Annotated in this window: 214 protein-coding genes and 10 tRNA genes (1 of these 224 only partly in view); 122 read left to right on the top strand and 102 right to left on the bottom strand. The window is 58.6% G+C overall.

The window, feature by feature from the left end:
- On the top strand, positions 1-2704 hold the 3' portion of the coding sequence (locus ABD013_RS12065) for a hypothetical protein (RefSeq protein WP_343806204.1). It extends 35 nt beyond the left edge of the window; 2704 of the gene's 2739 nt are visible here — the last part of the coding sequence; its start codon lies beyond the left edge, outside the window; the stop codon is at positions 2702-2704.
- A 171-nt stretch (positions 2705-2875) separates the two neighbouring features.
- Here ABD013_RS12065 and ABD013_RS12060 read toward each other — a convergent pair whose 3' ends face one another.
- The 3 genes from ABD013_RS12060 to ABD013_RS12050 are packed head-to-tail and all read right to left on the bottom strand — an operon-like array spanning position 2876 to position 4778.
- Positions 2876-3193 (bottom strand): hypothetical protein, encoded by a 318-nt coding sequence (locus ABD013_RS12060; RefSeq protein ID WP_343806203.1) that lies wholly within the window; start codon positions 3191-3193, stop codon positions 2876-2878.
- Positions 3194-3240: 47 nt separating this feature from the next.
- Positions 3241-3513 (bottom strand): helix-turn-helix transcriptional regulator, encoded by a 273-nt coding sequence (locus ABD013_RS12055; protein WP_343806201.1) that lies wholly within the window; start codon positions 3511-3513, stop codon positions 3241-3243.
- Positions 3514-3560: 47 nt separating this feature from the next.
- Positions 3561-4778 (bottom strand): tyrosine-type recombinase/integrase, encoded by a 1218-nt coding sequence (locus ABD013_RS12050; RefSeq protein WP_343806199.1) that lies wholly within the window; start codon positions 4776-4778, stop codon positions 3561-3563.
- A 90-nt stretch (positions 4779-4868) separates the two neighbouring features.
- Between ABD013_RS12050 and ABD013_RS12045 the strand changes: the two genes are divergently transcribed.
- Both ABD013_RS12045 and ABD013_RS12040 read left to right on the top strand, forming a co-directional pair.
- On the top strand, positions 4869-6287 hold the full coding sequence (locus ABD013_RS12045) for a hypothetical protein (protein ID WP_343806197.1): 1419 nt from the start codon (positions 4869-4871) through the stop codon (positions 6285-6287).
- A 301-nt stretch (positions 6288-6588) separates the two neighbouring features.
- Positions 6589-8559, top strand: coding sequence for a DEAD/DEAH box helicase (locus tag ABD013_RS12040; protein ID WP_343806195.1), 1971 nt, complete (start codon positions 6589-6591; stop codon positions 8557-8559).
- Positions 8560-8689: 130 nt separating this feature from the next.
- Here ABD013_RS12040 and ABD013_RS12035 read toward each other — a convergent pair whose 3' ends face one another.
- Positions 8690-8851 carry a hypothetical protein gene (locus tag ABD013_RS12035; RefSeq protein WP_343806193.1) on the bottom strand — a complete coding sequence of 54 codons (162 nt, stop codon included), beginning with the start codon at positions 8849-8851 and terminating at the stop codon, positions 8690-8692.
- Between the two features lie 32 nt (positions 8852-8883).
- Entirely contained in the window at positions 8884-9282 is a 399-nt protein-coding gene (locus ABD013_RS12030) for a hypothetical protein (protein WP_343806191.1), read from the bottom strand.
- 82 nt (positions 9283-9364) lie between these two features.
- Here ABD013_RS12030 and ABD013_RS12025 point away from each other — a divergent pair, with 82 nt between their 5' ends.
- Entirely contained in the window at positions 9365-9616 is a 252-nt protein-coding gene (locus tag ABD013_RS12025) for a helix-turn-helix domain-containing protein (RefSeq protein ID WP_343806189.1), read from the top strand.
- Between the two features lie 215 nt (positions 9617-9831).
- Here ABD013_RS12025 and ABD013_RS12020 read toward each other — a convergent pair whose 3' ends face one another.
- The 11 genes from ABD013_RS12020 to ABD013_RS11970 all read right to left on the bottom strand — a co-directional run bounded on the left by ABD013_RS12020 (position 9832) and on the right by ABD013_RS11970 (position 17975).
- The gene (locus ABD013_RS12020) at positions 9832-10425 is read right to left on the bottom strand and encodes a P-loop NTPase family protein (RefSeq protein ID WP_343806187.1); all 594 of its coding nucleotides are present in this window, start codon (positions 10423-10425) and stop codon (positions 9832-9834) included.
- Between the two features lie 167 nt (positions 10426-10592).
- Positions 10593-12188 (bottom strand): TIR domain-containing anti-phage reverse transcriptase, encoded by a 1596-nt coding sequence (locus tag ABD013_RS12015; RefSeq protein ID WP_343806186.1) that lies wholly within the window; start codon positions 12186-12188, stop codon positions 10593-10595.
- Between the two features lie 481 nt (positions 12189-12669).
- Complete coding sequence (locus tag ABD013_RS12010; protein WP_343806184.1) at positions 12670-12888, bottom strand: hypothetical protein; 219 nt, start codon at positions 12886-12888, stop codon at positions 12670-12672.
- Complete coding sequence (locus ABD013_RS12005; RefSeq protein ID WP_343806182.1) at positions 12881-13327, bottom strand: DUF2787 family protein; 447 nt, start codon at positions 13325-13327, stop codon at positions 12881-12883. The genes ABD013_RS12010 and ABD013_RS12005 overlap by 8 nt, the downstream gene beginning before the upstream one ends.
- 66 nt (positions 13328-13393) lie before the next feature.
- Entirely contained in the window at positions 13394-13867 is a 474-nt protein-coding gene (locus tag ABD013_RS12000; RefSeq protein WP_343806180.1) for a hypothetical protein, read from the bottom strand.
- A 14-nt stretch (positions 13868-13881) separates the two neighbouring features.
- Positions 13882-14202 carry a YkvA family protein gene (locus ABD013_RS11995; RefSeq protein WP_343806178.1) on the bottom strand — a complete coding sequence of 107 codons (321 nt, stop codon included), beginning with the start codon at positions 14200-14202 and terminating at the stop codon, positions 13882-13884.
- The gene (locus ABD013_RS11990; RefSeq protein ID WP_343806176.1) at positions 14195-14554 is read right to left on the bottom strand and encodes a hypothetical protein; all 360 of its coding nucleotides are present in this window, start codon (positions 14552-14554) and stop codon (positions 14195-14197) included. The genes ABD013_RS11995 and ABD013_RS11990 overlap by 8 nt, the downstream gene beginning before the upstream one ends.
- A 97-nt stretch (positions 14555-14651) precedes the next feature.
- Entirely contained in the window at positions 14652-14894 is a 243-nt protein-coding gene (locus tag ABD013_RS11985; RefSeq protein WP_343806174.1) for a hypothetical protein, read from the bottom strand.
- A 17-nt stretch (positions 14895-14911) separates the two neighbouring features.
- The gene (locus tag ABD013_RS11980; protein ID WP_343806172.1) at positions 14912-15643 is read right to left on the bottom strand and encodes a hypothetical protein; all 732 of its coding nucleotides are present in this window, start codon (positions 15641-15643) and stop codon (positions 14912-14914) included.
- A 21-nt stretch (positions 15644-15664) separates the two neighbouring features.
- Positions 15665-16552 carry a helix-turn-helix transcriptional regulator gene (locus ABD013_RS11975; protein ID WP_343806170.1) on the bottom strand — a complete coding sequence of 296 codons (888 nt, stop codon included), beginning with the start codon at positions 16550-16552 and terminating at the stop codon, positions 15665-15667.
- Positions 16553-16796: 244 nt separating this feature from the next.
- A complete protein-coding gene (locus tag ABD013_RS11970) occupies positions 16797-17975 on the bottom strand; it encodes a tyrosine-type recombinase/integrase (protein ID WP_343806168.1) in 1179 nt (392 codons plus the stop codon).
- A gap of 462 nt (positions 17976-18437) precedes the next feature.
- On the opposite strand from ABD013_RS11970, the gene ABD013_RS11965 reads away from it, so the two are divergent.
- The 3 genes from ABD013_RS11965 to ABD013_RS11955 all read left to right on the top strand — a co-directional run bounded on the left by ABD013_RS11965 (position 18438) and on the right by ABD013_RS11955 (position 21423).
- The gene (locus ABD013_RS11965; RefSeq protein WP_343806166.1) at positions 18438-19004 is read left to right on the top strand and encodes a hypothetical protein; all 567 of its coding nucleotides are present in this window, start codon (positions 18438-18440) and stop codon (positions 19002-19004) included.
- Between the two features lie 96 nt (positions 19005-19100).
- Positions 19101-19808, top strand: a complete 708-nt coding sequence (locus tag ABD013_RS11960; RefSeq protein ID WP_343806164.1) for a DUF3800 domain-containing protein — start codon at positions 19101-19103, stop codon at positions 19806-19808.
- A 112-nt stretch (positions 19809-19920) separates the two neighbouring features.
- Entirely contained in the window at positions 19921-21423 is a 1503-nt protein-coding gene (locus tag ABD013_RS11955) for an AAA family ATPase (protein ID WP_343806162.1), read from the top strand.
- Positions 21424-21791: 368 nt separating this feature from the next.
- Here the strand turns inward: ABD013_RS11955 and ABD013_RS11950 are convergent.
- Positions 21792-21878 (bottom strand) — tRNA-Leu (locus tag ABD013_RS11950).
- A gap of 148 nt (positions 21879-22026) precedes the next feature.
- Between ABD013_RS11950 and queA the strand changes: the two genes are divergently transcribed.
- From queA to rnr, 6 genes are all read left to right on the top strand, one after another.
- Positions 22027-23079: a tRNA preQ1(34) S-adenosylmethionine ribosyltransferase-isomerase QueA gene (gene queA / locus ABD013_RS11945; protein ID WP_343806160.1), complete on the top strand. Its 1053-nt coding sequence runs from the start codon at positions 22027-22029 to the stop codon at positions 23077-23079.
- A gap of 14 nt (positions 23080-23093) precedes the next feature.
- On the top strand, positions 23094-24212 hold the full coding sequence (gene tgt / locus ABD013_RS11940) for a tRNA guanosine(34) transglycosylase Tgt (RefSeq protein ID WP_343806159.1): 1119 nt from the start codon (positions 23094-23096) through the stop codon (positions 24210-24212).
- A 38-nt stretch (positions 24213-24250) separates the two neighbouring features.
- A complete protein-coding gene (gene yajC / locus ABD013_RS11935) occupies positions 24251-24583 on the top strand; it encodes a preprotein translocase subunit YajC (RefSeq protein ID WP_343806157.1) in 333 nt (110 codons plus the stop codon).
- A gap of 69 nt (positions 24584-24652) precedes the next feature.
- A complete protein-coding gene (gene secD / locus ABD013_RS11930; RefSeq protein WP_343806155.1) occupies positions 24653-26506 on the top strand; it encodes a protein translocase subunit SecD in 1854 nt (617 codons plus the stop codon).
- Between the two features lie 10 nt (positions 26507-26516).
- Positions 26517-27443 carry a protein translocase subunit SecF gene (gene secF / locus ABD013_RS11925; RefSeq protein WP_343806153.1) on the top strand — a complete coding sequence of 309 codons (927 nt, stop codon included), beginning with the start codon at positions 26517-26519 and terminating at the stop codon, positions 27441-27443.
- Between the two features lie 113 nt (positions 27444-27556).
- Positions 27557-30022, top strand: a complete 2466-nt coding sequence (gene rnr, locus ABD013_RS11920; protein WP_343806152.1) for a ribonuclease R — start codon at positions 27557-27559, stop codon at positions 30020-30022.
- A 122-nt stretch (positions 30023-30144) separates the two neighbouring features.
- On the opposite strand, the gene ABD013_RS11915 is transcribed toward rnr, so the two are convergent.
- On the bottom strand, positions 30145-31482 hold the full coding sequence (locus tag ABD013_RS11915) for a VTT domain-containing protein (RefSeq protein WP_343806150.1): 1338 nt from the start codon (positions 31480-31482) through the stop codon (positions 30145-30147).
- 116 nt (positions 31483-31598) lie between these two features.
- On the opposite strand from ABD013_RS11915, the gene serB reads away from it, so the two are divergent.
- Positions 31599-32816, top strand: a complete 1218-nt coding sequence (serB, locus tag ABD013_RS11910; RefSeq protein WP_343806148.1) for a phosphoserine phosphatase SerB — start codon at positions 31599-31601, stop codon at positions 32814-32816.
- A gap of 27 nt (positions 32817-32843) precedes the next feature.
- On the opposite strand, the gene ABD013_RS11905 is transcribed toward serB, so the two are convergent.
- The 12 genes from ABD013_RS11905 to ABD013_RS11850 all read right to left on the bottom strand — a co-directional run bounded on the left by ABD013_RS11905 (position 32844) and on the right by ABD013_RS11850 (position 41413).
- Positions 32844-34979, bottom strand: a complete 2136-nt coding sequence (locus ABD013_RS11905) for an EAL domain-containing protein (RefSeq protein ID WP_343806146.1) — start codon at positions 34977-34979, stop codon at positions 32844-32846.
- 108 nt (positions 34980-35087) lie between these two features.
- Positions 35088-35162, bottom strand: a tRNA-Gln gene (locus ABD013_RS11900).
- An 8-nt stretch (positions 35163-35170) separates the two neighbouring features.
- Positions 35171-35247 (bottom strand) — tRNA-Met (locus ABD013_RS11895).
- A gap of 9 nt (positions 35248-35256) precedes the next feature.
- Positions 35257-35331: transfer RNA gene (locus tag ABD013_RS11890), tRNA-Gln, on the bottom strand.
- An 11-nt stretch (positions 35332-35342) separates the two neighbouring features.
- Positions 35343-35419, bottom strand: a tRNA-Met gene (locus ABD013_RS11885).
- Between the two features lie 77 nt (positions 35420-35496).
- Positions 35497-36588: a redox-regulated ATPase YchF gene (gene ychF, locus ABD013_RS11880; RefSeq protein WP_343806145.1), complete on the bottom strand. Its 1092-nt coding sequence runs from the start codon at positions 36586-36588 to the stop codon at positions 35497-35499.
- 21 nt (positions 36589-36609) lie between these two features.
- Positions 36610-37197 (bottom strand): aminoacyl-tRNA hydrolase, encoded by a 588-nt coding sequence (gene pth / locus ABD013_RS11875; protein ID WP_343806143.1) that lies wholly within the window; start codon positions 37195-37197, stop codon positions 36610-36612.
- Between the two features lie 21 nt (positions 37198-37218).
- Positions 37219-37809, bottom strand: a complete 591-nt coding sequence (locus ABD013_RS11870; RefSeq protein WP_343806141.1) for a 50S ribosomal protein L25/general stress protein Ctc — start codon at positions 37807-37809, stop codon at positions 37219-37221.
- A 122-nt stretch (positions 37810-37931) separates the two neighbouring features.
- On the bottom strand, positions 37932-38873 hold the full coding sequence (locus ABD013_RS11865; protein ID WP_343806139.1) for a ribose-phosphate pyrophosphokinase: 942 nt from the start codon (positions 38871-38873) through the stop codon (positions 37932-37934).
- 63 nt (positions 38874-38936) lie between these two features.
- A tRNA-Gln gene (locus tag ABD013_RS11860) sits at positions 38937-39011 on the bottom strand.
- Positions 39012-39110: 99 nt separating this feature from the next.
- Positions 39111-39695 (bottom strand): lipoprotein insertase outer membrane protein LolB, encoded by a 585-nt coding sequence (gene lolB, locus ABD013_RS11855; RefSeq protein ID WP_343806137.1) that lies wholly within the window; start codon positions 39693-39695, stop codon positions 39111-39113.
- Positions 39695-41413, bottom strand: a complete 1719-nt coding sequence (locus tag ABD013_RS11850) for a tetratricopeptide repeat protein (protein ID WP_343806135.1) — start codon at positions 41411-41413, stop codon at positions 39695-39697. The genes lolB and ABD013_RS11850 overlap by 1 nt, the downstream gene beginning before the upstream one ends.
- Positions 41414-41606: 193 nt before the next feature.
- On the opposite strand from ABD013_RS11850, the gene hemA reads away from it, so the two are divergent.
- The 5 genes from hemA to ABD013_RS11825 are packed head-to-tail and all read left to right on the top strand — an operon-like array spanning position 41607 to position 46011.
- Positions 41607-42875: a glutamyl-tRNA reductase gene (gene hemA / locus ABD013_RS11845; RefSeq protein WP_343806133.1), complete on the top strand. Its 1269-nt coding sequence runs from the start codon at positions 41607-41609 to the stop codon at positions 42873-42875.
- 28 nt (positions 42876-42903) lie between these two features.
- Positions 42904-43989, top strand: a complete 1086-nt coding sequence (gene prfA, locus ABD013_RS11840) for a peptide chain release factor 1 (RefSeq protein ID WP_343806132.1) — start codon at positions 42904-42906, stop codon at positions 43987-43989.
- Entirely contained in the window at positions 43982-44845 is an 864-nt protein-coding gene (prmC, locus tag ABD013_RS11835) for a peptide chain release factor N(5)-glutamine methyltransferase (RefSeq protein WP_343806130.1), read from the top strand. The genes prfA and prmC overlap by 8 nt, the downstream gene beginning before the upstream one ends.
- Entirely contained in the window at positions 44835-45602 is a 768-nt protein-coding gene (moeB, locus tag ABD013_RS11830) for a molybdopterin-synthase adenylyltransferase MoeB (RefSeq protein WP_343806128.1), read from the top strand. Before prmC ends, moeB begins: the two co-directional genes overlap by 11 nt.
- On the top strand, positions 45592-46011 hold the full coding sequence (locus tag ABD013_RS11825) for a CoA-binding protein (RefSeq protein ID WP_343806127.1): 420 nt from the start codon (positions 45592-45594) through the stop codon (positions 46009-46011). Before moeB ends, ABD013_RS11825 begins: the two co-directional genes overlap by 11 nt.
- On the opposite strand, the gene ABD013_RS11820 is transcribed toward ABD013_RS11825, so the two are convergent.
- Genes ABD013_RS11820 through ABD013_RS11805 form a run of 4 tightly spaced genes read right to left on the bottom strand, consistent with a single transcriptional unit; the run spans position 46012 to position 49079 of the window.
- Positions 46012-46632 carry an ankyrin repeat domain-containing protein gene (locus tag ABD013_RS11820; RefSeq protein ID WP_343806125.1) on the bottom strand — a complete coding sequence of 207 codons (621 nt, stop codon included), beginning with the start codon at positions 46630-46632 and terminating at the stop codon, positions 46012-46014.
- Between the two features lie 25 nt (positions 46633-46657).
- Positions 46658-47614: an AEC family transporter gene (locus ABD013_RS11815; protein ID WP_343806123.1), complete on the bottom strand. Its 957-nt coding sequence runs from the start codon at positions 47612-47614 to the stop codon at positions 46658-46660.
- 58 nt (positions 47615-47672) lie between these two features.
- Positions 47673-48173, bottom strand: coding sequence for a SixA phosphatase family protein (locus tag ABD013_RS11810; protein WP_343806121.1), 501 nt, complete (start codon positions 48171-48173; stop codon positions 47673-47675).
- Positions 48174-48176: 3 nt separating this feature from the next.
- Positions 48177-49079: a DMT family transporter gene (locus ABD013_RS11805; protein WP_343806119.1), complete on the bottom strand. Its 903-nt coding sequence runs from the start codon at positions 49077-49079 to the stop codon at positions 48177-48179.
- 354 nt (positions 49080-49433) lie between these two features.
- Here ABD013_RS11805 and ABD013_RS11800 point away from each other — a divergent pair, with 354 nt between their 5' ends.
- A complete protein-coding gene (locus tag ABD013_RS11800; RefSeq protein WP_343806117.1) occupies positions 49434-50387 on the top strand; it encodes an AEC family transporter in 954 nt (317 codons plus the stop codon).
- 13 nt (positions 50388-50400) lie between these two features.
- On the opposite strand, the gene ABD013_RS11795 is transcribed toward ABD013_RS11800, so the two are convergent.
- The 6 genes from ABD013_RS11795 to ABD013_RS11770 all read right to left on the bottom strand — a co-directional run bounded on the left by ABD013_RS11795 (position 50401) and on the right by ABD013_RS11770 (position 54475).
- Positions 50401-51012, bottom strand: coding sequence for an HvfX family Cu-binding RiPP maturation protein (locus ABD013_RS11795; protein WP_343806115.1), 612 nt, complete (start codon positions 51010-51012; stop codon positions 50401-50403).
- Entirely contained in the window at positions 51009-51842 is an 834-nt protein-coding gene (locus ABD013_RS11790; protein ID WP_343806113.1) for an HvfC family RiPP maturation protein, read from the bottom strand. Before ABD013_RS11790 ends, ABD013_RS11795 begins: the two co-directional genes overlap by 4 nt.
- The gene (locus ABD013_RS11785; RefSeq protein ID WP_343806111.1) at positions 51823-52677 is read right to left on the bottom strand and encodes an HvfB family MNIO-type RiPP peptide maturase; all 855 of its coding nucleotides are present in this window, start codon (positions 52675-52677) and stop codon (positions 51823-51825) included. Before ABD013_RS11785 ends, ABD013_RS11790 begins: the two co-directional genes overlap by 20 nt.
- 57 nt (positions 52678-52734) lie before the next feature.
- A complete protein-coding gene (locus tag ABD013_RS11780; RefSeq protein WP_343806110.1) occupies positions 52735-53025 on the bottom strand; it encodes an HvfA family oxazolone/thioamide-modified RiPP metallophore in 291 nt (96 codons plus the stop codon).
- Between the two features lie 184 nt (positions 53026-53209).
- A complete protein-coding gene (locus ABD013_RS11775) occupies positions 53210-53590 on the bottom strand; it encodes a hypothetical protein (protein WP_343806108.1) in 381 nt (126 codons plus the stop codon).
- Between the two features lie 105 nt (positions 53591-53695).
- Positions 53696-54475, bottom strand: a complete 780-nt coding sequence (locus tag ABD013_RS11770) for a YbaY family lipoprotein (RefSeq protein WP_343806106.1) — start codon at positions 54473-54475, stop codon at positions 53696-53698.
- Between the two features lie 168 nt (positions 54476-54643).
- On the opposite strand from ABD013_RS11770, the gene ABD013_RS11765 reads away from it, so the two are divergent.
- Together ABD013_RS11765 and ABD013_RS11760 are read left to right on the top strand one after the other, a co-directional pair.
- The gene (locus ABD013_RS11765; RefSeq protein WP_343806105.1) at positions 54644-55573 is read left to right on the top strand and encodes a diacylglycerol/lipid kinase family protein; all 930 of its coding nucleotides are present in this window, start codon (positions 54644-54646) and stop codon (positions 55571-55573) included.
- A complete protein-coding gene (locus ABD013_RS11760; protein WP_343806103.1) occupies positions 55564-56385 on the top strand; it encodes a metallophosphoesterase family protein in 822 nt (273 codons plus the stop codon). Before ABD013_RS11765 ends, ABD013_RS11760 begins: the two co-directional genes overlap by 10 nt.
- On the opposite strand, the gene ABD013_RS11755 is transcribed toward ABD013_RS11760, so the two are convergent.
- From ABD013_RS11755 to ABD013_RS11730, 6 genes are all read right to left on the bottom strand, one after another.
- Positions 56340-57779, bottom strand: coding sequence for an MFS transporter (locus ABD013_RS11755; protein ID WP_343806101.1), 1440 nt, complete (start codon positions 57777-57779; stop codon positions 56340-56342). The two genes, ABD013_RS11760 and ABD013_RS11755, sit on opposite strands and share 46 nt — an antisense overlap.
- A 12-nt stretch (positions 57780-57791) precedes the next feature.
- Positions 57792-58493, bottom strand: a complete 702-nt coding sequence (locus ABD013_RS11750) for an ABC transporter ATP-binding protein (RefSeq protein ID WP_343806100.1) — start codon at positions 58491-58493, stop codon at positions 57792-57794.
- Complete coding sequence (gene livG / locus ABD013_RS11745; RefSeq protein ID WP_343806098.1) at positions 58493-59260, bottom strand: high-affinity branched-chain amino acid ABC transporter ATP-binding protein LivG; 768 nt, start codon at positions 59258-59260, stop codon at positions 58493-58495. The genes ABD013_RS11750 and livG overlap by 1 nt, the downstream gene beginning before the upstream one ends.
- The gene (locus ABD013_RS11740) at positions 59257-60513 is read right to left on the bottom strand and encodes a high-affinity branched-chain amino acid ABC transporter permease LivM (RefSeq protein WP_343807405.1); all 1257 of its coding nucleotides are present in this window, start codon (positions 60511-60513) and stop codon (positions 59257-59259) included. Before ABD013_RS11740 ends, livG begins: the two co-directional genes overlap by 4 nt.
- Positions 60514-60525: 12 nt before the next feature.
- Positions 60526-61452 (bottom strand): high-affinity branched-chain amino acid ABC transporter permease LivH, encoded by a 927-nt coding sequence (gene livH, locus ABD013_RS11735; protein WP_343807403.1) that lies wholly within the window; start codon positions 61450-61452, stop codon positions 60526-60528.
- A 64-nt stretch (positions 61453-61516) separates the two neighbouring features.
- Positions 61517-62638 (bottom strand): high-affinity branched-chain amino acid ABC transporter substrate-binding protein, encoded by a 1122-nt coding sequence (locus ABD013_RS11730; protein ID WP_343806096.1) that lies wholly within the window; start codon positions 62636-62638, stop codon positions 61517-61519.
- Between the two features lie 180 nt (positions 62639-62818).
- On the opposite strand from ABD013_RS11730, the gene ABD013_RS11725 reads away from it, so the two are divergent.
- The 7 genes from ABD013_RS11725 to ABD013_RS11695 all read left to right on the top strand — a co-directional run bounded on the left by ABD013_RS11725 (position 62819) and on the right by ABD013_RS11695 (position 72028).
- Positions 62819-63391, top strand: coding sequence for a hypothetical protein (locus tag ABD013_RS11725; protein ID WP_343806094.1), 573 nt, complete (start codon positions 62819-62821; stop codon positions 63389-63391).
- Between the two features lie 21 nt (positions 63392-63412).
- Complete coding sequence (locus ABD013_RS11720; RefSeq protein WP_343806092.1) at positions 63413-63763, top strand: putative quinol monooxygenase; 351 nt, start codon at positions 63413-63415, stop codon at positions 63761-63763.
- Between the two features lie 141 nt (positions 63764-63904).
- The gene (locus ABD013_RS11715; RefSeq protein WP_343806091.1) at positions 63905-64315 is read left to right on the top strand and encodes a hypothetical protein; all 411 of its coding nucleotides are present in this window, start codon (positions 63905-63907) and stop codon (positions 64313-64315) included.
- 481 nt (positions 64316-64796) lie between these two features.
- Positions 64797-65387, top strand: a complete 591-nt coding sequence (locus tag ABD013_RS11710; RefSeq protein ID WP_343806089.1) for a CBS domain-containing protein — start codon at positions 64797-64799, stop codon at positions 65385-65387.
- 114 nt (positions 65388-65501) lie between these two features.
- Positions 65502-69110, top strand: a complete 3609-nt coding sequence (gene nifJ, locus ABD013_RS11705) for a pyruvate:ferredoxin (flavodoxin) oxidoreductase (protein WP_343806087.1) — start codon at positions 65502-65504, stop codon at positions 69108-69110.
- Positions 69103-70104, top strand: coding sequence for a dihydroorotate dehydrogenase-like protein (locus tag ABD013_RS11700; protein WP_343806085.1), 1002 nt, complete (start codon positions 69103-69105; stop codon positions 70102-70104). The genes nifJ and ABD013_RS11700 overlap by 8 nt, the downstream gene beginning before the upstream one ends.
- A 172-nt stretch (positions 70105-70276) precedes the next feature.
- Entirely contained in the window at positions 70277-72028 is a 1752-nt protein-coding gene (locus ABD013_RS11695) for a GGDEF domain-containing protein (protein ID WP_343806084.1), read from the top strand.
- Here the strand turns inward: ABD013_RS11695 and ABD013_RS11690 are convergent.
- Entirely contained in the window at positions 72025-72942 is a 918-nt protein-coding gene (locus ABD013_RS11690) for a MurR/RpiR family transcriptional regulator (RefSeq protein WP_343806083.1), read from the bottom strand. The two genes, ABD013_RS11695 and ABD013_RS11690, sit on opposite strands and share 4 nt — an antisense overlap.
- A gap of 179 nt (positions 72943-73121) precedes the next feature.
- Between ABD013_RS11690 and ABD013_RS11685 the strand changes: the two genes are divergently transcribed.
- Together ABD013_RS11685 and ABD013_RS11680 are read left to right on the top strand one after the other, a co-directional pair.
- A complete protein-coding gene (locus ABD013_RS11685; RefSeq protein WP_343806081.1) occupies positions 73122-74396 on the top strand; it encodes a pyridoxal phosphate-dependent aminotransferase in 1275 nt (424 codons plus the stop codon).
- Between the two features lie 102 nt (positions 74397-74498).
- A complete protein-coding gene (locus ABD013_RS11680; RefSeq protein ID WP_343806079.1) occupies positions 74499-76130 on the top strand; it encodes a methyl-accepting chemotaxis protein in 1632 nt (543 codons plus the stop codon).
- An 88-nt stretch (positions 76131-76218) separates the two neighbouring features.
- Here ABD013_RS11680 and ABD013_RS11675 read toward each other — a convergent pair whose 3' ends face one another.
- Together ABD013_RS11675 and ABD013_RS11670 are read right to left on the bottom strand one after the other, a co-directional pair.
- A complete protein-coding gene (locus tag ABD013_RS11675) occupies positions 76219-78609 on the bottom strand; it encodes an AAA family ATPase (protein WP_343806078.1) in 2391 nt (796 codons plus the stop codon).
- Between the two features lie 16 nt (positions 78610-78625).
- Positions 78626-79876, bottom strand: a complete 1251-nt coding sequence (locus ABD013_RS11670; protein WP_343806076.1) for an MgtC/SapB family protein — start codon at positions 79874-79876, stop codon at positions 78626-78628.
- Positions 79877-80210: 334 nt separating this feature from the next.
- Between ABD013_RS11670 and ABD013_RS11665 the strand changes: the two genes are divergently transcribed.
- From ABD013_RS11665 to ABD013_RS11655, 3 genes are all read left to right on the top strand, one after another.
- Positions 80211-81371 (top strand): hypothetical protein, encoded by a 1161-nt coding sequence (locus tag ABD013_RS11665; RefSeq protein ID WP_343806074.1) that lies wholly within the window; start codon positions 80211-80213, stop codon positions 81369-81371.
- A gap of 41 nt (positions 81372-81412) precedes the next feature.
- Positions 81413-81823 (top strand): roadblock/LC7 domain-containing protein, encoded by a 411-nt coding sequence (locus ABD013_RS11660; RefSeq protein ID WP_343806072.1) that lies wholly within the window; start codon positions 81413-81415, stop codon positions 81821-81823.
- Positions 81824-81893: 70 nt separating this feature from the next.
- Positions 81894-83594, top strand: a complete 1701-nt coding sequence (locus ABD013_RS11655) for a metallophosphoesterase family protein (protein ID WP_343806070.1) — start codon at positions 81894-81896, stop codon at positions 83592-83594.
- Positions 83595-83656: 62 nt separating this feature from the next.
- On the opposite strand, the gene scpC is transcribed toward ABD013_RS11655, so the two are convergent.
- Together scpC and ABD013_RS11645 are read right to left on the bottom strand one after the other, a co-directional pair.
- On the bottom strand, positions 83657-85174 hold the full coding sequence (gene scpC / locus ABD013_RS11650) for a succinyl-CoA:acetate CoA-transferase ScpC (RefSeq protein ID WP_343806068.1): 1518 nt from the start codon (positions 85172-85174) through the stop codon (positions 83657-83659).
- Positions 85175-85505: 331 nt separating this feature from the next.
- Entirely contained in the window at positions 85506-86900 is a 1395-nt protein-coding gene (locus ABD013_RS11645; RefSeq protein WP_343806066.1) for a DEAD/DEAH box helicase, read from the bottom strand.
- A 268-nt stretch (positions 86901-87168) separates the two neighbouring features.
- Between ABD013_RS11645 and ABD013_RS11640 the strand changes: the two genes are divergently transcribed.
- The 9 genes from ABD013_RS11640 (at position 87169) to ABD013_RS11600 (ending at position 96920) form a co-directional block, all read left to right on the top strand.
- The gene (locus ABD013_RS11640) at positions 87169-89796 is read left to right on the top strand and encodes a GAF domain-containing protein (protein ID WP_343806065.1); all 2628 of its coding nucleotides are present in this window, start codon (positions 87169-87171) and stop codon (positions 89794-89796) included.
- Positions 89793-91568, top strand: coding sequence for an EAL domain-containing response regulator (locus ABD013_RS11635; protein ID WP_343806063.1), 1776 nt, complete (start codon positions 89793-89795; stop codon positions 91566-91568). Before ABD013_RS11640 ends, ABD013_RS11635 begins: the two co-directional genes overlap by 4 nt.
- Before the next feature lie 157 nt (positions 91569-91725).
- Positions 91726-92211 (top strand): C40 family peptidase, encoded by a 486-nt coding sequence (locus tag ABD013_RS11630; protein WP_343806060.1) that lies wholly within the window; start codon positions 91726-91728, stop codon positions 92209-92211.
- Between the two features lie 476 nt (positions 92212-92687).
- Entirely contained in the window at positions 92688-93650 is a 963-nt protein-coding gene (locus ABD013_RS11625) for an ABC transporter substrate-binding protein (protein ID WP_343806058.1), read from the top strand.
- Positions 93647-96439, top strand: a complete 2793-nt coding sequence (locus tag ABD013_RS11620) for an EAL domain-containing protein (protein WP_343806057.1) — start codon at positions 93647-93649, stop codon at positions 96437-96439. The genes ABD013_RS11625 and ABD013_RS11620 overlap by 4 nt, the downstream gene beginning before the upstream one ends.
- Before the next feature lie 82 nt (positions 96440-96521).
- Positions 96522-96609 (top strand) — tRNA-Ser (locus tag ABD013_RS11615).
- 24 nt (positions 96610-96633) lie between these two features.
- A tRNA-Asn gene (locus ABD013_RS11610) sits at positions 96634-96709 on the top strand.
- 44 nt (positions 96710-96753) lie between these two features.
- A tRNA-Lys gene (locus tag ABD013_RS11605) sits at positions 96754-96829 on the top strand.
- 15 nt (positions 96830-96844) lie between these two features.
- Positions 96845-96920 (top strand) — tRNA-Lys (locus tag ABD013_RS11600).
- A gap of 94 nt (positions 96921-97014) precedes the next feature.
- Here the strand turns inward: ABD013_RS11600 and greB are convergent.
- On the bottom strand, positions 97015-97512 hold the full coding sequence (greB, locus tag ABD013_RS11595) for a transcription elongation factor GreB (RefSeq protein WP_343806055.1): 498 nt from the start codon (positions 97510-97512) through the stop codon (positions 97015-97017).
- A 92-nt stretch (positions 97513-97604) separates the two neighbouring features.
- On the opposite strand from greB, the gene ABD013_RS11590 reads away from it, so the two are divergent.
- Positions 97605-98030, top strand: coding sequence for a hypothetical protein (locus ABD013_RS11590; protein ID WP_343806053.1), 426 nt, complete (start codon positions 97605-97607; stop codon positions 98028-98030).
- 58 nt (positions 98031-98088) lie between these two features.
- A complete protein-coding gene (locus ABD013_RS11585; protein ID WP_343806052.1) occupies positions 98089-98997 on the top strand; it encodes a DMT family transporter in 909 nt (302 codons plus the stop codon).
- Here the strand turns inward: ABD013_RS11585 and zntB are convergent.
- The 11 genes from zntB to ABD013_RS11530 all read right to left on the bottom strand — a co-directional run bounded on the left by zntB (position 98971) and on the right by ABD013_RS11530 (position 111199).
- Positions 98971-99945 carry a zinc transporter ZntB gene (gene zntB / locus ABD013_RS11580; protein ID WP_343806050.1) on the bottom strand — a complete coding sequence of 325 codons (975 nt, stop codon included), beginning with the start codon at positions 99943-99945 and terminating at the stop codon, positions 98971-98973. The genes ABD013_RS11585 and zntB overlap by 27 nt on opposite strands.
- A gap of 25 nt (positions 99946-99970) precedes the next feature.
- Positions 99971-100360, bottom strand: a complete 390-nt coding sequence (locus tag ABD013_RS11575; protein WP_343806048.1) for a hypothetical protein — start codon at positions 100358-100360, stop codon at positions 99971-99973.
- Positions 100329-100625 carry a hypothetical protein gene (locus tag ABD013_RS11570; protein WP_343806046.1) on the bottom strand — a complete coding sequence of 99 codons (297 nt, stop codon included), beginning with the start codon at positions 100623-100625 and terminating at the stop codon, positions 100329-100331. Before ABD013_RS11570 ends, ABD013_RS11575 begins: the two co-directional genes overlap by 32 nt.
- A gap of 14 nt (positions 100626-100639) precedes the next feature.
- On the bottom strand, positions 100640-101470 hold the full coding sequence (locus tag ABD013_RS11565) for a putative RNA methyltransferase (protein WP_343806044.1): 831 nt from the start codon (positions 101468-101470) through the stop codon (positions 100640-100642).
- Positions 101467-102609: a succinyl-diaminopimelate desuccinylase gene (gene dapE / locus ABD013_RS11560; RefSeq protein WP_343806042.1), complete on the bottom strand. Its 1143-nt coding sequence runs from the start codon at positions 102607-102609 to the stop codon at positions 101467-101469. Before dapE ends, ABD013_RS11565 begins: the two co-directional genes overlap by 4 nt.
- Before the next feature lie 81 nt (positions 102610-102690).
- Positions 102691-103722 (bottom strand): 2,3,4,5-tetrahydropyridine-2,6-dicarboxylate N-succinyltransferase, encoded by a 1032-nt coding sequence (dapD, locus tag ABD013_RS11555; protein WP_343806041.1) that lies wholly within the window; start codon positions 103720-103722, stop codon positions 102691-102693.
- Positions 103723-103787: 65 nt separating this feature from the next.
- Positions 103788-104138, bottom strand: coding sequence for an ArsC family reductase (locus ABD013_RS11550; RefSeq protein ID WP_343806039.1), 351 nt, complete (start codon positions 104136-104138; stop codon positions 103788-103790).
- Between the two features lie 10 nt (positions 104139-104148).
- Complete coding sequence (gene dapC / locus ABD013_RS11545) at positions 104149-105345, bottom strand: succinyldiaminopimelate transaminase (protein WP_343806037.1); 1197 nt, start codon at positions 105343-105345, stop codon at positions 104149-104151.
- Positions 105346-105420: 75 nt separating this feature from the next.
- A complete protein-coding gene (locus tag ABD013_RS11540; protein ID WP_343806035.1) occupies positions 105421-106797 on the bottom strand; it encodes a class II fumarate hydratase in 1377 nt (458 codons plus the stop codon).
- Position 106798: 1 nt separating this feature from the next.
- Positions 106799-109924: an efflux RND transporter permease subunit gene (locus ABD013_RS11535; protein ID WP_343806033.1), complete on the bottom strand. Its 3126-nt coding sequence runs from the start codon at positions 109922-109924 to the stop codon at positions 106799-106801.
- Positions 109925-109927: 3 nt separating this feature from the next.
- Positions 109928-111199, bottom strand: a complete 1272-nt coding sequence (locus ABD013_RS11530) for an efflux RND transporter periplasmic adaptor subunit (protein WP_343806031.1) — start codon at positions 111197-111199, stop codon at positions 109928-109930.
- 225 nt (positions 111200-111424) lie between these two features.
- On the opposite strand from ABD013_RS11530, the gene ABD013_RS11525 reads away from it, so the two are divergent.
- The gene (locus ABD013_RS11525) at positions 111425-112426 is read left to right on the top strand and encodes a hypothetical protein (protein WP_343806029.1); all 1002 of its coding nucleotides are present in this window, start codon (positions 111425-111427) and stop codon (positions 112424-112426) included.
- Between the two features lie 43 nt (positions 112427-112469).
- On the opposite strand, the gene ABD013_RS11520 is transcribed toward ABD013_RS11525, so the two are convergent.
- Positions 112470-113204, bottom strand: a complete 735-nt coding sequence (locus tag ABD013_RS11520; RefSeq protein WP_343806027.1) for a hypothetical protein — start codon at positions 113202-113204, stop codon at positions 112470-112472.
- 220 nt (positions 113205-113424) lie between these two features.
- Between ABD013_RS11520 and pdxH the strand changes: the two genes are divergently transcribed.
- Together pdxH and ABD013_RS11510 are read left to right on the top strand one after the other, a co-directional pair.
- Positions 113425-114072, top strand: a complete 648-nt coding sequence (gene pdxH / locus ABD013_RS11515) for a pyridoxamine 5'-phosphate oxidase (protein WP_343806025.1) — start codon at positions 113425-113427, stop codon at positions 114070-114072.
- Between the two features lie 10 nt (positions 114073-114082).
- On the top strand, positions 114083-114553 hold the full coding sequence (locus tag ABD013_RS11510; RefSeq protein ID WP_343806023.1) for an FKBP-type peptidyl-prolyl cis-trans isomerase: 471 nt from the start codon (positions 114083-114085) through the stop codon (positions 114551-114553).
- An 85-nt stretch (positions 114554-114638) separates the two neighbouring features.
- On the opposite strand, the gene ABD013_RS11505 is transcribed toward ABD013_RS11510, so the two are convergent.
- Positions 114639-114926, bottom strand: a complete 288-nt coding sequence (locus tag ABD013_RS11505) for a hypothetical protein (RefSeq protein WP_343806021.1) — start codon at positions 114924-114926, stop codon at positions 114639-114641.
- Between the two features lie 461 nt (positions 114927-115387).
- The gene (locus ABD013_RS11500) at positions 115388-115582 is read right to left on the bottom strand and encodes a hypothetical protein (protein ID WP_343806019.1); all 195 of its coding nucleotides are present in this window, start codon (positions 115580-115582) and stop codon (positions 115388-115390) included.
- 191 nt (positions 115583-115773) lie between these two features.
- Between ABD013_RS11500 and ABD013_RS11495 the strand changes: the two genes are divergently transcribed.
- Both ABD013_RS11495 and ABD013_RS11490 read left to right on the top strand, forming a co-directional pair.
- Positions 115774-115914 (top strand): hypothetical protein, encoded by a 141-nt coding sequence (locus tag ABD013_RS11495; protein WP_343806016.1) that lies wholly within the window; start codon positions 115774-115776, stop codon positions 115912-115914.
- A gap of 181 nt (positions 115915-116095) precedes the next feature.
- Positions 116096-116725, top strand: a complete 630-nt coding sequence (locus tag ABD013_RS11490) for a YigZ family protein (protein ID WP_343806014.1) — start codon at positions 116096-116098, stop codon at positions 116723-116725.
- On the opposite strand, the gene dacB is transcribed toward ABD013_RS11490, so the two are convergent.
- On the bottom strand, positions 116722-118134 hold the full coding sequence (gene dacB, locus ABD013_RS11485; protein WP_343806012.1) for a D-alanyl-D-alanine carboxypeptidase/D-alanyl-D-alanine endopeptidase: 1413 nt from the start codon (positions 118132-118134) through the stop codon (positions 116722-116724). The genes ABD013_RS11490 and dacB overlap by 4 nt on opposite strands.
- A gap of 99 nt (positions 118135-118233) precedes the next feature.
- Here dacB and ABD013_RS11480 point away from each other — a divergent pair, with 99 nt between their 5' ends.
- The 4 genes from ABD013_RS11480 (at position 118234) to ABD013_RS11465 (ending at position 124754) form a co-directional block, all read left to right on the top strand.
- Positions 118234-118824: a DNA-J related domain-containing protein gene (locus tag ABD013_RS11480; protein ID WP_343806010.1), complete on the top strand. Its 591-nt coding sequence runs from the start codon at positions 118234-118236 to the stop codon at positions 118822-118824.
- A gap of 106 nt (positions 118825-118930) precedes the next feature.
- Positions 118931-120313: an efflux transporter outer membrane subunit gene (locus tag ABD013_RS11475; protein WP_343806008.1), complete on the top strand. Its 1383-nt coding sequence runs from the start codon at positions 118931-118933 to the stop codon at positions 120311-120313.
- Entirely contained in the window at positions 120310-121569 is a 1260-nt protein-coding gene (locus ABD013_RS11470; RefSeq protein WP_343806006.1) for an efflux RND transporter periplasmic adaptor subunit, read from the top strand. The genes ABD013_RS11475 and ABD013_RS11470 overlap by 4 nt, the downstream gene beginning before the upstream one ends.
- On the top strand, positions 121566-124754 hold the full coding sequence (locus ABD013_RS11465; protein ID WP_343806004.1) for an efflux RND transporter permease subunit: 3189 nt from the start codon (positions 121566-121568) through the stop codon (positions 124752-124754). Before ABD013_RS11470 ends, ABD013_RS11465 begins: the two co-directional genes overlap by 4 nt.
- A gap of 3 nt (positions 124755-124757) precedes the next feature.
- On the opposite strand, the gene ABD013_RS11460 is transcribed toward ABD013_RS11465, so the two are convergent.
- Positions 124758-127520, bottom strand: a complete 2763-nt coding sequence (locus tag ABD013_RS11460) for a DUF2339 domain-containing protein (RefSeq protein ID WP_343806002.1) — start codon at positions 127518-127520, stop codon at positions 124758-124760.
- Positions 127521-127629: 109 nt separating this feature from the next.
- Between ABD013_RS11460 and ABD013_RS11455 the strand changes: the two genes are divergently transcribed.
- On the top strand, positions 127630-128013 hold the full coding sequence (locus ABD013_RS11455; RefSeq protein ID WP_343806000.1) for a DNA-J related domain-containing protein: 384 nt from the start codon (positions 127630-127632) through the stop codon (positions 128011-128013).
- A gap of 22 nt (positions 128014-128035) precedes the next feature.
- On the opposite strand, the gene ABD013_RS11450 is transcribed toward ABD013_RS11455, so the two are convergent.
- The gene (locus ABD013_RS11450) at positions 128036-129346 is read right to left on the bottom strand and encodes a multiheme c-type cytochrome (RefSeq protein ID WP_343805998.1); all 1311 of its coding nucleotides are present in this window, start codon (positions 129344-129346) and stop codon (positions 128036-128038) included.
- Between the two features lie 11 nt (positions 129347-129357).
- A complete protein-coding gene (locus ABD013_RS11445; RefSeq protein ID WP_343805996.1) occupies positions 129358-129897 on the bottom strand; it encodes a cytochrome c3 family protein in 540 nt (179 codons plus the stop codon).
- A 151-nt stretch (positions 129898-130048) separates the two neighbouring features.
- Here ABD013_RS11445 and ABD013_RS11440 point away from each other — a divergent pair, with 151 nt between their 5' ends.
- The 3 genes from ABD013_RS11440 to arfB are packed head-to-tail and all read left to right on the top strand — an operon-like array spanning position 130049 to position 131590.
- Positions 130049-130603, top strand: a complete 555-nt coding sequence (locus ABD013_RS11440; protein WP_343805994.1) for an NMCC_0638 family (lipo)protein — start codon at positions 130049-130051, stop codon at positions 130601-130603.
- Entirely contained in the window at positions 130603-131169 is a 567-nt protein-coding gene (locus ABD013_RS11435; RefSeq protein WP_343805992.1) for an NMCC_0638 family (lipo)protein, read from the top strand. The genes ABD013_RS11440 and ABD013_RS11435 overlap by 1 nt, the downstream gene beginning before the upstream one ends.
- 7 nt (positions 131170-131176) lie before the next feature.
- Positions 131177-131590, top strand: coding sequence for an alternative ribosome rescue aminoacyl-tRNA hydrolase ArfB (gene arfB, locus ABD013_RS11430; RefSeq protein WP_343805990.1), 414 nt, complete (start codon positions 131177-131179; stop codon positions 131588-131590).
- On the opposite strand, the gene ABD013_RS11425 is transcribed toward arfB, so the two are convergent.
- Positions 131587-132276, bottom strand: a complete 690-nt coding sequence (locus tag ABD013_RS11425) for an FMN-dependent NADH-azoreductase (RefSeq protein ID WP_343805988.1) — start codon at positions 132274-132276, stop codon at positions 131587-131589. The genes arfB and ABD013_RS11425 overlap by 4 nt on opposite strands.
- Before the next feature lie 117 nt (positions 132277-132393).
- Here ABD013_RS11425 and ABD013_RS11420 point away from each other — a divergent pair, with 117 nt between their 5' ends.
- Both ABD013_RS11420 and ABD013_RS11415 read left to right on the top strand, forming a co-directional pair.
- Positions 132394-133308 (top strand): LysR substrate-binding domain-containing protein, encoded by a 915-nt coding sequence (locus ABD013_RS11420; protein WP_343805986.1) that lies wholly within the window; start codon positions 132394-132396, stop codon positions 133306-133308.
- A gap of 114 nt (positions 133309-133422) precedes the next feature.
- Complete coding sequence (locus ABD013_RS11415; protein ID WP_343805984.1) at positions 133423-134271, top strand: pirin family protein; 849 nt, start codon at positions 133423-133425, stop codon at positions 134269-134271.
- A gap of 104 nt (positions 134272-134375) precedes the next feature.
- Here ABD013_RS11415 and ABD013_RS11410 read toward each other — a convergent pair whose 3' ends face one another.
- Positions 134376-134921 (bottom strand): DUF3087 family protein, encoded by a 546-nt coding sequence (locus ABD013_RS11410; RefSeq protein WP_343805982.1) that lies wholly within the window; start codon positions 134919-134921, stop codon positions 134376-134378.
- Positions 134922-135040: 119 nt separating this feature from the next.
- Here ABD013_RS11410 and ABD013_RS11405 point away from each other — a divergent pair, with 119 nt between their 5' ends.
- Positions 135041-135526 (top strand): nucleoside deaminase, encoded by a 486-nt coding sequence (locus ABD013_RS11405; protein ID WP_343805980.1) that lies wholly within the window; start codon positions 135041-135043, stop codon positions 135524-135526.
- 71 nt (positions 135527-135597) lie between these two features.
- Here ABD013_RS11405 and ABD013_RS11400 read toward each other — a convergent pair whose 3' ends face one another.
- Positions 135598-136227, bottom strand: a complete 630-nt coding sequence (locus tag ABD013_RS11400) for a Spy/CpxP family protein refolding chaperone (RefSeq protein ID WP_343805978.1) — start codon at positions 136225-136227, stop codon at positions 135598-135600.
- Between the two features lie 193 nt (positions 136228-136420).
- Between ABD013_RS11400 and ABD013_RS11395 the strand changes: the two genes are divergently transcribed.
- The 9 genes from ABD013_RS11395 to ABD013_RS11355 all read left to right on the top strand — a co-directional run bounded on the left by ABD013_RS11395 (position 136421) and on the right by ABD013_RS11355 (position 148112).
- A complete protein-coding gene (locus tag ABD013_RS11395) occupies positions 136421-136825 on the top strand; it encodes a putative signal transducing protein (protein ID WP_343805976.1) in 405 nt (134 codons plus the stop codon).
- A gap of 146 nt (positions 136826-136971) precedes the next feature.
- Complete coding sequence (locus ABD013_RS11390) at positions 136972-138558, top strand: ABC-F family ATPase (protein WP_343805974.1); 1587 nt, start codon at positions 136972-136974, stop codon at positions 138556-138558.
- A 342-nt stretch (positions 138559-138900) separates the two neighbouring features.
- Entirely contained in the window at positions 138901-139740 is an 840-nt protein-coding gene (locus tag ABD013_RS11385) for an SPFH domain-containing protein (RefSeq protein WP_343805972.1), read from the top strand.
- A gap of 72 nt (positions 139741-139812) precedes the next feature.
- Positions 139813-141180 (top strand): SPFH domain-containing protein, encoded by a 1368-nt coding sequence (locus ABD013_RS11380; protein ID WP_343805970.1) that lies wholly within the window; start codon positions 139813-139815, stop codon positions 141178-141180.
- Positions 141181-141344: 164 nt separating this feature from the next.
- Positions 141345-142634 carry a DEAD/DEAH box helicase gene (locus tag ABD013_RS11375; protein ID WP_343805968.1) on the top strand — a complete coding sequence of 430 codons (1290 nt, stop codon included), beginning with the start codon at positions 141345-141347 and terminating at the stop codon, positions 142632-142634.
- A 112-nt stretch (positions 142635-142746) separates the two neighbouring features.
- Complete coding sequence (locus ABD013_RS11370) at positions 142747-145791, top strand: diguanylate cyclase domain-containing protein (RefSeq protein ID WP_343805966.1); 3045 nt, start codon at positions 142747-142749, stop codon at positions 145789-145791.
- Between the two features lie 48 nt (positions 145792-145839).
- Positions 145840-146307, top strand: coding sequence for a Cys-tRNA(Pro) deacylase (gene ybaK / locus ABD013_RS11365; RefSeq protein WP_343805963.1), 468 nt, complete (start codon positions 145840-145842; stop codon positions 146305-146307).
- An 84-nt stretch (positions 146308-146391) separates the two neighbouring features.
- Complete coding sequence (locus tag ABD013_RS11360) at positions 146392-147102, top strand: ZIP family metal transporter (protein WP_343805961.1); 711 nt, start codon at positions 146392-146394, stop codon at positions 147100-147102.
- Positions 147103-147152: 50 nt separating this feature from the next.
- A complete protein-coding gene (locus ABD013_RS11355) occupies positions 147153-148112 on the top strand; it encodes an Acg family FMN-binding oxidoreductase (protein WP_343805959.1) in 960 nt (319 codons plus the stop codon).
- A gap of 69 nt (positions 148113-148181) precedes the next feature.
- Here ABD013_RS11355 and ABD013_RS11350 read toward each other — a convergent pair whose 3' ends face one another.
- Together ABD013_RS11350 and ABD013_RS11345 are read right to left on the bottom strand one after the other, a co-directional pair.
- Complete coding sequence (locus tag ABD013_RS11350) at positions 148182-149189, bottom strand: porin (protein WP_343805957.1); 1008 nt, start codon at positions 149187-149189, stop codon at positions 148182-148184.
- A 17-nt stretch (positions 149190-149206) separates the two neighbouring features.
- Positions 149207-151711, bottom strand: coding sequence for a penicillin acylase family protein (locus tag ABD013_RS11345; RefSeq protein ID WP_343805956.1), 2505 nt, complete (start codon positions 151709-151711; stop codon positions 149207-149209).
- A gap of 177 nt (positions 151712-151888) precedes the next feature.
- Between ABD013_RS11345 and ABD013_RS11340 the strand changes: the two genes are divergently transcribed.
- A complete protein-coding gene (locus ABD013_RS11340; protein ID WP_343805955.1) occupies positions 151889-152764 on the top strand; it encodes a LysR family transcriptional regulator in 876 nt (291 codons plus the stop codon).
- On the opposite strand, the gene ABD013_RS11335 is transcribed toward ABD013_RS11340, so the two are convergent.
- Entirely contained in the window at positions 152761-153255 is a 495-nt protein-coding gene (locus ABD013_RS11335; protein WP_343805954.1) for a MarR family winged helix-turn-helix transcriptional regulator, read from the bottom strand. The two genes, ABD013_RS11340 and ABD013_RS11335, sit on opposite strands and share 4 nt — an antisense overlap.
- A gap of 69 nt (positions 153256-153324) precedes the next feature.
- On the opposite strand from ABD013_RS11335, the gene ABD013_RS11330 reads away from it, so the two are divergent.
- Complete coding sequence (locus ABD013_RS11330) at positions 153325-153639, top strand: DMT family transporter (protein WP_343805952.1); 315 nt, start codon at positions 153325-153327, stop codon at positions 153637-153639.
- A 45-nt stretch (positions 153640-153684) separates the two neighbouring features.
- Here ABD013_RS11330 and fabG read toward each other — a convergent pair whose 3' ends face one another.
- Positions 153685-154440 carry a 3-oxoacyl-ACP reductase FabG gene (fabG, locus tag ABD013_RS11325; RefSeq protein WP_343805950.1) on the bottom strand — a complete coding sequence of 252 codons (756 nt, stop codon included), beginning with the start codon at positions 154438-154440 and terminating at the stop codon, positions 153685-153687.
- A gap of 176 nt (positions 154441-154616) precedes the next feature.
- On the opposite strand from fabG, the gene ABD013_RS11320 reads away from it, so the two are divergent.
- A complete protein-coding gene (locus ABD013_RS11320; protein ID WP_343805948.1) occupies positions 154617-155033 on the top strand; it encodes a group II truncated hemoglobin in 417 nt (138 codons plus the stop codon).
- A gap of 38 nt (positions 155034-155071) precedes the next feature.
- Here the strand turns inward: ABD013_RS11320 and ABD013_RS11315 are convergent, their stop codons facing one another.
- Positions 155072-155506, bottom strand: coding sequence for a host attachment protein (locus tag ABD013_RS11315; RefSeq protein ID WP_343805946.1), 435 nt, complete (start codon positions 155504-155506; stop codon positions 155072-155074).
- A gap of 227 nt (positions 155507-155733) precedes the next feature.
- Here ABD013_RS11315 and ABD013_RS11310 point away from each other — a divergent pair, with 227 nt between their 5' ends.
- From ABD013_RS11310 to ABD013_RS11300, 3 genes are read left to right on the top strand one after another with little or no spacing between them, the layout of a single operon-like run.
- On the top strand, positions 155734-156282 hold the full coding sequence (locus ABD013_RS11310; protein WP_343805944.1) for a cytochrome b: 549 nt from the start codon (positions 155734-155736) through the stop codon (positions 156280-156282).
- A complete protein-coding gene (locus tag ABD013_RS11305; RefSeq protein WP_343805942.1) occupies positions 156279-156833 on the top strand; it encodes a YceI family protein in 555 nt (184 codons plus the stop codon). Before ABD013_RS11310 ends, ABD013_RS11305 begins: the two co-directional genes overlap by 4 nt.
- A 25-nt stretch (positions 156834-156858) precedes the next feature.
- Entirely contained in the window at positions 156859-157548 is a 690-nt protein-coding gene (locus ABD013_RS11300; RefSeq protein ID WP_343805940.1) for a YceI family protein, read from the top strand.
- 152 nt (positions 157549-157700) lie between these two features.
- Here ABD013_RS11300 and ABD013_RS11295 read toward each other — a convergent pair whose 3' ends face one another.
- The gene (locus ABD013_RS11295) at positions 157701-160583 is read right to left on the bottom strand and encodes a valine--tRNA ligase (protein ID WP_343805938.1); all 2883 of its coding nucleotides are present in this window, start codon (positions 160581-160583) and stop codon (positions 157701-157703) included.
- Between the two features lie 209 nt (positions 160584-160792).
- Between ABD013_RS11295 and ABD013_RS11290 the strand changes: the two genes are divergently transcribed.
- The 5 genes from ABD013_RS11290 to ABD013_RS11270 all read left to right on the top strand — a co-directional run bounded on the left by ABD013_RS11290 (position 160793) and on the right by ABD013_RS11270 (position 165215).
- On the top strand, positions 160793-161902 hold the full coding sequence (locus ABD013_RS11290) for an ABC transporter permease (RefSeq protein WP_343805936.1): 1110 nt from the start codon (positions 160793-160795) through the stop codon (positions 161900-161902).
- Positions 161899-162675 carry an ABC transporter ATP-binding protein gene (locus ABD013_RS11285; protein WP_343805934.1) on the top strand — a complete coding sequence of 259 codons (777 nt, stop codon included), beginning with the start codon at positions 161899-161901 and terminating at the stop codon, positions 162673-162675. The genes ABD013_RS11290 and ABD013_RS11285 overlap by 4 nt, the downstream gene beginning before the upstream one ends.
- A 1-nt stretch (position 162676) precedes the next feature.
- Entirely contained in the window at positions 162677-163615 is a 939-nt protein-coding gene (locus ABD013_RS11280; protein WP_343805932.1) for an MlaD family protein, read from the top strand.
- Between the two features lie 23 nt (positions 163616-163638).
- Positions 163639-164259, top strand: coding sequence for an ABC-type transport auxiliary lipoprotein family protein (locus tag ABD013_RS11275; RefSeq protein WP_343805929.1), 621 nt, complete (start codon positions 163639-163641; stop codon positions 164257-164259).
- A gap of 89 nt (positions 164260-164348) precedes the next feature.
- Positions 164349-165215 carry a bifunctional methionine sulfoxide reductase B/A protein gene (locus ABD013_RS11270; RefSeq protein ID WP_343805927.1) on the top strand — a complete coding sequence of 289 codons (867 nt, stop codon included), beginning with the start codon at positions 164349-164351 and terminating at the stop codon, positions 165213-165215.
- A gap of 348 nt (positions 165216-165563) precedes the next feature.
- Here the strand turns inward: ABD013_RS11270 and ABD013_RS11265 are convergent, their stop codons facing one another.
- Positions 165564-166454 carry a LysR family transcriptional regulator gene (locus tag ABD013_RS11265; RefSeq protein ID WP_343805925.1) on the bottom strand — a complete coding sequence of 297 codons (891 nt, stop codon included), beginning with the start codon at positions 166452-166454 and terminating at the stop codon, positions 165564-165566.
- A 116-nt stretch (positions 166455-166570) separates the two neighbouring features.
- Here ABD013_RS11265 and ABD013_RS11260 point away from each other — a divergent pair, with 116 nt between their 5' ends.
- The gene (locus ABD013_RS11260; RefSeq protein WP_343805923.1) at positions 166571-167344 is read left to right on the top strand and encodes a ferredoxin--NADP reductase; all 774 of its coding nucleotides are present in this window, start codon (positions 166571-166573) and stop codon (positions 167342-167344) included.
- Positions 167345-167686: 342 nt separating this feature from the next.
- On the opposite strand, the gene ABD013_RS11255 is transcribed toward ABD013_RS11260, so the two are convergent.
- The 6 genes from ABD013_RS11255 to ABD013_RS11230 all read right to left on the bottom strand — a co-directional run bounded on the left by ABD013_RS11255 (position 167687) and on the right by ABD013_RS11230 (position 173921).
- Positions 167687-168883: an ABC transporter permease gene (locus tag ABD013_RS11255; protein ID WP_343805921.1), complete on the bottom strand. Its 1197-nt coding sequence runs from the start codon at positions 168881-168883 to the stop codon at positions 167687-167689.
- Positions 168876-170090, bottom strand: coding sequence for an ABC transporter permease (locus ABD013_RS11250; RefSeq protein WP_343805919.1), 1215 nt, complete (start codon positions 170088-170090; stop codon positions 168876-168878). Before ABD013_RS11250 ends, ABD013_RS11255 begins: the two co-directional genes overlap by 8 nt.
- On the bottom strand, positions 170077-170760 hold the full coding sequence (locus ABD013_RS11245) for an ABC transporter ATP-binding protein (protein ID WP_343805917.1): 684 nt from the start codon (positions 170758-170760) through the stop codon (positions 170077-170079). Before ABD013_RS11245 ends, ABD013_RS11250 begins: the two co-directional genes overlap by 14 nt.
- Entirely contained in the window at positions 170757-171890 is a 1134-nt protein-coding gene (locus ABD013_RS11240) for an efflux RND transporter periplasmic adaptor subunit (RefSeq protein ID WP_343805915.1), read from the bottom strand. Before ABD013_RS11240 ends, ABD013_RS11245 begins: the two co-directional genes overlap by 4 nt.
- Positions 171891-171956: 66 nt before the next feature.
- Positions 171957-172388, bottom strand: coding sequence for a DNA polymerase III subunit chi (locus ABD013_RS11235; RefSeq protein WP_343805913.1), 432 nt, complete (start codon positions 172386-172388; stop codon positions 171957-171959).
- 3 nt (positions 172389-172391) lie between these two features.
- Complete coding sequence (locus ABD013_RS11230) at positions 172392-173921, bottom strand: leucyl aminopeptidase (protein WP_343805911.1); 1530 nt, start codon at positions 173919-173921, stop codon at positions 172392-172394.
- Positions 173922-174104: 183 nt separating this feature from the next.
- Here ABD013_RS11230 and lptF point away from each other — a divergent pair, with 183 nt between their 5' ends.
- Positions 174105-175217: an LPS export ABC transporter permease LptF gene (gene lptF / locus ABD013_RS11225; protein WP_343805909.1), complete on the top strand. Its 1113-nt coding sequence runs from the start codon at positions 174105-174107 to the stop codon at positions 175215-175217.
- Positions 175217-176278, top strand: a complete 1062-nt coding sequence (gene lptG, locus ABD013_RS11220; RefSeq protein ID WP_343805907.1) for an LPS export ABC transporter permease LptG — start codon at positions 175217-175219, stop codon at positions 176276-176278. The genes lptF and lptG overlap by 1 nt, the downstream gene beginning before the upstream one ends.
- On the opposite strand, the gene ABD013_RS11215 is transcribed toward lptG, so the two are convergent.
- The 3 genes from ABD013_RS11215 to ABD013_RS11205 form a co-directional block, all read right to left on the bottom strand.
- Complete coding sequence (locus ABD013_RS11215; protein ID WP_343805905.1) at positions 176275-176760, bottom strand: RDD family protein; 486 nt, start codon at positions 176758-176760, stop codon at positions 176275-176277. The genes lptG and ABD013_RS11215 overlap by 4 nt on opposite strands.
- A gap of 89 nt (positions 176761-176849) precedes the next feature.
- Positions 176850-177986, bottom strand: a complete 1137-nt coding sequence (locus ABD013_RS11210; protein WP_343805903.1) for a YeeE/YedE family protein — start codon at positions 177984-177986, stop codon at positions 176850-176852.
- 220 nt (positions 177987-178206) lie between these two features.
- On the bottom strand, positions 178207-179013 hold the full coding sequence (locus ABD013_RS11205) for a tetratricopeptide repeat protein (RefSeq protein ID WP_343805901.1): 807 nt from the start codon (positions 179011-179013) through the stop codon (positions 178207-178209).
- A 239-nt stretch (positions 179014-179252) separates the two neighbouring features.
- Here ABD013_RS11205 and ABD013_RS11200 point away from each other — a divergent pair, with 239 nt between their 5' ends.
- Positions 179253-180881 carry a methyl-accepting chemotaxis protein gene (locus ABD013_RS11200; RefSeq protein WP_343805899.1) on the top strand — a complete coding sequence of 543 codons (1629 nt, stop codon included), beginning with the start codon at positions 179253-179255 and terminating at the stop codon, positions 180879-180881.
- Between the two features lie 19 nt (positions 180882-180900).
- Here ABD013_RS11200 and gloA read toward each other — a convergent pair whose 3' ends face one another.
- A complete protein-coding gene (gene gloA, locus ABD013_RS11195) occupies positions 180901-181299 on the bottom strand; it encodes a lactoylglutathione lyase (protein ID WP_343805897.1) in 399 nt (132 codons plus the stop codon).
- Positions 181300-181426: 127 nt separating this feature from the next.
- On the opposite strand from gloA, the gene ABD013_RS11190 reads away from it, so the two are divergent.
- Entirely contained in the window at positions 181427-181756 is a 330-nt protein-coding gene (locus ABD013_RS11190) for a phasin family protein (RefSeq protein WP_343805894.1), read from the top strand.
- A 61-nt stretch (positions 181757-181817) separates the two neighbouring features.
- Entirely contained in the window at positions 181818-182342 is a 525-nt protein-coding gene (locus ABD013_RS11185) for a flavodoxin (RefSeq protein WP_343805892.1), read from the top strand.
- On the opposite strand, the gene ABD013_RS11180 is transcribed toward ABD013_RS11185, so the two are convergent.
- The gene (locus tag ABD013_RS11180) at positions 182315-183547 is read right to left on the bottom strand and encodes an MFS transporter (protein ID WP_343805891.1); all 1233 of its coding nucleotides are present in this window, start codon (positions 183545-183547) and stop codon (positions 182315-182317) included. The genes ABD013_RS11185 and ABD013_RS11180 overlap by 28 nt on opposite strands.
- 164 nt (positions 183548-183711) lie before the next feature.
- On the opposite strand from ABD013_RS11180, the gene ABD013_RS11175 reads away from it, so the two are divergent.
- Entirely contained in the window at positions 183712-184155 is a 444-nt protein-coding gene (locus ABD013_RS11175) for a c-type cytochrome (protein ID WP_343805889.1), read from the top strand.
- A 61-nt stretch (positions 184156-184216) separates the two neighbouring features.
- On the opposite strand, the gene ABD013_RS11170 is transcribed toward ABD013_RS11175, so the two are convergent.
- Complete coding sequence (locus tag ABD013_RS11170) at positions 184217-184894, bottom strand: cytochrome b/b6 domain-containing protein (RefSeq protein WP_343805887.1); 678 nt, start codon at positions 184892-184894, stop codon at positions 184217-184219.
- Position 184895: 1 nt separating this feature from the next.
- Positions 184896-186281, bottom strand: a complete 1386-nt coding sequence (gene nhaD / locus ABD013_RS11165) for a sodium:proton antiporter NhaD (protein WP_343805885.1) — start codon at positions 186279-186281, stop codon at positions 184896-184898.
- Positions 186282-186494: 213 nt separating this feature from the next.
- Between nhaD and prfB the strand changes: the two genes are divergently transcribed.
- The 3 genes from prfB (at position 186495) to ung (ending at position 190002) form a co-directional block, all read left to right on the top strand.
- A complete protein-coding gene (gene prfB / locus ABD013_RS11160) occupies positions 186495-187589 on the top strand; it encodes a peptide chain release factor 2 (protein ID WP_343805883.1) in 1095 nt (364 codons plus the stop codon).
- A 23-nt stretch (positions 187590-187612) separates the two neighbouring features.
- Positions 187613-189127, top strand: coding sequence for a lysine--tRNA ligase (gene lysS, locus ABD013_RS11155; protein ID WP_343805881.1), 1515 nt, complete (start codon positions 187613-187615; stop codon positions 189125-189127).
- A 182-nt stretch (positions 189128-189309) separates the two neighbouring features.
- Positions 189310-190002: a uracil-DNA glycosylase gene (gene ung, locus ABD013_RS11150; RefSeq protein ID WP_343807400.1), complete on the top strand. Its 693-nt coding sequence runs from the start codon at positions 189310-189312 to the stop codon at positions 190000-190002.
- Between the two features lie 76 nt (positions 190003-190078).
- On the opposite strand, the gene ABD013_RS11145 is transcribed toward ung, so the two are convergent.
- From ABD013_RS11145 to rsgA, 7 genes are all read right to left on the bottom strand, one after another.
- The gene (locus tag ABD013_RS11145) at positions 190079-190630 is read right to left on the bottom strand and encodes a FlgO family outer membrane protein (RefSeq protein ID WP_343805879.1); all 552 of its coding nucleotides are present in this window, start codon (positions 190628-190630) and stop codon (positions 190079-190081) included.
- Positions 190631-190649: 19 nt separating this feature from the next.
- The gene (locus ABD013_RS11140; RefSeq protein WP_343805877.1) at positions 190650-191324 is read right to left on the bottom strand and encodes a hypothetical protein; all 675 of its coding nucleotides are present in this window, start codon (positions 191322-191324) and stop codon (positions 190650-190652) included.
- A 192-nt stretch (positions 191325-191516) separates the two neighbouring features.
- A complete protein-coding gene (gene ygfZ, locus ABD013_RS11135; RefSeq protein WP_343805875.1) occupies positions 191517-192515 on the bottom strand; it encodes a CAF17-like 4Fe-4S cluster assembly/insertion protein YgfZ in 999 nt (332 codons plus the stop codon).
- Between the two features lie 117 nt (positions 192516-192632).
- Complete coding sequence (asd, locus tag ABD013_RS11130; RefSeq protein WP_343805873.1) at positions 192633-193493, bottom strand: archaetidylserine decarboxylase; 861 nt, start codon at positions 193491-193493, stop codon at positions 192633-192635.
- 27 nt (positions 193494-193520) lie between these two features.
- Positions 193521-194339 (bottom strand): sulfurtransferase, encoded by an 819-nt coding sequence (locus tag ABD013_RS11125; RefSeq protein WP_343805871.1) that lies wholly within the window; start codon positions 194337-194339, stop codon positions 193521-193523.
- Positions 194340-194405: 66 nt separating this feature from the next.
- Positions 194406-196043 (bottom strand): HDOD domain-containing protein, encoded by a 1638-nt coding sequence (locus ABD013_RS11120; protein WP_343805869.1) that lies wholly within the window; start codon positions 196041-196043, stop codon positions 194406-194408.
- Positions 196044-196046: 3 nt separating this feature from the next.
- A complete protein-coding gene (rsgA, locus tag ABD013_RS11115; protein WP_343805867.1) occupies positions 196047-197072 on the bottom strand; it encodes a small ribosomal subunit biogenesis GTPase RsgA in 1026 nt (341 codons plus the stop codon).
- A gap of 97 nt (positions 197073-197169) precedes the next feature.
- On the opposite strand from rsgA, the gene orn reads away from it, so the two are divergent.
- Positions 197170-197712 (top strand): oligoribonuclease, encoded by a 543-nt coding sequence (orn, locus tag ABD013_RS11110; RefSeq protein ID WP_343805866.1) that lies wholly within the window; start codon positions 197170-197172, stop codon positions 197710-197712.
- A gap of 166 nt (positions 197713-197878) precedes the next feature.
- Here orn and queG read toward each other — a convergent pair whose 3' ends face one another.
- The gene (gene queG / locus ABD013_RS11105; protein ID WP_343805864.1) at positions 197879-199009 is read right to left on the bottom strand and encodes a tRNA epoxyqueuosine(34) reductase QueG; all 1131 of its coding nucleotides are present in this window, start codon (positions 199007-199009) and stop codon (positions 197879-197881) included.
- A gap of 69 nt (positions 199010-199078) precedes the next feature.
- On the opposite strand from queG, the gene ABD013_RS11100 reads away from it, so the two are divergent.
- From ABD013_RS11100 to ABD013_RS11050, 11 genes are all read left to right on the top strand, one after another.
- Positions 199079-200584, top strand: coding sequence for an NAD(P)H-hydrate dehydratase (locus tag ABD013_RS11100; RefSeq protein ID WP_343805862.1), 1506 nt, complete (start codon positions 199079-199081; stop codon positions 200582-200584).
- Positions 200585-200598: 14 nt separating this feature from the next.
- Entirely contained in the window at positions 200599-201066 is a 468-nt protein-coding gene (gene tsaE, locus ABD013_RS11095) for a tRNA (adenosine(37)-N6)-threonylcarbamoyltransferase complex ATPase subunit type 1 TsaE (RefSeq protein ID WP_343805860.1), read from the top strand.
- Positions 201067-201074: 8 nt separating this feature from the next.
- On the top strand, positions 201075-202412 hold the full coding sequence (locus ABD013_RS11090; RefSeq protein ID WP_343805858.1) for an N-acetylmuramoyl-L-alanine amidase: 1338 nt from the start codon (positions 201075-201077) through the stop codon (positions 202410-202412).
- A gap of 13 nt (positions 202413-202425) precedes the next feature.
- Positions 202426-204297, top strand: a complete 1872-nt coding sequence (gene mutL / locus ABD013_RS11085) for a DNA mismatch repair endonuclease MutL (protein WP_343805856.1) — start codon at positions 202426-202428, stop codon at positions 204295-204297.
- Entirely contained in the window at positions 204297-205244 is a 948-nt protein-coding gene (miaA, locus tag ABD013_RS11080; protein WP_343805854.1) for a tRNA (adenosine(37)-N6)-dimethylallyltransferase MiaA, read from the top strand. The genes mutL and miaA overlap by 1 nt, the downstream gene beginning before the upstream one ends.
- 117 nt (positions 205245-205361) lie before the next feature.
- On the top strand, positions 205362-205601 hold the full coding sequence (hfq, locus tag ABD013_RS11075; RefSeq protein WP_209286407.1) for an RNA chaperone Hfq: 240 nt from the start codon (positions 205362-205364) through the stop codon (positions 205599-205601).
- A gap of 8 nt (positions 205602-205609) precedes the next feature.
- Positions 205610-206926, top strand: a complete 1317-nt coding sequence (gene hflX / locus ABD013_RS11070; protein ID WP_343805850.1) for a ribosome rescue GTPase HflX — start codon at positions 205610-205612, stop codon at positions 206924-206926.
- 70 nt (positions 206927-206996) lie between these two features.
- Entirely contained in the window at positions 206997-208202 is a 1206-nt protein-coding gene (gene hflK / locus ABD013_RS11065; protein WP_343805848.1) for an FtsH protease activity modulator HflK, read from the top strand.
- Positions 208202-209086, top strand: a complete 885-nt coding sequence (gene hflC, locus ABD013_RS11060) for a protease modulator HflC (RefSeq protein WP_343805846.1) — start codon at positions 208202-208204, stop codon at positions 209084-209086. The genes hflK and hflC overlap by 1 nt, the downstream gene beginning before the upstream one ends.
- Before the next feature lie 111 nt (positions 209087-209197).
- Positions 209198-210376 carry an ATP phosphoribosyltransferase regulatory subunit gene (locus tag ABD013_RS11055; RefSeq protein ID WP_343805844.1) on the top strand — a complete coding sequence of 393 codons (1179 nt, stop codon included), beginning with the start codon at positions 209198-209200 and terminating at the stop codon, positions 210374-210376.
- A 38-nt stretch (positions 210377-210414) separates the two neighbouring features.
- Entirely contained in the window at positions 210415-211710 is a 1296-nt protein-coding gene (locus ABD013_RS11050) for an adenylosuccinate synthase (protein ID WP_343805842.1), read from the top strand.
- A 67-nt stretch (positions 211711-211777) separates the two neighbouring features.
- On the opposite strand, the gene ABD013_RS11045 is transcribed toward ABD013_RS11050, so the two are convergent.
- A complete protein-coding gene (locus ABD013_RS11045) occupies positions 211778-212593 on the bottom strand; it encodes an inositol monophosphatase family protein (protein ID WP_343805840.1) in 816 nt (271 codons plus the stop codon).
- Between the two features lie 128 nt (positions 212594-212721).
- On the opposite strand from ABD013_RS11045, the gene ABD013_RS11040 reads away from it, so the two are divergent.
- The 19 genes from ABD013_RS11040 (at position 212722) to murI (ending at position 228911) form a co-directional block, all read left to right on the top strand.
- On the top strand, positions 212722-213486 hold the full coding sequence (locus ABD013_RS11040; protein ID WP_343805838.1) for an RNA methyltransferase: 765 nt from the start codon (positions 212722-212724) through the stop codon (positions 213484-213486).
- Positions 213479-214330 (top strand): serine O-acetyltransferase, encoded by an 852-nt coding sequence (gene cysE, locus ABD013_RS11035; RefSeq protein WP_343805836.1) that lies wholly within the window; start codon positions 213479-213481, stop codon positions 214328-214330. Before ABD013_RS11040 ends, cysE begins: the two co-directional genes overlap by 8 nt.
- A 65-nt stretch (positions 214331-214395) precedes the next feature.
- Positions 214396-214890, top strand: a complete 495-nt coding sequence (gene iscR / locus ABD013_RS11030; protein ID WP_343805834.1) for a Fe-S cluster assembly transcriptional regulator IscR — start codon at positions 214396-214398, stop codon at positions 214888-214890.
- Between the two features lie 21 nt (positions 214891-214911).
- Positions 214912-216126 carry an IscS subfamily cysteine desulfurase gene (locus tag ABD013_RS11025; protein WP_343805833.1) on the top strand — a complete coding sequence of 405 codons (1215 nt, stop codon included), beginning with the start codon at positions 214912-214914 and terminating at the stop codon, positions 216124-216126.
- Between the two features lie 28 nt (positions 216127-216154).
- Positions 216155-216538: a Fe-S cluster assembly scaffold IscU gene (iscU, locus tag ABD013_RS11020; protein WP_343805831.1), complete on the top strand. Its 384-nt coding sequence runs from the start codon at positions 216155-216157 to the stop codon at positions 216536-216538.
- A gap of 41 nt (positions 216539-216579) precedes the next feature.
- Positions 216580-216903 carry an iron-sulfur cluster assembly protein IscA gene (gene iscA / locus ABD013_RS11015; protein ID WP_343805829.1) on the top strand — a complete coding sequence of 108 codons (324 nt, stop codon included), beginning with the start codon at positions 216580-216582 and terminating at the stop codon, positions 216901-216903.
- Positions 216904-216928: 25 nt separating this feature from the next.
- Entirely contained in the window at positions 216929-217459 is a 531-nt protein-coding gene (hscB, locus tag ABD013_RS11010) for a Fe-S protein assembly co-chaperone HscB (RefSeq protein ID WP_343805827.1), read from the top strand.
- A 10-nt stretch (positions 217460-217469) separates the two neighbouring features.
- Complete coding sequence (hscA, locus tag ABD013_RS11005; RefSeq protein ID WP_343805825.1) at positions 217470-219350, top strand: Fe-S protein assembly chaperone HscA; 1881 nt, start codon at positions 217470-217472, stop codon at positions 219348-219350.
- Positions 219350-219688, top strand: a complete 339-nt coding sequence (gene fdx / locus ABD013_RS11000; RefSeq protein ID WP_343805824.1) for an ISC system 2Fe-2S type ferredoxin — start codon at positions 219350-219352, stop codon at positions 219686-219688. Before hscA ends, fdx begins: the two co-directional genes overlap by 1 nt.
- Before the next feature lie 8 nt (positions 219689-219696).
- Positions 219697-219897, top strand: coding sequence for a Fe-S cluster assembly protein IscX (gene iscX / locus ABD013_RS10995; protein ID WP_343805823.1), 201 nt, complete (start codon positions 219697-219699; stop codon positions 219895-219897).
- A 131-nt stretch (positions 219898-220028) separates the two neighbouring features.
- Positions 220029-220436, top strand: coding sequence for a nucleoside-diphosphate kinase (gene ndk / locus ABD013_RS10990; RefSeq protein WP_343805822.1), 408 nt, complete (start codon positions 220029-220031; stop codon positions 220434-220436).
- Between the two features lie 56 nt (positions 220437-220492).
- Positions 220493-221626 carry a dual-specificity RNA methyltransferase RlmN gene (gene rlmN / locus ABD013_RS10985; RefSeq protein WP_343805821.1) on the top strand — a complete coding sequence of 378 codons (1134 nt, stop codon included), beginning with the start codon at positions 220493-220495 and terminating at the stop codon, positions 221624-221626.
- A 9-nt stretch (positions 221627-221635) separates the two neighbouring features.
- Positions 221636-222415, top strand: coding sequence for a type IV pilus biogenesis/stability protein PilW (gene pilW / locus ABD013_RS10980; RefSeq protein WP_343805819.1), 780 nt, complete (start codon positions 221636-221638; stop codon positions 222413-222415).
- Positions 222412-223374 (top strand): RodZ domain-containing protein, encoded by a 963-nt coding sequence (locus ABD013_RS10975; RefSeq protein ID WP_343805817.1) that lies wholly within the window; start codon positions 222412-222414, stop codon positions 223372-223374. The genes pilW and ABD013_RS10975 overlap by 4 nt, the downstream gene beginning before the upstream one ends.
- A gap of 60 nt (positions 223375-223434) precedes the next feature.
- On the top strand, positions 223435-224676 hold the full coding sequence (gene hisS, locus ABD013_RS10970) for a histidine--tRNA ligase (protein ID WP_343807398.1): 1242 nt from the start codon (positions 223435-223437) through the stop codon (positions 224674-224676).
- A gap of 36 nt (positions 224677-224712) precedes the next feature.
- On the top strand, positions 224713-225375 hold the full coding sequence (locus ABD013_RS10965; RefSeq protein WP_343805815.1) for a YfgM family protein: 663 nt from the start codon (positions 224713-224715) through the stop codon (positions 225373-225375).
- Between the two features lie 8 nt (positions 225376-225383).
- Positions 225384-226529, top strand: a complete 1146-nt coding sequence (gene bamB, locus ABD013_RS10960) for an outer membrane protein assembly factor BamB (RefSeq protein ID WP_343805813.1) — start codon at positions 225384-225386, stop codon at positions 226527-226529.
- Between the two features lie 71 nt (positions 226530-226600).
- Positions 226601-228037 carry a ribosome biogenesis GTPase Der gene (der, locus tag ABD013_RS10955; protein ID WP_343805811.1) on the top strand — a complete coding sequence of 479 codons (1437 nt, stop codon included), beginning with the start codon at positions 226601-226603 and terminating at the stop codon, positions 228035-228037.
- A gap of 1 nt (position 228038) precedes the next feature.
- Positions 228039-228911 (top strand): glutamate racemase, encoded by an 873-nt coding sequence (murI, locus tag ABD013_RS10950; protein WP_343805809.1) that lies wholly within the window; start codon positions 228039-228041, stop codon positions 228909-228911.
- The last annotated feature ends 286 nt before the right edge of the window (positions 228912-229197 follow it).

The raw sequence follows: 229197 nt of genomic DNA, 5'->3' as shown, positions 1-229197 counted from the left end.
GAAGTCTGCTTCCGCTTCCACAGCATCTGAAGCACCTTCGCCCACTCCTTCAGCCATATCAGGTACAGCTCCTCGCTTTGAGTTCGATTTTCCAGCAATATCAGACTTCGCGTTCAGCACTGACTTCAAAGAGCCAAGTCATGGGGATTGGAAGTTCGACTTCGGCGAGTTGAGCCTCAATGGCATAGTCAATAAGGAGGCAAAACGTAGACGGATCGATTCGCTGAACGTCCCAATTCTGGCAATCGATACCGAGTACGTTCTGCACGAAAACGGCCTCAACAACATCATCCTTTGCTACAGCTACGCCATAGGCTTTGATGATAACTACACGACGGGGATCATCGAAACCCAGAGCAAAGGAAGGGATGGGCGGATCAGCCTGGCCAAGCTTCTGATCACGGCGATCGAAGATGCCTTGGAGAATGAAACGCTGGACGCATGGCCCGAGGCTATCATCCTCGGTGCCCATTTTCTCAGGGCTGATCTGTTTACGCTCTCTGATGCTTTCACCGATATCAAAGCCAATGTCCAGGGTGTGCGTAAATCTGTCGCAAGTCTGGGTGATGCCTATGGCGTTGATATCGATGAGATCAAAGACCGCATCATCCGACGTGAGCAGTTCACCAAGTACGACAAGAGCAGCAAAAAACGCACCGTAGACGTGCTGTTCTATGACAGCATGCTACTCGCTCCTGCGGGGAAAAGTCTGGCTGACGTGGGTGCTCTGGTTGGCTTGCCGAAGATTGAAATTGAGCCGCCGTATCGCATCGAAGAAATGGACGTCTTTCAACGGGAACAACCGGAGAAGTTCAAGGCGTATGCGATAAACGATGCTGAGATTTCATACCGCCACCTGCTGAAAATGATCTACTTCGTGGTAGAGGAACTGGGCCTGAACGGTCTGCCGTACACTGTCGGGGGCATGGCAACCAGAAAGTTCCTCAACACTATCGGCGATGATTACCGGAAAGCCTTTGGTATCCGCCAACTGTCCAAGGTGGTATGGCCCAAGGATGGAGGGAAACCCAAAACGGTTAAAGGAGATATCCCAGAGCCAGCGAGAGCCATACTGGAGCAGTTTGCGATCGATTGTTACCACGGGGGACGTAACGAATGCTTCATGACAGGCCCCACCGAAGTAGGGCAATGGAATGATTATGATGCGCCTTCCTGCTACACCGTGATTCTGAATGCCTGTCGACCACTGGATTATGAAGCCTTTTACATGTGCTCTGATCCAGCTGCATTCACCGTGGATGTATGCGGCCTGGCCCGCGTCAGATTCGGCTTCCCACCGGACACGCGGTTTCCCTGCTTGCCGGTTACAACGGAGGAGTATGGACTCTACTACCCGCTGGAAGGTGAGTCGTACTGCACGGCACCGGAAATAGCGGTCGCGATGAGTATGGGGTGTGACATTCAGATCCTGCAAGGCTTTATCGTGCCGTGGGTTGAAGGGGCTGAAAGTGTTTTCACTGAATTCATGCAATTTGTACGCCATAAACGTAACCAGCATGTCAAAGGTAGCTTTGAAGAGCGCCTCTCAAAGGAACTGGGCAATAGCTTGTACGGCAAGCTTGCACAGGGCCTATCAGGCAAAACAGCATTCGATGTGGCGCAGGGTATCAGCAGCAGAATACAACCGTCGCCGATCACCAATCCATACTTTGCAGCGCATGTGACCGGCTTTGCACGGGCCTTAATGTCGGAGATGCTCAATGGCATAGACTCCGATAAACAGGTCGTGAGTGTCACGACGGATGGCTTCCTGACCAATGCGGATCTGGACAAGGGGGAGATCAAGCTGGATGGGCCAGTTTGCCAGCAGTTTCGTCGGCTATATCACCTGATTGATCCGGATGGGGGTGAGATTCTCGAGCTGAAGCACCGGGCAAAGCAGCTGATCGCGATGAAAACACGTGGGCAAATCACGGCGGAAGAAGAGTATGGCTTCGAGCCTGTCATTGCCAAGGCTGGAGTACAGGTCCCAAAGCATGTCGAGAATCAGCATAGACACATGCTGGACCTTTACCTGGATCGATATCCTGACCAGACAGTCCCGTACACAACACTGACTTCAAGCCGTCAGCAATTCATGTTTAACCGGGATATGGTGAACCAAACCAAGGATGTTCGTCTGAACCTTGAGCCCGATTTTAAACGCCAGCTGGTCAACCCGAAAATGGTACTTGTTGATGGCAAGCAGCATATCGCGTTCGATAGTAAGCCTCACCCATGTCGGGAGGACGGTGAGTTTTGCCGAAGGCGACTTGATCTGTGGCGCAAGAACAACTGCCTGAAAACGATGGAGGACTGGGAAAGCCTGGAAGAAGATATTCTGTTGGCTAAGCTAACGGATCAGCTGCCAATTAGACCACAAACTGGTGAGCCCGTTGATCAGTTCTTCAGGCGGATGTTCCTGAGGGTGTATGCGCAAGAACTGTATAACGTACCACGCACGTACACCTACAAGAGAATGGCAGAATGGTTGACTGCTAAAGGGTACCCAACAAACCCGGGACAATTCGGCTACGCGAGTACTGCACCATTGGCTGAAGGAATGATCCCGGTCACAGCCAGCACCATTCGCCTACTTCACCTTTTGTTGGGTGAGTTTCCGGAGTTTGACTACGAGCCGCTGTTTGTTGCCGACCAGAGGTGCGAGATTGCGGGATGGCTGGAACGGTTGAGGAGTTCGTGATTATGCCCACTGGATCAGATGGACACCGGCTGCTCAAGGCACTCAAAAGTGCATAAAAAACGGCCCCCAGAGGGGCCGCCAAGCTGTCGAATGCGGTGGTTTAGTGTGTTAACGTGCGCTGTTGGAGCGCAGTTTCGGTTTATGAACGGTTTCTGATTTAGAAACCCTGCCTTAGTTGGACTTCACCTCTGCTACAGACTTTGTCGCAGCAGGAGGCTGAGTCGGCTTGCCTTCAACGCTCAAGCCATACGCTTCCCAGTCAATGGGTTCAATATTCTCACCTATCTGTGCTTGGCACACGCGCTCAGAGACTTCGTTGCTGACCTGACGACGTAGATCAGGGTCTCTCACTTCAATCCAGCACATGAGTTGCCCACTGTTGTTGACGACAGCAACACCTTTATCAGTGGGGGTTACAGCGCTTGCCTGCTGAGCGTTAAAAACTCCGTCTGGGGTTTTCACCATTGTGTTAACTCGTTTACGGGCCATATGATCTCTCCTATAATTTCAAACAGGTGAAACCACCGCATTCGTTATCATTGTTTTACTGCACCACAACCGAGCAGATCGGTCAGGCTTGCTGGTGTTTTTGGCTTACGCAGCTTAAGTGCTTCAACCACTCGTTTTTCATCCCACGCATCACAGTCGGATCTCCGGAACCTGATCGGACTGTTCGTGGCAGTACCCATCTTGAAGAAGGGCGGTAACGACGTCGGCGATCGTGAGCACAGGGTGTCGACGGCGCTCTTCTTCATCTTGTAGCGTTCGGCTATATCCGCCTTGGTCAAAATTTCATCGCCATCAATCATTGTTCAGCCCTCGTCTTCAAAACTGAGGTCATTTTCAGGGATATCCGTCACGATCCTGAGCCGATTCTGGGGAAATTGGGGACGTCCTGAGTCATCACCTCCGCCGCACCCTGAACGGCATCTTGCAGTCGTGCCTGCTGATAAAAGGCATAGCGGCTGGAGGTCACCTCAACGCTGCTGTGGCCCAGTAGTTTGCTGCTACAGTGGATATCTCCCGTATGCGCCAGTACAGCGGAGCCAAAGCTTTTTCGCAGGCAGTGAATCGTGAGTGGCTCACGAGGGAAGGAGGGGTTGAGGGCGTGGTTGCCACTGGTAACAGCGATACAGGCTCGTTCGCAGATCCGTCGAAAGACACTGACGGGATATCCGATATGCCCGGTCCTACTGCGCGTAGACGAAAAAACAAACGGACTGCCAGGATCGGAAAGTTCTAGAGCCTGTTGCAGTACCCACTTCGCTTGATCCGAGAGCGGAATGACCTGTTTTCGCTTGGCCTTTGTCTTGGTAAAAACAACCGTAGATAGGTCAGGGGCAACCTCGTTTTTCGTCAGTGAGATGACGTTGTGGATACGCCCGCCGATGAAGAGATCGAGAAGCAGGGCTAAGCCATGCAGGGAGTTGGACTCCAGAAGGGCTGCTCTCACAAATGCCGTCGCTTCTGGAGGTGTGAGGACACGTTCTACTACGTTATCTTCGATGTATTGCTCGATGGCGGAACAAGGGTTCCGTTCCAGTACCCCGAACTTGACGCCGAGTACACAGGAACGATGCATGAGGGACCGTACCCGGTTCTTGGTTGCGGGGGATAGTCCCTGTTCATGCATAGCATTCAACACCTTCATAAACTGGTGTGTTCGGATACCTTGAAATGACAGGTGACCAATATGGGGTTGGACATAGCGCCGATACATTTGCTCGACCTTGCGCCAGTCGGTATTGCGCTGCTGAATGTACGGAAGGTGTAGTTCGAAGAAAAATTGGTCGTAGGTGACGTTACTGTAGTCCGTACCATCATGGCTTAGCTGTTGGCGATACCACTCATCACCCAGGCGCTCAAATGTGCGCAGATCAATTAGGGGATACGGCCCGAAGGTCTTACAGGTGCGACGGCCACCCACACAGGCTCGGACCACCAATGACTTCTTGTTTCGGTAAACAATCACACGTAAATGTGGCTTCCCGATCACTCTGTACTCAGTGTTCTGGCCGTTGATTCGTTGCAGATTGTCGAGCGCCTTTTTGGTAAGTGTGGTGTCGTGATACATCCGGTACCCCCTGTCAAAGTCAGTGAAACCGGAAATTGAGCCATGCTATCTTCTCTTTCCTGACAGTGGCTTGGGGAAATAGGGGGAAACATGGGGCGTATCGCTAGCACCACGGGCTTGAAACCGCATGAGCGAGCACTCAATGCACTGGGAATGGATGCTGATTATTACCAGTTGATCTTGGCCACTCTGGGCATATCGAAGAAGTATCCCGAGTCAACAAAAGACCTTCTGGATCATGATCGCCTAAGACTCTCGGAGCAGGTCGTAACCCCTTTCACTTTCGCTCAACTGAAACAGCTTCCGGCGTTGAACCTCGAGACTGAACACAAAGAGGTTTCAGGAACATGGGAGTCGACAGGAGGTGAGCTGGTTATCGGGGCGGGTAACGATTACGCACAGGCGCTGGATCAGGCCGTTCAAGAGGTGATGCCCGACTGGATCGGGCAAGAGACCGAAATACCTATCACCATCCTGCTGCCGGGCCAGGCTCAGCAAACTTCGAATGATCTGGTGGGCGCTGAGTCCCACTGGCGCTTCATCACCGCCCAGATGACCGAGGAACAAGGGCTATTCAGTAGCGAAGCAATGCAGCCTGTGGAAAAAGCCAATCTGGCCATCAGGCTGTATAGCGCTTGTAAATTCTTGGGGCTCGTCGGTACACAGCAATCTGTCAGGAATGGCAGCCGCATCTGCCTGGAACTGCTGCAAGCCATTGGCATTGATGACCAATTAGAGTATCTGAGTGCGGCACGGCTCCAAGAGTGGAGTAAGCAGCAACAAAAATGGGTAAAGCTGGAAGATAATCAGCGACATACCCTGCTAGATAAGCTCCGCAAGATCAAATCGACCTCCACTAAAACGGACATCCAGCTTCAACATAAACAGACAAAGCTTGATGAAGTGTGCCGCAAGATCGAAATGGTGGAGCGCGAGATTGCAGTACTACTGAAGCAGGAGCCAACGGATCTCAATATAAAGCCAGTTAAAAACAGAGCGTTTTACTACGCCATCCCTCCACATACGTTGAATACCCTAGATCCAAGCTACAAGGCTGTAGCGGGATCGAAGGTATTCCCCACTCTTTCACCGAAAGAAGGTGGGCTGGCTTACACGACCGTATGTCTTGGTCAAGCAAAGGAAAAAGACCCAACCGCTTTGATACGTACCGCTCAACAGCTCCGTGTGATGCTCGCTTATCTGTGCCCAATGACCAGTGGGACAGCAATTACTTTCAAGGTGCCGAAGCGCGCTTATTCGGAAGGGCGGAAGGTGATCGGTGTGACGTCACCCACGATGATTTTACCGAGGGCATGGGCTGATCTTGCGCTGGGGCTGAAGCAATACACGAAGAATACAGTGACCAAGCCTATGAGTGATGAAGATTATGAATCTCAAGGTATGAAAGCTGATTTCGTGTCTGCGATCTATGCCGACTATGACACCAAACAAGACGAACTGCTCCGCGTACTTCCAACTCTCGAAAACGACAAAGCGATCGATTTTTGAATTGAATTACCTATACCCCTACGACGCTGTTCGATAATTATGTAAGTTATTGATATTCTTGGCATAATTAATTTTGCGTCGGCCTAATCGGCAAAAGCGATTGAGTTCATTCGGCTAGCAGCTGCGAAAAACAACATCCGCAGTGGAGGAAATCCATTAGTCGATCGCACTGGGTACACTGAGTCAGTTTCGACTGACTTTCCCACCTGAAACCGCCAACAAATCGTTATACGCACTGCCCGGAAGCCATCGGCTTCCGACTGGCGCTACAACGATTAATCGGCCATTTCAGGAGTCCGCCATGACCCCCGTTCACTATAAGCTGCCCGCTGGGCAGTACATCAGCGACCTTAACCTTCAGATCAACCCTCTGCACTATGTGACTCATCTCTGCGCCGATACGGGTATGGGCAAGTCATCCTGGGTCATGGAAACCCTGTGTCAGCAGGGGCCGATCATCTTTGCCGTGCCCCAACGTGCGCAGATTACCCAGCTGCAAGCGAAGTACGGCGATCGAGGCGATGTTGAGTTCATCTACGGCGGCCATACCGCGCTGAGCGATACCTCCGCCAATATCGTCTGCACCTATGATCAACTGCCTGCTCTGCAGGCACGGTTGTTCTGCCGGAACTACACACTGGTGGTCGATGAGGTACACAAGCTGTACCAAGCCGCCAGCTATCGCGGCGAAGCCATCTCGGGACTGCTGGATGTCATTCAGGAGGGCCGGTTCAACCGGGTGGTGACTCTGAGCGCGACCTTCAATCGAGAACTGGTGCCGTACCTGATCGACAGCTGGCTGGAGGTGTCCAGGATCGAGACGGTTGAGCGTCATGTGGCATTGCATCTGTATGTGGATAAGGACGCTGCTGCAAAGGATGTTCTGGCGGGGTTGGAATCCGGATCAGCGCCCACGATCATTCGCATCAACGACAAGGAGGCGATGGCGGCCTATCGTAAGATGCTGGAAGCGCGAGGACTGACATGCCTGTGTGTTAATCGGGATGTGCAAGCAACAGATGAAGTGGTGGAGATGCTAACCGATGAGAGCGTGGCCCAATACGATGTGGTCCTCACCACCAGCCTGCTCGATGAAGCTGTGAACATTCAGGACCAACAGATCGCAGAGTTGATCGTTCTGAACGGAAAGATTCACCCTGAGGAGCTGAAGCAGTTCATGGGCCGCTTCCGTCAGTGCAACCCTCCCGTTCGAATCTGCCTGCCCCATTACATGCTGGGTAAGCAAGCAAGAGCGTTGAAGGCCGCTCGCCAGTCCGCTCAGGTCGTCATTAATGCCTCACGCCAGATCGCCGAACAGATCCTGTATGAATGCGATGCGCTTGCGACCGTCCGTAAGGCCAATGGCACATTGAGTGGGTGGTTTGGGTTCGAACCCTTGCGGATGAAGCAGGGCAAAGTGGCGGCCAATGAAGCCGGGATGATGGCCAGCCTGTACCGTGCCGATCTTAATCAGTGCTACCAGAGTGAGGTGGCACTGGAGCAGGCGATGCGACGAGAGCTGAAGACATTGAACTGGTCAGTGTTGGACTGGGATGAGTGCCCTGCTGAAGCCCGAGATAAGGCGTTGGATCAGGCGGTCGAGCAGATCGGCGAAGACCGTACCAAAGCACTGGAACGGTGTCGGCAGGCAATGGCGGAATCGGTCGCCCAGCATAAGCGCGAGTCCAATGACCCTGTGAATACCGTCGAGTGTCTGCAAGCTCTGGTCAATCGCTGCGAGCATGGCACACAGGAAAAGGTATTGGCGAGTCTCTGGCTGGAGTTACATCAACAGGTCCTGATTGATCCGTGGGACGCCTTTGATGCCCTGTCGCAGCAGCAGGATCGTCCGATATGGCACTTCCACAACACGCTCCATAGTAATCTCTTCCTGAAGCCAGTGCTTCAGCACCTGAGTACCTTGCCGATGGGTACGGTCATGACGCTGGCTGAGGCGCGACGCCATATCCTGGAAGGGCTACGACAGGCCAACCGGCAGTATCCGGCTCTGAAGGAGCTGATTCCTGCCTCGAATCTGAAGGGAGTGAAGGTAAAACGGAACAACCACTTTGAGGTGACGGATCGATTCGTGCGAATGATCTTCCGCGAGTTCACGGCAACCCCGCCGGTGCGCTCTAACAACAAGGACAAGATCGTGTTCGATGGGCTGGGACCGTTCGGCTACCGGTATCGGCTGGTGCATGGTGAGGCACCCCGTGAAGGTCGCAAGCGAACCATTCGACGTATCAAACCGAAGATCAAAGCGACCTGAGCACAGTAATAACTGCCCAACCCCTGTACGGGGTTGGGCTATTAACCGTCAGTTCTGGGGTGTCGGGGCGGGAAGTGTGCCTGCACACTCAACTGACCCATCCGGTTATTGGACGGGCATGCTGAATGGCTTAGGAAGCCCCTGTCATCTTCTTGATCCACTCGATCATGCAGAGTTTGCTGCAAAACTCTTTGCCGTTCGGCGCGATCACCGTCTGGTCAGTGGCTTTGCCGCAATTGGCACATTTTTTCTTGTTGCTGTCTGAACTGGAGAAGAAATCGAACAGTCCCATTGTATTTTTTCCCTGTTTTCAACGGCTTGGTTTTATTGAGATTGCTTATTGGCAATCTCGTCGCGTTTGATTTTCTTGTGGTTGGTTACGCGCACCCGATCACGCAGCCCCTTGCGGATCTCGAAGTCGGGGTTGTAGGTGGCCAGGTTGTGAACGGCCATGCCCAAAGCGGAGCCCAGCGCCGTTACCGGTCCAATGACCGGTATTGATACGGACATGAGCGAGGCAGCACGGGCTTGGGTGTAGATGCGACAGCTGTGATCGTTGGCTTCGATCAGCTCTTCCAGCAGTGTGGGGAGATAGACAGTCTCGTCATCGATCACCAGCTTCCAGCTATCCACAGTCTTGATCTCGAACTCGTCGACGGGATCGGTGAACAGGAGGCGGATCAGGGCTTCCCGTGAGACGTCCTTGGGTTCCAGTACCAGCATTATTGTCTCTCTTTGCATCCAGTTGGTAAGTCAAAAAATATCCCAAAGTGGGATATTTCGCAAACCAACTTACATTGCCGCCATGGCAAAACTTCTGTGGGAACCCCGACAGTCGGCCTTCCGCCAAGCCCTGCGAGACCTGCGAAAGCAGGCAGGGCTCAGCCAAGTGGAGATGGCGGCACGGCTCGATAAACCTCAGAGCTTCGTATCGAAGTATGAAAGCGGCGAACGCCGACTGGAGTACATCGAGGTGGAGATGATTTGCCGTGCCTGCAATACGACCCTCAGCGCCTTCGCCGAGGCCTTCGAGCGAGATTATCCGTGGGAAGGGTGATCGACTGACGCGTCACTTCGCTATACCGGACAGGTACTCCTGCACGATTCGCCGGACTATCTGGCTGACCGGGAGGGACTGCGCTCGAGCCTGACTTTTCAGTGCCTGCGCTTCTGCTGGGCTAAGGTAGAAGCTCATTCTGATCATTGTTTCCTCTAAGCGGGGGCGACCGCCGATAGAGCGCTCCAAGGACGCCAGTGTCGGTAGCTCCATGCTTATACCCCCGCCATGGATTGAATCCGGTCATAGACGACTTCGTGCGCCCGTTGGGTTCGACTCAGCATGTGCGCGCCACGGTCGTTGTGGATATTCAGTAACCACTCCCGCCCATCCCGGCTGACACGATCGAACAAGGTGGTCTCACGTATCGCCAGTATGGGCACACGATTACCCAGTTTGGAGAGCAGGTGATCCCGAGCTGCGTCATGCTTCTTCCAGTCGCGGAAGTGGTTAATGATGATCACGATGGGCTTTCCGGCTTCCTTGACCAGCTTGTAGGTCTCCAGCGTGGCTTCTAGGCTTCTGGCGTCTATCCGGGTCGGGATGATGACCAAGTCGCAGAGTTGCAACGCGTGGGAGATCTTCTTATCCAGCATCGTGGACATGGCTCCGAAGTCGAAGACCGCCGAGTCGAGAGAGGTCAGCCCCTTTGGTATGCGATTCTTGCCCGTCGGGATCTGGATAATGTCGTCGTGCTGTGGAACTGTAAGGTCGTTGGTGATGCAGATGCAGCCCAGATGGACCGCAAGGTTATAGCTGATCGAACTCTTGCCGACTCCGCCTTTCATTGAGGTGATGAGGCAACGCATAGTGAACCCCCCGGTGGATTAGTGATGACGGCTGCCCGTCGATAATCACTTGTTCGGGGTTTTGGGGGCTAGAATAGTACTATTCTAGCCCTGTGATTATAATTATTGGTATGGATAGATGCATGGGGATTTGTTCTTATTCGTTATATTTATAATTGTAGCTAATATTATCCGAGTAGACCTTCCACCTTTCCTACAATTTCTTCCAAATTATCATCGTAAATAACGAAAAGTTTGTCCCCCAATAATGGAATCTTGCTAATCAAAGCACCTCCATCTCCAACCATAAGTGGAAGAAGCTTTGTTTCTTCCGAGTTTATCTCTGCCGATAAAACAGCATTAAGCTCTTTCATAGGCCAAGACTTTTTTATGGAGTCTTCTGATATTATTGCTATAACAAATTTTGATTTTTGAAGGGCTGTGTTTATTTTTGATACAAGTGAGTCACCCCATTTAATCTCGAAACAGTCAATAAAGGTTCTAACTCCCTTCGCTTCGAGTTCCCTGTGTAGTGGCAACGCAATTTTTTCTTTATCTTCACTGGCATGGCAAATAAAGATGTCATACATATCAAAAACACTCTTGAGTCTTTTAATGAAATCCGGTGGGTTGCTATCAAGTTCCAAAACTTTTTTGCATAGAGTTAAATAAGGGGAGTGCTCTTCACCTTTTACCATCTTGATGAAGCTGAGATTACCATAAATAGCTCTTTTGAAAATGGAACCGTCTAACTTATTTTCTTCTATTTTTGAACTATCGATGTGGTATCGTATTTTAATGAATCTTTTCTCAGCACTTTTTATATCTTTTTCCCATTCGTTGATCATTGCACGAGTTTTTCTTATAAACCTTCGGTTTATATTAACGCCTTCGTTCACTACTAAGCCCGTCACTTCCTGCCTTTGAGACTTATGCTGTAAGCGGGTCTTGTTGTGGTTGATCTCGAAACCGGAATCTTTAATTGTTTGCTCTAAAAGATGACCTGCTTTATATGAGTAATTTCCATCTTCTAGTTTGTCTTTTTCTACTATGGATCTGGGGAAAGGTTTGTTGCTTGAAAAAGTAATATCGTCAGCGTAGCGGGTATAAGTTAAGTGAAATCTCTTGGCAATTTTCACCAGCTTTTTATCTAAATATGTGGCCGCTAGGTTAGATATTACTGGGGACGTACTTGCACCCTGTGGAAGCCTACCTTTGTATGTGCAAATCTGTGCGACTACAGTTGCTGCAGGCAAACCCATATTAAAAGGTCTGCTTCTGAATATTCCTTGAACTCTACCGAAGTGTATTGAGTGGAAAAAATCTTTTAAGTCAATGTTGAAAACGAAGTTTTTCTTCTTATGCTGATTAGCATTAGAAATTATACCTTTACCTTCGCCAACAAAGCCGTGAACAGGTTTCTTTACTCGATAATGAGCTTCAATAAGAGGTCTTATCTTGTTCTGTAGTATTTTTATTGATGAGTTAGGACTTTCTATAATTCGGCTCTTGCCAGATTTCTTTTTAACTTCAAAGGTTCTGTACGGATTGCTTTTCTTGTAAAGTATATACAGAAGTTGGCCTACAGGTATTTCTAATAGATCGGCAACGTCTCTGGCAGCTTGTAATCCAACTATTTTATCTTTAGTTGTAGTCTCGCTTCGAGTTAGGCTGTGGGATAACTCTGGGTTTTTCCAAACATGTGTTTTCCCTGAAGCGATTTTCTCAGGTTCGAATGACTTTAAATCCATTAGAATTTTATCGATATTTAATGGAATTTCCATATCCAAGCTCGCTATAGATAAAAGAGGTTTCAACCCAATCACCTTGCGCCTTCAGCGGCAATCCGGAATCGTTAGCAAGTCCAGTATCGAGAGTGCTGCAGGGCATATGCCACCCTGAGTTCCTAGTCCAAAGCAGTAACAACTTCAGACATTTTGGGTTGAAACCGCCCGTGATAATACATTATCTGAAAGTGACTTGTAACCGTCTATCTGACTTGACTTAAACCCCTTGCAGCATATGGGAAATTGCATCGTTTCCCTCAGTCAGTTTCCCTTAATAAATACATCTGGAACTGACTACTGCGAATGCCGACTGAACTCTGGTGGCCGATCATCGAACCCAGAGAATTAGAAATAAGTCTGATTAAAAACAACAATATAGCGAAATGTCTCATAAGGCTTTGCGCCGCTTAGCGCGGCGCGGAAGAAAAAAGAAGAAGGGGAGCGGGCTAGCGCCCGCTCCGGTTCATTAGCTGGCTTCTTACGCGTTCGCGTACGCCTCCCGCTCCTGCTCGAACTCCATCGCTCCTGTGATACACCCCATCAGCAATGAAAGCCCGAAGGTGGCTCTGGGTGTCAGATCCAGTCGTCCGGTGTCGTCACCACTTTGCAGCTCCTTCAGGGCGAACAAGGCGTTCAACACGTTGATGTAAGTATCCACAGCCGTCTCAGCAATCAGTGGGTTGTGGCGCTTATTCATCGGCCTTCTCCACACTGACCTCGACGGTGAATACGCCCAGTTGATAGTACGCAACGAAGTTGTCCTGGAAGGTGGTGAAGAAGTCCACAGCCGCTCGCAGTGGCACCGGGCGGCAGAAGCGCACCTCGCAGCAGTCGGCATGGATATCGAAGTCGATCTCCTTGGCCAGCTCGATATCCCAACCCGCTCCGACATACGAGAAGTCAGTCAGGTAATCAAACCGGAAACCATCGCCCGAGCGAGACAGGCGGATCTCCACCGGATGGTAGCCACCCCGTTTAGCGGAGTAGTCTGGGTCACGGAAGTTGAAGGTGATCGCAGAAGCCTCATGAAGGGGCTTCAGCCCGGAGGCATGCCTGGTCAGTTCATCATTCAGAATCTGGATCAAAACGTTGGAGACAGGCAGCACAAGGCCATCCGTCAGTATTGGCAGTGACATAGCGGTGTCCTTAATTCAGGTGTGTAGAGGGTGGTGCGCTACCAGTGAGCAGTATGCACGGGACAATTACTTGGTGCGCTTGAGCAGGGCAGCTGATTGGGCGTCGAAGTCCTCTACCAGCTGATGCAGAAACAGGTTCTTCTCGGCAGGCTGGATCAGCTTAATCTCGGGCGAGCGCAGGATTGCCGCCAAGAAGGAGGCGTTATTGGCTGACTTGCCCTTCATGCAGCTCTTGAGGACCAAGGACTTGAATGGATGACCGGCTTGCGTCTGCAACTGCTCGACCAATGCATCCAGCGGTATCCATTCCCGGGAATGGAGGCCGCCACTGTCGTTACCGTCAATGCGCAAGTAGTTCCTGTTTTCTTCGGTATGTCGGGCCAGTTGGAAGTACACCTTACCGGTTGCCTTCGGGTTCAGCTTGTCAGCGACACCGCGTTCAATGATCAATTTAAACAGCTCGTCCTTGATGGCGTTCTCCCCTTTGAGAGGAGCCTTTTCAGCGCTGGCAGGCGCAGCGATAGACTTTGGCTGGGACATAATAAATTCCTCGGTTACAGGTCGTTCACGAACGATTGGGCTTGGGATTCATGGTGTGGATGGATCTGGCCGGAGATGACGCTCAGTGCCGCCACGATCACGGCCAGGTCATCCAGCAGACCGACGAAGGGAGATAGGTCCGGTATCGCATCCAGTGGGTCGATCAGGTAAAGCAGGGCTGCAATCACGACCGCTTTCACGTAGGTCGGTACATCGGCATCCAACAGCAGGACGTACAGCAGCACCGCCTTGTGCAGCAGTTCTTTCATGCCCCGGATGGACTTGAGCTTATCGAGTAGGCTGTTCACGGGCAGATCGCGTTGTGGATTACTCATCGGTTAACTCCTGTGCAATCGGACACTGGTTATGCACAAGCAGGTAGATGCCTGCGCCTTCATCGGAAAAGATGCCAAGGGCCAGCAGGTAATCACCGGTGATGGGCACAACGAACTCGGGATAATCCAGCACGAACTGGATCTGCCGCTGAACGTTGTCCAATGCCTGTTCCAGTTGCTCAGGCCCGTCCTCCGGCTCCAGCAGGATCAACAGGGTGGGAATGTCCTCCCAGTATTGGCGGGCCTGATCTTCGGATGGGAATCCCTCCAGCAGATGATGTTTCAAATCCGTGAAGGTTTCGGCAGGGACGGGGAGTGTGCTGGCGCAGGGCCAGTTCAGGGTGACGAACATGGTGGATGCTCCATAACGAAAAAAGGCCCTATCCGCGAACGGATAGAGCCTTGATTTTGTAAGACAGTGTATTTGTTCGATTTAAGAGGTAATGGTATTAAAAAATGCCGTCTTCCGGCTTTATTATCCACTCCCCATGTTCATTCTGAACTCCTCGCTGTCCTACGAAGAAAACTTTGATTTTACCAAAAACATTCGGCTCTTCAGTTTGGATGACATGTCCGTTTTTATCAAACTTTGCTTCTTTTGATGGGAATGCGAAAGCTATTATTAGAATGGCAATAATTGCTATTATAAATGTCTTTAGGTAACTATTAAGTGAATTTTTCTTGGCTTCCATTTCTAGCCCTTTTTTATTTATAGCTGTATCGATCCGAGAGTGCAAAGTGAAACCAAATCACTAACAGTGTTCGAAATGCCCTCTACAATTGATTCTAAGGATAAGGCGATTCCGCCGGGGATGTTGGTGAGAGTGTCAATCGGATTTAAAATGGTTCCAACTAACATTCCAAGTAGTCCATAGAATATTCCTAATGCCACTTCGATAAAATCAATTAAAATACCGATGATAGCGTCGAAGTATTGAGTGGTTTGATTTTTGGACCCTCGTTCCCATTGATAGCCAATGTAACTCATCTCTTTAGTAATAAAGTTTGCAACACTAGCTATCATATATGTTGCATGACTCACGCCATCCCATGTAAATAGAGTGAGATTTCCACCACCGTGATGATCGTAGGTTATAAAATGATATCCATTGGCGTAGGTCCCCATCATATAGGCCCGTTCTAGGTTTGCGTCGCCCCAGTTCAGCCAAGGTCTCTCAGTTTCCCACGGTTTATCCGTGGAACGATCCAGATAATCATGTTCGACTGTATTGATCCAGATGGTGTTTAAACCGTCACGCCCACCTGATTGTTGTTGCACAATGTGCTGCGATTCACATGTGACTCGAGTAGAACTGAACATTTCTACAGGATGTCGTATTGAGCAATAGCCTTTCCCGATGCTCTTTGTAAATGCGTGAGCTGGCCCTGATAAAAATAGCATCAAAAAAGACAATGTTAGGAGGTAATTAATCCGACTCATTTCTATATCCTTATGCTTGGATTATCTGCTAATCTGATCTAAAGCTTGAGATAGATCGTTAATAACTTTTTCTTTAACTGAATTTGGTGATAATACCTCCAGGTGAGGAACCCAATATTTCACAAGCGGGGTTATTTGTGTTGGGTGATTTATCTTTGATGATAATAGTAGTCCGCCATTGTCGAATTGGTGGATTACTTTTTGATCCGGCAATAGCGATCGCCTTTGGAAATAGTTGGAAATATCTGGAGAGGCTTTCAGAATAACTTCAGTAGAGTCGCTTCCGTACCAAATGCTAGAGCAATTTTGTATCGTTTCATCGATGTCTTTATTAAGACTGAAACAATCAGGTTTTATAGAAATGCTTGATATTCCAGAAATTACGAAAGACTTCAGGCGATCATCATGTGTCCCTGCCAGATACCAGACCCCTTTATAATTAACCAAACGATAAGGGTGTACGGAGTCGTAGTTCTTCCCCTTGTATAAGAAGGTTATCATTCTATATTGGCGAATGCTTTCTTCCAGGATTTTGAATTCGCTTGCAAAAAGCTTAGCGTTTTCAAAGGACATACCTTTTACTAGATAAGGTGCCCGTTGTGACTGATCAAGCAAAGTTGATATGAGTTTGTCATCCAAGAATGGAAACATTCCCTCGATATCCAGTGTTCGAGCAAAATGGCGAAGATCTTTATTGCTACGCTTGCCTAAGGATGTTTCCAGAAGCCAGTAAATCTTTCCTTTACGCTCTAGCGGTAGATAGGCGAGACGCTGGTTCAGATCCCGTTGGATAGTCCGGGAGGAGACATTGAATTCCGCGGCTAGAGCATCAATATGTATGCGCTCACCAGCGTTTAGCTTGGTGAGGATCAGCCCTAGCCTTTGGGCGAGTTTGTCATGCTTGATCAAAATATATGCCGTCCCTGGACCACGATTATTTTTTATACATTCTCCAGAATGTCGTGGACAGGGTGTGTCCACTAAGTTGATTTTCGCTTTTTTGTATCCAAAAAGCAGCAATTACTGGTGTGTCAGACAAGATGTCTGCGGAGGGAGGTGCGGGGGGATCAGTTTTGCGACATATCCTGTCGTTAATGATGATTTGGCCCTACCCGCGAACGGGTAGAGCCTGATGGTGAAGAGGGCGTTTACATCAACGAACCAACTTGCAGAGCGTATTGCTGGTGTTACGCTGGCGCTCAAGGGTCTGCTTGCTGTACCTAGCCGAGCTCTGTATTGATTGATGCCCAAGCTGGTATTTCACGTCATACAGGGTCATGCCCGCTGACACTAAGCAGCTGGCGACACTGTGCCTGAGGGAGTGGATCACCAGCTCTTCGGGATCGGGCACACCGGCTCTGACCAATATCTTCTGGAAGGCGATCCGGCAGTCCTTCAGTGGCTGTCCCGGCGTGCGCCCTGCGAATAGATAAGGATTACCTGCCACGATCGGAGTCTCCTCGATGATCTCCATCGCCAGATCGGATAGGTACACCTCCCGGCTCTGGCCGTTCTTGGTCATAGGTAGATAGAGGGTCTGACGGGCCTTGTCGATCTGCTCTCGCTTGGCCAATCTGATCTCACTGTTACGACAACCGCTGACCGCCAGCAAAGCAATAAAGCCACCTACGAACGGGTTCTTGTACTGACGGGCTTCATGGATCACCGCCTTTAGCTCTTGCACGTCCAGGAAGCGGGTACGAATGTTGTCCTCCCGCAGCTGCTTGATCTTCATCGCTTCATTCACGTCGATTACATCCATGCGCAGCGCCAGCTGCCCCATCGTCTTCAGCAACCCGATGATGCGGTTACAGGTGGCTGGAGCCAGAGCGGATCGGCGCGAGTTAGGCGAATTCAGGTCCAGCTGAAGCTGGAGTATCTGTGCGGCCTTCAGGTCACGGAACAGCAGGTGACCAAAGCGGGGCTCGATATGGTTGCGGAACCGCTTGATCTCGTGGCCCCAGGATCGGGTGTGCTTCTTCTGATAGGGCAGATAGGTCTGCCAGAAGAACTCCGACAGGGTGGGTTGAAGGCTCTGTTCCTCCTGCTCAGCTTTGGGATCAATCCCTTCGGCCAGCATGCCCCGGTAACGCCGTGCGGCCTTGCGAGCGGTGGCGACGTCGATATCGGGGAAACGCCCCAGCGTGATACTCCGCTTGCGGCTGTTGAAGGTGTAGCGCAACAGGAAGCGCTTACTGCCATTCTTGCCCGACAGGCACTTCAGGCCGGTCAGCTCGGTATCGCTGAACTCCAGCTCGGTACTGCGGGATGATGCAGGGTTGGCGGGTAATGCCCGGATACGGGCATCAGTGAACTTGAATTGCTTGTCCATTGAAAACCTCCGGAAGTGGATATCCGGAGGTTTAATATCTGGTTGAGTGATGTGTTGTTACGGGTAATGGGCGCTGCTAGCGCGGAAGCGGAGCTTTGCGGGAATCGGCCAGTCTTTCCGTGCAACATAGCATCTGTGGACAAACTGCTCTGGATTTCCGAGATTACATACAGTGTATTGAGAACCATGTACCTTGAGTGCTTGTTTCGGCACACGGCTGGGTTCATTTGTGACTGGCAACAGGTGGGAAAATCGTCCACTATCAGAGAACTATGGACTGGCCGTTGCAGGAGAATGTGCACGGCAAAGCAGCAAAACGCGCATGCTCGTTTTCACCGGAAGAGAATGGCTGTGATATCACGACTTATCCTTTCTCTTCTTATGCTTACATCAGCTCTCTCAGTCTTTGGCTGAGGGCAAATATGCGCATGCGCAGTATTATAATGTTATGGATAAATGATAATGGATTGGAAGACTTTCATAGCACAAGTAATAGACTCTCTGGCTTGGCCAGGGGTAGTGATTATTCTCGTCATTTTGCTGCGTGAAAAGGTTGCTGAACTAATTCCGCGACTCAAACGATTCAAACATAAAGACACCGAAATCGAATTTACGGAAGGTATTACTGAGTTAGTCCAAGAGCGGGAAGCTGCCGGGATCGAAGATCAAGAAATACCGAGATCAGACGAATACCAAGACCAGTTCAGTTTCCTGATGAGGCTGGCAGATATATCGCCTCGTTCAGCCGTCCTTGAGTCCTTCCGTGCTGTCGAGTCTGCCGCAGCAAAGAAGGCAGCTCGAATATACCCCGAGATTGAGAGCCGCCACGCGCGAAGCCCTTTGCAGCTACAAAAAATGCTCAAGGGCGAAGTCTTGAGCAAGCAGGAATACTATCAGTTCAACCAGCTACGAAAGTTGCGAAACGAAGCGGCGCATGCTGAGGAATTCGACATTCGAGGAATGCCAATTGAAGCGTATATTGACGTTGCTCTGTCCTTGGCGGCTCGCTTGGAGGCAGATTATCCATAACAATCGCAGGCACAGCGACGGCTTTTTCATTGCGGCTGCGCCTCCATTACAAAGCCGCGCATGCTGCGGGCGTTGGGCCGCAAGGAAATTATCCAGATGAAGCTGATCTTTTTTGATGAAGCAAAGAATGATGATGGCTATCCGCACTACCACATTGGTGGTGTTGGTATAGATGAAGAGCACTTGGCTGAAGTTGAGGCTCGCATCAATGAGGTGGTAGAAGAGGCTTTTGGACACTCCCGCCTCGAAAGCAGCAATGAGCTTCATGCGGCCGAGATTTACCACCGAAAGAAAAATTTTAAAGGTTGGTCTGATTTTGAACAGCGAATAGCGTTGATCGAAAAACTCATGCAAATCCTTTCTATGCCCGAGCTTGAGCTAATCGATATTCAGGTTAACGTAGATAAGCTCTGGAAAAACCAAGTGCCCGACGAAGTCGCGTTCATGTTCTTATGTGAGAGAGCCAATGACCTATGCAAGGCTCAGCGGTGTTTGGGCATGTTGATAGGCGACCGCGAGAGCGATCGAGTGGCAGAGCGTTATGCTGGTAGCTTGTCAGGTTATCGGGCTAGTGGTACGGACTTCGCGTTCGGGCGGGACATTCACAATTTGGTAGATTCGGTTCATTTCACCCACTCCCACCTAAGCCGGTTCTTGCAAATCGCAGATATTTACACATGGCTTCTTCAGTTCCGTAATCGAAATCGTGGTTCCGATAATTTTCGACACCAAGCCATTTTCGATATTTGGGCGAGGGAAGAAATTACTATTTATCCATCAAAGTATAAAGAGTGGCCCAGGTGATATTGAGGCCCAAAAAGTGAATTAAGCCGACCGTTTTTTCGCTAGCGCTCAAAATGGCAGCTTATTCAAGGTGTTATGCATCACGAGAAGTCACCGGAGATTTGAGGGAAAAATGCCAATCACACAGCAACGGTTGATAAGGCTTGATATTGAGCAACTTAAAGTTTTGAAAGATGTAAGTATCTCATTTGTCGACCATCCACTAACTGCAATTTTGGGCCCAAATGGTAGTGGGAAGTCGACGGTACTCCATGCTTTAGCATGTGCTTTCGAACCAAATACGCCTCAAGGAGAGGCGTACAAATTTAGTAGCTTTTTTCTTCCCAGCACAGACGCGCTTTGGGAGGGAAGCAAGATGACCCTGACGCATTCTTATCGCGATGGTCAAGTTGTCCATGACAATAGTACCCAACCTTACTCGAAGGCTAGTGATCGCTGGACACCTAGGTACGCAAAAAGGCCTAAAAGAGATGTGATCTATGTTGGTATTGATAAGTGCGTTCCGATGATTGAGTCAGAAAATCGTCAAGTACGAATCAACTATCAAACGACACAAATTAACGAAGCAATCTTTTTAGACATCCTAAGAAAAGCTTCTTTTGTCCTCGATCGAAACTATACTGCCTTCAATCAGCACAACGCGCAGGGGAAGGAGTTCATAGGTGTAGGTCTTGAAGGGTTTCAATATTCTGCACTCAGCATGAGTGCGGGTGAGCAGAAAGTTTTCTATGTTCTAGAAAAAGTTTTTAAGGCGCCGAACTATTCTCTTATACTTCTTGATGAACTTGATTTATTGTTGCACGAGAAATCATTAAAAAGGCTCGTGAATGTTATAAATGAAAGAGCTAGAGCAAAGAATCTTCAGGTTGTCTTCTCGACTCACCGCGAAAGTTTGGTTGATTTCGAGGGTGAGGTAAATATTCGTCACCTATTTGCCGGGCCACAAAAAACCTATTGTTTCGAACAGACGAAGCCGGACGCGATTGCAAGGCTGACAGGTGCTCAGCCAAAGCCAATTGAAATCTATGTTGAAGATGAGATGGCTTCCGCAATAGTTCGCGTAATTCTGGGGAAATTGAAAGCGAACAAATGGGTTTCTGTTGGAAAATTCGGTGCAGCAATAAACTCTTTCACTATGGCTGGAGGGTTACTCATGAGGGGAGAGGACTGCCAAAATGTGTGTTTCGTATTAGACGGTGACCGCTACCGCAGTGAAGAGGATATAGAAGCCCAGGTCAATCGTGTCGTTACAGGGCATGGGGAGGGTGTTGATGAAATCAGGCAAGCAGCTAAAGCTCTTATTTTGAGCTTTGGTCTTCCTGACGGGCAGCAGCCAGAACGCTATTTTCATGCTTCACTTTGTCAACAGCCTGCGACGAATAACGAGACTCATAATGAAATTGTTGAAGCCGCGCAGGAAGTCGGAGTTGTTGCAAACGACCATCATTACCTAAGTGATATTTTAATCAGACTTGGCATGGATGAACGGGTAGGCCTCTCCCGAATCGCTGATATTTTCTCAAATTCAGCTGAATGGGAGGGCTTTGTGCAGCCAGTGATGGATTGGTTAGTGCCGAGGATAGAAATATTGAGAGAGGTGGAAGGTGGTGCATAACAACGCCATTAATTCCGACGCTCGTACCTCGCGCGGTTTATGGCAAACGTTAATGCCCGCTCCGGGCCAAATAGTGACTTGCTGAGTTACTGTTCTAGACCGGGCTCCGAAGCACTGATGTAGCGTAGTCTGAAGAGAGGGTCGCCTTGTATCGTGACATGCGTCTCAACCTACGATGTTGGATAGCATTACCTTTCAATGGATATCGTTGGATGTCGCGACGCACAGAAACCGCACAGACGGTGGACAGGATATGGACCGGGTGGGGCATTCAGACACAAAAAAAGCGGCCACCTTTCGGTCCCGCTTGCTTGTCAAAGCCTTTGATTTATAGGCTTTTTCTGTGCTTCTTCAAGGGCTTGAAGAAGTGGTACCAGCGGCCGGACTCGAACCGGCACACCCGTTAAGGCGGGGGATTTTGAATCCCCTGTGTCTACCAATTTCACCACGCTGGCACTGTATCGACGGGGGTTCTTGAAAGTGAAGCCCCTGCAGTGAAGGCGCATATTATATTTGTCTCGGCTCGTTCGTCAATCAGGACTGAAAAAAAGCCTGCGCTCAGGTAGAATTCGACCTTTCCAACAGGTTTCCAGTTTGAGTCTCATGCAGGTAAAAGATTTCTACTTCGAGCTGCCGGAGGAGCTGATCGCGCGCTACCCTCTGGAGCAGCGCAGCGCCAGCCGGTTGCTGTGTGTTGACGGCAACACGGGGGAGCGTGCGCATCGCCAGTTTTCCGATCTGCCTTCCTTGCTGCAGCCCGGTGATCTGCTGGTGTTCAATGACACCCGCGTGATTCCGGCGCGGCTGTTCGGCCAGAAGGCCAGCGGCGGCAAGATCGAGATGCTGATTGAGCGGGTCACCTCGGACAGTGAAGCGCTGGCGCATATCCGCTCCAGCCGCTCACCCAAGCCGGGTACGGCGCTGGTGCTGGAAGGCGGGCTGGAAGCCGAGGTCGTCGGCCGTCAGGAGAACCTGTTCCAGGTGCGCTTTACCAATCTGGACGGGCACCTGGTCAGTGCGCTGGAAGAGCACGGCCATATGCCGTTGCCGCCGTACATGAAGCGCGAAGACCAGCTCTCCGACCGCGAACGCTATCAGACCGTGTACAACCGCAAGCCGGGCGCCGTGGCCGCGCCGACGGCGGGGCTGCACTTTGATCAGCCCTTGCTGGAACAGCTCAAGGCGATGGGCGTCGAGCAGGCGTTCGTAACCCTGCATGTGGGCGCCGGTACTTTCCAGCCGGTCAAGGTGGACAATATCCACGAACATCACATGCATGCTGAGTATATCGAAGTGTCGGAAGAGACCTGTGCCGCGGTAAAAGCAGCACAGGCGCGCGGCAATCGCGTCATCGCCGTGGGCACCACCAGCGTGCGTTGCCTGGAAACCGCCAGCCAGTCCGGCGAGATCCTGCCGTTCTACGGCGATACCGATATCTTCATCTATCCCGGCTACCGCTATCGCACGGTGGAAGCGCTGATCACCAACTTCCACCTGCCTGAATCGACCTTGCTGATGTTGGTCAGCGCCTTTTCCGGCTACCGGGCGATCATGGATGCTTACGCCGAAGCCGTGGCCGAACGTTACCGTTTCTTCAGCTACGGCGATGCCATGTTTTTGACCCGTCGCGAGGCGACGGATGAGGAGACCCCGTGAGAAAAGAATGTTTTATGCAGTTTGAAACCATCACCAGCGAAGGCAAGGCGCGTCGCGGCCGTTTGACCTTCCCGCGGGGTGTGGTGGAAACCCCGGCGTTCATGCCGGTGGGCACCTATGGCACCGTCAAGGGCATGCTGCCGCGCGATATCGAAGCGACCGGCGCCCAGATCATCCTCGGCAACACCTTCCACCTGATGCTGCGTCCGGGCACCGAGATCGTGCAGCAGCACGGTGATCTGCATGACTTCATGCAATGGAAAGGGCCGATCCTGACCGATTCCGGCGGCTTCCAGGTATTCAGCCTGGGTAAACTGCGCAAGATCACCGAAGAGGGCGTAACCTTCCAGTCACCGGTCAACGGCGACAAGGTACTGATGACCCCGGAAAGCTCCATGCAGGTGCAGCGTGAGCTGGGCTCCGACATCGTGATGATCTTCGACGAGTGCACGCCTTATCCGGCCTCACACAAGGAAGCGGCTGATTCCATGCGCCTGTCGCTGCGCTGGGCGAAGCGTTCCAAGGATGCCCATGGCGACAGCCCCTCGGCGCTGTTCGGCATCATTCAGGGCGGCATGTACGAAGACCTGCGCGATGAGTCGCTGGAGGGCCTGACTGAGATCGGCTTTGATGGCTATGCCATCGGTGGCCTGTCGGTGGGTGAGCCGAAAGAGGATATGAAGCGCGTGCTGGATCACCTGGCGTGGAAAATGCCGGAAGACAAGCCGCGTTACCTGATGGGCGTGGGCAAGCCGGAAGATCTGGTCGAGGGCGTGCGCCGTGGTGTCGACATGTTTGACTGCGTGATGCCGACGCGTAACGCCCGGAATGGTTTCCTGTTCACCCGAAACGGCATCGTCAAGATCCGTAACTCGGCCAACAAGACCAATACGGCACCGGTGGATGAAACTTGCAGCTGCTATACCTGTCAGAACTTCAGTCGCGCGTATTTGCACCATCTGGACAAGTGCAGAGAGATCCTTGGGGCGCAGCTCAATACCATCCACAACCTGCACTATTATCAGGAGCTGATGGCTGGTTTGCGCAACGCTATTGAACAGGGTAAATTGAGCGACTTTGTAGACGAATTCTATCGTCAGCGCGGGCAGGAAACACCGCCGCTGACGGCATGACACGTACACTATCTACTGTAATCGGGAGTACTACCTGAATGAGCTTTTTCATCTCTCCGGCGCTGGCCGCTGATGCCCCTGCAGCTTCTCCGGATGCGGGTCTGTTCAACATCCTGTTTCTGGTCGGCTTCGGTCTGATTTTCTACTTCTTCATGTGGCGTCCCCAGGCCAAGCGTGCCAAGGAACACAAAAACCTGATTGCAGGCCTGGCCAAGGGTGATGAAGTGATCACCGCTGGCGGCATCATCGGCAAGGTAACCCGCCTGACCGACGATTACGTGGTACTGGAAGTGTCTGAAGGTACCGAGCTCAAGTTCCAGAAAGCCCATGTGGCTGCAGAACTGCCCAAGGGCACGATCAAGGGTATTTGATCCCCTGTAATGAGTGATCCAGCGCCACTGTTCAGGTGGCGCTTTTGTTTTTGGTGAGGATGGAGCACGATGCTCAACCGCTACCCCCTGTGGAAAAACCTGATGATCCTGCTGGTGCTGGCGATTGCCGGTTTCTATGCAGCCCCCAACCTGTATCCCGATGACTATGCCGTGCAGATTTCCGGGACCCGGACTACAAACGTTGATGCCGGCACCCTGACACGGATTGAGTCCGCACTGAAAGCGTCCGGTATTCAAGTGAAGGGTACCGAAATGCAGCAGGAGGGCGTCGCGCTGGTTCGGCTGTCGAGCTCTGATGCTCAGCTGGCGGCTAAGGATGCGATCGCGGATCAGCTGGGTAGCGAGTATGTTGTCGCCTTGAACCTGGCCCCGACGACGCCGGAGTGGCTCAGCGATATCGGCGCCGGGCCGATGAAGCTGGGTCTGGACCTGCGTGGCGGGGTCCACTTCCTGCTGGAGGTGGACATGGCACAGGCCGTCGGCCAGCGCCTCGATGTCTATGTCAGCGAGATCAAGACCAAGCTGCGTGAAGAGAAGCTGCGCTACCGTGTTGTGGATCACCTGGAAGATGGTCGCCTGGCAATCCGCTTTATCGATGCCGATACCCGTGATGCCGCTTCCAGTCTGCTGCTGCGCAGCTATCAGGAATTTCTGGTCGACAGCGACGATGTGGACGGCGAGGCCTGGCTCTACGTCAACCTGACCGAACAGACCATTCGTGACATTGAAGACTATGCGATCAAGCAGAACCTGACCACGCTGCGTAACCGCGTCAACGAGCTGGGCGTGGCCGAACCGCTGGTACAGCGTCAGGGCCGTAATCGCATCGTGGTGCAGTTGCCGGGCGTACAGGATGCTGCTGCCGCCAAGCGTATCATCGGCAAGACCGCCAACCTGGAATTCCGCCTGGAAGCGGGTCCGGATGCCAGCCGCGCCAATACCGAGATTTATGGCTTCCGCGACAACCCGGACCGCAAGGCAACGCTTGAAAAAGACGTGATCATCACCGGCTCCAGCGTATCCAATGCTCAGGCCGCGTTTGACGAAAACGGCATGCCGCAGGTATCGATCACGCTGGATGCCAAGGGCGGCCAGATGATGAGTCGTGTCACCCGCAATGCGATTCAGCGCCGCATGGCGGTGCTGTTCGTCGAGCACAAGCAGCGTACGCTGGTGCAGACCATCGATGGCGAGCGTGTCGAGAAGCGTATTCCCTACACTGAGAAGGGCCTGATCTCTTTGGCCACCATCCAGAGTACGCTGGGTAACTCCTTCCGTATCACCGGCCTGGATAGTGCCCAGGAATCCTCTGAGCTGGCGCTGCTGTTGCGCGCCGGTGCTCTGGCGGCGCCGATCTACTTCGTTGAAGAGCGTACCGTCGGCCCGAGCCTGGGCGCCGAGAACATCGAACTGGGTACCCTGTCAGTCCAGATCGGCTTCGCGCTGGTGCTGGTGTTTATGCTGATCTACTACAGAGTGTTCGGTCTGCTGGCGAACATCGCGTTGACGCTGAACCTGGTGCTGCTGGTGGCGGTGATGTCGCTGCTGTCGGCCACGCTGACCCTGCCGGGTATCGCCGGTATCGTATTGACCGTGGGTATGGCGGTAGATGCCAACGTACTCATATTCGAGCGTATCAAGGAAGAGCTGCGTAACGGACTGCCGGTACAGTCGGCAATTCACTCCGGCTTTGCGCGCGCGTTTACGACGATCCTGGATGCAAACATCACCACGCTGATCGCGGCGGTGATCCTCTTTGCCATGGGGACCGGTCCGGTCAAGGGCTTCGCCGTGACCCTGTCGGTCGGTATCCTGACCTCCATGTTCACCGCGTTGATGGTCACCCGTGCCCTGGTTAACCTGGTGTACGGTGGTCGCACGCTGAAGAAAGTGATGATCTGAGGAAATCCCCATGGCCAAAGAAACGAAAATCTACAACTTCATGGGGATCCGCAAGCTGGCGCTGGCGTTTTCCCTGATTCTGATTCTGGTATCGATCGGCTCACTGGCGGTCAATGGCCTCAAGTTCGGTCTCGACTTCACCGGCGGCAGCCTGGTGGAGATTGGTTATGAACAACAGGCGGATCTGGAGCAGGTGCGTACGCAGCTGCAGGACGCCGGTTTTGCCGATGTCACCGTACAGACCTTCGGTTCGCCGCGGGACGTACTGATCCGCCTGCAGGCCGATCACGATCCCAAACTGGGTGACAAGGTGCTGGGTGCCTTGCAGATCGGAACCGATCAGACACTGGAGCTGCGCCGCAACGAATTCGTCGGCTCTCAGGTGGGTGAAGAACTGCGTGAGCAGGGTGGTCTGGGCATGCTGCTGGCCCTGTTCATGATCATGGTGTACCTGGCGTTCCGCTTCCAGTTCAAGTTCTCGCTGGGCGCAGTCCTGGCACTGGTGCACGATGTGTTGATCGTGCTGGGCTTCTTCTCCCTGTTGCAGGTCGAGTTTGACCTGACCGTACTGGCGGCAGTGCTGGCGGTGATCGGTTACTCGCTCAACGATACCATCGTGGTGTATGACCGTATCCGTGAAAACTTCCGCATCATGCGCAAGGGGGATGCGATCGAGGTGATGAACGCCTCGCTGAGCCAGACCCTGAGCCGGACCTTGATGACCTCCCTTACCACCTTGCTGGTATTGGTGGCGCTGTTCTACTTCGGCGGCGAGATGATCCACGGCTTTGCCATGGCGTTGCTGGTGGGTGTCATCATCGGTACCTACTCGTCGATCTATGTTGCCGCTAACGGGCTGCTGGCGCTCAACGTGACCCGCGAAGATCTGTTACCGCCCCAGAAGGAAGATGGCGAAGAGGCAGAAGAGCTGCCCTGATACTTGTAAAGCCGGCTCTGCCGGCTTTATTTTTTATGGATTACCCGACTATTCTCAATGAATGGTTGATGCTGGCAGCCTGCGAGGCTGTGACAGACAAAATTGGATATTGAATGACTAAGAATTGGCAAGACAAAGATCCCAATGCTCAGCAGGAAGCTGAAAAATATGACCAGCCGGTCCCGAGCCGTGATTTTCTGCTGAACTTCCTTGAAAAATGGGGGGCACCGATCAGCCACCCGCTGCTGTGTCGTGAACTCGGCATCGAAGACGAAGATGGCATCGAAGGTGTTCGCCGCCGTTTGATCGCCATGTGCCGTGACGGCCAGCTGATCTCCAACCGCAAGAGCGAGTATGGCCTGATCCGCAAGATGGACCTGATCCCCGGTCGGGTGATCGGTCATCGCGATGGCTTCGGCTTTCTGCAGCCGGATGCCGGCGGTGATGATCTGTTCCTCAGTCCGCGCAACATGCGCGAAGTGTTTGATGGTGACCGGGTGCTGGTGCAGTCGATCGGTATCGATCACCGAGGCCGTCGCGAAGGCAAGATCGTTGAGGTGCTGGAGCGCTGCACCACCAAGCTGGTGGGCCGCTTCGACGGCAATGCCGGCTTCGGCTCGCTGATCTGCGAGAACCAGCGTATCACCAACCAGGTGATGGTGATCCCGGACCCGACCACAGGCCTTGAATATGAAGATGGCCAGTTGGTTGTGGCCGAGATCCTGCAGCAGCCGACCCGCAAGCAGCCGGCCCGTGCGCGCGTGATCGAGGTGCTGGGTGACCGCATGGCACCGGGCATGGAGATCAAGGTTGCCATCCATAACTACGAGATTCCTGATGAGTTCCCGGGCGAAGTGCATCAGCAGATCGGTGAACTGACGCCGGAGGTGCGCGAAGAGGACAAGCAGAACCGCTTTGACCTGCGCGACCTGCCGTTCGTCACCATCGATGGTGAGGATGCCAAGGACTTCGACGATGCGGTCTACTGCGAGAAGAAGACCTTTGGTGGCTGGCGCCTCTGGGTGGCGATCGCCGATGTGTCCTATTATGTGCAGCCGGACTCGGCGCTGGATCGCGAAGCGGTCAAGCGTGGCAACTCGGTCTATTTCCCCGAGTTCGTTGTGCCGATGCTGCCGGAGCTGCTCTCCAATGGCCTGTGCTCGCTGAACCCCAAGGTGGACCGCCTGGCGATGGTCTGCGAGATGACCGTCAGCCGTGCCGGAAAGCTGTCCGGCTACAAGTTCTACGAGGCGGTGATCAACTCCAAGGCACGCATGACCTACAACAAGGTCGGTGCCATGGTCGATCCGGGTCACGAGGAGCACCAGCACTGGCGTCAGGAATATCGCGAGGTGCTGCCGCATATCGATCAGCTGCACACACTGTACAAGTCGCTGCGCAAGGCGCGTGATGAACGTGGTGCGATCGATTTCGAAACCGTGGAGACCCGTATCATCTTCGATCAGGTGCGCAAGATCGACGAGATCGTGCCGGTGCACCGCAACGATGCCCACAAGATGATCGAGGAGTGCATGCTGATCGCCAACGTGGCTACGGCGCGCTTCCTGGCCAAGTACGGCAAGCCGGCACTCTACCGTATCCACGACGGCCCCAAGGAAGCCAAGCTGGAAAACCTGCGTGCCTTCCTCGGTGAACTGGGACTCAATCTGCCCGGCGGCGACAGCCCCGAACCCAAGGATTACCTGAAACTGGCTGAGGCGATCGAGAACCGCCCGGACCGTCACATCATCCAGACCATGATGCTGAGATCCATGCAGCAGGCGGTGTACAGCCCGGACAACCACGGCCACTTTGGCCTGGCCTACCCGGCGTACACTCACTTCACGTCGCCGATCCGGCGCTACCCGGACCTGCTGGTGCACCGTGCCATTCGCGGTGCCATCCACAGTGATGGCAAGGTCAAGGGCGTGGAGCGGCCGAAGAAGTTCGTGCCAGGTGCTGCGTTCAAATACGACTACAGCCTCGAGCAGATGCTGGCATTGGGCGAGCACTGCTCAATGACCGAGCGTCGTGCCGATGATGCCACCCGTGACGTGGTCGCCTGGCTCAAATGTGAATACATGCAGAGTCAGATCGGTGAGGTCTATCCCGGTGTGGTGGCCGCCGTGACCGGTTTCGGTGTCTTTGTTGAACTGGAAGATCTGTATGTGGAAGGCCTTATCCACATCACGGCACTGCCCAGTGACTACTACCACTTCGAGGCGGCCAAGCAGCGTCTTGTCGGTGACCGTACTCGTCGGGTGTTCAAACTGGGTGATCGCCTGGATGTACAGGTGGTTCGGGTCGATCTGGACGAGCGCAAGATTGATTTCGAGCTCTCCGGGGAGCCGGCCGAGGCCAAACCGAAAAAGCTGACTCAGCGTGAAAAGCTGGCTAAAGGCCAGGTCGAAGATGGGCGTCCGAGCCGCAAGAAGGGGCGCAGCCGCGGAAAAAAGCCTGAAGGGCATCAAGGTGCCCATAAGGAAAAGGACGCGGCCGGCGCGCCCAAGCACAAGCGCAAGAAGGCTCACAAGCCCAAACATCCGCCGCGTGCGCGGCAGAAGAAGCAGAAGGGCTGAGACGGCCCTGGCAAAGGTGTCAGACTTGTCTGACACGCCGTAAACCCATTCTTGGGGCTCGACTGCCGCCGCCCTGGCGGCAGCAGCCGGTCCTGGCACCATCCGCTACGCGCAGATTTACTTCAACCGAAATACAGCAGGGCCGCCTCATCCAGTCTTGCGCCGCTGTACAGCATCGCCGTGCCCAGCAACAAGGCCAGCCAGGCCAAAGGCACTGGTTTGGTTGCCGGGTGACGGTAGAGCCAGAGCCGGTAGCCTGCAGCGATCACCAATCCCTCGGCGCAGCCGGCGATCACGTCCAGCGGCCAGTGCACCCCCAGCATCGGCCGCGACAGTGCCACCAGCAGAATGACCGGTGTTGCCAGCAGGTAGCACAGGTGGCGAATGGCGTGGTGACGGTTGTGTGCCACCCAGGCCACGCTCAGGCCGACCAGTGCGGTGATCGCTGCCGCATGGCCGCTGGGGAAGCTGAAGGTGTCCAGAGCGGCGCCTTCCGGCCGTGGTAATGCAAATGCCAGTTTCAACAGGTAGTTGAGACACAGTGCGAGGCTGACCCCCAGCAGAACCCCCCACCCTTGTCGCTGCTGGTGGCGCCACTGGCCATAGACGGCACTCATCAGAGCCAGAGCTACACAGAGGCCCGGGTCGCCGGGTAGGGTGATCGCCAGAGTCCACAGCGGCAGCTGCTGGCCGAATTGGTGCAGTGGTGCCAACAATTGCTGGTTGAGATAGCTCCCGGTTGGCGTCAGGCTGAGCAGGGCGGTCGCCAGGAAAAGCCCCCCCGCAAACATCAGCATCAAAACCGGTGCCGGTTGCCAGCCCTCGGGCAGGTATTGTCGGCAGTACTGGTAGAGGCTGCTGTCGGGGTGCAGCAGGCGGTGGGTCTGCTGTACTAACAGCAGCACAAAAGCCAATGCGGCGAGGCTCCACAGCAGCGGAATCAGCTCCTCGGGCAGCTGATGCATGCCGTGACCAGTAAGGTAGCCGGGCAGCAGATAGACCGGTGCCCAGGCCAGTGCTGATAGCAGGTTATAGCTCATGAACCGGACTGGTGATAGCCCACAGCTGCCGGCCACGAACGGGATGATCGGGCGAATGGGGCCGACAAAGCGGCCGGTGACGATGCTGAGCCCGCCCCAACGGTGAAAGAAGGCTTCGCTACGTTCGAGCCAGTCTGCATGTCGCTCAATCCAGCTCAGCTGTCGAATGCGTGGGGCAGCGCGCCGGCCGAGCAGGAAACTGATACCGTCACCCAGTACCGCGCCAACAAAGCCGGCCAACAGGCAGGCAACAGGGTCCACGCCATGGCTGCCGGCGGCAAAGGCGAGGCCGAACAGCAATGCGACGCCGGGCAGCAGCAGGCCGACAAAGGCCAGTGATTCCAAGAGTGCAACCAGAGCGATCAGCAGCAGCAGCGATGTGGGTGAAGGGCTGAGGGGTATGAGCAGGCTGTCCAGCACAGTAAGGATCCCGGATAGATTGACGGTGGGGACAATGCGAGTGCGGTATTCCCTCTGATATAATTGCAGCCCAGTGCTGGCTTTGCCAGCGATGCCTCATTAAACGGAAGGGTGCGATGAACGAAATCATCCTGTTGACACTATCCGGTGACGACCGCCCGGGCGTAACCTCGGCTATTACCGGAATTCTCGCCCGTTACCATATCAACATCCTCGATATCGGTCAGGCGGTTATCCACAATACCTTGTCACTGGGCGTGCTGATCCAGGTACCGACTGAACTTGAATCCTCTCCTCTGCTGCGCGATGTGCTGTTCAAGGCACATGAGATGAACATGCAGGTGCGCTTCGAGCCGGTTGACAGTGAAGCCTATGAGCACTGGGTTGAAGGTCAGGGCAAGTCGCGGCATATCATCACCCTGCTGGCACGTCAGATCAGTGCCGATCATATCGCGCGTGTGACCGCCATTGCGGCTGATCATGGTCTCAATATCGACAATATCAGCCGCCTGTCAGGTCGTATCTCGCTGCAGGAAAAGAACTGTCCACGCACCCGTGCCTGTGTCGAGTTCTCGGTACGTGGCATGCCGGCTGATGCGGCAGCACTGCGTGAAGAATTCCTCAAGGCAGCCAGTGATCTGGATGTGGATATCGCCTTCCAGAAGGACGATATTTTCCGCCGCAACCGCCGCCTGGTGGTGTTCGATATGGACTCCACCTTGATTGAGGCCGAAGTGATCGACGAGCTGGCCAAGGAGGCGGGTGTTGGTGAGCAGGTCATCGAAATCACCGAGTCGGCGATGCGTGGCGAGATCGACTTCGACGAGAGCTTCCGTCGCCGTGTAGCGCTGCTCAAGGGGCTGGATGCCAGTGTGCTGGAGCGCATCGCTGAACGTCTGCCATTAACTGAAGGGGCGGCTGAACTGGTGGGTCATCTCAAGGCGCTGGGCTTCAAGACCGCGATCCTGTCCGGCGGCTTCAACTACTTTGGCCGCTTCCTGCAGCAGAAGCTGGGTTTCGATTATGTCTATGCCAATGAGCTGGATATCAAGGATGGCAAGGTGACCGGCGAGGTGACCGGCCAGATCGTTAACGGCGAGCGCAAGGCGCAGCTGTTGCGCGAGATTGCCGAGCGCGAAGGGGTGCGCCTGGAGCAGACCATCGCCGTGGGTGATGGAGCCAATGATCTGCCGATGCTTTCGATCGCCGGCCTGGGTATCGCTTTCCGTGCCAAGCCGCTGGTGCGTCTGAGCGCCAAGCAGGCGATCTCTACCCTGGGGCTGGACGGTATCCTCTACCTGATCGGCTTCCGCGACCGCGATAACCTGCTCTGAGAGCAGGTTAACACGCCGGCCGGGCGCTCAGTTGCGGTCGCCGGCGAAGAAATCATAGTCCATCTGTTCCCGTGGCGGCTGCAGGTAGTAGCCCTGGATCAGGTGGACGCCCGCCGTATACAGATCACTGATTACCTGCGTTTTTTCCACCAGTGGTGCAATCACCAGCTTGTGTTGTTCCTGCAGCGGCTCGAGCATGCTTTTCAGTACATCGAGCTTCAGCGTTCGGTTTTCCAGATCCTGCACATAAGAACCATCAAGCTTGATGAACTGGATATCCAGCTCTCGGCTGACATGCTCGGAGTTGGGTGAACTGCCGAAATGTTTCAGGCATACCTGGCAGTTCAGCTGCTGCAGCGCACGGGTGAAGGCGCGCACTTCCATCAGGTTGACCGCGGCGTCGCTTTCACTGATCTGGAATACCAGATACTCGGCCGGTACGCGCGACAGTCGAAGCTTGTCACTCAGCCACTCCAGAAGCTCAGAGCTGCGCATGGAGGGCGCGGACAGGTTAACCAGTAGGTGAACGCGCTCGCCCTTGGAAAACACCTCAGAGAGCCTTTCCAGCGCTGTGGAGATAACCCAGCGGTCCAGCTCGATCAAAACGTCCGGGTCTATGGCCTGAGCAATAAAGGTATTGGGCGACAGGGCGCGCTCGCTGTCACTGATCAGGCGCAGCAGTACTTCGTAGTACTGTGACTGGGTGTTGAGGCGCAGGGGCACGACCGGCTGGTACAGCAGGCGGAAACGATCCAGCTTGAGCGCGTTGAGCAGGCGCTTGCTCATTTTGGTGTCGATGCTGGGCAGCAGGGCCTGTTCACTCTGGTACAGACTGACGCCATTGCCGGGTCGGTTGCCGTGATGCAGGCTTTCTGCACTCATGCGGGCGCGTTCCAGCAGCTGCTGTGGCGAGGGTGCGCTGTCATTGATCATGACCACACCGATTGAGACCGTGGTGTGTATCGGTGTCTGCTGCACCTGGCAGACATGGCTGCTGATGCTGTGGCAGAGGCTGTTGCCCAGCTCGACCGCCTTGTCGGGGTCGGCGTTGTGCATCAGGATCACGAAAGTGTTGTCATCCAGGTGGCCGATCAGGTGAGCACGGCTGACCTGCTGTTTCAGAATGGTGCTGATATCGCGCAGGATCAGTTCGATGCCATCGGTGCCAACCTCGCCGCGAATGACGTCGAGATGATCCAGCGCGATCAGCAGCAGGCTGCGGTCCTGGCCGCCGCGATGGGCGTTGTGACAGCTGGTCTCCAAGGCCTGCAGAAAGACTGACTGGTTACGCAGGCCGCTGAGTGGATGTATATCCCTAAAGGTCTGCTCGGAACTGTCGGCGCAGGTGGTGACTTCGATGCTGAGGCAGCGGTTGCCCTGATAGTCGGCCGGCTCGATGCTGAAGACCGCTTCAAAGCTGGTATTGTCCGGACGCTCTGCGGTGAGTGTGCGCTGCATTTTGCTACCGCTCTGGCTACTCTCGTGCAGAATCATGTCCAGGTCCTCACGGAAATCAGACTGCAGCAGATGGCGCAGTGAGTGCCCCTGCAGGCGGTCACCGCTGTCGTAGCCGAACAGGTGGGCAAAGCTGGTGTTGGCGTACTGGATCAGGCCGTTCTGTACCAGGCCGATGGCCAGCGTCGAGTGCTGGACCAGGTGTTGGCTGTACTCGTTGAGATGGTTCAGTTGGATCTGTGCCTGAAGCAGCTGTCGCCGTGTATCCAGAGCATCGAACAGGCGCTGGACTGTCAGCTGCAACAGGCCGGTATTGCCTTCCGGGACTACGGCACTGATACCGGCACCCAGCCAGGGCGTGGGGTCGCTGTATTCGGCTCCCGGTAGCAGCAGCAGGACTGGCAGGTCGCGGTCCAGGTGGTGCAACAGTTCCACCGTGTGTTTCGGCGTCAACTCGTCGGGGTAGGTTTGCTTCCAGGGGATGATCAGCAGGTCCCAGGTCCGCTTGCTCAGAACCTGTTGCAGCTCCGGCAGACTGTGAGCCGCCTCGCCACGAGGTGCAAAGCGTGAAGTGCGCAGCTGATTCAAAATCAGGTCAGTCTGAATATTGTCGCAGTGGGCAAACAGGAGGTTGAGATTGCGTCTTGGCGTTCCCTGAGAGGTGTGCCGGGCAAGTGCGCTAAGGATCTCGTCGCTTGAGCCGCTCATCGTGTTGTCAGTCCTTGATATCCAGTTCAGTGCCTAGATTAAAGCCTGAAGCAAAATCTGTCAGGTAGACAAAGTGGATAAGCCGAAGATGATGCGAGGAAGAGAAGATGGCAGGGGTAGGAGGATTCGAACCTCCGCATGCTGGAATCAGAATCCAGTGCCTTACCGCTTGGCGATACCCCTGTCGAGAATGGTGGCAATAGCGGGACTCGAACCTGCGACCCTCGCATTATGAATGCGATGCTCTAACCAACTGAGCTATATTGCCACACATAAGTGGCTGGGGTAGCAGGATTCGAACCTGCGCATGACGGGATCAAAACCCGTTGCCTTACCGCTTGGCGATACCCCAGCATTTGAAAGTGGTGGCAATAGCGGGACTCGAACCTGCGACCCTCGCATTATGAATGCGATGCTCTAACCAACTGAGCTATATTGCCAACTGCTTTCAAGGCCGCGAATTATTCCGTGAAATCGTAATCCTGTCAACAGCTTGAAAGCAAAAATTTTAAAAAAGTTAAACGTTAAAGCGGAAGTGGACCACGTCACCGTCCTTGACGATGTAATCCTTGCCTTCCAGGCGCCAGCGACCGGCGTCCTTGGCGCCCTGTTCACCCTTGTGCGCGATGAAGTCGTCGTAGCTGATCACTTCGGCACGGATGAAGCCCTTCTCGAAGTCGGTGTGGATCACACCGGCCGCCTGAGGCGCGGTAGCACCGATCTTGACGGTCCAGGCGCGGACTTCCTTTACCCCGGCGGTGAAATAGGTCTGCAGGCCCAGCAGGCTGTATCCGGCGCGGATAACGCGGTCCAGGCCCGGCTCGTCCATGCCCATCTCTTGCAGGAACTCGAGCTTCTCGTCGTCTTCCAGTTCGGAGATCTCGGATTCCAGCTTGTTGCAGATGGCGACGACTTCAGCACCTTCGGAAGCGGCCAGTTCCTTCACCTGGTCCAGGTAGGGGTTGTTCTCGAACCCATCCTCGGCCACGTTGGCGATGTACATGGTCGGCTTGGTGGTCAGCAGGTGGAAGCTGAGGACCAGTTTCTGCTCGCTGTCATCCAGTGTCAGCGCGCGTACCGGCTGGCCTTCTTCCAGATGCGGGATCAGTTTTTCCAGCAATGCCTTGGCGGCGATCGCGTCCTTGTCGCCGCCCTTGGCGGTGCGCTGAACACGCTGCAGCTGCTTCTCGCAGGACTCCAGGTCCGCCAGCGCCAGCTCCAGGTTGATGGTCTCGATATCTTCCAGCGGGTGGATGCGGTTGGCCACGTGGATAACGTTGTCATCCTCGAAGCAGCGTACTACGTGTGCGATGGCATCGGTCTCGCGGATGTTGGCGAGGAACTTGTTGCCCAGGCCTTCACCCTTGGAGGCGCCGGCGACCAGGCCTGCGATGTCGACGAACTCCATGGTGGTCGGCAAGACGCGTTCCGGCTTGACGATCTCGGCCAGCGCGTTCAGGCGCGGGTCCGGCATGGGGACAACGCCGGCATTCGGCTCGATGGTGCAGAACGGGAAGTTTTCGGCGTCGATGCCCGCTTTGGTCAGGGCATTGAAGAGCGTAGATTTGCCGACGTTAGGCAGGCCGACAATACCGCATTTGAAACCCATGCTTAGATCCTGTAATTGAAGTTAGCCGTTGAAGCTGTGCAGCCGGTTCATCGCCTTGGACCAGTCTCCGCTGACGGCCAGAGGCAGTGCGTTCAGAGCTTCGTCGATCGCCGCCTGCGTTTTATCGCGCTCGGACACCGGGGCCTTGCTCAGGACAAAACCGGAGACCTGAGCCGCACTTCCGGGGTGGCCGATGCCAACACGCAGACGGTAAAAATTCTTGTCATTCCCCAGTTTGCTGATGATGTCGCGCAGGCCATTATGTCCGCCGTGACCGCCGCCCTGTTTCAGGCGCGCCGTACCGGGTGGAATATCCAGCTCATCATGCACGACCAGTATGTCACTGGTAGGAATCTTATAGAAATTGGCAAGTGCCGCGACCGCTTGTCCGCTGCGATTCATGTAGGTGGTGGGAATCAGCAGGTGTACGGGGCGGTGGTCGATGATGACCTTGCCATAGAGGCCGAAGAATTTCTTCTCCGGTTGCAGAGAGGTGTGCTGGTGGGCAGCAAGCTGCTCCACCAGCTCGGCACCGGCATTGTGACGGGTTTGGCTGTATTCGGTCCCGGGGTTGCCGAGACCGACGATCAGTTGAATCCGGTCCTTCATGCCAGTGCCTGTGGTCTACGCTTACTTGCCAGCGCGAGCGCCACGCGGTGCGTAGCAGTAGCCAACACTCTGGTCGTGGTCAGCGCCGCGACGCAGGGCAACAACTTCAACGCCTTCCGGCAGAGTGATGTCGGACAAGTGAGCGATCTGGCCCAGTTCGATCTTGGACAGGTCAACTTCCAGAACTTCCGGCAGGTCTTTCGGCAGGCACAGGATTTCAACAGTAGCTGTTTCCTGAGCGAACTTGGCAGCCGCCTTGGAGGCAGCAGACTTGTCGAAGTTGACGAATGCCAGCGGCACCTGCAGTTTGATCTTCTGGTCACCAGCGATGCGCTGGAAGTCAGCGTGCAGAACAACCGGCTTGGCCGGGTGACGCTGCAGGTCCTTGATGATCACTTTCTCTTCCTGGCCGTCCAGGTTCAGAGACAGGATGGAAGAGTAGAAGCCGTCTTCCAGCAGCATGCGGTTCAGGTCCTTGGCGATAACGGAGATCGCTTTCGGCTCGGAAGAACCGTAGATGATGCCCGGTACCAGACCTTCACGACGCAGGCGGCGGCTCGCACCTTTCCCCTGATCATTACGGGCAACAGCGTTAACAGTAAAAGTAGCCATGTGATTTACACCTTATAAATTAAAGCTGCATGCTTCCGCGACCAGAAACATACAGCGTGTTGTGGCTCATGGGGAGCCGGACAGTTCACGGGAATGAGCCCGTGGGTCAGCACCAGGTTCGCTTAACGGAACATGGCACTAATGGATTCTTCGTTGCAGACGCGGCGCACCGCTTCAGCCAACAGCGGCGACAGGGACAGCTGACGGATCTTGTCGCACTTCTGAGCCTGCTCGGACAGCGGGATGGTGTCGGTGACGACCAGTTCATCCAGCTCGGAGGCGATGATGTTGTTGATGGCCGGGCCGGACAGTACCGGGTGGGTCACATAGGAAACCACGCGGACAGCGCCCTTTTCCTTCAGCGCCTTGGCGGCCTTGCACAGGGTGCCGGCAGTATCGCACATGTCGTCGACCAGGATGCAGGTGCGGCCAGATACGTCACCGATGAGGTTCATCACCTGGGATTCGTTAGCACGCTCGCGACGCTTGTCGATGATCGCCAGGTCGCAGTCCAGCTGTTTGGCGACAGCACGGGCGCGGACAACGCCGCCAACGTCCGGGGATACCACGGTTACGTCGTCGTACTGCTGATCGACGATGTCGTCCAGCAGGATCGGAGAGCCATAAACGTTGTCGACGGGAATGTCGAAGAAGCCCTGGATCTGGTCGGCGTGCAGGTCAACGGTCAGTACGCGGTCGATGCCGACGTTGGCGAGCATGCTGGCTACGACCTTGGCGCTGATCGGTACACGCGCAGAGCGCGGGCGGCGATCCTGGCGGGCATAGCCGAAATAGGGAATAACAGCCGTGACGCGGGTGGCTGAGGCGCGACGCATGGCGTCAGCGAAAACGATCAGCTCCATCAGGTTGTCATTGGTTGGTGCGCAGGTGGACTGGATGATGAAGACATCCTTGCCACGCACGTTTTCCTGGATCTCGACACTGACTTCGCCGTCACTGAAACAGCCTACGTGTGCCTTGCCCATCGGAATATCGAGGCGCTCGACAACTTTCTGAGCCAGCTCCGGGTTAGAATTGCCGGTGAAGACCATCATTTTAGACACGGCGATTACCTTCTCGATTGCGTCGGAGTTTGATGAAGTAGAGAGGAAGTCAGTCATGGTAATTGGCTGGGGTAGTAGGATTCGAACCTACGCATGCTGGAATCAGAATCCAGTGCCTTACCGCTTGGCGATACCCCAGTCGTCTCCTGTGGTGTGGACCACGCTCCAAGAAGGCGCATATTCTCTATAAAACGCGGGGGGAAATCAACCCCTGTGGCAAATTTGTTGGCGCCGGGTTCAGCGCTCATCCTGCCGGGTCCATTCATTGATGATCACGGTGATGCGCAGGTCATCTCGGGTCAGGCGCAGTTTCTCCGGCAGCACCATGCCCGCAGCATAGGTCAGGCGGGGGTATTCGACGCGCCAGCCGGACTGGATAAAGCCGTTGCTCGGCTCGTGCAGTGGCAGCGCCTCGCTGCTGGGTGCCGGGATGCCGCGAATCCAGTACTGAGCCTGGGTCAGCGGCAGGTGCCAGCCGAGCAGTTGCTGCATCAGCGCCTCGGGGGTCGCGGCTCGGTGGACCTGGTCATCGCCGGAACGTTGCAGACTGACCTCGTGTGCACTGCCCAGTATTTTGAGGCCGCCCTGGCCCAGGGGGCCGCTCAACTGGATACGGTAACGGTCCAGTGCCTGTTCCCAGTCGAGATTGGCGCTCTGGCTGTCTTCGGGCCAGCGGATCCCGATGCGGCCCTCGGCTGACCACTGTTGCAGTTGCTGCACCTGTTGCGGATCGATCATCAGAGGGGCAACCGGCTGTTGTGTCAGTTGGCTGCAGCCGCCGAGCAGGCTGAACACCAGCATCAGCAGGAAAGTCTTGCGCATCAGGGGGTAACTCCAATCACGCTGGCCGCTTCCAGCAGGTGTTCATTATCCGGGTGCTGCTGTAAGCCGTTGGTCAGCAGCTCGCGGGCGGCCTGCTGCTCGCCGAGTGCCCAGAGGACCTGGATCAGGTGGCCACTGACTTCAGGATCGGGGTAGGTGTCGTAGGCGCGCTGCAGGAAGTGTCGAGCTTCACTATGTCGTCCCAGCTTGTGCAGGATCCAGCCCATGGAGTCCAGCGTGGCGGCATCCTCGGGTTGCTGTTCAAGGGCTCGGCTGATCAGCGCGTGAGCCTCCTCCAGCTGGTCGGTATAGATAGTCAGAGTGTAACCCAGGGCGTTCAGTACCATCGGGTTGTTCGGCGCCAGGGCCAGGGCGCGGCGCAGGTCATCAATCATGCGCGTGGACTCGTCGGCCGTGCTGAGCATGGCGCGGGTGTAGAGCAGGTTGACGCTGTCAGGGGTGCTCGCCAGCGCCTGGTCCAGGGTTTCCAGCGCGGTTTCACGCATCTGTTGCCGCTGTAGCCATTCGACATAGAGGATCACCAGCGCCTCCTGCTGGTCCGGGTGCTTGCGAGCCGCAAAGTCGATCAGCGCCTCTACTTCGGCCGCCTGCTGCGGTTGATCGTACAGCGACAGGGCGCGGGCATAGGCCTGGATCAGGTTGGGGCCGTCCTCGACCTGCAGGAAGTGGCGCAGGGCCTGCTCCGGCTGTTGTTGTGCCTGAGCGATCACGCCCAGGTAAAAGTGGGGGGCGGTGGTGTTTGAGTTCTGCTCGAGCATCTGTTCCAGCAGGGTACGGCTTTCCTGCCAGCGCTCGTTTTCCAGCAGCAAGAGTGCGAAGTAATAGCTCAGCTGAGGGTTGTCCTGCTGAGCCAGCAGATCGCGCATGGCGCGCCAGGCGCGGGCCGGTTGTCCGGTCAGCAGCAATAGCTGGGCTCTCGCGGCCTGCAGGCGGCCGTGATCAGGGACCTTTTTGAGCGCCCGTTCCACCAGAGCCAGTGCTCGGACGGGTTCACCCTGCTGGCGGTAGAGCTCGGCGCGCTGCAGGGCCAGCTCGGTTTGCCCTGGCTTCAGTTTCAGCCCCTCGTCCAGCAGCCTGGCGGCGGCCTGGGGCTGTTGCTGCTGCTTGAGCAGCAAGGCGCGGGTGAGCAGCAGGTCAAGACGATTCGGTGCATCCTCCTGCAGCTCGGACAGCAGGCGGGCGTAATGCCCGGCGATCTCGGGTGACATCTCGTCGATACGGCCCCCAATCAGGGCCAGGGCTTCATCACCGCCCTGTTCCAGCAGTTTGCGCAACAGCGGCAGGGCTGTCTCGAAACGGCCCTCATGCAGCAGGATGTTGGCCTGAATATGCAGGGGCTCGAGCGCATCGGGGGCGGCGCGGCTCCACAGCTGGCTGGCTTTCAATACCGCTTCGGGGCGGCGCAGGAACTGGGCGATACGCGTGGCGCGCTCGGCCACGGCGGCATCACCGGTGGCTTCGGCTTCCTGCAGGTAGTTGTCCAGCGCCAGGTCGAAACGTCCCTGCTTGCCGGCCAGTTCGGCGGTCAGCAGGTGGTAGAGACTGTTGGCGTTGAATTCGCCGGGAGTATAGTCGGACGGGGTGAAGGCATCGGCCTGCGAAAATGTCGCGGGGGGGCGCGTCTGGCTGCTGCAGCCGCTCAGTATCAGTCCGGCGAGCAGACTGAGCAGTAAAGGCTGTTTGCTGAATCGATACACGTTTCCGGTCCTGCAGGGGGTTGAATGCTCACTATAGAGCAGGGGGTTGCTGGCTGTCATGCCGTATGTCTGTTGGTCTGTGAAGATGGTGTCGGGTTCCCCGCGGCGCTAACCGAATCGGGACGGCTTAATCCGGAGGCGGCAAAGGTGTATGATGTCGCGCTTGTCTGTTATGGGGTGATGCGAACCGTTTATGGCTTTGCTGGCGTTAGGTATCAATCACAAGACGGCACCGGTCGAGGTGCGCGAACGGGTAGCCTTTGCACCTGAGGCTCTGGCCGAGGCGTTGCACGAGGCTTGCCGACAGGCTCGGTTGTCCGAAGTGGCGATTCTGTCCACCTGTAACCGGACCGAGCTGTACTGTGCGACTCGGCTGGAGGGCACCCGTGCTCTGCTGGAGTGGCTCGGCGAATATCACGGCCTCGATGTTGAGGAGCTGCAGCGCTGTTCCTATGCCTACTGGGACGAAGAAGCCGTGCGTCATATGATGCGGGTGGCCAGCGGCCTGGATTCGCTGGTGCTGGGTGAACCGCAGATTCTTGGCCAGCTGAAGTCTGCCTTTTCGGTTTCTCAGGCCGAAGGCCTGGCCAATGTCGAACTGGGGCGCCTGTTCCGCAGCACCTTCTCAGTGGCAAAGGATGTGCGCACTCAGACCGCCATCGGCCAGAACCCGGTTTCCGTGGCCTATGCGGCGGTGAGTCTGGCGCAGCATATCTTTGCTGACATGAGCACCAGCCGGGCGCTGCTGATCGGTGCCGGCGAGACCATCGAACTGGTGGCGCGTCATCTCAAGCGTGCCGGTGTTCAGCAGATTACCGTGGCCAACCGTACCCTGGCCCGAGCGCTGGCGGTGGCCGAAGAATTTGATGGCCGTGCCATCGAGTTGAGCCAGATTCCCGACGAACTGCCCAATACCGATATTCTGATCGCCTCCACCGCCAGCCAGCTGCCGATACTGGGCAAGGGCGCGGTCGAGGTGGCGCTGAAAAAGCGCAAGCATCGTCCCATCTTCATGGTGGATATCGCCGTGCCGCGCGATATCGAACCTCAGGTCGGCGAGCTGGATGATGTCTACCTCTACACCGTCGATGATCTGCGTGAAGTGATCGAGGAAAACCAGCGCGAGCGCCAGAGTGCGGCGCTGGAAGCTGAAGGGATCATCGAAGCCGGTGCGCTGGAGTTTATTCGTCAGCTGCGCGAGCTGGATGCGGTCGACACGCTTACCCAACTGCGCACCCAGTCGCACCAGCTGGCCCAGCAGGAGCTGGAGAAAAGCCTGCGCCAGCTGCGCAACGGCAAGGACGCCGAAGAGGTGCTCAAGCGTCTGGCGAATGGACTGACCAACAAGCTGCTGCATCAGCCGACCGTACAGTTACGTCGAGCCTCCTCGGAAGGGCGCTCCGACCTGTTGCAGTTGGCACAGGAACTTTATCAGCTGAGCGACTCCGACCAGGCCGGTTGAGCGGATCAGCACAGGAGCCAAGGCTGTCATGAAAGCATCCATCAAGAGCAAGCTGGAGAAGCTGTGCGACCGTCACGAAGAGCTGGCGGCGCTGCTCAGTGAGCCCGAAGTGATCGCGGACCAGAACCGTTTCCGTGACTACTCGCGCGAATATTCCGACCTGGAAGAGGTGACCAAGGCCTTTTCAGGCTGGCAGCAGGCGCAGGATGACCTCGTTTCTGCAGAAGAGATGCTCAACGAGGACGATGCCGAACTGCGCGAGATGGCGCAGGACGAGATCGACAGTGCCCGGGAGCAGATCGAACGTCTGGAAGGCGAGCTGCAGATCCTGCTGCTGCCACGCGACCCCAACGATCATCGCAACGTCTTTCTCGAGATCCGTGCCGGTACCGGTGGCGACGAGGCCGCGATCTTCTCCGGTGATCTGTTCCGCATGTACTCGCGTTACGCTGAGCAGAAGGGCTGGCGCATTGAAGTGATCAGCGCCAACGAGGGTGAGCATGGCGGTTACAAGGAGATCATCAGCCGGGTAGCCGGCGAAGATGTCTACGCCCAGCTGAAGTTCGAGTCCGGCGCTCACCGCGTACAGCGTGTGCCCGAGACCGAGTCTCAGGGCCGTATTCACACCTCGGCCTGTACCGTGGCCGTGATGCCTGAAATGGATGAATCAGCCGAGATCGAGATCAACAAGGCCGATCTGCGCGTGGATACCTACCGTGCTTCCGGTGCCGGTGGTCAGCACGTCAACAAGACTGACTCGGCGATCCGCATCACCCACCTGCCCACCGGGCTGGTGGTGGAATGTCAGGAAGAGCGCTCGCAGCACAAGAACCGCGCCAAGGCGATGGCTCTGCTGGCATCGCGCCTGCAGCAGGCAAAGCTGGACAAACAGCAGGCCGAGCAGGCCAGCACCCGCAAGAGTCTGGTCGGCTCCGGCGATCGCTCCGAGCGCATCCGCACTTACAACTTCCCCCAGGGCCGGTTGACCGATCACCGTATCAACCTGACCCTTTACCGCCTGAACGAAGTGATGGCCGGCGACCTGGATCAGGTGATCCAGCCGCTGCGCAACGAGTATCAGGCCGAGCAGCTCAGCAGCCTGTCCAATGACTGAATTGAGTGTGGCCGCGGCGCTGAACCGGACGGCCGAGCTGGCCGCGATCAGCGACAGCCCGCGGCTGGATATTGAACTGCTGCTGTGCGAGGTGCTCGACAAGCCCCGCAGCTGGCTGTTCACCTGGCCGGACAAGACCCTCAGTGCCGAACAGCAGGCCCGCTTCGAGCAGTTGCTGACCCGGCGCCTGCAGGGCGAGCCGGTGGCCCACCTGCTGGGCTACCGCGACTTCTGGACCCTGAGGCTCAAGGTCAGTCCCGATACCCTGATTCCCCGCCCCGACACCGAGACCCTGGTCGAGCAGGCGCTGGCGTTGTTGCCGGACGGCCCTGCCCGAGTTGCCGATCTGGGCACGGGCACCGGCGCCATCGCGCTGGCACTGGCCAGCGAGCGGCCGCAGTGGCAGCTCACGGCCACCGACCTGCACCCTGGTGCCGTGATGCTGGCGCGGGAGAATGCACAGGCTCACCAGCTCAGCAACGTGGAGATCCTGCAGGGCAGCTGGTGTGCGCCGCTGAGCGGCCATTTCGACATGATCGTCAGCAACCCGCCCTATATCGATCCCGAGGACCCTCACCTGAGCCAGGGTGATGTGCGTTTTGAACCTTTGTCGGCGCTGACGGCCGAAGACAAGGGGATGGCCGATATCCGCAGCATCGCCGAGCAGGCCAAAGCCCACCTGAAATCGGGAGGCTGGTTGCTGTTCGAACATGGTTATGATCAGGGCGAAACGGTGCGCGACCTGCTGCGGCAGCTGGGTTATGCACAGGTGCGTACGCAGCGGGACCTGGGCGACAATGACCGGGTAACCCTGGGCTGCTGGCCAGGCGCTGAAGGAGAGAACGATGCTCAATGATCAACAGCTGCTGCGTTACAGCCGCAGCATCATGCTGCCGGAAGTGGATATTGCCGGTCAGGGTGCCTGGTGTAATGCCAGGGTTCTGATTCTCGGTCTCGGCGGCCTGGGCGGTCCGGCGGCGGCCTACCTGGCGGCTGCCGGAGTCGGTGAACTGATTCTGGCCGATGACGATCAGGTTGAGTTGAGCAATCTGCAGCGCCAGGTGATCCACAGTCAGGACGCCTGTGGCGAAACCAAGGTTGCCTCGGCGGCGGCCACGCTGGCCGCGATCAACCCGGAGGTGCGGATCACTCAGGTGGCCGAGCGGCTGCAGGGCGAGGCGCTGGAGGCCTGGGTTGGGCAGGTGGACCTGGTGCTGGACTGCTGTGACAACTTCAGTACCCGCTTTGCCCTCAACCGGGCCTGCTTCGCCACCGGCACGCCGCTGGTCTCCGGCGCGGCGATCCGTTTCGATGGCCAAATCAGCGTCTACGACCCGCGTCAGCCCGAGTCGCCCTGTTACCAGTGCCTCTATGGCCGTGGCGGGGATGATGAAGCCATGACCTGCAGCGAGTCCGGAGTCTTCCCGCCGCTGGTGGGGGTGATCGGCAGCATGCAAGCGATGGAAGCACTGAAACTCCTGGCCGGTGTCGGCGAGACACTGACCGGCCGTCTGCTGCTGCTGGACGGCAAACGTATGCAATGGCGCAGCCTCAGGCTGCGTCCCGATCCCGAATGTCCGATCTGTAAAGGAAATGCGCAACATGCAGGATAACAAGATCAAAGCACTGCTCGAGCGTAGTCACCGTATTGCGCTGGTGGGTGCCAGCGCCAAGTCGCATCGTGCCAGTTACCAGGTGATGTCCTATCTGCTCAACAGCGGCTACGAGGTGATTCCGGTCAACCCGTCACTGGTTGGGCAGGAACTGCAGGGGCAACCGGTGGTGGCTTCGCTGGGCGATATCGACGGCCCGGTGGATATGGTGGATATCTTCCGCAACTCAGTGGATGCCGGCTACGTGGTGGATGAAGCGATCGAGCAGGGTGCCAAGTCGGTCTGGATGCAGCTTGGCGTGATCAACGAAGATGCAGCCGAACGGGCCGAAGCTGCCGGGCTGGAAGTGGTCATGGACCGCTGCCCGGCGATCGAGATACCGCGACTGGGGGTGGCCGTTCCGGCCTGATCAGCCCCCCAGCATCAGCTTGCGGATACGCAGGTCATCCAGCACCCGTTTCAGCTGGGTGACTAGTTCCGCATTGTTCACTTCCTCCAGCCAGGCTTCCTCACACTCGGCACCCGACTGCAGCAGAAACTGCAGCAGCGCCTGATCGCCATGTGGCAGCAGGCGTTGCATCAGAGTATGGCCATCGGCATCAGGTCGATTGATCTCGGCACCGTGCTGCAGCAGTCGACTCAGGTGCAGCATCAGTCGGCTCGGCTCGCAAGTCTCGATACACAGATGCAGCAGCGGCTGGCCCTGATGTTCCAGGTTCGGATCCTCGCCGGCCTGCAGCAGCAGGGTCAGGTGTGGCAGGCTGTTGGCCTGCTGCAGCGCCAGGCAGGCCAGCGGTGTGCCGCAGCGGCCGGTCGGTAGTGGTCGAGGCGCCTTCTGCAGCAGCAGTTCCAGGATTCTTGGCTCTTCGGCCTGCAGTGCCTGTTCCAGCGCATGGCGGCCATCCTTGCCTGGCGTAATCAGCAGCGCTGCCTCAATTTTGGCCAGGAGCCCGGCGACCTTGTCGAGGTCGTTGTTGTCGATCGCCTTAAGCAGGCGCTCATGACGGCTGTCGAACAGGGATGTCAGCATCGTGTTTCCTGCCTTTTTCAGTTAATCAGATCATGCCGATCAGGCGCAGCAGATAGATACCGGCACTCAGCGTCAGCACCGAACCCAGGGTGGTGGTCAGTACGATATTGGCTGCCAGCTGGGCGTTGCCGCCCATGGCCCGGGCCATGACGAAGCTGGCTGCGGCCGTGGGGCAACCAAACAGCACCATCAAAATCGCCAGATCCTCGCCATCGAAGCCGTACAGCCAGGCACCAAAGGTCAGTATAACCGGCAGAATCACCAGTTTCAGTGCGGTGGCCCAGAACGCCTGCGCCGAGGTGTCATGCAGGCTCTTCAGGTTCAGCGAGGCGCCGATGGTCAGCAGTGCCAATGGCAGGGTCAGGTTGGCAAAGTAGGTGCCGGTCTTGGCCACCACTTCCGGCAGCTGGACGCCGTACCAGGACACCGGCAGGGCGAAGAGCACCGCCAGGATCAGCGGGTTTTTCAGAATCTCCAGCAGGGTGGTGCTGAGCTTCATGCTTTCACTGCGCTGCATCGGAATGCTCAGGCAGAGAATGGACAGGACGTTGAACAGCGGAATCACCAGTGCCAGCAGCAGCGAGGCCTGGGCCAGACCGGCGTCACCGAAGAGGTTGAAGCTGACCGCCAGGCCGATAATGCCGTAGTTGCTGCGAAAGGCCCCCTGCACGAACACGCCGAGGTCTTCCGGCGCCTTGATCCAGCGTGCCGCCAGCCACCAGATCAGGCCGAAACTGAGCAGAATGCCGACCAGTACGTAACCCAGCTGTTGCGGATTGAACACGGCATGAAAATCCATGCGGGCGATCGACATGAACACCAGCGCCGGCAGGGTGATAACGAAGACCAGTTTGGAACCGGTGGCCACGAAGGCGTCGTCGATCAGCTGGCTGCGACGCAGAAGATAGCCGAGAAACAGGATGAAGAAGATCGGGGCAACAATATTGGCGGTGTAGCCAAGGGTCTGCAGGTAGAGGTTCAAGACAGGGCTCCGGCTGCGGTTACAGGGGGCGGGATTTTATCGCATCTGACTCTCATTTTCAGCTGTGGGTATGCAGCTTGGGGTAGTCAAACCAGCGCAAAAGGGCACAGTTCGGCACCAGGTCACGCCAGTGCTCAACCGGCAGTTCGAGCTGCACGATAGCGGCCGTGGGCAGTTTCTCCGGTGCCTGCTGACAAAGCCACAGGGCCACCAGCAGCAGCCCCGGGTTATGGCCGACCAGCATCAGGTGGTTGACCTGATCCGGTTGCTGTCGGATCAGTGCCAGCAGCTCATTGTCATCGGCTTCGTAGATCGCCTCGGTGCTCTGTACGTTGCTGTCCGACAGATCGAAAGCTTCGATCAACGGGGCCGCTGTCAGCCGGGTGCGCAGGGCGCTGCTGTGGATAAGTCGATCCGGTCTGGGCCCCTGTTCGATCATCCGCTGGCACATTCGGGGCAGGTCATGTCGGCCGCGGTGGTTCAGCGGCCGGTCGAAGTCGTCCAGAAAGGGGTCATCCCAGCTGGATTTGGCATGGCGAATCAGGGTTAGCGTTTTCATCGATCAGTCCTGTCGGGCCGGTTCTGGTTTCGGCTCCGGTTGCAGGCGGTGGCCCCAGAAGAATAGTCCAAGTCCGGCAACCACCAGCAGGCAGCCCTGCCAGAGGCCTGGTGTCAGCGGCTCGTCGTTGAGCCAGTGACCCAGCATCAGCGCGAACACCGGTGTGATCAGGGTGACCAGCGCCACGGTGCTGGGCGGCAGGTGGCGCAGTACATGGAAGTAGCAGACGAAGCCCAGCAGTGAGCCGAAGGTGGCCAGATAGATGATCGACCAGAAGGACCGGCTGGCGACATCGATCTCCACGGGGCCTGTGCTCAGCAGCCAGCCGGTGATGGCAAAGCCGGGCAGGGACCAGATCAGGGCGCCCACGGTGTGGGCCAGCGGGTTGAGCTGGCCGTTACAGCGCTTGACCAGTACGGCACTGAGACTGAACAGGGTGACTGCCAGCAACAACAGCAACAGGCCGGTCAGGCTGTCGGGCCCCAGCGCCACGTCATCGGTAAAGATGACCGCCAGCCCGCTGAAGGCCAGCAGGCAGGCGGCCCAGCGATAGGCTCGAAAACGGGGTTCGTCCAGCAGCCACTGGCCCAGCACGGCAGACAGGATCGGCGCCAGGCCGAACATGATCGAGATCAGTCCCGAGGGCACATAACGCGATGACAGGTAAGCACAGCACATGGCGCCGAATACACCGATGGCGGCACAGGCATAGGTTTTCTGGGCACGACGATGCAGCGGCAGTGGCGTGCGCAACAGGGCCATCAGGACCAGACCCAGGACGGCTGCGATCGCCATGCGCAGCCCGGCGGCCAGCACAGGATCGACCGATTCGCTGCTCCAGGCGATGGTCAGAGGGGTGGTGGACCAGATCAACACCACCGCGAGATAGGAAATGGGTACCGACATAACCGCTCCGTGTCAGTCGGCCGCAGTTTCAGCGACAATGGCCGCAGAAACAGCTGCGGCCTTGAGAAAAATTAAATCAGAACAGATCAGGGCTTGGCAGCTCAACGCACAGTCTCGCCTTCGGCGGGACACCGATGGCTTCGACTCGTCGCATGACGGCGGGTGCACAATTCAAGAGCTGCATGGAAGGATTCCTTACTGATGAGTTTTCATCATCCTTCATCGTATCAGGTGGGTCAACCATGAAAAAAACACACCTATTGGCTGAAAATTAATCGCTTCAGCCGGACGTAGGGAATCTGCACAATATCGACACCTTATTAATATATTAATCAAATGCTGTTCGGAGGTGCGATGCTCCAACTTTTTCTCCTGACCCTGCCTATCTTCATGCTGATCGCCATCGGTTACTTTGCCGTACGTGCCGGTTGGGTTAGCGAGTCGGCCCTGCCGTCTCTGGGCAGCTACGTGATCAAGCTGGCGCTGCCGGCACTGCTGTTTCAGTCGATGGCATCACGTCCGGTGGAGGAGTCGTTGGATTTTGAGTACATCCGAGCCTATGCGCTCGGCTCGGCCGTGCTGCTGCTGTTGGCCTTTACGCTCAGTGCCAAAGGGCGTGGCGCCAGTTGCTGGGAGTCGGCGTTTCAGGGCCTGGGCTCCACACTGGCCAACAGTGCCTTTATCGGCCTGGCGGTGGCCGGCGAACTGTTCGGTTCGGCGGCGGCCGTGGCGGTGGCGTTGACCATGCTGGTCGACCTGCTGATCCTGATTCCGTTGGGACTGGTGTTGGCCGAGCTGTGTTCTGGCCAGGGGGGCGCAGGTCGCCGGGCGGCGTTGCTGTTCCGCAGCACCCTGACCAACCCGCTGGTACTGGCGATTGCGGCTGGACTGCTGGTTTCCTGGCTGGAACTGCACCTGCCGGAAGCACTGGACCAGGCGGTGGGCATGCTGGGCCGTTCGGCTCCGGCGGTGGCGCTGTTCGTGATCGGCGGCAGCCTGGTCAGCAGTTCGGTTAAGGGGCGGATGGTCGACATTGGCCAGATGACGGCTTTCAAGCTGCTGCTGCACCCGGCCATCGTGGCGTTGGCCGTCTGGTTGCTGCCGGACTTCGACCCCGCCATGCAGGCGATCGCCATCATCATGGCGGCGATGCCGATGGCCAGCGTCCTGTCGCTGTTGGGCGAGCGCTACGGCCAGTCCGCGCTCTGTGCCCCGGCTCTGGTGGTGGCCACGGCGATCTCTTTCCTCAGCATCAACCTGATCCTCTGGCTGCTGGGGCTGGCCAATATGCTGCCGATGTCCCTCTAAGGGCAGGTTTCTGCTAGCTCACGCCTAAGCCGGTTTTGCGCGCCAGCCAGTAATCCACGCTGGTGAAGCGGCCGCCGCCGGTGAAGAACAGGCTCAACAGCATCACGAAATAGGTCGCCGCGAACTCGATACCGTTGTTGAGAATGACAACGGAACCGCGTCCGGTAAGCCAGTCATAGTGACCGTATTCCTGCAGGATGGCGCGGGCACGCTGCAACCGTTCGGCGGATTCCATCACCCGCTCGTTGGCCAGCCAGCTCGTTGGGTCGGCAATGGCCAGCCAGCCGTTATCCCAGTGCACGCTGACCGCTGCAACCACCATGGTGATCATCAGCGGGATGCTGACCCAGCGTACCGCCAGCCCGATCAGCAGCAGGGCTCCGCCGAAGAACTCGGTACCGGCGGCCAGTGCCGCCATCAACTCGGGGAAGGGCAATCCCAGCCCCCACTCAGGGTTACCGAACCAGGCCGCGGTATCTTCAAAATGACTCAGCTTGTTCCAGCCGGCCTGCAGCATGATCGGGGCCAGATAAAGGCGCAGCAGCAGCGGTGCCAGGCCGTCGCCCCACTGCAACTGCTGCAGGGCGGCTTGCAGGGGGCGGTAGGCGGTGGTCAGTCGGTTCATGATGTCACCTCCTTGCAGATCCCGGCTTCAGTGTCGGGGTTCGGTTCCAAGCAGCGGGTGGTGCCAAGCACAATGCCGTCACGCAGAAACTGTTGTAGCAGCTCGAGTCCGCCCTGGATAATGTTGTCGCGCGGGATCTGCGGCAGCTCGTCGGCGATCTGTTCCAGTACCCGGGCGCCACTGATTTCAGGGTGCTCATTGAGCAGCCAGAGCAGGCGGGCGCTGACCGCGTTCAGTTCAATGAATTTCACCCGGTCTTCCCGGTTGCGATAGACCAGCAGCCAGCTGAGCTGTTCAGGCGCTTCATCGGGGCGGAACTCGGCGCTGATGCGGTGCACCGGCCACTGGTAGCCGAGCGACCAGGCCAGCGGCGACACCACCGGGTGCTGCTGCAGAAGCTGGGCGGTATTGAGCTTCGCGGTCGGCCAGTCAGCAAAGGGATCCTCTTCGGCGATATCCAGCGCCAGCTCGACCCATTCGTAGTGCAGCAGTTCCTGCAGGAAAGGCGGGTCTTCCGGCTGGGGCGTGCGCGTGTTGTCCACATAGTCGCGATAGGCCTGGGCCAGATCCCGAAACAGCGGACTTTCTGAACCGTACTCCTGCATGAAGCGGCGCACCTCGGCCTGCCAAAAGACATCGCTGCACAGGCTGCGGTAGACCGGGAAGGCACCTTCAAGGAAGCCGGCAATATTGTTGAAGAACAGGTCTACGTACACCTGCATGCGGCGAGCTTCGACACCCTCCGGCAGGGGCTGCTCCGGGTTGCGGATCTGGTCGGCAAAGCGCCGCTGGCGCCGGATGAAGTCGGGTTCAGGCACTGAGGCGGTCATGGCGTGAGGCTTCCTGTAGCTGGTACTGGCGGATCTGGCGAATTTCCTGCAGCAGTTCGGCCAGTGGTGGCAGGTTGAAATCGCGTTCAAGCAGGGTTGCCACCGGACCGGTGTGCTCATAAGTCTTGCTCAGCAGCGACCAGACCGGGTCGATGATCGGGGCGCCATGGGTATCCACCAGCAGGTCTTCGGCCTCCTGATAGTGGCCGGCCATATGCAGGCAGACCACACGCTCAGCCGGCAGCCTGAGCATGAAGGCTTCAGCGTCGTAGCGCTGGTTGATGCTGTTGACGTAGATATTGTTGACGTCGAGCAGCAGGTCGCAGTCGGCTTCTTCCAGTACCGCCGTGATGAATTCTGATTCAGTCAACTCGGTGGCCAGTGGCGTGTAGTAGCTTACGTTTTCGATGGCGATGCGACGCTGCAGCCGGTCCTGCACCTGGCGAATACGTGCGGCGACATGATGTACGGCCTCCTCGGTAAAGGGAATTGGCATCAGGTCGTAGAGGTGGCCATGATCACTGCAACTGCTCAGGTGTTCGCTGTACAGGGCGATGCCGTGCTGATCGAGAAACTGGCCGATTTGGTCCACAAAATTCAGGTCGAGAGGCTCGGGGCCGCCCAGTGACAACGAGAGCCCGTGGGCGCTGAAGGTGTGGCGCTCGGTCAGGGCACGAAACTGGCGTCCCAGGCGACCGCCCATCTGCATCCAGTTTTCGGGCGCTACTTCGAAAAAATCGATGTCGCTCAGGTCGGTATCGGGCAGTTCCTTGAGCATGGGGCGTCTGAGTCCCAGACCGGTACCCTGAAGCGGTTGAGCACTTGAAGTACGCATGGTTGCTCCTGTTGCAAGAGGCCACCGGCTCCAGATAAGAGCCAGTGGCCGGGCGGTTTACTGGTTACTGCCGCACTTGGCTTCGCCGCATTTACCTTCGTTTTCAGCCTTTGCAGCTTTGTCTTCACCGCACTTGCCTTCACGGTCGGCTTTCTCTTCGCCGCACTTGGCTTCCTGTTCAGCTTTCTTGTCGGCCCCACAACTGGCTTCGGCCAGTTCAGCATAGCCGCTGCTCAGGGGCTGAGCGGCAAAGGGGTTTTCTGCGGCTACGGCTCCGGATGTAGCACCCAGGCCGAGCAAAAAGGCGGTACCTACGGCAGCGATGGTCGGTTTAGTATGCATGGACATGATGTTTACCTCGTTGTTTTGATTGCAAGAATCCGAGTCGACCGGGCGTTTGCCTTGGGCCGTTTCGTTTGGTTCTGCTAATCAGTCGTGTTGCCGAGGCGATCCTTACACAGGATTAAAAACTTTTTTCAGGTACAAAAAAGCCCTCCGAAGAGGGCTTTTGATAGTGGAACTGCGAAACGGCCTAGCAGTGTTCAGCCTTGAGCATGTCGTGTCCGCCCTTGTGGCTGTACCGCCACCACTCATAGGGCACGTTGCCCAATTCACTGGAGGTGCCAGACATCATCGACTCGCCGGTATCGCGATGAATGTGTGTTTCTTGCCACCAGTTTTGAGCGACAGGGCCCATTTCCGGTGCTTTGGCTACATTGGCCATACTTTCTTCACATGGGGTATAGCCGCTGGAGGCAGTTTGGTTTCGCCACCAGTCCCACTGTACGTGTCCAATTTCCGCGGAGCTTGAGGTCGACATCATCGGCATGCCTTCTGCCACTGCGACCTGAGGTCCGCCGGTTACCAACACGGCCAGAGAGGCGGTCAGTAACACTTTGCGTAAGGAAATCATGGTGCTCACCCTAGGTTTGAGTCAGATATCCCTGTTGACCAGCAGCTTTTTCCTGGTCGCTGCCTGTTAATTAGTAGCGGACATTCGCGAAAACTTACAGTTTTATCACTTGAAATAAATTGCTTTGAAAGTGGCCTTGAGCCCCTGGTCGGGATTGTTCAGCTTGAGCTGCTCGCCGTCGATCGACCAGTTCACGCTTCCCTGTAACAGCTGCAGGAAGCGGTGCTCGTAGTCGATACTCGGTACGCAGGCGCGCATGGTGCCGGCGATGGGGCCGAAGTGCAGGCTGCTATCCTGCTGACTGAACTGACCCATGAACTGGTTGCAGCCGGAGAATCCCTGGACACGGTCGCCCTGCTTCAGGATCAGGTGCGGTTCACGCTGGCCCTCACGCAGCTCGATCGTTGCGCCATTGAGGCTGACCAGCTTCCAGTAGGTGTTCTGCAGAGAGGCCTGGGGGGCCTGGCTGGCGACCCGCTTCATCACCAGCATCAGGTTGGTGTCCTCCTCTCCGGCCAGTACACCGTAGTGGCTATCGGTGGTGAACATCAGGCGGTCGCCAGTGGAAATCCGGGCGCTGACGGCGTAACGGTGACCGGGCTGAAGCTGATCGGCCGGTACGCGAAAACTGAACGGATAGGGGGGCGTGGCGATATTGTCGCGGACGATCATGTCCAGTAGCACGGCCGGCGCATCGGCGCGGGAGACATCCTGCAGGCGGACTTCCAGGCGGCTGTCGGCCGGCAGAACCATTCGCTCGCGGTACAGGGCCTGGCCGGATACCTCATGGTGCTCTGGTCCGGTCAGGGTGCTGCATCCTGTAAGCAGCATCGTGGCTGCGAGCAGTGAGGTCAGGTAGCCTGAACGTGGGCGGGCAATAAACATGCTGGACTCTCCTTGAAAATTAGCAGGGGTAAGACCTCAGCTCATTGCGAGGGTTCCCCGCTGTGGATCTTACTTCGGGGGAGCTGTGAGTCAGCCGATAGCGCCTCTGCGTGCCCTGAGATGCCATAGACTTGTATATAGTTTCCCTTGATCATCAGGAGTATAGCCATGATGTCAGACTCCGGGCGCCGCTTTCTGGTCTGTATCAATACAACCGCGGGGGATCAGGCTGATGCGGTGCTGGAGCAGCAGATTCGGCAACGGATACCGGAGGAGCAGCTGCAGGCCCTGCTGAGGCTTACGCCGAAGCGGGCATTGGTGTCACAACTGAAACAGCTGGTGCAGCGCTGTGTCGAAACCGGAGCGGTGCTGGTGGTGGCCGGTGGCGACGGCACGCTCAATGCGGCGGTATCGGCTCTGGCCGGCAGCGGGGTGGCGCTGGGCGTGATCCCCTGTGGCACCTTCAATTTCTTTGCCCGGGACCGGGGTATTCCGATCGATCATCAGGCGGCCATCGACGTGCTGCTGCACGGGCGGGAGCGGAGCTGCTCCCTGGCCAGCATCAACGGCATCCCTTTCAGTGTCAGTGCCAGTATCGGCGTCTACCCACGTATTATCGCCGCTCGTGAGCAGGTCAGTGCAGTCACTGGGCGTAATCGCCTGGTCTCTCTGCTCAGTGGTATCTGGGTGTTTCTGACCCGGGCGCGGGGACGGAGGCTGTGTCTGGAGCATGATGGCGAGCACCAGGTTGAAACGGCGCCGATGTTGCTGGCCAGTGTCAGTCCCAGTCAGCTGGAAAACTTCGAACTGGCCGAGATTGAAGGGATAGAACGGGGGCAAATGCTGGTGTTCGTAATGCAGTCCGATGCGCCTTTGGCCCTGTGTCGTTATCTCTGGGCCAGTCTCAAGGGCGAGTTGAAGCGACTGGAGCAGCTGGATTACTTCCTGACCGAGTGGCTCCAGGTGTCCACCCGGAGGAGCCACCTGACGGTGGCCGTAGATGGCGAATTGCACCGTTGTCGCTCGCCACTGGTGCTGGAAACTCGGCAGGATGCCTATCGCTGCCTGGTACCGGGTGGAGCATCGCCATGCGCATGATCCAGTTGTCCGATCTGCATTTCGGCACCGAGCGGCCAGAAGTGGTCACCGCGCTGGTCGAGGTGATTCACCAGCTGGAGCCTGACCTGCTGCTGCTCAGCGGGGATATTACCCAGCGAGCCCGGCGTGCACAGTTTCAGGCCTGCGAACGTTTTCTGGCTCGCTTGCCGCTGACACCCCTGTTAGCGGTGCCGGGCAATCATGACCTGCCGCTGTTCAATTTGTGGCAACGCCTGGTGGCTCCCTATGCGCACTTCCGCCGTACGTTTGGCTGTGATTTGGCACCCTGTTACCAGTCTGACGAAGTGTTGGTGGTGGGAGTGAACACGACGCGGCCGGGCAAACATATCGATGGCAGTTTCAGTACCGCCAAGGTGGCGGCAGTGTCACGCCAGCTCGAACTGAGCGATGCCCGGGTCAAGATTGTCATGGGCCATCACCCGGTAGAGGCGGTACTGGAGGTTGATGAGAAGAATATCGCCGCAGGCGCCGAAGCTGCTGTACGGGCCTGGAGCCGGGCCGGCATGCAGCTCTACCTGGCTGGCCACATCCACTATCCCTTCTGTTCCCGCCTTGATCGGCGCTATCCAGACGTGCCGTCCAACTGCTGGACATTTCAGGCCGGCACCGCCGTTTCTCGCCGGGTACGTGACCACAAGGCCAATTCGTTCAACCTGATCGAGTGGCACTCGGCGCAGGAGGAACTCCTGCTGTCACGCTGGGATTTCAGTCCGGTGTTGCCGGGGTTTCTTTGCGCCGAGCAGCTTCAGTTGCCGCTGCGGGGCAGGCCGGACTCATCGGGCGCCGGTTGAGTCGCGTCAGTGTTGTCCTGTCCCTTTGCTGTCTGTTCCGCAATGCCCGGGTGCGGTTCATCCTTGACGGTCTGCGCTTTTCTTTCGGCCATCAGTTCGCCTTCATCGCCGCTTTCCACGTCGGCCGGAGGGTGATCGAACAGCTCCTCGATCGGAGTATCCACGAACTCCTCGTTACGCGGGTCCATCTCGGGGATGGCGTGGACGTCAGGAATGGCGGGTATAAAATGTTCCTGAGCCTCCAGCGGCAACGGCGGTACCCGGTACTGGCGGTATAGCGTGAACAGAGCCATGGCACCCAAAGCAACTGCCAGGGTCTGAAACAGGGCAGAAGGCTGGAAGTATTCCATCAGGGCCGAACTGATCAGCGGGCCACAAACGCTGCCGATGCCGTAGCTGAGCATCAGTCCGGAACTGGCAGCGATGATCTGTGAGCTGTCCATCATGTCGTTGGTGATGGCGACGCCGATCGAGTATACGGTGGAGCCCAGCCCCATGCAGAGGCAGAGTGCCAGCAGTCGCCAGGCAAATTCGCTATCGACCAGTATTGCGTTGGCGGCCGCGGTGGCCGCCGTGAGTACGGAGATCAGCATCAACACATAGCTGCGTTGCACGCGGTCGCAGACCCAGCCGATAGGCCAGGCAAACAGCATCGCGGCCATGATGGACGCGAACATGTAGATGGAGATCTGTTCGTTCTCCAGTCCCGTCAGGCTGGCAAACAGGGGCACCAGGGCATAGAAGGAGCCGAGGAAGATGCCACTGGTAAAGGCGGCGATGAAGCCCAGCGGGGCCAGCCGGACCAGTTCCAGCAGAGACATCCTATCGCCGGTGTCGGTGACTTCCGGTGAGTGCATCCGTGACAGCGACAGCGGGATGATGCCGGCAACGATGAACAGCGCTGCCAGCGTGAACAGGGCATAGTTGATCGGGTTGTTGTCGCCGATCAGCAGCTGCCCACCGGCAGCGGCGGAGTAGGCGGCAATCTGGTACAGCGAAAAGATCTTGGAACGGTTACTGTTGCTGGCCACCGCGCTGAACCAGCTTTCGATGGTGATGAACAGTGCCGCGATGGTCAGACCGTTGATTCCACGCAAGATGCCCCAGTGCCAGACGTTGTAGGTCATTGGATAGATCAGTGCCGCCATCGCCGCAACCGCGGCAAAGACGGCGAAGGCCCGGATATGACCGACGCGCCTTACCACCCGGTCGGCATAGAGCGAGCCGATCACGAAGCCGGCCGAATAACACACCATCACCATACCGATGGTGGAAGGTTCAATTCCGAGCAGGCTGAATCTCAGGCCCAGCAGGGTGATCAGGAAGGAGTTGCCGACAATCAGCAGGGATAGGCTGGCAAAGAGTGCCAGCAAGGAGATGACCAGTAGGCGCATTCGAGTCGTCCATTAACCGCCAAGATAAGCTTTACGAACACTGTCATCGTTGAGCAGGGCTTCGCCGCTGCCACTCATCACGATGCGGCCATTCTCCAGCACGTAGCCCCGATCTGCAATCCTTAATGCCTGGTGTGCGTTCTGTTCCACCAGAAAGATGGTGACCCCTTCATCGCGCAGCTTTTCGATGATTTCGAAGATCTGCTGGATGATGATCGGTGCCAGCCCCAGCGAGGGTTCATCGAGCAGCAGCAGGCGTGGCTGACTCATCAGCGCGCGACCAATGGCCAGCATCTGCTGTTCGCCACCGGACATGGTGCCACCGCGCTGGCTGAAACGCTCCTTCAGGCGTGGGAACAGCTCCAGCACATGGTCGAGCTGGGCTTCCGCTTCACCCTTGCTGCGGAAGAAGCTGCCCATGAACAGGTTTTCCTCCACCGTCATGGCGGAAAATATGCGACGTCCTTCCGGGACGACCGCCAGCCCCATGCGCATGATGTCAGCGGTGTTCATCTGCTGAATCTGCTGGCCGTCGAACTCGATATGGCCGCCATGGGCACGCGGATCGCCGCAGATAGTCATCATCAGCGTCGTCTTGCCGGCACCATTGGCACCGATCAGGGTCAGGATTTCGCCCTTGTTCACTTCCAGCGAGACGTTGTGCAGCGCCTGAATCTTGCCGTAGAAGGTTGAAACGTTATCCAGTCGCAGCATCAGCTTTCTCCCAGGTAAGCCTTGATTACAGCGGGGTTCTCGCGGATCTGATCCGGCGTGCCATCGGCCAGCGGCGCACCCTGATTGATCACGGTGATGTGGTCGGAAATGCCCATGACCAGTCCCATGTCGTGTTCGATCAGCAGCACCGAGATGTCCTGTTCCTCGCGCAGGCGCAGGATCAGCTGGTCCAGTTCCGAGGTTTCCCTGGGGTTGAGGCCGGCGGCGGGCTCGTCCAGCATCAACAAGCCGGGCTCGGTCACCATGCAACGGGCGATCTCCAGCCGGCGCTGCTGGCCGTAGGAGAGGTTGCCCGCCTCGCGGTTGGCAAACTCGAGCAGATCGACCTGTTGCAGCCAGTGGGCGGCGCGGTCCATCGCCTCGCGCTGGCGACGACGATAGGACGGTGTCTTGACCAGCCCGGCAAAGTAGTTGGTGTTCAAGTGGCGGTGCTGTGCCACCAGCAAGTTCTCGATCACCGTCATGTTGGCGAACAGGCGCACATGCTGGAAGGTCCGCACCAGCCCGAGCAGGGAGATGCGATGACCGGTCATGCCCTGAATCGCCTTGCCACGGTAGCGGATCTCACCCCCGGTGGGGCTGTAGAAGCCGCTGATGCAGTTGAACACGGTGGTTTTGCCGGCCCCGTTGGGGCCGATCACGGAATGGATCTGACGCGGTTTGACCTGCAGGCTGACACCGTCCACCGCCAGTAGCCCGCCGAAGCGCATCATCAGACCCGAAACGTCTAACAGATTTTCGCTCATGAGGTTTTCAGCTCCAGATGGGGACGTTTCATCGGCAGCAGGCCCTGTGGGCGCCACAGCATCATCAGCACCATGACACCGCCGAACATCAGCATGCGGTATTCCTGAAACTCACGTGCCAGTTCCGGCAGGATGGTCATGGCGATAGCCGCCAGGATTACGCCCAGTTGCGACCCCATGCCACCCAGCACTACGATGGCGAGGATGATCGCCGACTCGATGAAGGTGAAGGATTCGGGGCTGATGAACCCCTGGCGTGCGGCAAAGAAACATCCGGCGAAGCCGGCGAAGGAGGCGCCCATGGTGAACGCGGACAGCTTGATCACCGTCGGGTTCAGGCCCAGTGAGCGGCAGGCGATCTCGTCTTCGCGCAGCGCTTCCCAGGCGCGGCCGATCGGCATGCGCTGGATGCGGTTGATTACGTATACGGTGATCAGCACCAGCAGCACGGCGACCAGATACAGGAAGATCACCTTGTGACTGCTGTTGTAGCTGATGCCGAAAAACTCGTGGAAGGTTTGGCTGCCTTCGCTGGCGCGGCGGCTGAACTCCAGCCCGAACAGGCTTGGCTTGTCGATGCCGCCAATGCCGTTGGGGCCTCCGGTCACGTTGGTCCAGTTATTGAGCAGGATACGGATGATCTCGCCAAACCCAAGGGTTACGATGGCCAGATAGTCACCGCGCAGGCGCAGCACCGGGAAGCCGAGAATGCAGCCGAAAGTGGCGGCGATCAGGCCGGCGAGCGGCAGGCAGACCCAGAAGGAGAGGCCGTAATACTCGGACAGCAGGGCATAGGTATAGGCTCCCACGGCATAGAAGGCTACGTAGCCCAGGTCGAGCAGGCCGGCAAAGCCAACCACGATATTGAGGCCCAGTCCCAGCATGACATAAATCAGCGTTAGCGTGGCCAGGTCAACGGCACCGCGAGACACCATAAACGGCCAAACGAGCAGGCCGACGACCACCAGTGCGATCAGCCAGGGACGCAGTCGGGCGCGCAGCTGCTGGTCGGGTAGCATGCCGGTAACGTCCGGCGAGGGCAGGCGCTGTTTGAGTGCTGACAGGGGGCCGTGGAACAGCTGTACCAGAAACACGGCCAGCATCGCAATGGCGATCCAGCTCCAGGTTTCGGCGTCAGCCCCGACGACGGTCAGGTTGGGGCCGTCCTGCTCCAGACGAACGCCGATCACCAGACAGGTCAGCAGGAAGGTTACGCCCGCCGCAAAGAGGGCGGGAAAGAGTGCTCTTCGCATCATCGACTCCTCTTACACCTTCTCCACTTCCGGCTTGCCGAGCAGGCCGGTGGGGCGGAACAAAAGAATCAGGACCAGCAGGCTGAAGGCCACCACATCCTTGTACTCGGACGGGAAAAAGGCCGCGGTCATGGCCTCGGTGACGCCCAGAATCAGGCCACCGAGCATGGCGCCAGGGATGGAGCCGATGCCACCCAACACCGCGGCGGTAAATGCCTTGAGACCGGCCATGAAGCCGATGTAGGGGTTGATGGTGCCGTAGTAGAGGCCCAGCAACACACCGGCTACCGCCGCCAGGGCAGCACCGATGACAAAGGTCAGCGCGATGATGCGGTTGGTGTCGATGCCGAGCAGGTTGGTCATCTTCAGGTCCTGAGCACAGGCGCGGCAGGCACGACCGAGGCGGGAGCGGGAGATGAACAGGGCCAGACTGGTCATTGAGATCAGCGTGACGACCCAGATGATCAGCTGCATCCAGGAGATGGTCACCTCGAATATCTCCGGATCGCCGAACTCGATGCCGCCTGAGATCAGTGCCGGCATCGCCAGGTCACGGGAGCTCTGGGCCAGTCGGATGTAGTTCTGCAGGAAGATCGACATGCCGATGGCGGTGATCAGCGGGATCAGTCTGGGGCCGCCCCTGAGGGGGCGGTAGGCGACCCGTTCAATGGCATAGCCGTACGTCGACGAGATGATGATGGCAGTCATCAGCGCCAGCAACAGGATGATCGGCAGCGAGCCGACCCCCATGGTCAGCAGACCAATGATGGTGATGAATGCGGTATAGGTGCCGATCATGTACACCTCGCCGTGGGCGAAGTTGATCATGCCGATAATGCCGTACACCATCGTGTAGCCGATGGCGATCAGGGCGTAGGTAGAGCCGATGGTCAGTCCGTTGATCAGCTGCTGAAGTACATAGAGGCTGGTCTCAGTCATCATTCGCCCTCAGACAGAGGGCTCTCCCGCCTGTAGTGAGGGGAAGAGCCTGATGGTGCCGTAATTACTTGCCGATCGGTGTCTTGCTGCCGTCAGCGTGGAGAGTATAGATCTCGAAGGTCGGCTCGGTCAGGTCGCCCTTCTCGTCAAAGCCGATCTCGCCGATGGTGGTGTCGAAGCGGTTGGCACGCAGGTAATCGGCCAACTCATAGGGATCGTTTTTGCCGGTGGCGGTCATTGCCTCGGTCATCACCTGGATGGCGGAGTAGGCCGGGAACACGAAGGGGCCGGACGGATCTTCATCACGCGCCTTGAATGCCTCTACCAGGGCCGCGTTTTCCGGGTTCTGATCGAAACTCTTCGGTGCCGTGGCCAGCACGCCCGCCATCGCTTTGCCGGCGATTGCGGCCAGGTCAGAGTTCACCACCCCTTCAGGCCCCATGAAGGGAGCATCGAAGCCTTTTTCGCGGGACTGGCGCAGAATCAGGCCCAGCTCAGGGTGATAGCCGCCGTAGTAGACAAAGTCGATATCGTTACGCTTGAGCTTGGCGATCAGGGCAGAAAAGTCCTTGTCACCTGGGGTTACACCCTCGAACATGACCGCTTCGGTACCGGCTTCGGCGAGGATGTTCTTGACCGTGGTGGCCAGACCTTCACCATACTGCTGCTTGTCGTGAATGACCGCCAGGCGCTGTGGCTTGATGCTGTCCTTGATGTACTCCGCTGCCAGGGTGCCCTGCAGGCTGTCGAGGCCGATAGTACGGAAAATCAGCTGGTAGCCCTTTTCGGTGATGCTGGGCGAGGTGGAGGCCGCAGTGATCATCATCACCCCTTCCTCTTCGTAGATATCAGAGGCCGGCTCGGTGGAGCTGGAACACAGGTGCCCGATGACGTAACGGATCTCGTCATTGACGATACGGTTGGCGACCGCCACCGCCTGCTTGGGGTCACAGGCATCGTCGTAGATCACGCCTTCCAGCGTCATGCCGTTGATGCCGCCAGCTTCGTTGATCTTGTCGATCGCCATCAAGGCGCCGATCTTCTGCATATCCCCGTACTGTGCCACGGGGCCGGTGACCGGTCCGGCGATACCGATCTTCAGTGTCTCGGCGTGAGCGCTCAATGCTGCCATCAGGGTACCGGCAGCGATCAGGGTCTTACCGAAGGTTCCATGTTTCAGTTTCATTCTGTTCCCCTCATGGGTTAGTCATTATTCAGCGCTTGCAGAGGCACCGATTTATTATCTTTGTTGTACGACTATCGACTTGATTATTACACAGTTTTTCAGACCCTGCGAAGATGCTTCGTGGCGCCTGAACGGTTCTGCTAGACTGCGCGCAATCGGTGACTCAGGTGGAGGAAAGCAATGGTTCAGAAAGCATGCATCAAAATGGTATTGGCACTGTTCGTGCTGCTGTGGACACCGACGTCGCTGTTGGCTGCGGCACTGGGGCCGCAGCAGGTCGAGGCCTATCTGGACTCGCTGGCTGAGGTAAAGCAACTGGGCGAGCGCATGAAGGCTGCCGGTCAGGGAACTTTTCTGGCGCGCGAGATCAGCCCCAAGGCGGGAGAGTCCTTTGACCCACACCAGCGTGCGGTCATGGCGCTGAAACGAGAGCATGACGATCATTACAAGGCGCTGATCCTGATCGTGCAACAGCGCGGTTTTACCAGCCCGGAAAGCTGGGCCCGGGTCGGCGATCGGGTGGTGCTGGCCTATGGTGCCATCAAGGCGGAATCCGAGAGCCCGGAGATGCTGCTGCTGGCCAAACAGATGAAAGGCATGGACCCGCAGATGCTGCAGCTGCTGCCAGCGGAACAGCGCGTACAGGTAGAGCAGGCGCTGATCATTGCTGAGGCCCTGGCCCGGGTGCCTGAGGCCGACAAACATCAGGTTCTTCCCCATATTGCCCGGCTGGACCGGGAATTTACGCAATAACCAACCCTCAAGGAGTTGAAGATGTCATCACTGGTTTACTGCACCGCCCAGTTCAAACCCAAGCCCGGCAAGGAGCGTGAACTGTTCAAGGTGCTTCAGTCGCTGGAGCCCAATGCCCACCGTGAGGATGCCTGTGTGCAGTACACGGTAACTCGGCACATCAGCAGCCCCTTTGCCGAGGGCAGTAGTTTTCCGATCGTGTTTCATGAAATCTGGAGTGACATGGAGAGCTTCGAGGCGCACTGTCAGCGTAAGGAGATCGTCGAATTCTTCGAACGCTACTGCAAGGCTGAAGACGGTCTGGCCGAGGATTGGAACGTCTGCATCTACACCGATGAACCGGAAGACTACGACGCGCCCCAGATCGGGTAAGTCAGTGCACTATTAAAGTGCAACACGTACACCAGCGGACCCGTTCCAAGCCGGAAAGACCGGTTTGAGGCTGGTCCGCTTTTTGCTTCATCCCTTTTAGTATCCAGCAGCGCTCGTGAATATGGATAGACGGAGGGAGCCATGGCCAGTCGTGCAGCTGACTTCAGCGGATTGAAAACGTCACTTTTTGAGTTGATCGGACAGAAGGCCACCGGCACCCTGTTCATTGCTACGGTGGACAACCACGCGGCACAGATTGTCCTGTCCCGAGGGCAGCTGCTGGGCGTTGCCCACAACGGGTTGTGCAACGAGGCGGCACTGTCGCAACTGGCTGTCATGGCACCGCTGCGCTTCTCCTTCACCCCGGACCTGATCTACCCGTTGATGGAAACCCTGTTGCCGGAACAGGCGGAGCCGTTGCTGCTAAAACTGGGTTTCTCTGCGGCACCTGCCATCGAGAAGCACCGAGTTGAGGTGGTGGAGCCTGCGCCGTCACCGGTGGCCTCCAGCGCGACTCTGAGGGTGTATCGCGGCCGCGTGATCCAGGGATGAAACGGTTGACTGTCAGGCTGACAGGTCTATTCTGAACGTGATTCATCCGCTTATCGAGGTTGATCCGTTGCGATCAGAGACCGCATCTACTACGCGTACTGCCGAGATTCCCCTGGCCTGCATGGCCGGCAAGTCGTCTGTCCTGCTGTTGTTGGCATTGCTGCTGTTTTACGGCCTTGGCGGCGCTGGGGTTTCCGCCTCGGTATCGGGAAGTGCGAGCTTTGAAGTCGTCGATGCCGACCTGCAGAGTGACACCCGGAACGACCTCGATCCCTTCCTGCCACAGCGGCCTTTATGCCTGCTTGAATGCAAGCCTTGTGCGTGTGTGGCAACAGGATTCGAAAGCCGGCCTCCAATACCGCTCACCGCCTACCGGTCGCGAGCTCCACCGTTCGTCTGAATCATCGCCCGCAACACATTATCGGCACAGGGCCGATCTGAATTCAGAACGGAGCGCTGGTGCAGCGCCTGGAGCATCAAGATGAAGAACTACCACGAACTGAAAACCATAGGGCTTGAAGATTACACCCGTCTGGCGGCCGGGGCCGGTCATGAAATCACCAGTCTGGACTCTCCCGCCGAAACGGTAATGACCGACTTCCGCCAGATTCCCCCGTTGACCATGAGTCTGACCGAAAGTGTCAGTGATGCCACTCAGGCGATGCGCAAGGTGCACGTGCGCTCGGTGATCGTGACCGACAGCAGTGGAGACTTCCGCGGTATTCTGACCGTGATCGACCTGGAAAGCCGCAAAGTGCTTAGTCAGGCGACCAGCCTGGGGCTCAAGCGTGATGACCTGAGCATCAAGGATGTGATGGTCAGCCGCGACAAGCTGCGCGGGGTGCCGCTGTCAGCGCTGCAGCAGGGCACCATCGGGGATCTGCTCAAGACCTTGCGCAATGAAGGCAGCATGCACATGCTGGTGGTGGATCCCGCTTCGCACGAAATCTGCGGCATCATCTCCGCCAGTGAAATTGCGCGCCGATTACAGGTGCCAGTCGAAATCAACCTGCAGGCGTCCAGCTTCCGTGATCTAGTGGATGCGCTCTTTGGCCGTGGCGAGGCGGTCTGATTCAAACTGATCGACTGCCGTGACGCGGGAGCGGGAGAGGTTGGCTCAGGTCAACCTCCCCCGCGCTCGGATCTGCCATACTGGGTGCCAAATTCAGGGCAACAGGAGTGGGGTATGGCCAGGTCAGAAACACGGATGATGGATGGCAACGAGGCGGCGGCAACCATTGCGCATCAGCTCAATGATGTCATCGCCATCTATCCGATTACCCCGGCTTCGGTGATGGGTGAATTGGCCGACAGCTGGAGCGACCGCGGTCGGCGCAATCTCTGGGGCACCGTGCCCCAGGTGATCGAGCTGCAGAGTGAAGCCGGCGCAGCGGGGGCCGTTCACGGCGCACTCCAGGCCGGGGCCAAAACCTGCACCTTTACGGCCTCTCAGGGGTTGCTGCTTAAAATCCCCAACATGTTCAAGATCGCTGGCGAGCTGACGCCAACGGTGTTCCACGTCGCCGCTCGTTCGGTGGCGACGCATGCGCTGTCGATTTTCTGTGACCACAGCGATGTGATGGCGGCGCGTACGACCGGTTTCGCTCTGCTCGCTTCCGGCAATGCCCAGGAAACGATGGATATGGCCTGCATAGCCGAAATGGCGACGCTGGAAGGTCGGGTACCGGTACTGCATTTCTTCGACGGTTTTCGGACCAGTCACGAGATTACACCGGTTCAGGTGATCAGTTCCGATCAGCTGCACAGCCTGATCAATCCGAGGCTGGTACAGGCCTGTCGCGAGCGGGCGTTGTCACCGGAGCATCCGTTCATTCGCGGTACCTCGCAGAACCCGGATCTGTTCTTCCAGTCGCGTGAGGCGGCCAATCCCTTCTATGATGCCTTTCCGGCGATCGTGCAGAACGCCATGGACCGTTTCGCCGCGGTGACCGGACGCCAGTACCGGCTGTATGACTATCATGGCGCCAAGGATGCCGAGCGGGTGATTGTCGTGATGGGATCAGCGGCGGCCTGCGTGCAGGAGACCGTGGATCATCTCAACGCTCGTGGCGAGAAGGTGGGCCTGCTGACCCTGCGCCTGTTCCGGCCCTTTGCGGCGGAGCGCCTGCTGGCGGCACTGCCGGCCAGTGTTCGGGCGATCGCGGTGCTGGACAGGACCAAGGAGCCGGGTGCCGATGGCGAGCCGCTGTTCAAGGATGTGGCCACGGCGGTGTTCGAAGCCTGCAGTGAAGGTGGTTGGCCCGGAGAAGGGCTGCCGCGGGTGCTGGGTGGACGCTTCGGCCTGTCATCCAAGGAGTTTACCCCGGGGATGGTCAAGGCGGTGTTCGAACGGCTGGCGCAGTCGGGGGGCAAGCGCCAGTTCACCGTCGGCATCGACGATGATGTGACCCGCCTCAGTCTGCGCTGGGACAGCGGCTTCCGCAATGACGCCGCCGAGCGGCAGGTGCAGGCGGTGTTCTACGGCTTGGGCGCCGACGGCACCGTCTCGGCCAACAAGAACAGCATCAAGATTATCGGCGGTGTAGCAGGGCATTATGCCCAGGGGCACTTCGTATACGACTCGAAAAAATCCGGTGCCGTGACCGTTTCCCATCTGAGGTTTGGCCCCGAACCGATCCTTTCGACGTACGAAATTCAGGACGGCGAGGCCGATTTTATCGGCTGCCACCAGCCTCAGTTTTTGCAGCGCTACCCGATGCTGGACAAGGCGGCCGAGGGTGCGAGGGTGTTGATCAATACTGATCTCAGTGGCGAGGCCTTCTGGCGCAGCCTGCCGGCACCGGTGCAGCGGACGATGATCGACAAGCAGCTGAGGGTGTCATTGATCGATGCCTACCAGGTAGCGGCCGAGGCTGGACTGGGCAAGCGCATCAACACCATCATGCAGACCTGCTTTTTCGCACTGACCGATATCCTGCCGCAGGATGAGGCGATCGCACAGATCAAGGCGGCCGTTGAATCCAGCTATGGTCGTCGCAGTCGCCGCATCGCTGACATGAACCTGGCGGCAATCGATACAGCACTGACCCATCTGGTCGAGTTCCGGGTGCCGGAACAGTCTGACAGCCTGATTCCGATGCACCAGGTAGAAGTGGAGGAGGCCAGTCGCTTTGTCCGCGAGGTGACCACCGAACTGATCGCCGGTCGTGGCGATGCTGTGCCGGTCAGCCGGATGCCGGTGGATGGCACCTGGCCCAGCGGTACGGCGTCCTACGAAAAGCGTGACCTGGCACGAGAGCTGCCGCAGTGGGAAGAGGACCTGTGTACCCATTGCGGCAAGTGCGTGTTCGTCTGTCCGCACTCGGTGATTCGCTCCAAGGCGTTTCCCGAAGAACACATGAAACAGGCACCGGAGGGCTTCAAGGCGGTGCCGATCAAGGGCGCACGCGACTTCCCCGAACATACCCTGATCAGTTACCAGATTTCGCCGGATGACTGCACCGGCTGTACGCTCTGTGTCGAGATCTGTCCGATCCACGACAAGTCCAACCAGAGCCGGAAGGCGCTGAACATGGTACCCAAGGAGGCGATTCTCGAACGTGAACGGGCCAACTGGAGGTTTTTCAGCCAGCTGTCGGAGTTTGATCGTACTGCACTGAAAGCGAATACGATGAAGGGCTCCATGCTGATGCAGCCGCTGTTCGAGTTCAGTGGTGCCTGTTCGGGCTGCGGTGAAACGCCCTATATCCGCCTGCTCAGCCAGCTGTTCGGTGACCGCATGCTGGTGGCCAACGCTACCGGCTGCTCCTCCATCTATGGCGGCAACCTGCCCACCACCCCCTGGACCCATAATGCCGAAGGGCGGGGGCCGGCGTGGAACAACTCATTGTTCGAGGACAATGCCGAATTTGGTCTGGGTATGCGGGCGGCGCTGGACAAGCAGAGTGAGTTCGCCCGCGAGCTGTTGCAGGCGCTGAGCGACCGGCTGGATGCTCACCTGGTGGACGAGTTGCTCAATGCGAAGCAGGGGGATGAAGCCGGCATCGAGGCGCAGCGCGAGCGGGTGGCGCGGTTACGCGAACGCTTGCAGGGGCTGGATGATCCCCGGGCGGAAACGCTAGGCGCGCTGGCGGACAAGCTCTGCCGGCAGAGCGTCTGGATCGTCGGTGGCGATGGCTGGGCTTATGATATCGGCTACGGTGGCCTCGACCATGTGCTGGCCTCGGGGCGCAACGTCAACATTCTGGTGCTGGATACCGAGGTCTATTCCAATACCGGTGGCCAGACCTCCAAGGCCACCCCGCGTGGCGCGGTGGCCAAGTTCTCTGCCGGCGGCAAGCCGGTGGCGAAGAAGGATCTGGCACGCATCGCCATGGATTATGAACATGTCTATGTGGCGCATGTCGCCTATGCCGCCAAGGATGTGCAGACCCTGCACGCCTTCCAGGAAGCTGAGTCCTGGGACGGCCCCTCGCTGATCATCGCCTACTCGCCCTGTATCGCTCACGGTTTCGACATGGCCGATAACCACGAGCATCAGCGCCTGGCCGTGGAGTCGGGGCACTGGCCGCTGTTGCGCCATGATCCGCGCCGTGCGGAGCAGGGAGAGAACCCGCTCAAGCTGGATTCAAAGTCGCCCTCGATCCCCTATGAGGCCTTTGCGCGGACAGAGGCCCGTTTCAGCATGCTGGCACGTTCCAATCCCGAGGCCGCCCGGGCCTTCCTTGAGCAGGCGCAGCAGGAGGTCAGCCAGCGCTACCACCGCTATGAGCAGCTGGCCGGATTGAGCTGGGAAGTGGTGGCTGAGCCCAAGGAGGAGAATGAACATGAGTAAGCGTTTGCATACCCACTATCTGGGACTGGATCTGGATAACCCGCTGGTGCCTTCGGCATCGCCGCTGACCGCTACGTTGGCAGGGGCCTGTCGCCTGGAAGACGCCGGCGCTGGTGCCATCGTCATGCACAGCCTGTTCGAGGAGGAGTGCTCCCGGGATCATGCACTGCTGCATCATTTTCTTTATGAGCAGGAGATTGGTCACGGTGAGGCTGATGACTATTTGCCGGTACCGGACAGCTTCAGAACGGCTGAGGAGCATTATCTGGAGCGGTTGGCTGAGATGAAGGCGCGGCTGCAGATTCCGGTCATCGCCAGTTTCAATGGTGTCAGCTCCCGTGGCTGGGCCGAGTATGCTCGCCAACTGGCCGGCGCCGGTGCCGATGCGCTGGAGCTGAACATCTATCATATCGCTGCTTCGGCACAGGAATGCGGCGCCGCCGTGGAGCAGCGTTATCTGGATGTGCTTTCCGAGGTGCGCCAGGCGGTACCCGAGCTGCCGCTGGCGCTGAAGCTGAGTTCGCGCTTCTCCAGTCCGGTGCACCTGGTAGCGCAACTGCAGGCACAGGGAGCCGATGCTGTGGTGCTGTTCAACCGCTTTCTGGAGCCGACGCTGGACCTGGATACCCTGAAAATCATTCCTCAGTTGAAGTTGTCCACAGCCGATGAGTTGAATGAACGTCTGCGCTGGACAGCCATCATGCGGGCTCAGGTGGGCCTGGATATCGCCGTTACCGGTGGTGTGCACTCGGCGGAGGATGTGATCAGGACCCAGCTGGTCGGCGCCCAGGTCGCTCAGTTGGCCAGCGTGCTGATGCAGCAGGGAGAATCGGTATTGGGGCAGATGAAAGCCGAGATGCTGAACTGGCTGGATGACAAGGAATACGAGTCGCTGGACCAGCTGCGCGGCAGCGTCTGCCATGCCAATGCCGCTGATCCGTCCGGTTGGGAGAGGGCCAACTATCTGGATACGCTGGATCTCTGGCACCCTTGATGCCGCCGGTAAAGAGCATGTTTTTCCTTGTTTTTTAGAGGGTTATACAGATTTTCGGCGTGTAAAATGCGGCAAGCGACGCCTGTTGGCTACGTTATCGAGTCAAGGTAGTCTATATTAGTCCGTCTGGACACAAGAGGGGCTAGAATGCCGAAACGCAGGGAGGTCATGCTTGAAGCTAAAGGCTAGGTTCAGCCTGTTGGCGGCTGTACTGATGCTCGCATCCGGGCTGGCGGTCTGGGTCTCTGTACAGGCATTGGCCGAAGGGATCATTACCGAGTGGGCCCTGCGCTATGTGGAAAAGCAGGTCCGCTATGACAAGCAGCGCGTGCTCCAGCCGCTGCTGCGTGAGATCGTGCTTGCGCGGCAGCTGGCAAGTTCGCCACTGCTCTTGGAGTGGCTGCAGAAGCCGGATGATATCGTGCTTGAATATCGTGCGCTGGCTGAACTGGAGCGCTACCGCGATGCGTTCGAAGACAACAACTATTTTCTGGGCATTGCTGGGAACGGCCGCTACTACTACAACAACGCCGAAGACGAATACGGCCACGATCAGCTGCGCTATATCCTTTATCCGCATGAACCGGCCGATCGCTGGTTTTATGACATGATGGCGCAGGGCAAGGATCTCAACCTCAACGTCAATCCGGACCAGCACCTGGGCGTGACCAAACTTTGGGTCGATGTATTGCTGCGTGGTACCGAAGGCGAGGTGCTGGGGGTAGCCGGCACGGGCCTCAACCTGAGCAGCTTTCTTGATGACTTCGTCGACAGCGAAGGCGCGGGTATCAGCAGTCTGTTCGTCAACCATGAGGGTGCCATTCAGCTATTCCGCGACCAGTCTCTGATCGATTTTGCCAGTCTGGGCAAACAGCCGGATAAGCAGAAGCGTCTGAGTCTGATGCTAACCCCGGCTGATCTGAACCTTCTGACGGCAGCAATGGCCGAAGTCCGGGCGGCTCCCGAGTCCGTTGCCAGCCGCTTTGTCGAAATAGCGGGTGTACGCTATCTGGCCGGTGTCGCTTATCTGCCCGAGATCGACTGGTATGAAGTGACCCTTATGGACCTGAATCAGTTGCTGCCGCTGAGCCGGTTCAACCCCATCTTGCTGATCTTTGCCATCTCGCTGATGATCACCGTACTGCTGTTTCATGTCGTGTTGGGGCGGGTGGTGTTGGAGCCCCTGCAGGCGCTGGATGCCGCCATCCGGCGGTTCCGGCGGGGCGAGTATCGGGGGGAGCCGCTGGAGGTAAAGGCCAGTGGCGAAGTCGGGCGCCTGGTGAGTGAATTCGAGCAGATGACCACCGAAGTGTATGAAGCCCGCACGAACCTCGAACTCAAAGTGCGCGAGCGTACCGATGCGCTGAACCGCCTCAGTCAGACCGATCCGCTGACCGGCTTGCTCAACCGCCGTGGCATGGATGAGCGGATTATCGAAGAGCTCAAGCGCTGCGCACGCGAAAAACGTTACCTGGGGGTTATCTGGATCGACCTGGACCGGTTCAAGGAGATCAACGACCTGCATGGCCACGGAATTGGGGATGAAGCGCTGAAGCTGGTGGCACGGGTACTGCGCTCGGTGGTGCGTGAGTATGATGCGGCCGCACGCTGGGGGGGCGATGAATTCCTGCTGATGATCCGGGATGCCGACCGCACACTGATCCAGCGGATCTGTGAGCGTCTGCTGCGGGTCATTCGGGGGCAAACCCTGCAGACTCCCTGTGGCGTTCAGTTGTGCATGACCTTCAGTATCGGTGCGCACCTGGCCAGTCAGGATGATCTGGAAACCCTGTTGCGGGATGCGGATGCCGCCCTCTATGCGGCCAAGTCCGCCGGGCGCAACTGTTACTGTTTTCATGACGAGATCGGTGGCGAGGTGGAAGCATCCGATACGGCCGATCTGGGTGAAGGTCCCGCCCGCTAGAATTCGTCGTTCAGTCGGCTGATCAACTCTTCCCGGTGACTCAGGCGCTCTACTGCCCGGCTGCCCAGCAGGCGAGCGGTCTGCAGCAGCAGCGTTTCGGCCAGAAACTGGGTGGCGACCATGCTGTTGGTGTAAAGCGCGCTGTCATTGCGACTGATCAGGCTGCAGTCGGCCAGCTGTGCCAGCGGAGAGTGGTGGCTGTCGGTCAGGGTCAGCAGCGGCAGCTGAAGCTGGTTGGCCACCTGAGCCAGCATCACCGAATCTCGGCTGTAGGGCTCGGAGCCGAACATCACCAGCAGATCCCTCGAACCCAGCTCGGCCAAGGCTTGCGCCTGACCTTCACCGGACGAACCCACCACGCTGACCTGTTCCCGAATCAAGCCCAGCATATAGCTGAAGATGGCCGCCAGCCCGTAGGACTGGCGTCGGCCGGAGATCCGTACGCGCCGTGCCTTGACCAGTAACTCAGCGGCCTGGCGCAGGTTCTGCTCGCTTAGCTGGTTGGCGGATTGGGCGAGGTTTTCAACCTGATGCTCCAGGTGCTGCCTGATCCGATGCTCAGGCGACAGTTCTTCACTGGGGTTCACCAGCGCCGAGGCCTGGGCGCTGTAGTAGCGGCCGGGCTCACTGAGGGCATGGCGAAACAGGCTCTGAAACTGGACGAATCCCTTGAAGCCGAGCAGTTTGGCCAGTCGTGTCAGTGAAGCCGGACTGACCGCCGTGACCTGTGCCAGTTCGGTAATACTGTGGGTGGCGACCAGGCGGGGGTCATCCAGCATCACGCAGAGCGCAACCAGCAGTCGCTTGCCCATCGGCAATTTCAGCTCGCCACGCTTGAGCAGCGAGGGCAGTTTCCTCAGTTCGGCCAGCGAGGCCGGAGGAAAGGTGACCGAAGAGTGGCTTGTTGATTTCAAAACCTTTTTGCCCTGTTGATGGGTGTTTTTTAACCCTTTGATATAAATGTTGTTTTTTGTTTTATTTTTAAGGGTGTCAGTTATTTTGAAAAAATATTTCCAAACTAATCAATAAAATTGAAAGGGTTTTGATTTGGTCCATAGTACTGCACATGGATCGACCTCAGGAACCCTTTACCATGTCTATTGATGCCTTTCTTCGCCCGATCAATCATTCCGAAACCCTGCTGATCAACGAGCGCTCCGATCAGTTGGCAACCAGCCGGCAGGTATATCGCTTCGGCTTCGGTCAGTCGCCTTTCCCGGTGCCGGCCGGCGTCACCGAGGTGCTGAGTCTGCATGCTCATGAGAAAGCCTATCTGCCTGTGCAGGGGCTGAAATCGTTGCGAGAGGCCGTTGCGACCTTTCATCGCCAACAAGATCATGTGGACTGGCAACCGGAACGGGTACTCGTGGGTCCCGGCAGTAAACTGCTGATCTATGTCGTGATGGCGGCCTTTACCCGTGCCGAGATTTTGCTGGTGTCACCCAGTTGGGTGTCCTACGAACCTCAGGCGCGACTGGCGGGTCACCGAGTTTCACGCCTGCAGGCAGATGCCAGCACGGAATGGCGGCTGACGCCGGCGATGCTGGAAGTCTTCTGCCAGAACCGGGAGAGCCCCGAGCTGCCGCTGCTGCTGGTGCTGAACTATCCGGGCAACCCCAGCGGCACCACCTACAGCGAAGCGCAGTTGCAGGCCCTGGCCGAGGTAATGCGCCGGCATCAGGTTCTGGTGATCAGTGACGAGATTTACGGCATGTTGCACCACCGTGGCGAGCACCGCTCACTGGCGCGTTATTATCCGGAGGGGACGCTGGTCACCGGTGGTCTGTCGAAATGGTGTGGGGCCGGTGGCTGGCGCCTCGGGGTGCTGCATGTGCCCGAGGCACTGTCGAGCAATCTGTTGCCGCGCCTGCTGGGTGTGGCATCGGAAACCTGGTCCTGTGTGGCAGCCCCGGTGCAGCATGCCGCGGCCGAGGCCTACCGCTTCGGGCCTGAGGTGGAGCACTATGTCCAGCGAGAGCGACAGATTCTGTCCCGTCTTGGGCAGCGGGCTGCCGCTCGCTTGAATGAGGCAGGTGTACTCACGGCAGCGCCCGAGGGCGGGTTCTACCTGTTCCCCGATTTCGGGCCCTGGCGAGAACCGCTGATGGCTTCCGGTATTACCACTTCCGACCAGCTGTGCAGCCGTCTGTTGCAGGAAGCCGGCGTGGCATTGCTGCCGGGAAGCGCCTTTGGCATGCCCGCAAGCGAGCTGGTAACACGGCTTTCCTACGTCAACTTCGACGGGGCGGCAGCGCTGCAGGCCGAGGAGGCGGAGCTGGATGACATCCTGCAGCCTGTGCTGGCCGGCCTGGATGCGATTCACGGTTGGCTGGGGCAGCTTGGAAGCGGTTTGGTTTCGAATTACTGAATAGACAGTTGCGTAATTTGAAGTGTTAACCCGGGAGTTTGATGCGAGATAATCCATATCATTTTTTAGTCGCATTTAAACAACGGTTTTAATAAGGCTCCCATGGAACTCAAGCACGTCAAAATACGTACAGCATTGCTGCTGATCCTTTTGGTGTTCAGTGGTGTGCTGATCCTGAGCAGTGTCAACGCCTGGTGGTCGGCGAGAGATGCCCATCAGGCGCTGATCCAGCTGAATCGGATTACCGAAGAGCAGACGGTGCCGGTGACCAATACCCTCATTACCGTTTTGAGGGCGCGTCTGGCCGTGATCGGTGCCGAGGCGGAATACCAGAACGGCAACCTGGCGGATGCACGGCACAGCCATGAAGCCTCGGCTCGTTTTGCCGGTGAGGCGGCCGAAACGTTCAGGCTCTTCCAGCAGGCAGAAAAATCGCCGGAGACGGAGGTGATCGCGCAGCAGGTGTCGGCCCGTTTCAGTCAGTTCCAGCGGGCAGTGGAGCAGTTGAATCGCGCACTGGACTCGCGTGATCGCAGCGCCTTTCTGGCGGCCAACCTGGAAGCACGCAATTCCAGTGAAGGATACTACGCGGCACTGCGCGAATTTCAGCAGCAGTTGGCCGATGATCGTCACGTTCGCATGTCGGAAGCGCAGGCTACCTATGATAGCGCGACCTACAAGGCGATTGGGGTAACCCTGCTGTCATTGCTGCTGGTGTCACTGAGTCTCTGGTACGTGCGTCGCCATGTAACCGCGCCGCTGCAGCTGGCGCAGGAACATTTCCGTGTCATGGCCCAGGGTGACCTGACCCGTGATATCGATATTTCCAGCGATAACGAGATTGGTGAGCTGTTCCGGTCGTTGCATGAGATGAAGCAGGCCAAGCGCAGCATGATACGTGCCCTGATGGAGTCATCCAGCCAGTTGGCATCGGCCGCCGAGGAACTGAACTCGGTGACAGAAGAAAGTCAGCGCGGTTTGCAGGAGCAGAGCGACCAGTTGCAGCAGGCCGCTACTGCGATCACCGAGCTGAGCACCGCCGTGGACGATGTGGCCAGCAACGCGGTGACCACTTCCGAGGCATCTCAGGCTTCGAACAGCCTGGCTGCCGAGTGTCGTCAGGGCGTTGAAGCGACGACGGCCGATATTCATGCCGTGGCCGAAGGCGTGGCGCAAACCTCGACTCAGGTGGCCGAGCTGGCGGAGAACAGTCGCAATATCGGCCAGATCCTCGATGTGATCCATGACGTGGCCGAGCAGACCAACCTGCTGGCGCTGAATGCGGCGATCGAGGCGGCACGCGCCGGTGAAGCGGGGCGCGGCTTTGCCGTCGTGGCCGACGAGGTGCGTACCCTGGCCCAGCGTACTCAGGCTTCGACCACTGAAATCGAAAAGCTGATCCAGGCCATGCGCCAGGGCACTAACACTGTGATGCAGGCGATGGGGGGCTGCCGGGAATCGGCCGAGCGCACCCTGACGGGTGCGGGCATGGTGAACTCGGCGCTGGAAGAGATTTTCGGCTCGATCAGTCAGATCAACGACCGCAACCTGGTGATCGCCAGTGCAGCAGAGGAGCAGGCCCAGGTTGCGCGTGAGGTGGACCAGAACCTGGTCAACATCCGTGACTTGGCAACGCAGACCGCTGCCGGTGCCGATCAGACCAGTGCTGCCAGTCAGGAGCTGTCGCGTCTGGCGGTGGAGATGCACGACATGGTGGTGCATTTCCGCACTTGATGACACCACGGGTAGCTGACGAGGGCCGGCATCATGCCGGTCTTTGTGTATGGGCGTCCTGCGAAAAGCAGGCGTCAGAGTGCCGGGATCAGTCATCTCTCCGGCTGGCGAGCTTGCGCGCCTGCTCGGCCCAGTCGGACAGCTGCAGCTGGACCATGCCGTTCACCGTTGCAGGGGGGTAACGGCCATCCGAGTCGGCCTGTCCCGCCTCGCGATCGAACAGCAGGTGGATCATTTGATCCAGCGACTCGACCGCGTGGATGGCAAATTTGCCCTCGCGGCAGGCTGCCACAACCGCTGGATTGAGAATCAGGTGTGGCTCGTTGGCGCGCGGGATGATCACGCCGTGGCTGCCATCCAGTCCGCGTGCCTGGCACAGCTCGAAAAAGCCCTCAATCTTTTCGTTGACGCCACCGATCGCCTGAATCTCGCCCTGCTGGTTAATTGAACCGGTGACAGCAAAGCTCTGTTTCAGCGGCAGGCTGCTGATGGCGGACAGCAGGACGCAGAGCTCGATCGCCGAAGCGCTGTCGCCGTCCACCGGGCCGTAAGACTGTTCAAACACCAGACTGGCGTTGAGTGACAGCGGCAGATTGCGGGCGTAGCGCGCACCGATGCAGGCACCCAGAATCATCACCCCCTTGGAGTGAAGGGGACCACCGAGCTTGGTTTCGCGTTCGATATCGAGCATATGGCCGCTGCCCATCCGGGCCGTGGCGGAGATGCGGTTGGGCTTGCCGAAACGCTGATCGCCGAGCTGGAACACCGACAGGCCGTTGGCCTGCCCGATGCTGGCCCCGGTCGTGGTGACCATCAGGGTGCCACGCTCGATCTGCTCCTGCAGTAGTTCCGAATACTGGCTGCTGCGGTAACGCTGCTGGGCAATCGCCTTGTACACATCCTCACGGGCGACCAGGGACGCACCATGTCGCAGGGCCCAGAAGCTGGATTCGCGCAGCAGGTCGATCAGTTGGCCGCGGTTCAGTGACAGCTTCTGGCTGTCATCCATCTGCCGGGAGCTGTGTTCCACTACGGCTTCCAGAGCACTGAGGTCGAAGTGGGCCAGCCCCTCTTCCCGAATCAGCATGGCGATCAGGCCGAGATAGTTTTCCAGGTTGTCCCGATCGCGGTCGAAGCCCTCGGCGAAGTCGGCATAAACCTTGAACAGGGTGGTGAATTCGGGATCGTATTGCTTGAGCAGGTAGTAAAGGCGGCGGTCGCCGATCAGGATGACGCGCACTTTGAGGGGCACGGGCTCCGGCTCCAGTGAACGGGTACCGCTGACGCCGTAGATCTTCTCCAGCGGATCGATGCGTGCCTCACGGTTGCGCAGGGCACGTTTGAGCCCTTCCCAGGCAAACGGGAAGGCGAGCAGCTTCTGCGCATCGACCACCAGGTAACCACCATTGGCCCGGTGCAGGGCACCGGGCTGAATCAGGCTGAAGTCGGTGGTCAGGGTGCCGAAGTGGGCCTCGTATTCGATGCGCCCGACCAGGTTCTGGTAGCTGGGGATATCTTCATAGACCACCGGGGCTCCACCGTTATGGCTGTGGCTGACCAGCATGTTGACCTGATAGCGGCGGAATTTGGCCGAGCGAGCACGTTTGTGCAGCGGGGCGCGTTCTTCCTCCTCAGAGGGGAAAAAGTCGTCCACGTTCTCGATCAGGTCCTGATGGATGGTGTCGAGAAAATCGAGTACGCCGGGATGAGCGCCGTAGGTCTGGCGCAGGTTGTTCAACGCCGGGTCGATGACGCCGCGCGTGGTTTCCTGCTCCAGCTCACGGACACGGGCCTGATGTTCCTGGTGCATTTTAGGCACTTCATGGACCAGCTCGGTCAGCTCCTCGTTGAGAGTGTCGATCGCCTCCTTGATGTGCTGGCGCTCTTCCTCGGGCAGTAGCTTGAACTCGTCCGGTGTCATCAGCTTGCCGTTATGGATCGGCCCCAGCGTGTAGCCGCCCGGGGTGCGCATCAGCGTGATGCCCAGCTCATGAGCCTTCTTGCCCAACGCCTTGAAACTCATCTCTTCGCGCTGCTGGAACTCGTCGTTCAGTGCCTGCAGCTGATTGCGGTATTCATCGCTTTTGAATTGCGCAGGAATGCGGACCAGCAGGATTTCGATCAGCTTGCGCAGATCCTCATGCAGCTGCTGGCCGGTGCCCTGTGGCAGAACCAGAATGCAGGGCTGGTTGGGACGCTCAAAGTTGTGGATATAGCAGCAGTCGTTGGGGGCTTCGCCACTGGCCGCTTCGGCACTGATAATGCGGGAGACCAGTTCACGCTTGCCGACACCAGTGGAGCCGCTGACAAAGAGGTTGTAGCCCTGGTGTTCGATGCCGATGGCAAACTGAATCGCATCCACCGCCCGTGTTTGCCCCAGAGCCGAGTAGTCGGGGGTGATGTCAGCAGTGGAGGTGATGCCGAAGGCTGTCAGGTCACAGTGATGACGCAATTGTTCCGCGGTGAGCAGCGTATCCATGACGTATCCCTTTGGGTCAAATCAGACTTAAGGTTAGCAGGGCGAGCAGAATCGCGAGGGCCAATCCGGGCCAGAGTGGTCGGCACAGGCTCCAGTGGCCGGCAAACAGGGCCAACCCGCCCTTGACCAGAGTGTTGGTGATGGCCGCCAGCGTAATGCCGGTCACGGCCGTATCGGCGCTGATGCTGCCCTTGGCCATGCGTGCCAGTGTCAGCGTGATGGCATCGACATCGGTCAGGCCAGCGACGATGGCGACCAGCCAGAGCCCCTGTTCACCCATCTGTGCCTGGATGCCGTGGGCAATGACCATGATCACCACCAGCAGCGCGCCAAACTTGAGTGCCGGCAGCAGCTGAAACGGCTGCGTGGCCACCTTGCTGGTATCGATGCGACCGAAAGGCTCCTTGCGGCGCCAGAACCAGAAGGCACTGGCGGCACAGCCGAGCGTCATCGCCAGCATCGTGGGCCAAAGCTCGGGCAGCAGGCCGGGATTGACGACGGCCACTTCCAGCAGGATGCGCGGATACATGATCGCGGCGGCCAGCAGTATGCCGCTGGCCAAAAGACGGGGCAGCGGCAGGCGGTCATTCATGCGCGCCAGGCTCAGGGTCAGCGCGGTGCTGGAGGCCAGCCCCCCCAGCAGGCTGGTGATCAGCACGCCCTTGTCCGGCCCGGTCAGGCGCATGGCGAAGTAGGCGGTCAGGCTGATGCCGGCAATCAGTACGACCAACAGCCAGATTTCGTAGGGGTTGAGCGCGCCCCAGGGGCCGTAGGTCTGGTTGGGCAGCACCGGCAACAGCACGGCGGAAATCAGTGCCAGCTGCAGGATACCGCGGATCTCGGAATCGCTGAGGTGCTCCAGGGCGCGGTGCAGGGTTTGCTTGAAGTGCAGCACGATGGTGGTCATGACGGCGGTCGCCACGGCCAGATTGAGGTCGCCGACCAGGGTGATAACACCGAGCAGATAGGTGATTACCCCGGCGATGACGGTGGTCATGCCATAGTCATGGTCTTCGCCGGAGTCGAGCCAGTGGGCAAGACCGAGAAGCAGGGTGATACCCAAGCCGATGGCGATGCTGATGCCGGGGCCCAGCAGCGGCAGCAGAACGCCGGTCAGGGCGCCGCTGACCGCGAGCAGGCCGAAGGTACGGATACCGGCAATGCGGCCGCCTGCCCGGATGTTGCGTTCATGCCAGCCACGCTGCAGGCCGATGAGCATCCCCAGTGCCAGTGCCACCAGAACATGCAACAGTTGCGAGTTGTCCATAACACCTCCGCCAAGCCCGGTTTGACTCTATGTTGTCAGCCTAACAGATTAGCCGAGCGTAGTGGCTGGTTGGTATCAACAGAAGAGTATTTTATTTGAGTCATTATTTTGGGTAATGAACGAACGTTTAAAATTATTTTATTATATCTGTTGCTTTAAGATGTCATTTTTTGATTTTGAGAATGAACTTATAAATCCTATAATACTTCCATGACTGCAATGAAACGGTCATCTGTCCTTGGTTAATCTGATATTTAGTAGAAAAACGATTTTTTTGTACCCGTTCACTCATATATTACACGCTGAGTCCTGTATTTAAGCCCGAGCATATGATATGGAGCCACTGAAAGAAATAACCTTTTATTTGGAAGGGTTATCCGAGACGGATAAGGAAAAGTTGCTCTCGGTGTTGGTGCTGGCGGAAATCCGGCTGGAATCCAGCTGGGTATTGCAGGAGCAGCCAGGCGGGGCGGATGTCTGTCTGTCCAGGGGGCATGGTCAGTCGATAGGTGAGCACTCAGGACCCGTCATCTGCTATGCAGAAAAGGATGCGCGTTTCGGCAATAGTGAGCAGGAAGGGGTCTTCTTCCTCAATGTTGATGCCTCTGGAGTGCCACCATTTCCTGATTTGGTCAGTATTTTCAACCAGGTAGACGTCTGGATCAGTGAACAGTCCCGGCATGAAAGTGCACGCCTGTCGGATGTCGGCAACGATGCGTGCGTGCGACCGGCAGGTGAGCAGGACTGCGCGGTTTCGTCGAATCCAGAGCCAACGACGGAGATGCATATTCCGACATTGGTGCCGGTAGTGGATGAGGAAGTGGCAGAAATCTCAGTGCCCTTGAGGGTTGCAACTGGAAGCGAGTCTGAAGGGGTGACCGGGGCTGGAGGTGTAAGCCGGAAGTTGTCCTGGCTGGGTCGAGTTGCCGAGTATGTCCATAATCTTGAGCCGGACAGTTATTATCACAAGATACTGCTTCAGTCAGGTGGGGTTATTCTGCTTGATCTTTATCAAGACAGGTTTTATTCGAGCGTTAATATAGAGAGCTTTCTGGATGGAAGTGGGGATAATAAAACCTCCTATATTTCTTCCATGGATCGGCAGGGTTTTAAAACTGAGCTGAACAAGCAGGATTATTTCGAACGTCCGTTTTCAAACCTGAAATGGTTCCTGGCTCTGTATTCGAATGTAAGTGTTTTGGATATCGATACGGATAACCAGGTTTATATGTTGTCTGCTTGGCCCGAGAATGATCTGCCGGGGTTGCGCCGGGAGCATCTCAAGCTGGCAGCCTTCATGCAGGCCAAACGAGCAAGCGTCGCTGAGATATCTGCCGAGACCGGTTTGAGCGTCGATCTCATCCGTTCGTTCGTTGAAGCCTGTTTTTACGAGGGACTGGTTCGGATGGACCAGGAACCGGAACAAAAGCACAACAGCGCACCAGAAAAGCCCAAAGGCTTCTGGGGCGGCGTGCTTCGCAAGATCAAGTGGTAACACTTGTCACCCTGAGTTAATACTGTTGAGTTGGAACTACTATGTCTAAGCTGGATGACCTGCTGCAAAATATTGTCAATGATGTGGACGGCGCACTGGGGTGCGCGGTCGTGGATCTGGAGAGCGGGCTGTTACTGTCGGTTGCGCATAACGTTCCCTATTTCACCTCGTCCTACCTGGAAGCTGTGGCCGCTGCCGCTGTGGATATGATGCGTGGTCGTAACGTGCGTGCGGTGGAATCGCTGTTGTCCAGTCAGCGTGGTCAGCCGGTTCGCCACATGATCCAGGAAGTGCAAATGAGTACCGAACGGACTTACCACTTCATGGCGGTTGTTCCTGAGAAACCGAACTCACTGGTGGTGCTGATTACCAGCCGTAATACCAACCTGGGGATGGGATGGGCGGCTGTTCGTACCAATCTGCCCAAGATTGGCGAATTCTGTCCCTCCTGAAGCCACCGCCGTTTGAAAGTAAGAGCAGCCTGGATAGCTGCTCTTTTTTTGTTTCGCATGAGCCAAGTTGATGTTGAAGAAGAAACTTAAGGTCGTGGGTGCACTCAGGGAAACGGGTTACTTCGGTCCCCAGCAGATACGCGATACGATTCTGCAGGGAATGAAAGCGTTATCGCTTAATAGTGACTTTATGGGGCGGCCTGAAACCAATATCTACGCCAGTGATACCGAGGTGGTGAAGATCCGTCGGGATCTGAAACTGACCGCCAGGCAGGCGGCCCCCTGGCTGGAAAAAGTGCTCGAAAAGGAGCGACGATTGGGGGCGCATCACCCGGATAAGACCTGGTTTTACATTTATATCGAGCGTGATGGTGTTGAGGCCCCGGGGGAAGAAGTGCTGATTGGCAACATCACACCCCGTTTGTGGCCTCTGCACAAGCTGCTGGAACCAAAACCGGCGTCGGAGCAAGCACGGGAGGAGGCCGGCAAGACTCTCTCAGCCATGTTTAGTCTCTACCTGAGAACCGCCAGTGAGCAGTCGATCAAGCTGGATGAAGGCCTGTCAAACTTTGCGCTCGACGCTGATGGGCAACTGTTCTACGTTGATGACGAGGTCTATTCTTGGGACAAGTTCATCTCCTTCTCGATGATGTTGGGGGTGATGATCCGCAAGCTGGACTGGCTGGATCGGGAGTTTGCCCGTGCTCTTGCGCTGGATCTTGGGGAGCAACTGGATGGCACCTTTGGTGATCTCAACTATCGGGCCAGTATCGCCTATCAGTTACGTTCGGCCTTTATGCCGGCGGGCAAGAAGCGGGATGTTGCCAATCTGATTAGTGCCACTTTGACCAGCCCCTCTCCGGCAGATTACGTTTATGTTGATGAAGGGCTTTCGCCCATGGTCACGGGTGAGCCGGGCATGTCCGAGCAATGCTCTGTTGCTGCCGATGACCGTGAGTCCGCAGGCTGTTCGCTGCAGTCGTCACAACGACCGCTGGCAACTTCGTCGCCAGAAATGCTCCCGTCGTCTGTAGACCCCTTTGCAGTGTTGGCTGATGTACATGCCAACCTGCCGGCGTTGGAAGCGGTACTCGACTGGCTGGAAAAGGCGGGGATACGTCAGGGGATCGTGCTGGGCGATCTGGTCGGCTATGGACCCGATGCAGTCGAGGTGGTTGACCGGTTGCGTGCATCAGGCTTGAGAATCATCAAGGGGAATCATGACCATGCGGTGGCGTTGGGGGCCTTTGACCGAGGTCTGTCCAAGAGTGCTCGCCAAGTGGCGGAGTGGACCCATGAGCGACTGTCGGATGAGCACCGTGACTGGTTGAAGCAGCTGCCCCCCGTGCTGGATACCGAGCAGTGGATGGCGGTTCATGGCGCCCCGCTGGACCCGGAATTTTTCTATGGTTATGTCTATGAGATGACCTATCGTGAAAATCTGGACAAGCTGGTCGAACTGCAACGCAGGCTCTGCTTTCACGGCCATTCTCATATGCCCGGCCTGTATGGACGCGATGCGGAAGGCCAGGATCGACACAGGGTCGGTGAGCAGCTTTCCCTGAGTGATTTTGAACACTGTCTGGTGTGCCCCGGGTCGGTAGGGCAGCCGCGCAACGGTGTGCCCAGTGCTCAATTTGCCCTCTATTATCCAGGGCAGGATGAGGTGTCTTTCAAGACGCTTGTTTACGACTACGAACCGGTGGTCGAGCGGATGAAGACGGAAAACTTTCCGGCGGATCTTTATCGACGCCTGGCTAAGGGCGTTTGAGACAATCGGGATAAAAAAAGGCGCCCAGCGGGCGCCCAAGGGCTTAGAGCATCAGGAAAACCTTACATCTGCCCGGTTTCTTCATAACGCTGATGCCAGCTCAGCGCTTCTTCCAGCAGATGCGGTGTGTGCATGCCACGACCCGAGTGCAAGGCGCGCTCGTAGTAGTCGATCAGCGCCGGACGGAAGTCCGGATGGGCACAGTTGTTGATGATTTCATGGGCACGCTGGCGCGGTGACAGGCCGCGCAGGTCGGCCAGGCCCTGTTCGGTAACGATGATCTTGACGTCGTGCTCGGTGTGGTCGACGTGGGATACCATCGGCACGATCGCCGAGATGGCGCCGTCTTTCGCAGTGGACGGCGAAACGAAGATCGACAGGTAGCCGTTACGGGCAAAGTCACCAGAACCACCGATACCGTTCATCATGCGGGTACCCATGATGTGAGTGGAGTTGACGTTGCCGTACAGGTCGCACTCGATCAGGCCGTTCATGGCAATGACGCCCAGGCGGCGTGCCAGTTCCGGGTGGTTGGAGATATCCTGCTGACGCAGAATGATCTTGTCGCGGTAGAAGTCGATATTATCGTCGAACTCCTTGATACCGTCCGGGCTCAGCGAGAAGGCCGTGGCGGAGGCGACCTTCAGGGTGCCGGACTTGAGCATCTTCAACATGCCGTCCTGAATCACCTCGGTGAACGCGGTCAGATCCTTGTAGGGGCCGGAGTCCAGACCTTCCAGTACGGCGTTGGGGATGTTGCCTACACCGGACTGGATCGGCAGCAGTTCCTTCGGCAGGCGACCCAGCTCGATCTCCTTATTGAAGAAATCGAGGATATGCTCGGCGATTCTTTTGGAGACATCGTCACTCGGCTTGAACGGCGAGTTGCGGTCGGCCGCAGCCGTTTCAACCACGGCGATCACTTTCTCCGGCGGGCAGGCCAGGTACTGTTCACCGATACGATCGGCCGGATCGGTCAGCATGATCGGCTTGCGGTTCGGCGGCAGTGCGGTGCCGTAGTAAATGTCGTGCATCCCCTCCAGCTTGGCGTTCTGCTTGGAGTTGACCTCAAGAATGATCTTGTCGGCCTGTTCGATCCAGGTCTTGTTGTTACCGATGGAGGAGGACGGAATCAGGCTGCCGTCTTCGCGAATGCCGGCTACTTCGATCAGGGCGATATCCATCTTGCCGAGGAAGCCGGACCAGGCGTACTGCGACACCTCGGAAAGGTGGTAATCAACATAATCCATGGTGCCGTTATTGATACGGCTGCGACAGATGGGGTCGCTCTGGAACGGCAGGCGCATCTCAATGCCGTCGACTTCGGCCAGTACACCATCCAGTTCCGGGGCGGTGGACGCGCCGGTCCAGACGTTGATGCGGAACGGCTTGGCATTGGGCTGGGCATTCAGGTGGCGGATACGTTCAGCCAGGGCGCCCGGGACTGCTTTCGGATAACCGGCGCCAGTAAAACCGCTCATGCCGACGTTGGCACCCGCCGGGATCAGCTCGGCGGCTTCTGCGGCACTCATGATACGCTGACCGAGTACCGGACAGAGGATTCGTGAAGTATCAGACATATTCAATCTCATGTCACATTGTTGACAATCTTGCGCTTCAGACTGGTGTCTGTTTTTTGCACAAGAGTGAAGGTGTGCCATTCTATCAGCGATTCAGCGGGTTTTAAGTCGTTGGTGAGCGAAGATAGTAGTTCTTTAGTATAGGTTTGGCAAAGAATTGTAGACATTGTTGCGATTTTGTGGAAACTAAGTTGCATTCTGCGCAACCTGTGGCCGTGGTTTGGCTCGCGGCTGAAAGCTGAGGCGGAAACGATTTGGCGGTTTCGTGCAGACACAAAAAAACGGGCCGTAAAAGGCCCGTTTTAGGTTTTTGAGCAAGTAGACCGGCGTTTTATTCGCTGTCAGGTTTAGGCTTGCGCTTCATCATCGGCATGGAGCCGTCACCCAGGCTGGGTCGGCTGGGCGCTGCGCTGCTGCGGGGGGCGTCATTGCGGCGCTTGCCGACCTGCTTGCTGTCACGCTGGCGCTGCTTGCCGGCGGTTTTGCTGGCCGTCTTCTTGCCGCCCTTGCTCTCGGGTTTCTTTTTCTTGCCGGCGGCCTTGCCAGAAGCCTTGACCTTCTTCGGCCCTTTATAGCTGCCTTCCACGCCCTTGAGGGTGCGACGTTCGAATTCGAGACGCAGGTAGCGCTCGATGCTGGCCATCAGGTTCCATTCATTGTGGGCGATCAGGCAGATCGCCAGGCCTTCGCGCTCCTGGCGGCCGGTGCGACCGACCCGGTGCAGGTGTTCGTCGCCCTTGCGCGCCATATCGAAGTTGATCACCAGATCCAGACCTTCGATATCGAGGCCGCGGGCGGCAACGTCAGTGGCCACCAGAATGTTGATCGTGCCGCTGCGCATCAGCCCCATCACATGTTTGCGCTCGTCCTGGCTCATCTCGCCATGGAGGACACCGGAGCGACGGTTCTGCCGCTGCAGACTCTTGGCCAGCCATTGAGCCTTGTCACGGGTGTTGGTGAAGATGATCGCCTTGTCGTAGCTCTCATGGGCCAGCAGCCACTCCACCAGGCGTTCCTTGTGCTTGTCGTCATCGGCCAGAATGATCTGCTGGCGTATGTTCTCCTGCCCCGTCTGGTGGGTGTTCAACAGCAGCTCTTTGGGCTCGTTGAGCACTTCCGGCAGCAGTGCGCGCACGCCGCGGTGGGTCAGCGTGGCGGAAAACACCATCGACTGGCGTTCGGCACGGCAGATATCCACAATCGCCATCACTTCGTCGCGGAAGCCCATGTCCAGCATCCGGTCCGCTTCGTCCAGCACGAGGAACTCAAGGTCGTCGAAGTCCAGGGTCTGGCGCTCCAGGTGCTCGGCCAGACGGCCCGGAGTGGCGACCAGAATTTCCGGGTTCTTGCGGATCTCGGCGGCCTGTTCCTTGAAACCGGTGCCGCCACAAACGGTCATTGCGCCGATGCGGGTAAAGGCGGCCATATCCTTGACGGCCTGGCAGACCTGCTCGGCCAGTTCGCGGGTGGGAGTCAGGATCAGGCCGCGGGTGCCGGTGTTGGGTGCCGGGTTATCCAGAAAATGCTGAAGCATCGGCAGGACGAACGCGAGCGTCTTGCCGCTCCCGGTTTCCGCACCCACGATCAGGTCGTGGCCATCCAAAGCCTCGGGCAGGGCTGCCTGTTGTACGGGAGTGGGCTGAGTAAACCCCAGTTTGTCGATCGCCTTGAGCAGGCGGTCATGCAGCATCAGTTCAGCAAACACGTTGATTTCTCGCATGGTCATGTGTGCACGAATCCTAGCAAATTATGGCGTCGCTGAGGATGTAAAGTGAACACAAAGAACAAACTCCCTGCCGCCGCGGCACAGGTTCAGCTGTGCCGAGGTTGTTCAGACAGTTGTCCACAGTTTATGTGGATATGATCCTCAGGCACTGTCAGCGTTAGACATATGTTGCAAAGCCGCAATCACTGCTTGCATTAAGGGTTAATAATGTCTGAACATTGCAACTATTTTGCGTTTGAACTTTGCTGTCAGTAGATGAAGGTTTTGCATGCCCCCCTCCAGTTCATTGTCTTCGGAAAGTACGCGCCTGGCTCTGCTCGAGTTGCTGGCAATCCTTGACACCCCTGCTGAAGCTGCGTTCGATAATTTGACCTGCCTGGCGGCGCGGCTGTTTGATGTGCCGATGGCACTGATCTCGTTCATCGATGCGGAACGCCAATGGAATAAGTCCACTGCAGGCATCCAATTGGAGTCGATGCCACGGCAAGAGTCATTATGCAGTCAGGTATTGGCTGCCGAGACGCTGCTGGTGATCGAAGATGCCCGCCGGGACCCGCGGTTCAGTCATCTGCCGTTGGTGAGCGCAGACACTGGGGTGCGTTTTTATGCCGGGGTACCGCTGAAGGTTGAGCAGCAGGTACTGGGCACCTTCTGTGTCATGGACAGGACGCCCCGCCAGCTGGACAGTCGGCAAATTGAGCTGCTTCAGCTGCTTGCTGCCCAGGCTGAACAGCTCATCAGCCTGGGCACTGCACAACGGTTGCGGGATCGCCAGGCCGGTGACAGCCGTGCCGGCGGTGCGCGCTATGACGCGATCATCGAAGGCGCGGCTGCCGGTATCGTGCGGATCAACGGCAGGGGGCAGATTCTGGAAGCCAACCCGTTCGTGCAGGAGATGCTGGGTTATACCCTGGACGAAATGATCGGACGCAACGTCAAAATGCTGATGCCGGCGCGCTGGAGCGAGGCCCATGACGGCTATCTTGAAGCCTATCAGCGGACGGGTGAGGCACGCGTGATCGGTACCGGTCGAGAGGTTGAGGCGCTGCATAAAGATGGGCATACCATACCGGTCCATCTGGCGGTCAGCGAGGTGGTGGCCGAGCAGGGAGAATCCGCGACCCGCGAGTTCATCGGCATCCTCTCCGATCTGCGGGATGTGCATGCTGCGCGCCAGTACCAGGAGCGACAGCGAGCCCTGCTGGAAGTGTTGCATACCGGACTGACCGACTATCGCGCACTGGTCTCGGGCAATACGCTGTGGGAGTTCCTCAAGGAAGCCCTGAGGGAGCTCACAGGTAGTCATTACGCCCTGATTGGCGAGGTGGTAGAGCAGTCCGGCGTGTCGGCTCTGAAACTGCATGCGATCACCGACCTCTCCTGGAGCGATGACTCACGCCGTTTGATGCAGCAGCTGGTCAGCGGCGACATGATGCTGACCAATCCTGACAGCATGCTGGGGCGGGTCTTCGCCGGTGGCGAGGTGGTACTCAGCAATGATATGGAATCTGACCCCCGTGGCGGCGGTTTGCCGCCAGGCCATCCCGCCTTGCATCGTTATCTTGGCGTGCCGATTCGGGATGGCAGCCGGGTCATCGGCATGTACGCCATCGCCAATGCCGACGAAGATTATGATGAACGGCTGGTCGCATGGCTGGAGCCCTTTACTTCGACCTGTGCTCTGCTGATCAACCTGTACCGGCAGATGAACGAGCAGCGTGACTTGAATGAGGAACTACAGCGTGCCAATGCCAGGGTTGAGCGTGCCAGCCAGGCGAAGACGGAGTTTCTATCGTCGATGAGTCATGAGCTGCGTACCCCGCTCAACTCCATTCTCGGGTTTGCCCAGTTGTTACTGAATGGACGCCAGCCGTTGACCGAGCGCCAGCAGCGTCAGACCGAGCAGATCATGCGCAGCGGACGTCATCTGCTTGACCTGATCAACGAGGTGCTTGATCTGGCCCGAATCGAAGCGGGCAAGATGCAGGTGTCGATCGAACCGGTCAGCCTGGGGGATGTGATCCAGGAAGCGCTGGAGGTGATGACGCCACTGGCGGATCAGCAGGGTATCCGTCTCAAATGGTGTCAGCCGGAGCGTGCTCGCGTCAGTGTCAGGGCCGATTACACCCGGATGCGCCAGGTGTTGATCAACCTGCTCAGCAATGCGATCAAGTACAACCGTGTCAACGGCAAGGTGGTGGTGCAGTGTCGTTCCAACGCCGATCATGTCCGGGTCAGCGTGCAGGATACCGGGGCCGGCATAGCGGCAGGCCGGATGCAGGAACTGTTTCTGCCGTTCAACCGGCTGGGAGCCGAGTCGGGCAGCATTGAGGGTACCGGTGTGGGCCTGGCGCTGACACGCAAGCTGGTGCGGCTGATGCAGGGGGAGATCGGGGTCAGCAGCGAGGAAGGTGTCGGTAGCGAGTTCTGGTTAGAACTGCCACTGGCGCACCCGGCGGCCACGTCATCAGAGTCGAAATCCGACAGCGCGCAAGCGCTGGAGGTTCAGGCCGAGGAGCGCCGAGTGCTCTATATAGAAGACAACCCGGCCAATCAGCGTCTGATGATCGACCTGTTTGAAGATATCCCCGGCTGTGAGCTGGAATGCGTGGCCACGGCGGAAGAGGGCATCGAGCGGGCCTGTTCTGAACCGCCGGATCTGATCCTGATGGACATCGACCTGCCGGGCATGAATGGTTTTCAGGCACAGCAGCTGCTGCAACGCAATCCGTTGACCGGCTCCATTCCTGTTATCGCGATTTCTGCGGCGGCCTCGACCCGGGAAATCAGGCAGGCGCGTGAAGCAGGCTTTGTCGATTATCTGACCAAGCCTTTGGATCTGGTGGCCTTCACCCGCCATGTCGAGCAGGTACTGCAGGCCGGGGATGGGCTATGAACGCGATCATACCGGACATCAGCAGTGCCGATATCCTGATCGTGGATGACAACCCCTACAATGTCGAGCTGCTGGAAACCCTGCTGGACGAGGAGGGTTATCTCTGCTGTGAGAGTTTTACCGACCCCTACAGCGCCGAAGCGCGTGTGTTGCAGCAGGTCCCCGATCTGATCCTGCTGGATGTTCGTATGCCGGGCATGAGCGGTTTTCAGTTGATGGAGCGGCTACAGCAGGTACTGTCCAAGCCGCAGATGCCCGCGATCATTTTTCTGACCGCGCAAGTTGATGAGCAGACTCGCTATCAGGCGCTGCAGCTGGGTGCTCAGGATTTCATCACCAAACCTTTCGACCATGTCGAGGTGCTGCAGCGGCTGCACAACACGCTGCAGTTGCGGCTGCTGCTGCGTGAGCGCAGCGAGAAGGCGGATCAGCTGGAGCACCTGGTGACGCAGCGTACGGCGGAGCTGCGGTCACAGTCTCGCGAGGACCCTGTGACCCTGCTGCCAAACCGGCGTGGGCTGCTCGAACTGCTGGCTGAACAGATTCAGTACCAGGCACCGGTCAGTGTCTATTTCATCGCATTGGAAGGGCTGGACGAGATCGCTCGCCTGCATGGCTACGGAGTGGCAGACCTGCTCAGCAAAGCCGTAGCGGCTCGCATGCTGAACCAGTTGGGAGCAGAGCAGACTCTGGGGGTATGGAACAGTAGTGAATGGCTGCTGCTGGCGCCCGGGATGGATCAAGGGACTGACATTGCCCACCAATTGCTGCAACTGTTTCAGGCACCTTTCCGGGTCGAAACGATGGCGCTCAGACTGCGCGTGCGCATCGGGGTCAGCAGCAACAGTGAGAGCTGCAGTGCTCAGCAGCTGGTCCGCATGGCCGCTCTGGCCCTGGCGCCGGAAGAGGGGCGCTGGCGTCGCTATGATGCCGGTCTGGAGCAAGCACTGCTGCGGCGCAAGCAGATTCAGGATGCCTTGGCACTGGCCCTGGAGAATAATGAATTCCATCTCGTATTTCAGCCCAAGGTGGATGTGGAAAATGGCCGGTTCAGCAGCGCCGAGGCTCTGCTGCGCTGGCAGAACAGTACACTGGGGGCGGTCTCGCCGGCTGAATTCATCCCGCTGGCGGAGGCCGGCGGGGAGGTGGTTCAGATCGGTGACTGGGTAGTGGACAGGGTCATCGAATACCTGAACGACTGGCGCGGCAGGGGGCTGGTCGGTGAAGATTTTTCCCTCGCGGTCAACGTGGCCAGTGTGCAATTGATGCAGCCGAGGTTTGCCGAGCGGCTGGTTCAGCGGGTGTTGGCGTCAGGTCTGCCTCCGGGTGCACTCGAGGTGGAAGTGACCGAGTCGGGGCTGATGGAGGATATAGAGCTGGCGATGACGCAGCTGGAGGTGCTGGCAGCGGCGGGGATTCGAATTGCAATCGATGACTTCGGTACAGGGTACTCCTCGCTGGCCTACCTGAAGACTTTGCCGGTCTCGGTGCTGAAGATCGATCGTGCCTTTATTCGTGAGCTGCACAATAACATTCAGGATCAGCGTCTGACCGAGACAGTGATCGCCATGGCCCGGCATTTTGAATGCAAGACGGTAGCCGAAGGTGTGGAGTTGCCCGAGCAGTTAAGCATGCTGACCCGGATGGGCTGTGATCAGGTGCAGGGGTTCCTGTTTGCCCCACCGCTGAAGGAGGCGGCCATGCTGAAAATGGTACGCTTGGGGTTCGATCACCTGTTTACGACCCGGCTTGAGAGTGAGCCTGCTCTGTAACAGAGAAGCGTTTCCTGCCGACTGAGTCTATAAGCTGAGTCTCCCTTCGCTGTTTTGTCTGCGCCACCCGCAGACAGCCCTGTGCGGGCTTTGCTACATTGTCTCTAACAGCGGTCCGTAACAGCGTAAGCCTATGCGCTGATGACAGGGAGAGCCCATGTTCAAATTTTTCTGCCGTCCATGTGTTATCCCCTGCCTGCTGTTCTGCCTGATGCTGGCCGGTTGTGCCAGCCCCCCTCCCGTCATTGAGCAAAGTCATAGCCGTGATCCGCTCCGCAACAGGTTGTTACAGACCTATGCCGAATGGGAGGGTACACCTTATCGATATGGTGGCGATAACCGCGAGGGGGTGGACTGCTCGGGCTTTATCCAGCAGGTCTTTCTGCAGCTCGATGGTCGCCAGCTGCCCAGAACAACAGAGCGCCAGGCGCTGCAGGGGAGCGAAATCGCAGCACATCATCTGCAGCCGGCCGATTTGATCTTCTTCAAGACCGGCTGGAAACAGCGTCATGCCGGCATCTATCTTGGCAATGGTGAATTCATGCATGCGTCGACCAGTCGTGGCGTGATGATCTCGCGACTGGATAACCCCTATTGGCAGGATGCCTGGTGGATGGCGCGGCGCCTGACAACCGGGCGATAGAGTAGTTATGAACAGGGATATTGCTGTTTCGCCGTACTCTGATACTGCAATTCCGGCAATGTGGAAAAAGGTACTTGATTATTGCCGGGTGAAGATGTTTTGGTGAAAAAACAGTCAGGTCGATGGGGTTGACAAACAGTCATGGACTAAAACTGTTATCCGCTCGGTCAAGAAATGTACGCTTTCTTAAACTCCTTTCAAATCAGTGTGTTATGAATGTCGATTCACGCTTTCCAAAAGTTATCCCGATGTTTGTACACAGAATGTGTGAGCAAAAAATCGAGTGTTTTCAACAGCGTTCGTCCTGATGCTGGGGTGTGAGTAAGATTGTGTGTAAAGTGTTATCGCTGGCCTCGTTGTGAGCAGACAGTGCCCTGACCGTGGCTGATAAGTATGTAGATGTATTGATCTGAACGGCGGTGCGATAACCCTGTTATGAGATAAAATGTCGTCATTGAACGTCAAGAGAGTATGCCTTGAATACGCTGTCTAGCTGGTTGCGCTTTTGCGGTCTCCTGCCGCTGCTGGTTGTGCTGGCCGGTTGCCTGTCTGCGCCGACCCCGCCCTTGAAACTGGGGACCAATCTCTGGCCCGGCTATGAACCACTTTATCTGGCGCGTGAACGCAACCTGCTGACCGCTGACAAGGTGGTTCTGGTCGAGCTGCTGTCCGCCAGTGAGGTGATGCGGGCCTTTCGCAACGGGGCGATCGATGCCGCGGCACTGACTCTGGATGAGGTGGTTAGCCTCAGGGCCGTGGGGTTGAAACCGGTCATCGTACAGGTGGCTGATATCTCCAATGGCGCCGATGTGATCCTGGCGCGCTCCGGGATTGAGTCGGTTGCTGATCTGCGTGGGCGCCGGGTCGGTGTGGAAGCGACCGCACTGGGGGCCTACATGTTGTCGCGTGCGCTCAGCCTGCACCAGATGTCGCATGAGGATGTGGAGGTGGTACGGATGGAGGTCAACGAGCACCGGGAGGCGTTCTTGAGCGGGGATGTTGAGGCTATTGTTACTTTTGACCCCGTACGCCAACAATTGCTGGAAGCCGGGGCGGTACAGATCTTTGATTCGAGTCAGATTCCGGGCGAGATTGTGGATGTGCTGGTGGTGCGTGAATCACTGCTGCAAAGTCATCATGACCAGATACAGCATTTGATCAGGGGCTGGCAGCAGAGCCTGGATCTGATCAGGTCACAACCGAAGTTTAGCGCGCAACTGATGGCCAGGCGGCTGAGGCTGACCCCGAACGAAGTGCTGCAGAGTCAACAGGATCTGGAGCTGCCCGGCTGGCAACGCAGTCGCGCGCTGATGGAGCCGACAGCCCGGCCTTTGCAGCAGCAGGCGGAGAAGCTGGCAGATACCATGTATCATCACCAGTTGATCGATGTTGTACCTGACCTGGAGGGGCTGATCTACAGCCGGTATCCCGACGCATGAATCTGATGACCTCCATACCCTTGCGCCGTGTCGTACCCGCTACCATTTTGATGTTTGCACTGTTGGTGCTGGTGCTGTCCTTTGCCGTGATTAAGCCCTTTGTGGGGGAGTTGTTGTATCAGAATCTGGAATCAGACCTCCGATCAACGCTGAATCGCCTGCAGGGCACCACGGAATATCTGCTCAGTAAAGGGGATCTGGAAGGGGTGCGACGGGAAGTGGCAGCCACCAGTGCACACAACGAAGTGAAAAACCTGTTGCTGGTCGATGCCAGTGGCAAGGTAGTGGCCGCCAGCCAGTTGTCCTATGTGGGTGAATTGCTCAACAGCGTGCCAATTCACCATGAGCAGGAGTTGATTAAGCAGGTACGAGAGGGCTGGAAACCGGTCTATCACCGTCAGCAGGCAGGGGAAAACACCATCTACGGTGCGGCGTCATATCTCTACCCCGACCCCGAAAACGGCTTCCGTGAGCGCCGGGGACTGGTCATCGTGGAGGTCGATGTCGACCGGGTGCTGAGTCAGGTCAACTACCGTCTGGATACACTCTTCCTGTGGGTCGGGATTGCGGTTGCACTGTTGGCGGCACTGGCCTGGTTGCTGGTTGAGCGTGCGGTCAACCGGCGTCTGGGGCGTATCACCGCGACGGTGCAGGGGTTGGCCGCCGATGATCTCAGTTGTCGTACGCAGCTGACCGGCAAGGATGAGCTTAGCCTGATCGGCCAGATCCTGGATCAGATGGCAGATCGACTGGAGCAGAACCGCTCCCAGCTGGTGCGGGCCAACCGACAGATGGAGAATATTCTCCGCTTTATTCCTTCCATGGTCTACATCAAGAACCCTCAGGGGCAATACCGTCTGGTCAACGAGCGCTTCGTCGAGGTGCTGGGGGAACCGGATGAAGCCGGCACCACCGTGTTTGATGTCCTGCCCGAGCCCTATGCCAGCAAAATTGCCGCCCATGACCAGGCGGTACTGCGCAGTCGGGAGGCGCGACAGTTTCACATCAGCTTCCCGGTGCGGGGCGAGATGCACAACTGGTTCATGGTCAAGTTTCCGCTGGTCAACGAGGAGGGCGAACTCTATGCCATCTGTACCGTGGCCACCGATGTCACCGAGCAGGAGCGCAACGAGAACCTGGCCCGTATTGCGCAACGGATCTTCGAACACACGACCGAAGGGATCATGATCACTGATGCCGACAACCGAATCGTCGATGTTAATCAATCGCTGCTGGATATGACCGGCTACAGCCGCGATCAGCTGCTTGGCCAGCCACCCTCGCTGCAGAAATCAGGCCAGCAGGATGACAGCTTTTACAGTCGCATGTGGCAGGCGATCAACAAGCAGGGCAAGTGGAGCGGGGAGCTGGTCAACCAGCGGGCCGATAAACAGTGTTACCCGGTTCGTCTGTCGATCAGTACCATCGTTAACAGACGTGGTGAACTGGACGGTTATTTCGGTATTTTCCAGGATATCACCGAGGAGAAAAAGTCGGAGCGGGATCTGCACCTGCTGGCCTACCACGATACCCTGACCGGTCTCTATAACCGTACCGAGTTCATGCGCATGGTGACCGATGCGCTGGGTCGCGGCGAGCGCTATGGGGAGCCGTTTGGCCTGCTGTTCATCGACCTGGACCTGTTCAAGGAGGTCAATGACAGCTTTGGTCATGCCGCTGGTGATAAGCTGCTGTGCCAGGTGGCCCAGCGCCTGCGCGGCTGCCTGCGGGAGACCGACCGGGCGTTCCGTCTTGGCGGCGACGAATTTACCGTACTGCTGCCGCTGATTACCGAGGACACTGACCTGGTGACGGTGGCGAATAAGCTGATCGAGCAGCTGCGCACTCCCTTCGTGATTGATGGGCAGAAAATGCAGATCGGCTGCAGCATCGGCATGGTCAGCTATCCGCGTGATGGCATGGACCGAGATACCCTGCTGGGCCATGCCGACGCCGCCATGTATTTCGCCAAGGAACAGGGGAGAGGTCGCTATGCTTTCTTTGACCCGCAGATCAACGCGCGAAACCAGCGGCAGATGAAGATCAAAACAGGCCTGAATCAGGCGCTGGAAAGGCAGGAACTGAGCCTTGTGTACCAGCCGCGGGTACGTCCGGATAGCCAGAGGATTACCGGCTATGAGGCGCTGTTGCGCTGGCACAGCGAGGAGCTGGGGGCGGTGTCGCCCACCGAGTTCATTCCTGTGGCTGAAAGCACCGACGCGCTGGGGCTGATGACCGACTGGCTGCTGCATCAGGTGGCCCAGGATCTGTCCGAGGAGGTGCTGCAAGGCAAACAGGTCAGTATCAACCTGTCGCCGCGCCAGTTCCAGACCGGTAACTGGGCGGAGACTCTGAAAGCGATTATCGAGCAGTACGACCTGCTGCCGGAGCAGCTCTGTATCGAGGTCACGGAAAGTGCGCTGGTAGAAGATTTCCAGACCACGGTCGCTCAACTGGAAGAGGTGCAGGCGCTGGGGGTCGAGGTGGCGATCGATGATTTCGGCACCGGTTATTCTTCGCTGGAGTATCTCAAGCGGCTGCCGATCGATTATCTCAAGATCGACCGTTCATTTGTGCGTGATATCGAAACCGATGCCGATGACCGGGTGATAGTGGAAACCATCATTGTGCTGGCTCATTCACTGGGGCTGCAGGTCGTCGCCGAGGGCGTGGAAACCCGGGCGCAGGCGGATTTCCTGCGTGAGCGCGGCTGTGACGAGCTGCAGGGCTACCTGTTTTCGGCACCGCGTCCCCTGTCCGAACTGGGTGTACAACAGGTAAAAATTTAACCATTTCAGCAAATTATGTAATTTTTTTGGCAAAGGGTGTTGACAGAAAATCTGAACGCTATAAAATCTGCGCCCATCCTTTGGAGGGGTGGCTGAGTGGTCGAAAGCACCGGTCTTGAAAACCGACGAGTCGAGAGGCTCCCAGGGTTCGAATCCCTGCCCCTCCGCCATTAAAGGATGATGATTTGGACAGTTCCTCGATAGCTCAGTTGGTAGAGCAGTAGACTGTTAATCTATTGGTCGCTGGTTCGAGTCCAGCTCGAGGAGCCAAATCATGAAGACCTTGCCTGTCTGGCATGGTCGCTGCAAAGAGCGGGTCGTTAGCTCAGTTGGTAGAGCAGTTGGCTTTTAACCAATTGGTCATAGGTTCGAATCCTATACGACCCACCACTCTTCGCAACCGGAGGGTCGTTAGCTCAGTTGGTAGAGCAGTTGGCTTTTAACCAATTGGTCATAGGTTCGAATCCTATACGACCCACCACTTCCGGTTTTTCTTTCCTGCTTATATCCCTTTATTCTGAATGTCTTGCTTGTAGTGCTTCGGCTTCCCTGCCGGGTTTTCGCACGTCTGTCGCTCAGTATTCGATTGCAATGATCTCCAGCCAGAGTTCGTCCGCGTCGCTGCGCGGGAGCCAGACCTCATCGCCGACCTGTTTTTTCAGCAACTGCCGTGCCAGCGGCGCGTCTATACTGATATAGCCCTTGGACGGTTCGATCTCGTCGGCGCCGACGATGCGGTAGCGGCGTTTGTTGTCTTCTTCGTCCGCCAGCGTGACCCAGGCGCCAAAGAACACCCGGCTGGTATCGTCAGGCGCTCGGTCTACTACCTTGATATGTTCCAGTCGCTTGGACAGATAGCGCACGCGGCGGTCGATCTCGCGCAGCTGTTTCTTGCCGTAAATGTACTCGGCGTTCTCCGAGCGATCGCCCTGAGCCGCAGCTTCCTTGACCGCTTGAGTCACTTCGGGGCGTTTTACCTTCCACAGGTATTTCAGCTCCTCGTTAAGCCGCTCGTAGCCCTCCTGAGTGATATAGGGTGAGCTTTTCGGTTGTGGTGGTCGCCAGCGTCCCATGATCTACCTGCCTTCTGCTCAAGCAAAGAATCGAAGAAAAATATAAAGGATTACAGTCGGTTGCCGATAATACCAGCTCCAATGGAGGTAAGATGCAGACTGACAGCATACAAACACGAATCGAGACCTATACGGCCTCGCTGCCGCAGGCGGTGCAATCGCCCAACGGGGCGCAGTTCGCGTTTCTGCTCAGCCTGATCGCGTCCAATCAGGAGATCTACCGGCCACAGGCGCCGCAGGCAGCGGGCGAAGGATTTGCCCTGCCTGATGCGGCTGCAAGCTATCCCGACCCGGTTCAGTTGCATACGCCCAAAGTGGTCGACCGGCTGAACCACTCGATCAATGACCCCATTCCTGGCGACTACGCCTTCATGGTCAGTCGCCTCGATGTGCAGTCGCGAATGCCACGTGCCCAGGCGCTGGCATCTGACCGCTTCGAACAGGTGGCGCTCTATGCCGCCAGCAACCTTGCAGGCCAGATAGAGACTGCGCGCCAGAGTATCAGCGTCGAGGCCTGACAGAAGGCCTCAAATATGCTCTCCTAGGCGTTTTTTGCGTTTGCCCCCGTGAGGACCCATGTCAGATAAATCGCAATCCAGAGCCGTTGTGCTGGGCCTGTCGGCCGTGCTGCTCTGGTCCACCGTTGCTACCGCCTTCAAACTGTCGCTACAGCAGATGAGTCCGCTGCAATTGCTGGGCTGGGCCGGGCTGTTTTCCACTGCCGTGCTGGCGCTGGGGGTCAGCTGGCAGCAAGGCTGGGCCGAGTTGGCGAGCCAATGGCGCAGGCGCCCCCTGTTCTATCTGGCGCTGGGGGTATTGAATCCCGCGTTTTACTACCTGGTGCTGTTTCGTGCCTATGACCTGTTGCCGGCGCAGCAGGCGCAGGCGTTGAACTACACCTGGGCGCTGACGCTGGCGCTGCTGGCGGTGCCGCTGCTGAAACAGAAACTGCAGCGTGCTGATCTGCTGGCGATGCTACTGGGATATGGCGGCGCGCTGGTGATCGCCACCCGCGGCGACCTGCTGGCGCTGGAGTTCGACAGCCTGCCGGGCGTGGCGCTGGCGTTGTTCAGCACATTGATATGGGCGCTGTACTGGATTCTGAATACCCGTGCCGATGGCAGTCCGGCGGTTAGCCTGTTGCTCTGTTTTCTCTGTGGTACGCCGCTGGTTTGGGTACTGATGGCCTGGCAGGGGGAATTGCAATTGCCGGCCTGGCAGGGGCTGCTGGGGGCGGCCTATGTGGGGGTGTTCGAGATGGGGCTAACCTTCATGCTCTGGCTTGGGGCGATGCGTGCGGCGACCCATGTCAGCCGCATCTCCAACCTGATCTTCCTGTCGCCTTTCCTGTCGCTGGTCTTCATCCATTTCCTGCTGCATGAGCCGATCGCCCCGGCCACCTTTGTGGGGCTGGGATTGATCATTACGGCTGTCGTCTGGCAGCAGCGAGCCGCACGCTCAGAGCCAGCGCCAGCGGCGGAATAGCCAGAACAGTCCGGCGACCATCAGGCTCAGGCTGCCGAGGAACATGAGGAAGGCGTTGTCGTTGTCGGCACCGGGAATGCCGCCCACGTTGATCCCGAGCAGCCCGGTGAGGAAGCCCAGTGGCAGGAAGATGGCCGAGATGATCGACAGCACGTACATGCGCTGGTTGAGCTGCTCGCCCTGAATGCTTGCCAGTTCCTCCTGCGCCATGGCCGAGCGCTCGCGCAGCATGTCCAGATCTTCGATGTGACGCAGCAGCCGGTCACTGATCTCGCGCAGTGCCAGTTTGGTGTCGGTGGTCAACCAGGGCAGGCGTTCGCTCTGCAGCTGGTTGAAGGCGTCGCGCTGGGGCGCATAGTAGCGACGCAAGCTGATGCTCTGGCGGCGCAGGTTGCGCACCGCATGACGCATCTCGCTGCTGGGGGTGGCCAGCAGGTCCAGCTCCAGATCGGACAGCTGATCATCCAGGTTTTCCACCGTGGTGCCCATGCGCTCGACCAGACGGTCGTTGAGCTGCACGATCAGTTCGGCGCTGTTGCAGGGGCCTTCGCCCCTTTGCAGATCTTCCAGCAGGCGGCTGATCGACATCAGGCGGCGCTTGCGGGTAGAGATGATGCGCTGTTCACTGATGCAAAGGCGGATGGAAACCATATCCTCGGGATCGGCGCCCGGGTTGGTGTTAACGCCGCGCAGGGCCAGCAGTAGCTGGTCGCCCAGTACGGCGGCGCGGGGGCGAGTATTTTCCGCCAGCAGGGCGTCCACCGCCAGCTCCGGCAGGCCGCTGTGCTGTTCAAGCCAGTGACGGTTGCCTGTGTCGGTATAGTCCAGGTGCAGCCAGAGGGTGCCCTGTTCGGGGCACCAGGCATCGACTTCGGTGGCGGTCAGGGGGCGGGCACCGCCTTGACCATCGAGTAACAGCGCGTGGAGTGGGGTCAGTTCGATGGTCATGGCGGCTCTCCTTGAGTCGTTCGCCTTATTCGGTACGCCAGCTGATCTTTTCGGTATTGCCGTTTTCGATGCGCCACCATTCGTCGGGGTCGTCACCATCCTGCCAGCCGGACACGATGCAGCGTACCTGGGTGTCCAGGGCTTTGGCGGCTTCTTCAGCGCAGTCCAGGTCACGTACCCATGGCGTCGCATCGGAGCGGAACCAGACGCTGACCCAGGCCTTGCCGACCGCTTTTTCGTTAATCAGTACGGGGACTTTCACGCCGTCCATCACGGCATTGAGCGCGTGTGTAGTGCCACTGCTGTGCTGGGGCTTGAGGCTGTCACAGCGGGTCTGCAGCCAGGCGATAATCTGGTCCAGCGAGCGGCTTTTGATATAGATCTCAATGTCGGGGTGGCGGGTCTCGTTGCTCATCGTCATCGTCCAGAAGGTGCCAGATTCGTAAAAGGCTCAGGCTCAGGTAGCCCAGCAGGGCGAGTATGCTGCCGGCTATCATCAGGATCAAGCCGGCCAGCGCGAGAAGTTCCGCTTTCAGCCCCGGCGGCAGGCCGTGTTGCGCCAGCATGATGCTGCCGAGGCCGGAAAAAAACAGGAAGGCGCCGCTCATCAGCAGGCGCAGGTTGCCCTTGGGGTCCTGCGCACGCTGACGTAGCCAGGCCTTGAGTTGGCTGTTGCGCATGGGACCCTGCAGTCTCAGTGGCGCTTGCGGAACAGGGCCAGGCGGAAGTCGGCCTGTTCTTCAAGCTGGTTACAGGCGGCAATGCGCGCACGCGCCTCGGCGTTTAGGCGTTGTCCGTGTGGGGTCATCGCCAGCAGGTCCTGAATGGCATCTGAACTGTCGAGGGTGAAGTCGAATCCCAGCGTCTGCTCCATAACCGGCTCGAACTGCACGGCCAGCTGGCTCGCCGGATCAAAGCCGGACGTGGCGCGTACTTCGCTGTAGATCAGCTTGCGCAGCGCCAGCAGATGACCGGGGCCGGGGGTGACTACCAGCAGCAGCCCGCCGGGCTTGAGCACCCGGGCGGTGGGTTCGGGCATCAGGCGGCTGAAGATCAGAGTGGCGGCATCGATTGAAGCTTCGGCCAGAGGAATGTCGGCACCCGTGGCCACCAGCCAGGTGATCGCCTTGTTGCGCCGGCAGGCGGTCTTGACCGCCTCCTTGGAGATATCCAGCCCGCTCATGGTGCAGCCCAGCTGGCGCTGCAGGCGGTCGGTATACCAGCCTTCGCCACAGCCAAGGTCGAGCAGGCTGGCCGTTGCTGCCGAGGGCAGCTGAGCCTGCAGCAGTTCGCTGATCGCCTCGCACAGGGGGGCATAGTACCCTGCCTGCAGAAAGCGCTGACGCGCCTGTACCATCTCGGCGTTGTCGCCCGGTGCCTTGCTGCGCTTTTTCTGGGCCAGCAGCAGGTTCCAGTAGCCCTGGCGGGCCCGGTCGAAGCTGTGGCCGTTGTCGCAGCGAAGGCTGTTATCCACAGCCTGCAGTGGCAAGTGGCAGACCGGGCAGGTCAGTTGCGGGATGCTCATGCGTCTACCAGCAGCCGCGCCAGGATGTTTTCGTACAGCGCCGAGAGGTCATCCAGATCACTGGCGCGTACGCGCTCGTTGATCTTGTGGATGGTCGCGTTGACCGGCCCCAGTTCGACGACCTGCGCACCGGTCGGCGCGATGAAACGGCCGTCAGAGGTGCCTCCGGAAGTGGACAGCTCGGTGTCGTAGCCCATGATGGTCTTGATCGCCTGGCGGCTGGCATCGACCAGATCGCCGGCGGCGGTCAGGAAAGGATTGCCGGACAGGATCCAGTCGATATCCCACTCCAGGCCATGCTTGTCGAGGATGTCGCGTACACGCACTTTCAGCTCGTCGGCGGTGACCTCGGTGGAGAAGCGGAAGTTGAACGCCACGTCGACTTCACCCGGTACCACGTTGGTGGCGCCGGTGCCGGCGTTGATGTTGGAGATCTGGAAGCTGGTCGGCGGGAAGAAGTCGTTGCCCTCGTCCCAAACAGTAGCAGCCAGCTCGGCCAGTGCCGGTGCCGCTTCATGGATCGGGTTGCGTACCAGGTGCGGGTAGGCCACGTGACCCTGGATGCCGCGCACTTTCAGCGTGCCGCTGAGGGAGCCGCGACGGCCGTTCTTGATGATGTCGCCCACCTTCTCGGTACTGGACGGCTCGCCGACGATGCACCAGTCGATCTTCTCGTTGCGGGCTTCCAGATGATCGATTACGCGGGTGGTACCGTTGACGAAGGGGCCTTCCTCGTCGCTGGTGATCAGCAGGGCGATGGAGCCCTTGTGATCCGGGTGGTGCTCGACGAAACGCTCGACGGCGGTGACGAAGGCGGCCAGGCTGCCCTTCATATCGGCGGCGCCGCGGCCGCAGAGATAGCCTTCTTCCAGTACGGGTTCGAAGGGCGGGTGCTGCCATTTCTCTTCGGGGCCGCTGGGTACGACATCGGTATGACCGGCAAAGCAGAACACCGGGCCGCTGTCGCCACGGCGAGCCCAGAAGTTGGTCACTTCTTCGAACGGCAGGCGTTCGATCTTGAAGCCCAGTGCCTCAAGGCGGCTGATCATCAGTTCCTGGCAGCCGGCGTCTTCGGGGGTGACCGAGGGGCGGCTGATCAGGTCCCTGGCCAGTTCAAGTGTCGGCGAAAGCTGTGTCATGCGGATGTCCTGCGTTACAAACGGATAAAACCCCGCAGGCCGGTCAGGCGTGCGGGGTAATGAAGAGCCTGTGGCGAGCGCTTAGTTGTGCTTGTGCAGCTCGGCGTTCAGTTCGATCGCGCTTTTGTTGGTTTTCACCTCGATGCGACCGTTCTGGGAGTTGCGGCGGAACAGCAGGTCCGGCTTGCCGGCCAGCTCGCCTGCCTTGACCACGCCCACTTCGTTGTTCTGGTCGTCCAGCAGGGTCACCTTGGAACCGCCGGTGACGTACAGACCCGCTTCGATGGTGCAGCGGTCGCCCAGCGGCAGACCCAGACCGGCGTTGGCGCCCAGCAGGCAGTTCTCGCCGACGGAGATCACCACGTTGTTGCCGCCGGACAGGGTGCCCATGGTGGAGGCGCCACCGCCGATGTCGGAACCGTTGCCGACAACGACACCGGCCGAGATGCGGCCTTCGACCATGCTCACGCCCAGGGTACCGGCGTTGAAGTTGATGAAGCCTTCGTGCATCACAGTGGTGCCTTCGCCCACGTGCGCACCCAGACGGATGCGAGAAGCGTCACCGATACGGATGCCGGCCGGTACCGCGTAGTTGGCCATTTTCGGGAACTTGTCCACGGACTGAACATCCAGCACGCGGCCCTGGGCGCGAGCGGACAGCTGGCGGCGGGGCAGGTCTTCCAGTGCCACGGCACCTTCATTGGTCCAGGCCACGTTCGGCAGCAGCGGGAACATGCCGCTCAGGTTGATGCCGTGCGGCTTGACCAGACGGTGCGACAGCAGGGACAGCTTCAGGTACACCTCGGCGGTGGTCTGCGGTGCCGCGTCGGTTTCCAGGATGCACAGTACCAGCGGCTGCTGGGTGCCTTCCAGAATCTCGACCACTTCAGCCTGATCTTCAGCGCCCACGGACAGGAAGGCCGCTTCCAGTGACTTCAGCTGGCTGGCGTTCAGCTCGATGGTCTGGTTGCCACCTTCATAGCCCACTTTATCGGCCACGGCTGCGACCAGGGCGTCGTCAGCATTCAGCAGAGGGGCGTTGTAGTACACCTCCAGCCAGTCGCCGGCAGAAGATTTGGTACCTACACCCAGACCCAGTGCGAAATTCGCCATTGTTTACTCCGTTGTTCTCAAATTCAGAAAAGGTTCAAAAGATTCGTTGCTTGTCCCGCTGGCACTTAGCGCACAAAAAGGGCGGCATACTGATCGGCCTTGAAACCGATCTCGATGCGGCCGTCGTCCAGTTCCAGTACCGGACGCTTGATCAGCGTTGGCTGTTCCACCAGCAGAGCCTGCAGTGCCGCTTCGTCGGTGGTCGCCTTGACCTCGTCCGGCAGCTGGCGCCAGGTGGTGCCGCGCTTGTTCAGGACCTTGTCCAGCCCGGCTGCTGCGCACCAGCGCGCGACCTGTTCAGCGCTCAGGCCCTGTTTGCGAAAGTCATGGAAGTCGAATGCGATCGCTTCGGCTTCCAGCCATTTACGCGCCTTGCGCACGGTGTCGCAGTTGCTGATTCCGTAGATGGTGGTCACGTCGGGTCCCTTACAGCGATTCAATATAGCGGCGAATGCGTTCGGCCGCCTCGACGCATTCGGATACGGTGGCCACCAGCGCCATACGCACATAGCCAGCACCCGGCAGCACGCCGTCCACTTCGCGGGACAGGTAGCGGCCCGGCAGCACGGTCAGGTTCTGCTGCTCGAACAGACCCTTGGCAAACTCGTCATCGGCGATCGGGGTTTTGGCCCAGAGGTAGAAGCTGGCATCGGACTGCTTCACCTCCATCACCGGCTGCAGCACGCGCAGTACGGCTTCGAACTTGTGGCGGTACTGGCTGCGGTTTTCCAGTACGTGTGCTTCGTCATTCCAGGCGGCGATGGACGCCAGCTGGTGCTGGATCGGCATCGAGCAGCCGTGATAGGTGCGGTACAGCAGGAAAGGCTCCAGCAGGCTGGCGTCGCCGGCGATGAAGCCGGAGCGCAGGCCCGGCAGGTTGGAGCGCTTGGACAGGCTGTGGAACACGATGCAGCGGGCGAAGTCATGGCGGCCCAGCTCGGCACAGGCCTGCAGCAGGCCGGCCGGCTTGTTGTCCTCGTCCGGGTACAGCTCGGAGTAGCATTCGTCGGAGCAGATGATGAAATCATGTTCGTCGGCCAGCGCGATCAGTTTCTTCAGCGTGTCGATGCTGTGCACGGCACCGGTCGGGTTGCCCGGGGAGCAGACGAACAGCAGCTGGCAGCGCTGCCAGATCTCCTCCGGTACGGCGTCATAGTCCGGAATAAAGCCGTTCTCGGCCAGACAGTTCAGGTAGTGCGGTTCGGCACCGGCCAGGTAGGCGGCGCCTTCGTAGATCTGGTAGAAGGGGTTCGGTGATACCACCAGGGCATCATCCTTGCGTTCCACCGCGGCCTGGGTGAAGGCGAAGATCGCCTCGCGGGTACCGTTGACCGGCAGCACGTTGCGCTCTGGGTCGACACTGCCGCTGACCAGCTCAAAGCGGCGTTCACACCAGCCGGCGATCGCCTGGCGCAGCTCGGGCATGCCCTTGGTGGTCGGGTAGTTCGACAGGCAGTCCAGGTTGTCCGCCAGCACTTCCTGCACGAACGGAGGTGCCGGGTGCTTGGGTTCGCCGATACCGAGCGAGATATGCTCGAGGCTGGTCGGCGGCTGGACACCGGCCTTGAGTACGGCCAGCTTTTCAAACGGGTAGGGCTGGAGTCTGTCGAGATCGAGGTTCATGCGCTTTTCCTGTCAGACCCTGCAAAATGCAGGGTTTTCGGTCACATTCAGGGGCGAAAGTATAGCGGATGGCGCCTATTCGGCGCCAGTGAGGTGTCGTGGGTTGAGCAGGCTCTCGACCTCCTCGCGCTCCAGATCGGTCTGTTCCACCACTACGTCGACGATGGGACGACATTCGGCATAGGCCTGCTTGGCCAGCGCCGCGGCGCGTTCGTAGCCGAGCACCGGGTTCAGTGCAGTCACCAGCACCGGGTTGCGCGCCAGGGTCGCCTCGATATGGGACTTGTTGACGGTAAAGCCATTGATCGCCTTGTCGGCCAGGGCGATGGCCGAGTTGGCCACCAATTGCTCGCTCTGCAGCAGGTTGTAGCCGATCAGCGGCAGCATGGTATTGAGCTGGAAATTGCCGTGCTGGGCGCAGAGGCTGATGCTGGTGTCGTTGCCGCACACCTGGGCCGTGGCCATCATCACCGCCTCGGAAATCACCGGATTGACCTTGCCCGGCATGATCGACGAGCCCGGCTGCAGTGTCGGCAGGGCGATCTCACCCAGGCCGGCCAGTGGGCCAGAGTTCATCCAGCGCAGGTCATTGGCGATCTTGATCAGCATGGTGGCGCAGGTCTTCAGCTGGCCGGACAGTTCCACCGCCGTGTCCTGACAGGACTGGGCGCTGAAATGATTGGCGGCTGGCTGCAGGGTCAGGCCGGTACGCACGCTCAGGTGGCGGCAGAACAGGCGAGCAAAGGTGCGCGGGGCGTTGACGCCGGTACCGACGGCGGTGCCGCCCTGAGCGACCTGCACCAGGCGAGGACGCACGGTTTCCAGTCGGGCGATGCAATCCTGCACCTGCTGCAGCCAGCCGGAGATCTCCTGGTCCATGCGGATCGGCATGGCATCCATCAGGTGGGTGCGTCCGGTCTTGACGATATGCATCACCGTGGAGCGCTTGCGCATCAGCACGCCGACCAGGTGGCGCAAGGCCGGCAGGACCTGGTTTTCCAGCTGCAGCAGGGCGCTGACATGGATGCAGGTAGGGATCACATCGTTGGAGCTCTGGCTCATGTTGATGTGATCGTTCGGGTGCAGTTCGAGGCCGCTGTCACGCTTGACCAGAGAGGCCAGCACCTCGTTCATGTTCATGTTGCTGCTGGTACCGGAGCCGGTCTGGAAGACGTCGACCGGGAACTGGTCCAGATGCTCGCCGGCGATGATGCGATCAGCGGCCGCGACGATCGCCTCGGCTTCTTCCTTCTCGAGCAGACCCAGCTCGGCGTTGGCACGGGCGCAGGCGGCCTTGATCTGGGCCAGGGTTTTGAGAAAGTGCGTGGGCAGCGGCAGTTCGCTGATCTGAAAGTTATCCACTGCTCGCTGGGTTTGGGCGCCGTAGAGCGCGTCAGCAGGGACTTCAACGGGGCCCAGGCTGTCGTGTTCCGTACGGGTGTTCTGGGTCATCTTACTGCTCCTTATCGATAAACGCTTGGGCCTGCCTGAAGCGCAGTGGATTGTATTCCTCAACCAGGCTCAGCATGGCGGGAACCACAACCAAAATCAGCAGGGTGCCATAGGCCAGACCGAACACAATCGAGGTGGCCATGGGTATTAGAAAGCGTGCCTGCAATGAAGTTTCAAAGAGTATCGGGGTCAGGCCACCAATAGTGGTGAGCGAGGTCAACAGAACGGCGCGCAGACGTTGGCAGGCCGCTTCGGTGATCGCCTGTTGCACGGCCATGCCGCCGGCTCTGAGGTGCTTGTAGAAGGTGACCAGTACGATGGAGTCGTTGATCACTATGCCGGAGAGACCGAACAGGCCGAACAGGGACAGCACGGTCAGGTCCAGCCCGGTCAGCAGGTGGCCGAAGATGGCACCGGTCAGGCCCAGCGGGATCGCCATCATTACCACCAGCGGCCAGCTCCAGGCGCCGAACACCCAGGCCAGAATGATATAGATCAGCGCCAGTGCCAGCAGTAATCCGGCCTTCATGTCGGCCAGCGTCTCGCGCTGGTCACGGTTCTTGCCCTCGAAGCTGGCATGAATGCCATAGCGGCTGGTCAAGGCCGGCAGCGCTTCGTCCTGCAGGCGGGCAATGACCTGGTCGGCGTTGGCGACCGCTTCGTCCAGGTCGGCGGATACGTTCAGCGCCAGCTGTCCATCGATGCGCTGCAGGCTGTCCAGACCCGGACGCGCGCTGAACTCGACCACGTTACCGATCGGCGTAACCCGGCCATCAGGCAGCACGATCGGCAGCGAACTCAGTGTGCTCAGTCGGTCGCGCTGGTCGTCCGGCAGCATGGCGCGTACCTCGATCTCGTCGCGCCCTTCATAAAAGGATTGCACCAGCTGACCATCAAAGGCTGCGCGCAGCTGGCGTCCCAGGGTCTCCAGCGTCAGGCCGGCGGCTTCGGCGGCCGGCGTCAGGCGGTAGATCAGCTGGGAGCTGCCCCAGGGCAGGTCGTCATCGATGTTGGACAGGCCGGCGTAGCGGTTAAGCGTGTTTTGCAGCTCCACCGAGGCCAGCTTCAGGGTGTGGATATCCGGTCCGGTCAGTTTGACTTCAATCGGCTTGCCCGGTGGGCCGGCCTGGGCCAGGTCAATGCTGAATTTTTCGACTCCGGCCGGCAGCCGGATGCGATTTCGCCAGTCATCAAGCAGCGTCTGATTACGTACTTCGCGGTGGTCAGCGGGGATCAGCTCCACGTACAGCGAGCCGTACACCTCGCCGTTAAAGGGCGTTGCCGTGCTGCGCGGAAAGTTGGCCATGCCGGATTCACGCAGGGCGATCTTGACCAGTCCGCCACCGAAAGCGCGGTCGGCTTCGGCCAGGGTCTGGTCGAGGTGGGCCAGGAAACGGTCCACGGTGACATCTTCGGTGCCGGCGACAAACTTGACGTTGGCGGTCAGGGTATCGGTCTCGACGCTGGGGAAAAAGGTGAACTGCAGACGGCCGCCGGCGATCAGGCCGATGCTGATGATCAGCATGGCCAGAGCGCAGGCGAGGGTGGTGCCGCGATGGTGCAGCGCCAGGCTGACAAAGGGGCGGAAGTGGGCGTCGCGGAAGTGGTTGAAGCCCCGGTCCAGACGCAAGCGCAGGCTGGACGGGTGCAGATCGTGAATGCTGCGCAGGCTGTGGCTCAGGTGGCCGGGCAGGATCAGCAGGCACTCCAGCAGCGATGCCAGAATCACGCAGATCACCACCGTGGGAATATCGACCAGAATGTTGCCGATGATGCCGCCGACCAGCAGCAACGGCAGGAACGCCGCGATGGTGGTCAGTGAAGAGGCCACGACCGGGGCCGCCATCCGTTTGGCGCCACCAATGGCGGCCTGTAGCCCGGGCTCGCCACGCTGCACATGGGTCAAAGTATCCTCACCAACGACGATGGCGTCGTCGACGATGATCCCCAGTGCCATGATGAAGGCAAACAGGGAGAGCATGTTGATCGAGCCGCCGATCCCCCAGAGCACCGCCAGGGCGGTCATGAACGAGACCGGAATGCCGATGCTGACCCAGAAGGCGACGCGGGCGTTGAGGAACAGGAACAGGATCAGTACCACCAGTACCAGGCCGCTGATACCGTTCTTGATCAGCAGGCGGATACGGTCGTTGATCAGCTGCCAACTCTCGTTGAAGGCAACCAGCTGGGTGCCGGTGGGCAGTTCGGAGCGGGTTTCGGCCAGCCAGGTGTTGAGAATCTTCGCCGCTTCCAGGGTGTCATCGGCTTCGGTACGTTTAAGCTGCAGCAGCACTGCCGGCTGGTTTTGCCAGGACAGCAGCACCTGGGCATCGCGGGGGCGCTGTTCGACGGCCGCGATATCGCCGACGCGTACCAGTCGCCCCTGGCTGTCGGTGAGCAGCGGCAGCTGGCGGAATCCCTCGGCATCCCGCTGCTGGCCGAGGCTGCGAATCTGGCGTGCGCCTTCACTCTGGGCCGCGGTGCCGGCCGGCAGGTCGAGGCTCTGTTGGCGGATACGGCCGACGATGTCGTTCAGAGTCAGGCCCAGCTGCTGCAGCTGCTGTGGCGGTACCTGAATGGCGATTTCCTGCTTCGGCAGGCCGATGAAATCGATCTTGCGTACGCCGCGCTCCAGCAGTTGCTGCTCCAGTCGATAGGCCAGCGGGCGCAGCTCCTCGAGCGAGGCGCGGTCCGAGGTCAGGATGACATCGGAGATGCCCTCGTAGCGAATCACCTTCTGCACCAGCGGCTCTTCGCTGTCACTGGGCAGGTCGGCTCGGATGGCATCGACCTTCTGCCGTACCTCGGTCAGGGCGTAATCCACATCGGTGCCTTCCTCCAGTTCGACGCGGAAGGAGGCCATGCCCTGGTTGGCACTGGCATAGAGGGTGTCGATGCCGTTGACCGAGCGCAGTTCCTGCTCCACCGGCAGCAGGATGGAGCGTTCCACGTCCTCGGCGGTGGCGCCGCTCCAGACCACCTGGACGGTGACGATATCGAGGTCGAAGGTGGGGAAGAACTGGGTGTTGAGGTTACGCAGCCCGAAAAGGCCAGCCAGAATCAGCAGCAGCATCAACAGGTTGGCAGCAACCCGGTGGCCGGCAAACAGCGCGATGGTTCCCTGCATGACCTACTCCACGACCTGTACCGGCAGGCCGCCGATCGCATTGGGCAGCTGGGTGGTGATGACGCGATCACCCGGCTTGAGTGCCGCTGCGCTGACCAGCAGTCGGGGCGCTTGTCCTGCGGGATATTGCTGGCCGATAACCTGTACCTGTACCGCCTGCAGGCGGTTGTCATCGACCAGTCGGTAGAGCCGATCGCTGCCGTACAGTGCCGATGCCGGCAGTGCATAGAGGCCAGACTGCTGTGGCAGTTGCAACCTCAGGTTCAGTGTTTGGCCGGGTACCGGCTGAGCGCTCTGGTCGTTGATACTGAACAGGGCATCGACACCGGCCTGACCGGCATTGATCCGTGCCGCCAGACGGTCAAGCGTCAGGCTGACCGGCTCGCCGTTGATCAGGGCATGGGCCGATAGCCGGGTCGCAGTATCGGCCTGGCCGTTCACGGCCTTGCGCAGGGTCGGCAGCAGCTGTTCCGGGATCTGGGCACGCAGCTGCAACCGGTCGAGGTCATACACGCTCAGCAGGCGGTCGCCGGGGCGAGTGCGATTGCCGACGGCGCTGTCGATACTGACGATACGGGCGTTGAACGGTGCCTGGATGCGGCTGCGGGACAGGTCCAGCTCGGCCGTGTCGACCAGCGCCTGAGCGCGATCCCGTTCGGCATTCAGCTGCGCCAGGCGGTTGGGGTGGTCGGTGATCGACTGCTGGCGCGCACGTATGGCCAACGCCTGCTGGCGGGTGGTCAGGTGGGAGTTGTCGAGCTGCTCCTGGCTGAGCAGTTTGCGTTCATGCAGGCTTGCCGCCCGGCTGACCCGCTGCTCATTCAGGGCTTGCACCTCCTGTTCCAGTTTGAGCGAGCGCAGATCGTTGCGGTGACGGTTGTGTTCGGCGGCGATGCGCGCTTCAACAGCGGCCAACTCGGCCTTTCGCTGGCGGAGCAGCAGCTCGGCTTCGCGCGGGTCCAGCTGCAGCAACAGGCTGCCGCGCTCGGCCCGGTCTCCTTCGCGCACGAAAATCTGCTGGACGTCGGCATTGAGCGCACTGCTCAGTTGAGTCAGCTGCGGGATTTCGAACTGGCCATACAGCTCCAGTTCGGGGGCCACAGTCACCGGCTCAAGCCGGAGGCTGTTGACGTTCCAGCGTTTGATCTGGGCTTCCTGGGCCTCGGGCTGATCTTTGGTCTTGATCAGCACAAAGGTGATCAGTGCCGCTGCCAACAGAATCAGCAGCGGCAGCCAGCGGCCTGGCAATGACAAGCGACGGGGGGTATCACGCATTGATGATCCTTGATCAACGGAGTGAAAGTCGACGGCGCAAGAGGGGCGTTGCAACTGTTACGCCGTATACCCGGGGTTGGATCCATAGTATGAGAAAAGGCTAATGGTATCCACAACCGGTCTGTCGTCAGCACAGGACAGGTGCAATTCTTATCCCCCGTGGGTGAACTGGTATAGACTGACGGCTTATCCACAGCCCCTAGTTCGCATTCATCAGGAGCCACCATGAGTATTTTGACCCGCTGGCCACGCAATCAACTCTGTTTGTCGGCAGAAGAGCGGCAGCAGGCTGTCCAGGCGGTCGAGCAGGCGTTTGCCGCGACCCTGGAGTCACTGAAAGTGGATATCGGTCTCAAGGAGATGTTCGAGGCGATCTACGTGCCCCTGGCTGCCTGGATCCTGGCGCGAAAACGCCAGCAGGAGGGACCGCTGGTACTGGGGATCAATGGTGCCCAGGGGGCCGGCAAGTCGACCCTGTTCAACCTGCTTGAAGTCATTCTGGGCGAGGGCTTTGGTCTGCGGGTCGTCGGTTTCTCCATTGATGACCTCTACAAGACCCGGGCCGATCGCGAGGCGATGGCGGAGGCGATCCACCCGTTGTTCGTGACCCGTGGCGTACCCGGCACCCATGACGTGGAGCTGGGGATGGAAATTCTCGACAGCCTCTGTGCCGACGACCCCGAAAGAATCACCAAGATTCCGGTGTTCGACAAGTCGATCGACGACCGCTGCCCCGACTCCGTGTGGCAGGAGTGGGTCGGCGGTGCCGACCTGATCGTGTTTGAAGGCTGGTGTGTCGGTGGTCAGCCGCAGCCGGATGCATCCCTGGTTGAGCCGGTCAACCGGCTGGAGCGCGAGGAGGATCCGGACGGCATCTGGCGGCGTTACGTCAACGAGCAGCTCAAGGGGCCCTATCACCAGCTGTTTTCTCGCCTGGATGTGTTGCTGATGCTGTGTGTGCCGAGTATGGATGCGGTGTATGAGTGGCGCTCTCTGCAGGAGAAAAAGCTGGCCGAGCGGGTGCAGTATATCTATGACACCCAGCAACCTACAGATCATCTGCGCATCATGAACGAGAGCGAGATTCAGCGTTTCATCCAGCACTATGAACGGCTAACCCGCGCCATGCTGGAGCAGATGCCTGAGCAGGCTGATGTCACCCTGTTCCTCAATGAGAATCACAAGATCGCTGATATCCGCGTGCTCAAGCCATTGCGAGACTGCTGACAGGCGTACCGTGCCGATCTGGCCAGGGCCGGTGACAGTCGGGTCAGATTGGCAGCAGTGTGGTTGAAGCGATGCCGTGCACCACTGTGTTGATGGTGCGGTTGGTCGAGTCGGAAACGATCCGCGCCATCATGTCCTGGTGGGCGATCAGTTTGCCGAGCAGGCGCTCAAAGCTGAGATTGGCCGGGTCGTTGGCGAGCAGAAAGGGGCTTCCATCGGGGTGGCGGTAGGTGTTCAGACGCCAGGCCACGGCTTCCAGATTACGCGCCGAGTTGTACAGTTTCTGCTGGTCCATCTCATTGAGCATGAAGAATTCGTTGCGGTAGCTGTACGAGGCGTGCAGCATGCCGGTGATTCCCACCATCAAGGCAAATACCCGGTCGCCACCGAAAGACGGGTCGAAGGCCAGAGGGACCGCCTTCTCGGCATAGAGGTTGTTGAGCTCGGCATGGGTAATCAGCCGGGGTGTTCCCAGCAGCAGTTCCAGACGGCGCTCGACTGTCATGCCGGGCACTTTGGCAAGTTCACGCGGGTTGCGCTTGTACAGCTTGATGGTCAGTTCGCGGGCCAGTTTGTTGACGGCCTCGACATGCAGGTCGGCGACCATGTCGATCTCCGATTTGGCCAGGTTCTTCAGCTGAAAGGGGCGAGGCTGGCCATTGCTGGCGCAGCCGCCGAGCAGCAGGGTGGTCAAGGTGATCGCCAGAAGTGTACGGCTGGGGCGAACGCAGGCCATCGGGTCGGGCTCCATGAGTCGGTTGAATCGAGAATGCTCCATGCATGATCCGGGGCAGTATAAGGCAGCAACGATGGTTTATAGTAGCGGGCATTTCTAAAAACCTGCTGCGCAACTCAGAGACTGCGTTGCGCGGTGCTCGGAATCCTCATGTATATCCATACACTGCGGTTCCTGCGCGCCGTGCGCCTTGTCTCTGAGTCGCTCGCGACGGTTTTTCGAGGCCCTTTAGCGGCCTGAGTCAATCGGACTGGAGAGAACTATGAGCAATACCTCTGATATCAGTGCCCTGCGTCGTGAATATGTGGCGGCAGGATTGCACCGGCGCGATATGCTCGCCGACCCGCTGGCCCAGTTCCGCGGCTGGATGGACGCCGCACTGGAGGCTCATCCCGACGACGCCACCTCCATGACCCTGGCGACCGCTGATGCCCAAGGCTGGCCGGCTGCGCGTATCGTGCTGCTCAAGCGTTTCGATACGGAGGGATTTTGCTGGTTTACCGATTTCCGCAGTGACAAGGGACAGCAACTGGCGCAGAACCCCAAGGCGGAGCTGATGTTCTACTGGCGCGGTCTGGAGCGTCAGGTGCGCATCCGTGGCCGGGTCGAGCAGTTGCCCTATCGCGACGGCGAAACCTATTTCCACCTGCGCCCCAGGGGCAGCCAGCTCAGCGCGGCCGCCTCGGACCAGAGCCAGGCCATCGATCATCGTGTGACACTGGAGCAGCGCGTGCAGGATCTCGATCAGGCGCATGCCGGCGAGGAGATTCCCTGTCCCGAAACCTGGGGCGGCTATCGCCTGATACCTCACCAGATCGAATTCTGGCAGGGGCGCGAAAACCGCCTGCATGACCGTTTCCGTTACACGCTGGTGGACGGTGACTGGCAGCTGGAACGTCTGCAGCCATAAGGGGCGACTCATGCATATTGGTCAAGACAGTCATGTCTGCTTTCACTACGCCCTGTGCAATGCCGAGGGTGAAATGCTTGATGGCTCGCGTGATGGCGAGCCGTTAACCTATATCCACGGGTACCGTCAGATCATACCGGGGCTGGAACAGGCTTTGGCAGGGCGGAGTGCCGGTGAATGCTTTCAGCAGCGAGTGCCGCCTGAACTGGGCTACGGTGAACGTGATGAAGCCAATATCCTGCTGCTGGAGCGTGAAGCCTTCGCCGAGATATCAGGGTTGAAGTTGGGCCTGTTTTGTCAGATCGAAGATGAGCAGGGAGCGCTGCGGCTGGGTCAGGTCGTGGCACTTGATAACCGGGAAGTCCGGGTCGATACCAACCACCCTTTCGCCGGTCAAGCACTGGACTTTGACATCGAAGTCATCGAAGTGCGTCCGGCAACCCCCGAAGAGCTGGCGCAGCTGTCAGGCAGCTCCACCTAACCTCTGCTCAACCCCTGTCAACAATACCGGGCCTGCCTTGGCGAGCCCGTGGGCTGTCTGAGCCGTGCTGCCCATCCGGTCGGGCTCAGGAAACCTTTTCCCGCCACTGCAGATCGCCGATCTGCACATTCAACCAGGCGAACCCTATTCGCCTGGCTACTGCTGATGCGCCATCCAGGCTTTTGAACTCCCGCTCGCTCTTGGAGCGTTGCAGGTTCAGCGTTACCACTTCCTGATCACGGGTGATGAATTTCAGTGTCCAGCCGCGCGACATCGAGATCGGAATCGCCTGGCAGGATTCAAATACTCCCGCCTTGAATAGCAACTTGATTTCCTTTTCCTGCATCTTCGTTATGCCTGTCTGAATACTCATTTATTTATTCTGATCATTATATAACCAAAAATGAGATATCGCAAAGCGGTTAAGATTGGCTTTTGATTCTAACACTATGAATTTAAAGGGTTTTTATTCCATGATTGCGGTGGCGGAATCTATTCTGCCTTTGACTTCTAACACGTTGTTTTTGAAAGGATAAATGCGAGGTTTTGGATAGATTGTTTTGCTATCAGGATATGCTTTTTAATATCAATAATTTATTTTTGATTGCTCAAAAACAAATTATTACGCATCAAAACAATAAAAAGGGTGCGCGAAGGCCACGGGCGATCAGTAGTCGCTCGGTCACCGCGAGATGAGATTAGAAGGCAGGTGGGTCAGATGGTTGGACACTGTTGATATTGCTGAGTGGAAACCGCCAGGGCAACAAAAAGAAGCAGGAAAGACAGGGCAGGGATACAGGCAGCCGTTGGGCCGCCCGTATCAGGAGAGAGCGATCAGCTGCCGCGCTTGGCGTCCAGGCGTGTCTTGAGTGCGTCTTCGATGACGGCCAGCTTCTGGCGCATCTGTTCAGTTGAGCTGTTGTCTTCATTGGAGGGGGAGTACTGGAACATGTCGAGCATCTCCACCAGGAAGCTTTCTTCATTCATTTTGCTGATCTGTTCGGGCGTCCAGTGTTTGCTTTTGTACATGTGGTGCTCCTTCATCATCGGCATCGATAGTTCAGATATGGCGCAAGTCACCGCTTTTTGCAAGTGGATGAAAAGTGCTCAAGTGGCTGTTCAAAGTGTGAGCAATTTTGCTTGAGCCAAGTCAATAACCCCTAAGCCTTATAGGAGTAATCTGAGTCTAACATTAGAAAATAGTGAAGCAGGTGATTGCGATGTTTGGTATTGATGCGTACAGCTTTGAGACTCTGTGGCCGAGCCTTCTGGGTGTTGCAGGTATGGCAGCAGCCATGATCTGGGCCTTCGTGAAAGTGCGTAAACTGATGAATGAAGACGCACACAAGCATGGCAGGTAAACCACGCGTTAGAGTTGCCTGATTTTTCCCCGACTCGGCAGCCGTTGCATTACTCAAGACCTCCGCAATGACGGGGGTCTTTTGGTTTTGGGCATTCGGTTCGGTGGCCGGAGTTTGCTATGATGGCCCGCTTCGTAAAGCCCGTCATCAACGCTGAACCCCGTTTGTCGAGAGCCCCCCTGTGTCTTCAGCCCGCGCCTACAAGATTCCGTTGAGCGAAGCCGAGGTCGAAACCGAGGTCAAGAGAAGCCGCTTTATTGCCAGCCTGTGTCCGGTTGGTTCAGCGGCCGAGGCCAAGGCGTTCATCGAGCTACAGCGTAGCCGCTTTCCAGGCGCCAACCACCATTGCTGGGCTTTTATCGCTGCCGAACCGCACGCGCTGACCGGGCTGGGCAGCAGCGACGATGGCGAGCCTTCGGGCACGGCCGGGCGGCCGATGCTGGCGGTGCTGACCGGTGCCGAAATCGGCCAGGTCTGTGTTGTGGTAACCCGCTTCTTTGGCGGCACCAAACTGGGTACCGGTGGTCTGGTGCGAGCCTACTCCCAGGCGGTGCGCGCAGTGCTGGAGCAGACCCCGCTGGCGACGCGGGAACCCCAGGCGCACTATCGCCTGACCTACCCCTACAGCCTGACCGCGGCAGTCGATGCCCTGTTGAATGGCTTTGAGGTCAGCCGCAACGATCAGCAGTTTACCGAACAGGTACAACTGGAGCTGTCCCTGCCGCTGGGGCAGGAAGTCGCCTTCGCGGAAGCGCTGGCCGAACAGCTGCACGGCCAGGCCCAGGTTGAACGACTCGATCAAGCCGGTTAACCATTGTGATAGATCCACTCCAGCAGTGACTTTTCGAACACCGTGACCGGTGTCGGACGTGGCATTTTGTCCGGCAGGCTGATGCCGCTCAGCATCAGCACGAATACGTAACGTTCACCCGATGCGGTATTGATATAACCGGCCAGGTTACGGCTGCCGTTGACGGTTCCGCTCTTGGCCTGGATTGCCCCTTTCAGTGGTTCCTTGCGGGTGCTGCGACGATATTTCAGCGTGCCGTTTTCACCCGAAACCGGTAATGCCTGGTAGGTGGTCATCTGGGGGTGTCGAGCCAGCCATTGCAACAGCTGCGCCAGCTGCCCGGCCTGCAGCAGGTTGTCCCGCGACAGCCCTGACCCGTCGGCCAGCTTGGCCAGCTCAAGATCGATTCCGGTATGTGCCCGAATACTGCTTTTCAGCGTGCGTATGCCGCGGGCAAAGCTGCCCGAAGTGTTGTCCACTGTTCCCAGGTTCTTCAGTGTCAGGTCGGCAATCAGGTTGTCGGAATCCTGCAGCATCTCGGTCAGCAGTACCTGTAATGGGGCCGACTGAACCTGTTTCACCTGTTGCCAGTCTGAGGTGTCACGGCGGCCGGTGCGGATGTCGCCGCGCAGGACGATACCCAGGCGATTCAGTTCCTGGCGTACCAGTGCCTTGCCGTGGGCGACGGGGTCATTGATGGCGAAGTTGAGCGGCAGCACTTCGCGTCGATCACTGATGCAGCCGCTCAGGTGGTAGCGGTTTCCCGGGCCCACCAGTGACTCAAGTTCACAGAATTCGGCATCGATACTGTCCTGGTCACGCACGACGACTTCCGAGGTTACCTCGATCGGCTGGTGTGCCGGTACGAAGAAACGGGCAGGAAGGTCCTTGCCCTGATTGGTCAGGCTGGCGGCCACGCAGTTGCCTTCCAGCGTCAGGGCGGCGGCTGGCGCGCTGTAGCAGACGCCGAGGTTGTTCCAGGGCCAGCCGATGGCGCGGTCGTAGCCGCTGAAATGGCTGATATCGAGCAGCAGGTCGCCGTCGATCTCGCGTACCTTGCGCTGGCGTAACTCGCCAAGGAGTTCGGCCAGCTGTTGTCGGTTCAGGTCGGGCGCGCCGCGAAACTCGAGCAGCCAGTCGCCCTGCCAGCGCCCGCCTGCCTGCTCACCGCGCTGCCAGAAACGGGTCTCAAAGCGGTGGTCTATGCCCAGTTCCAGCTCGGCGGCAGTAGCGGTGAACAGCTTGAGCGTACTGGCCGGGGGCAGAAAACGGTCATCGCGGTAGTGGATCTGCAGCGGAGCGTTGGCGCTGAGCGGCTCGACTACCAGTGCGACCTGGCTGCCTGCGGGAGCTTGATCGAGAATTTTTTTCCATTCGGCGGCATGGACAACCGGTGCCAGGATAAGGAGGATAAAAAGTCGCAGCAACATGAGATAACTGTCCCTAGCCGGATTCGGGGAAGGCTCATTGTGCCAGAAGGACTTGCTGACAGGACAGTCTCAATCCGCCATGCCGAGATCGGAGCTCCCATGTGCCCAGACCTGACCCCTAACCCTCTGATACCCGAGTTGTTGGATCTGCTGCGGCAGAATCCGAAAGGGATCAGTGAATTCAGTCTGATGAAAGCTCTTGAACGTCATCAAGCGTTCACCGGCCTGGCCGAGGATTATCAGCTGTGCCTGTTTCAGAAGCACTTCATGATCATGCATGGCTTGTATACGTTGCAGACCCGGCTCTGGTACGAGGAACAACTGAGGGTCGAAATCTCGCCACTGAGCGTGCGTCTCTATACGGAAAGTGTTGAGGTAGTCGTCGAAGAGGCGGGGGTGCCAGGGGCCGGGGACAGCCTGCGTGAGTACTATCTCGACTGGCAGCAACTGAGCAGCACCAGTGCCGAGGATGTGCAGAAACTGCTGCGTGGCTTCTGGGACCAGTGCTTTGATCCCGGGGCGCGGCAGCAGGCCTTGCGGGTGCTGGAACTGGACGAGGGGGCCTCTCAGGAGGCGATCCGTCAGCGCTATCGCCAGCTGGCCGCACGACTGCATCCGGACAAGGGCGGTGACAGTGAAGCCTTTATTGAAGTGCGCCGTGCCTATGAGCTGCTCCGCTCCGGCCAGTGAGTGTCAGCACCGTAAAGAAATGTAAAAGCCGCTGCCGCCAGGGGAACAATCCTCTACCATGGAGGCTCAGAGGACTGATCCACAGGTATCGAGACAGGGAGCTGATGTGCGCGCCTACCTGCTATTGCCACTGCTGGGGCTGCTGACTGCCTGCAGTGCACCACCCGAATTACAAACCCCCACCCCCGAGCTGCCGTCGGCCTGGCAGGTTGCGACCGATGCTGCCGAATTGTCGCCCAGCTGGCTGGTGGGGCTGAATGACTCTGCCCTGAGCGAGCTGGTCGATGAGGCGGTGTTGCGCAACCCGTCCCTGGCGGCGCAGCGTCAGCAGTGGCTGGCGGCGCAGCAGCGGGTGCACAGTACCGGGGCTGATCGTTATCCTCAGCTGTCGCTGGAGCTGGGCAGTCGCCGACAGGAAGGTGCCGAGCGCAGTGACTCGCTGGAGCTGTCACTGGGCTGGACGCTGGATATCTGGGGCAAGCTCAGTGCTGACCAGAGGGAGGCCGAGCTGAACCGTGCTGCGGCTGAAGCCGCCTATGTGGAGCAGCGTGAAGCGCTGGCAGCGAGCTTGGCGCAGAACTGGTTTGCGCTGCAGGAGGCGCGCCTGCTACTGGAACTCTACAGCCAGCGCCGTGACAACCTGCAGCAGAACCTGGAGATCATCGAGTCCGGTTATCGCCAGGGCCTGAACGAGGCGCTGGATCTTTACCTCGCCCGCAACAACCTGCATGCCGAAGCCGCCCGTGTCGAACAGCAGCAGCAGTCGCTGAGCGAACTGCAGCGGGAGCTGGAGCGACAGTTGGGGCGCTATCCCTCGGCGATGCTGACCACCGCTGCGGCGCTGCCGCTGATCGAAACTGTCATTCCCGCTGGGCAGCCGGCCGATATCCTGACCCGCCGGCCGGATCTGCAGCAGCAGTGGCTGGCGCTGCTGGCAGCCGATGCGGCGCTGGCATCCGCGCATCGGGACCGTTTCCCCTCGCTCAGTCTCAATGCGGCCTATGGCGGCAGCAGCGATGCACTCAGTGACCTGCTGTCCAGCGGCAACCTGACCTGGAGCCTGGGGGCCTCGCTGGTACAGAGCCTGTTCGATGCCGGACGCAAGGCGGCGGTGCAGGAGCAGGCGCTGGCGCTGCGGCGTGAGCAGGAACAGCGCTGGCTGGATGCCCTGTTCAGCGCCTTTGCCGAGGTCGAAAACGCCCTGTCGGCCCGGCAGAGTTTGCAGGCGCGATATGCGCTCTACCTGAAAGCAGAACAGAATGCGCTCAATGCCGAGACGCTGGCATTCGAGCAGTATCAGCACGGTCTGGAAAACTACACCACCGTGCTTGAAGCCCAGCGTCGTTCGCTGGATGCGCAGACCAGTGTGATCAATCTGCGCCGACAATTACTGGATAACCGGATTGAGCTGCACCGGGCTCTGGGCGGGCGCTTCCGGGCGTCGTCCCCGAATCAGTCCCAGCAGACACAGGAGTTGGATACCCCATGATCAAGCGGATACTGCCCTTTATCGTCATCGCCGTGCTGGGCGCGATCAGCTGGGTGATCGTCCAGAACCCGCCCGAGGTGAAACGGGGTGCACCGCCCCAGGCCAGCCGGATCAGTGTCGAGACACAGACGCTGAGCCTGGCGCCGTTCAAGATTCAGGTGAAAAGTTACGGCCGGGTCAAGCCGCGGACCCAGAGTACCCTGCTGCCACAGGTGTCCGGCCAGATTGTCTGGCTCAACCCGGACTTCCGTGCCGGGGGCTTCTTTGAGCAGGGTGAAGAACTGATTCGTCTCGATGGCCGCGACTATAAGGCTGAGGTTAGCCAGGCAGAGGCCGCACTTATGAGTGCCCGCCAGACCCTGGCCGAAGAGCGCGCCCGCAGTGCTCAAGCCGCCGCCGACTGGAAACGGCTCGGTAACCCCGGCGAGGCACCGCCATTGGTGCTGCGCAAGCCGCAACTGAATGCCGCCAAGGCCTCCGTTGCCTCCGCTGAGGCCGCACTGGCCGTTGCCGAACTCAACCTTGAGCGCACCCGTATTCGTGCGCCCTATGCTGGCCGCGTGCTGGATAACGAGGTCGACCTGGGGCAGGTGGTGTCCAGCGGTACCACGCTGGGACAGATCTATGCCGTGGATGTGCTGGAAGTGCGTCTGCCGCTGCAGGATCGGGATCTGGCCTATCTGCGCCTGCCCGAAGAGTACCGGGTTGAAGGGGGCGAGCCGTTCCAGCCAAAAGTGGAGATTCGTTCCGACCTGATCCGGCCGGAGCGCTGGCAGGGACGGATCGTGCAGACCGAGGGCGCGATCGACGAAACCAGCCGTCAGTTGCACGTGCTGGCGCAGATCGATGACCCTTATGGCGAAAAGGCGGTGGATCGGGTGCCACTCAAGGTGGGCCAGTATGTCACCGCGTTGATCGAGGGGATCGAGGTCGAGAATGCGCTGCTGATCCCGAACAAGGCAATCTATCAGGGCAGCTACGTCTATGTGGTCGAAGCCGGGGCCTTGCAGCGGCGCGAGATTGAGATCGCCTGGCAGGACGAGACTCAGGCGCTGATCAAGGCCGGACTCGAACCCGGCGAGCAGCTGGTGCTAACTTCGCTGGGACAGGTGGTCTCGGGCACCCAGGTGCGGATAAAGGGCGGCGAAACAACGACTGTCGAAGCGGATGATAATGGCAATGTAACCGGCAATGTCCCCTCCGAACGCGGCAAGGCTGGCTCCGAATTCGGCAAGCCTGAGGGTGACCGCTCATGATCGCCTGGTTTGCCCGCAACCATGTGGCCGCCAACCTGTTGATGGTGACCATCCTGTTCACCGGGTTGATGTCGCTGAAGGTCAATATCCCGCTGGAGATCTTCCCCAGTTTCGAGTCCGACACCATCAGTGTGCAGATCAGCCTGCGTGGCGCGACCCCCGAGGATGCCGAGCTGAGCCTGGCGACCCGTGTCGAAGAGGCGGTCAGTGACCTGGAAGGTGTCGAGGAGCTGCGCAGCCGCTCGGTCGAGGGGGGCACCACCGTCACCATCGAGGTGGACAGTGGCTATGATCCGCGCGAGATGCTCGCCGATGTAAAGTCGCGGGTCGACGAGATCGGCACCTTCCCGGCGGAGGCCGAAGCGCCGGTGATCGCGCTGGCCACACGCAAGCGTGAGGTAATCAGCGCCGCAGTCTCAGGCAACCTGTCCGAACGTGAACTGCGCAGCTACGCCGAGCAGGTACGCGACGACTTGTTGCAGCTGGACGGGGTGACTCAGGTGGAGCTGGGCGGGGTACGCAATTACGAGATTGCCATCGAGCTGTCCCAGGACCGGCTGCGCGCCTATGATCTGACTCTCCAGGAAGTGGCCGACCGCATCGCGGCCAGCTCACTGGACCTGTCGGCGGGCAATATCCGCACCGACGGTGGCGACATCCTGATTCGCTCCAAGGGGCAGGCCTACAGCCGCGACCAGTTCGAGCCCGTGGTGATCAAGACCCACCCGGATGGCAGCCTGCTGCGCCTTGGCGATCTGGCCGAGGTTACCGATGGCTTTGAGGAGAGTGCGCTGCGTACCCGCTTCAATGGTGTGCCGGCGGCGATGATCGAGGTCTATCGCGTCGGTGATCAGAGCGCCATCGCCGTGGCCGACGCGGTCAAGGATTACATTGCCCGCCAGCAGCCGAACCTGCCGCAGGGGCTCAAACTGAGCTACTGGGACGATGATTCCGAGATCGTCAAAAGCCGTATCAACACGCTGCTGACCAACGCGCTGCAGGGTGGTGTGCTGGTGCTGCTGCTGTTGACCCTGTTCCTGCGCCCGTCGATCGCCTTCTGGGTGTTCATCGGCATTCCGGTCAGTTTCATGGGCGCCTTCCTGGTGATGCCGATCTTCGGCGTGACGCTGAATATTCTTTCCCTGTTTGGCTTTATCCTGGTGCTCGGCATCGTGGTCGATGATGCCATTGTCACCGGCGAGAATATCTACAGTCACCTGCGTGGTGCCGAGTCCGGCCTGCAGGCTTCCATTCGCGGGACTCAGGAGGTGGCCGTGCCGGTGACCTTTGGCGTGCTGACTACGGTGGCCGCCTTCCTGCCGATCGGCTTTATCGAGGGTGCGCGCGGGGCGTTGTTTGCCCAGATTCCGGTGGTAGTGATCCCGGTGCTGCTGTTCTCGCTGGTCGAGTCCAAGTTTGTGCTGCCGGCTCATCTCAAACACCTGAAACTGCGCCACGAGAACGTGGAAAAGCAGGGACGTCTGGCCAAATTCCAGCAGGGCTTCGCCGACGGCTTCGAGCGGGTGATCCTGCGCTATTACCGGCCTCTGCTGGAAACGGCGGTGCATCACCGCCTGACTACCCTGGCGCTGTTTGCAGGCGTGTTTATTCTGATCCTGGCGATGATCATGAGTGGCTGGACCCGCTTCGTGTTTTTCCCGCGGGTGCAGAGTGATACCGCTCGTGCCTCGCTGACCATGCCCAGTGGCACGCCATTCGAGGTGACCGACCGTTATATTCTCCGCATGGTGGAAGCGGCTCGAGAGCTGCAGGAGCAGTATCGTGATCCGGCCACCGGTGACAGTGCCATTCTCAACATCTACTCCACCTCCGGTACCGGCGGCAGTACCGAGGAAGGGCAGGTGAGATTCGAGTTGCTGCCCTCCGAACAGCGTGACGAAAGCATCAGTACGCGCAAGATCGTGCAGCAGTGGCGTGAGCGGATCGGCCTTATACCCGGTGCTGAAACGCTGACGTTCAGGGCCGAGATCGGTCGTGCCAGCGATCCCGTGGATGTGCAGCTGCGTTCCAGTCGAGTGACGGATCTGGAAGCGATGGCCGCTGAGGTCAAAACGCGGCTGGAAACCTATCCGACCCTGTTCGACATCACTGACAACCTGTCTGACGGCAAGGAGGAGCTGCAGCTGGAGCTGACCGAGCAGGCCCACCTGCTGGGGCTGACCCGCAGCGACATCATCCGCCAGGTACGGCAGAAGTTCTTCGGTATTGAAGTGCAGCGGGTACAGCGAGGCCGTGACGATGTGCGTGTCATGGTGCGCCTGCCGCTGGATGAGCGCCAGGCGATCTCCGGGCTGCGTGATGTGCTGATCAGCACCAGTCAGGGACAGGTGCCGCTGGATGCGCTGGCGCGCCTGGTGCCGGGGCAGAGCGCGGCGGCGATCTACCGAGTCGACCAGCAGCGCACCGTCAGTGTGGTGGCCGACATGGACAAGCAGAACACCAATACCACGGTGCTCAACCGTGACCTGGAGCAGTTCCTGTCCGAGCTGGTGCGCCAGTACCCGGGCGCGTCCTTCAGGCTGGAAGGGGAGGCGCGGGAGCAGCGCGAATCCTTCACGTCGATGCTGCTGGGGCTGGGCTTCGTGTTCTTCGTCATCTACAGCCTGTTGGCGATCCCCTTCCGCTCCTATCTGCAGCCGCTGATCGTGATGTCGGTGATTCCCTTCGGGGCGATCGGCGCCATCGTCGGTCACTGGATCATGGGAATGGACCTGACCATCATGAGCCTGCTCGGTCTGATGGCGCTGATTGGGGTCGTGGTCAACGACAGCCTGGTGCTGGTGGACTTCACCAACAAGCGGTGCCGTGAGCTGCAGGAGGCAGGTGAACACTCACATTTCGAGGCCACCCGCCAGGCGGTGCTGGTCTCGGGCGTAGCCCGTTTCCGGCCGGTGATGCTGACCTCGCTGACCACCTTCATTGGCTTGATGCCGCTGCTGTTCGAGAAGGCAGTACAGGCGCAGTTCCTGATCCCGATGGCGGTTTCCCTCGGCTTTGGCATCATCTTCGCCACCCTGGTGACGCTGATCATGGTGCCGGTCAACTTCATGCTGCTGGAAGATTTGCGCCGGCTAGGCCGACGCTTATTTGGCGATAAAGAGCCTGGAGACAAAGAGCTTGGCGATAAAGAGCCGGGCCGAACCGAGCCTCAGAGTGTTCACTGAGACCTAGCCGGTGGCTGCCCCGGAGTTTTCTGCCGGGGCGCGGCCATTCTTCGGCGTGAACCGCTGGTGCAGCCATGCCAGTGCCAGCAGCGCCAGGCCCAGCCCCATGAACGAGGCCACGCGCCACAGGCCGGTCAGGTCGGACATATCGACCAGGAACAGCTTGGCGACCACCACCAGCAGCAGCGCCATGCCGCCGCGATAGAGCGAGGCCTGCTGCAGCCAGTTGCCGCCGAGCAGCGCGCCGGAAGCGATGACCAGCCACACCGCCGAATAGGTATACAGCTCGCCATCCGGGGTCGGGTTGGCCAGGCTCAGTTCCCCCTGCCACAAATGGCGAATCTCCAGCGAGATGAACAGCAGCCAGTTCAGTCCGGCCAGCATCGCCGCACGCCTGCCCAGCACACCCGGCAGTAGCCGCCAGAGCACCAGCAGCAGCAGGCTCGGCAGGCCGTAGCTGAGTAGCAGCAGGTTCCACAGTGGTGTCGGACTGATCTCGGTCGCGTGCCAAAGCGGGTTATACCAGAGCACCACCAGGAGCAGATAGTTGCCCGTGGCCGCCAGCAGGTGCAGGGTGGCGATCACCTGATAGAAGCGCTTCAGGTACTCGCTGAGGCGGGCGCGCCACAGATAGACACAACCGGCTGTACCCCAGATCAGGGTGTTGAGGCTGGCTTCGAGGAAGCTGTATTCATGGCGGAAGATATCGCCGTCATAGAGCCAGTAGCGCACTTCAGCCGCCAGCGTCAGTACCAGCAGGTGGGCCCCTGCGCCCTGCAGCCAGGCCGTCATCTTCCGATTCTGGCGCAGAATCCAGGCACCGGCAAAGGCGCAGAGGGTAGCGCCGCCGTAGGTCCACAGCGACCAGTGGCTGCCGCTGTCATAGGTGAGCAGCCAGGGGTTGAAGGTCAGCCGGCAGATCACCACCGCCAGCACCAGGCGTATCACCCAGGGCAGCAGCTGCAGCTGGTAACGCTGTTGCAGCAGCGACAGGGTGATCAGCTGCAGGGCGAAGGCCAGCGTCAGCGTGGCATCCATCAGCCAGATCACTGCCGCCAGTGACAGACCCAGATGGGCACTGCTGATCAGCAGTGCCCGCACCAGATCGCTGCTCAGGCGGCTATCGGTGTGCTGCAGCGCCATTTTCGACAGCGCCAGGTAGACCAGACCGAGAATCAGGGCGGCACCACCCCAGGCCCAGTCGGCGGTGAAAGCGGTGAACAGGTAGTAGCCCAGCGCCAGCATCAGCAAGGGCGTGAAGCAGCCCAGGCCGACCCAGAAGCCGGGATATTCCACCCGCCGCTGCAGCAGCCAGGCGGCGCCGGCGGTGTAGAGGATGGTCAGCATCACGAAGCGGGATACCAGCGCCGCCTGCGTAACCGCGTCAGGTGGGGTGAAGAGCAACTGGTCGCCCAGATAGCTTAGCATCGGCATGACCACTGCCAAGGCGGTCGCAACCAGCATCAGTGCCGGCAAGGGGTTCAGGATGGGGCGTCGGCTGGCGGCGAGTAACAACAACGCCGGCAACAGCAGCAACGTCGGGTAGCCACTGGCCGACACCGTTTCGACCGCGAGGGTGTAGCCCTGGGCCAGTACGATCAACAGCAGGGTCGGGATCGCAGGCCAGTGGCGGGCCGCTCGCACCTGTTTCAGTAACTGCAGCCAGTGTTCAGCCGGTTCGTCGCGGCGTTGCAGCAACCAGTCGTATCCGGGCACGACGAGGAACATGTATGCCAGGGCCAGCAGATAGAGCGAGCGCACGCCATCGGCCGGATGAGTGCCCAGACTCAATACCCACCAGGCCAGGCTGCCGATAATGACGCCCAGCCAGAGCCAGAGCCGCTCCACATAGGCCAGAAGCCAGAGTGAGAACAGCGTCAGTATGCCGATATAGACCAGCGCCAGCTCGATCTGGCCGGAGCCTGTGCTGACCAGTATGGGCACCAGGTAACCGCCCAGCATGCCCAGCGCGGCCAGCACAGGACCATGTCTGAGGGCCAGTGCCAGGGTGGCAAAGGAGACCAGCGCCATGGCCGCAAAGATAAGCCCCGGCGAGATGCCGGTAAGCAGTTTGAAGGCGGCAAAAAGCGCGGCATAGAGGATGATGCTGGCACCACCGGCCAGGGCGGCGAAGACATCGTGCTGACCACGACTGCGACGCAGCCATTCAGCAACCCCGTGCAGGCCGACGCCGGCGATCAACGACAGAATGACCCGCGCCTCAGGGCCAAGCAGTCCCTGCTCGATGGAGTAGTGCACCATGAATACCCCGGCCAGGCCGACGCAGATGCCGCCCAGCCAGATCATCCAGTTGGCTTTGAGGTTGGCAGTGAGGCGATCGAAGAATCCAGCGGGCTCTCGGGTTACAGGAGGCGGTTGATAAGCGGGCGGTGCCTGTTCCGTCATTGAGGGCTCGACAGGCTCGGGCTCCACTCCCCAGGCCGCATCGGCCGCCGCCCGTTCGGGAATCTCGGCTTCAGGTATGGTTGCTTCGGGGGCTCGGTCGGGACTGGCGGCTACAGGTGGCTCGGTCTTGGGTTCAGCCTGTGCAGTGGCCTGATCCTGTGGACCGGGCACCGCCGTGGCGGCCGTTGCCCGGTCGGCGGCCGATTGTGAGGGGCGCTGTTCCAGCTCGTAGACACGGGCCTGCAGCTGAGTGATGTGTTCACGCAGGTGGCGGGTGACCACCCAGGCGCGTATGCCGACACACGCCCCGAAAAACAGAAACAGGGGCAGGGCCACTAACAGCAGCCAGAGCTCATCCATAATCCACCTCGTCGAAATCCATCTTGCCGCCGATCGAACTGGCAGTCATATGGCTTTGACTATACTGCAAGAGGCTCCCGTACAGAAAGACAAGAGCTGAAGGTGACGCATGATCAACCCTGTCTTGCCCCAGGTACTGAGCGAACTGCGCCAGCACCCGGAAGGGGTCAGTGAGTATTACCTGATGCGGACACTGGACCGGCAGCATGCATTTGACGAGCTGGATGCCGATGGCCTGCTTGCGCTGTTTCGCAAGCATTTCATCATCATGAATGCCCTCTATGATCTGCAGGACATTCTCTGGGAAGAAGAGGGGCGGGTACTGAATATCTCGCCCATGCATATCGAGCTGCACAAGTCCCGTGACAAGGACGACCGTGTCGAACCCAACCCTCTGCTCAGCGAGTACTACCTCGACTGGCACAACTTTGAGCAGACCACCGCCGATGATGTGGTGGCGCTGATGGAGATCGTCACCGGCCCTCGTCACTGAGGGCCGGCCATTTGCGGCGGAATCAATCCTCGACCCGGCCACTTTCGATCCGCTTGCGGTAGAGGGCCTGCAATTTGTACAGGTCCTGCTGCAGTTCGAAGAACCCGTGCCAGTGAGCATAATCGGGTCCTGCCATCATGGCGCCATGACGTGCTCGGCGTCCCTCGTGATGCCAGAGATGGTAGAAAGTGATCTGGAATTCATCGGTCCAGGGGTTGTCCTTCAGCAGTCCCTTTTGTTCCAGCTCGTCGCGCATCCTGCGTGCCGGATCGTAATATTCCACGTTGTACAGCTGGACCGCCTTGTCGCCCTGCTGGAAAAAACCTTCGGTATGTGAGGTACCATGACAGGCCTTGCACACGGCCTTCATTTCGGTCCGTCCCTGGTTGCCATTGCCCAGCAATGGGCTGAGCACATCGGTTGAGTTGCGCACCTCGGAACGTTCGGCCCAGAGGTTCCAGTACAGACGCTGACTGATGTTGTGGGTCGGTGCCAGGCTGCCAACACCACTCATGTGACAGGTGGCGCAGGTCGGCGCGCGATAGTCCCCGGGCTCCCAGCCATCCGCCGGCGCATTCCAGTTCCACTCATGGCCTTCGGCAGCATAAACCTGGCCGTGTTTGCTGTTCTCGAACACCTCTATGTCCGGGTGATCCGGCCCCAGGTGGCAGCTGGCGCAGGCCTGTGGCTTGCGTGCTTCGGCGATAGAAAACCGGTGGCGGGTGTGGCAGGTGCCGCAGTTGCCGGTAGAGCCGTCCGGGTAGATATTTCCCATACCGGAATTGGGCCAGGTGCTCGGATCGGGCTTACCGTCGGCCAGCAGCTTGATCTCGGTACCGTGGCACTGCATGCAGCCGGTTTCGTCCGGAGCATTACCCAGCTTTGGATTGTCACGGCCTTCATGAAACTTCACCAGCGCATGCAGGCTGTTTTTGGGAATGATCTGGCGGTAAGCGCGGAAATGTCCGCTGTGATTGAACTCCTGCTGTTCCTGGGCGTGACAGCGGCCACAGGTATCCGGAGATACCAGCGGCGATATATAAACGTTTTCCAGCCCCTCCTGATTATGCAGCTGGGCATCGGGTTCGCCCTTGCTGGCCGCGTGACAGTCGTTGCAGCCCACACCCACATGACTGTGGCGACTGTTTTTCCAGTCGGCCACCACGCCAGGCTGTTCCTGCTGGTGGCAGCTGACGCACTGCCTGTCCAGTTCGCTCAGACTGCGACTGAAGGCAAGAGACTTGATGCTCGGGTTGATCTCGGTGCCCGTGGCGGCCTGTACGTTCAAGGGTAGCAGCAGGAGCAGCAAAAGCCGGCAGAAAAACTGAACCATGATCGATCTCCTTATTCGGATATGGCCGCCGTCGACGGAGGGGGGAGGTCCCGAATCAGGTCAGTATGTCCGACCGCATGGCAGTCGATACAGCTGTCCTGAATCGTCCCGAGAAAATAGGGTTTGTGAGCGACGAACTGAGCGTGGTCCAGCTCCGAGCCTGACTGCAGGTTGTTGTGGCATTTGAGGCAGCCGGAGTCATAGACGAATTCGTTGGCGCGGGCGCGCTTGGCATGCCAGTCCACATCCTCGGCCCCCAGCACGAACTCCTTCCAGACGTCCCAGGCACCGTTGCGGGCTTTCATCCACAGATAGTTGACGGTGCTGTCATGGGGCAGATGGCAGTCGGTACAGAGCGCCTGAATGCCGCTGGTAGAGCGGCCACCATGAGGATCACGCAGAAAGGAAGCCTGCATGGGTTTCATGCTGTGGCAGCTGCCACAGAATTGCTGGGTTGAAGTCAGGTGCAGTGCCTGGTCGGTCAGGCCCCAGCCGGCGATGATTGCCAAACCCAAGATAGCCAGCACCAGCAGCGTCTTGATCCAGAACATGGTCGTATATCCCTAAATGACGCGCTTATCTGATTATGTAAAGCAGCTTAGAACATGGCTGAGTGTTTTCCAGTGCCTGACTTGCCAAAGGTCAGTATGACGGTCAGACTTCGAACACTGAGTTTGTCGAATTGATCAGGGACGGACGCTTATGACAGGGATGAAACGAGGATTGATGATGGCGCTGTTGCTGCTGGCCAGCAGCGGGGGGCAGGCATCTGAACGGGACGGTTTTCTGCAACACCAGTATCGCAGTCAGTGCCTGGCTTTCGCGGAGGACCCGGCGGGCTTTCGGCAGCACCTGACGGCCGGAGCGCTGCCTCAGGTACCCGATGCGCTGGTACGCCAGTTGCTGATGGGGCAGGACCATGCCCAGGGGTGGGCGCTGGCCTATCAGGGGCGACGCGAATACGTGCTGGTACTGTCGCAAGACGAGCAGCGCTGCGCCATAATTGCGCGCTACGCTGATGCCGGGCACACCCTGGACTGGTTCGAACAGCTGGTGGCGACTCCGCCGCTCGGCTATACGGTTGAGCGCCTTATGCCGACTGAAGGGGATCGGCGCCATGCGGGTGATGCCCAGGTACGGCGCTGGGTCTGGCATGGCCCCGACCGGGTGCTGGAACACAGCCTTATGGCTTCGGAAAATGACGATGTACCAATACAGGCGATACTGTCGCTGACGCTGATGATGAAGATTGAGTAATGAACAAGACCCGCGTGACACGATTGATGGCGTGCCTGCTGCCGTTGCTGGTATTGCTGCCCATTTCCGCTCAGGCTGACGAGCGAGCAGCCTTCCTGCAGAAGGTCTACCTGTCTTTTTGCATGAAGCACTTTGATGATTACGGTGCGCTGCGCAAGGAGCTGATTGCCCAGCAGCTGCCCAAGCTGCCGCCGCAGCAGGCACAGCATTTCCTGCAGGGACGTGAAGGGGACGCCTGGCCGGTCCCTTATCAGGGGCAGTTTGGCCAGTATGTTCTGGTCCTGCCTGAAGGGGACAACCTCTGTGCCGTCATGGCGCGCCGCAGTGATGCAGCCGCGGCTCGACAGTGGTTCACCGAGCTTGCGGGCAATGCGCCGACGCCACTGCAGACCACCAAACTGAGTGAACAGGCGACACAGACGCCCCTGAGCGGGGAAGCACTGACCGAGTCCTGGCAGTGGGCCACCGAGCATGCCCCGCGTCGTCTGCTGTTGATCCTGACGACGGCCAAGGACCCCGAGGCCGCGATTCAGGCGATGGTATCACTGAGCCTGAGTGAGCGCTGAGCGCGGCATGTTGAGACTTTCCAATGCGGTATCTCTGGCGGATGACGAGATTGAACTGACCGCCATTCGGGCTCAGGGCGCCGGCGGTCAGAACGTCAACAAGGTATCGTCGGCGATCCACCTGCGTTTCGATATCCGTGCGTCTTCCCTTCCCGAGTTCTACAAGGAACGGTTGCTGGCGCTCAGCGACAGTCGCGTTACGCGTGATGGCGTGATCGTGATCAAGGCGCAGCAGTACCGTACCCAGGAGCAGAATCGCGAGGATGCACTGAATCGGCTGGTTGAGCTGATTCGCAACGCGGTCAAGGTGGAGAAGGCGCGCCGGCCCACCAAACCCACGCGCAGCTCCCAGCGCAAGCGGCTGGATAAAAAGAAGCAGCGTGGCAACGTCAAGTCGATGCGGGGCAAGGTACAGCCCTAAGTCGCGCTTCTCTCTGGCGAAGGATGGCCCGCCAGCTGGTGCGCCAGTTCAACAATGGACTGGCGTGCCTGTGACAGAGACTGCGCGTGGCGCTCATCGGCAAACTCCTGGTACTCGGAACGGATTTTGTGGACGCTGTCGACGCCCAGATAGTGGCTCAGTGTTTCTATGTGTGGTCCCAGATGGTTCATGTGGGCACGTATGCCATTCGGCTCAAAGCCAAACTCGCCCGATGACGTGAGCAGCACCAGTGTCTTGCCTCTGAACAGGGGCGCAAGCGGGAAGTCGCCTCGCGCCAGATCGAAACTGAAGGTCTTGTTGATGCGAATGACCTGATCAAACCAGGCCTTCAGAACGGCCGGCATCCCGTAGTTGTACATCGGGGCCGTTATCAACAGCAGGTCGGCCTGTTCCAGCTCATCAATGAGCACATCTGACAGTCTGAGCAGCGCTTGTTGCTGGGTGTTGCGTTCGGATTCAGGTGTAAAGACCGCCGCTATCCAGTCCTGAGTGATGAAATCAGGTGGATTGAGCCCAAGATCACGGTGTATAACGTTTCCCTGATGATTCAGATTCATCCAAGTGTCGACGAAAAGATGGCCGAGCTGCTTGGAGATCGAGTTATGTCCAGGATGTTCGTTATCGGTGCGACGCACACTGGAATCGATATGAAGCAGGGTTTTCATAGTCTTTACGGGTTCCATGGCTACTTGTTGAATCCCCTATTCTCGAAATCCGAGAGCCTTTGACAAAAGGAATGATTTTTCCTATAGGTGAGTTTGATTCATCTATAGGAGTAGGCCGTGTTTGCCCGCTTGCCCTCCCTGAGCAGCCTGCGCACCTTCGAGGCGGCGGCTCGACTGCTCAGCTTCAAGTCCGCCGCTCATGAACTCAATGTGTCGCCCACCGCGGTATCCCATCAAATCAGGGCGCTGGAAGATCGTCTGCAACTGTGCCTGTTTGAACGCCGCACCCGCTCGGTCGAGCTCACTCCGGAGGGCGAACGTCTGGCCGCGGCTGCGCACAAGGCGATGCACGAGCTGAATGAGACGGTCAATGAGCTGACACGACAGGCGAACCAGCTGACGGTGGGCACGACCGCCTCGTTCGCGGCCCTGTGGCTGGTACCCAAGCTGCATCTGTTTCAGCAGCAATACCCGGGAGTTGAACTGAACATCCAGGCCGAAGACCAGCTGCGCGATGTCGAGCAGGATCGCCGGGTGGATATGGTGATTCGCTATGGTTGCTGCCCGCAGGCCAATGCCGAAGCCTCACTGTTGGGGCAGGAAGCCCTGGGGCTGTTTGCTACGCCGGCATACTGGCAGCAACTGAGCGTGCATTCGAACCCGAGTGTTCTGGTAACGTCCTGGAAAAACCCCCGGCTGCCCAGGCCGAATGTACAAGCCTGGCTACAAACGATCGAACAGATGCCATCGGCAGCTCAGATCCGCAGTTTTGATGATGAGAACCAGGTCATTCAGGCCGCTTTGGCAGGGCAGGGAATTGCGCTGGTGAGTCGGCTGCTGGTGGCGCTGCCGTTGCATAACGGCTGGTTGACTGCGGAACCCTGGAAAGGAGTGGATAATCTGAGAGGCCTGGATTACTACACTCTGATTCCGGAACGCAGTGCTTCGCGTTCAACGGTGCGACAGTTCGCATCCTGGCTTGATGCCACGCTCAAGTCCGGGCTCTACCCCCGGCATGAAACGCAAAATTGATTATAAAATTTGATATAAATCTGCTGATTTTTACCGTTCTTAATCAGCCCTTACGATACGACAATTACAGTCATCGATAGATTGAATTGCGCAGAGCGCAACGGGAGACTAGCCATGACTGAACGTACCATCAAACGCCGTATTCCCGCCCGTGAAAGCCGTGATGGCGCCGGTGTGCGCCTGCTGCGCAGTCTGGGCCGCTCGGCGCAGCACCGGATCGACCCCTTCCTGATGCTGGACAGCTTTTTCTCCGATAACCCGGATGACTATATAGCCGGCTTTCCGGCCCATCCGCACCGCGGCTTCGAGACCGTCACTTACATGCTGGACGGTCGCATGCGCCACCGTGACCACCTGGGTAACGAGGCGGTGCTGGAGAGTGGTGGCGTGCAGTGGATGACGGCCGGTCGAGGCGTCATCCATGAAGAGATGCCGGAGCAGGCGGAAGGGCTGATGCGCGGCTTCCAGCTCTGGGTCAATCTGCCTGCTGCCGAGAAAATGACACCGGCGAAATACCAGGAGTTTGCGGCCGACGAGATTGTGCAGATCGAAGAGGCGACCAGCGGTGCACGGCTCAAGTTGATCGCCGGCGAGATCGAACTGAACGGCCAGCATCATGCGGGGCCGGTCAGCGGCATCAGCCGGGATCCGCTGATGCTGGATCTGCAGCTTCCGCCGCATGCCCGCCTGGATCTGCCGCTTGAGGGTAATCGAGCCGGGTTCATCTATCTGTTCGAAGGTGAGGGGCAACTGGGCCAGGAGAGGCTCCGGCTCAATGAGGCCGCCGGGTTGTCCACAGGCAACAGGCTTGTCCTGAGTACCGGTGACCAGGGGGCACGCATGCTGATTCTGGCCGCCGAGCCGATCGGCGAACCCATCGCCCAGTATGGTCCTTTCGTCATGAATACGGTGGCGGAAGTGGATCAGGCGATCGAGGACTACCAGCAGGGCCGGCTGGTCTGATCAGCAGGGCTGGGCAGGCACCGATACTAAGCCTTATTGGGTGGCTGCCGATGATTTCAGCCCAGCGCTCAGAGCGGGCGGTGCTATCCGCCCTCGAGTCTTGATCAGCGCTTTGATTTCTTTTTCGGCTTCAGCTGCTCGATCCAGCTCGGGTTCAGCGAGGTCTGTTCCGGGTCCATCCCTTGAGCCAGCAACCGGTCCAGGTGAACGCGGCTTTCCTGTTGCAGGTCGCTCAGTTCACTCTGGTTGTTTTCCAGCCGGTACATCTGCTCCAGGCCCAGATGGTAGAAACGCATCACTTTCAGGGCGGTGGGGTTGTCCTGCTCAACGCCGTCTTTCACCGCATGCAGGATATTGGTCACGCTCATCAGGCTGCGCTTGAGCTGCCAGCCGTAGCGGGCCGAGTCCATCCATGGCTGGTGCCAGTAGTAGAGCCTGAATACCGCGGTGGTGGCGATGACCCCCGCCACGACGCCGGCCAGGTTCCAGATGAAATTGCCGCCGTCAGGGCTGCCGAAAATCCGCACGCTCGCTGTTGCCAGCGACATGGCCAGCACGGCAAAGGTTGCCATCAAAATCAGGTTGCTCTTGCGGGTCTCCTGGCGGTACTGCTCGGGATCACGGGGTTCCAGGGTGAAAATATCCGACATGGAAGTCTCTCGTCAGCGGGGGGAGCGCTGAGGTTAGCAGTAATCGCCAGGAGGGCAAAACGAAATGGGGGAGCGGTGCTAAGCTGTTAACGTCCGACAAATTGAATACAGGGGGAAGTATGTGGTCTGAATCCGATTTGCAACATCTGCGACGTGCAGTTGATCTGGCTGAGCAGGCGCTGGACGCGGGTGACGCCCCCTTCGGTTCGGTACTGGTAGCAGCGGATGGTCAGGTGCTGGCGGAAGACCGCAACCGCATTGCTGCCACCGGCGACAACACCCGTCACCCCGAGTTTGAGCTGGCACGCTGGGCTGCTGAACACCTGACGCCCGAGCAGCGGGCGACGGCGACGGTCTACACGTCCGGCGAGCACTGCCCCATGTGTGCGGCTGCTCATGGCTGGGTGGGGCTGGGGCGTATTGTCTATGCCAGTTCGTGCCAGCAGCTGGCTCGCTGGTTGGAGGAAATGGGCGTAGCGGCCTCGCCGGTCAAGGCGCTGCCGATTCGAGATGTGGTACCGGGGGTGCAGGTGGAAGGGCCGGTACCGGAGTTGATCGACCGGGTGCGTGAACTGCATAGGCGGCGCCATGCGCCCGGTGGCTGACGGGGCCAGGCGCAGGGCTGGCCGGTAGCGGGCAAGTCCCGAGGACAACCCCTCTCCCGGCCCCGAGCCGATTACTGGCCGCCCCGGTACATCCGGCGCTGCATCTGCCACAGCTGCTGGCGTTGCTCATCGGTCAACACCTCGTCCATCTCCTGCTGCAGTTTCAGCCGCTGCTCCATCATCTCCAGCTGGTCCTTTTGCATCTCGCGATGGGCGTCCAGAATCTTGTCATTGTCCGGCTTGCCCTCCCGCCAGAGCGTTTGCATCTCTTCGTGGTGTTCCCGCATCTCCTTCATGTGTTCCTGCTGCAGCTGCCAGAGTTTCTCGCGAATAGCGTTCATCTTTTTCTGCTGGCTCTCGTCCAGCTGCAGGCCATAGCCGGGACCACCCTGAAGTCCATCCATCATCGGGCAGGGCATCATCCCCATGCCGCCCATTCCCATTCCGCCCATCATGGGACCGCCGTGCATCATGCCCATCCCCATGCCGTATCCCATCATGGGGCCGCTCATGCCATAACCCATCATGGGTCCATAGCCGTACATCATCCCGGGGCCCATGCCCATGCCCTGGCCCTGCATCTGTGCGGGCATGTTTTCGGAATTGCCCTGCATCATGTGCTGGTGCGCACTGGCGGGAACTGCAAGGGCCAGCCCCAGCAGGGCGGGTAACATAGACCGGGTAAGCCGTGATCTGATCATGTTGGATCCTCCAGACTTGAAGACTCGAACAGAGTCGGTGCCTCAAGCGTGGCACAGGATGGGCAGATGGCAAGAAAGGTCACACCATGAGTTGTGCCTGATCAAACCTGAATGCGCTTGTGGCGTCCAAGCAGTAAGAGGCATGATTGAACTTGACTGATGAGCCACAGCAGAGCTGACCTGGAGATAGCCCATGTTGGTAACCATCGCCCGCTATACCTATCCCTACGAAGCCCAGATTGCCCGCGCCCTGCTGGACAGTGAGGGCATTGAGGCTTTTGTGGCCGATGAGCAGACCATCAACATGCAGTGGCTCTATTCGGATGCGCTGGGTGGTGTGCGTCTGCAGGTTGCTGCCGAGGATGCCGAGCTGGCATTGCGTATTCTGCAGGAGGACCGGGAAACGCCCCTGTTGGAGCAGGAGGGGGAAGAGCGCACCCCGTGTCCGGTGTGTGGCAGCTGCAATACCGAATATCACCAGATCGGTCGTCGCTGGGCGTTTCTGGTGTTCCTGGCGATCGATTTCCCCCTTTTCCGGGTGCGGGACGGAGTGCGCTGCCGGGCCTGTGGCGCTATCACCGAGTTGCCGTCGTCATAGGCGGCCACTGCAATTTGCTGCTCTTTGTGGCATAATCCCGGGCCATAAAGCGTCATCCGTCGGTCAGGTTATCCACAGCCGGCCCCGCCTTGCACTTTCAAAGCTTTCAACGTTCGAATCATTTTCTGGCAAGCGAGAACATTCCATTGCTGACCACTGCTAACATCACCATGCAGTTTGGCGCCAAGCCACTGTTTGAAAATATTTCCGTCAAATTCGGCGACGGCAACCGTTACGGCTTGATCGGCGCCAACGGCTGCGGCAAGTCCACCTTCATGAAGATCCTCGGCGGTGACCTGGAGCCTTCCTCCGGCAACGTATCCAAGGACCCGAACGAGCGTCTGGGCAAGCTGCGCCAGGATCAGTTCGCCTACGAGGAGTTCACGGTGGTCGATACCGTGATCATGGGCCACGAGGAACTGTGGGCGATCAAGTCGGAGCGTGATGCGATCTACGCCAAGGCGGAGATGACCGAAGAGGACGGCATCCGCGCCGGTGAGCTGGAAGCGGAATTTGCCGAGATGGACGGCTACACCGCCGAATCCCGTGCCGGCGAACTGCTGCTGGGTCTGGAAATTCCGGTGGAGCAGCATTTCGGCCTGATGAGCGAAGTGGCACCGGGCTGGAAGCTGCGTGTGCTGCTGGCGCAGGCGCTGTTCTCCGATCCGGATATCCTGCTGCTCGACGAGCCGACCAACAACCTGGATATCAACACCATCCGTTGGTTGGAAGGGGTGCTCAACCAGCGCAACTGCACCATGATCATCATCTCGCATGACCGCCACTTCCTGAACAGCGTCTGCACCCATATGGCCGACATCGACTACGGTACGCTGAAGGTTTATCCGGGTACCTACGACGACTACATGCTGGCGTCCACCCAGGCACGCGAGCGCATGCAGGCCGACAATGCCAAGAAAAAGGCTCAGATAGCCGACCTCAAGGCGTTCGTCAGCCGCTTCTCCGCCAACGCATCCAAATCGCGCCAGGCCACCTCGCGCCTGAAGCAGATCGACAAGATCCAGCTGGAAGAGATCAAGCCGTCCAGCCGTCAGAACCCGTTCATCCGTTTCGAGCAGGCGAAGAAGCTGCACCGTACCGCGCTGGAAGTGGAAGGGCTGGCGAAGTCGTTCGACGAGGAGCTGTTCACCGGCCTCAACCTGCAGGTGAACGTGGGTGAGCGCATCGCCATCATCGGTCCCAACGGCATCGGCAAGTCGACTCTGCTCAAGTGCCTGGTCGGCGATCTGGAACCCAGTGCCGGCACGGTGAAATGGTCCGAAAATGCCGAGATCGGCTACTACGCCCAGGATCATGCCCACGAGTTCGAGCAGGATCTGAACCTGTACGACTGGATGACTCAGTGGGGTAAGGAAGGCGATGACGAGCAGGTGATCCGCGGCACTCTGGGGCGGATGCTGTTCTCGCAGAAAGAGATCGACAAGTCGGTCAAGGTGATCTCCGGGGGGGAGCAGGGCCGCATGCTGTTCGGCAAGCTGATCCTGCAGAAGCCCAACATCATGCTGCTGGACGAGCCCACCAACCACCTGGACATGGAATCGATCGAGTCGCTTAACATGGCGCTGGAAAACTACCCGGGCACGCTGATCTTTGTCAGCCACGACCGCGAGTTTGTCTCCTCGCTGGCGACCCGCATCATCGAATTGACACCCACCGGTATCGTCGATTTCCACGGCGATTACGAAGAGTACCTGCGCTCTCAGGCGCAGTAATCCCGTCTGTGCAGCCCGGCCCGGTACTCACCCGGTGCCGGGCGTTTCCCGCCTGCGCCCGCTCGTGCGTATGTGTTAGCAGAAGCGCCCGTGAGGGCCCCTTGCCAAACCACCTCCCCCGTTGCAGACTGTCTCGCGTCACGCACCCGTTAAATTGAAACGTCCAGCCGACAGAATGACTGGCCCTTCGCACAACGGCTATACGCTCAGCGCACCAATCTTGGTGCTGCAGTAGCCGAACAGATCGACTGACCCCTTGGCCGGATAGCAAGGGTAGACGTTATTTCGGGTGTGGCTGGATCAGTGTGGATCCGGCAATGGAAGATCAACAGGGACGTATCGATGTTTCAAAAAAAATCCTCTTTTCTCGGCAGTACCCTCGGAGTACTGGTCGTTGGCATCTTCGCGATGGCATCGCTCACCTCCTGCACCAATCCCAACACCCCGGCAGGGCACGAAGGCTATGTCTACGAAAAGCCGAGATTCTTCGGTGACGGCGGCTACCGGGATACGTTGAAGGGGCCGGCCAACTACGGTTTTTCGCTCTGGCGCAATCAGGTGATCAACATCGACATGCGCCCCAGTACCTATACCGAAAACTTCAAAATCCTGGCGCGGGATGACCTTAATATAAGTTTCAGCTTCCATGCGATTCTGTCGATCAGAATGGGCTCCGTGCAGCAGGTGGTGGAAAACTTTGGTGGTGAAAAATGGTACGAGCGTTATGTGCGTGAGACGTTCAGGACCTACGTCCGTGATGCCGTACAGCGCTATGACAGCCGCGATCTGAAAACCCAGCGTGAAAATATCGCCATCGAGGTGACCGAAAAGCTGCGTGCCTACCTGGAAGACACGCCCTTCAGTCTGACCAAGGTGGTGATCGGCAACATCAATTATCCGGAAATCGTCGCCAATGCTGTCGAGCAACGGCTGGCAGCGCAGCAGCTGCTGTCGGAGAAGGAAACCCAGAAAGCGATTGCCCGCAAGGACGCCGAAATCAGGATCGAGGAAGCCAAGGGCATTGCCGAGGCGCAGCGCATTATCAATGCGACGCTGACCTCGAACTATCTGCAGCACGAAGCGATCAATGCGCAGCTGAAAATGGCCGAGTCGCCGAACCATACGACGGTTTATATCCCGGTGGGCACCAATGGCATACCGCTGGTCAAGGAGTCCCGCTAGCCTGAAACCGCCGGATGGTCGGCTAAATGGTCAACCTTGTCATTAACTGAGTCATAACAGGAAAACTGATAGATGGAAGGACAAACTGTTTCGATCAAGCGATTTCCCAAAGCCGCCAAACTGTTAGCGGGCATCGTGTTTGTACTGACCCTGGGCTACGTGCTGTCGCAGTCCTTTTTCTATGCCGAACCCGGCTATATCTACCACGTGCGTACCGTGACCGGTAATGAAGCGGTGGTGACCGAGATCGGCTACAAGTTTTACCCGTTCGGGCGCTATAACTCCTGGAAGCGGGCGATGACGGTACAGGCGGTCTCCGGCTCCAGCCAGGATGCCATCACCTCAGAAAAAGACTCGGACAACGCATCGGCCAGCCTGCCGCCGCTGAGCATCATGTTCCTGGACCAGGTGGATGCCCACGCCCAGGCAACGGTGCGTTTCTCCATCCCGTCGGACGAGGAGTCCTTCCTCAAACTGGCGCATGAGTATCGCTCACCGGAAAACCTGCTGCGTACCGCATTGCTGCCGGTATTCAAGGAAACCCTGCAGGCCAATGCCTCGTTGATGACGGCGGAAGAGTATTACGCCGGTGGCCGCACCGAATTCAACTCGGAGTTCGAGAACCAGATGCGTAACGGCATCTATCTGGTCAAGCGTGAAGAGGTCACGGTCAAGTCCAACAGACTGGCTTCAGGTTCCGCCAATGTGGCCTTGGGGACCGATCAGGAAGAATACGGCGAGGACGCCAAGACCATCTTCGTGGTGCAGAAAGTGATGGATGCCACCGGGCAGCCGTTGAGAAAGCAGCAGCGTTTTACCGACTACGGCATCACCGTGGTCTCCGCGCTGGTCACCGATATCAGGCCGAACCAGAAATTCATCGAGCGCATGCAGTTGAAGCAGAAGGCGTCGGCGGATCGTGCCATCGCCCGTGAGCAGCGGGTCCAGGAAGAGGAGCAGCGCTTACTGGCGATCGCCCGCGGTGAGCGTGAAGTGGCTGAGCGCCAGGCCAAGGCCAAGGTGGAACAGATCCAGAAAACCACTGAGGCCGAAACCGAGAAACAGCTGGCGATTACCCGTGCCGAAAAGCTGAAGGCGGAAGCCGAAATCCAGCGTGAAACTGCCGAGATCAACCTGGAGAAGGCCAAAATTGAAGCCCAGACTCAGCGTACCCTGGCGGATGCCGAGGCCTACCAGAAGCAGGTCATTCTCGAAGCGGATAATGCCCTGGCACAGAAGCTGGAAGCGGAGATCAAGATCCAGCAGCTTTGGGCTGAAGCTTACGCCAAGCGCAAGGTGCCGACCAATGTCTTTGGCAGTAGTGGCGACGGCAGTGGCGCACCGGTCGGTAACGATTACGAGACCAAGGCGTTCATGCAGCTGTTGACGCTGGATGCCGCCAAGCGTCTGAGCTACGAGCGGGATCTGACCAAGGACTGATAGATCGGCTCAACGGGCTGGCCGGCGACAGGTGCGGTCAGCCTTCACTCCCCACAGAGCGTCATGCCTGCTTTCACTTCTGCCTGATCCCCGTCGGCGAGTCTTTGTTTGGGTGCTGTTGTGCAGCGTGCGATAATGGTGGTTTTCACATCGAGTCTGCCGCCGTGACCACTTTCGCCGATCTTCACCTCTGTCCGGAACTTGTCCACACGCTGGAGGAGCTGGGCTACAAGCAGCCCACGCCGATTCAGGCCCAGGCGATTGCACCCATACTGGAGGGCAAGGATCTGATAGCCGAAGCGCAGACCGGCACCGGCAAGACCGCAGCCTTTGCGCTGCCGATGATTCAGCGGCTGAGCCGGGAGCCGGTGAATGGCGATTATCATCACATTCGTGGCCTGGTGCTGGTACCGACCCGTGAGCTGGCCGTTCAGGTCGGAGACAACGCGCTGGAGTACGGTCGGCTGCTGGGCATGCGGGTGATCTCGATTTTCGGTGGCGTGCGTTTCGATAACCAGATCCGCAAGATGAAGCGTGGGGCCGATATTCTGGTGGCGACACCGGGACGGCTGCTGGACATGCTCAAGCAGAAAAAACTGTCGCTTGAACACCTTGAGATGCTGGTGCTGGACGAGGCCGACCGCATGCTGGATCTGGGCTTCATCCACGACATTCGCAAATTGATGAGCTATATGCCGGAGCAACGGCAGACGCTGTTGTTCTCGGCCACGCTCAACGGACCGGTGGAAACCCTTGCCGAATCACTGCTGCAGCAGCCACTGCGGATTCAGGTGACACGCCGTAACGCTGCCAGCCAGCAGGTGAAGCAAAGCGCCTATGCGGTCACCAATGCCGACAAGACCGATGTACTAAGCTACCTGATCCGTGAAGGTGACTGGCGCCAGACGCTGGTATTTACCCGTACCAAGCGCCGGGCCGACCTGGTAGCGGCCCAATTGCAGGAGGAGGGCATCAGTGCCCTGGCGATCCACGGCGATCGGCATCAGCGTGAGCGGCTGGCGGCGTTGCAGGCATTCAGCAATGGCGAGGTGCAGGTGCTGGTGGCCACGGATGTGGCCGCGCGTGGGCTGGATATCGAGGCCCTGCCGCAGGTGGTCAATTATGACCTGCCCAACCAGCCGGAAGCCTATGTGCACCGTATCGGTCGCACCGGGCGTGCCGGCAAGCGCGGCTGGGCGGTTTCACTGGTGGCGCCGGAAGAGCGCCGTTTCCTGCAGGATATATCGGCGCTGATCGGCAAGCCGCTTCAGGTCCAGCCGGTGCCGCGATTCGAAAACGGTCGCCTGATTGAGGGGGCCCCGCTGGCCGAGAAGAAGACGCGCCGGAAGAGTGCCAAGTCAGGGGGGGGAGAAAAATCCAAGGCTCAGGGCGAGAGCCAGAAAATCAGCAAGCCGGCTCGGTCGGCTGGGCGACGTTCGCTGTTCTCGGGCTGAGCCGCTCAGGCAGGCAGCTGACCGCTATGCGACCAAGGAAGGAGCCTGCAACGGTTGAACTGGCCGCCAAACAGCTGCAAAAATGAACAGATAGATCCTTCCGGGTGCCCTGATGATGATAACAACAATGTATGACAGGCGCTGGCTGGGCCGCTTCATGACCCTTGTCCTGAGCTACACAGTGGCAGGCTTGGTTGGGCTTTCCATACCCTTTATCGATACCCATATCACCTTGATCTGGGCGCCGACCGGGATCGCACTGGCGGCTCTGATGCGCTGGGGGCTTTCCCTGTGGCCGGCTGTCTGGCTGGCGGCCTTCGTTGTCAACCTGTCGATCGGCAGTTCGCCCTGGCTCGCCGGCGGCATCGCCTGTGGCAACATGCTGGGACCTGTTGTTGGCGCCTGGTTGCTGCGACGCTTTGGCTTCAGTCCCTTGATGAACCGACGCAGCGACCTGCTGCTCTACCTGCTGCTGGGGGTGGTGGCAGGCATGTTGATTACCTCGGTCAACGGCGTGTTCCAGCTGTGGCTGGCGAATGTGGTACCACTGGCTGATGTGTTCAGAGCCTGGTCGGTCTGGTGGCTGGGGGATGCCATGGGTGCCCTGGTGTGTGGCATTCCTCTGCTCACGTTTCGGGGCGCCAGCGTGAAGGCAACGCTGAGTGGCCCACGTGGACTGGAACTGGCGGGTGGCACTTTGCTCCTGGTCGGTACAGGGGTACTGATCTTTACCGGACCGGTAAACAACGAAGCTCTGTATCACCCAATCCTCTACCTGCCGTTCTTCCTGCTTTCCTGGCTGGCGATCCGCGGCGGTGTCGCCGTGGCTTCGGGGGCGGCGCTGTTGCTGTCGGCCCAGGCTGTCTGGGCCACCGCTCAGGGCAGCGGCCCCTTCCTGTCCAATGATGTGCATTTCAGCCTGGCGATGCTGTGGGGCTATATGGCAACGGCCACCATCATTCCCGTACTCATTACGGTGCTGGTGGGCGAGCTCCAGGTAAGCCAGCGTCGTCTGTCGCTGGCGAGTCTGGGCGCTGAGCTGGGGATGTGGGAGTGGAACCTGGAAGATGACCGCATCGCCTATGCCCTGGAAACTGCCGGCTTGCCCCCGCTGCCCAATGAAGCTAATGGGACTTCACTGCGTGGCAGCATGCATCCCGAGGACGTGTCCCTGTTTGATCAGCAGTTCAGGCAGCACCTCGCCGGGCAAACCGAGCTGTTTGAGGCGGAATGTCGTTTCAAAATTACGGGCGGTGACTGGAGTTGGGTCCTGATGCGGGGACAGGCGGTCGAGTTCGATGAGGTGGGTAAGCCCACCAGAATGGCGGGCACCATGATCGACACCAGTGCACGCAAGGCGGCGGAAGCGGCATTGCTGGAAAGTCAGGCCCAGCTGCAACAGAGCGAGGAACGCTACCGCCAGCTGCTCAGCAACTCGCCGGTTGGTATTCTTAATTATGACCGGGAACTGGTGGTTACTTATATCAATGCGCGTTTTGCCGAGATCATGCGTGTTCCGATGGCGTACATGCAGGGGCTGGATTGTCACGATCTGCGTGATCAGAGCGTCATTCCGGCGCTCAAGGGAGCACTGGAAGGCAGACCGGCCCATTACGAGGGGCAATACCGGACCAGTTACGGGGGCGTTGAACTGTGGATCTCGATGCGCTGTGCCCCAGTGAGAAATGAGGCCGGCGAGATCGTCGGCGGGATCGCTCTGATCGAAGACATTACCGCACGCAAGCGGATTGAAGATGAGGAGCGGCGTCAGCGCCGAGGTCTGGCGGCCTTGAATGACGTGGCGGCACTGACCCATCTGCCGTTCCAGGAACAGCTGCGCCAGGCGCTACAGATCGGTACAGACCATTTCGGGCTGAGTTTTGGCATTGTCAGTGAGGTTGTCGGATCGCGCTACAAGGTGCTGGCCCATGCCTCTCCCGCGGATACTCTGGAAGATGGTCAGTGCTTCCAGTTGGGCAGTACCTATTGTGATATCACCTTGAAACAGGGCGACGTGCTGGCCATTGCTCACATGGGCCGCTCACCCTATCACCGTCATCCCTGTTACGAGCTGTTCCAGCTCGAAACCTATATCGGCGCCCCTGTCTGCGTGGATGATCAGGTATATGGCACGGTGAATTTTTCGGGGCCTGAGTCCTATGAACGAGATTTTGACGATGGCGACCGTGAATTCATGCGGCTGCTGGCGCGCTGGATCGGGTCGGCCATCTCTCAGGACAGGGACAAGCGTGCCCTCGCGGCCAGTGAACAACGCCTGAAAACGATCATCGAAACCGAACCCGAATGCGTGAAGGTGATGTCGCCGCAGGGTGAAGTGTTGCAGATGAATGCGGCTGGGCTGGCGATTCTGGAAGCTGAAAGCCTTGAACAGATCAATCAGGTTGGCGTGCTCAACTTCGTGGACCTTGAGTACCGTGATCAGTTTGCGGCCCTCAACCAACAGGCCCTGGCAGGCCGTTCCGGCTCGCTCGAATTTACCGTGACCGGACGCCAGGGCTGTGTCCGCTGGCTGGATACACATGCGGCGCCGTTGCGTGACAGCGATGGACAGATTACCGCCGTGCTCTCGGTGACGCGTGATATTACCCAGCTCAAACAGCAGCAGCAAAAACTGGAGCAGCTGGCGCACCATGACAGCCTGACCGGGTTGCCGAACCGAATGCTGCTGGCCGAGCGTATGATGCAGGCCGTGGCGCATGCGCGCCGTCAGGCATCGGGCTTCGCCGTCTGCTATCTGGACCTGGATGGGTTCAAGGAGATCAATGATGCCCTGGGGCACGAAGCTGGGGATCAGGTGCTCAGGAGGGTGGCACGTCGACTGGTCGAGACGCTGAGGGAGGTCGATACGGTATCCCGGCTTGGTGGCGATGAGTTCGTGTTGCTGCTGAGTGATATCGCGAGCCAGGATCAGGCTGTGGTGACGCTGGCACGTGTATTGGAGCAGGTTGAGGCGCCGATCGTACTGCAGGGGCGGGAATGCCGGGTATCCGCCAGCATCGGCATAGCACTCTACCCGGCAAATGGTGAAGATCCCGAAACTCTGCTGCGTCATGCCGATCAGGCGATGTATGGCGCCAAGGACGAAGGCAAGAACCGCTATCGCTTCTACTGCGGCTCCAAGGCGCTCCTTTCCTGACTTGGCGGGGTGTACACTAAAGGGCTTTGAGCAAGCGCAGGAGGCGAGATGACGCCAGCCATCAATATGGCCCGCAGGGCCGGAATCAACCATCAGATTCACGAGTATGAGCACGACCCGGGTAGTGATTCCTACGGCACCGAGGCCGTGGAAAAGCTGGGTCTGGCGCCGGAGCAGGTGTTCAAAACTCTGGTTGTCAATCTGGATGGCAAAACACTGGCGGTAGGGGTGGTACCGGTTGCAGGCAAGCTCAATCTGAAACAGATCGCCAAGGCCGCCGGGGCCAAGAAAGCGGTCATGGCCGATCCGGCCGAGGTTGAACGTACCACCGGCTACGTACTGGGCGGTGTCAGCCCGCTGGGGCAGAAAAAACGTCTGGCCACTTTTATCGATGTTAGTGCACAGCAGTTTGACACCATGCACGTGAGTGCCGGCCGCCGAGGCCTGGAGATTGAACTTGCACCTGAGGATCTCCGTCAGCTGACCAACGCCTGTTTTGCCCCCATTGCCGGCTGAGTCCGGTCGCCAACGTCGGGGTAACTGGCATCATGGATACCTTAGGCAGGTTAAGAGCGAGGGGGCGCTGACAAGGGGGGCGTGATGCTGTTGCTGGAAATACTGCTGTTAACCCTTTTCGCCGGGCTGAGCATGCCCCTGGGGGCTCTGATTGCTCGAGTAGAGCGGATACGACCGCGCTGGCTGGAGCACGAGTTTCGCCACAGCGTTATCGCATTTGGCGGCGGGGCCCTGTTATCGGCGGTGGCGCTGGTGCTGGTACCGGATGGCATTGAACATCTGTCAACCCAGGCCGTACTGTACTGGTTTTTGCTCGGTGGTCTAACCTTCATGCTGATCGACGTACTGCTTAACCTGTTTAAAACTTCGGCCAGCCAGCTGATTGCCATGCTGTCCGATTTCATCCCTGAGTCCATAGCGTTGGGCGCGACCTTCGCGCTTGGTGGCAGCAACGGCCTGTTGCTGGCCCTGCTGATTGGGCTGCAGAACTTGCCCGAAGGATTTAATGCCTTTCGTGAACTGCGTCATTCCAGTCACTACTCAGCCAACAGGATTATCATCACCTTTGCGCTGATGGCGCTGCTGGGGCCGATTGCTGGCGTGATCGGCTACGTATGGCTGTCAGCTTATCCCTCGGTCGTCGCTGCGATTATGCTGTTCGCCGCAGGTGGCATTCTCTACTCAGTGTTTCAGGACATAGCGCCCCAGGCCAAGTTAACCCGCCACTGGGGGCCGCCCATGGGCGCGGTGTTCGGTTTCGCTTCCGGAATTGTGGGACATATGCTGACGACCTGAGCGGGCTGACATACACTCAAGATTCTTTCCCTGTGTCAGGAGCTCGCTCGATGGAAATGGTTAGTGATGAAGATAGCCTCAAGTCACTGATACAACATGCGGTTCTGGCTCCCTCCAGTCACAACACCCAACCCTGGCGGTTCAGGCTGAGCGCTCCAAGTATCGAATTGTATGCCGATCTGGAGCGAGCACTGCCGGTTAATGACCCTCAAAATCGGGAGCTGTATATCAGCTGTGGCTGTGCATTGATGAATCTGCGCGTGGCGGTGGCGAATGCCGGCTGGAGTAGCAGGGTCGAATTGCTGCCTGATGTTTCGGATCGGACCCTGCTGGCGCGGATAACGATTGAAAACGCCCCCGTCGATGTCGCACTTGCCAAGCTGTTTGATGCCATGCTGCTGCGGCGGACTTACCGGAACCGCTTCAAGGAGGAGCCTTTGGAGGCCGCGCTGCAGGAGCTGCTGCGTCATGCTGCCGAGATGGAGCAAGCGTGTCTGAACATTATTGCTACTGAAGATAAACGTGATGAACTGATTAAGCTGGTCCGTGAAGGGGACAGCCTGCAGTGGCAAAATGAGACCTGGCGCAGGGAGCTGGCGCAGTGGTTGCACAGTGGACGCCAGGGCGATGGCCTCAAGGTGCCAGGTCTGGTTGCGCCACTGGTCCGTGGTGTCGTCCGGCATTTTGATATGGGCAGGAGTATGGCTTCCCAGGACAGCTTTCTGGCCGATGAGTCTCCAGTCCTGATGCTGTTATCTACAGAGGGTGATGCTCCTCGTGCCTGGTTACAGGCTGGGCAGGCACTACAGCGCGTTTTGTTGGAGGCTCAACGTCATGGCGTTCAGGCCTCCTACCTGAACCAGCCGATTCAGGTGGCAGAACTCAGGCCTCAGGTACAGCAGGCATTTGCCATGGATGAGTTCCCTCAGATTCTGCTGCGGATGGGGTATCCGGATGAGCTGTTGCCGGCTTCGCCGCGACGGCCTGTGGATGAAGTCGTAGCGGAATAAAAAACAGCCCGTCAGTGACGGGCTGCAAAAGGAGATCCCTCTCGGAGAGTATGTTGAAAACGGGAGAGGTCAGAAGTCCAGGCGGTAACCCACAACCGTACGGTCAAAGGGCGCCAGCGTATCCTCCGCGTCGTTGTTTATATGTTCCAGGAACAGGCGAGCCTTGCTGCCAAGGTCGTACTGCACTCCCGCGGCCCACTGGGTTAGCTCAAGCCCGGTGTTGTTCTCCTCGTACTGGGTACCACGCACCTTCAGTGTGGTTGCACCGATACGGTACAGCAGTCCCGCTTCCAGCACCTCGCGATCGATATCGGTGGCGATGCCGCCCTTGTCGTAGAGGCTGGCGCTGCTGCCTTCCTGATTTTCATAGCGCGCCACGAAGGTCAGCGGGTCATTGATCCTGATGCGCGTGCCCAGTGCCCAGCTGTCCAGATCGTAGTCGACGCCACCGGCATTACTGCCGATGTTGCCGTAGGAGGCGGCCAGGTAGACCCGCTCGCCTTCATACTTGAGGTTCAGGTCGTAGCTGTCGATATTGTCATCCTGCTCGCCATCGTCATCGCTGCAACTGCCGTCGATCACCACATGGGCGGCCAGCTGCCAGTTGCCGAACTTGGGGGTGAAGTAGGAGAGGGTGTTGTCTTGACGCCAGTGACCGGAAAAGCCTGATATCAGGAAACGCCCACCGGCGTCGGCATCCGCAGCATTAAAAATGTCGCTGGTGGAGTTGCTCCACAGATAGTGCATCTGCCACTGCTTGCCGACCAGTAGCGTACCCCAGTCACCGGTGGCACCCATATATGCCTGCCGGGGGGCAAACATGGTGCCCTTGTTGTCGCTGGTATCCACGTTGGCTTCCCAGTGGAACAAGCCTTTGGTGTGCCCCAGCCCCAGGTCTACTTCTCCCTTGATGCCAAGACGTGAGGATTCGTCACGCAGGTCCAGGTCGCTGCCACTTTTGGCATCCAGCGCCATTCGGAAGGAGCCGTAAAGTGTGGCATCGGCCAGTGCTGTGGTGGAGTAGGAAGCAGCAGGCAATGCCGCTGCAACCATCAGTGCAAGTGTGAAATTTTTCATCGCGTACTGCTCTCTTGTTATTGTTCTGTGTTCAGCTGGATCACGGATTGTGTGTTGGCCTCGACCTGGTCGGCACTGAGCCAGGTGCGCTTGTAATCGAAGTCCTCATACAGCTTCAGCTGGTCTTCGTAATGCGGTGAAGGTGTACCGTCCGGCGCAATGAAGCCGCTTTGGCCTGGAGCGACCACTTCGTGGGTTTCCACCTGCTTGCCGTTAAAGATCACCAGATTGTTCTCGGTGCCTCGGTTCATGGCGATATGGGTCTTTCTGGCTTCGCCCTTAGCTGCTTGCGGCATGCCGAGGAAATTGTTGGTGAAAAAGAGCATCGGTACCACCGGCAGCTTCCAGTTGGCCGGGTCTTCACCGTGCTGCTGCTTCACTTTTTTCAACGCGCTTTCCAGACTGGCTATAATCAGTTCACTGGCTGGACGGCCGTTGAGGAAATCATAGGTCTGCTCAACGCCGGCCTCCTTGCCACGCAAAGCCTGCAGCAGTGCCTTGGTTCCCGGCTGTATGTTGACGCTTGCACGCAGCGGAGATTCTTTTGACGGGTATCCGGCAGAGGCGTACCAGTTGAAGAACTTGCCCGGAATGTCATCCTTGAAGGTCAGAGCCAGCATTTCGGGCAACCAGGCCTGGAACAGGGTGGTAGCGGCTTCGTCATAGAAACCGTCACGATCCAGATCATGGCTGGTTTGTGCCCAATCCTTCAGCAGTGCAACAGCCTTGCGGCGTTCGTCATCGGCTTGCAGATTCTGGGTGGTGGCATCCAGATAGGGAATGAAGTAGCGTGCGTTGACGTCGGCGTAGGAAATATTCTCCATCATCTGCTTGACGTCATCGGCAGTGTGCCTGTCTTTGGAGTCCATGATCATTGTCATGGTGTCAACGCGATCGGCTTCGCTCCATGAATACCAGAACATGTCCGGGGCGATGAAGTCGTCTGCCGGTTTGTTGTTCCAGTTGGCAATGTAGCCTGAGCTGGGATTATAGACCTGCGGGTTACGCTCGAACGGCTTGATGCCCAGCCATTCCTGATCACCCTTTCCGGACGCAGGCAGTCGGTTGTCGTGGCCTGGTTTGCGCTCCGGGTATTTGCCGGTGAAGGCGTAGCCGATATTGCCCTGCCGGTCCGCGTAGTACCAGTTGATATTAAACGCGACGCGGGCAGCCTGTTGCAGCCAGTCCTGGTAATTAGTGGCCTTACCCTGGTGGGTCCAGGCCATCATCGTTTCAATCTCTCGTCCCTGCCAGGAGCGTTTCTTGGCATAGGCGATACCTTGCTCCTTGTCGTGGCTGATCAGCAAACCGTGGACGGTTTTGTAAACCTTCACCTCGAGGGGATCGGCACCCTTGACCTGAATGGTGTCAGTGCGGACTTCCATCGGTAGATAGCGGCCTTCGAACAGGTATTCGTTCGGGTTGTCTGGATTAAGTGTCTCGCGATAGATATCCAACACATCACCAGCGCCCCAAGTGGAGCCCCAGGCAATATGCTGATTGTTGCCAAACAGAATGCCCGGATAGGCGAAGGGTGTGTTGCCGACCAAGTCAAAGCCTGCACCATGCAGGCCGATGGAGTAGGTATAGGCTGGGTTGTACCAGCCGAACTGGGGGCCGTTGAGCAAGATGCTGTTAGCGCCCTTGGCCTTTTTCTTGCCGACCACGATCATGTTTGAGGTCTGTGGATAACCTGCTACACCGGTCAGACCATAATCGTGAAACTGCTGGCTGTTGTAATCTCGGGCATCAGCTATCGACAGGTTGAGTACACCGCCGTCCTGGCCGATCGCCAGGCGAGCAATATCCTGCTCGGTCTTGTTGGATACCGGGGGGCGCTCTGCCAGGGCAACATGGCGCTTGTCGAAGGTTCTTTCCCAGTCGCCTTTCGGAACGGTGGTCGGTGCGCTCGGGTCGTTAAGCGGATTGAGCTGGTTGAAGATCGCCCAGCCATCGGTTTCGCCGTGTTCCTTGATCAGGGCATCAAGCAGTTGCTGGTTTTCGATCTCGGTGTTGTAGTCGCCAAAACGGTTGCCCATGGAACCGACGAAGATCATGGCGACATCGAAGGCGGTCCACTCCTCAGGCAGAAAGTCATTGTCATGGAACTGCTTGGGCAGCAAGGTATTCTGCTTGGCTAGAACCTGCTTGATCCAAGCGTTCATGCCGGCGGCATAACCGTCCAGAATGGCACGATCATCGGTATTCAGTGCATCGACCTGGCGCTGAATAGAGATGGGGTCGTAGTTGCCGCGAATTTTCTTGTCATAGTCGATGTAGTCAGCGCCCAGTACTTCAGCCATACGCCCCTGAGTTGAACGTTTGGTGATCTCCATCTGATACAGGCGGTCCTGAGCAACGGAATAGCTGTAACCATAGAAAAGGTCGTGTGTGGTCTCGGCATAGACGTGGGGAACACCCCAGGTATCACGTTTGATCGTGACTTCGCCGGCATCGGCGAATAGGGGAAGGGCTGCGATAATGGCGGTCGACAGCGCGGTGCGTGTCAGTTTCTTGTGCATTGTTTCACCTCTAGCACGAGGCGAAACCGGTCGCTCTGCAAAGTACAGCATGATTGCGCCTCGTGGGTTTTTTGTTGTTATATGAGCGGGTCAATCCGAGTTACGCCCCCACCTTAGCAACCCGTTTTCTGATAATTAATGACGGGTATTTTCTGAATTTTTGTATCAGGTGAAATAATGCTGAACCTGCGTGACTTTGAGGCGTTTGTGGAGTTGGCGCACCGGCTGCATTTTCAAGAGACCGCCGATCGGTTAAACATCTCGGCGGCGACGCTTAGTCGGATCATAAGTCGGGTAGAGGACAAGGTGGGGACGCGTCTGTTTGACCGTACAACGCGCTCAGTAACCCTGACTGTGGCTGGGCAGGCTTTTCTGGTGCAGGCTGAGCAACTGCTGCGTCAGCAGCAAAACGCCATGCGTGTTGGGCGAGAGATTGGCCAGGGTTTTTCAGGACATTTAAATCTGGGCTATGGTGGTGCCGCGGTGGAGACTTTCCTGCCGGAGCAGATTACCCGGTTCAGAGACCGGTTTCCCGGCGTACGTCTCAACTTGAACCTGCTGTCGATCGGCGCACAGGAGCAAGCACTGCTTGAAGGTGAACTGGATATCGGCTTTTTCTGCGGCAGTACGCGCAATAGTGAACTACGCTGCCAACCCTGTTACAGCGAACCGCTGCTGCTGATTATAGCTAAGGACCACCCATTGGCTGCACAGGAAAGCATCCGGCTGGCAGACCTGGAACCCTTTGGTTTTGTGCTTGGCAAGCGCGATAAATGGGTCAGCGTTTATGACCATTTTCTGGACAGCTGTAACCATCAAGGGCTTAACATCCGAGTGGAGCTTGAGGCTGACGATGTGGCCAGTGTCATGGGGCTGGTGGCAGCAGGAAAATTGCTCAGTTTGTATCATTTGGGTCATGAAACCATGCGTCGTCAGGGTATATGCTGGCGACCCCTGGTCGATTTCGAGGATGACATCATCGTGAATGCCGCCTGGCGGCGGGATAATCAGAACCCCGCCTTGCAACACTGGCTGGCCATGATGCCAACCTAACCCCGCTCAATCTGCTCCAGCCACTGCATCAGTTGCTGCTCAAGTTGTCTGGGCTGAGCAACTTTGGAGACCAGTTCAGCTTCCCGTTGCAGCAGTCGCTCCGTAACCTCTTCGATCAGAGCCTGTCCCTGAGTGGTCAGGCCGACCAGACGACTGCGGGCATCCTCCGGGTTGGCCGGGCGTTCGATCAGCCCCTTGTCCTCCAGCCGGGCCAGAATCTTGGTCATGCCGCCTGAGCTGACCAGCAGCTTGCGATACAGCTCGGTCGGGGTAATGCGGTAGGGGGGCGGGCTGTTGCGCAAGGCACTGAGGGCTTCAAACTCGGCGCCCTGCAACTGGTACTGTTGGAACAGTTCCTCGGCCAGACGGCTCAAGTACTCGTGCAGCCGGTAGATTGCCGGGGCGACCAGGCTGACCCCGGTTGTGGTTTCTGGCCAGTACTCCTGGGAGGTATCAAACAGCTCGGTAAAGCTGACACGTTCGCGGCGCATGGATGATCCTTGTATTTATCTTTCTGGAAAGATAATATCACGCCAACATATCTTTCTGGGAAGATAAATGTGGCGTGGATCTATCTCGTGTTGGCTGGTGTGTTTGAAGTGGGCTTCGCGGTTGCACTGAAGCAGTCGGAGGGGCTGAGCAAGTTGGGGCCTTCAGTGGCTTTTGTGCTGCTGGGTGGCGCGAGTTTCATTTTGCTGACCCGGGCGATGGCCAGTATTCCATTGGGCACGGCCTATGCCATCTGGACCGGCATCGGTGCAGTGGGCACGGTGCTGATTGGCATGGTCTGGTTCGGAGATCCGACAAGTGCCCTGCGCCTGTTTTTTCTGGCGCTACTTTTGTGCTCATTGGTTGGGCTGAAGCTGGTGTCCTGATGCTGCGCCCCCGGTCGCCTTCTGCCGTCGGGGACGCAACAACACTTACTCAATCGCTTCGGGCGACTCCGGCAGGATCTGACCGCCGTCGACAATGATCTGCTGACCGGTGATGAAGCGGGCTTCCGGCGAGGCCAGGAAGCAGGCCGCGTGGCCGATATCTTCGGGTTCACCCAGGGTGTGGGTCGGGATCGCGGCCCGCATCTGGTTCAGGTAGGTTTCGCCCTGATCCGCCAACCCTTCGGTGAGTATGTTGCCGGGCATGACGGCATTGATAGTGATTCCCTGATTGGCGACTTCCAGTGCGGCACTGCGCATGAAACCGAGCTGACCGGCCTTGGATGCGCCGTAATGGCTCCAACCCGGGAAACCGGTGATCGGTCCGGTGATCGAGGAGGTAATCACGATGCGGCCATAGCGCTGGGCTCGCATTGGTTCCAGTGCGGCCTGTACCATCAGGAACATGCCCTTGAGGTTGATGTTCTGCACCTGATCCCAGTCCGCTTCGGTCATGTCGTCCAGCCGTGCCTGAGGGAAGATGCCGGTGTTGGAGCAAAGGATCTCCAGTGTGCCGCCCTGGCGAACGGCCTCGGCCACGGCGGCTCGGCAGTCCGCCTGAGAGGTGACGTCGCAGCGCACGAAATGGCCATTCAATTCGCGGGCAGTGGCCTCGCCCTGCTCGACATCGATATCGGCGATCACTACCCGGGCACCGGCCCTGGCCAGCGTCTGCGCGATGCCCTTGCCGATCCCCTTGGCGCCGCCGGTAACCAGTGCGGTCTGTCCTGTCAGTTCAAACATCATCCATCTCCTTGTTTCTGTTGCTGTTATGACCCATGGAAACGATTAAGGTTCGGTGCGTCAACGGCAACAGTGTTCAGGCTGAGCTGGATCAGTGAACCGGCCGGCGGCACAGTAAATGGATAACTCCGTGCAGAAAGAAGCTTTTTTATGCCATCGCTCTCGGTTAGGTTTATATGGATAACAATAATGCTGCAGAGGACAACACTATGAGTGGCTACAACACCCCTTTTGAGGCCTTGGGTGAAGAAGGGATCCGGCAACTGACCAGTGCCTTTTACGATTATATGGATACGGCACCGGAGGTGGCACAGATCCGTGCCATGCACGGCAAGGACCTGGGGCCAATGAAGGAGCGGCTGGCAGAGTACCTGATCAGCTGGATGGGTGGTCCGCAGATCTATGCCGAAAAGTATGGGTCGATGTGCATGACCAGCCCGCACAAGCCCTATGCCATTGGGCCGGCTGAGCGCGATCAGTGGCTGCTCTGTATGGATCAGGCGCTGGAACAGACAGGGGCCGATGAAGAGCTCAAGCAGATGCTTAAAGGCCCGATGTTCGCGATAGCCGATATGGTACGCAACCGCGATTGAGGTGCTGGCAGGAGCCCGGTTGCCCGGGCCCCTGACTATCAGACAAGTTTGGGTTTGAACGCGGCACAGGCCTCATTGGCATTGGCTGTGGACAGGTTCTTGTCCAGGTCGCCGGCCAGTGCCTTGGATACGCGGTCATCCATGGCGCCACGCAGCAGACCCAGGAAATGGGGCGGAGCGGCCATATAGAACTGGCGGATGCTGTTGTCGTTCAGGGCGTGGCGTACCTGGTCGATCACCTCGCGGGCGAAACGCAGGTCTTCCGCCTGGCGTGGCGTGACTTTTTCCTGCATGCCATGGCTACCGCTGCCGGCATTAGCCTGGGCGCCGGGCGCATCGCTGGCCAAAGAGGAGCCGGAAGCGCGTGCGGCAGGATGGACCAGGGTGTGAATCTCTTCAGCCGTATCCCTGGGGCTGTTTTGCTGGAAGATGCGCGCCTTGGCAGCATCGGCAACGACATACCAGGTAGCCATATTGGTTCTCCCGCGGTTTGATGATTGAGAGGGTGCAGGTTTGATCCTGCGATAACTCAAGTATCGTTCAAATTCGGGAATAGGAAAGCTGCCAGTTGCAGCAGCATGGCAAGTCTGATGTCTTTGTGCACGCTCTGAATTGATCTCTCTATGGGTCAATCCTAGACTCAAACCAAACAGCAAGTGGGTGTTTATGTGTTGCCAACGGTTGGGAGGCAGCCTGAGCGATGTTAGGTAACACCGTCGATTCCTGGGGGACGGTCGCCAAGTTACTCCATTGGTCCATGGCACTATTACTCCTGATACAGTTGGTGTTGGGAGTGCTGGCTGTGGCCTGGCCTCTATCACCTGCCAAGCTCAATCTATTTATCTGGCATAAATCTCTTGGCCTTGCCCTGCTTCTGCTGGTCAGCATCCGCTTGCTGTGGCGTTGGTCCAATCCTGTACCAGGCCTGCCACCAACCATTCCGAATTGGCAGCGGCAAGCCAGCTGGGTCAGCCATCTGTTGCTGTATTTCTGTCTGGTCGCGCTCCCGCTGACGGGTTGGGTTATGAGCTCAGCCAGTAATATCCCGCTGAAAGTGTTCTGGCTGTTTCGGTTGCCGGACATCACGGCCCCTGACAAGGCGCTTGCTCAGATGATGAAGGGGGTGCATTTCGGTTTGGTGGTGCTGTTTGTGCTTCTGCTTGCTGTGCATATATTGGCCGCCTTGCACCATTATTTTGTCAGGCATGACGGGGTGCTCGAACGTATGTTGCCGGGCAGAGAGCGATGAAGACGCTGACGGCTGTCATCTTGCTGTGCCTGCTCAGTTCTCCTGCACGGGCGATCCAATGGCACATGGATCCGGATTCGAGTCGACTGATGTTTGAGGCCAGCTATCAGGGGGAGCCTGTTCCAGGTGAGTTTCGTCACTTTCAGGCCAGGTTGACGCTGGACCCCAGAAGGACGGACAACGCTGAGCTGGATGTCAGGGTTGATATGCAAAGTACCGATTTGGGCAGCAGCGAACTGGATGAGGGCGCTGCAACTGCAGAGTGGCTCGATATCACCCGTTATCCCCAGGCCGAATTCCACAGCCAGCAGATCCGACAGGTCGATGAGACGCAGTATATCGCTACGGGCACGCTGAGCCTTAAGGGTGTCGAGCGCAAGATTGAGCTGCCCTTCAGGTTCCAGGAGGAGGGGCAAGTCGCGTTGATGAGTGGTGAAGCGTTGATGCAGCGCTCCTGGTTCAATATAGGCACCGGTGAGTGGAGCACGGACGAGTTCATCGGATTTGATGTAACGCTAAGTTTCGAAGTGAAGTGGCAGCGTGAGCATTAAAAGAAGTTTCGCCATTCCCGGGTTGATGTTGAGCTTGCTGGCGGGCTGTGCACCGCAGGTCGAGCAACAGCCATTCGTTTTGCCGAGTCAGCCCGCTGAATTTCCCTCCGATATTTACCTTGGCGCAGCACACAGGGCCCAGCGGGTGTATCGCGTGGACGCGAGCCGCTCCCTTGTGGTGGTCAGGGTCTACCGAGGAGGGCGCTTCGCCAATCTGGGGCATGATCATGTGGTAGCAAGCCACCAGGTTCAGGGGTTGATCCTGTGGAGTGAGGATTGGCAGTCACGCCGGGCGGATCTGTTTGCCCCTTTGGCATCGCTGACGGTGGATGAAGCGGCGCTCAGGCAGGAATACGCCTTGACGACTCAGCCCAGCGAACGGGATGTGGCAGGAACCCGCGATAATATGCTCAACAAAACATTGCGGGTGAGTGCGAACCCTTTCGTCAGCTTGCATATTCAGGCGTTATCCGAGGTTTTACCCACCATGCCGGTGCAGGCCGAAATCAGCTTGAATGGCATTGTCCGAAGCAAACGGCTTGATGTACAGGTCGAGCAGAAGCCTGGCGAGATGTGGTTTTCCGGGGCGTTCTCGTTGACGCAGACCGAGTTCGGTCTGGAACCTTACAGCCTGCTTGGAGGGCTATTGCGGGTTGAGGATGAGGTCGATATAAGCTTCAAGCTGGTGGCAGTCGAGTTTATCCCCGGCGAATAGTCAAACGAGACAGCAGAAGCGTTCAGTGATGACATCGCGCTGCCTTGACCTCGAGGTTTGGTCCGATCTGGGAGCAGTAAAGCAGAAAAAAGCCCGCAAACCTGATTATCAGGTGCGGGCTTTTTCGCTTGGGCATTCAGTGTCTGATCAGATCAGAGCGCCTCGATCTTGGCGTACTGCTCCTTCAGCTTGTCGAATGCAGCCTGCGCATCGGCAATCTTCTCTTTCTCTTTTGCAACGACCGCTTCCGGCGCGTTGGCAACGAACTTCTCGTTGGAGAGCTTGCCCTCAACACGCTTGATCTCACCGGTCAGGCGATCCAGTTCCTTCTGCAGACGTGCCAGTTCGGCATCCTTGTCGATCAGGCCGGCCATCGGTACCAGTACTTCCATCTTGCCGACCAGCTTGGTGACGGACATCGGGGCTTCCTCGTCCGCTTCCAGCCACTTGACCTCGCTCAGCTTGGCCAGCTTGGTCAGGGCGACGTAGTTTTCCTGTACGCGGCGGAAGTCTTCGTCGCTGCCGTTATGCAGCAGCACTTCCAGTTCCTTGCCCGGGCCGATGTTCATTTCGCCACGGATATTGCGCACGCTGACGATGACGTCCTTGAGCCATTCGATGTCGGCTTCGGCCGCTTCGTCGATCAGTTCGGCCACCGGTTTCGGGTAGGTCTGCAGCATGATGGTGTCGCCATCCTTGCCCGCCAGGCCCTTGATCTGCTGCCAGATCTCTTCGGTGATGTACGGCATCAGCGGGTGCGCCAGGCGCAGGATCGCTTCCAGCACGCGTACCAGAGTGCCGCGGGTACCGCGACGCAGCGCGGCCAGGCGTTCCTTCTCTTCGTCGGTTTCGCCTTCGGACTCGTCCCAGAGCACCGGCTTGGACAGCTCCAGGTACCAGTCGCAGTACTGGTTCCAGATGAAGTCGTACAGGGTCTGGGCGGCCAGGTCGAAGCGGTACTCGTCCAGGTGCTTGATGACGGTCTCTTCGGTGCGCTGCAGGCTGCTGATGATCCAGCGGTCGGCCAGGGTCAGCAGCACTTCCTCGTTGTTCTGGGCGCAGTCCTGACCTTCGGTGTTGCTCAGCACGTAGCGGGCGGCGTTCCAGATCTTGTTACAGAAGTTGCGGTAACCTTCCAGACGCTTCATGTCCCAGTTGATGTCGCGGCCGGTAGAGGCCAGTGCCGCCAGGGTGAAGCGCAGGGCGTCGGTGCCATGAGCGGCGATACCTTCCGGGAACTGCTTCTCGGTGCGCTTGCCGATCTTCTCGGCCAGCTGCGGCTGCATCATGTTGCCGGTACGCTTCTCGAGCAGGTCCGGCAGGCTGATGCCGTCGATCATGTCCAGCGGGTCGAGCACGTTACCCTTGGACTTGGACATCTTGTCACCGCTCTCGTCGCGGATCAGGCCGGTGACGTAGACGTTCTTGAACGGTACCTGCGGCTTGCCGTCTTCGTCCTTCATGAAGTGCATGGTCATCATGATCATGCGCGCTACCCAGAAGAAGATGATGTCGAAGCCGGTGACCAGGGTATCGGTCGGGTGGAAGGTCTTCAGACGCTCGGTGTTCTCCGGCCAGCCCAGGGTGCCAAAGGTCCAGAGTGCGGAGCTGAACCAGGTGTCCAGTACGTCATCGTCCTGGCGCAGTTCCAGTTCCGGATCCAGGTTGTACTTCTGGCGCGCGGCTTCCTTGTCGGCCGCGACGTAGACGTTGCCTTCATTGTCGTAGAACGCCGGGATGCGGTGGCCCCACCACAGCTGACGGGAGATACACCAGTCCTGAATGTCACGCATCCAGGCGAAGTACATGTTCTCGTACTGCTTGGGCACGAACTTGATGTCGCCGTTCTCGACCGCTTCGATTGCCGGCTTGGCCAGGGTCTTGGCATCGCAGAACCACTGGTCGGTCAGCATCGGTTCGATCACTACGCCGCCACGGTCGCCGTAGGGCACGGTCATGTTGTTCTCTTCGATCTTCACCAGCAGGCCGGCGGCTTCCATATCGGCCACCACGGCCTTACGTGCGGCGAAGCGCTCCAGGCCCTGATAGGCTTCCGGCAGGCTCGGATCGATTTCCTTGTTGTCGCTGCCGTCGGTGTTGAACACCTGGGCTTCCTTGCGGATATGGCCGTCCAGGGTCAGCACGTTGATCATCGGCAGACCGCAGCGCTTGCCGACTTCGTTATCGTTGAAGTCGTGCGCCGGAGTGATCTTCACGCAGCCGGTGCCCTTTTCCATGTCGGCATGTTCGTCGGCCACGATGGGAATACGGCGGCCGACCAGCGGCAGTTCGACGAACTGGCCGATCAGGCTCTGGTAGCGTTCGTCTTCCGGGTTCACCGCCACACCAGTGTCGCCGAGCAGGGTTTCCGGACGGGTGGTACCGACCACGATGTGGTCTTCACCGGCCGCGGTTTTCACGCCATCGGCCAGCGGGTAGCGCAGGTACCACATCTTGCCTTTGACTTCGCGGTTCTCCACTTCAAGGTCGGAGATCGCGGTGTGCAGTTTCGGGTCCCAGTTGACCAGACGCTTGCCACGGTAGATCAGTTTGTCGTCGTACAGGCGGATGAATACTTCCTGCACGGCGCGGTAGAAACCGGAGTCCATGGTGAAGCGCTCGGTGGGCCAGTCCACGGAGTTGCCGAGGCGACGCATCTGACGGGTGATGGTGCCGCCGGATTCTTCCTTCCACTCCCAGATCTTCTCGATGAAGGCATCGCGGCCCAGGTCGTGGCGGGTCAGTTCTTCTTCCGCGGCCAGCTTGCGTTCGACCACCATCTGAGTGGCGATACCCGCGTGGTCGGTACCCACCTGCCACAGGGTGTTGCGGCCCTGCATGCGGCGATAGCGGGTCAGCGCATCCATGATGGTGTGCTGGAACGCATGGCCCATGTGCAGGCTGCCGGTGACGTTGGGCGGCGGGATCATGATGCTGTAGGCGTCGCCTTCACCGGAAGGTGCGAAGTAACCCTTCTCTTCCCAGGTCTGGTACCAGGATTTCTCGATCTCGTGTGGCTGGTAGGTCTTGTCCATTGGGGTCCGTATCTCTGATCTTGTGGCCGCTCGGGTGGTTGCCGATAGTGTGCACGGCGTGCGTGTGGCACGGGGCGTCGGCAGCTCGGTCGAAACCTGTCATTATACAGGCTGGCAGTGGTCGATTACAGGGTTGCGACCCCGCTTGCAATCAGTGCAATGAATCTTAAAATACAACCGTGAATGTATGTAAAGAGGTTTGAAGCTCGATGGAGCAGACGGCTGCAACTATTGATACCAGTGGCTCGACCGTCCGGTTGTCAGGACACTGGACGCTGTCGCAACACGCCCAGTTGAAGCGCCTGCTGGCACAGACAGCGCCGCCGGGCGAGATCCGTTTAAGCGGAATCGCTGAGCTGGATACTGCCGGGGGCACGCTGTTGGCGCAGTGGCTGGGGCTTGATCGACTGGAAGCGGCCATGGCAGCTGAAGCTGACCTCCAGCCCGAGCGTCGTGCCTTGTTGGAAACGTTACTGCGCGCCATGCGCCGTGAGCCCCCTCCCGTGGAGGCGCAAGCGCCGGCCTGGATGCAGGCCTTGACCTTGTTGGGGCAGCAGACCGAGCAGCTGGCGCGGCATTTCTGGCAACTCAGCGGGTTTGTAGGTCTGGTGCTGCAGAGTCTGCTGGGGATTCTGTTTCGGCCATCGCGCTGGCGGATCACGGCCCTGGTCAACCAGATTCACCAGACCGGGCTCAATGCGGTGCCGATCGTGGCACTGCTCACCTTCCTTGTGGGGGCTGTCGTGGCCTTTCTGGGTGCCACGGTGCTGGGTGAGTTTGGGGCCGAGATTTATACCGTTAACCTGGTGGCCTATTCCTTCCTGCGTGAATTTGGCGTGATTCTGGCGTCCATCCTGCTGGCAGGCCGAACCGCCAGTGCCTTCACTGCCCAGATCGGTTCGATGAAGGCCAATGAAGAGCTGGATGCGCTGCGTACGCTGGGGATGAATCCGATTGAGCTGCTGGTGATTCCACGCGTGCTGGCCCTGCTGATCACCCTGCCGCTGCTTACGTTTGTGGCGGTGATGTCCGGCCTTGTGGGTGGGGCGATGGTCTCGCTGGTGGCGCTGGATATACCGGTGAGCCAGTATCTGGGCATCCTGGCTGATGTGCCGCTGAAACATTATCTGGTGGGACTGGCCAAGGCGCCTGTGTTTGCCTTTGTGGTGGCGGTGATCGGCTGCATGGAAGGGTTCAAGGTCAGCGGCAGTGCCGAGTCGGTTGGACGTCACACCACCTCCAGCGTGGTGCAGTCGATCTTCATGGTGATCCTGCTCGATGCGGTGGCGGCGCTGTTCTTTATGGAGATGGGCTGGTGAGCAGGCAAACGATTATCGAAGTGCGCGGGCTGTGCAATCGTTTTGGCAGCAATGCTGTGCACGAGAACCTGGATCTGGACCTCTACCGTGGCGAGATTCTCGGAGTGGTGGGGGGCTCGGGGACCGGCAAATCAGTATTGCTGAGGTCCATCGTCGGCCTTAACCGGCCCAGTGAGGGGGAGGTTCGGCTGTTTGGCCAGAACCTGCTGGCGCTGCCGGTAGCTGAGCGTTCCCGGCTGGAGCAGCGCCTGGGTGTGCTGTTTCAGGGCGGAGCCCTGTTCAGTTCGCTGACCGTACGTGAGAACGTTGCCTTGCCACTGATCGAACATGCCGGGCTGGCGCGTGCTGACGCCGAGGAGCTGGCTGAGGTCAAACTGGCGCTGTCCGGGTTGGCACCTCATGCAGGGGACCTCTATCCGGCATCTCTGTCCGGCGGTATGGTCAAGCGCGCTTCACTGGCGCGTGCGTTGGCGCTGGATCCGGATGTGCTCTTTCTCGACGAGCCGACGGCGGGGCTCGACCCCATAGGGGCGGCCGACTTTGATCAGCTGTTGCTGACGCTGCGCAATGCCCTGGGATTGACCGTGTTCATGGTCACCCATGACCTGGACTCGCTGTGGACCGCCTGTGACCGCATCGCGGTACTGTCACAGAAACGGGTGCTGGTAGCTGATACACCGGAACGGGTCGCCGACTATGACGACCACTGGATTCAGGACTATTTCAATGGCCCGCGTGGCCGTGCCGCCTATCGGGCGGTGCAGGGGAACTGATATGGAAACACGTGCACATCATGTCATCATCGGCCTGTTTACGCTGGCCGGATTGCTGCTGGCGCTGGGCTTCGGTGTCTGGCTGGTCAAGTCGGGCAAGCAGGTGGAAACCCACCGCTACCGAGTGGTGTTCGAAGAAGCGGTCAGCGGGCTGGCCGTGGGCAGCCTGGTGCAGTACAACGGCCTGCGTGTCGGTGAGGTGCGCCAGCTGCAGCTGGATCCGACTGATCCACGCCGCGTTCTGGCCGATATGGAGGTCAGCGCGGCCACCCCGATCAACCAGGGGACCAAGGCTCGACTGGCCATTGCCAATATCACCGGTGCCGCCAATATCCTGCTCAGCACGGATAATCCGGCAGCCCCGGCGCTGGTGAAACCCGAGGATTCGCCGCCGATTATCGTGGCAGAACCTTCGGCGATCGGCTCCTTGCTGGGCAACAGTGAAACCCTGTTTGCCAACGTCAATGAGCTGGTGGAGCAGGGTGCTCAGCTGTTGTCTGCGGATAATATCGACCGTATCGGACGTATTATCCACAACCTGGAACGGGTCTCCGATGAGTTGGTGGAGTCACGTGCCGGCGTGGGTGAAACGCTGAATGAACTGACTCAGGCGGCCCGTGATGCCCAGACGGTGATGCGTGATGCCAGTGAACTCCTGGCCCATGCCGATCGTATGCTGGTATCCCGGGGGGAGCCGATGCTGGCCGAGGGCCAGAAGGCGATGCTGGCGCTGGCGCAGTCCAGTCAGCAGCTGGAGCAACTGCTCAGTCGCAATACCGGTGCTCTGGATCGGGGGCTTCAGGGGATGGCCGAGATCGGCCCGGTGATGCAGGAACTGCAGCGCAGCCTGGGCACTCTGAATCGTATACTGTCGCGGCTGGAAGAAGACCCGGCCGGCTACCTGACCGGCAAGGCGCCGGCCAACGAATTTACCCCCTGAGAGGTTGAGCCGAGATGTTGAGTATGTTGCGACGTGCAGGAAAAGTGACGCTGGTCTTGGGACTTGGGCTGGCCCTGAGTGCCTGCAGCCTGCTGCCAGCGGCGAAACCGGTGCAGAGCTGGACGCTGACGCCTGACCTGACGACAACCGGGAAAGCCGTACAGGTAACCGATCTGCGCGTGCTGCGCCCGCAGACCCAGGATCTGCTCAGTGGCAGCTACCTGCTGGTGGTGCCCGAAGGCCAGCCGGTCAGCGTCTACAAGGGGGCTCGCTGGAGTGCCAGTATTCCCAATCTGTGGCGCGATTACCTGGTGACGGCGCTGCAGCAAGACAGCCGCTTTGCCCGCATCAGCAGTGACGAGGTGCGCGTAGCGGCCCGCCATGAGCTGGTCAGCCGCCTGGATGCTTTTCAGAGCGAATACCGGAATGGCCAGCCGGTGGTGGTGATGCGGGGCTACCTGCAGCTGGTGGATGCTGACAGCCGCGCCATCCTTGCCGAGCGGGCGCTGGAGCTGTCGCAGCCAGCGAAAGGCAAGGAAGTGGCTGAGGTCGTGGAGGCCTTCTCCGAATTGATGGCCACGTCCACTCGGGAGATAGAGAACTGGTTGCTGGACGTCCAGCAGGTGGATCAATCCAGTCGATGACGTCAGCCGCCCGGATTGTCGGGATATTTTTCGGCGAGAATGGGCCTAACTAATCAGGTCCAGTATTTAATCAAGATTATGGTGCAGTGATGAGTTACAAGAACCTGACCCCGGAAGAACAACACGTGATCCTGCACAAGGGCACCGAACGTCCCTTTACCGGCCAATACAACGAACACTTTGCCACCGGCGTGTATACCTGCAAGCAGTGTGGCACGCCCCTGTACCGCTCTGAAGACAAGTTTCCCTCCCACTGCGGCTGGCCCAGTTTCGATGATGAGATCGAAGGCGCCATCCGCCGCGAAGTGGACGCGGACGGGCGTCGTACCGAGATCCTCTGTGCCAACTGTGGTGGCCATCTGGGGCATGTGTTCGAGGGCGAAATGCTGACGCGCAAGAACGTGCGCCACTGCGTCAACTCCATCTCCATGGACTTTGTCAGCGCCGAAGAGCTGGCCCGGCATCAGGGCAGTGAGCTGAGCACCGCGTACTTTGCCGGTGGCTGTTTCTGGGGCGTTGAGCACCTGATGCAGCAGCAGCCGGGGGTGGTGTCGGTGGTGTCCGGCTACATGGGTGGCCATGTGGATAACCCCAGTTATGAACAGGTGTGTGGCAAGCAAACCGGGCATCTGGAAACCGTCGAGGTGCTCTATGACCCGGCCAAAATCAGTTTCGAAACCCTTGCCCGGCTGTTCTTCGAGATCCATGATCCGACCCAGGAAGACGGCCAGGGGCCGGATATCGGGCCCCAGTACGCCTCGGCGATCTTTGTCCACAATGATGAAGAACGCGGTGTCAGTGAGCAGTTGATTGCCGAGCTGGAGAACAAGGGACTGGATGTGGTGACCCGGGTGCTGCCGATGGCACCGTTCTGGCGCGCCGAGGAGTTCCATCAGGACTACTATGTGCGCACCGGTAAGGTGCCGTACTGTCACCGCTACCAGAAGCGGTTTTAACAATAGCGATTTGAATCTGAAGTTGGAGGGCTGATCTGCGACAGCAAGTCGGCCCTCCTTTTTTGTGTAAATCCTATAGGGCACCCTGCCCCCTAAGAGCGGTTTCGTGCAGAAGTCGGTTGGATGCTGAAGCCCAAAGCGGTCATTCAAACAAGTCTCGACTGTCTTCCGATCCTTGTCCAATAAATGGACACCTCAACCCTATATCTGAGCTAGTTAGTCCACGAATGGTCATTAATTTAGATGATTCCAACATGGATAAGCTCAATATCGTTTTAAGCAGTCTACGTTGACGGTTACCGCAACTGAGGGCTATCGCCTTTGAGGTAAACGGTTAACTGGCTTTAGTTATAAACTTTCACTCTGCTGCAGGCAGAGATGCAGCCAGGCGTTGATACCAGCGCTGCGGTATTTCTGTTTGTGGATGATGAGATACAGCTGGCGGCTAAAATCCCGGCCGGGCACATTCAGACGTTTCAGGCTGCCACGGTTAAAGGCATCGGTCAGGGTAATCATCGACAGGCAGCCAATGCCCAGATGCGCTTCGACCGCACGTTTGATGGCTTCGGTATGCTGCAGTTCGATGGCAATGGTCAGATCCGGCAGCAGCCCAGACATCGCCCGATCGAAGGCCTGGCGAGTACCGGAGCCGGCTTCACGCAGTATCCAGCGGGCTTGGCGCAGATCATTGTCAGACACCGTCTGTTGCTCCGCCAGTGGATCGTCCGGATGACAGAATACCGCCAGCTCGTCCTGGCGCCAGGGAAGCATATCCAGATCCGGGTGGTTCAGCTCGCCCTCGATCAGGCCAACATCCAGTTCATAGTTCAGCACACGCTCAACGATATGTCGGGTATTGGCCACATCCAGTCGCAGACTGGCATTCGGATAGCGCTCCATATACTGCGCCATCAGGCCTACGGCCAGATAGTTACCGATGGACAGTGTGGCGCCCACATTGAGCGGGCCAGCTTCTGCGTGTTGCAGCAAATTCTGCTCGAAATCCCGGGCCTGAGCGAGCAGAGCTTCTGCCTGCGGCCTCAGTAACCGGCCCTGTTCGTTCAATTGCAGGCGTTTGCCGATGCGGTCAAACAGCTGCAACCCGAACTGGCTTTCCAGATCTTTCAGCGAGCTGCTGGCGGCACTCTGGGACATCGCCAGTTCATCTGCGGCACGGGTCAGATTCTGTTGATGAGCGATGGCAACAAACACTTCAAGCTGCCGCAGTGAGTAACGCATGGAATCTCCTTTTCGGAAAAACCGAATATAGATATTTAAATAATCTGATTTATCGATATTTTGAGCAGCGCTAATATTGTCTGCAAGGTAAATTTATACGGGAAAGCAGCAAGATTATGAGTAACCTGATCCGCGAAACAGTTACGAGTGTTCATCACTGGAATGACACCCTGTTCAGCTTTACTACCACCCGGAACCAGGGTTTGCGTTTTAAGAATGGCCACTTCACCATGATTGGTATCGAAGTCGATAACAAGCCATTGCTGCGCGCTTATAGTATCGCCAGTGCCAACTATGAAGAGGAGATGGAGTTTTTCTCCATCAAAGTTCAGGATGGGCCGCTGACTTCACACCTGCAGAACCTGACAGTCGGCGATGAACTGCTGGTCAGCACCAAACCCGTGGGTACCCTGATTACCGACAGCCTGCTGCCAGGTAAAAACCTGTACCTGCTAAGCACCGGTACTGGTTTGGCACCGTTTATGAGCATCATCAAGGATCTGGATGTATACGAAGAGTACGACAAGGTAATCCTGACTCACGGCGTACGTTATGTGTCTGAGCTGGCTTATCAGGATCGAATCCAGAACGAACTGCCGAACAACGAATATTTCGGCGATGTTGTACGTGAGAAGCTGATTTATTACCCGACGGTTACCCGTGAGCCATTCCGTAATCAGGGCCGGCTGACCGATGCCATCACCACCGGGAAGCTGACCAAGGATATTGGTCTGCCGGATCTGAACCCGGAAACTGACCGCTTTATGCTGTGCGGCAGCCCGGCGATGCTGGCGGATCTAACGGAAATTCTTGATGCCATGGGCTTTAAGGAAGCGCGTGCTGGAGAAGCTGGTCATTATGTGATTGAGCGGGCATTTGTCGAAAAGTAAGCAACTTCCGGTACCGTTGATTTATCTCTGGACAATGGCTGCAATGCAGCCAGTCAGGTTACTGACATACCCCGGTCATTTTGGTCGGGGTTTTGTTTTTCTGAACATTTAGCCCGGTTTTCCGGGGAAAAGACCGAGTATAGGCCGGACTGGTTCTCATTGTGGTCAATCAGGGTGCGTACGTCCATGAAATAAGCTTCGAAGATGCATGCTCACTGTATGAAGTACGCAAAGCCTTAATGAGCCTCGTCAGCGAGTTGATGGTTAGACCTTGCGCAGTTGCAGGCCTGCAACTGGCACTCATTCAAGCTCTGGAGTGCAAAATCGTCTTAACAACTTTGCCTACTCGCTCTGCAGCGCCAGCACCGGGTTGAGTCCGGCGGCGCGGCGAGCGGGCAGCACGCCCGATATCAGCCCGACCAGTGCCGACAGCAGCAGTGCCAGCAGCAGATAGAAAGGATCGAGCTGGATCGGCAGGTCGGGCATGGCCAGTGCCAGCAGGCCCAGTGCCAGGCCGCTGATCAGGATGCCGACCAGGCCGCCGATCAGTGCCAGCAGGATCGCCTCGCCGAGGAACAGCCACATCACCTGGCGGCGGGTGGCGCCGATCGCCCGGAACAGACCGATCTCGGAGCGGCGTTCATGCACGGTGGTGACCATGATGGTGACGATACCGATGGCGCCGACGATCAGTGAGATGCCGCCCAGGCCTCCGATCGCCACGGTCAGAATCGCCAGGATTCGGTCCAGGCTCTTCAGCATCTCGTCCTGGGTGATCAGCGAGAAGTCCTCCACGCCGTGACGGGCGATCAGCCGCTGGCGAACTCGCTCAGCCATCTCCTGAGCCGTGGTGCCTGGCCGGTAGGTGACATCGATCTCCATCAGCCCGCTACGGTTGAACAGGCTCAGCGCCCGTTCCACCGGGATATAAACGATGTCATCCAGATCGAAGCCCAACATCTGCCCCTTCTCGGCCATGATGCCGACCACCCGGTAGCGCTCACCGCCGACGCGGATGAACTGGCCGAGTGCACTCTGTTCAGCGAACAGTTCCTGCTTCACCTTGTGCCCCAGCACGGCCCAGGGTTGTGGATAACCGTCCCGGCCATCGGGCAGGGAGCGCCCACGGGCGACCTCAAAACGCCAGGCGGGGGCCATGTCACTGCCACTGCCGATGATGTCGGTATAGCGCACCCGGTTGCCGTATTCGATGGCACCGCTGCCCTGCACCACCGGTACCACGTATTCCACGTAGGGCAGCTGCTGCAGGCTCCAGGCATCCTCGACCAGCAGCGGTCGGGTGCTGGCGAGCAGGCCACCGGTGCCACCGGTCTGTGACTTGCCCGGGTTGATGGCGATGATGCGGCTGCCGAACTGGGAGAAGTTCTCCAGTACGTACAGGCGCAGCCCTTCGCCCAGCGTGGTCAGCAGCACCACGGCGCAGATGCCGATGGCGATGCCGAGAATGGTCAGGCTGGCGCGCATGCGGCTGGACTTGAGGCTGGTCATAGTCAGGTGGAGGTAGTCGGCGCTACGCATCGGTGATCCCTTTCAAGGCCAGTACCGGTGGCAGGCGGGCGGCCTTGCGTGCCGGCAGCCAGGCAAACATCAGTGCTACCCCCAGTGCCAGCAGCACGGCACCGAGCAGCGCCCAGAGCGGCACCGATACAGGAAACTGAGGCCAGAGCCAGTGCCCGGTCCAGAGCAGGCTGTAGCCGATCACCACGCCCAGCGCTGCGCCGATCAGGGTCATCATCAGTGCTTCGCTCAAAAACAGCCGGTGGACCTGGCGCTCACTGGCGCCCAGTGCCTTAAGCAGACCGATCTCCGGGGTGCGCTGGCTGACGCTGATCAGGGTGATGTTCATGATCAGGATGCCGGCGACTACCAGGCTGATTGCGGCGATGGCGCCGACGGCCAGGGTCAGCAGTTGCAGTACGTCATTGAAGACTCCGAGCAGGCTGTCCTGAGTGATCAGGGTGATGTCACGCTCGCCCTGATGACGTGCCTGAATCAGATCCAGAATCGCCGGCTTGACGCTGTCGAGCAGGCCCAGGTGTCGGACCTGTACGAACAGGCGGAACAGGCCCTGGGTGTTGAACAGCTGCTGGGCGCTGGCGACCGGAATGATGACGGTGTCACTCATATCGGTGCCGAGAGAAACCCCACGTTCCTCGAGCACGCCGATGATCCGGCAGCGCCGATCTCCGGTCCTGAGCCAGCGGCCCAGCACCGGCTGCTGGTCGAACAGGGCGCGACGCACCTCGGGACCTATGACGCAGATCGGTTCGGCCCGGTCCAGCGGCAGCTCGGGCAGCAGGCGACCCTGGGCGGCGGCCATCTGACGGATGCGGAAAAATTCGATGCTGGTGCCCACCACCATCTGCTCACGGTTGCGACCGGCCGCTTCCGCCTGGGTCAGGCCGACCACCAGCGGAGCGACCGCCTTGACCCCGGGCAGGCCCAGCAGGGCCTCGGCATCGCCAAGCGTAAGATCCCGTGTACCCTCGCCGGTCAGTGGCGGAATGCCACCGGTGGTCTCCTTGCGTCCCGGCAGCACGATCAGCACGTCGTTGCCGAGCAGATTGAACTCCTCCAGCACGAAGCGGCGCGCCCCTTCGCCCATGCCGGTCAGCAGCAGCACGGCGGCAACGCCGACGGCGGTGGCCAGCAGGGTCATCAGGGTCCGAAACCACTGGCCGGTCAGCAGGCGCAGATTGAAGCGCAACAGGTCAGGGCTGCGCATCCTGTTCATCCTTCAGCAGTTGGCCATCCTGCATCCATAGGCGACGTCTTGCGCGCCGCCCCATGTTGGCATCGTGGGTCACCATGACCAGGGTGATACCTTCGCTGTTCAGTTCTTCCAGCAGGGCGATCACCTCCTGGCCCGAGTGGCTGTCCAGGTTGCCGGTGGGTTCGTCGGCGAGCAGCAGCTCGGGCTTGCGGATCACCGCCCGGGCGATGGCTACCCGCTGGCGCTGGCCGCCGGAGAGCTGGTTGGGCAGGTGATCGGCGTGGCGGTCCAGGCCGAGCCGTTGCAGCAGGGCGTTGACCTTGGGTCGGCGTTCCGCGGGTGAGGTGCCGGTCAGCACCAGCGGCAGTTCGATATTCTCCCGCGCGCTGAGGCGGTCGATCAGGTGGTAGGCCTGAAACACGAAGCCGATACGGCGGTTGCGCTCGGCGGCGCGGGCTTCCTCGCCCAGGGCGGTCATCTCGGTGCCGCCCAGCCAGTAGTGACCGCTGTCGGGGATATCGAGCAGGCCCAGCATGTTGAGCAGGGTGGACTTGCCGGAGCCGGAAGGTCCCATCACCGACAGGTATTCGCCGGCCGTGATGTTCAGGTCGACGTGGTCCAGCGCCTGTACCGGCTCGTCACCGAGCTGGTAGCGCTTGCACAGCTGTTCGAGCCGGATCATGGCGCCGGCACCACATGGGCACCGGCTTCGGCACCCGCAGTGTCCAGTGACTGCAGAATGCGATCCCTGGCTTGCAGGCCACTGCGGATCTCGGTCCAGGTCCAGTTGCCCAGCCCGGTTTCCACACTCACCTGCTGCAGGGTCTGGCTATCGGCGTCATAGCGCAGCACCCGGTTATTCTGCAGCAGGGTCTCGGTGGGTACGCGGAGCACCTTGTCATGCTGCTTGATGATCACCTCGATATCGGCGCTGTAACCGACCAGCAGGTGGGCATCCTCGGGTGGCGGTGTGAAACGGACATCGACATCCACGGTGCGGGCCTGCTTTTCCAGTTCGGACACGAACGGAGCGATCCGTGTCAGCTCGCCGGCAAAACTGCGGCCGCGAAAGGCATCCAGCGTGATACGAACCGGTTGGGCTACGGTCAGCTGCGCGGCTTCCACCTCGTCGATCGGGGCTCGGACATAGAGGCAGCTGTCATCGATCAGGTCCACGGCTGGCGGGGTGGCTACTCCGGGCGGCGAGGGAGTGACATATTCGCCGATCTCGCCGTTGACCTCGGCGACCACGCCGGCGAAGGGGGCCTTGAGGACGGAGTCGTCCAGCAGCACCTGGTGCAGCTTCAGGGTGGCGCTTGCCTGCTCGGTCAGCGCCCGGGCTTCATCGCAAGCCAGGGCCGCACGGCGGGCTTCAGTCTGGCGCTGGTCAAGCAGCTCTTCCGATGCCAGGCGGTTCTTGGCCAGGGATTCGGCGCGGCGGGCTTCGCGCCGGGCCAGATCCGCGATGTGACAGGCGCTGGAGGCCTGTATTTCACGCGCTTTTAAGGTGGCTGCGACCTCTTCAAGACGGGCCTTGAGGTCTTTGTTCCACAATTCCAGCAGCGGCTGTCCCGGTTCGACATGGTCGCCTTCGTCCACCAGCAGGCGTTCCACGCGTCCGCCCTGCGGCATCGACAGGCGTGAGCGGCGGCAGGCCTTGATGGTGCCGGCCCGGCTGTTGGCGGCGATCTGTTCGACCAGGCCGGGCTGAACCTCGGTCAGGCGAACTTCAATGGGAGAGGGGCGGTTGAGAACGTAGAGTCCTGCGGCAATCAGGGCCAGCAGTCCGAGGCTCAGGATCAGCTTTTTCATCCGATGGGGCTCCTTGCTTCACGGATGCAGTATAGGTGAGCCGGCCAGGGTTCGGATTGACCGGACTCAACCGCGTCGGCGCATGTCGGTTCGGTGCAGTTCGATACCCCGATCACGACAGCGGGCGTAATTGTCCCGGGTAGCGGCCAGTACCTCGGGGGTCTGGACCACAATCTCGACGATGCGTTCGAAATCGAAGGCGGCATCGGGCAGGTTAGCGGACAGGTTGACGAAAACCTGGCGGTGGTCGGGCAGCTGGTCACCCCAGCCGATCTCGATCGGCGAGTCCGGTGCCTGGCCCAGCAGTACATGAGGCACGAAGCTTTCGGGCCTGGCGCTCCACAACTGCTGGTCCAGTTGGCGGGCAGCCGTTTCATGCTCGGTGCTGATAAAGATCCTGAGACCCAGGCCCAGGATCTTGTCACAGAGGCGGCACAGGAAGGCGGCCCGGCTGTCGGGATCGCTGTCCGGCAGAATGTAGTAGTCTGCGCGGGACAACGCTTACTCCTCGTGGTCGTGATCGTGACCGTCGACTTCGACCTGCTCGGCCAGATCCAGCAGGTACTGACTCAGCATCGGTACGCAACGACCGGTGGCGCCTTTCTCCTTGCCGTTGCTGTTCCAGGCGACACCGGCAATATCCAGATGTGCCCAGCGCTGTTCTTCGGCGAAGCGGGACAGGAAGCAGGCCGCGGTGATGGTGCCCGCCGGGCGACCGCCAATATTGGCGATATCGGCGAAGTTGGAGTCCAGCTGCTCCTGGAATTCGTCCCACAACGGCAGCGGCCAGCCGCGGTCGGAGGCGTAATCACCGGCATCCAGCAGGGCTCCGGCCAGGTCTTCGTCGTTGGCCAGAATGCCGGTAGCATGGTGGCCCAGAGCGATGATGCAGGCACCGGTCAGCGTGGCGATGTCGACGATGGTTTCCGGACTGTAGTGTTTGCCGGCGTAGGTCAGCGCATCGCAGAGCACCAGCCGGCCTTCAGCGTCGGTGTTGAGGATCTCGACGGTCTGGCCGGACATGGTGGTGACGATATCACCCGGCTTGGTGGCCTGGCTGCCCGGCATGTTTTCCGCGGCGGCAACAATACCGACCACGTTCAGCGGCAAGTGCATTTCGGCCACGGCTTCCATCGCGCCGAAGACGCTGGCGGCACCGCACATGTCGAACTTCATTTCGTCCATGCCGGCGCCCGGCTTGAGGCTGATGCCACCGGTGTCGAAGGTGATGCCCTTGCCGACCAGAACGTGCGGCTTCTCGCCGGTCTCGCCACCGTTGTACTCCATCACGATCAGGCGCGAAGGCTGAGCGCTGCCACGACCCACGGACAGCAGGGAGTTCATGCCCAGTTCGGCCATCTGGTCTTCATCCAGAATTTTGACGTTCAGATCGTCAAATTCTTCGGCCAGTGCCTGAGCGCGATCGGCCAGGTAGGTCGGCGTGCAGATGTTGCCCGGCAGGTTGCCCAGTTCGCGGGCGGTATCCACACCGTTGGCGATGGCGACGCCATCCAGCAGGGCGCCTTCGCCCAGCTCGGTGTCGTCTTCGTTGAGCAGAATCTGGATGGTTTCCAGCTTGGCCGGCTCGGCTTTCTTGCTCTTGGTCTCGTCGTACTGGTAGAACTCGGCAGACACCCATTCCACCAGCTGGCGGGTGGCGCGGTAGACGTCGTCGCGGTAGCTGGCACAGTCATCGAATGCGAAAACGACAGAGGTGATCGAGGATTTCTTCAGCGTGGCAACGGTGCCCTTGAGCAGCTTGCGGTAGTGACGGTCCTTGCGCTCCTTGGCAGTCCCCAGACCGACCAGCAGTACACGCTTGGCGGCAACGCCGGGCACCTTGAACAACAGCAGCTGTTCACCTGCCTTGCCAGAGATGTCGCCGCTGTTGACCAGTTCGGTCAGATAGCCGCCGGAAGCCTTGTCGACAGCCGCGGCGGAAGGGCAGAGCTTGCCTTCAGCGTCCAGTGCAACGACGATACATTCGGTTTCCAGTGTTTCGACACTGCCATTGATGATCTCAAAATCCATGACGACTCCGTACAAGACATTGCAGACTGATTGCGCGATAATGCGCCGATTCAGGGCCCTTGAAGCGGCGGATGTTTGTTCCGCTCCGGGCCGATCGACTTTGCGCCACTTATGTTCCTGATGTAACGCGCACTATAAACCATTTCTCCGATTGGAAACCATGGCGGTGAAAGGGAATCTGTTTTGATTATCTTCCGTTACCTGGCCCGTGAGGCATTGATCTCAACCGCGGCTGTCACCTCTGTTCTGCTGCTGATCATCACCAGTGCGCGCTTGATCAAGTACCTTGCCGATGCGGCCATGGGCAAGCTTGAAGCCAGCTTCGTGTTCTGGGTGCTGCTCTGGCGCATTCCCGGCTTTCTTGAACTGCTGCTGCCGCTGGGGTTGTTCCTCGGTATCCTGCTGGCCTATGGCCGGCTCTATCTCGACAGCGAGATGGTCGTGCTGCGTGCCTGTGGTATCAGTCAAAAGCGCCTGGCCCTCTACGCCCTTGGGCCGGCGGCACTGGTCGCTGCTCTGGTTGCGGCGATGACCTTGTGGCTGGCGCCGCTGGGGGCGGCCAAGTCGGAGGAGATCTTCAGCATCCAGGAGTCGCGCAGCGAACTGGAGATGCTGACACCGGGGCGCTTCCAGTCGCAGACCAGCGGCCGTCAGGTGACCTACGCCGAGTCCTACGATGCCGAAGCAGACCAGTTGCAGGAAGTGTTCATCGCCCAGCGCAACGAGGACGGTGAACCGATCGTGTTGATGGCGGAACGGGCCGAGCGCCAGTTCCTGCCCGAGTATGGCGGTCGCTTCCTGATCCTGCAGAACGGCTACCGCTATGACGGTGTCCCGGGTCAGGCGGCCTACAGTCGAACCGGCTACGACAGTTACGGCATCAGCCTGCCGGAAGCGGAGATCAGCCGTGAGGTGACCGAACTGGATGCGCTGCCAACCATGCAACTGCTGGCCAGTGAGGATCCCAAGCAGCAGGCGCGTCTGCACTGGCGCCTGTCGCTGCCGGTGCTGGCGTTTATCGTCACCCTGATCGCGGTGCCGATGAGCCGGACCAATCCGCGCCAGGGACGTTTTGCCAAGCTGATTCCGTCCATCGTGGTCTACCTGCTGTATCTGTCGCTGCTGACCAGTACCCGTTCGGCGGTTGAGGATGGCGACCTGTCGGCATGGGCACTCTGGCTGATCCATGGCGGCTTTATCCTGTTGGCGGCCAACCTCATTCTGGCCGATCGCTTTTGGCAACAAGTGTGGCATCGGATTCCCTCCCTGCCCAAACTGCGCCGGAGGAACGCCTGATGCTGCGTCTTGAATGGTACATTGCCCGCCATGTGATGGGCGCAATTCTCGCGGTGTTGCTGGTCGTGGTCGGTCTGGACCTGGTATCGGCGTTGCTGGACCAGCTCGATGATGTCGATGAGCGTTACCGCTTTATCGATGCGCTCTGGTATCTGACCCTGACCATTCCACGCCGTATCTATGAGTTTATTCCGTTGAGCAGCCTGGTTGGCTGTCTGATCGGTCTGGGGATGCTGGCCACGCACAGTGAGCTGACCGTGATGCGAGCGGCCGGCTTTTCCACTGGTCGTATCCTGCTGGGGGTGTTCAAGCCGGTGATGCTGCTGGCACTGTTTACGCTGGTTCTGGGGCAGTTCATCGCGCCGTATACCGAGCAGCAGGCGCAGAGTTATCGTGCGTTGGCCGAGTCAGGCAATGGTGCGCTGAGTTCGCGTTATGGCGTTTGGCACCGTGAAGGCAACAGCTTTATCCATATTAACGCGGTGGAGGGCGGCAGCATCATCCACGGTGTTACCCGTTACAGTTTTGCCGGGGATCACCAGCTGGAACAGGCCAGCTATGCCCAGCGGGGCCAGTATCGTGATGGTCAGTGGCAGTTGGAAACGGTGCGTAACACCCGTTTCACCGAGCAGGGCACTCAGGTGGAAAGCCAGCCCCAGGAAGCCTGGCAGAGCGGGCTGACGCCGGAACTGTTGTCGGTGATCGTGGTGGAGCCTGTCGACCTGCCGATCAGCGGCCTCTGGTCCTATTCCCATTACCTGGAGGCTCAGGGGGTCAGTGCCGATACCTATCTGCTCGCGTTCTGGAGCAAACTGTTGCAGCCGCTGGCGATCCTGGCGCTGGTCCTGATCGGCGTATCCTTCATCTTTGGCCCGCTACGCAGCGTGACAGTCGGTCAACGGGTGATCGCCGGGGTCATCTTCGGCCTGATGTTCAAGTTCGCTCAGGACCTGCTGGGACCGGCCAGTACCGTGTTCGGCTTTCCGCCGCTGATCGCCGTACTGGCACCGATCCTGATTTGCACCGGTGCCGGTTTCTGGCTGCTGCGTCGCGCGGGTTAGCCTTTCTTCTTTTGCTTATCCTTTTTGGGCAGCTGCACGACGCAGCTGCCTGACCAGCGGTCATGCAGCGCCAGGCGCTCGTCGGTCAGCAGCATCCACAGAAAACCGATGCCAAACAGGCCCAGTGACGGGATTGCCAGCATGAAGCGTACCAGTGACTGCCCCCAGCTCATTCGGCCGCCCGCCATCGTCTGCACACGCAACCGCCAGGCCAGCATGCCAAGCGTCTGACCGTTGCGGGTCCAGAAGAAACCGAAAAACAGGAAGGTGGCGCAGAACAGTGCCGAGTTGAATAGCGCGATAGTGGTGCGTGGGCTGGTTTCGACACTGATTGCTTCGCCGCCGTTGAGACCAACGCTGATGGCGCCGATCACCATCCACAGCGCCACGATCAACAGGCTGTCGTACACCATCGCCATCAGGCGCTTGATGAACGAGGCGGGGGCGATCTGGGCGAATTCCTGCTTGAAAGGGCGGTGCATGGTCTCGATTCCTGAATCCGGCTGGAGAAGTAGGTGCCGGATTGTAGCATCGTAAACAGGGCCGGGCTAAGCCCGGCTCTGAGTCGCTCTCATGCGCGCGTCATGCCAAACAGGGGTCTCAGCCAGGTACCGATGAAACTGCCGGCAAAGGCGGCCAGCAGCCAGAGCCAGCCGTGCAGGCTCCCCGAGGCGATACCGCCAAAATAGGCGCCGATGTTGCAACCGAAGGCGATGGTGGCACCGTAGCCCAGCATCAGGCCACCGATGACCGCGCCCAGCCAGTGGCGCAGGGGCATTTTCCATTGCAGCGAAAAACGGCCTGCCAGGGCTGCGGCGATCAGGGCGCCGAGAATAACACCGATGTTCATCAGGCTGGCGCTGTCTTCCAGCAGGCCACCCATCAGTGCCGTATCCCGTCCCGGCATCATCCAGTAGCCCCAGAAGTCGATATCCAGACCCAGATTTAGGGCTTCGGCGGCCTTGGCACCCCAGAGCGGATAGCCCAGGGCCACGGCCCAGGGACGGCCGATCAGGGCGAGGGTGGCGAAGTTCAGCAGGGCCAGGGCAATGGCCCCCCAGACGAACGGCCAGGGACCACGCAGCAGGCGCCGTGGCCAGGGAGGCGCTTGATCGTCATTGTCGCGTTCCAGTTGTCCATGGCGGCGCCGCTCGATGATGAGGGTCAGGCCGGCAATGGTGGCAAACACCATCAGGTTCAGCGCGATGGCCGGCAGTACACCCAGTGCGTCGATCAGGGCGACGGGGGCCAGGGACGGCTGCGTGGTCCACCATTCATAATCGCGTGTGGCCCAGAGGGCACCGGCTGTGAAGCCGATCATGCTGGGGATGGCGCGCAATTGACCGCCGCCGGCATGGTAGAGGTTGCCTGAAGCACAGCCGTTGCCGATCTGCATGCCGATACCGAAGATAAAGGCGCCGAAAATCACGGCAACGCTCAGGGGGCGGACAAAGCCGTTCACGTTTTGGCCCAGAAATTCACCCGCTGCAAGGGTGGGGAAGAACAGGCAAACGGCGATGGCCAGCATTAGCATCTGGGCGCGGATGGCACGTCCGCGGCCGTTAACAACAAAGTTGCGCCAGGCGGTAGTGAAGCCAAAGGAGGCATGATAAAGCGCCAGGCCCAGAGCCGAACCGAGCAGTAGCACGAGGCTGGTGTGGCCACCCTGGAGCTGAAACAGATATACCGACAGGGCAGCCGTGAGCAAAGCTGACAGGCTCAGTGCAAGCGTTTGGCGAGGCGGAGATGCAAGCTGGGGCGCGGAAACAGGAGGGAGGTGCAAACTGGTCATCGTTCAACAGATGTTTGATTAAAAGATGAGCAGTCTAGCTTCGGGAGGCTGATAGATCTAAGAATATAATTGCTTGTAATATTCTCTGTGGTTATATGAGCAAGGGGAGTTCTCGCCCCTTGCTCCGTGCGCGCGCTTACTGGAAGGGCGTGACGTACTTGTCCTTGTAGCTTGCAGCCAGGGCCTTGGCTTCGGCCAACTGGCTCTCGTCCAGTTTCAGCAGCAGGCGGGTTTCGATGGTGGCTGCGGTGCTGTTGCCGAGCAATGCGGCGTTGTGCATCCAGGCATAGGCGATGATGTTGGTATCTGCGCTCTTGTCCTGGCCGTGGGCGTTGGAGTACAGCGTACCGAGGAAGAACATGGACTCCATATACCCCTGTTCGGCGGCCTTGCGGTACCACGTCTCGGCTTCGGTGTAGTCCTGAGCCACACCGGTGCCGAAGTTGTAGCTGCGACCGACGTTGTGCCAGGCGGCAACGACGTTCTGATCAGCGGCCTTGCGGAACCATTCCAAAGCCTTGTCGTTGTCGCGCGCAACACCATAACCGAATTCGTACATTTCGCCGATTCGGTTCTGCGCCTCGCCATCACCCTGTTCGGCAAGTGGCAGCAGGCGTTCGAATTCGACCTTGTATTCCTTGTTCTTCAGCGCGCGCAGGCTGTTGACGCTTTCCAAGTGTCCCTGGCGGGCACCCTGCTCGTACAGGCGGCGGGCGCGGTCGGTGTCCTGCTCGACTCCCCAGCCGTTTTCGTACATCTGGCCCTGCAGGTTCAGGGCGTCAGGGTCCTGAGCCTTGACCAGTGCTTGAAGTTCAGACTGAGCCTTGTCATAGTCGCCCGCATCAAGGGCGCGCTTGGCTGTATCGATACTGGCCGCGGTGGCGGGTGTGATGTGCAGGGTGAACAGCAGACCGGCCGCTGCAAGAAGTGCGGATTTGTTCATTAAAGCCATGCCTTCGTCATCGTTTTGATGCATGTCTGGAAGTCGTTCACAACGGCTTCCGCCGAAAATTAGTACAGCTGGAACACTATTGTGGTGACGGGGCGTCCCCGTTCATAATAAGGACAGTCCCTCACCTGCACCACCTTTCGATAAGGTGTTTCTAATATTTATTGTACAGGAAAATAGTGCAGCGCGGCACCCGTGCTGTGACCCTCCATTTGCCACCCGGGAAGTAGCTTATGCTGGCAAACATGTCGATACGTACCAAGCTGATAGTGGGTTCCATTCTGCCGATTCTGGGGTTGCTGGTCATAGTGATCGACTCCCTGGTCGAGTTGAAAACAGCCAATGAAAACGTGGATCGTCTCTATGCAGACCGGATTGTGCCGCTGCAGCAGTTGAAAACAGTGGCGGATCTGTACGCGGTCAATGTGATTGATGCGGTCAACAAGGTTGATAATGGCCTGGTCGGCGCCGAAGAAGCTTACCAGGGTGTCGTCGAGGCGGAGCAGCAGATCGCGTCCAACTGGCGTGATTATCGCAGCACCACCCTGACGGTGGAGGAGGCTCGGCTGGCAGACCAGGTTGAGCGGCTGTTTGGTGATGCCAATCGGTCGATTGCACGTCTCAAGGAAGCATTACAGCAGCTGAATGGCATCAGTCAGGGACGCTTGTCCGAGTTTAACGGTGGGCTCTATGCGTCAATCGACCCGGTTAGCGACAAGGTCAATGAGCTGGTCGCCCTGCAGCTGCGCGAAGCGGACCAGATGCGTCAACGCATGCACACAGCCTATGACGAACAGCAAACGATCCAGATCGGGCTGGCGATCGTCATCGTGGTACTGCTGGCGCTGATCGCCTGGTACAACTACCGCTCCATCCGTCGACCGCTGGAGCATCTGCAGGCGGTGATGAACCAGGTGGCCAACAATTCCGATCTGCGTCTGCGCGCGGAAGTGGAGGGCGACAACGAGCTGGGCCGGATGGCGAGCAGCTTCAACCAGATGCTGGAACAGGTGCAGGACCTGGTGGGACATATTGTCAGTGCCACTTCTCAGCTGGCCGCGGCGGCGGAAGAGATGAGCAGCATCAGCAGCCATTCCAGCCAGGTTATCAACGCTCAGCGTGCCGAGGTTGAGCAGGTGGCCGCTGCCATGAACGAGATGGTTTCCACTGTACAGGAAGTGGCTGGCAGCGCTGAACATGCCGACCAGGAAGCCCGGCAGACACTGGAGGAATCAAACAGCGGTGATCAGATCGTGGCGCGTGCCGCAACATCGACCACCGAACTGGTTGAGCAGGTGTCCCGCGTGGCCGAGCAGATTGCGATTGTGGAGCAGGACAGCGAAAGCATCGGCAGCGTAGTGGAAGTGATTCGAGGGATCGCTGAACAGACCAACCTGCTGGCACTGAATGCGGCGATCGAGGCCGCGAGGGCCGGTGATCAGGGGCGCGGCTTTGCCGTCGTAGCCGACGAAGTTCGCTCGCTGGCGCAACGTACCCAGGAGTCTACTGCCGAGATCCAGAACGTGATCGAACGCTTGCAGCAGGGTACCCGCCATGCGGTTGAGGCGATGAATGTCAGCCAGGAGCGGGCTGTTCTGACTGGTGAGCAGGCGGGAGAAGCGGGAGAAGCGTTGCGCCGCATCGCGCAAGCGGTACAGCGCATTACCGACCTGAACGCGCAGATCGCCAGTGCGTCTGAAGAGCAAAGCAGTGTGGCCGAGGAGATCAACCGTTCACTGGTCGCCATCAGTGACGGGGCGCAGGAGTCATCGGCCGGCGCATCGCAGACCGAAAGTGCCAGCCATGAACTGTCGCGGCTGGCAGCGGATCTGCAGGGCATCGCCACACGCTTCCGCGTGTGATGATGCCCTGAGCTGAGGCTCAGTCCTTGCGCTGGGGACTGAGCAGTTCGATCAGGTAGCCATCCGGGTCTTTGACAAAGGCCAGGATGGTGCCTGAGCTGCTGTTTTTCATCGGGCCGGCTTCGCGTACAACCTGACCGCCGCGCGCCTTGATCTGGTCGCAGGCCTGGTACACATCTTCTACTTCAATGGCGATGTGGCCATAGCCGGTACCCAGGTCATATTCATCGGTTTCCCAGTTATGGGTGAGTTCCAGCACGGTGTTTTCCGCTTCATCACCGTAGCCGACAAAGGCGAGCGTGAACTTGCCTTCCGGATAATCTTTGCGTCGCAACAGGCGCATCCCCAATACCTCGGTATAAAAGGCCAGGGATTTGTCCAGGTCGGTTACCCGGTACATGGTATGCAGCATGCGCATGAAAACACCTCTTCAGTCGTATCGAAAACCTGATCTACATCGTTGGTCGAGTAGAATCTGCTTGCGGCTTTCAGTCTACAATGATTAATTGGAAGTATTAATAACAATAGCCAAGGGGGGCTGACCCATGTTTCAGGATATGACCAAACAGTTCAATGAATCCATGGCTCCATTCCGTGAGCTGGTCAACATTCAGACCAAAATGCTGGAGGAGCTGACCCGTCAGCAGATGGAGTGTACCAAGGCCTGCCTGGAAGCCACCATGCAGCAGACCAGCGAGCTGCAGAAGTGCCAGACCCCCAATGATCTGGTCGAGCTGCAACAGGCTTATGCGAAGGAACTCGAGACCACGCTGAAGGCCGCCAATGAGCAGAACATGAAAGCGCTGACCGCCGCTCAACAGGCGATTCAGCAGCTGACTCAGAACTCGCTTGAGGCTTTTGCCAGCAAGAAGTAAAGTTGAGCCGCAACACAGATACCAGAAGCAGCCCGGGTGGCTGCTTTTTGTTTTTTACGAGATGAAACGTATGGCCCTCAGTATCGGTTTGTTTTATGCCAGTACCACTGGCAACACGGAGCAGGTGGCGGATCAGATTGCGGCCATGTTGCCTGACCGTATCCACCTGCACGATATCGCGGTGGAAGGTGTGGTGGCCATGGCTGAGTATCCCTGTTTGATTCTGGGGATTCCGACCTGGGATTTTGGTGAGCTCCAGGAGGACTGGGACGAGCATTGGGATGCACTGTCGGCACTGGATCTGAGCGGCAAGCGAGTAGCCCTGTTTGGCCTGGGTGACCAGTTGGGTTATGGCGAGTGGTTCCTCGATGCCATGGGGGCGCTTTGCCAGCAGGTGCAATCCTGTGGGGCTCAGGTCGTGGTCAACTGGCCGGTATCCGGTTATCAGTTTGAAGCCTCAAAAGCGCTGACCGAGGACGGCCAGTCTTTCGTTGGCCTCGCCCTCGATGAAGATGGCCAGCATGGTGAAACCGAGGCGCGTCTGCAGGGCTGGCTGCCTCAGGTGATTGCCGCCTTCGATGCCTGACCCCCTTTCAGGCGGCAGGCCAGATACCAGCACAGGCTGAGCGCCTGCAAGGCCGTGGCGCTTGCCAGCGCAGCCCGATAGGCCTCGTCCGGATAGCCCGTGCCGTCGGGTGAAGGCCAGCCGGCGATGATGGCCCCCATTCCCCATTGCACCAGGAATGCCCCGAGAAAAATCCCCAGGTTGAGACTGGTGCTCACCCGGGCACTGATTTCGGTGGGAAACTGTTGTGCCAGCCCGGCAAACATCAGTGTGCCGGACGTGCCGAAAAAGCCGAATGCAGCCCAGGCCAGATTATCCGTCTGGGCGGGGTGTAACTGGATCCACAGCAGTGCCATAAAAAAGCCGACCATGCCGCAGAAGCTGACGGTCTGGGTACTGATGCCCAGGCGATTAAGTCGGCTGGCAATGACACCCAGCCCCATAAATCCGGCCACCATACTGGCCGCTGAAACCAGTAGTACCTGAGCGGCGTCGGCGGCAGGCAAATGGTTGACCTGTTGCAGCCAGATGCCGGCCCAGAGTGACTGGGTCGCGATGAATACTGATTGAGACAGCATGCTGGCCGGTGCCAGCTGGTAGAACGCCGGTGTGCGAATGACGGTCAGTGTCTGGTGCATCTGGGCCCGCATGCCGGGCAACTTGTGCTGCTGCCGGGTCAATGGAATCCAGCGACTGATCAGCAGAGCGATCAGTACACTGATGATGGCCAGGCCGATGAACAGGGTGCGCCAGTCGCTGTGTTGCATCGCCCACTCCACCGGGGCGGTTGCTGTCAGCGCCCCCAGGCCGCCGCTGGTCAGCTGCAGGCCGTTGATCAGTGGCAGCTGCTCGGCTTTCAACCAGGTGGTATAGCTCTTGAATGCCGCCATCAGGCAGGCCGATACGCCGATGCCGATCAGGCCGCGACCGATCCAGAGCATCAAACTGTTTTCAGCCAGTGCAAAGGTCAGGCTGCCGGCCGCAGCGAACAGCAGCAGGATCGATGCCACATGTCGGGTCTGGTAGCGATCGAGCAGGATGCCGAGCGGGATCTGACAGGCGGCGAAGGTCAGGAAGTAGGCGCTGGAGATGAAGCCCAGGGTTGCGCTGTCGAGGGCGAGGTCGCTCATGATGGCCGGCGCGACCACGGCATTGATTACCCGAAACACATAGGACAGCCAGTAGCCGAGGGCAAAGGGCAGCAGTAAACGAATGATCAGAGGCATGGAACTTTGTATCCTTGTCAGGGCCTTAGTCAGGGCCTGTATCAGGCAGAATTATACTCCAGGGCGTGGCCAAGAAACTGCTCTTGGGTGAGAGTGTTGGATTCGTGAATTAGTTTAAACTAATATGTCGGCCACGTCAGACTCATCGAGAAAGGGAAAACACAATGAACAAGTTTGCTGCAATGGGATTGGCAGGTCTTCTGACTGCCGCAAGTACAACTGCGATGGCCGTCAAGCCTGAAGATGCGATCAACTACCGCCAGGGCACTTTCAGCGCCATGGCATGGCACTTTGGCACCATGGGGGCCATGGTGAAGGGCAAGGCGGACTATGATGCTGAAGATTTCAGCCGTCGCGCCGAAATTGTGGCCCAGTTGAGCAAACTGCCGATGGAAGGCTTTGTCCCGGGTTCTTACGAAGGGGACACCGATGCACTGCCGGCCATCGAAGAAGACTGGGACAAGTTCGAAGGCGGCATGAATATGCTGGTTGAGCGCACTGCAGCCCTGGCGGAAGCGGCTCAGTCCGGCGACATGGCGCAGATCAAGCCGGCGTTTGGTGAGGTGGGCAAGACCTGCAAGGGCTGCCACGACAACTTCAAGGACTGAGTCTGAGGCGGTCATCGCCAACAGTGAAAAGGGCGCTGCGGCGCCCTTTTTTGATCCCGCCTCACAGCAGGTTGAGCAGGCCCCATATGATCAATGCCGCCAGTGCGGCTAACAGGATACCGCGCAGCAATGGCGCAAATGGATAACTCGTCTCCTCGACGCCGGCGAGTTTGCGCCCGTGCAGCATCGCCTGGACCAGCTTCTCACCCTTGAAGACCTGGTGCGTGATCACGCCGAGCAGGTGCAGTCCGATGGCGATCAGCAGTCCATCGAAGATCAGCTTGTGCCAGCGTGTCAGCTCCACGCTGAGGTCGTAGCTGACCAAGTGAACCAACGGGCCTTCGGTAAAAATCTCATCGTTGGCGAAGAGGCCGGTGCCGGCCTGAGCGGCACTGAGTAACAGCAGCAGTAGTACCATCCAGCCCCCAAGGGGGTTATGGCCGATATAATGTGGCTCCTGTCGCTTGGCCAGCTGCAGGCTGTACTTCAGCGTGTGCACGGGTGAACGCACAAATTCGCTGAAGCGTGCATAGTAGCTGCCGGCGAAGCCCCACAGCAGGCGGAACAGCACCAGGGTCAGTACGGAGTAGCCTGCATACATGTGCCATTCCATCCAGTTACCGCCCTGCTCGCCACTCCACCAGGCAAACAGGATGCTGGCGGCCAGCGACCAGTGAAACAGGCGAACGTAAATATCCCAGACCGGTTTGTGTACCCGGGTAACGGGTTGTTGAGTCATATCAGATTCCATTTAACCAGAGGTGACAAGCAAGGCTGGCGATATAGCCCAGCAGGATCGCCCAGCTCCATTTGAGATGGCTGTAGAAGGTATAGGTTCCCTTGGCCTGCCCCATCAGGGCAACCCCGGCCGCAGATCCGATCGACAGCAGGGAGCCGCCAGTGCCCACGGCCAGGGTGGCCAGCAGCCATTGTTCAAGTGTCATGCCCGGGTCCATGGTGAGCACAGCGAACATGATCGGGATGTTATCCACCAGTGATGACAGCAGGCCGATCAGCGCATTGGCCAGGTTAATTCCCCAGCCGTCATAAAGCAGTGCGGACAGGTTGGTCAGATAACCCAGTGACGCCAGTCCCCCGACGCAGAGCACCACGCCGTAGAAAAACATCAGGGTATCCCAGGATTCGCGCTCAACCACCTTGAAAATATCGAAGCGGCGGATAACGCCGGTATGATCGCCCTGTAATAGACTGTGCTTGGCAGTATTTTCGGCATGATGGTGAGTGATGTGCCCCTGTTCGCGGAAGATGGGGTCATGGAAGCTCAGGTAATAGCCATAGATTTTCAGTGCGCCCAGGCCGGTCATCATGCCGAGCACCGGGGGCAGGTGCAGCTGACTGTGCACGACGACGGAAAAGGCGATGGTCAGCAGGAACAGCAGTACGATGGTGACGCCACCCTTTTTCATGCGCTGGTGACGTGCTTCGCCTTCGGGCTGGGAGCGCTCGACGGTCAGGCTCATCAACAGGGCGGGTACCAGCCAGTTGATCAAAGAGGGCAGAAGCAGCTGGAAAAACTCAGTGAACTCAACGACACCTTTCTGCCATACCATCAGCGTGGTGATATCGCCAAAGGGGCTGAAGGCCCCGCCGGCATTAGCGGCAACCACCACGTTAATGCAGCCGACGGAGATGAAGCGGTAGTTGTGATCTCCGACCGCCAGCACCACGGCGCCCATCAGCAGAGCGGTAGAAAGGTTGTCGGCGATCGGGGAAATCACGAAGGTCATCCCGCCGGTGACCCAGTAAATGGTCCGGATTGAGTAGCCACGGGAAACCAGCCAGGTACGCAGCGCGACGAACACCCTTCGCTCCTCCATCAGGTTGACGAAGGTCATCGCCGCCAGCAGAAACAGGAAGAGTTCGGCGTAGTCGAGGATGTAGTGCCTCAGTTGTATGCCGGCGGTATGGCTGTCCCCCTGTTGTTGATAGGCCAGGCCGACCAGTACCCAGATCAGGCCCGAGGCGACGATGACCGGTTTCGACTTGCGTAACCCCAGCCGTTCTTCCAGCACCACGAAAACGTAGCCGAGCAGGAAAATCAGCAGTGCCAGGTAGCCGTAGACACTGGAGGTCAGGTCCAGCAGAACCGTGGTGGGAGTTGTCATCGTCAGGGGGCTTCCTTACCGGTACAACGGCACCAGGAATCGGGGCCGGAGCTAAATTTTTACAAAGCATATTGCAGGGTGCCGGCTCCATTCTCGCTTAGCTGTCAGGGCAAGTCGAGTCGCTGTCGATCCGACTGCGGAATCATTCAAACAGCGCCCCTGATCGGTTAGAATGGGTTCCTTTTTCCAAGCAGCGAGTATCCAAGTACCACGATGGAAATCAATCCGATTCTCAACAGTCTGAAAGAGTTCAGCGAGCGTACCCTGGCGCTGCGCACCTATCTAGATTACGACGGCAAGCGTGAGCGCCTGGAAGAGGTGGAGCGCGAGCTGGAGGACCCCAATGTCTGGAACGATCCGGACAACGCCCAGCAGCTGGGCAAGGAGCGGGCTGGACTGGAGAATGTGGTCAAGACCATCGACGAGCTGGAAAACGGCATCAGCGATGCCCGTGACCTGCTGGACATGGCCGTTGAAGAAGACGACGAGGATACCGTTGTCGAGGTTGAGGCGGACGTGGCGCGCCTGAAAAATATGCTCGAGCAGCTGGAATTCCGCCGCATGTTCTCCGGTGAAGCCGACGCCAATAACGCCTTCCTCGACATCCAGGCGGGCTCCGGTGGTACCGAAGCCCAGGACTGGGCCGATATGATGCTGCGCATGTACCTGCGCTGGGGCGAAAGCAAGGGCTTCAAGACCGAGCTGCTGGAAGTGTCCGCGGGGGAAGTGGCCGGTATCAAGTCCGCCACCATCCGTTTTGAAGGCGAATACGCTTTCGGCTGGCTGCGCACCGAAACCGGTGTGCACCGTCTGGTGCGCAAGTCGCCGTTCGACTCCGGTGGTCGTCGTCACACCTCCTTCTCATCGGTGTTCGTGTCGCCGGAGATCGATGACAACGTGGAGATCGAGATCAACCCGGCCGACCTGCGTGTCGATGTTTACCGCGCCTCCGGCGCCGGTGGTCAGCACGTAAACCGTACCGAATCCGCCGTGCGTATCACCCACGAGCCCTCCGGTATCGTGGTACAGAGCCAGGCGGCGCGTTCCCAGCATCAGAACCGCGACACCTGTATGAAGCAGCTGCGTGCCAAGCTGTACGAAATGGAGATGCTCAAGCGCCGTGAAGCCGCTCAGGAAGTGGAAGACACCAAGGCCGACATCGGCTGGGGCAGCCAGATCCGTTCCTATGTGCTGGATGACCAGCGCATCAAGGATCTGCGTACCAATGTGCAGACTTCCAACTGCGATCGCGTGCTCGACGGCGATCTGGACCAGTTTATCGAAGCCAGCCTCAAGGCCGGCCTGTAAGAATTTGTTTTAAGGTAACCTCGATGTCAGACAACAACGTGCAGCAAAACGTGCAGCAAGATGAAAACCGCCTGATCGCCGAACGCCGCGAGAAACTCGCCGCGCTGCGTCAGGAAGGCAATGCCTTCCCCAATACCTTCCGCCGCGACAGCTATGCCGAAGACCTGCAGCAGGCCCATGGCGACAAGAGCAAGGAAGAGCTGGAAGCAGCCGCTATTCGCGTTTCCGTAGCCGGTCGTGTGATGCTCAACCGTGGTGCCTTCATGGTGCTGCAGGACATGAGCGGTCGTATTCAGCTGTATGTAAACAAGCCGGCGCGCCCCTTTGCCAAGTCCGTTGATCTGGGTGACATCATCGGTGTCAGTGGTGTTCTGCACAAGTCCGGCAAGGGCGACCTCTACGTTGACATGGAAGAGTTCGAAATGTTGACCAAGAGCCTGCGTCCGCTGCCGGACAAGTTCAAGGGGCTGCAGGACATGGAGATGCGCTACCGTCAGCGCTATGTGGATCTGATCATGAACGATCAGTCGCGCAAGGTGTTCGAGATGCGCTCGAAGATCGTCGCCGGTATCCGCAAGTACCTGATCGATCGCCGCTTCATCGAAGCGGAAACACCGATGCTGCACCCGATCCCCGGTGGCGCTACCGCGCGTCCGTTCGAGACGCACCACAACGCCCTGGATCTGCAGATGTATCTGCGTATTGCACCGGAACTGTATCTGAAGCGCCTGGTCGTGGGCGGTTTTGAGCGTGTGTTCGAGATCAACCGCAACTTCCGTAATGAGGGACTCTCCACCCGTCATAACCCGGAATTCACCATGATCGAGTTCTATCAGGCCTATGCCGACTACAACGACCTGATGGATCTGACCGAAGACATGCTGCGCACTGTGGCTCAGGATGTACTGGGCACCACGACTGTGGTTAACACCGTACGCAATGAAGAAGGTGAAGTGCTGGAAACCTTCGAATACGATCTGGGCAAGCCGTTTACCCGTATGAGCGTGTTCGACTCCATCCTGCACTACAACCCGGAGCTTACCGCTGAAGCGCTGGCTGATGAAACCGCCGCGCGCCAGATCGCCCAGCACATGGATATCGACGTCAAGGACGGCTGGGGTCTGGGCAAGGTACAGATCGAGATCTTTGAAAAGACCGTTGAACACCGTCTGCAGCAGCCGACCTTCATCACCGAATACCCGACCGAAGTCAGCCCGCTGGCGCGTCGCAACGATGACAACCCGCACGTCACCGACCGTTTCGAGTTCTTCGTTGCCGGTCGCGAACTGGCCAACGGCTTCTCGGAGTTGAATGACGCTGAAGACCAGGCCGAGCGTTTCATGAAGCAGGTGGAAGAAAAGGATGCCGGCGACGACGAAGCCATGCATTTCGATGCCGACTACATTAATGCATTGGAATACGGCCTGCCGCCGACTGCCGGTGAAGGTATCGGTATCGACCGACTGGTGATGCTGTTCACCGACTCACCGTCGATCCGTGATGTGCTGCTTTTCCCGGCCATGCGCCCGCGTGGCTGATCGCTGAAGCAGCTTAAGTTATCCACAAGGGCCACTGAATGAGTGGCCCTTTTTGTACAGGACGTACGGTATGTCGCGGGGCGGCCCTCCGCGGGAGCAGGGAGACCCACTTCATTCGCTTGGCTCATGAGGCCGGCCCTGCGTAGGAGCAGTATTTTATGCAGAATTTGTCAGGAGAGATGATGGCACTGGATAGCGCGCCCAGCTGGCAGTCCGGGTTGCAGCCCGAATTCGATCAGCCCTACATGCAGTCACTGAAGCAGTTCCTGCGGGCGGAGAAGGCCGCGCACAAAGTGATCTATCCGCATTCGTCCAACTGGTTTCATGCCCTGGAAGCCACCCCGCTGGATCAGGTTAAGGTGGTGATCATTGGCCAGGATCCCTATCACCAGCCGGGCCAGGCGCACGGGCTCTGTTTCTCGGTCAAGCCGGGGGTACGGATTCCGCCTTCACTGGTCAATATATACAAGGAGTTGAAGAGCGACCTGGGGATAGAACCGGTTCAGCACGGTTATCTGGAGCATTGGGCACAGCAGGGTGTGCTGCTGCTCAACGCCGTACTGACGGTCGAGCAGAGCAATGCCAACGCCCATCAGGGCAAGGGCTGGGAACAGTTCACTGACCGTGTCATTCAACTGGTCAACGAGCAGTGCGAGCACGTAGTGTTCATGCTCTGGGGCAGTTATGCACAGAAGAAGGGGGCGCGTATCGACCAGAGTCGACACCTGGTGCTGAAGGCGCCGCATCCCTCACCCCTGTCGGCGCACCGCGGTTTCTTCGGCTGCCGCCATTTCAGCCAGGCCAATCAGTGGCTGCTGGAGCAGGGGAGGGAAGCAATCGACTGGCAGCTGCCGGAGTCGGTGCCGGAACGCTGAAAACCAGTTTCAAGCCCTGTCAGACTCTAAAAAGCCGGCATGTGCCGGCTTTTCTCGTTCCTGGGGCGGGGGGGGCTTAGCGCTTGCGAGGCAGCATCGCCTTGATGTCACGGTTCAGCGGCAGGCTGAAGTCGTGGGAGCCCAGGATGATGTTGTCGCTGGTGCGCACTACACGAACGTTGACGTAGACATTGCTGCCGCCAATGGCGTAGGTGCCCAGCAGTACGGCCTGGGCGTCATGCGCCTGCATCAGGCTGTGCAGCTTGCGGGACAGGATCAACTCGCCGGTGCGTTCCTTGACGAACAGGCTGTCGCGCATCTTCACTTCGATCACCGGCAGGCCCTTGCCGGACAGGGCGCTGGTGAACTGTTCGGACAGGGTGCGGCCGAACGTGGAGGACTGCTGCAGATCGTCAATATCGGCGAAGGTAGCGGCCAGTACCGGAGCGCCAAGTTTCAGGCCCTTGGTGTTGGCGATCAGCTGGCTGGAAGCGCTTTTCACTTCCTGGATCAGATCCACCTCAGCGGCCATTGAGGAGGTCGTTTTCTGGGTGCTGCTGCAACCGCTGGCACCCAGCATGGCAACGGCCATCAGGCCGGCCGTGAGAAACTTCTGGTAAGGCTTCATAACTCTATATCTCCCCTGGTTACCATTCGCTGTTGACGGAAACGTTCTTCAGCTTGGCCCCAGCGCCAGCAGGCGTGTAGTGACCGTTGTCACCCGGGTTGATGTAGTAGATGTTGGAGTTGGAGTAGACCACCTGATCGGCGATAGTGACTTGGGTGGTGATCAACACTTCCTGGTCTGTTTCGCTGGTCCAGCTGCCGCTGAACAGATCGGTGGCAGCCGCGGCCGGGATCAGCGCCAGTGCCGGTTCAGACCACTGGTTGTATGGGATGGTCGCGACGGCAATGCCGGCGGCCAGCGCCGTCATGGCACCTTCAGGAGCGCGAATGTAGCCACGGTCCTTGTGCTCGACAACCTGTACCTTGTAACTCACCTGCGCGGCCTGTGCCGGCGTTGTTTTGACATATGCGCCCTTGGCGACCAGCTGGCTGGTCAGCAGGGTGTCAAATGCGGTGCTGAAAGGCGTCGCCTGCTTCGCCCCCCTGATAAACAGTGGCTGGTTTTTCAGCAGGTCATTCTGGGTCAGCAGTTCGGCCTGATGCTGGGCCAGTACGTCCCAATGATGGGCGGCCTGCATCTTCTGCTGTTCCGAAATGGGGTAGGTAGTTGCAATGGGTGCTTGTGATGTGTGGGTACCAAAGCATCCTGCAAGCAATGTGCTGCCGATGCCCAGGAGGCATACCTTCCGAAGCATGGTGTGTTCCTTCATGTTTGTGAGTCCAGAGCAGAGGATAGCGCAAAATCTGCTCGGAAAATAAGTCCGGTTTTACTACAAGTTGGTGTCGACGACCTCAGCCGCTGTCACTCTGCAGGCACCAGACTAGCAGAGCGAAGCGGGCATTCGCACGACTAAAATCAATAAAAATGCGCTTTGCTCACCGCCCTGTCAGCGCTTGCTTTCAAACAGTCGCGGATCGAGAACATAAGGCAGGCTGCCGAGAACTAAAGCCGGCCCTGTAGCATTTGCCAGATGGATGGTCTGGTGTTCGGCCTGGTCCTTGATGATCACCGCCAGCACCCGGTAACGGTTGTCACCGCAGCGGGCCACGCGGACCAGCTGGCCCACACTCTCCTTGTCGCCACTGGCCAGGTTCATGCCCGGAACCGGCTGCGCTTCAGCCTCGACCTCGGCCTGGTACATGGGGCGCTTGAGCTGACCGCGGTGTTGCAGACGGGTCACGATCTCCTGCCCGGTGTAGCAGCCCTTGGTAAAGCTGACGCCCTCGAATACCTGAAGGTTGGTCATCTGCGGGATGAAGGCCTCACGGGTAGCCGGGAAAAGGTCGGGGATGGCGGCATCGATCGCGGCCAGTTCCCAGGTGTTGCTGTCGGCAAGGCCGGCCGTCTCGCCTGCCAGTTGCATCACCTGCTCCAGCTGATCTGCGGCAAACCAGCACTCGATCAGGTTGTCGCTGTGTCGGGCCAGTGCTGAACCGGGGGTGGTGCTATGAATGCGCTCGGCCAGTGCTCGGGCAGCAGGGCCGGTCAGCCCTATCCCCAGCAGGTTTTCTGCCTGCACGGCTTCGGCCTTGGAGAAGATAATATACTTCTTCAGCAGGGCAAGGGCGTCTGCCGCCATTGAACTGCGTGTGCGCAGCCAGTAACAGGCTTCATCGGCACGGATCACCTGATAAAGGCTGTGCATGTGCCCCTTGATGTTGCAGTGTGCGCCGGGCAGCGAACCACGACGGTCGACCTCGGCCAGATCACACGTGAGCTGTCCCTGCAGGAATTTGCTGGCATCGGGGCCGGAAACGGAGAGAATGCAGGCGTCTGTCAGGGGGATGACCGATGTGGACAAATCATGGGCGGGGGCGTGGCTGATCTGATTGTCGGTCAGCTGAATACCCGGCTGTTGCAGCCATTCGTGCCAGAGTGCGTGCATAAAAGGTTGATCTCCATTGAAAACCAGATGCCAATCAGTCTAAACAATAAACGGGCCTTTATCAGCCCGTCAGATGCAGGGTTTTAGCCCCGGGGATATGGCCCGGGGCGCATGGGGTTAGCTTGCCCGCGCCTGCCCTATGCTGCGGCCCATCACCACGCTGTCGCCTGCGCCCAGTTGTTCGGCCCACTCCATGACCTCGGGGCCGAACAGCAGAATCACGGTAGAACCCAGCTTGAAGCGGCCCATCTCGTCACCGGCAGCCAGTTCAACTGGAGGTTGGCCCGGTGCCGGGTCCAGTACCAGCGGCTGGCGTGGCAGCGGTGCTACCTGGCCGTTCCAGACGGTTTCGATACCGGCCACAATCATGGCGCCAACCAGCACCATCGCCATGGGGCCCAGTTCGGTGTCGAAGATGGCCACCAGGCGTTCGTTACGCGCGAAGAGGTTATCCACACCGGCAGCGGTCACCTGGTTGACCGAGTAAAGGTCACCGGGAATGTAGATGCTCTCACGCAGGGTGCCGCTGATCGGCATGTGCACCCGGTGGTAGTCGCGCGGCGACAGGTAGATGGTGGCAAAGCTGCCGTTGATGAACGGCTGTGCCCGCTCAAGATCGCCACCCAGCAGGGTGCTGAGCGCGTAGCTGTGCCCCTTGGCCTGGAAGATTCGGCCATGCTCGATCGGTCCCAGCTGGCTGATGGCACCATCGGCCGGTGACAGAATGGCTCCTTCGCTGTTGTCCAGTGGGCGCGCATCCGGTTTCAGCGCACGGGTGAAGAAGGCGTTGAAGTGTTCGTAGGCTTCAGGGTTGGGTTCCAGCGCCTGGCTCATGTCGACCTGGTAGCGCTTGCGGAACCAGTTGATGAACAGGTTTTTCACCCAGGGCATACGGCATTCCGCCAGGCAGCCGACGAGGCGGGACAACAGATGCTGGGGCAACAGGTGTTGCAGCAGGATAAACAGGGAATCTTTCAACGTGTGGGTACCTATTTCAATCGGGTATCAGTCGGTTTCGACCGGCAGGTCGGGACGGTTGCCCCACTCGAACCAGGAGCCGTCGTAACAGGCCAGTTGGGCGATGCCCAGCCACTTGCCCACCAGATAGGTCAGGCCTGAACGGCGGTGTGTCTGACAGTGAGTGACGACTCGTTTGTGCGTGTCGATACCCTGTTCGAGCAGCAGTGCTGCGAGTTGTTCCCGGGATTTCAGCCAGGGGATGTCGCCGGGTTGCAGCAGGTCGGTCCATTCCAGGTGGCGAGCCCCCGGGATATGGCCGCCCTGTTGCGCATTGACGACTTTAGTGCCGCTGTATTCATCGGCAGAGCGAGCATCCCAGATGCAAACGTCGTTACGCTCCAGGCCTGCGAGGATCTGCTCGGCCGTCATGCGCAGAGCGGGAACATCTTCGATAGTAGCCCTGGTCGTAGCCGGTGTGTTGGGGTGCTGCTCCAGCGGCAGACCAGCCGCTTTCCAGCCGGCCAGCTGGCCATCCAGGAAGCTGGCCGCTTCGTGACCGATGCAATTCAGGGTCCAGATCAGACGCCCGGCCCAGGGCCCCATTTGATCATCGTATGCGACCACCTGAGTCTCCGGTGTCAGGCCCAGTTCGGATACCAGCTCGCTCAGTTGCTCAGGGGTCGGGATCAGGTTGGGGACCGGACCTTCGCCGCGCAGCAGGCGCTTGGGATCGACATGGACCGCACCGGGAATATGGCCTGCCTGATAATGTTCGGCGCTGGACAGGTCGAGGATCAGCAAACCGGGAGTCTGCAGCTGGTTGGCGAGCTCCTCGGGGGAGATGACCAGAGGTAGAGACGACATGGTGATATCCGATACTTGTTCTGTGGTCAGGGGATCATAGCGAAGCCGGGGCTATCCGCAAAGCGGTCACTGCAGCCGTCGCAAGGCTTGAGTGGCGGCTGCACAGAGCTGGCGGAACTGATCGAACTGGAATTGTGACAACCGAGAGCGATCGGGCAGGTCATCGGCATAGATCAGTGCGATCGGGTTGTCTCGCTGGAACACAGACATCAGCAGATAGTCGCCACCCTCCAGTCCGGTAGTGAAGGTTTCCGGGAGCATGGCGCCCAGTTTGTTCCGGTTGTGTCCATCCAGCCAGATGCCGGCCGGTTTCTCGCTCAGCCGTCTGAACAGGCTGGGGACCTCCAGACTCAGCTTGATCTTTTTGAGTGGGTGCCCGGCAGGCAGGCCAAGGCTGTGCGCCGATTGCACTTGCTGTTGGGGGCGGTTGACCAACAGCAGCGCCAGTCGTTGCAGCCCCAGCCCCTGGTGCAGTCCCTGCAGCAGGACCTGCAGGACCTGGGTCGGTTTGCTGAATTCATACTGGGGGTCGGTGAGCCGCGCCAGCGACTGTTCATAGCGGCTACTGTCTTGATACTGCAGGACCGGCTCGATCTCGGGCTGTGCTTGCAGAGTATCGGCGACTGTGGGAGCAGGTGTTTCAGGCGCTTGCAGCGGTGGGTAGTTGTTCTCGGACAGGCGCTTGAGTTCCTTGCCGGCGATCAGGCCAGTCAGTGGTTCCGGGCTGGTGCTGGGCAGCATGATCAGTTCGGCGGCCGGACTCAGTGTGCCGGCAACGTGATAGCAGCGGGCGGCTTCGGCACAGTGCTGGTGCAGCAGGGCCACCAGGCGATCCGGGGTCTGCCTCAGGTAGTCGGCGAGAATGTCGAACAGGTGCAGGGCCTTGTCGCTGTGCCAGCCGCGCGTGGTGGTCAGCGCCAGCCAGTTGCCCAGCTTGACCGGGAAAAAGCGCTGCTGGGTGAGTTGATTGACATTGCGCCGCTCCAGCTGACCCAGTGAGGGGTCCTGAACCGCTCGCCGGTGCAGCAGGTTCAGGTCGTTGCGATTGGGGGAAGTGGCATGGTTCAGCGCTTCCCTTGTCAGCTCCGGCAGGTCCCAGCGTTGCGCCAGCTCGGCGCCCAGTGCCTGCAGGGTGCAGCCAAAAATATCCTGCTCGGCCAAAGCAACGTCGACGCCCTGAAGCAGTACCCGTTCCTGATAGTGCTGCTTGTGAAGGGGCGCGTAGAGCCAGGCCAGCCAGTGGATGAAACCGTAGAGCAGGGAGGCCAGTCGGACCTCCTCGACGAACGGAAGGCCGCGCTGACGGCAGAGTTCAGCACTCTGAAACGAGGCGTGCAGGCTGTCGGCGATGGCGCGGAAATACATTTTCTGCTGCATGCTGGCCGGGTTGACCTTGAGGCTGGTCAGTTGCTCCGCCAGTTGCTTGAACCGCTCCAGACCAATGCAGCTGACCGCGTGCTGAAGGCTGGTGACCGAGGTGTGCTTGCCCTGATGCAGCTGCTGCGCCATTCGGGTGACATGCAGACTGAGAACCGGGTCGGAACTGACCAGTCGGGTCAATTGCTGCAACGTACTGCGCTCATTGGCCAGCAAACGACGAAAACGGACCAGAATGCTGGCGCGAACAGGCAGGGCCTTGGGCTCGAGATAATCGGCCCAGGCTTCAAGACCGTAAAGATGGGGCGTCGGCTGGCTCTGTGTCATCGGTCAGCGGCTGTCCTGCATCGAGTTCAGGATCTGTTGATAACTGTTGAAACGCTGTTCACTGATACGGCCGTCCTCCAGCGCTTCCAGGAAGGCGCACCCCGGCTCCAGTTCATGGCGGCAATCGCGGAAGCGGCAGTGTCCGCGCAGGGCGGCCAGTTCGCGGAAACCGTCCAGAACCTGCTCTTCGGTCATGTGCCAGAGGGCGAACTCGCGAATCCCCGGGGAATCGATCAGGTCGCCGCCATCAGGGAAATGGAACAGGCGCGCGGTGGTCGTGGTGTGACGTCCCTTGCGGCTCTGCTCGGACAGGGTGCCGGTCTTGATATCCGTGCCGGGCAGCAGGCTGTTGACCAGTGAGGACTTGCCGACGCCGGACTGGCCGACGAACACGCTGATATGATCGGCCAGCATGGCCTTGAGCTCGTCCAGACCATGGCTGGTCTCGGTCGAAGCCAGCAGCGTGCGGTAGCCCAGTTGACGGTACTGCTCCAGCAGCGGCTCCAGGCGCTGGCGATTCTCGTCGTTGAGCAGGTCAGCCTTGTTGAGCAGCAGTACCGGTTCGATGCCACTGGCTTCGGCAGCGACCAGGTAACGGTCGATCAGGTTGGCGTGGGCGTAGGGCTCGACGGCAATAACAATCACGATGTAATCGATATTGGCCGCTACCGGTTTGAGTTCGCCGTGGTTGTTCGGGCGCAGCAGCTCGCTGTGGCGGTCCAGCGCTGCGACGACCACGCCGCTGTCGGCGGAACGACGCCATATCACCCGGTCGCCGGTCACCAGCTGTCCCAGATGGGTACGCATATGGCAGCGCTGGATATCACCCTTGTGTTCGCCTTCAAGGACTTCCACATCAACCTGGCGGCCAAAGTGGGAGATGATCAGGCCCTGCTGTTCGGGGCCGAGGTCGCCCCCTTCCAGCTGCTCCTCGATCAGGCTGTCACGTTTGTTGGCGCGGGCTGCGCGTTCTTCCTGAATCTTGTTGATGCGCCAGGCCTGGCGCCGGTTGACTTTGCGTTTTCCCATACCGGCCGGTATCACTCGCTCACTGCTACTGTCATTGACGTGCTAAGGTATTCGAATCCGAGTTAAATTGACAGTTTTGCCAGGGGAGAAAAGGTGCATGGCACTCAAGGATAACCTGATCTGGATCGATCTGGAGATGACCGGGCTGAATCCGGACACCGATCGTATCATCGAGATGGCCGCGATCGTGACCGATCCGGATCTGAACCTCATCGCCGAAGGGCCGGTGATTGCGGTGCATCAGCCGGATACGGTGCTCTCCCGCATGGATGAGTGGTGTACCCGTACCCATGGCCAGTCCGGGCTGACCGACCGGGTGCGCAGCAGCACCATCAGCGAAGCGGAGGCGGAGCAGACTCTGCTGGCCTTCCTGCGGGAGCATAGCGAACAGGGCGCATCACCGATGTGCGGTAACAGCATCGGTCAGGACCGCCGCTTCCTGTGGCGCTACATGCCCGAGCTGGAGGCGTTCTTCCACTATCGCAACCTGGATGTCAGCACCATCAAAGAACTGGCCAAGCGCTGGAAGCCGGCGGCGCTGGAAGGATTCAAGAAGGAGGCCAATCACCTGGCGCTGGACGATATCCGCGAATCGATCGAAGAGCTGCGTCACTATCGCCGCCATTTCTTCCGCCTGTAGCGGGATGTTGAAAATCTATCTGCGTTGCCGAGTACAGCGTTAAAAGCAGGCTCAAAATGCTCATTTAGGTCCACTAAACTCCGCTTTTTGAGCCTGTTTTTTCCCGGGCGGCGATCCGCTTGTCTCGGCTATCTCGATTACGCTTTTCAACACCCCGCTGATCCTGTTATTCAGGCAGGCGCCGGGCGCCGGGATGGTCAAGGATCGGCAGAGGGGAAGGTCCTTCACCTGCGCTTAATCGTGCCAGCGCCCAGTCAATATGCTCCTGCACCAGCTCGCTGCTCGTTGCTCGGCGGGCGCGCAGGGCGGCCAGCACCTGCTCGCCTCCCCGGCTGTTGCCCAGCGCCACCGCCAGATTGCGTTGCCAGCCTTCATAACCGGTGCGACGGATGGCCGAGCCTTCGGTGCGCTTGAGGAAGCTGGCTTCGTCCCACTCAAAGAGATCCAACAGTTCAACCTGATCCAGATTGTGGCGCGGCTGAAAATCCGGCTCGTCGCTGCGTTTGGCGAAGCGGTTCCAGGGGCAGATCAGCTGGCAGTCATCACAGCCGAAAATACGATTGCCCATCAGCGGTCGCAGCTCCAGTGGAATGCTGCCGCGATATTCGATGGTCAGATAGGAAATGCAGCGGCGGGCATCGAGCACGCCTGGCTGTGGAAAGGCTTGTGTGGGACAGATATCGATACAGGCGGAGCAGCGGCCGCAGTGGGACTCGGTTTCCGGCGGATCGATCGGTAGCGGCAGGTCGATAAACAGCTCGCCGAGCAAAAACCAGGAGCCTGCCTGGCGGTTGAGCAGCAGGGTGTGCTTGCCGATCCAGCCCAGCCCTGCATTGCGTGCCAGCGGTCGCTCCAGAACCGGGGCACTGTCGACGAAGGGGCGGAAGCGTACCTCAACCGCTTCAACCTGGTTGTCGAGCCATTGCCCCAGCTGCTTCAGCCGCTTGCGCATCAGTTTGTGGTAATCGCGCCCCAGCGTGTAGCGGGCCACGTATGCCTTGTCCGGGTCGCGCAGAATGCCGGTAATCGGCGTCTCGGCGGGCAGGTAATCCATCCTCAGCATGATGATGCGGCGCGTGCCAGGCACCAACAGCGTCGGATCCAGCCGCTTGTCGACGTTTTGATTCAGGTAGTCCATGCTGCCCTGATAGCCCTGGTCCAGCCAGTGCTGCAGCTCTGCGGCCTCCTGGTGGGTGTCAGGCAGGGTGATGGCACAGTCGGCAAACCCCAATGCCTGTGCCTGCCGCTTGAGGGCCTGGGCAAGTCGATCGAGCTGTTCTGTGCTGAGCTGTGACATAGCGGGAACCGGGTGTGTCCTGGTCAGTCCATCCTCTATAATGAACTGATAAGAAAGGAGAAAGCCATCATGAGCAGAGCAGAGCTGCCGGGAGCATTATACACGGCTGAACAGAGTCGCGCCCTGGACCGTACCGCCATCGAACAGTTTGGCATTCCCGGATTCCGGTTGATGCAGCGCGCGGGGCATGCCGCCTTCGTCGAGCTGATGGCGCACTGGCCCTCGGCTCGCCGGCTGACGGTGGCCTGTGGTGGTGGCAATAACGGTGGCGATGGCCTGATTATCGCGGGACTGGCCAAACAGCAGGGTATTGACGTGCAGGTGCTGGTGGTCAGCGACGACTTCGAAAGTCGCCTGTCTGGCGAAGCTCTCGCGGCGTGGCAATGGGCGCAGGCGGTCGGCGTAGAACTGCAGCGCTGGCAGCCGGGCGTGGAGCTGCAGGGCGAGGTGCTGGTTGATGCGCTGCTGGGCACGGGTTTGACCGGCCCTGTGCGGGGGGATGCGGCGGATCTGATCCGGCAGTTCAACCGCTCGCACCGCCCGGTGTTGGCGGTGGATATCCCTTCGGGGCTGTGCAGCGATACCGGCCGCGTGCTGGGCGTGGCCGTCCGCGCCGAGCTGACGGTTACCTTTATAGCCCTCAAGCAGGGGCTGTTGACCCATGAGGGGGTCGATTACTGTGGTCAGGTGATGTTTGACAGCCTGATGTTACCGGACGAGGTCTATGAAGAGGTTTCGCTGAGCGCCTTTCGTACCGATAGCGATGATCTGGCCAAGCTGTTGCCACCACGCAGGCGCTCATCGCACAAGGGATTGTTCGGCCACGTGATGGTGATCGGTGGCGATCACGGTATGGGGGGCGCCGCACTGATGGCGGCAGAGGCGGCGGCACGCAGTGGTGCTGGCCTGGTGTCGCTTGCAACCCGTCCCGAACATGTGACAGCGGCCCTGACGCGTGCGCCGGAAGTGATGGTGGCTGGAGTAAATTCGGGACAGGATATTCAGCCGCTGCTGGAACGCCCCGATGTGCTGGTTGTCGGTCCGGGGCTTGGACAGAGCGCCTGGGCGGACCAGCTGTTGCAGCAGGCACTGAACTCGGGCCTGCCGCTGGTGCTGGATGCCGATGCGCTCAACTTGTTGCAGCGTCGGCAGCATAATGGCCTGGGCGCACATGACTGGGTGCTGACACCACACCCGGGCGAGGCGGCGCGGCTGCTGGGCCGTGAAACCAGCGACGTGCAGCAGGATCGTTTCGGGGCAGTACGTGAACTGCAGGCGCGCTTTGGCGGCACCGTTGTGCTCAAGGGCGCGGGCAGTCTCAGTTTTGATGGTGATGCCATGCACCTGTGTAACGCCGGCAACCCGGGCATGGCCTGCGGTGGCATGGGGGATGTGCTCTCCGGTATCATTGGCGCCTTGCGGGCGCAACGTTTGAGTGCGGTAGATGCGGCCAGGGCGGGGGTATATGCCCATGCACGTGCAGCTGACCTCTGTGCCGCCGATCAGGGTGAACGAGGCCTGCTGGCTACCGATCTGATCGCCCGGGTGCGCCGAGTTCTCAGTGGTATTGAATGAAGGAAGACAGCTCAATGAAATGCTACCTCCCCGATGAGCAGGCGATGGCCGAATTTGGCGGCCAGCTGGCACAGGCGATTGATGCCGGCGGTGTGGTTTTTCTGCTTGGTGATCTGGGGATGGGCAAAACCACCTTGAGCCGAGGTGTGTTGCGCGGCTGTGGCCATACCGGTTCGGTCAAGAGTCCGACCTATACCCTGGTTGAGCCCTATGACACCCCAGCAGGGGCGGTGTATCACTTTGATCTATATCGCCTCTCTGACCCCGAGGAGCTGGAATACCTCGGCATCCGCGATTACTTCAGCGATGATGCTCTCTGTCTGGTGGAGTGGCCGGAGAAGGGCGCAGGCATACTGCCGCAGCCGGATCTGGAGATCCGCCTGTCCCTGTCGGGGCCGGGGCGGGAGCTGGAGCTGACGGCAAAAACTCAAAAAGGGCAACGGATGGTCGATATACTCAATAAGACAAGCAACCAGACGTGAATGTGCTGATGAAGAGACTCGGGCAACTGCTAACCCTTGTGCTGTTCTGTCTGACGGCAACCCTGCTGCAGGCGGCCGAGGAGGTGCGTAACGTGCGTGCCTGGCTGGCGCCGGATAACACCCGCCTGGTGTTTGATCTGTCAGGGCCGGTGGAACACAAGCTGTTTACCCTGTCGAACCCCGACCGGGTTGTGATCGATATCGATAAGGTGAGTCTCAAGGCTTCACTGGACAAGCTTGGGCTGGAAAAAAGCCCGGTTGAAACCATTCGGCACAGTCAGCGTGGTGATGGCCTCAGGATCGTGTTGGACCTGAAGGACGGCGTGCGTCCGAAGAGCTTCGATCTCAAGCCCAACGACCAGTATGGCCACCGCCTGGTGGTTGACCTGGAGATGCGCGAGCAGGCGGTGGTGACCAAAACCGTGGTGCCTGTGCCGGGACAAAGTGGCAAGCGCGACATCGTGGTGATGATCGATGCTGGTCATGGTGGTGAGGACCCGGGCGCCATAGGGCCGGGTGGCGTGCGTGAGAAAGACGTAGTGCTGGCGATCGCCAAAAAACTCAAGGCCATGATCGATTCACGCCAGGGCTATCGCGCCGTGCTGACTCGTACCGGTGACTACTACATCAGTTTACGTGGGCGCACCGGCAAGGCGCGCAAAAGTAATGCCGATCTCTTTGTGTCCATTCATGCGGATGCCTTCAAGGATGCGCGTGCCCGAGGGGCGTCTGTTTGGGTGCTTTCCGGGCGTGGTGCCAGCTCCGAGATGGGCCGCTGGTTGGCAAAACGGGAAAACAGCGCTGACTTGATCGGTGGCGTCGGCAGTCTGAGTCTGGATGATAAGGATGATGTGTTGGCCAGTGTGCTGCTGGACATGTCGATGAATGCCAGCCGCAAGGACAGCCACCAGATCGCCTCGCGTATTCACGGCAACATGGATCGCTTCGCCCGCATGCACAAGAAACATGTGGAGCAGGCTGGCTTCGTGGTGCTCAAGTCACCGGATATCCCGTCGATTCTGGTCGAGACCGGTTTTATCTCCAACCCGGGTGAAGCGCGCAAGTTGCGTACCGCCAGCTATCAGAAGCAGATGGCAGAGGCGATCTATCGGGGCATCGTCGATCATTTCTGGGAAAAGCCTCCGGCGGCGACCTATATCGCTTGGCAGAAGCAGTCCGGCAAGGCACCGGTCGGTGGTGAACGGATGTACAAGGTGGTATCCGGTGATACTCTGTCCGTGATTGCACAACGCAACGGGGTTTCCCTGCAGCAGTTGCGCAGCGCCAACAAGCTCAGTAGTGATCGTATTCGTGTCGGTCAGGTACTGCGCATCCCCGCTGGTTAAACCTCAGGTTTTTATGTCACGAATTCATCTTTTATCGCCGCAGCTGGCCAACCAGATTGCGGCTGGCGAGGTTGTCGAGCGACCCGCCTCGGTGGTCAAGGAGCTGCTGGAAAACAGCCTCGACTCAGGTGCTGACCGTATCGAGCTGGATACCGAGCAGGGGGGTGTCAAACTGATCCGCCTGCGTGACAACGGCCGTGGCATCGATAAGGCCGATCTGCCGCTGGCGCTGAGTCGTCACGCCACCTCGAAGATCACCGCGCTGGAAGATCTTGAAGCGGTGGGCAGTCTGGGGTTTCGAGGTGAGGCGCTGGCCAGTATCAGCTCCGTTTCACGTCTGACACTGACCTCCCGTCCGGGCGAACAGGACAATGCCTGGGCGGTCTCGGCACAGGGGCGTGATATGGCCGCTGACGTGGTGCCGGCGGCTCATCCGGCGGGTACCACGGTGGAAGTAAGGGATCTGTTCTTCAATACCCCGGCCCGACGCAAGTTTCTCAAGACCGAAAAGACCGAGTTTCGCCATCTGGAAGAGGTGGTCAAGCGACTGGCGTTGAGCTGTTACGATGTCGGTTTCAACTTGCGTCATAACGGTAAAATGATTCATCAGCTGCGCCCGGCGAGCAGTGAGCAGGCGCGAGAGCAGCGCCTTGCCCAGCTGCTGGGCAAGGGCTTCGTCAGCGAGTCGGTGGCGCTGGATGTGGTGGCCGAAGCTTCGGGGCTGCGCCTGTGGGGCTGGATGGGGTTGCCGACCTTCTCTCGTGCTCAGGCCGATCAGCAGTATTTCTTCGTTAACGGCCGGGTTATCCGCGACAAGGTGGTCACTCATGCGGTGCGCCAGGCCTATCAGGATGTGCTCTTTCACGGCCGCCATCCGGCCTACGTGCTTTATCTGGAGCTGGATCCGGCGCTGGTCGATGTCAACGTGCACCCGACCAAGCATGAGGTGCGCTTCCGCGAGAGTCGGCTGGTGCATGACTTTGTCTTCCGTACCCTCTACCGGGTGATCGCTGATCTGCGGCCGCAGGATGTGGCGCCGGTACAGGGTGCGCCCGAGCTGCCGATGCAGTCGGAACTGGCACAGCCCGAGCCGAGTTATCCACAGGCGGATGCGTCATCTCGTCCGGTAGCGGACCTGTCCGCGTTGCGCCAGCGTCCCATGGGGCTGGGCTTCGGCAACAGCGGTGGCGCGCGTCAGGTGCAGGAACAGATGCAGGGCTATGCGGCCCTGCATCAACCGGCGGGTGTGACCCCGCCTCAGATGGCTGGTGTCCAGTCCCACACCGATGGGCAGCAGGAAGTACCGCCGCTGGGCTATGCGCTGGCGCAGCTGCACGGTATCTATATTCTGGCGCAGAACGCCGAGGGTATGGTGCTGGTGGACATGCACGCCGCCCATGAGCGTATCGTCTATGAGCGGATGAAAGTCGCTTTCGAACAGGATCGTGTCCGCAGCCAGCCGCTGCTGGTGCCGGTTAATCTGGCGGTCAGTGCGCGCGAGGGTGATCTTGCCGAGGAGTGCCCGGAGGAGTTTCACCGGCTGGGCTTCCGGTTGGAGCGGATGGCGGAAGAATCACTGGTGATTCGCGAAGTGCCGGTGGCGCTGGCCAAGACCAACGTGGAACAGCTGGTGCGTGATGTGCTGGGTGACATGCTGCAGTACGGCACCAGTGACCGAATTCAGGCACACTTGAACGAGCTGCTGGCTACCATGGCCTGTCACGGCGCTGTGCGTGCCAATCGCCAGTTGACGGTGCCCGAGATGAACGGCCTGCTGCGCGACATGGAACAGACCGAACGCAGTGGCCAGTGCAACCATGGACGTCCAACCTGGACGCAGCTGTCACTGGCGCAGCTGGACAAACTTTTTTTACGGGGACAGTGATGCAGCCTGCGGCGAACAACAAGCCCAAAGTGATTTTCGTGATGGGACCGACCGCGTCCGGCAAGACCGACCTGGCGATGCGCCTGTGCGATCACCTGCCCTGTGAGCTGATCAGCGTTGACTCGGCGATGATCTACCGTGGCATGGATATCGGCACGGCCAAGCCGACGCCGGATGAGCTGGCGGCCTATCCACACCGTCTGGTCGATATTCTGGATCCGACAGAAGCCTATTCCGCAGCTCAGTTTCGCGCCGATGCGCTGGTGCAAATTGCTGAAATCCAGCAGGGTGGGCGTATCCCCGTGCTGGTGGGCGGCACCATGCTTTATTTCAATGCCCTGCAGCAAGGGCTGGCTCAGTTGCCGGAAGCTGACCCGGAGCTGCGTGCTCGCATCGAAGCGGAGGCCGCCGAAAAGGGCTGGCCGGCGATCCATGCGCGCCTGGCCGAGCTGGACCCCGAAGGCGCAGAGCGCCTCAGGCCCACTGATGCCCAGCGGCTGCAGCGCGCACTGGAGGTGGTGCAACTGACCGGCAAGCCGATCAGTCAGCACTGGCGTGAACAGGCGGACGCGGATCTGCCATTCGATATCATTCCCATCGCGCTGGCGCCAGCTGAGCGGTCACTGCTGCATGAACGGATCGAGCAGCGTTTCGACATCATGCTCAGATCCGGCTTCGAGGAGGAGGTGCGTGGACTCTGGGAACGCGGTGATCTGCATGCGGGGATGCCGTCGATTCGGTGTGTCGGCTATCGCCAGATGTGGTCCTGGTTCAGCGATGAATATGACCGGGACACCATGCGGCACAAGGGGATTGTCGCTACGCGGCAACTGGCCAAGCGTCAATTGACCTGGCTACGCGGCTGGCAAGGGGTTCACTGGCTGGAAACAGGGACGTCGAATTTAGTTTCCGATGCCTTGAAACTGTCAGACCCTGCCGTTATATAATGAATTCGGGTATGATCGCGCGCAAACTCTGTTCATGCAGCGGTATGATGCCGAGTCAGCTTAATCCGAATACACAACTACACTATAAATTGATTTCCATTCTGGAAGGAGTTTGCAATGTCAAAAGGGCAATCACTACAAGACCCTTATCTTAATGTTCTGCGCAAGGAACGTGTTCCTGTGTCGATCTTCCTGGTCAACGGTATCAAACTTCAGGGGCAGATCGAATCCTTTGATCAGTTTGTCATTCTGTTGAAAAACACTGTCAGCCAGATGGTGTACAAGCACGCAATTTCTACAGTAGTGCCTGCCCGTCCGGTCAAGCTGCCTGTGGCCGACGACAAGCCTGCTGAATGAGGTATTAATTGTTTTTCGAACGTCCCGAGTCAGGCGAGCGCGCGATCCTCGTCCATATAGACCTGGCCAGTGAGGCCGATCGCGAGAATCCACGAGAACTAGAAGAGTTGGCGCTGTCGGCGGGAGCCGACCCGGTCGAATTTCTGACCGGTACCCGTGCCGACCCCAGTCCCAAGTTCTTTTTGGGCAAGGGCAAGGTTGAAGAGTTGGCTGAGCTGGTGCGTGAGCATGAAGCTGAGTTGGTGATTTTCAACCATGCACTGAGCCCGGCGCAGGAGCGTAACCTGGAGCGCGAACTGCAATGTCGCGTGCTGGATCGCACCGGCCTGATTCTGGACATCTTCGCCCAGCGAGCCCGCACCCACGAGGGTAAACTGCAGGTGGAGCTGGCTCAGCTCGAGCATATGTCGACTCGACTGGTGCGTGGCTGGACCCACCTTGAGCGTCAAAAAGGTGGTATTGGCCTGCGTGGTCCCGGTGAAACACAGCTGGAAACCGACCGTCGACTGCTGCGTGCCCGCATCAAATCCATTCTCAAGCGGCTGGAAAAGGTTCGCAAGCAGCGAGACCAGGGGCGTCGTGCGCGCAAGCGCGCCGAAGTGCCGACGGTGTCGCTGGTGGGCTATACCAACGCCGGCAAATCCACACTGTTCAATCGCCTGACCACCGCTGACGTTTATGCGGCGGACCAGTTGTTCGCGACCCTGGACCCGACGTTGCGCAAGATCGAGTTGGCGGATGTGGGTTCGGCGATCCTGGCGGATACCGTAGGTTTTATTCGTCATCTGCCGCACAAGCTGGTTGAGGCCTTTCGTGCTACGCTGCAGGAAACCACCGAGGCCAGTCTGTTGCTGCACGTGATCGATTGCTACGATGAGGAGCGACTGGGTCATATCGAGCAGGTTGAATTGGTGCTGGAAGAGATCGGTGCCGGTGAAGTGCCCGTACTTCAGGTATACAACAAGATCGATCGCATCGAGGGTGCCGAGCCCCGGGTGGACCGGGATGAAAATGGTGTGCCTTGGCGAGTCTGGGTCTCAGCGGTCAGCGGTGAAGGTGTCGAGCTACTGCTTGATGTGATCAGTGAGCGTCTCGGCGAGGAGATGTTCCACGATCAACTGAAGCTGGCGCCGAGCGAGGGTAATCTGCGTGCCCAGCTGTATGCTCAGGGGGCGGTGGTGCGTGAAGAGGTTGATGAGCAGGGTGAGATGATGCTGGAAGTGCGTCTGCAGATGAAGGATTTCAGGCGTATTTTGAGTCGTCTGGGGATTCGGCAGGATCAATACATCCGCCCGGAACAATATCTGCCTGAAGTGGTCGATTAGGCAGCGCGGTTAAGGCAATAATTGCGAATAATCAAAACAGTTAATCAAGCGGTTTATAACGGAGAGCACTATGGCCTGGAATGAGCCTGGCGGGAATGGCAATAACCATGACCCCTGGAGTGGCGGTGGCGATAACCGCGGCAAGCGTGGCGGTGGTAATGATCAGGGGCCGCCTGATCTCGATGAAGCGATGCGCAAACTGCAGGATCGTCTCGGTGGTATCTTTGGGGGCGGCAAGAAGCGCGGAGGCTTTGGTGGCGGCGACGGTCGCGGCAAGGGCAGCAGCAGCGGCTTCTTCGTTGTGCTGGTCGTGCTGGCAGCGTTGTTCTGGGCTGGCATGGGCTTTTATACCGTGGATCAGCAGGAGCGTGGCATCGTGCTGCGCCTGGGCAAGTACCATGACACCGTGCAGCCGGGTCTGCAGTGGAATCCGCCTTTGGTTGACGACGTCGTCAAGGTCAATACGACCCGTATTCGTACCTATGACCACCGTTCGCTGATGCTGACCGCTGACGAAAACATTGTCGATGTAGACATGACCGTGCAGTATGTGGTGTCCGACCCGATGCAGTTTGCGCTCAAGGTGCGTGATCCGGGTGATAGCCTGGCGCAGTCTTCCGAGTCGGCGCTGCGTCATGTGGTGGGTACTTCCGAGATGCACAGCATTCTGACCGAGGGGCGTGACACTCTTGCCCTGCAGGTGCAGGCACGGCTGCAGCGTTATATGGAGAACTACACCACGGGTCTGAGCATTTCCAAGGTCAACATCAAGAACGCTCAGGCGCCACGCCAGGTGCAGGATGCGTTCGATGACGTAATCAAGGCGCGTGAGGATGAGCAGCGGGCCAAGAACGAAGCCGAGACGTATGCCAACGGTGTCGTGCCGGAAGCTCGTGGTCGTGCGCAGCGCTTGACTGAGGAGGCCAGTGCCTACCGTGAAGAGGTAGTGGCGAAGGCGACCGGTGAGGCGAGTCGCTTCAAGGCGCTGTTGACCGAATACCAGAAGGCGCCTGACGTGACACGTGAACGCCTCTATATCGATACCCTGCAGGAAGTACTGGCCAACACCGGCAAGGTGATGGTTGATGTCGAGGGTAGCAATAACATGATGTACCTGCCGCTGGATCGTCTGGCTGAAAAGCAGCCGGCGCGTGATTCCTCTGGTCGAGCTGTTCGTCTCGACGAAAACACCATGCGCCAGATCACCGACCAGGTGCTGGAAGAAACGCGTCAGCGTACACAGACCACTTCTTCCGGCCTGAGGGAGGGACGCTAATGAAGCCTACATCCATGTTTGGTCTGATTGCGCTGCTGCTGGTAGTGATGATCGGTTCCAAGTCGGTCTATATCGTCAAGGAGACGGAGCGGGCGATCAAGTTGCGCTTCGGTGAGGTGGTTGAAGCCGATATCAAGCCGGGTCTGCATTTCAAGATTCCGTTTGTTAACACCGTGCGCAAGTTCGAAGGCCGGATCATGTCGCTGGATGCACGTCCTCAGGCGTTCCTGACTCTGGAGAAGAAGCGTCTGATCGTTGACTCCTTCATCAAGTGGCGCATCGATAATGTCGAGAAGTACTACACTGCGACTTCGGGTGATGAGTTCCGCGCGGCTGACCTGCTGTCGACCCGTGTCGAAACCAGCCTGCGTAACCAGTTTGGTGAGCGTACGCTGACTGAGGTGGTGTCCGGTGCTCGTGAAGAGGTGATGGGCGATGTCATTCGTGCCCTGAGTGATCTGGCTCAGTCTGAGCTGGGTGTCGAGGTGATCGATGTGCGCGTCAAGCGTATAGACCTGCCGCAGGAAGTCTCCTCATCTGTATACGAGCGTATGCGCACCGAGCGTCTGCGACTGGCACGTGAGCTGCGCGCTCGTGGTAAGGAATTGGCGGAAGGTATTCGTGCCGACGCGGATCGCCAGCGTACGGTTATCCTGGCGGATGCTTTCCGTGAGGCAGAGACTGTGCGTGGTGAGGGTGATGCTCAGGCGGCCGCCATTTATGCCGAAGCCTTCCAGCGTGATCCGGAGTTTTACGCCTTCTATCGCAGCCTGAATGCGTACCGGGAGTCCTTCTCTGGAGGCGGTGACATGTTCGTGCTGGATCCGAAGAGCGAATTCTTCCGCTATCTCAATAGCGCAACCGGTACCTCTGTTACCCAATAGTGCAACGAAAACCGGGTGCCTTTGGCGCCCGGTTTCATGATATAGTTAAGCAACCGGGTCTGTGCCCGGTTTTTTTGTGATTCAGACCACCTGATGACAGCGGAGTAACGCATGGCCTTGGCAGATCGCTGGTTGCTGCCCGACGGAATAATGGAGCTGCTGCCGCCGCAGGCGCGGCAGGTTGAACTGATGCGCCGTAAGGTGCTCGACCTCTACCATCGCTGGGGGTACGAGCTGGTAATGCCGCCGATCGCGGAGCATCTGGAGTCCCTGCTGACCGGTGTCGGCCACGACCTCGATCTCAATACGTTCAAGGTCACCGACCGCATGAGCGGCCATACCCTGGGGGTGCGTGCCGACATGACACCTCAGGTGGCGCGTATCGATGCCCACCGTTTGCGTACCGAAGGTGCCAGCCGTCTGTGCTACTGCGGTTCGGTATTGCACAGTCATGCCGAAAATATGCTGGCCTCTCGTAACCCGCTGCAATTGGGTGCCGAGCTTTATGGTCATGCCGGTCCGGACAGTGATGTAGAAGTCATCTCGCTGATGCTGGCGACTCTGGATGAGGTGGGCCTGAAAACGCCGGTCAGCCTGGATCTGGGGCATGTCGGTGTGTTCAGTCGTCTGATGCAGATGGCAGGCCTGAGCGGCCAGCAGCAGGCTGACTATCAGGATATGCTGCAGCGCAAGGCGCTGCCGGAAATTGGTCGCTTTGTCTCCGAGCTTGATCTGGCAGAGCCTCTGTCTGGCTGGCTGCAGGAACTGCCACGTCTTAATGGTGGTGCGGCTATACTGGACAGAGCACGTCGGCTGTTTGCGGCGGATGCGGAGCTGATGAAGGCTGTGGATTACCTGGCGGATCTGGCGGTGCGTATTACGGCGCGCTTCCCGTCGGCGAATACCTATTTCGATCTCAGTGAGCTGCGCGGCTACCACTATCACACCGGTATTGTGTTTGCCGCCTACACCCCGAGCTTTGGTCAGGCGCTGGCCAAGGGTGGTCGCTATGACAATATCGGGCGTGATTTCGGGCGTGCGCGTCCGGCGACTGGCTTCAGTGCAGATCTCAAGACTTTGATGGACCTGTCCGGCCAGCTGGCTGAGCAGGCGGAAGGCGTGATTCTGGCACCTGCGGGAGAGGCTGAAGACCTGCAATCCGCGATTGCCAAGCTGCGTCAGGCTGGAAAGCGCGTGGTTCAGCGGCTGGAAGGCGAAACGGATTGTGACAACCGCTACTCTCAGCAGTTGAAGGCTGAGGGCGGTGAATGGGTTTTGGTCGATCTTTGATCGCAACTTTTTGATAATTAAGAGTAATCGAGACAGCAATGGGTAAAAACGTCGTTGTTCTGGGCACCCAATGGGGTGATGAAGGCAAGGGTAAGATCGTAGATCTGTTGACCGAGCAGGTCGCTGCCGTCGTTCGCTTCCAGGGCGGGCACAATGCAGGGCATACACTGGTAATTGATGGTGAAAAAACCGTTCTTCACCTGATTCCGTCCGGCATCCTGCGTCAGAATGTGCTCTGCCTGATCGGCAACGGCGTGGTGCTGTCGCCGGAAGCGCTGCTGAAAGAGGTTGCAGGGCTGGAAGCGCGTGGTGTTCCCGTGCGCGAGCGTCTGCAGCTGAGCCCGGCATGCCCGCTGATCCTGTCGTACCACGTGGCGTTGGATCAGGCGCGTGAACTGGCGCGCGGCAATGCCAAGATCGGTACTACCGGTCGTGGTATCGGTCCGGCTTACGAAGACAAGGTGGCGCGTCGTGGCCTGCGTCTGGGCGATATGGCTCATCCTGAGCGCTTCGCGACCAAGCTGAAGGAAGTGCTGGAGTACCATAACTTCGTACTGCAGAACTACTACAAGGTAGATCCGGTTGATTTCCAGCAGACCTATGACAGCTGCATGGAAATGGCGAAAACGCTGGTGCCGATGATCACCGACGTAACCGCCAAGCTGCATGAGCTGCGCAAGCAGGGTGCCAGCATCATGTTTGAAGGTGCTCAGGGTTCTCTGCTGGATATCGACCACGGTACCTATCCGTATGTGACCTCTTCCAACACCACGGCTGGTGGTACTTCAACCGGTAGTGGTTTTGGTCCGCTGTACCTGGATTACATCCTGGGTATCACCAAGGCTTACACCACGCGTGTTGGTGGTGGTCCTTTCCCGACCGAGCTGCACTGTGATGTGGGTCAGCGTCTGGCTGAGCGTGGTCACGAATTCGGTTCTACCACCGGTCGTGCGCGTCGCTGTGGCTGGTTCGATGCCGTTGCGCTCAAGCATGCGATTCAGATCAACTCTGTTTCCGGTATCTGTCTGACCAAGCTGGATGTGCTGGATGGCCTGGAGCAGATCAATATCTGTACCGGCTACAAGGATGCGGCAGGCAATGTTGTCATGTCCCTGAACGGCAGTGAAGACTACGAAGTGGTTGAGCCGGTTTACGAGCAGTTGCCGGGCTGGACCGAGTCAACTGTGGGTGTGAAGAGCCTGGAAGAGCTGCCGACCAATGCTCGTGCGTACATCACTCGCCTGGAGCAGTTGATTGAGGCGCCGATCGATATTATCTCGACTGGCCCTGATCGCAACGAAACCATCGTGCTGCGCCACCCGTTCGAAGTCTAAGGCTTCGGATGGATGAAAAAAAACCGCATCCCAGGATGCGGTTTTTTTGTATCTGAAGCAGGGCTGATTAGCGCAGCGCTTCGGCGGTTGCCGGATGCAGGGTGCGCAGCAGGGCCTTGAGTACCTTGGTGTTGCCGGCAACCAGGTTGCCGTGATCGCTGTACTTGTTGCCACCGGAAAAGTCGCCTACCAGGCCGCCGGCTTCACGGATCAGCAGCAGGCCGGCAGACAGTTCGGTCTGGCTCAGGCCGATCTGGTAGAAACCGTCGAGGCGGCCTGCAGCGGTATAGGCCAGGCTCAGAACCGGTGAACCGCTGTTGTGCAGCGTGGCGCCCGCCTGCATCACTTCCTGCATCATGCGCGCGTGGGATTCCATCCAGGGCTTGTCGCTACGGCGGGCATGGTAACCGGTGCCGATGATGGCGCCTTCCAGCGAAGTGCGGTTGCTGACGCGCAAGCGCTTGCCGTTGAGCTGGGCGCCCTTGCCGCGGCTGGCGGTAAACTCTTCACCGAAAACGGGGTTGAGCACCACGCAGTGTTCCGCCTTGCCATGGATGTAGCCAGTGATGCTCAGAGCAAACATCGGCAGGGCGTTGGAGAAGTTGGTCAGGCTGTCGATCGGGCTGATGTGCCATTCGCACTGACCAGGGCCTTCACCGATCGGTGCGTGCTGGCCGCTGTATTCTCCAATCAGGCTATGCTGAGGATAGGCCTTCTGGATGGTGGTGGCGATGGTGCGTTCAGCCTGTTGGCAGAGCTCACTGATGAACTCAGCGACATCGGCCTGTTCAGATTTGATCAGATCCAGGCGTTCGAGAGCGCGCGAGATCTGTTCGCCTGCGAGCCGGGCCGCGCGCAGGGCAATATTAACCATTGGTTGCATCAGTGTAGGTGTCCAGTTTTCAGGGTTGGCAAAGGTCTATTGTAGCTCAGACAGGCGCTACGCTGAACAGGTGGTCTGCAACTCAATCATGTTCTGTTAGAATGTTCGGCTTTTAACGGCGTAACTCCATGTCTGACCATATTCGTATTGTACTGGTGAACACGACGCACCCCGGCAATATCGGGGGGGTGGCACGTGCCATGAAAAACATGGGGCTGAAAGATCTCTGTCTGGTGAGTCCCAAGCTGTTTCCGCACCCGGATGCCGATGCGCGTGCCTCGGGCGCAACGGATTTGCTGGAGTCCGCCACTGTCGTGGATTCCATCGACGATGCCATCGCTGACTGCGAACTGGTATTTGGTACCAGTGCCCGTGAGCGGCACATTCCCTGGCCGCTGGTCGATCCGCGTGAACTGGCCGCGATCGCGGCGCCGTTGAAGGGTAAGGCTAAAGTCGCGATCCTGTTTGGTCGTGAAGACCGGGGCTTGACCAATGAAGAGCTGCAGCGCTGTCACCATCATGTGCATATCCCGGCGGTGGAAAGCTTCAGTTCGCTCAACATTGCGGCGGCGGTACAGGTGATTACATACGAACTGCGCATGGCGGAGCTGGCTCAGCATCCGTTGGCGAAGCCGCAGTGGGGGACTGATTGGGATATCGAACTGGCTGAGCAGCGTGAACTTGAGCTGATGTTCGAGCATCTGGAGCGTACGCTGGTTAAAATCGATTTCCTTGATCCTGACAACCCGCGTCAGTTGATGCCGCGTCTGCGCAGGCTGCTGCAGCGTGCCGTGCCGGACAAGGTTGAAGTCAACGTGTTGCGCGGCATTCTGAAGGCGGTTGAGCGCAAAGTGGAAGCGCCATCGACAGAAGGTGATAAAGAAGATGTTTAAGCAGATACGCGAAGATATACGCTCGGTCTTCCATCGTGATCCAGCCGCCCGCAATGCGTTTGAGGTGCTGACGGCTTACCCGGGTCTGCATGCCATCTGGTTTCATCGCATGGCTAATGCGCTTTGGCGGCGTGATTTCAAATGGCTGGCACGCATCATTTCCAATATCGCCCGCTGGCTGACGGGTATCGAGATCCATCCGGGCGCGACCATTGGGCGGCGTTTCTTTATTGACCACGGTATGGGTGTGGTGATCGGGGAAACTGCCGAGATCGGTGATGATGTGACCCTGTATCACGGCGTGACGCTGGGCGGCACCACCTGGAACAAGGGCAAGCGTCATCCGACACTGGGCAATAACGTGGTCTGTGGTGCCGGGGCCAAAGTGTTGGGGCCGATCACCATTGGTGCTGGCGCGCGTGTCGGTTCCAATGCCGTGGTGACGCGTGATGTGCCTGAGGAGGCCACTGTGGTGGGAATTCCGGGTCGGATCATCAAGCGTCACCCGGAAGAGGAGACGCCGGAAGAGCTGAAGCGTCGCCAGATGGCTGACAAGGTAGGTTTTGATGCTTATGCGGTCACGCGCGAGGTTTCCGATCCGGTGGCACATGCGATCCGTTGCCTGCTTGATCATATGCAGGCGATGGATCACAAGGTCGATACCATGGGTAAGGCGCTGTGCGAGCTCAAGCCGGGCTACTGTGATGAGCAGCTGCCTGAGTTGAAGTCGGAAGATTTTGAAGCGGCCGTGGATGACGTTAGTGGCATGCCGTCCACCGAGTCGGAGGCTGGGGGAGCGTCGAGCGATGATCAGAAAGGCCGACAGAACGAGTCGGTTAAATAGTTGACTAAAATAGTAGGGAATCGCATAATGGGCCCATGCTGTAAAGCGTGAGTATGAGGAATACTATGCGATTGACAACTAAAGGGCGATACGCCGTAACAGCGATGCTGGATCTGGCGCTGCATGAAGGTAAGGGGCCGATCAGTCTGGCCGATATTTCCGAGCGTCAGGGTATCTCGCTGTCCTACCTGGAGCAGTTGTTTGCCAAGCTGCGCCGCAATGAGCTGGTGCGCAGTGTGCGTGGTCCGGGTGGCGGCTATCAGCTCAAGCGTGAGCAGGCCTGCATTAATGTGGCGGAAGTGATTGATGCGGTTAATGAGTCGGTCGATGCCACGGGCTGTCAACACACTGGCGGCTGCCAGGGCGGCGAAGTGTGTCTCACTCACCATCTCTGGTGCGACCTCAGTGACCAGATTCACGGTTTCCTGAGCAGTATCAGTCTGGCTGACCTGGTCGCGCGTCGCGATGTGCAGGAAGTGGCCGGTCGTCAACAGCGCCAGGTTGATCAGCTGATCGCCAGCAGTACAGAACAGCCAGCGCGCGGCAAGGCCGCTGTGTAGAGTTTTTTTGGAGAGAACAAGATGAAACTGCCGATCTACCTAGATTACGCCGCAACAACACCGGTTGACCCTCGTGTGGCAGAAAAAATGGTTCAGTGCCTGACTCCCGATGGCAACTTTGGTAACCCGGCTTCACGCTCCCACCTGTTTGGCTGGAAGGCGGAGGAAGCAGTGGAAACCGCGCGTCGTCAGGTGGCCGACCTGATGGGTGCGGATCCGCGTGAGATTGTCTGGACGTCCGGTGCGACCGAGTCCGACAACCTGGCGATCAAGGGTGTTGCTCGCTTCTACAGCAAGAAGGGCAAGCATATCATCACCTCCAAGATTGAACACAAGGCCGTGCTGGACCCCTGTCGTCAGCTCGAGCGTGAAGGTTTCGAGGTGACCTATCTGGAGCCGGACAGCAATGGTCTGATTACGCCAGAACAGGTGGCGGATGCGCTGCGTGAGGACACCATTCTGGTCTCGCTGATGCATGTTAACAACGAGATCGGAACCGTCACTGACATCGCGGCCATCGGTGAAATTACCCGTGCCAAGGGTGTCCTTTTCCATGTGGACGCGGCTCAGAGTGCCGGCAAACTGCCGATCAACATGGCAGAGATGAAAGTCGATCTGATGTCCGTGTGTGCACACAAAATCTACGGTCCCAAAGGGGTGGGTGCACTCTATGTCCGCCGCAAGCCGCGCGTGCGTCTTGAAGCACTGATCCACGGTGGTGGTCATGAGCGTGGTATGCGCTCCGGTACCCTGCCGACTCATCAGATCGTGGGCATGGGTGAAGCCTTCCGTATCGCGGGTGAAGAGATGGCGGCCGAGACGGCGCGTCTGGAAACCCTGCGTCAGCGCCTGTGGAATGGCGTTCAGGATATGGAAGAAGTGCATCTGAACGGCTCAGCTGAACATCATGTGCCAGGTATCCTGAACATCAGCTTCGCCTTCGTTGAAGGTGAATCTCTGCTGATGTCGATCAAGGATCTGGCCGTATCTTCAGGTTCTGCCTGTACTTCGGCAAGCCTGGAGCCTTCCTATGTGTTGCGTGCACTTGGGTTGAATGACGAGCTGGCACACAGCTCGATCCGTTTCTCTCTGGGTCGCTTCACGACCGAAGAAGAGGTGGACTACGCCATCGAGCAGGTGCGCACTGCCGTGAGCAAGTTGCGTGAACTGTCTCCGCTTTGGGATATGTACAAAGACGGTGTAGATCTGAGCAAGGTTGAGTGGGTCCACCACTAAGGTCCCGAAGACGTTTTGGAGGTTTATCATGGCTTACAGCGAACAGGTTATTGATCATTACGAAAACCCGCGCAATGTCGGTAAAATGGATGCCGAGGATCCGCATGTCGGTACCGGTATGGTAGGTGCGCCTGCCTGTGGTGACGTTATGCGCCTGCAGATCAAGGTCAACGATGAAGGGGTGATCGAAGATGCCCGCTTCAAGACCTATGGCTGCGGTTCGGCCATCGCGTCCAGCTCTCTGGTAACCGAGTGGGTCAAGGGTATGACGCTGGATCAGGCGTCCGAGTTGAAGAACTCCCAGATCGCGGAAGAGCTGGCACTGCCGCCGGTGAAAATTCACTGCTCGGTTCTGGCCGAAGATGCGATCAAGGCGGCGGTTGAAGACTACCGCAACAAACAGCAGAAGTGACACCGTAACGGAGGGCGATGCCCTCCGTGCTTGGGGTAATTATGGCAATTAGCATGACACAGGCCGCGATCGATCATGTCGCGCGCTATCTTGAAAAACGCGGTCACGGCGCAGGTATTCGTCTCGGCGTCAGGACATCGGGCTGCTCCGGTATGGCCTATGTGCTGGAGTTTGTCGATGCTCAGGAGCCGGAAGATCAGATCTTCGAGTTTGGCGGTGTCAAGGTGATGATCGATCCCAAAAGTCTGGCCTATCTGGACGGTACTGAACTCGATTTTGTCCGTGAAGGACTGAACGAAGGGTTCAAGTTCAACAACCCGAATGTGCGCAGCGAATGTGGTTGCGGCGAGAGCTTTAACGTCTAGGCGTTGCAGCCAGTGAGGCCGGTTGATGGATATCACGCGTAACTACTTTGAATTCCTCGGTCTGCCGGTCAGCTTTGATGTGGATCAGGCCCGGCTGACCGAGCGCTATCGCGAACTGCAGAAACAGATACATCCAGACAGACACTCACACCAGTCTGATCGAGAGCAACGCCTGGCCGTACAGTATACGACCTATCTCAACGAGGCGTTGACCACCTTGAAGTCGCCGCTTAAGCGCGCGCAATATCTTCTGTCCCTCCAGGGTATTGATACCCTCTCTGAAACCCGTAACCAGCTGGATCCCATGTTTCTGATGGAGCAGATGGAGCTGCGTGAGCGGGCCGCTGAAGCGGTTGATCATGACGATCCCGAGGCTGAGCTGGAAGCCCTGCAGGTGCATGTGGCTGGTGAGTTCAAGCGTCTTCAGGGTGCGTTCGTGAGCGCCTGGCAAGGCGAACAGCTGGAGCAGGCAGAGGTGCTGGTGCGCAAGATGCAGTTCATCTGCAAGCTGCAGAGCGATATCGAGGCACTGGAAGACAGACTGTTCGACGATTAACGGAAGTTCTATGGCATTACTGCAAATAGCTGAACCCGGACAGAGCCCTGAACCGCATGCGCGCAAGCTGGCGGTCGGGATCGATCTGGGCACTACCAATTCACTGGTCGCATCGGTTCGTAGCGGTGAGGCCGTCACCCTGGCTGACGAGGCCGGGCGCCACCTGTTGCCGTCGGTTGTACGCTATCAGCAGGATGCGACGCCCTGTGTCGGTGCCGAAGCCTTGGCGCAGGCTTCTCAGGATCCCTATAACACCATTATTTCGGTTAAGCGTCTGATGGGGCGTGGGGCTGAAGATATCAAGGGGCTGGGTGAAGAGCTGCCGTACCGGTTCAGCGCTTCCGAGTCCGGCATGCCCTATCTGCAGACGGCGGCGGGTGATAAGAGCCCGGTTGAGGTGTCGGCGGATATCCTGTCGACGCTGGCCGAGCGCGCGCGAGAATCTCTCGGTGGTGAGCTCGAAGGTGTAGTGATCACTGTGCCGGCCTACTTCGATGATGCTCAGCGCCAGGCCACCAAGGATGCCGCCCAGCTGGCTGGTCTCAAGGTACTGCGCCTGCTCAACGAACCCACGGCGGCAGCGGTCGCCTACGGTCTGGATAAACAGGATGAGGGTGTCATTGCGGTTTATGACCTGGGTGGCGGTACTTTCGATATCTCCATTCTGCGCCTTAATCGCGGCGTGTTCGAGGTTCTGGCCACTGGTGGTGACACTGCGCTGGGCGGTGATGACTTCGACCGTTTGCTGGCCGAGGAGTTGCTGCAGCAGTCCGGTTTGGGCGCTGCGCTGAACGCCTCTTCAGCCCGTGCTTTGACGACGCTGGCACGACGCATCAAGGAACGCCTTACCGATGAAGATCTGGTTAGAGAGTCTGTCGAGCTGGATGGCCGTGAAATCCGCGTCGAAGTTGGTCGTGAGCAGTTCGAAGCGTTGATTGAATCGCTGGTCAAGCGAACCCTGAGAACCTGTCGTCGCACTCTCAAGGATGCCGGTGTATCGACGGATGAGGTTGCCGAAGTTGTCATGGTGGGTGGTTCTACTCGGGTACCCCTGGTGCGTGAGTCGGTTGCCGAGTTCTTCGGTCGCCCGCCGCACATCGATATCGACCCGGACCGGGTAGTCGCCATCGGCGCCGCGCTACAGGCTGATGTGCTGGTTGGCAACAAGCCGGACAGCGACATGCTGCTGCTGGATGTAATTCCCTTGTCGCTTGGGCTGGAGACCATGGGTGGTCTGGTGGAGAAAATTATCCACCGCAATACCTCCATTCCCGTCGCGCGGGCACAGGAATTCACCACTTATCAGGATGGCCAGACAGCAATGGCGATTCACGTGGTGCAGGGTGAGCGCGAGCTGGTGCAGGACTGCCGTTCTCTGGCGCGTTTCGTGCTGCGCGATATTCCGCCGATGGCGGCCGGTGCGGCCAAGATTCGTGTCACCTTCCAGGTCGATGCGGATGGTTTGTTGAGTGTCTCCGCCGAAGAGTTGTCCACAGGCGTAATGAGCAGTATCCAGGTGAAGCCGTCCTACGGTCTCAGTGATGACGAGATCGCTCGCATGCTGAAGGAATCGTACAGTCATGCGGCAGTGGATCTGGAAGCGCGTAATCTGCGTGAACAGCAGGTCGAGGCCGAGCGGATTATCGCGGCGCTACGTGCGGCGATGGCGCAGGATGGTGAGCTGCTGTCTGTCGATGAACGTGAAGCGCTGGAGCAGGCTGTGGCCAAGCTGGAGGCCACTGTTGCGGAAGGTGACTACCGTCACATCGAAAGCGGTGTTGAAGAGCTGGCAAAAGCTAGTGATTTCTTCGCCTCACGGCGCATGGATCAGAGCATTTCCCGGGCGCTGTCCGGTCACTCGATTGAAGATATTGATAAGGAGGCGCGTTAATGCCCCAGGTGATTTTTCTGCCACATGAAGAGCTTTGTCCTGAGGGCAAAGTCGTTGAAGCGCAGCCAGGGGTGTCGATCTGTGACGTGGCACTGGCCAACGGTATCGAGATCGAGCATGCCTGCGAAAAATCCTGTGCCTGCACGACCTGTCACGTCATTGTGCGTGAGGGTTTTGATTCGCTCAATGAAGCGGATGAACTGGAAGACGATATGCTGGACAAGGCCTGGGGTCTTGAACCGGAATCTCGCCTCAGTTGTCAGGCATTGGTCGATAGTGAAGATTTGGTGGTGGAGATTCCGAAATACACCATCAACCAGGTATCCGAACAGCACTGAGGTGTAACATGGGCTTGAAATGGGTAGATGTTCACGATATCGCCATTGAACTGTATGAGGCCTATCCGGATGTGAATCCGCTGCAGATCAGTTTCCCGGACCTGTATACCAAGGTCCTGGAGCTGGACGAGTTCGATGATGATCCGGACCACTGTGGCGAGAAAATTCTGGAAGCGATCCAGATGGCCTGGATCGAAGAGGCAGAATAAGCACAAACAGCAAAAGCCCGAGCGAATGCCGGGCTTTTCCGCTCTTCAGAGTTGTCTGTTCAGCTTCTGGTGCTTTGCGTATAATGTTGCGCCTTATTGACCTGTAGCATTATAGATTGGGGATTATACCTATGGCAGTTGAACGTACACTTTCCATCATCAAGCCGGACGCCGTTGCTAAAAACGTAATCGGTGAGATCGAAAGCCGCTTCGAGAAAGCGGGTCTGAAAATCGTTGAAATGCAGATGAAGCAGCTGAGCCAGGCTGATGCTGAAGGTTTCTACGCTGAGCACAAAGAGCGTCCTTTCTTCGCTGACCTGGTCGCGTTCATGACTTCCGGTCCTGTTGTTGTACAGGTTCTGGAAGGTGAAAACGCGATCGCTCTGAACCGCGAACTGATGGGTGCGACCAACCCGCAGGAAGCGGCTGAAGGCACTATCCGTCGTGACTTCGCTGAATCCATCGATGCCAACGCCGTACACGGTTCCGACTCTGCTGCTTCTGCAGAGCGCGAAATCGCCTACTTCTTCGGCGCTTGATTTCGTACCGGGCTGCCCGTTCTGGGCAGCCTGTCATTCTAAACGAGTAATTCTACATGTCTGAGACCCCATCCAAAATCAACCTCCTGGGACTGTCTCCGGCCAAGCTGGAAGCCTTTTTCGAAGAAATGGGCGAGAAGCGTTTTCGCGCGACTCAAGTCCTCAAATGGCTGCATCAGCAGGGTGCCTCCAGCTTTGACGAGATGACCAATATCAGCAAGGCGTTGCGCACGAAGCTGGCTGAAGTGGCCGAGATTCGCGAGCCGGAAATTCTGCTGGACAAAACTTCCCGGGATGGTACCCGCAAATGGGTTATTCGCATGGATGGCGGTTCCGCAATCGAGATGGTGCTGATCCCCGATGGTGATCGCCGCACTCTCTGTGTCTCTTCTCAGGTCGGTTGCTCGCTGGACTGCAGTTTCTGCTCTACCGGCAAGCAGGGCTACAACCGCAATCTGTCAACGGCGGAAATTATCGCCCAGTTGCGTGTGGCCATTCGTGCCTACGGTCCCTTTGACCCGTCCGAACGTCGCGTCAGCAACGTTGTGCTGATGGGTATGGGTGAGCCGCTGATGAATTTTGATAACGTTGTTGATGCCACTCAGTTGATGATGGACGACAACGCCTATGGCCTGTCCAAGCGCCGTGTGACGCTGAGCACCTCGGGTGTGGTGCCGGCACTGGACAAGCTGCGTGAGGTCAGTGACGTGTCACTGGCAATTTCGCTCCATGCCGCCAACAATGAGCTGCGTGATCAACTGGTACCGATCAACAAGCGGTATCCGATCGAAGAGCTGATCGCGGCTTGCAATCGCTATCTGGAAGGCCTGAATGACAAGCGCGTGATCACCGTTGAATACACCCTGATTGAAGGGGTCAACGATCAGCCCGAACATGCCCGTGAGCTGGTCAAGGTGTTGCGCCAGGTGCCGTGCAAACTTAACCTGATCCCGTTCAATCCTTTCCCGAACTCCGGCTATCGTCGCCCCAGTGAAGAAGCAATTCAACGCTTCAAGGACATCATGTTGAAAGCGTCGATCATCACCACCGTAAGACGTACCCGTGGTGATGATGTGGATGCGGCCTGCGGCCAGCTGGTGGGGCAGGTTGAGGACCGTACCCGTCGTAGCCAAAAATACATTCCTGTGGTACAAGAGGAGCCTGTTCACGGAAAGACTGAAAGGGTTTAAGGGGGAAGCGTGAGAGGCTCCGGCTTGGTTTCGCTGTTGCTTGCGGCAGCGTTGGTGTCCGGCTGTGCAACACAGTCGGGTAGTACCGGTAGTATGCAAGACTCCGAGCCGAAGGAGGCCGTGGAGGCCTATACCGGACTCGGCGTGCAGTACCTGCAGGCCGGTAATACCGTCAATGCCAAAATGTCACTGCAGCGCGCCCTGTCGATTGATGCTGATTATGCGCCGGCCAACAATGCGATGGCGCTGGTGTTTCAGGTTGAGCAGGAATACGGGCTCGCCGAAGAGTACTTTCGCAAGGGGGTGGCGGCAGATCCTGACTCGGCCATGCTGCACAACAACTTCGGCGCCTTTCTGTTTGCCCGTCAACGCTACCAGGAAGCCTGTGTGCAACTGGATCTGGCTTCCCGAGATCCTTTCTATCCACAGCGTGCTCAGGCACTCGAAAATCTCGGTCGCTGTTATCTGCTGATTGGTCGTAACACGGATGCTGAAGAAGCATTCAGGCGTTCGCTGGCGATCAACGGTAATCGCTATGTTGCCCTGGTAGAACTGTCCCAGCTGTTGCTTGATCGCGGTGAGCATGCCATGGCGAGCCGCTATTTCGAGCGTTTTCGCCAGCAGGTTGAGCAGCGCCAGGTTGAGCACTATCCAAAAAGTCTTTGGGTGGGCATCCAGTTGGCACGCCTGGACCGCAATGCGTCTCGTGCCGCGACCTATGCACTGCTGTTGAAAAACATGTACCCCAATTCTGAGGAGTATCGGCTTTATCAGGAGAGTGCCCAGTGAGTGATGATACTGAAGTTGTGATTCCCCCGGTGGTCTTTTCCGGCCAGGCATTCTCTGACGCACGCCAAAAGCTGGGGTTGAGCACCGAGCAGGTCGCACACCAGTTGCACCTGCACGAACGAATCATTCATGCGATCGAGCAGGGCGCACTGGATAAGCTCAGAGACCCGGTCTTTTCACGTGGTTATATTCGTTCCTATGCGCGCTTTTTGAAGCTGGATGCAGACGGGCTGGTATCGGCTTATAACCAGCAGACCGGTAACCTGGCTACCACGGCTGAGGTGAAGGCTATCGGTACAGTGTCCACTGTTCCGGGGCGTGGTCAGGGTCACCCCGTGCTCAAAGTAGGCACCTGGCTGTTTGTATTGGCGCTGGTGGCCGCCAGTGTCTGGTGGTGGCAGGCCCAGTTCGGTTTCGATGTTGATGAACGTCGAGCCCAAGATGATTTGCCGGTATCGGTCGAGACCACGGATGGCACTACGCTGGTGTTGCCGCAGCTGGACGAGATTGAAGCGGATATGGATTCTGCTGCTGGTGTACTGGAGCAGACCGTGTCAGAAGCGATAACCGGCTCGGATACCGCTGCCGGAATGGCTGAGGCGCCGGCCGTGGAGGGCTCCCAGGCTTCGACAGAAGCGAGTGCTGAGCCAGAAGCCCTGCCTGCTGCTGAAGAGGGGGAGCAGGCATCCGAAACCCTTGCCCAGGCAGCGGCACTTTTTCCCGGGCTGGCACTGAGTTTTGCCGATGACTGCTGGCTCAGTGTTAAGGACGCTCGCGGGCGGACCCTGTACAGCGGCGTAGCCAAGGGCGGCAGCTCGCTCGAGCTTGAAGGCGAAGAACCGCTGGCGGTGGTGATCGGTCGCGTCAGTGCCGTGGCCGAGATTCGCTATGACAACAAACCGATTGAACTTGCCTCAATCAGCAAAGAAAATGTGGCCCGCCTGCGCCTACCTCTGTAAACCCTTATTTGATTTGACAGGAAAGCTGACGTTTTGACAAAGATTAAAGCCATTCGCGGCATGAACGACATTCTGCCGGAGCAAACACCGGTCTGGCAGTATCTTGAAGCCACCATCAAGCGTGTAGTAGGCGCCTACGGGTACTCTGAGATCCGTATGCCAATCGTCGAGCAGACTGACCTGTTTAAACGCTCCATCGGCGAAGTAACTGATATCGTCGAGAAGGAGATGTATACCTTCGATGACCGTAACGGTGAAAGCCTGACTCTGCGTCCTGAAGGTACGGCTTGCTGTGTGCGTGCTGGTGAAGAGCATGGTTTGTTGTATAACCAGACTCAGCGCCTTTGGTACCAGGGACCGATGTTCCGTTACGAAAAGCCGCAGAAAGGCCGTTACCGCCAGTTCCATCAGGTGGGTGTCGAAGCGTTCGGCATGGCGGGCCCTGATGTGGATGCCGAGTTGATCCTGATGACTGCCAGACTGTGGCATGAGCTGGGCATGAGTGAGGCGGTCACCCTGCAGCTGAACTCGCTGGGGAGCAATCAGGCGCGTGCCGAGTATCGTGATGCGCTGGTGGCCTATCTGCAGCAGCATTTCGATCAGCTGGATGAAGACAGCCAGCGTCGACTTGAGAGCAATCCGCTACGAGTGCTGGACAGCAAAAACGAGGCGACCCGGGTCATTCTCGAGCAGGCACCGGTGCTGACTGACTATCTGGATGATGAGTCTGCACGGGATTTCCGTCAGTTGTGTGAAATGCTTGATGCCGCGGGTGTGCGCTACGAAGTGAACCCCTACCTGGTGCGCGGGTTGGACTATTACTGCAAGACCGTTTTTGAATGGGTGACCGAGGAACTGGGTGCTCAGGGAACGGTCTGTGCGGGTGGCCGTTATGATGGTTTGGTCAAGCAGTTGGGTGGCAAGCCGACCCCGGCCGTTGGTTTCGCCATGGGGGTAGAGCGGCTGATCCTGTTGCTGGAAACCCTGGAGCTGGTGCCGGATTCTGCTCGTCAGACGTTTGATCTCTATCTGGCGGCCGAGCATAAGGGCATTCAGTCGGATGTTGTACTGCTGGCGGAGCAGCTGCGTGCAGCGGTACCGGGACTGCGCATCCGCGTACACTGTGCGGGTCTCAAGAACATTGCCACCAAGGCTCGCCAAACAGGCGCCCGGGCGATTGTCCTGGTGAAGAAAACGGAAGAAAGCGGCCTGCAGGGGTCACTCTGGTATAACGATGAAACCGAGTATGACCTGAAGCCGGATCGGCTGATTGAGCGCCTGCTGGTGCTGTTTGCCCACTAATTTCATTGCGAATACAGAATAATCAGGAGTCGGAACGTGGCTGAATTGCGAACGGAAGAGGAACAGCTGCAGGCATTGAAGGCCTGGTGGCAAGAGAACGGCAAGTCGCTGGTTCTGGGTGTTGGTCTGGCGATTGCGCTGGTGTTGGGCTGGCAAGGCTGGCAGACACATCAGGAACAACAGGCCGCGACCGCTTCTGCGCTGTATCAGAACCTGACCGAAGCGGCTCAGCTGCAGTCTATGAATGCCGAGGATGATGCTCAATATGCCACGGCCAAGCATCTGACCGAGCAGCTCAAAGCGGACTTTGCTGATACCACTTATGCCCGTTATGCCGGACTGGTTCTGGCCGCGATGCATGTTCAGCATGAAGCCTTTGCAGAGGCCAGGGAAGAGCTGGAGTGGGTACTGTCTGCATCGGAAGAATTGGACAGCATCAAGCGTGTAGCAACGCTGCGCAAGGCGGCACTGATGCAGCAGCTGGGTGAAGCTGAGGCAGCGGTGGCCATTGTACAGGGGCTCGATGCCGGCTCGTTCGAAGCGGAAAAGCAGGAGCTGCTGGGCGACCTCTACCTGTCTCTGGGTCAGCGTGAGCAGGCGCGTGGCGCCTATGAGGCTGCATTGCTGGCGGCCGGTGGCGAAACACGTAAGCCGTTGTTGAAGATCAAGCGGGACGATCTGGCCGAGGTGAACTCATGAAGGCAGGGATGAAACTGAAAAACCTGCTGGCAGCCGCTGTCATCGGCAGCAGTCTGTCCGGTTGCGGCATGTTCAGCTCTGAACAGCAGGTGCAACCGGCAGAACTGGTCGATTTTGAGCAGGAGCAGGCCCTGAAGGCGCTTTGGAGTGTCAGTGTTGGGAGCGACCTGGGAGAAAAATTCCACCAGTTGACACCGTCTATCGACGGTGATCGCATCTTCGCTGTCAGTGCAGAAGGTGATGTGCTGGCTGCTGATCGTGCATCAGGTGAGGTGATCTGGCGCCGCGATCTCGATACGGAAGTGGTTGGTGGTATTGGTGCGGGCAATGGCCTGGTTGCGTTGTCGACGCTGAGTGGAGAAGTGCTGGCGTTGTCTGCCGATGATGGCAGTGAACTCTGGCGTTACCAGGCGACGTCGGAAGTGGTCAGTCAGTCGCAGATGAATGCCGAGATTCTGGTTGTGCAGCAGCTGGATGGCAAACTGGTCGCTCTGGATCAGACGACTGGCCATCAGCTGTGGAGTTATGACAGCCAGATCCCGAGCCTGAGCCTGAGGGGTACAGCTGCGCCGATCGTGGCCGCTGACCTGACCCTGGCTGGTTTTGCCAATGGCAAACTGGTGGCGATTGAAAACCGTAGCGGCCGGCCGATCTGGGAGCAGCGCATTGCATTGCCGGAAGGACGCTCCGAGTTGGAACGTATCATTGATATTGATGCACAGCCACTGGTGTATAACCGCCTGGTATATGTGACCAGCTATCAGGGACGCTTGGCGGCGGTTAATCCTTCAAATGGACAGCTGGTTTGGGCACAGGACTTGTCGAGCTACCGCGGTTTGGCTGGCGGTTTTGGTAACGTCTATGCTGTAACCGCAGATGACAGCCTGCAGGCATTCGATGCTCGTAACAGTGCCAGCGTCTGGCGTCAGGATGGACTGCTCAATCGCCATCTGACGACCCCGGTCGTACTGGGCAACAGTCTGGTCGTGGCAGATGGTGAAGGTTACCTGCATGCGCTGTCCCAGATTGATGGTCACTTCACGGCACGCTACAAACTGGATTCGTCCGGTGTGCAGAGTGATCTACTGGTGAAAGATGATGTACTCTATGCCCTGAGCAACGATGGCCGTCTAACCGCATTGAAGCTGCAGTAAGCACAATTCGAATTATCCACGGCGGCCTCTGTTCTGCAGAGTGCCGCCGTGTTGTTTCCAGGTGAAATCCTATGTTACCCGTAATCGCTTTGGTGGGTCGTCCCAATGTTGGCAAATCGACCCTGTTTAACCGGCTGACCCGTTCTCGTGACGCATTGGTCGCCGACCTGCCGGGCCTGACCCGAGATCGCAAATACGGAGAAGGCCGCGTCGGCGGCTGCGATTACATCGTAATCGATACGGGAGGGATTTCCGGAGACGAAGCTGGCATTGATCAGCGCATGGCCGAGCAGTCTCTGCTGGCGATTGATGAAGCCGATATTGTCCTTTTCCTGGTAGATGGCCGTGCCGGCCTGAACCCGGCTGATGAGATGATCGCCGACCATCTGCGCCGCAATAACAAGGAATGCTGGCTGGTGGTCAACAAGACCGATGGCATTGATCCCGATACGGCCATGGCGGACTTCTATACGCTGGGTATTGGTCAGCCGGTTCCCATTGCAGCGGCGCATGGTCGTAATGTCACGTCTCTGATTGATGAGGTGCTGGCGCCGTTCATGCCGGACGAGGAGGCTCTGGCTGCGGAAGAAGCAGAGAAAGAAAAGGATGACAGCATCCGTATCGCTGTGATCGGGCGTCCAAACGTCGGCAAGTCGACGCTGGTCAACCGAATGCTGGGCGAAGATCGGGTCGTGGTCTATGACCAGGCCGGTACCACGCGAGACAGTATCTACATTCCCTATGAGCGTGATGGTCAACCGTATACGCTGATCGATACGGCCGGGGTACGTCGTCGCAAGCATATTACCGAAGCGGTAGAGAAGTTCTCCATCGTCAAGACGCTGCAGGCGATCAAGGACGCCAATGTGGTGATCAGCGTGATCGATGCCCAAGAGGGGGTGACCGAGCAGGATCTCAACATGCTCGGATTTGTGATCGACTCTGGGCGAGCGCTGGTTGTCGCACTGAACAAGTGGGATGGCATGACACCCGAGAAGCGTGAACATGTAAAGTCTCAGGTAGAGCGCCGGCTGGAATTCGCCGCTTTTGCCCGGTTCCACTTCATCTCGGCACTGCATGGCTCCGGCGTGGGTGATCTCTATGCCTCGGTCAATGAAGCCTATGATTGCGCAATGGCCAAATGGTCAACCAACCAGCTCACACGGTTGCTCGAAGATGTGGTTGCGGACCATCAGCCGCCGGCGATCAATAACCGTCGCATCAAGCTGCGCTATGCGCACCAGGGCGGTTCCAACCCGCCAATTATTGTTGTACATGGCAATCAGACAGCCGCACTTCCGGGGTCATACAAGCGCTATCTGGAAAACCGTTTCATTCGCTACCTTAAGGTACGGGGTACCCCGATTCGCTTCGAGTTCAAAACCAGTGATAACCCCTTTGCCGGGCGGCGCAACAAGTTGACTCCGCGACAGATGGCCAAGAAAGAACGTAACCGTCAGCACATCAAGACGATGAAGCATAAGGCCAAGAAAAAGGCACAGCGCTGAGATGATCTGTGCGGAGGCAAAAGCTGCTGAGGTCGATGCGGCGATTGGTGTTTTCGATTCAGGGGTGGGAGGGCTTACCGTCCTCAACGCCCTGAGGGAAGCGCTGCCGAATGAAAACCTGGTGTATCTGGGTGATACCGCAAGGGTACCTTACGGTACCAAAAGCGCCGTATCGGTGATGCGCTATGCTGAACAGGCCGTGAGTGCGTTGCAGGCAAGGCACATTAAAGCGATTGTGATTGCCTGTAATACAGCCTCGGCAATGGCGCTGGAGCACTTACAGGCCTGTTACCCCATGCTGCCAGTATTGGGTGTGATCGAGCCGGGGGCTATTGCCGCTTGCAAGGCAACCAGGCGAAAGCACATCGGCGTGATCGCAACCGAGAGTACGACGAATAATCAGGCCTACCAAAAGGCCATACTGGGCCTGATGCCTGAGGCGCGTGTGCAGGCGCAAGCCTGTTCACTGTTTGTGGCACTGGCTGAAGAGGGCTGGCATGAGGGAACTCTGGTTGAGCAGATTATCGCCAAATGCCTGTCACCAATGCTGGAGCGCCACAGCCCTGAAGAGCAGCTCGATACGCTGGTGCTGGGGTGTACTCACTTTCCTACACTGAGTCAGGCTATTGCGCGAGTGGTCGGGAAAGAGGTACAGCTGGTGGATTCCGCGGCTACTACTGCAGCAGCGGTCAAGGAAAGACTGGCTGCAGCTGCTTTACTTAATCCGCAAAAGACATCGGGGCAGTTGAGCTTTCTGGTGACCGATGGTCCGGATCGCTTCGTACGGGTGGCCAATAACTTCTTTAATGAAGAAATAGCAGCCGCCAGTGTTGAACTGGTCGATATTCAACACCATTCATCTGTTGTGAAATAAAGTTGGAAAAAGGCGTTGACAGTGATTCGTATCGCTGTAGAATACGCCCCACTTCAGCGGCAAACGCTTCTTTCAACCAACGACAAGTTGTTGAAAGAAAATTAAAAAAGCGATTGACACTGAAAAATGGCGTAGTAAGATATGCGCCTCGCTTGAGATAACAGGTTGCACCGAACGGTGCGGTTGATCAAGCCCGCTCTTTAACAAATTGATCAGGTAATATGTGTGGGCGCTTGTCAGGATTGAGCACACAAAGCTTAATCAAGGCAAGCAACCTAACTGAATA

This window comes from Marinobacterium maritimum, from assembly GCF_039523155.1.
GTDB lineage: Bacteria > Pseudomonadota > Gammaproteobacteria > Pseudomonadales > Balneatricaceae > Marinobacterium > Marinobacterium maritimum.
This window is presented reverse-complemented; position numbering and strand designations above follow the sequence as displayed.

Coding starts and splice junctions, on each gene's coding strand:
- ABD013_RS11100 (WP_343805862.1), top strand. CDS start 199,079: ATGAGCAGAGCAGAGCTGCCGGGAGCATTATACACGGCTGAACAGAGT.
- ABD013_RS11805 (WP_343806119.1), bottom strand. CDS start 49,079: ATGTCGGTACCCATTTCCTATCTCGCGGTGGTGTTGATCTGGTCCACC.
- ygfZ (WP_343805875.1), bottom strand. CDS start 192,515: ATGCACGCACTCTGGCACGAATGGCTGCAACAGCCGGGTATTCAGCTG.
- ABD013_RS11530 (WP_343806031.1), bottom strand. CDS start 111,199: ATGCGTGATACCCCCCGTCGCTTGTCATTGCCAGGCCGCTGGCTGCCG.
- ABD013_RS11970 (WP_343806168.1), bottom strand. CDS start 17,975: ATGGACAAGCAATTCAAGTTCACTGATGCCCGTATCCGGGCATTACCC.
- ABD013_RS11540 (WP_343806035.1), bottom strand. CDS start 106,797: ATGACCCAGAACACCCGTACGGAACACGACAGCCTGGGCCCCGTTGAA.
- ABD013_RS11310 (WP_343805944.1), top strand. CDS start 155,734: ATGTTAGGTAACACCGTCGATTCCTGGGGGACGGTCGCCAAGTTACTC.
- ABD013_RS11460 (WP_343806002.1), bottom strand. CDS start 127,520: ATGGATGAGCTCTGGCTGCTGTTAGTGGCCCTGCCCCTGTTTCTGTTT.
- ABD013_RS11380 (WP_343805970.1), top strand. CDS start 139,813: ATGGAAGGACAAACTGTTTCGATCAAGCGATTTCCCAAAGCCGCCAAA.
- ABD013_RS11760 (WP_343806103.1), top strand. CDS start 55,564: ATGCGCATGATCCAGTTGTCCGATCTGCATTTCGGCACCGAGCGGCCA.
- scpC (WP_343806068.1), bottom strand. CDS start 85,174: ATGTCTGATACTTCACGAATCCTCTGTCCGGTACTCGGTCAGCGTATC.
- ABD013_RS11355 (WP_343805959.1), top strand. CDS start 147,153: ATGGAAATGGTTAGTGATGAAGATAGCCTCAAGTCACTGATACAACAT.
- pdxH (WP_343806025.1), top strand. CDS start 113,425: ATGAGCAATACCTCTGATATCAGTGCCCTGCGTCGTGAATATGTGGCG.
- prfA (WP_343806132.1), top strand. CDS start 42,904: ATGAAAGCATCCATCAAGAGCAAGCTGGAGAAGCTGTGCGACCGTCAC.
- ABD013_RS11250 (WP_343805919.1), bottom strand. CDS start 170,090: ATGCGCAGCCCTGACCTGTTGCGCTTCAATCTGCGCCTGCTGACCGGC.
- ABD013_RS11335 (WP_343805954.1), bottom strand. CDS start 153,255: ATGCGCCGCGAACGTGTCAGCTTTACCGAGCTGTTTGATACCTCCCAG.
- ABD013_RS11565 (WP_343806044.1), bottom strand. CDS start 101,470: ATGAGCATCCCGCAACTGACCTGCCCGGTCTGCCACTTGCCACTGCAG.
- hflC (WP_343805846.1), top strand. CDS start 208,202: ATGAAGCCTACATCCATGTTTGGTCTGATTGCGCTGCTGCTGGTAGTG.
- ABD013_RS12010 (WP_343806184.1), bottom strand. CDS start 12,888: ATGAATAAGCGCCACAACCCACTGATTGCTGAGACGGCTGTGGATACT.
- ABD013_RS12030 (WP_343806191.1), bottom strand. CDS start 9,282: ATGCTGGTACTGGAACCCAAGGACGTCTCACGGGAAGCCCTGATCCGC.
- ABD013_RS11670 (WP_343806076.1), bottom strand. CDS start 79,876: ATGGACAACTCGCAACTGTTGCATGTTCTGGTGGCACTGGCACTGGGG.
- ABD013_RS11520 (WP_343806027.1), bottom strand. CDS start 113,204: ATGGAGCATTCTCGATTCAACCGACTCATGGAGCCCGACCCGATGGCC.
- ABD013_RS11090 (WP_343805858.1), top strand. CDS start 201,075: ATGAAGAGACTCGGGCAACTGCTAACCCTTGTGCTGTTCTGTCTGACG.
- ABD013_RS11255 (WP_343805921.1), bottom strand. CDS start 168,883: ATGCGTAGCGCCGACTACCTCCACCTGACTATGACCAGCCTCAAGTCC.
- ybaK (WP_343805963.1), top strand. CDS start 145,840: ATGACGCCAGCCATCAATATGGCCCGCAGGGCCGGAATCAACCATCAG.
- ABD013_RS11535 (WP_343806033.1), bottom strand. CDS start 109,924: ATGCAGGGAACCATCGCGCTGTTTGCCGGCCACCGGGTTGCTGCCAAC.
- ABD013_RS11465 (WP_343806004.1), top strand. CDS start 121,566: ATGATCGCCTGGTTTGCCCGCAACCATGTGGCCGCCAACCTGTTGATG.
- ABD013_RS11730 (WP_343806096.1), bottom strand. CDS start 62,638: ATGAAACTGAAACATGGAACCTTCGGTAAGACCCTGATCGCTGCCGGT.
- iscA (WP_343805829.1), top strand. CDS start 216,580: ATGGCAATTAGCATGACACAGGCCGCGATCGATCATGTCGCGCGCTAT.
- iscX (WP_343805823.1), top strand. CDS start 219,697: ATGGGCTTGAAATGGGTAGATGTTCACGATATCGCCATTGAACTGTAT.
- ABD013_RS11320 (WP_343805948.1), top strand. CDS start 154,617: ATGGATAACAATAATGCTGCAGAGGACAACACTATGAGTGGCTACAAC.
- ABD013_RS11820 (WP_343806125.1), bottom strand. CDS start 46,632: ATGCTGACATCCCTGTTCGACAGCCGTCATGAGCGCCTGCTTAAGGCG.
- rsgA (WP_343805867.1), bottom strand. CDS start 197,072: ATGGGAAAACGCAAAGTCAACCGGCGCCAGGCCTGGCGCATCAACAAG.
- fabG (WP_343805950.1), bottom strand. CDS start 154,440: ATGTTTGAACTGACAGGACAGACCGCACTGGTTACCGGCGGCGCCAAG.
- cysE (WP_343805836.1), top strand. CDS start 213,479: ATGTTTAAGCAGATACGCGAAGATATACGCTCGGTCTTCCATCGTGAT.
- ABD013_RS11315 (WP_343805946.1), bottom strand. CDS start 155,506: ATGGCTACCTGGTATGTCGTTGCCGATGCTGCCAAGGCGCGCATCTTC.
- ABD013_RS12055 (WP_343806201.1), bottom strand. CDS start 3,513: ATGATTGATGGCGATGAAATTTTGACCAAGGCGGATATAGCCGAACGC.
- ABD013_RS11725 (WP_343806094.1), top strand. CDS start 62,819: ATGGTTCAGAAAGCATGCATCAAAATGGTATTGGCACTGTTCGTGCTG.
- ABD013_RS11790 (WP_343806113.1), bottom strand. CDS start 51,842: ATGACCGCCTCAGTGCCTGAACCCGACTTCATCCGGCGCCAGCGGCGC.
- ABD013_RS12060 (WP_343806203.1), bottom strand. CDS start 3,193: ATGGCCCGTAAACGAGTTAACACAATGGTGAAAACCCCAGACGGAGTT.
- ABD013_RS11240 (WP_343805915.1), bottom strand. CDS start 171,890: ATGAAAAAGCTGATCCTGAGCCTCGGACTGCTGGCCCTGATTGCCGCA.
- ABD013_RS11170 (WP_343805887.1), bottom strand. CDS start 184,894: ATGACTCAACAACCCGTTACCCGGGTACACAAACCGGTCTGGGATATT.
- ABD013_RS11720 (WP_343806092.1), top strand. CDS start 63,413: ATGTCATCACTGGTTTACTGCACCGCCCAGTTCAAACCCAAGCCCGGC.
- dapD (WP_343806041.1), bottom strand. CDS start 103,722: ATGGCGAATTTCGCACTGGGTCTGGGTGTAGGTACCAAATCTTCTGCC.
- nhaD (WP_343805885.1), bottom strand. CDS start 186,281: ATGACAACTCCCACCACGGTTCTGCTGGACCTGACCTCCAGTGTCTAC.
- ABD013_RS11715 (WP_343806091.1), top strand. CDS start 63,905: ATGGCCAGTCGTGCAGCTGACTTCAGCGGATTGAAAACGTCACTTTTT.
- ABD013_RS11055 (WP_343805844.1), top strand. CDS start 209,198: ATGGCCTTGGCAGATCGCTGGTTGCTGCCCGACGGAATAATGGAGCTG.
- queG (WP_343805864.1), bottom strand. CDS start 199,009: ATGTCACAGCTCAGCACAGAACAGCTCGATCGACTTGCCCAGGCCCTC.
- ABD013_RS11260 (WP_343805923.1), top strand. CDS start 166,571: ATGAGTAACCTGATCCGCGAAACAGTTACGAGTGTTCATCACTGGAAT.
- ABD013_RS11585 (WP_343806052.1), top strand. CDS start 98,089: ATGTCAGATAAATCGCAATCCAGAGCCGTTGTGCTGGGCCTGTCGGCC.
- ABD013_RS11985 (WP_343806174.1), bottom strand. CDS start 14,894: ATGGAAGCCAAGAAAAATTCACTTAATAGTTACCTAAAGACATTTATA.
- ABD013_RS11245 (WP_343805917.1), bottom strand. CDS start 170,760: ATGATCCGGCTCGAACAGCTGTGCAAGCGCTACCAGCTCGGTGACGAG.
- ABD013_RS12045 (WP_343806197.1), top strand. CDS start 4,869: ATGGGGCGTATCGCTAGCACCACGGGCTTGAAACCGCATGAGCGAGCA.
- hisS (WP_343807398.1), top strand. CDS start 223,435: ATGAACGACATTCTGCCGGAGCAAACACCGGTCTGGCAGTATCTTGAA.
- lptG (WP_343805907.1), top strand. CDS start 175,217: ATGCTGCGTCTTGAATGGTACATTGCCCGCCATGTGATGGGCGCAATT.
- ung (WP_343807400.1), top strand. CDS start 189,310: ATGGCACTGGATAGCGCGCCCAGCTGGCAGTCCGGGTTGCAGCCCGAA.
- ABD013_RS12020 (WP_343806187.1), bottom strand. CDS start 10,425: ATGCGTTGCCTCATCACCTCAATGAAAGGCGGAGTCGGCAAGAGTTCG.
- ndk (WP_343805822.1), top strand. CDS start 220,029: ATGGCAGTTGAACGTACACTTTCCATCATCAAGCCGGACGCCGTTGCT.
- ABD013_RS11780 (WP_343806110.1), bottom strand. CDS start 53,025: ATGTCCATGCATACTAAACCGACCATCGCTGCCGTAGGTACCGCCTTT.
- moeB (WP_343806128.1), top strand. CDS start 44,835: ATGCTCAATGATCAACAGCTGCTGCGTTACAGCCGCAGCATCATGCTG.
- ABD013_RS11400 (WP_343805978.1), bottom strand. CDS start 136,227: ATGATCAGATCACGGCTTACCCGGTCTATGTTACCCGCCCTGCTGGGG.
- serB (WP_343806148.1), top strand. CDS start 31,599: ATGAACGAAATCATCCTGTTGACACTATCCGGTGACGACCGCCCGGGC.
- ABD013_RS11635 (WP_343806063.1), top strand. CDS start 89,793: ATGAACGCGATCATACCGGACATCAGCAGTGCCGATATCCTGATCGTG.
- ABD013_RS11630 (WP_343806060.1), top strand. CDS start 91,726: ATGTTCAAATTTTTCTGCCGTCCATGTGTTATCCCCTGCCTGCTGTTC.
- dapE (WP_343806042.1), bottom strand. CDS start 102,609: ATGACACAGCTTTCGCCGACACTTGAACTGGCCAGGGACCTGATCAGC.
- ABD013_RS11185 (WP_343805892.1), top strand. CDS start 181,818: ATGAAACGTATGGCCCTCAGTATCGGTTTGTTTTATGCCAGTACCACT.
- rlmN (WP_343805821.1), top strand. CDS start 220,493: ATGTCTGAGACCCCATCCAAAATCAACCTCCTGGGACTGTCTCCGGCC.
- ABD013_RS11340 (WP_343805955.1), top strand. CDS start 151,889: ATGCTGAACCTGCGTGACTTTGAGGCGTTTGTGGAGTTGGCGCACCGG.
- dapC (WP_343806037.1), bottom strand. CDS start 105,345: ATGAACCTCGATCTCGACAGACTCCAGCCCTACCCGTTTGAAAAGCTG.
- ABD013_RS11410 (WP_343805982.1), bottom strand. CDS start 134,921: ATGTCGGATATTTTCACCCTGGAACCCCGTGATCCCGAGCAGTACCGC.
- ABD013_RS11870 (WP_343806141.1), bottom strand. CDS start 37,809: ATGGCTACTTTTACTGTTAACGCTGTTGCCCGTAATGATCAGGGGAAA.
- hemA (WP_343806133.1), top strand. CDS start 41,607: ATGGCTTTGCTGGCGTTAGGTATCAATCACAAGACGGCACCGGTCGAG.
- ABD013_RS11350 (WP_343805957.1), bottom strand. CDS start 149,189: ATGAAAAATTTCACACTTGCACTGATGGTTGCAGCGGCATTGCCTGCT.
- ABD013_RS11395 (WP_343805976.1), top strand. CDS start 136,421: ATGTTGGTAACCATCGCCCGCTATACCTATCCCTACGAAGCCCAGATT.
- ABD013_RS11480 (WP_343806010.1), top strand. CDS start 118,234: ATGTGCCCAGACCTGACCCCTAACCCTCTGATACCCGAGTTGTTGGAT.
- ychF (WP_343806145.1), bottom strand. CDS start 36,588: ATGGGTTTCAAATGCGGTATTGTCGGCCTGCCTAACGTCGGCAAATCT.
- ABD013_RS11495 (WP_343806016.1), top strand. CDS start 115,774: ATGTTTGGTATTGATGCGTACAGCTTTGAGACTCTGTGGCCGAGCCTT.
- ABD013_RS11995 (WP_343806178.1), bottom strand. CDS start 14,202: ATGAGTAATCCACAACGCGATCTGCCCGTGAACAGCCTACTCGATAAG.
- ABD013_RS11455 (WP_343806000.1), top strand. CDS start 127,630: ATGATCAACCCTGTCTTGCCCCAGGTACTGAGCGAACTGCGCCAGCAC.
- ABD013_RS11785 (WP_343806111.1), bottom strand. CDS start 52,677: ATGCGTACTTCAAGTGCTCAACCGCTTCAGGGTACCGGTCTGGGACTC.
- ABD013_RS11050 (WP_343805842.1), top strand. CDS start 210,415: ATGGGTAAAAACGTCGTTGTTCTGGGCACCCAATGGGGTGATGAAGGC.
- ABD013_RS11470 (WP_343806006.1), top strand. CDS start 120,310: ATGATCAAGCGGATACTGCCCTTTATCGTCATCGCCGTGCTGGGCGCG.
- ABD013_RS11700 (WP_343806085.1), top strand. CDS start 69,103: ATGAGTAAGCGTTTGCATACCCACTATCTGGGACTGGATCTGGATAAC.
- ABD013_RS11500 (WP_343806019.1), bottom strand. CDS start 115,582: ATGTACAAAAGCAAACACTGGACGCCCGAACAGATCAGCAAAATGAAT.
- orn (WP_343805866.1), top strand. CDS start 197,170: ATGGCACTCAAGGATAACCTGATCTGGATCGATCTGGAGATGACCGGG.
- ABD013_RS11775 (WP_343806108.1), bottom strand. CDS start 53,590: ATGATTTCCTTACGCAAAGTGTTACTGACCGCCTCTCTGGCCGTGTTG.
- ABD013_RS11795 (WP_343806115.1), bottom strand. CDS start 51,012: ATGAACCGACTGACCACCGCCTACCGCCCCCTGCAAGCCGCCCTGCAG.
- livH (WP_343807403.1), bottom strand. CDS start 61,452: ATGACTGAGACCAGCCTCTATGTACTTCAGCAGCTGATCAACGGACTG.
- ABD013_RS11295 (WP_343805938.1), bottom strand. CDS start 160,583: ATGGACAAGACCTACCAGCCACACGAGATCGAGAAATCCTGGTACCAG.
- ABD013_RS11570 (WP_343806046.1), bottom strand. CDS start 100,625: ATGCGCAACAGCCAACTCAAGGCCTGGCTACGTCAGCGTGCGCAGGAC.
- ABD013_RS12040 (WP_343806195.1), top strand. CDS start 6,589: ATGACCCCCGTTCACTATAAGCTGCCCGCTGGGCAGTACATCAGCGAC.
- ABD013_RS11425 (WP_343805988.1), bottom strand. CDS start 132,276: ATGAAAACCCTGCTTCATATCGATTCCAGTGTGCGTCGCACCGATAAC.
- ABD013_RS11800 (WP_343806117.1), top strand. CDS start 49,434: ATGCTCCAACTTTTTCTCCTGACCCTGCCTATCTTCATGCTGATCGCC.
- ABD013_RS11960 (WP_343806164.1), top strand. CDS start 19,101: ATGAAGCTGATCTTTTTTGATGAAGCAAAGAATGATGATGGCTATCCG.
- ABD013_RS11230 (WP_343805911.1), bottom strand. CDS start 173,921: ATGGATTTTGAGATCATCAATGGCAGTGTCGAAACACTGGAAACCGAA.
- mutL (WP_343805856.1), top strand. CDS start 202,426: ATGTCACGAATTCATCTTTTATCGCCGCAGCTGGCCAACCAGATTGCG.
- ABD013_RS11450 (WP_343805998.1), bottom strand. CDS start 129,346: ATGGTTCAGTTTTTCTGCCGGCTTTTGCTGCTCCTGCTGCTACCCTTG.
- fdx (WP_343805824.1), top strand. CDS start 219,350: ATGCCCCAGGTGATTTTTCTGCCACATGAAGAGCTTTGTCCTGAGGGC.
- ABD013_RS11270 (WP_343805927.1), top strand. CDS start 164,349: ATGAGTTACAAGAACCTGACCCCGGAAGAACAACACGTGATCCTGCAC.
- gloA (WP_343805897.1), bottom strand. CDS start 181,299: ATGCGCATGCTGCATACCATGTACCGGGTAACCGACCTGGACAAATCC.
- ABD013_RS12035 (WP_343806193.1), bottom strand. CDS start 8,851: ATGGGACTGTTCGATTTCTTCTCCAGTTCAGACAGCAACAAGAAAAAA.
- ABD013_RS11205 (WP_343805901.1), bottom strand. CDS start 179,013: ATGAACAAATCCGCACTTCTTGCAGCGGCCGGTCTGCTGTTCACCCTG.
- livG (WP_343806098.1), bottom strand. CDS start 59,260: ATGAGCGAAAATCTGTTAGACGTTTCGGGTCTGATGATGCGCTTCGGC.
- ABD013_RS11675 (WP_343806078.1), bottom strand. CDS start 78,609: ATGGATACGCTGCTCACCGCGGAACAATTGCGTCATCACTGTGACCTG.
- secD (WP_343806155.1), top strand. CDS start 24,653: ATGCTCAACCGCTACCCCCTGTGGAAAAACCTGATGATCCTGCTGGTG.
- ABD013_RS11655 (WP_343806070.1), top strand. CDS start 81,894: ATGTTGAAGAAGAAACTTAAGGTCGTGGGTGCACTCAGGGAAACGGGT.
- ABD013_RS12005 (WP_343806182.1), bottom strand. CDS start 13,327: ATGTCACTGCCAATACTGACGGATGGCCTTGTGCTGCCTGTCTCCAAC.
- ABD013_RS11825 (WP_343806127.1), top strand. CDS start 45,592: ATGCAGGATAACAAGATCAAAGCACTGCTCGAGCGTAGTCACCGTATT.
- ABD013_RS11125 (WP_343805871.1), bottom strand. CDS start 194,339: ATGTCGTCTCTACCTCTGGTCATCTCCCCCGAGGAGCTCGCCAACCAG.
- rnr (WP_343806152.1), top strand. CDS start 27,557: ATGACTAAGAATTGGCAAGACAAAGATCCCAATGCTCAGCAGGAAGCT.
- ABD013_RS11290 (WP_343805936.1), top strand. CDS start 160,793: ATGGAGCAGACGGCTGCAACTATTGATACCAGTGGCTCGACCGTCCGG.
- bamB (WP_343805813.1), top strand. CDS start 225,384: ATGAAACTGAAAAACCTGCTGGCAGCCGCTGTCATCGGCAGCAGTCTG.
- ABD013_RS11300 (WP_343805940.1), top strand. CDS start 156,859: ATGTTGAGCTTGCTGGCGGGCTGTGCACCGCAGGTCGAGCAACAGCCA.
- ABD013_RS11750 (WP_343806100.1), bottom strand. CDS start 58,493: ATGCTGCGACTGGATAACGTTTCAACCTTCTACGGCAAGATTCAGGCG.
- arfB (WP_343805990.1), top strand. CDS start 131,177: ATGTTGAGACTTTCCAATGCGGTATCTCTGGCGGATGACGAGATTGAA.
- ABD013_RS11810 (WP_343806121.1), bottom strand. CDS start 48,173: ATGAAAACGCTAACCCTGATTCGCCATGCCAAATCCAGCTGGGATGAC.
- iscU (WP_343805831.1), top strand. CDS start 216,155: ATGGCTTACAGCGAACAGGTTATTGATCATTACGAAAACCCGCGCAAT.
- ABD013_RS12000 (WP_343806180.1), bottom strand. CDS start 13,867: ATGTCCCAGCCAAAGTCTATCGCTGCGCCTGCCAGCGCTGAAAAGGCT.
- pth (WP_343806143.1), bottom strand. CDS start 37,197: ATGAAGGACCGGATTCAACTGATCGTCGGTCTCGGCAACCCCGGGACC.
- ABD013_RS11620 (WP_343806057.1), top strand. CDS start 93,647: ATGAATCTGATGACCTCCATACCCTTGCGCCGTGTCGTACCCGCTACC.
- ABD013_RS11140 (WP_343805877.1), bottom strand. CDS start 191,324: ATGCTTCGGAAGGTATGCCTCCTGGGCATCGGCAGCACATTGCTTGCA.
- dacB (WP_343806012.1), bottom strand. CDS start 118,134: ATGTTGCTGCGACTTTTTATCCTCCTTATCCTGGCACCGGTTGTCCAT.
- zntB (WP_343806050.1), bottom strand. CDS start 99,945: ATGACCATCGAACTGACCCCACTCCACGCGCTGTTACTCGATGGTCAA.
- ABD013_RS11370 (WP_343805966.1), top strand. CDS start 142,747: ATGATGATAACAACAATGTATGACAGGCGCTGGCTGGGCCGCTTCATG.
- ABD013_RS11685 (WP_343806081.1), top strand. CDS start 73,122: ATGTCTATTGATGCCTTTCTTCGCCCGATCAATCATTCCGAAACCCTG.
- ABD013_RS11345 (WP_343805956.1), bottom strand. CDS start 151,711: ATGCACAAGAAACTGACACGCACCGCGCTGTCGACCGCCATTATCGCA.
- ABD013_RS11025 (WP_343805833.1), top strand. CDS start 214,912: ATGAAACTGCCGATCTACCTAGATTACGCCGCAACAACACCGGTTGAC.
- ABD013_RS11980 (WP_343806172.1), bottom strand. CDS start 15,643: ATGAGTCGGATTAATTACCTCCTAACATTGTCTTTTTTGATGCTATTT.
- ABD013_RS11905 (WP_343806146.1), bottom strand. CDS start 34,979: ATGAGCGGCTCAAGCGACGAGATCCTTAGCGCACTTGCCCGGCACACC.
- ABD013_RS11965 (WP_343806166.1), top strand. CDS start 18,438: ATGGATTGGAAGACTTTCATAGCACAAGTAATAGACTCTCTGGCTTGG.
- ABD013_RS11405 (WP_343805980.1), top strand. CDS start 135,041: ATGTGGTCTGAATCCGATTTGCAACATCTGCGACGTGCAGTTGATCTG.
- greB (WP_343806055.1), bottom strand. CDS start 97,512: ATGGGACGCTGGCGACCACCACAACCGAAAAGCTCACCCTATATCACT.
- ABD013_RS11955 (WP_343806162.1), top strand. CDS start 19,921: ATGCCAATCACACAGCAACGGTTGATAAGGCTTGATATTGAGCAACTT.
- ABD013_RS11435 (WP_343805992.1), top strand. CDS start 130,603: ATGAACAAGACCCGCGTGACACGATTGATGGCGTGCCTGCTGCCGTTG.
- ABD013_RS11505 (WP_343806021.1), bottom strand. CDS start 114,926: ATGAGTATTCAGACAGGCATAACGAAGATGCAGGAAAAGGAAATCAAG.
- ABD013_RS11990 (WP_343806176.1), bottom strand. CDS start 14,554: ATGTTCGTCACCCTGAACTGGCCCTGCGCCAGCACACTCCCCGTCCCT.
- tsaE (WP_343805860.1), top strand. CDS start 200,599: ATGAAATGCTACCTCCCCGATGAGCAGGCGATGGCCGAATTTGGCGGC.
- ABD013_RS11415 (WP_343805984.1), top strand. CDS start 133,423: ATGACTGAACGTACCATCAAACGCCGTATTCCCGCCCGTGAAAGCCGT.
- ABD013_RS11445 (WP_343805996.1), bottom strand. CDS start 129,897: ATGTTCTGGATCAAGACGCTGCTGGTGCTGGCTATCTTGGGTTTGGCA.
- ABD013_RS11755 (WP_343806101.1), bottom strand. CDS start 57,779: ATGCGCCTACTGGTCATCTCCTTGCTGGCACTCTTTGCCAGCCTATCC.
- yajC (WP_343806157.1), top strand. CDS start 24,251: ATGAGCTTTTTCATCTCTCCGGCGCTGGCCGCTGATGCCCCTGCAGCT.
- ABD013_RS11215 (WP_343805905.1), bottom strand. CDS start 176,760: ATGCACCGCCCTTTCAAGCAGGAATTCGCCCAGATCGCCCCCGCCTCG.
- miaA (WP_343805854.1), top strand. CDS start 204,297: ATGCAGCCTGCGGCGAACAACAAGCCCAAAGTGATTTTCGTGATGGGA.
- hfq (WP_209286407.1), top strand. CDS start 205,362: ATGTCAAAAGGGCAATCACTACAAGACCCTTATCTTAATGTTCTGCGC.
- ABD013_RS11040 (WP_343805838.1), top strand. CDS start 212,722: ATGTCTGACCATATTCGTATTGTACTGGTGAACACGACGCACCCCGGC.
- nifJ (WP_343806087.1), top strand. CDS start 65,502: ATGGCCAGGTCAGAAACACGGATGATGGATGGCAACGAGGCGGCGGCA.
- ABD013_RS11710 (WP_343806089.1), top strand. CDS start 64,797: ATGAAGAACTACCACGAACTGAAAACCATAGGGCTTGAAGATTACACC.
- hscA (WP_343805825.1), top strand. CDS start 217,470: ATGGCATTACTGCAAATAGCTGAACCCGGACAGAGCCCTGAACCGCAT.
- ABD013_RS11280 (WP_343805932.1), top strand. CDS start 162,677: ATGGAAACACGTGCACATCATGTCATCATCGGCCTGTTTACGCTGGCC.
- iscR (WP_343805834.1), top strand. CDS start 214,396: ATGCGATTGACAACTAAAGGGCGATACGCCGTAACAGCGATGCTGGAT.
- ABD013_RS12050 (WP_343806199.1), bottom strand. CDS start 4,778: ATGTATCACGACACCACACTTACCAAAAAGGCGCTCGACAATCTGCAA.
- ABD013_RS12015 (WP_343806186.1), bottom strand. CDS start 12,188: ATGGAAATTCCATTAAATATCGATAAAATTCTAATGGATTTAAAGTCA.
- ABD013_RS11360 (WP_343805961.1), top strand. CDS start 146,392: ATGCTGTTGCTGGAAATACTGCTGTTAACCCTTTTCGCCGGGCTGAGC.
- prmC (WP_343806130.1), top strand. CDS start 43,982: ATGACTGAATTGAGTGTGGCCGCGGCGCTGAACCGGACGGCCGAGCTG.
- ABD013_RS11440 (WP_343805994.1), top strand. CDS start 130,049: ATGACAGGGATGAAACGAGGATTGATGATGGCGCTGTTGCTGCTGGCC.
- ABD013_RS11120 (WP_343805869.1), bottom strand. CDS start 196,043: ATGACACAGAGCCAGCCGACGCCCCATCTTTACGGTCTTGAAGCCTGG.
- tgt (WP_343806159.1), top strand. CDS start 23,094: ATGCAGTTTGAAACCATCACCAGCGAAGGCAAGGCGCGTCGCGGCCGT.
- ABD013_RS11665 (WP_343806074.1), top strand. CDS start 80,211: ATGGAGCCACTGAAAGAAATAACCTTTTATTTGGAAGGGTTATCCGAG.
- lysS (WP_343805881.1), top strand. CDS start 187,613: ATGTCAGACAACAACGTGCAGCAAAACGTGCAGCAAGATGAAAACCGC.
- lolB (WP_343806137.1), bottom strand. CDS start 39,695: ATGCGCAAGACTTTCCTGCTGATGCTGGTGTTCAGCCTGCTCGGCGGC.
- ABD013_RS12025 (WP_343806189.1), top strand. CDS start 9,365: ATGGCAAAACTTCTGTGGGAACCCCGACAGTCGGCCTTCCGCCAAGCC.
- murI (WP_343805809.1), top strand. CDS start 228,039: ATGATCTGTGCGGAGGCAAAAGCTGCTGAGGTCGATGCGGCGATTGGT.
- hflK (WP_343805848.1), top strand. CDS start 206,997: ATGGCCTGGAATGAGCCTGGCGGGAATGGCAATAACCATGACCCCTGG.
- hscB (WP_343805827.1), top strand. CDS start 216,929: ATGGATATCACGCGTAACTACTTTGAATTCCTCGGTCTGCCGGTCAGC.
- ABD013_RS11770 (WP_343806106.1), bottom strand. CDS start 54,475: ATGTTTATTGCCCGCCCACGTTCAGGCTACCTGACCTCACTGCTCGCA.
- ABD013_RS11045 (WP_343805840.1), bottom strand. CDS start 212,593: ATGCAACCAATGGTTAATATTGCCCTGCGCGCGGCCCGGCTCGCAGGC.
- queA (WP_343806160.1), top strand. CDS start 22,027: ATGCAGGTAAAAGATTTCTACTTCGAGCTGCCGGAGGAGCTGATCGCG.
- ABD013_RS11305 (WP_343805942.1), top strand. CDS start 156,279: ATGAAGACGCTGACGGCTGTCATCTTGCTGTGCCTGCTCAGTTCTCCT.
- ABD013_RS11765 (WP_343806105.1), top strand. CDS start 54,644: ATGATGTCAGACTCCGGGCGCCGCTTTCTGGTCTGTATCAATACAACC.
- secF (WP_343806153.1), top strand. CDS start 26,517: ATGGCCAAAGAAACGAAAATCTACAACTTCATGGGGATCCGCAAGCTG.
- ABD013_RS11590 (WP_343806053.1), top strand. CDS start 97,605: ATGCAGACTGACAGCATACAAACACGAATCGAGACCTATACGGCCTCG.
- ABD013_RS11180 (WP_343805891.1), bottom strand. CDS start 183,547: ATGCCTCTGATCATTCGTTTACTGCTGCCCTTTGCCCTCGGCTACTGG.
- ABD013_RS11145 (WP_343805879.1), bottom strand. CDS start 190,630: ATGAAGCCTTACCAGAAGTTTCTCACGGCCGGCCTGATGGCCGTTGCC.
- ABD013_RS11385 (WP_343805972.1), top strand. CDS start 138,901: ATGTTTCAAAAAAAATCCTCTTTTCTCGGCAGTACCCTCGGAGTACTG.
- ABD013_RS11510 (WP_343806023.1), top strand. CDS start 114,083: ATGCATATTGGTCAAGACAGTCATGTCTGCTTTCACTACGCCCTGTGC.
- ABD013_RS11660 (WP_343806072.1), top strand. CDS start 81,413: ATGTCTAAGCTGGATGACCTGCTGCAAAATATTGTCAATGATGTGGAC.
- ABD013_RS11645 (WP_343806066.1), bottom strand. CDS start 86,900: ATGACCATGCGAGAAATCAACGTGTTTGCTGAACTGATGCTGCATGAC.
- ABD013_RS11265 (WP_343805925.1), bottom strand. CDS start 166,454: ATGCGTTACTCACTGCGGCAGCTTGAAGTGTTTGTTGCCATCGCTCAT.
- ABD013_RS11190 (WP_343805894.1), top strand. CDS start 181,427: ATGTTTCAGGATATGACCAAACAGTTCAATGAATCCATGGCTCCATTC.
- ABD013_RS11640 (WP_343806065.1), top strand. CDS start 87,169: ATGCCCCCCTCCAGTTCATTGTCTTCGGAAAGTACGCGCCTGGCTCTG.
- ABD013_RS11525 (WP_343806029.1), top strand. CDS start 111,425: ATGAGTATTTTGACCCGCTGGCCACGCAATCAACTCTGTTTGTCGGCA.
- ABD013_RS11680 (WP_343806079.1), top strand. CDS start 74,499: ATGGAACTCAAGCACGTCAAAATACGTACAGCATTGCTGCTGATCCTT.
- prfB (WP_343805883.1), top strand. CDS start 186,495: ATGGAAATCAATCCGATTCTCAACAGTCTGAAAGAGTTCAGCGAGCGT.
- ABD013_RS11575 (WP_343806048.1), bottom strand. CDS start 100,360: ATGAGCAACGAGACCCGCCACCCCGACATTGAGATCTATATCAAAAGC.
- ABD013_RS11740 (WP_343807405.1), bottom strand. CDS start 60,513: ATGCGAAGAGCACTCTTTCCCGCCCTCTTTGCGGCGGGCGTAACCTTC.
- ABD013_RS11175 (WP_343805889.1), top strand. CDS start 183,712: ATGAACAAGTTTGCTGCAATGGGATTGGCAGGTCTTCTGACTGCCGCA.
- der (WP_343805811.1), top strand. CDS start 226,601: ATGTTACCCGTAATCGCTTTGGTGGGTCGTCCCAATGTTGGCAAATCG.
- ABD013_RS11200 (WP_343805899.1), top strand. CDS start 179,253: ATGCTGGCAAACATGTCGATACGTACCAAGCTGATAGTGGGTTCCATT.
- ABD013_RS11275 (WP_343805929.1), top strand. CDS start 163,639: ATGTTGCGACGTGCAGGAAAAGTGACGCTGGTCTTGGGACTTGGGCTG.